A 224,308-nucleotide genomic window follows, 5' to 3' on the forward strand; every position below is an offset into this window, starting at 1 on the left:
CATCGGGCGACTCCGTTCCGGAGGCAGACGGCGAGGCGTCCCATCCCTGCCCGGCGGCGCGGATCGTTACGCGTGCGGGTGGCTGCGGTGACGGCTGACAACTGACAGCTGACAGATAGCAGATGACAGATTTCGTCATCTGTCAGTCGTCAGTCGTCCTCTCGCTGCTCCATGCGCTGGCGGAGCAGTTCGTCGTACTCGGTGTGCACCCGGCGGTCCATCGCCAGCGCGAACTGGGCGTCGGTGACGGTCCGGGCGAGGGGGCGGATGCGCAGGACCTGCTCGGTCAGCCGGGCGGCCTCGCCGGGCGGCAGCGGGGTGTCGGCGGTCAGTGCGCCGAGCAGGTGCTCGCGCACCACGGAGGTGAAGATCTCGGCGATCGCCGTCACGTGCTCCTGGGTCTGCCGACTGGCCTCCAGCACCGCCGAGAGCGGCACGCCCTCCGCGACGAGCGCGGTGGTGGCGTCCATCAACCGCCGGCTGACGTGGGTGATCCCGTCCTCCTCGACCGTGATGAAGCCCTGGTCGATGGACTCGGCGGTGTTCTCCTCGGTGAGCTGGTCGCCGAGGGTCGCCTTCAGCTCGTCCCAGTCGAGGTGGACCGGCGTCTCGTCGGACCACGGCGCGACGATCGCCGCCTCCAGGCCGATCAGCTCGGCGACGTCCCGCCCGCTCTCGCCGGCGCCGATCAGCTCGGCGATGCCGCCCAAGGTGTGTCCGCGGTCCAGGAGTTCGGCGATCATCCGCAGCCGGGCGAGGTGGGCCTCGCCGTACCAGGCGATCCGCCCCTCCTTGCGGGGCGGCTGGAGCAGCTTCCGCTCGCGGTAGAAACGCAGGGTGCGGGTGGTGATCCCGGCCGCTTTGGCCAGTTCCTCCACCCGGAACTCGTGTTGTCTGTCCTGGGCAGCAGCCTCGACCTTGTCCACGGCGCTCAGCATAGGACCGGCGATCGCCCGATCGGGTCGGTCGGGCTTCTTCCGTCAACTGTCAACAAGGGCTACCCTGCCAACCGTGCCAGTGGTTGCTGGCACGGTTGGCGTGACCCGCGCCCCGCCCGGCAACGGCGATGCGCGCCCCACCGCCCCCACCCTCCAGGAGGACGCCGCATGGCATCCAGCAGCAAGCGCCCCCGCCCCCGCGCGTCCGACGCCGACGCGACCGTCCCCGACCAGGCCGCCACCGCCGACGATCAGCCCACCGACGACCGGCCCGCCGCGGAGCAGCCGGTCGACGAGCAGCCGGCCGACGCGCGGCAGCCCGTCCCGCACGTCCGGGTCGCCGTCATCGGCTCCGGCTTCGGCGGCCTCGGCGCGGGCGTCCGGCTGCGCCGCGCCGGCATCACGGACTTCGTCATCCTGGAGCGCGCCGACTCGGTCGGCGGCACCTGGCGCGACAACAGCTACCCGGGCTGCGCCTGCGACGTCCCCTCGCACCTCTACTCCTTCTCCTTCGCCCCCAACCCCGACTGGCCGCGCAGCTTCTCCGGCCAGCCGGACATCCGCGCCTACCTGGAGAAGGTCACCGACGTCTTCGGCCTCCGCCCCCACCTGCGGCTCAACACCGAGGTGGTCGAGGCCCGTTGGGACGTCGAGCGGACCCGCTGGAGCATTGCGACCACGGCCGGCCGCTGGACCGCCGACGCCATCGTGGCCGCCGCCGGACCGCTCGCCGACCCGCAGATCCCCGACCTGCCCGGCCTGGACTCCTTCCCCGGTAGGGTGTTCCACTCCTCCCGCTGGGACCACGACTTCGAACTCGCCAAAAAGCGCGTCGCGATGGTCGGCACCGGGGCCTCCGCCGCCCAGATCATCCCGGCGATCCAGCCGGAGGTGGGGAAGCTGACGGTCTTCCAGCGCACCCCGGCCTGGGTCCTGCCGCGCCGCGACCGGACGATCACCGAGCTGGAGAAGTGGCTGCACGGCCGGTTCCCGCTCACCGCCAAGGTCCGCCGGGGCGCCCTGTTCGCGCTGCGCGAGATCCAGATGGACGCCTTCGTCCGGCGGCCCGGCCTGCTCAAGGTGGTCCAGCGGCTCGCCGAACGGCACATCGCGGACGGCGTCGCCGACCCGGCCCTGCGCGCCCGGCTCACCCCCGACTACCGGATCGGCTGCAAGCGCATCCTGCTCAGCAACACCTACTACCCGGCGCTCGCCGCCGCCAACACCGAGGTGGTGCCGGGCGGCCTGCGCGAGGTGCGGGGCTCGACCCTGGTCGCGGCCGACGGCAGCGAGCACGAGGTGGACGCGATCGTCTTCGGCACCGGCTTCCACGTCACCGACATGCCCATGGGCTCCAAGGTGTTCGGGGTCAACGGCACCAGCTTCGCCGAGGAGTGGAAGGAGGGGATGGAGGCACTGCGCGGCTCCACCGTGCACGGATTCCCGAACTTCTTCTTCGTCATCGGCCCCAACACCGGGCTCGGCAACAGCTCGATGATCCTGATGATCGAGTCCCAGCTCAACTACATGATCGACGCGTTGACCACGCTCGACGGGATCGGTGCGACCGCCATGCAGCCCACCGCCCGGGCGCAGCGCCGCTGGAACCTCGAACTCCAGCACCGGATGGACCGCACCGTCTGGACCACCGGCGGCTGCCGCAGCTGGTACCTGGACAAGAGCGGCAAGAACACCGTGCTCTGGCCGGGATCGACCACCTCGTTCCGCCGTGCCACCCGCAAGGTCGACCTCACCGAATACGAACTGATCCTGCGTCGGAAAGACCGCCCGGGCCCGTCCGCGACCACCACCGAGGCCGGGGAGGTCCTGGTATGAGCCGCCTTCCAGTCCCCGCCGACTGCGTCCAGCCCGTTCCCGCCGAGGAGTTGGCCGTGATCTCGGCCGACGGGACCAGGCTGCACGTCGAGGTCCACGGGCAGCCCGGCGCCCCGACGGTGGTCCTCGCGCACGGCTGGACCTGCTCGACCCACTTCTGGGCGCCGGTGATCCACCGGCTCGCCGACCGGTACCGGGTGGTGGCCTACGACCAGCGCGGCCACGGCCGCAGCGAGGTCCCGCCGAGCCGCGTGCGCTACTCCACCCGGGCGCTGGCCGAGGACCTCGCGGCGGTGCTCACCGGGGTCGTCCCGCAGGGCGGGCGGGCCGTGCTGGTGGGCCACAGCATGGGCGGCATGACCGTCATGGCGGGCGCCGCCCGGCCCGAGGTCGCCGAGCGCACGGCGGCCGCCGTCCTGGTCTCCACCGGGCCGTCCGACCTGGTCGAGGAGTTGCGCGTGGTCCCGGGGGCGGTGCGATCCCCGGGGGTGCGGCGCTTCCTGCACCGGCGGATCCTGCGCTCCCGGCTGCCGCTCGGTCCGGTCGGTCCGGCCACCCGGGCCGGGCTCGGGCACGCGATCATGGGGTCGAGCGCACCCGCCGCCCGGATCGAGGTGGCGGTCCGGATGGTGCACGCCTGCCCGGCCGGCGTCCGGGCCAACTGGGCCCGGGTACTGGAGCGGTTGGACGTCCGCGCCGGGCTGGCCCGGCTCGCCGCGCCGACGTCCGTCGTGGTCGGCGCCGAGGACCGGCTCACCCCGCCGGTGCACGCGCACCGGATGGTCGCGGCGCTGGCCGACCCGCAGGGGCTGCTCCTGCTGCCCGGGGTCGGCCACATGGCGCCGATCGAGCGGCCGGCCGAGATCGCCGCCGAGATCGACCGGATGGCGACCGCCCACCTGCCGGGCACCCGCACCGCCGGGGGCGGGAGCGCCGCGGACGGCGCGACTGCCACCGCCGGCCCCGAGGTCGACACCGGTTCCGAGACCACCACCGACCCCGAGAGGACCGCCGTCGCATGACCGCCACCCCGCCGCTCTTTGCCCAGGTCGCCGTCGTCACCGGAGCCGCACGCGGCGTCGGCGCCTCGCTGGCCCGCGCCCTCGCCCGCCGCGGCGCCAAGGTCGCGCTGGTCGGCCTGGAGCCGGAGGAGCTCAAGGCCGTCGCCGCGCAGTGCGGCCCGGACGCCACCGCCTGGGAGGCCGACGTCACCGACGCCGAGGCGCTCACCGTGCTCGCCGGGCGGATCAAGGAGCACTACGGCCGGATCGACACCGTCGTCGCCAACGCGGGAATCGCGATCGGCGGCCCGCTGCTGCAGAACGACCACCGGGCGTTCAGTCGGGTGATCGAGGTCAACCTGCTCGGCAGCGTGGCCACCGCCCGGGCCTTCCTCCCGGTGCTCGCCGAGAGCCGCGGCTACCTGCTGCAGATCGCCTCGCTGGCCGCGCTCACCCCGGCGCCGCTGATGAGCGCGTACTGCGCGAGCAAGTCCGGGGTGGAGGCCTTCGCCCACGCGATCCGCGCCGAGGTCGCTCACGAGGGCGTCAAGGTCGGTGTCGGCTACCTGAGTTGGACCGACACCGACATGGTGCGCGGGGCCGACGAGGATGCCGTGCTCAAGCAGATGCGCTCGCGGCTGCCGTGGCCGGCGAACAAGACGTACCCGCTGGAGCCGGCGGTGGAGCGCCTGGTCGCCGGCATCGCGCGGCGCTCCGCCCACGTCTACGCCCAGGCCTGGCTGCGCGGCATGCAGCCGGTCCGCTGGGCCCTGCCGTCGCTGATCGCGCTGGTCGGCTCCCGCGACGTGGCCCGCCTCGCGCCCCAGCTCGCCGCCACGGCCGCCACCCGTCTGCGCGCGGTCGGAGCCGGCGGAGCGGCCGACACCGCGGCCCGCTCCGAGCGGCGCTGACGGCTGACAACTGACAACTGACAGCTGACAGATATCAGATGACAGCTGACAGATTTCAATATCTGTCAGCTGTCAGCTGTCATCTGTCAGCCGCCCCGCCTCACTCCCCGCCCACCCCCCGGGCGAACCGTTTGAAGACGTCGTAGGCCGCCTGCGCGAAGTTGTCCCGCCGGCTCGGGCCGGCGTTGCAGAGGGCGGCGACGGCGGTGGCGGTCTGCGGGCAGAACGCGATGAGCGTGGTGCAGCCGCGGGTGCCGCCGGAGTGGAACAGGAGTTCGCGGCCGTCCCGGGTGCGCCGGTGGTTCCAGACCAGGCAGAGCTGGTCACCCGATCGCGGCAGCCTCAGCCGTGGCCGCTGCACCTCCCGCAGGGCCTCCCCGAGGGCGTCCCCGTAGGCCGACCCGCCCTCGCCCGGCAGCAGATGCGCACACAGGTACCGGAGCAGGTCGGCGCCGCTGGCCCGGACGGCGCCCGCGCCCGGGAGGCCGGGGATGCGCCACGGCGGCAGCGCACGCCCGTGCCGGTGGCCGGTCGCGCGGTGCGGCGAGTCGGGCGAGCAGGTGGTGGCGCGCATCCCGAGCGGGCGGCAGATCCGGTCGGCGAGCAGTTCCGCGTAGCCGGCGCCGCGGCCCGCCTCGGTGAGCAGCCGCCCGAGCAGTCCGACCCCGAAGTTGGAGTACCCGAACCGTTCGCCGGGCCGGTGCCGCACGGTGGTCCGGGCAAGGCCCGCCCGCAGTCGCCGTTCGCCGTACGCGGCGTACGGGTTGCTGCTCCAGGTCGCGACGGCGCTGGTCAGCAGTCCCGGCGGCAGCCTCGGGAGGCCGGACGTGTGGGTGGCCAGGTGGAGCAGCCGGATCGGCCCGCCGTGCCGGACGTCGGCGGGCCGCCAGCCGGCCGGGAGGTGCCGCTCCACCGGGTCGTCGAGGGCGAGTTCGCCCTGTGCGGCCAGGTCGGCGAGCAGTAGGGCGGTGAACGTCTTGGTGATGGAGCCGAGTTCGAAGACGGTGTCGGGAGTGCAGGGCTCGCCGCCGGCGTGGTCCACCCGCCCGGAGCACCGTACCGCCTGGCGCCTGCCCTGGGCCACGGCGAGCGTCACGGCGCTCGCGCCCGGCCCGGCAGCGCGGACCAGCTCCGCCAACTCCCTGTCGCCCCAGGCTCCGTAGGTGTCCGGTACGGCTCCTTCGAGGGAGGCCACCTAGTTCTCCGGCGGCGCCCCGGCCGCCACCGTCGGCGCGCCTGCGGGCACCCCGGTCGTGCCGCCGAGGGCTCGGGCCAGCGTGGTGGTGGCGGCGACCACGGCGACCACGGCGGTGTGTCCGTGGTCGGTGAGCAACTGGGCGGGATCCCCCTGCGTCGCCGTGTTGGCGTCCTTGGGCAGGAGCCCGTCGGGCTGCTGGGCGGACGCCAGCGCGGCCCAGCCCGTCGCGCCGTGGTCGAGCTCGCCGATGCAGGCGGCGACGATGAGGAGTTCGCCCACGAGGTCCCAGTGGCCGACCTCCTGCCACACGTCGAGCCAGGCCGGCAGCCAGTCGCGCAGGTAGTCGCGGATGTGCGGGGGCAGGCATTCGGGGCGGGCGCCCCAGTCGGTGAGGTGGAAGACGGAGTGCGTGACGTAGTAGGCGGTGAGCCAGTCGATGATCCAGGGCTCGGGTGTGGCGCCGAGCCAGGTGGCGGCGGCCAGCTCGTCCCAGTCCTCCAGCTGGTCCAGGCCGATCACGCGCCGGGCGTTGGCGGAGGCCAGGCGGCGGCTGGGGAGCTGTTCGGCCGCCCGGACGGAGTGCAGCCGGTTCAGCGTCGCCAACTGCTCCTCCAGGGCCCGGTGGCGGAAGCCGGCCCGCGCGAAGTGGACGTAGACCTCCAGCGGGTCGGTCATCAGCGGGTAGCGCAGCTGCCGGTCGTACAGCAGGTCCCCCTCGCGCAGTTCGGCCCAGGCGAGGTCGATGACCTGGCGGGCGATCCGCGTGTCGTCGGCGCCGGCGACCCCCTCGCGCAGCAGCAGGCCGGTGGCCAGGGCGACTTCGCCGAGCGGTTTGTAGATCTCGTTGGGATTGGCGAGGTCGGTGGTGACGTCCTCCTGGAAGCCGCCGAGGCCGCCTTCGTAGAAGGAGTGCAGCCAGCGCAGCGATTTGGAGCCGACCTGCTGGGCGAGGCCGATGATCTGACTGTCCGTCATGCTGCCGCTCCGTCCGGGGAGTCGCCGGCCTGTCCGCGCGCCGGCCGGTCCGTGGGCCGCGTGGGCTGTGCGGGCCGCGCGGGCTGCGGGGGCGTTCCGGCGGCCGTCGTGCCGGCGCCCGACAGCAGGTCGGTGATGGCGAGTTCGAGCCACATGCGGGCGCTGCCGTCGCCGACCGCGCGGATCCGGTCCAGTACGGGGCCGAGTTCCAGGTGCGCCGCTCCGCCGTCCGCCTCGTTCCAGGCCAGCCAGCGCGCGAGCCGGGCGGCGGTGCGGTAGTCGCGGCGGAGCATGGAGCGCGTGGCGCCGCGCGCCAGCGTCAGCGAGTGGCGGCGGGCCAGCTCGTGCACGGGGCCGTCGAGCCGGGGGAGGGCGAGGGCGGAGAGCCGGGCCATGGCCACGGACCACTGCGGCCAGTCGCCCGCCGCCGGCTCCGGGGGGCGGACCGGCTCGGGGCCCGGTGCCGGGAGGGGGCGGCCCGCCAGTTCGACGAGTTGTGCGGTGGCCCGGTCCCGCCAGGCGTTGGCGAGCGCGGCGCCCGTCGGAGCCGGGCGTGCCGCGGTGCCGCCGGGTGCGGGGGGCGCCTCGCTCATCGGGAAGGTGTCGAGGGCCTCGGCCGCGGTGTCGGCGGTGGGGCCGTCGAGCGGCTGGCCGGCGAGCAGCCAGGGGGCGAAGAGGTCGGGCCCCAGGACCCGCACCGCGGCCAGTTCGGCTCTGGACAGGGGGCCTTCGGCCGGGAGGGGGCCCTCGGGCGCCGCGTGGGCGGGTCGGGCGGTGCCCGGGGCGGAGCGGCGGGTGGGCGCGGCCGGGTCCCCGGCGCCCCGGAGGGCGTCGAGGACCCGGCCCGCCACCCGCTCGACGGCCGCCGCGTACTCGTCGCGGAGTGTGGTGTCGGCGAACGGCATGGAGTGGGATTCTCCTGTCTGGAGCGTGCTCAGGACCTTCGGGACCGGTCGGTGGCCCGGTCGGTCGAGGCCTCGGCCCGGCCGCGGGCCAGGTCGAGGCCTCGACCGGGCCGACCGGGATCCGGGGGTCTACCGGGTCTTCTCCTTGGGCTGCTTGTGCGGCGAGAGCAGGAGGAGCCCGAGGAGCAGGAGCAGGCCCGCGGCTTCGGGCTGGTACGTGGGCGCGTCGCTGACGGCCGCCTCGTCCTCCGTGATCAACGTACCGAGCGCGTCGATCTCGGCCTGTGTGGCGAGCGGTGCCCGAGTGGTACGGGTGGTCTGAGCAAGCATCTGAGTGCCTCCTCATCGGATCTCCACCGCCTGGTCCGGCGGTGCCCCCCTCGATCGACGATACGAGCACGAACCGACCGGCGCCACCCCTGTACGCTCCGTCACCGCGGTCACGGAGAGGCATCCCGTGGCGGCGCAGCGGCGCCACCGGGGTGTCGCGGGTACTCGGGAGTAGGTACGGTCGCTGCATGACCACTGCCTTGATCACCGGCGCGACCGCCGGCATCGGAGCCGCGTTCGCCCGTCGGCTCGCGCGGAGCGGCTACGGGCTCGTCCTGGTGGCCCGGGACACCGAGCGGCTGGAACGGTCCGCCGCGGAACTGCGGGGGAGGTTCGGCGTGGAGGTGGAGGTGCTCGGTGCCGACCTGGCCACCGACGGGGGCATCGCGGACGTCGAGGTCCGACTGTCGGACGGCGCCCGCCCGGTGGACCTGCTGGTGAACAACGCCGGCTTCGGCAACCGGGGCGCGTTCGCCACGGTGCCGCTGCAGGACGAGCTGGACATGCTGAAGGTGCACATCGAGGCGGTGCTGCGGCTGACCACGGCCGCCCTGCCGGGGATGCGCGAGCGCCGGCGCGGCGCCGTCGTCAACGTGGCCTCGGTGGCGGCGTTCCTGCCGCGCGGCACGTACGGGGCGAGCAAGGCCTGGGTGGTGAGCTTCACCCAGGGCGTGATGCGCGACCTCGGCGGCACGGGGGTGCGGCTGATGGCGCTCTGTCCGGGCTTCACCCGCACCGAGTTCCACCAGCGGGCCGGTATGGGCACCGACAACATCCCGGCCTGGGGCTGGCTGTCCGCGGAGCGGGTGGTCGACGAGGCGATGCGCGACCTGGCCCGGGGGCGTTCGGTCTCGGTGCCGAGCAAGCGCTACAAGCTGGCGGTGGCGATCGCCCGGGTGCTGCCGTCCGGGAGGCTCGGCGGCGTCTCCTCCAAGGCGGCCCGCACCTACCGCACCACCTGAGCCGCAGCCGCAGCCGTCGTCGAAGCCCCAGCCCCAGCCGCAGCCCCAGCCCCAGCCGCAGCCCCGGCCGCAGCCGTCGTCGAAGCCGACGGCGGGTCGGCGCGGTCCGGCGTCCGGACCGGCATCGCGGAGCGCATCTCACTATTAGCTTTGCTAACTATGAGCCTCTCTCGTTATGCTGGCGAGCGCCCGACCGCCCACCCGCCGTCGGCGCGCGCCCCCGGGCGCCGCGCCCGCCCGGCCGTCCGAGGGAGGCTGCCCGCCGTGCGCCCCGAAGGCATCCAGTGGACCCCGCCCGCCCGCGCCGAGGGCGACCCGCGCCCGCCGACCCAGTGGCGCCGAATCCTCGCGCTCTTCCGCCCCTACTCCGGCCGCCTCGCCGTCGTCGGCCTGCTGGTCGCCGCCTCCGCCGTGGTGTCGGTGACCACGCCGTTCCTGCTGCGCGCCGTCCTGGACACCGCGATCCCGCAGGGCCGCACCGGACTGCTGACCGCCCTGGTGCTGGGCATGGTCGCCGCCGCCGTGGTCAACAGCATCTTCAGCGTGCTGCAGACGCTGATCTCCACCACCGTCGGCCAGCGGGTCATGCACGACCTGCGCACCGCCGTCTACGGCCACCTCCAGCGGATGTCGCTGGCGTTCTTCACCCGCACCCGCACCGGCGAGGTGCAGTCCCGGATCGCCAACGACATCGGCGGCATGCAGTCCACGGTGACCTCCACCGCCACCTCCCTGGTCTCCAACTTCACCGCCGTGATCGCCTCGGTGGTCGCCATGGTGGCGCTGGACTGGCGGCTGACCGTCGTGTCGCTGCTGCTCCTGCCGGTGTTCGTCTGGATCAGCCGCCGGGTCGGCAACGAGCGCAAGAAGATCACCGGTGAGCGCCAGAAGCAGCTCGCCGCGATGAGCTCGGCGGTGCAGGAGTCGCTCTCGGTCAGCGGCATCCTGCTCGGCCGCACCATGGGCCGCGCCGACTCGCTCTCCCGCGAGTTCACCGGCCAGTCCGACCGGCTTGCCGAGCTGGAGGTGCGCGCCTCGATGGCCGGCCGCTGGCGGATGAACACCATCCAGATCGTGATGGCCGCGATGCCCGCGGTGATCTACTGGGCGGCCGGCATGACCGCGGCCGGCGGCGCCCCGATCGTCTCGGTGGGCACCCTGGTCGCCTTCGTCTCGCTCCAGCAGGGCCTGTTCCGCCCGACCGTCGGCCTGCTGGCCACCGGCGTCCAGGTGCAGACCTCGCTGGCGCTCTTCCAGCGGATCTTCGAGTACCTCGACCTGACCGTGGAGATCGACGAGCCCGAGCACCCCGTCACCCTGGACACCGTCCGCGGCGAGGTCCGCTTCGAGGGCGTCGACTTCCGCTACGACCCGGAGCAGGAGCGGCCCACCCTCGCCGGGGTGGACCTGCGGATCCCGGCCGGCGGCTCACTCGCGGTGGTCGGCGAGACCGGCTCCGGGAAGACCACGCTCAGCTACCTGGTGCCCCGGCTCTACGACGTCACCGGCGGCCGGGTCACCCTCGACGGGGTCGACGTGCGCGAGCTGTCCTTCGACACCCTCGCCCGCGCGGTGGGCGTGGTCTCCCAGGAGACCTACCTCTTCCACGCCTCGGTCGCCGACAACCTGCGCTTCGCCAAGCCGGACGCCACCGACGCGGAACTCGTCGCCGCCGCCCGGGCCGCCCGGATCCACGACACCGTCGCCGCCCTGCCGGACGGCTACGACACCGAGGTCGGCGAGCGCGGCTACCGCTTCTCGGGAGGGGAGAAGCAGCGCCTCGCGCTCGCCCGCACCATCCTGCGCAACCCGCCGGTGCTGATCCTCGACGAGGCCACCAGCGCGCTGGACAACAGCACCGAACGCGCCGTCCAGGAGGCCATCGACACCCTCGCGGCGGGCCGCACCACCATCACCATCGCGCACCGGCTCTCCACCGTGCGCGCCGCCGACCAGATCGCCGTCCTGGACCGCGGCGAGGTCGCCGAACTCGGCACCCACGAGGAGCTGCTGGCGGCGGACGGCCGCTACGCCGCGCTGCTGCGCCGGGAGGCCCCGGTCGCGGCCGTCGCCCGCTGAGCCGGGAGGGTCCGGCCGCCCTCGCCGCGCCTCGCCGGGCCTCGCCTCACCGGGCCGGGCCGCGCCGCGCCGGCTCAGGCAGCCTTGGGGACCTCGTTGTACGTCCCCACGACCTCCTGGCCGGAGAGCGTCTGGATTGCCGCCATCACCTCGTCGGTGACCTGGCGGCGGGCCTTGAGCGAGCGGGCCTGCCCGTGCAGCTCGTCGAAGTGCAGCGGCTCGCCGAAACGGACCGTCACCTTCTTCAGCCGCGGCAGCCGCTTGCCGACCGGCAGGATCCCCTCCGGTCCCTCCAGCGCCACCGGCACCACCGGGACGCCGGCGGTCAGGGCCAGCCAGGCCACACCGGTCTTGCCGCGGTAGAGCCGGCCGTCCAGCGAGCGGGTGCCCTCCGGGTAGATGCCGAAGGCCTTGCCGTCCTCCAGGATCTCCAGCGCCCGCTCCAGCGAGGCCTGCGCGGAGCGGTAGGTGCCGCGCTCGACCGGCACCGCGCCGATCCCCTGGAAGAAGCCGCGGGACAGCGCGCCCTTGAGCCCGGTGCCGGTGAAGTACTCGGCCTTGGCCAGGAAGTGCACCCGGCGCGGCGCGGTCAGCGGGATCACCACGCTGTCGATGAACGAGAGGTGATTGCTGGCCAGGATGACGCCGCCCTTGCGCGGCACGTTCTCGATGCCCTCGATGGTGGGCCGCCAGATCCCCCGGGCGAGCGGTTTCAGCACCAGCCTGGTGACGAGATCGAGCATGGTCCCTCCCTGGACGAGCACGCCCGAGAGGTGCCCGGGCCTGGGGTTACGACGAGTCGTTCGGTCGGCCCGGCCGGGCCGGGATCAGACCCGCAGACTACGACACCCACCCCGGAGGCCGTCCACTCCCGGCGGCCGTGGCGCTCACCACGGCCGGGTAGGGTACGGCCGTCGGAATTACACATCAGCAGCTGATCACCCCAGGGAGGGCCCGATGGCAGACGTCAACGACATCCGCGCGGCGTTCGACAAGTACGACGTGAACGGCGACGGCCGGATCACCGCCACCGAGTACGCGCTGGTCGCGCGCGAGCTCGGCGACCTCACCACCTCGATCGCCGTGGCCGAGGCCGTCATCAGGACGATGGACGCCAACCACGACGGCGAGCTGACCTTCGACGAGTTCCTGGCCGCGCGCCAGGGCTGATGCGCTCGCGGTCCGGACCGGGCCCCGGGGTGTTCCCCGGGGCCCGGTCGTCGCGTTCACACCGTTTCCCCGCCCGGCGGTGGGGCGCCCCCCGGTCGGCGCCGCGGTGCCCCTGGCCGGGGCCGCCGCGGGCTCAGGCGGTGGTCGGGAACACCCGGCGCACCACCCGCTCCGCCGCCCCGCCGTCGTCCCACGGGCAGAACCGCTTGCGGAACTCCGTCCGCGCCGCCGGCTCCGGGTCCCCGGCCAGCAGCGCCGCCGCCAGCCCCTGCGGATCCGTCGTCAGCGCGCCCGGCGGCTGCTCGAACAGGTCGAAGTAGACGCCCCGGTCCCGCTTGTACTCCTCCCAGTCCGGCGCGAAGACCACGATCGGCCGGTCCAGCACGGCGTAGTCGAACATCATCGACGAGTAGTCCGTGACCAGCACGTCCGCCGCCAGGTAGAGGTCCTCCACGGTCGGGTGCGCCGACACGTCCACGATCTGCGCGGCGCCCTCCTGCTCCGTCAGGTCGCCCGGGCCGCCGGTGTGGAAGTAGTGGGTGCGCACCAGCAGGGTGAACCCTGGCCCCAACTGCCGTGCCAGCTCCCGCACGTCCAGCAGCGGCACGTACCCGCCGCGCGCCTCCCGGTGGGTGGGCGCGTACAGCACCGCCGTGCGGCCGGGCGCCAGCCCGAACCGCTCGCGCATCGCTGCCGACTCGGCCGGCGTCGCGTTGGCCAGCCGGTCGTTGCGCGGGTAGCCGGTGTCCAGCATCTCGTAGCGGCCGGGGAAGGCGCGGGCGAAGTGCTCGCTGGTGTGCGGGTTGGAGGCGACCAGGAAGTCCCAGCGGTCGACGGCCTCCTGGAGCCGGTCGAAGTCCATCCCGTCGGCGGCCACCGGGTGGTCCCTGAGGTCCATGCCCATCGCCTTCAGCGGCGTGCCGTGCTGCGTCTGGACGTGCACCGTGCCGGGCCGCTTCACCATGGTGCGCGGGAAGTTGACGTTGTTCACGAAGTACTTGGCCGTGGCCATCGCCTTCAGGTAGGCCGGGGTGTTGACGATGACGTACGGCACGCCGTCCGGCAGCGTCGCGGCCTGCGTCCGGTTCTCCACCACCCAGACGCCGCGGATCGCGGGTGCCAGCTCCTTCGCCTTCTCGTAGATCGCGGCCGGACTGCACGCGTAACCGCGGTGCCAGTACGCGGCGTACACCGCCAGCCCGGGGTCGAGCGGCATCCGGCGGAAGGCGTTGTACGCGGTGAACCGGGCGCTGCTGCGCACCCCCTTCCTGAGGGCCGGCGCCACCGCCCTGGCCCCGCGCTTGAGCTCGCGCGGCAGCCGCCCCGTGCGGCGCAGCTCCGCGTACGCGCGCCGGGCGCCGCGCGCCGCGAGGCGGTACTGCACCCCGCGCACGCCCCCGGGGAAGCGGTAGCCCGCCGGGCGGTGCCGGGCGAAGTGCTCGGCGATCCGGCGGAAGAACTCGGGCCGCAGCCCGACCGGGACCAGCCCGGGGGTGTCGTAGACGGTCAGCGCCTGCTGCACGGTCCGCTCGAAGACCAGGGTGCGCAGCGCCTCCGGGACGGGCCGTCCGGGGCGGTCGGGCCGGTCCAGGAAGGCGAAGATCGCGTCGTACTGGGCGAAGGCGTCGGCGTGCTTGGCGGAGGCGGTGCTGGTGATCGCCCCGGCCCGGCCGCGCCGGTAGAAGTAGCAGGGGCGGTCGAGGTGGCGCAGCCGCCCGGCGGCGAGCAGCGCGGGGTAGGTGACGGAGATGTCCTCGTAGTAGCCGCGGCCGAACGAGACGCCGAGCCCGAGCAGGAACTCCCGGCGGAACACCTTGTTCCAGACCGACATCACGGTCCTGAACAGCGCGGGGTGCTCGGCCAGCGTGCAGCCCGCTTCGAGCGGGGAGCCGGCCAGCACGTGCCGCCAGGGGTTGGGTTCGGTGCCGCCGTCGGGGTAGACGTGGGTGAAGTCGGTCAGCAGCACGTCGACCGGCGGCTCGCCGCGGCCCTCGCGCTCAGCTTCGGCGGTGAGCTCGTCGAGCAGGGCGGCCACCGTGCCCTCGGGCACCCAGTCGTCGCTGTCGACGAACCAGACGTAGTCGCCCCGGGTCTCGGGGAGGGCGGCGGTGCGGGCGCCGCCGAGGCCCTGGTTCTCGGCGAGGTGGAGGACGCGCAGGCGCGGGTCGCGGGCCGCGTACTCGTCCAGGATCGCGCCGCAGCGGTCGGGGGAGCGGTCGTCGACCGCGATCACCTCGAAGCGGGACTCGCCGGCGGGCGCGTCCGTCAGGAGGGAGTCGAGGCAGCGCGGCAGGAAGCGCTCCACCCCGTGGACCGGGAGCACGATGCTGAGGAGGACTGGCACGCTGGCCGAGTCTACCGAGGCGGCGCAAGGGCGGAACCCGCAGGTCCGCAACGCCGGAACCGCCGGTGCCGGACCCCGTGCGGGGCGGCACCGGCAGCCTGGTGGCGGCCCGGCCGACCCTCTACGGCCGGCCGCCGGTCCGGGCACCGCCCGAACCTGGCCACCGCAGCGTCGAGGCGGCCTGGCAGTAGGCACGGGGGAGCCGGAATCTTCATCAGTCGAACACGGCGATGGGCGCCGCTCGCGCCCGCGTGGTCGTTACAGATACTGCTTGGAGCCGGCGCCCGCGTCAATCCCTCGCCTGTGTTCACTTCCTAAACGGATAGTCCTACCGATCCGGGGGTGGGGTCACGGTTCTCGGCGGCCGCCCGGCGGACACGGGACGTGAGGGGCCGGTGACATCGCGCGCCGGGCGCACACCTTCACCACGGGCGCCGGGTGCGCGCCCCGACGAACCCGCTGACGGGCGGCGGGTCGTGCACCATCATTGATGCCTAGTCGTGACCGGCCCGGTAGCCCCTGGTGCGGTGTCAGTTGACGCCGCACGGTACGGTGGCAGAACACCGGGACGGTTGCGCGAAGACCGTCTGTCGCGGATAGTCTTCGCCTCACGGCCCTGGCGCCTCGTAGGGGTGGGAAATCAGATGGAACACATGCAAGTGCGGACTCGGCCCCGCGTGCCGGCGATCCAGTGCGGTGTCGGCACGACCGGCCGCCGGATCGACCGGCACCTGGCTGTGCTCGGCGCGCCCGCACTCCCGGCGGTGGACACCGCCGAGGCGCTCGGGTTGATAAGGGAGCTGACGCCGCGCGGCGTCGGTGCCCCGACCGCGCCGCCGCGCCGCCACGCGCGGGTCAGGCTGCTGGCGCCGCTGCGCCGGCTGCGGCGCGGACTCTTCGGCGGGCGCGGCCGCGGCTGAGAGGCCGGTCGGCCTCCGGGCGCACCGCCGCCCTCCGCGCGCACCCGCACCGGCCCGACGGATCCACGGCGACCGTCGGGTCTTCGGCGTTCCCGGAACCGGGTCGTGTCCGGGCTGCCCCGGTGTCGTCTCCGCGCGCTCTCCGTACCGTCTCCGTGCCGTCCCGGTGCTGTCTCCGTGCCGTCCCGGTGCTGTCTCCGTGCCGCCGGGATTGGTCTGAACCTCTCAGCTTACGCCGACCCGCCCCACCGGCGCGGAGAGTCGGCGAGGCTGGTCGGACGGCCCCCGCCGGTGGGCGAGGATGACGCCATGGCGGACCACACCCACACCCCCCACGCCCCCCACTCACCGTCCTTCCGGACCGAGACCTTCGAGATCACCACCGGCAGCCGCGAGGTCGCGCTCGACATCACCGACCGCTGCGCCCGCTTCCTCGACGGGCACGCCGTCGGCCGGGACGGCCTGCTCAACGTCTTCGTCCCGCACGCGACGGCCGGGATCGCCGTCCTGGAGACCGGCTCCGGCAGCGACGACGACCTGCTCGCCGCCCTGCGCGACCTGCTGCCCGCCGACGAACGCTGGCGGCACCGGCACGGCAGCCCGGGCCACGGCCGCGACCATGTGGTCCCCGGCCTGGTCGCCCCGCACGCCACCCTGCCGGTGATCGACGGGCGGCTCGCGCTCGGCGTCTGGCAGTCGGTGGTCCTCGTCGACACCAACGGGGACAACCCCCGCCGGACGGTCCGGCTCTCCTTCCTGGGCTGACCGGCCCGCACCGCCCTACCTGGCACGCACTGCCCTGCCCTGCCCTGCCCTGCCCTGCCCGGCCCGCGCCGGGCAGGGCCTAGCCGGTCCCAGACCCGTGCCCGACGGCCTCGGCGGTGGCCTCCGCGGCGGCCCCGGTCGCGGCGGCCTCGACGACCGAGGCGAGGTACCGCTCGATCGCCAGGTACTGGCAGAGCGTGGAGACCGGGCGGCCGAGCCGGGCGTACCAGGAGGCGAGCCGCGCGAAGGCGCTCACCTCGAACCACACCTCGCCCGCCGCGTCCATGGACACCGTGAACGCCTCCTCGCCGCGTTCCGGGTGTCCCGGAAGCGTTCCGTAGGCGAAGCCGATCCGGTCCGGCTCGTCCACCGTCCACACCACCCGGCACGGGATCACCAGCCGGGGCCACCGGATGCCGGGCAGGGCGAGGCGCAGCAGCACGGTCGCCCCCTCCTCGACGGGCGCGTACGGGTACACGGCGAAGCCGGTGCCCAGCTGGCAGCCCCAGCCGAGGACGAACCGCCCGGCGCGCGCCAGCACCTGCGGGCCGTGCCCGAGGTGGACCCGCCGCCGCAGGTGCGTGTAGCCCTCCGGCAGCCGGGTGCCCCGGGTCGCGCCCACCTCGCGGTAGCTGGGCGCGGCGGCCCGGGCGGCCAGCAGCAGCCGCTCCGGGGCGGACGACGGTCGTGCGGTACCGGGCGAGTCGGGCATGCCGCCACCGTAGCGCCCGCCCCGGAGCGCCTTGCGCGGGGCCCGGCCGAGGAGTAGAGAGGGCCCCATGAGCGAAACAGCCGTGAACGACAGGGTCCTCACCGGCGCCCCGGGCACCGACGGCGCGGCGGCGGCCGACCAGGTCTGCGTCCTCGCCCCGGGCGACGGGGACGCCGTGGCGGCCCTGCTGCCCGACCCGGGCCTCACCGGCCCGCGAGCGGACTGTGTGCTGTGCGGCGAGCCGACCGAACTGCCCGCCGACCACCCGGGCAGCACCCTCTGCCCCGTCTGCACGTGGCAGCAGGCCCAGCGGATCGCCTGCTCCGGCTGACCGGAACCGGACCGAGCGGAACGGGTCCGCCCCCCGGCCCCGACCCCGATCCCGCGGCGCCCGTCAGGCGTCCTCCCGCCCCGCCAGGGCCAGGGTCGAGCCGTGCCGGCCCTTGCGGACCAGCAGCTGGGCCGGGATCCGGCTGCGCAGATCGGCGACGTGGCTGACGATCCCGACCGCGCGGTCCCGCTCCCGCAGACCGTCGAGGACGTCCATCACCTCCTCCAGGGTGTGCTCGTCGAGGCTGCCGAAGCCCTCGTCGATGAACAGGGTGTCCAGCGGCATGCCCCCGGCCTCGTCGGTGACGACGTCGGCCAGGCCGAGCGCCAGCGCCAGCGAGGCGAAGAAGCTCTCGCCGCCGGAGAGCGTCGCGGTGTCGCGCTCCGTGCCGGTCCAGGCGTCCACCACGCGCAGCGCCAGCCCCGAGCGCTTGTTGCCCGTGCCCCGGCCGTCGCTGTGGACGAGGGTGTAGCGGCCGCCGGACATCCGGACCAGCCGGTCGCTGGCCGCGGCCGCCACCTGCTCCAGCCGCGCCGCCAGGACGTACGACTCCAGGCGCATCCGGAGCCGGTTGTCGGCCGAGGTGCCGGCCGCCAGCGCCGCGAGCCGGCTGATCCGCGCGTACCGGTCCAGCTCCGGAGCCAGCGAGCGGGCCAGCTCGGCCAACTGCCGCCCGATCGCGGCGAGCGCCTCGCACCGCACCCGGGCCGCGTCCCGCGCCGCGTGCGCCGCCCGCAGCCGGTCGGTGGCGGCGCCGAGCGCGGCGCGGGTGCCCGGCAGGTCGGCGGGCGGCCGGGCGGCGGCCTCGGCCGGCTCCGGCTCGGCGAGCCGCCGCTCGGCCGCCGCCAGCTCCGCCCGGTGCCGGTCCAACCGCTGCTCCAGCCGCTCGCGCTCCGGCCGGGGCAGCAGGACGGCGGCGGCGTCCTGCGCGCTCGCGAACCCGGCCGCCACCGCGGCGCCGGCCAGTTCGTCGTCGGCCCGCTTGAGCTGGTGCGCCGCCTCGGCGGCGGCCCGGGCCGCGCCCGCCAGCGCCGCCACGGCCGAGGCCAGACGGTCCAGGGCGGCCGCGCGGGCCGCCACCGACGGCGCGTCACCCCGGGCCGCCGCCACCCGGGCACCCAGCTTCTCCTGCTCGGCGTGCAGGGTCCGCGACTGGGCGGCCAGCTCGGCGCTCCGCTCCCGGGCCCCGGCCAGCGCCGTGCGGCGGACGGCCTGCTCGGCGGTGAGCCGCTCGATCGCTCGGCCCGCCGGGCCGAGCCCTCCGCGGCCCGGAGCGCCTCGCGGTGCTCGCGCTCCAGCCCGGCGAGCGCCTCGGCGAGGGCGCCGGCGGGCTCCTCCCCGGCCGCGCCGGCGGCCGCCGCCCGGCGCACCTGGAGGCCGGACAGCTTCCGCTCCGCCGCCTCGGCGGCCTGCTCGGCGGCCGTCTGGGCCCGCCGGGCGCGCTCCTCGTCCTCGGCCCGGACCGGCTCGCCGACCGGGCGGGCGGGGTCGGGGTGCTCCGTCGAGCCGCAGACCCGGCACGGCTCCCCGGCGCCCAGCCGCGCGGCCAGCTCGGCGGCCATCCCGGCCAGCCGGCGCTCGCGGAGGTCCAGGCCGTGCTGCCGGGCGTCCAGCGCCTCCGCGCGCAGCGCGAGCGTGCGCGGCCGGGCGTGGTCGATCTCCAGGTCCAGCCCGTCCCGGTCGCGGGCGGCGGCGAGCCGGGCGGCCAGCTCCGCGCGCCGGGCGTCCAGCCGTTCGACCCGCCCGGCGGCGTCCCGCGCGGCGGACTCCTCCGCCTGGAGGGCGGCCAGCCGGGGCTCGAAGTCGGCCAGCCAGTCGCCCGCCTCCTCGGCGAGGTCCTCGGCGCGCCGCAGGTCGGCCGCCAGCGCCGCCCGCGCGCCGTCCAGCTCGGCGCACTGCCGCTCGTCCTCCCGGGCCGCCTCCAGCCGGACGATCTCCGCCCGCAGCCGCCGCTCGGCCTCGGCCAGTTCCTCGGCCTCGGCGTGCGCCGGAGCCGGGCCGCCGTCCACCACGACGTCGCGCCCCGCCGGGCCGTCGGCGGCCTCGGCCAGCACCGCCCGGTGCCGGTGCTCCTCCTCCCGGGCCCGCCGGTACGCCTGGGCCGCGCGCTCGCGCAGGTGCAGCACCGGCTCGACGCCGACCGCGGCCTGCGCCGCCGCCAGCCGCTGCCGGTCCGCCGCCCGGGCGGGCTCGTCCTCGGCGAGCCGGGCCGCCTCCCGCACCGCCTGCCGGTGCCGGTCCTGCCGGTCGGCCAGCTGCTCGGCGGCCTCCCGCGCCCGCTGCGCCGCCCGGTGCGCCTCCTCCGCGCCCGCCAGCGCCGCCCCGGCGACGGTCAGCTGCTCGGCCGCGCCGCCGCGCAGCACGGCCGCCCAGCCCAGCACGCCGGCGGTGAGCTCGGTGTCCGCCGCGGCACCCGCCGGGCCGGACTCCTCCTCACCGGGCACCCGGCCCGCGGCCGGCTCGGCGCCCGGGCCGGCCGCCTGCTCCGCCCTGCTCGCCAGGTCGCGCAGCCGCCGGCGCCCCGCCTGGACGGCGGCCTCGTGGGCCCGGCGCTGCTCGGCCAGCCAGGCCTCGACGGACTGGAACCGCTCGGTGTCGAACAGCCGGCGCAGCAGCTTGCCGCGCTCCTCCGAGTCCGCCCGCAGGAACCGCGCGAAGTCGCCCTGCGGCAGCAGCACCACCTGGCAGAACTGGTCCCGGCTCATCCCGATCAGCCGGTGGATCTCCTCCCCGGCCTCCTGGTGCGACTTGCTGACGGCCCGCCAGCCCGGTGCGCCGTCGCCGGTGCCCGCGCCGTCCGCCGACCACTCGCGCAGCAGCGTCTGGGCGCGTTCGAGCGTCATGCCCCGGCCGACCTTCTTCGGCCGCGGCTGCTCCGGGACGCGGGTGATCTCCAGCCGCCGCCCGCCCAGCGTCAGCTCCAGCCGGACGGTGGTCAGCCGGTCCGGCTCGGCGTGGTCGCTGCGCAGCCGGTTGGCCCGGCGGGCGCCGGGCACCTCGCCGTAGAGGGCGTAGCAGACCGCGTCCAGCACGCTGCTCTTGCCCGCGCCGGTCGCGCCGCGCAGCAGGAACAGCCCGCCGGCGGCCAGCGCGTCGAAGTCGACCGCCTCGGTGCCCGCGAAGGGGCCGAACGCGGTCACCTCCAGCCGGTGGAGTCTCATCGGGGCAGCTCCGCCTTCCGGTCGGTGGTCTCCCGGACGCGCTCGAAGCCCTCGCGCAGCCAGTCCAGCTCCTCCGCGTCCGGCGCGGCGCCGGGGCGCACGTGCCGCAGGAAGCCCTCGGCGATCTCCAGGTCGCTCCGCCCGCCGACCCGGGCGGCGTAGGACGCGGAGGCGGCGGTGGTGGTCTCCTCCGGTTCGAAGAGCAGCTGGAGGGTGTGCGGGAAGCGGCGGCGCAGCCGCTCCATCGGCTCGCCCGGGCGGCTCGGGTCGGTGAGGGTGGCCTGCACCCAGGACTGTTCGGCGGCGGTGTACCGCTCGTCGGTGAGCAGCTCGTCGAGCCGGCCGCGCAGCCGGGCCAGCGGCCGGGGCACCGGGCAGTACACCCGCTCGGCGGTGACCGCGCCGTCCGCCGCGAGGTCGACCAGCCACATGCTCTTGCGGTGCTCGTGCTCGGAGAAGGAGTAGGCGAGCGGGGAGCCGCTGTAGCGCAGGTGCGGGGCGAGCGTCTGGCAGCCGTGCAGATGGCCGAGCGCGGCGTAGTGCACGCCGTCGAACACGGCGGCGGGGACGGCCGCGACCCCGCCCACCGCGATGTCGCGCTCGCTGTCGCTGGGCTCGCCGCCGGTGACGAAGGCGTGCGCCAGGACCACCGCGCGGGTGCCGGGCGGCCGGGCCGCGAGGTCGGACCGGACCTGGTCCATCGCCGCGCCGAGCACCGCCGCGTGGCCGCCGCGCGCCAGTCCGAACCGCTCCCGGACCAGCGTCGGCTCCAGGTACGGCAGCCCGTAGACCGCGACCGGCCCGTGCTCGTCGGCCAGCAGCACCGGCTCGGCGCACTCGCCCGGGTCCGTGCGCAGGTGGACGCCGGCCCGGCCGATGAGCCCCGCGCCCACGCCGAGGCGGCGGGCGGAGTCGTGGTTGCCGCTGATGAACACCGTCGGCACGCCGAGGCCCGCGAGCCGGTGCAGCACGTCGTCGAACAGCGCCACCGCCTCCAGCCCCGGCAGCGCGCGGTCGTACACGTCACCGGCGACCAGCACGGCGTCCACGCCTTCGTCCCGGACCACCGCCACCAGGTGGTCCAGGAAGGCGCGCTGGGCGTCGTGCAGGCTCTCCCGGTGGAACGAGCGCCCCAGGTGCCAGTCGGAGGTATGCAGCAGTCGCATGGTCCCCGACCATAACGGGCGCCACCGACAGTCCGGCACGGAACGGGACTCCCCGCCCGCCCCGCCGGTGCTCCGGGCCTCCTCCCGGCGGTCGCTCCGCGTCGATTGTCAGTGACCGTGTGTATGGTCACGATCGCCGGGAGCCGAGGGGCTCGTGGGGCCGGTGCGACAGGTGCGGACGGCGGGAGGAAGGGGTCATGGTCGTGCGGGACGCGATGCGTGGTGGGTGTGCGGGGCGGCGCCGGCCCGGGCCGGGCGGTCCGGTGGCGCGGGGCCTCGGCGGGCGGCCTCCGGGCGGTGGTCCGGGCGGTCCGGGCGGTCCGGGCGGGCCCGGCGCGCGGGGACGGCGGGCGGGGCGGCCGCGCGGGGCGCCGCCGCCCCAGCCGGTGGCGCTCGCGGTGGTGGTCCGCGCCGCCGACTTCGCCGACCTCGCGGGGCACGGGCTGTTCGGCGGGCTGTCGTTCCGGGCCTACCTGCGGCGGGTGGCGGTCCAGCTCAGGGCGCTGGGCGGGAACGGCTTCGAGGTCCACCTGCGGGTGCTGGACCCGGCGGACTACGAGGAGTACTGCGAGGCGCTGGGCTTCGACCCCGGGGACGCGGCGGCCCGGGTGGCGTACGCGGCCGATCCCGAGCTGGCCGGGGAGCCGTTCGTCCACACCGGGCAGCGGCTGGCCGTGCTGCTGCCGGAGCTGGCCGACGACCACCGGGCCAGGGTGCGGATCTCCATCGCGATGGCGGCGCTGCTGGCGGCGGTCGGCGAGGGGGCGCGGGCGGAGCCGCGGCTGGTGGCGGTGATGCGGCACGCCGTCGAGGTCGGGTCGGCGGTGGCCGTCGGCGCCGGTGACGGCCTCCACCTGGTGACGCTGCGCTGCCACGGCCCCGAGGACGGCGAGGAGCTGACCGCGGCGAGCGACCTCCTGGTGGAGCGGGGCCGGTTCGCCACGGCGGGGCGGGACGGGGAGGCGTTCTGCGTGACGCTGGCGGCGGGGCTGGCCGCCGGCGGCGTCGGGGCGATGGTGCTGCACGGGGATCCGGCGGCGCCCGGCGGGCAGACGGTGCGGGGCTGGGCGCTGCACGGCGGGCGGCTGCGGCCGATGACGGTCCGGGAGGTGCTGGACGAGCTGGCCGACGACGTCGGCCGCGGCCTGCCCTTCCCGCCGGCCGCCGTCCCGCTGCCGGGCTTCCCCCTCCCGGCGGCGCCCGCGGCGGAGGAGGGGGGTGGGCCCCTGGACTGACGGGGAGTGACCGGGGCCGACCGGGGCTGACCAGGGCGTTCGGCCCCCGGTGTCCACCAAGCGGCGCTGGGGACTGTTCATCGACCGCCTGTTCGGGGAAGATTTCGGGAAAGATCAACAGTGGGAACGGTCGGTGCCCCACGCCGCCGTTCCCGCCCGATCGGCCCCGAACCGGGCACCGCGAACGTCCCCGTGCACCGTGAACGTCCCGCGCACCCTCGGTCCGGCGAGCCCGACACCGAAAGGGGGACGCATGAGCCGGATCGAGTACAGCGCGGAGATCGCCGAGCTGCTCGGCCGGGTGCGCCGGCGTCCCACCGCGGGGTGGCCGTGGCGGCCGGGCGAACAAGTGCCCCCGGGCCTCGCGGTCAAGCAGTCGTGGGGGTGGCTGTTCGCCCCCGACGGCCGGGTGCTGACGCTGGTCAACCCCAAGGACGGCATCGTCTCGCTGCCCGGCGGGTCGCTGGAGCCGGAGGACGCCGGCAATCCCGGCTCCGCGCTGGCCCGGGAGGCGGGCGAGGAGGCGCAGGCGCTGATCGGCACGGCGTACTACCTCGGGTACCTCTACGACCGGGTCGGCTCGGCCAACGGCGGGAACGAGTGCGCCCGGGTCCGGATGGCCGCCGCTCTTCGGGCGGTCGGGCCGAGTGCGCCGGACCCGGCCTCGGGGCGGCACTACCGGCGGCTGCTGGTGGCGCCGGGCCTCGCCGTCGAGCTGCTCGGCTGGGGCACGCCCGGCCTGCGCCAGGCCCGGGCGGCGGTGACGGCCGCCGTCCGGTGGCTCGGCGTGCCCGCAGCCGCCAACGAGACGATCGAGGAACTGCCGGTCGCCGGCTGCGAGGTGTTCCCCGAGGCTGCCCCCGGCGCCGCTCCCGGCGAACCGACCCCCGTGCCGGATCGCCCGACGGGTCGCCCGGCGGATTGTCCGTCGGGTCGGCGCGGCGGCCGGTGAGCGCGTCCCGACCGCCCCGCGCCCGGGGCCTGTTCCACCACGTGGAGCTGTGGACGGACGACCTGGCGGTCGCTGCGGAGCAGTGGGGTCCGGTGCTGCTCGCGCTCGGGTGCGAGCCGTTCCAGCACTGGCCGAGCGGCCGCAGCTGGCGCCTCGGTGACGCCTACCTGGTGATCGAGCAGTCACCGGCGCTGCTGCCGGGCGGTCACCAACGGCTGCGGGCCGGCCTCAACCACCTCGCCGTGCACGGCGGCCACCCGGCGGTGGCCGCCGCGCTCGCCGCCGGCTGGACGGTCCGGGTGGACACCGGCGAGGCGGTCCATCTGATCGACCGCCAGGGCTTCGAGTTGGAGATCGTCCTCCACGACGGCGAGCCCGAATAGCCGCCGCTCCCCGGACGGGTGACGCTTCGTTCGGTCACCACCGGCGCTCGCGCGGTCGCCCGTAGTGAGAAAAGGGCGCGTTCCCCCTGTTGTTGTCGGACTGTTCGTCATTTCGCTTGGCATGACAACTTCACAGGAAAGCTACCGCCTGGTATCAAATTCCGTGACACACGTCACTACCGGGAGACTCTCATGCCACGCCCTGCTCGAGTCATGTCCGCCGCCGTCACCGCGGCCCTCCTGTCCCTCACCACGCTGGCCGCGGCCGGCACGGCCCACGCCGCCAGTGTCAACTACGTCGCTCTGGGCGACTCGTACTCCGCCGGCGTCGGTGCCGGCAGCTACACGAGCGAGAGCGGGAGCTGCAAGCGCAGCACCAACGCGTACGCGTACCTGTGGAAGAACGCGCACGCCCCGGCGTCGTTCAAGTTCGTCGCCTGTTCCGGAGCCAGGACCGGCGATGTGCTCAACACCCAGCTGTCCGCGCTCAGTTCGACCACCACGCTGGTCAGCATCAGCGTCGGCGGCAACGACGCGGGCTTCGCGGACACGATGCAGACGTGCGTCCTGGACTCCGAGAGCGCCTGCCTCAACGCCGTCGCCGCCGCGAAGAACTACGCCACCGGCACGCTGCCCGCCCAGCTCGACAAGGTCTACTCGACGATCCGCTCCAAGGCGCCGAACGCCCGGGTCGTCGTGCTCGGCTACCCGCACATGTACAAGGTCGGCGGCAGCTGCATCCTCGGCATCGGCGACACCAAGCGGGCCGCCATCAACGGCGCCGCCGACGTGCTCGACGACGTCCTCGCCAAGCGCGCGGCCAACGCGGGCTTCGCCTTCGGCGACGTCCGCTCGATCTTCCGCGAGCACGAGATCTGCGGCTCCAGCACCACCTGGCTGAACAGCACCACGCTGCCGGTCGACGAGAGCTATCACCCCAAGGCCGCCGGCCAGTCGGGCGGCTACCTCCCGGTGTTCTCCGCCCAGGCCTGAGCGCGCACGCACAGGTTCTGACCGGGCCCGTTCGCTCAGCGGCGCTCCAGGGCGACCACCGGCAGCACCCGCCGGGTGTGCCGCTGGTAGTCCCCGTACCCGGGCGCGGCCCGGACGACGTCCGCGAAGAGCCGGTCCCGCCGCGCGCCCTCGGCCGGGACGGCGGTCGCGTCGAACGCCTCCTCGCCGAGTTCCACCCGCACCGCCGGGCGGGCGAGCAGATTGCGGTACCACTGCGGGTCCTCGGCCGCACCGGCCGCCGAGGCGACGACCAGCAACAGGCCCTGGGCCCGTACGAATCCGAGCGGCACCGTGCGCGCCCGCCCGGTCCGCGCGCCGGCGGTGGTCAACAGCAGCAGGTTCCCGCCCTCGAAGGGGCCGCCGACCCTCCCGCCGTTGGCGCGGAACTCCTCGATGACGGACTGGTTGAAGGACAGGGGGGAGTGAGAAGAGGAAGAAGAGGACATGGGCATGTGTCTGGACTGATCTCCGAACAGGGGAAAGGACGACCGCGGACCTCGGCCGCGGCCGTGCGGAAAGGTCAGGAAAGGGGAGCGGAGTACGGATTCGTCACGCGTCGTCCCTCGGTGTCGGGTGCCGGCCCGGTCGCCGGCCGGCCCAAGTCTCTTTGGCCGGCGCCACGCTGCACGCGGCCCATCAGAGCACCCCCTCCGGCCGCTGTCAACGAGCGGTCGGCCGCGAGGAGTGAGGCCGCGAGCGGTGTGGCGCGTGGTGCTCGGCGCGCGGCCGGCGGCGGCAGTCGGGGTCGGAGCGCTCCAACTCCCGGGCATCCCGCCCCGGCCACGGGCAGCGCGCGGAACGGGCGCACCGCCGGCCCCCGTACGGGACCGGCGGTGCGGCGTGGTGCGTGGTGGTGCGACGCGAGGCGTCGGCGCGGAGCCGGGCCGGAACCGGGCCGGAACCGGGCCGAGGCGGCGTCAGCGCAGGTAGGACGCCAGTCCGGCGGGCTTGAGGCCGGCGGTCTCGGCGGCGGCCAGGGCGCGCTGGAGGTCGCCGGCGAGGGTGTCGGTCCAGTGCAGGAGGACGACGTCCCCGGGCGACAGGGTGCCCTCGTGCCAGATGTTGGAGGCGCCCCAGCTGAAGTCCGCGTCGGCGGTGAGCACGGTGCGCATGCCGCAGTTGGCGGCGGCCTGCAGGGTGTCGGTGTTCCAGGCGAAGTACGGCGGGCGGAACACGGTGGGCGCGGTGCCGAACAGGCGGGTCAGCGAGTCCCGGGCGTCGCAGATCTCCACCTGCTGCTCGGCGGGCGAGAGCTTGGTGAGGTCCGGGTGGGAGACGCTGTGGTTCTGCACGGAGGACCCGGGCACGCCGGTGACCCGCTGGAAGTAGCCGGGGTTCGCGGCGGCGGCCATCGGCAGCGGGAAGGCGGTGATCGGCAGCTGGTGGTCGGCGATGAACCGCTCCGCCTCCGGGGTGGTCTGCCAGCCGTCGTCGACGGTGAAGAAGACCACCTTGTCGCTGGTCGCCACCGAGGCGGCGGCGGTCGCCGGGGCGGGCGCGGGGCCGTCCACCCGGACGTCGTCGACCGCGAACGGGCCCTGCTGGTACCAGCCGTGGACGGCGAGGCGGACGGTGGTGGCGGTGGGGCCCGCGGTGAAGCGGGTGGTGAGCTTCTGCCAGCCGCCGTGGGTGTCCTCGCTCCAGGCGGGGGCGGTCGGGCGGTCGGTGCCGTCGGTGGCGCCGAGGAAGACGAACTTCCCGCGGACCCAGGCGGAGGCGGTGTAGGTGGTGCCGGGCTGGACCGAGACGGTCTGCGCGCACTCGCCGGTGGACTCGTCGCCCGCCGGGGCGACGGCCAGGGCGGAGCCGCCCGTGTGCGGGGCGGCGGTGGTGACGGAGGCCTCGGCGGGCCCGCCGGAGCAGCGCCAGCCGGGCACGCTGCCCCAGTCGGCGAGCGAGGAGGCGGGGATCTCGAACCCGGGGTTGGTGGCCAGGTTGACGGTGGGCGCGGCGGCGGCCCCGGGCGCCGCGGCCGCGGCGGGCCCGGCGAGACCGGCCGTCAGCAGCGCGGCGCAGGCGCCCAGTGCCGACAGGCGTGCGGACATGCGCGAGGAGATGGACATGTGGGGACTCCTGCGTGGGGGCGCGCCCGTTGGGGCGGGCGCGCGGGCGTGGGGATGGGGGAGGTGGGGATGGGGGAGGTGGGAATGTGGGGATGCTCCCGGAGGGGGCGGGAGCCGTCGGCGTGCCGCACTCGGACCGGAGAAAAACAATGGACTGGACCACTGCGATCGTCAAGGAGTGGCGGACCGCGCTCCGCTCACCGACCCGGTGGCAAAAAGGACAAGACGCGCCGTCAGGGGGCGTACAGCTCTTCGATGTCCTGCGCGTAGTACGCGGTGATCGCCGCCCGCCGCAGTTTCAGCGAGGGTGTCATCAGCCCCTGCTCCATGCCGAACTCCCGGGGCAGCAGCCGGAACGCGCGGATCGACTCGGCGCGGGAGACGGCGGTGTTGGCCGCCGCGACGGCGCGCTGGATCTCGGCGTGCAGGTCCTCGTCGGTGAGCACCGCCCACGGGTCCGCCTGCCCGCGCCCGCGCCGTTTCAGCCAGTGCGCCAGCGCCGCCGGGTCGAGGGTGATCAGCGCGCCCACGTAGGGGCGGTCGTCGCCCACCACCAGGCACTGCGAGACCAGCGGGTGGCTCGCGACCCGGAGCTCCAGGGCGGCGGGGGCGAGGTTCTTGCCGCTGCTGGTGACGATGAGGTCCTTCTTGCGGCCGGTGATGGTGAGGTAGCCGTCCTCGTCCAGGCGCCCGAGGTCGCCGGTGCCGAACCAGCCGTCGATCAGCGACTCGGCGGTGCAGCCCGGGTGGTTGAGGTAGCCGCCGAAGACGCCGGGGCCGCGCACCCACACCTCGCCGTCGTCGGCGATCGCCACGGTGGCACCGGGCACCGGCCGTCCGACCGTGCCGACCTTCGAGCGCCCGGGCGGGTTGCCGGTGATCGCGGCGGAGGTCTCGGTGAGCCCGTAGCCCTCGTACAGCTGGAAGCCGATCCCGGTGTAGAACAGGCCGAGTTCGCGCTCCAGCGTCGAGCCGCCGCACATCAGCGTCCGCAGCCGGCCGCCGAACACGGCGCGCAGCCGCTGGTGGACCGTCCGCTCGTAGGCCAGGTGGCGCAGCCGCAGCGCGGGGCCCGGGCCGGGGCCGTGCCCGAAGGCGCGCTGCTCGCGGCAGGTGGCCCAGTCGACGGCCACCTGCCGGGCCTGTTCGAACAGTTCACCGCGCCCGGTCTCCTCGGCGGCCCGCCGGGCCTGCTGGAACACCTTGTCGAGCACGTACGGGACGACGAGCAGGAAGGTCGGGCGCAGCGCGGCGAGCGCGGGCAGCAGGGCGTCGGTGGACACCTCGGGGACGTGGCCGAGCCGGAAGCCGCCGCGCACCGCCGCGATCTGCACCATCCGCCCGTAGACGTGCGCCAGCGGCAGGAAGAGCACGGTGGAGGGCTGGTGGCCGCCGGTGTCGCGCAGCGCCTCGTCCCAGCAGGCGAGCAGCGAGTCGGCCGCGGCGGCCAGGGCGCCGTGGGTGATCAGGCAGCCCTTGGGGCGGCCGGTGGTGCCGGAGGTGTAGACGACGGTGGCGACGGTGCCGGCGGTGACGCCGAGCCGCTGGCGGTGGACCAGCGAGTCGGGGACCTCGCGCCCGTCCTCGACGATCGAGGCGACGCAGCCCCGGTCCAGCTGCCAGATGCCGGTCAGGTCGGGTAACGCGTCGCAGACCGCGCCGACGGTCATCGCGTGGTCCTCGTCCTCGACCAGGCAGGCCACCGCCTGGGTCTCGGCGAGGATCCAGCGGACCTGCTCGGGGGCGGCGGTGGGGTAGACGGGGACGGGGATCGCGCCGATCGACCAGAGTGCGTAGTCGAACAGCGCCCACTCGTAGCGGGTGCGGGACATCAGCGCGACCCGGTCGCCGTAGCGCACGCCGCGGGTGAGCAGGCCCTTGGCGAGGGCGAGCACCTCGTCGCGGAAGCTGGCCGCGGTGACGTCCTGCCAGCCGCTCGCGCCGGCGGACCGGGCGCTCCCGGCGGGGCGGGTCAACTGGAGCAGGCCGGGGGAGCGTTCGGCGGTGTCGTAGAGCGAGTCGGCCAGTCCGCCGGTGGCCGGCGGTCCGACCGGGGCGGGGGTGGTGAACTCGCGCACGATCCCCCCGATCAGTCCTGCAGGTGGAGCGAAACTATCGGATAGCGTGCCGACTGCCCAGGGTTGTGACCGTGACGCGACGAGATCGGCACCGGGTCGTGCGGAAAGTGCCGTGGAACGGTCGTCCGCCGTCCTCGCGCCGCCGGTCAGCGGCGTGACGGCGGCATGACGGCGGTGCTGCGGCGGCGCTGCGGCGGTGCGCAAACCGGTGATCCCGGTGCCGATCCGGACACGATCCGGGCCGGGGCGAAGAGAGGCCGGGTTCGACCCTCGAACGAGTGGTCAGGGCGTAGTAGAGTCTCGCAGACCTGCGGCCGGGGCTCCCGGCCTGTCCTGAAAAGCACCCCCGGACCGGCACTTGGTCCGTACCAACCAACCCGCCCGCCTTCCGTCCGCGCCGATCCACGCCCCGCCGCCCCCCGCCGACCCCGCCGCCCGCACCCCGTCCGCGCCTGGCACTTCCCGACCGAGGACTCCATGCGTCTGCGCAGCAGCTCGATCCGCGCGAAGATCATCGCGCTGCTCCTGGTGCCCATCGTCGCCCTCGCCGCCCTCTGGGCGTACGCGACGCTCACCACCGCCGGTGACGTCTGGAGCCGGCTGGACCTCAGCCGGACGTACAAGGAGTTCGGCACCCCGGTCGACCAGTACGCACACGACCTGCAGAACGAGCGCCGGGCCGCCGTCAAACGGCTGGCCGACCCGGCCTCGCGCGCCGCGCAGGACGCCCTCGAACAGGCCCAGGCCGCCACCGACCGGGACCTCGCCGTCCTGCGGCAGAAGAAGGACACCCGGAGCAGCCGGCTCGACGAGGCCCAGCGCGGCCGCCTGCTGCAGATCCTCGCCGCCGCCGACCAACTCGCCCCGCTGCGCGCCCAGGTCGGCAGGGCCGCGCTCAACTGGGAGTTCGCGCTCGCGCAGTACAGCGACCTGGTCAAGCCCACCTTCGGCTTCCGGTCCGCCTTCGTCGCCCGCCAGAGCGGCCAGCTCCCGCGCCAGGGCACCATCCTGACCGAGCTGGTGCGCGCCCGCGAGTACCTCTCCCAGGAGGACGCGGCCATGGAGGGGCTGCGCACCGCGATCGCCCGGCCCACGTCCGAGCAGTACCAGGTCGCGCTCGACGCCCTGCACAACCAGCAGGCCCTGTTCACCGTCTACATCGCCGAGCTGGACCCGGTCGACCAGGCCGACTACATCGCCCTGCGCGGCGGCGAGGCCTGGGCCGCGCTCGCCCGGGCCGAGGCGGACTTCGTCGGCGCGGGCGGCCCCGAGCGGGTGGTCCAGGCGATCGACGGAGGCGACTGGCGGCAGACCGCCGACCACGCGCTCGGCGACCTCGCGGCGATCAACACCCGGCTGGCCGGCACCATCGACGACCGCGACCACTCGTACGCGATCGGACTGCTCTGGCGCGGCGGCATCGCCGGTGTGATCGGCCTGGTCGCCGTGGTGCTCTCGGTGCTCATTTCCTACCGGATCGGCCGCGGCCTGGTCCGCGAGCTGATCGGCCTGCGCAACGCCGCGAACGAGCTGGCCGGCACCCGGCTGCCCTCGGTGATGCTGCGGCTGCGCAAGGGCGAGGCGGTCGACGTCGCCGCCGAGGCCCCCGAGCTGGAGTTCGGCGCGGCCGAGATCGGCCAGGTCGGACAGGCGATCAACGCCGTGCAGCGGGCCGCCGTCGAGGCCGCCGTCGAACAGGCCGAACTGCGGCGCGGCGTCTCCGCGGTCTTCGTCAACCTGGCCCGGCGCAGCCAGGTGCTGCTGCACCGCCAGCTGACCCTGCTCGACACCATGGAGCGGCGCACCGAGGACCCGGCGGAGCTGGAGGACCTCTTCAAGGTCGACCACCTCACCACCCGCATGCGCCGGCACGCCGAGGGCCTGATCATCCTGGCCGGCGGCTCGCCGGGCCGGGCCTGGCGCAAGCCGGTGCGGATGGTGGACGTGGTCCGCGCGGCGGTCGGCGAGGTCGAGGACTACGCCCGGGTGATCGTCCGGCCGTTCCCCGGCACCGGGCTGCTCGGCAGCGCGGTCGCGGACGTCACCCACCTGGTCGCCGAACTGGTCGAGAACGCGGCGGTCTACTCCCCGCCCGCCACCCAGGTCACCGTCCAGGGCGAGGTGGTCGCGCACGGCTTCGCGCTGGAGATCGACGACCGGGGGCTCGGGCTGAGCGAGCAGGCCCTCGCCGGGATCAACGAACGCCTCGCCGTGGAGCAGGAGTTCGACCTCGCGGACACCGACCGGCTCGGCCTGTTCGTGGTCAGCCGGCTGGCGCGGCGGCACGGCATCCGGGTGCACCTGCGGCCCTCGCCGTACGGGGGGACCACGGCGGTGGTGCTGATACCCCGCGAACTGCTGGCGGAGGCGCCGGACGGGCGGCCGGAACCGCCGGCTGCGGGCGTGGGCGTGCGCGCTGGCGCGGGCGTCGGCTCCGGCGCGGGGACGGGGACGGGGGCTGGTGCGGGGGCTGGTGCGGCCGGGGGACGGCGTGCGGCGGTGGGTCGGCGCGACCTCGTCGCGGTGCCGGCGCTCGGCGCGGACGCGGCGGCGGGCACCGGCGGCCCGGGTGCCGCGAACGGCGCCGGCGGGTCGAACGGACTTGACGGATCTGACGGATTCGACGGATTCGACGGAGCTGACGGATCGAACCGGTCGAACGGCGAGGGCGGGCGGCACCGGATCAGCGGGGGGCCGCGCCCCTCGGTGTCCGAACCCGCGCGCACGCCCGGCGGACTGCCGCGCCGGTCGCGGGGCAACGGCGGGCCGGTGCTCGTACCGGCGCCCGCCGCCGGGACCGCCGGGCCCGGGACCGGTCGGCACCGGCGTGCCGAGGCCCGGGGCACGGCCGTGGCGGACACCGTGACGGACGCGGCGGCGACGGTCCCCGAGGACACCGCCCCGCCGAGCGGTGGCACGCCGAGCGGTGGCACGCCGCGTGACGGCGCCGCGCCCGGCGCCCTGCCGCGCCGCGTCCGACAGGCGAGCCTCGCCCCGCAGTTGCGCGAGCGGGCGGCGGAGACCGCGGCCGCCCCGGACGCCGGGCGACCGGACGGCGGGGCGGAGGCGGCGCGCGAGCGTTCGCCCGAGGAGGCCCGGGCCACCTTCGCCTCGTTCCAGCGCGGCTTCACCCGGGGCCGGGGCGCCACCGGAGCCCCGCCCGCCTCCCGGCCGTCACCGGCGCCGAGGCCCGTTCCCGGCTGGCAGCCGCCGGACCCGGGTCGTCGCGCGATCAGTCCGGCGCCCGCCCCGGCGGCGCTGCCCGGTCCGGCCGGGGGCGAACCGGCGCCGCTGGCCCGCCGCGCTCCCGTCCCGCCGCCGGCCAGGTTCGCCCCGGCTCCGCGCGGCTCGGCGGAACCGGGCGCACCCGCCGGTCCGTTGTCCGACGGGCCGTCCGACAGCACGGCACCACCCGCACCACCGGTATGACCCGTTCGACCCGCACCGCCGTACGGCCCGCGCCACCGGCGCGACCGGCACCACCAGTACCACCGGCACGACAAGCATCACCGGCACGACCCGCACCACCCGCTCCAGCGGAAGGAACAGATTCATGACCACTTCGACGCAGTCGCCCGGAGACCTCAACTGGCTCCTGGACGACCTGGTCGGACGCGTCGCCGCGCTCCGACACGCGGTGATCCTCTCCAGCGACGGCCTGGCCACCGGCGCCTCCCGCGACCTCGACCGGGAGGACGCCGAGCACCTGGCCGCCGTCGCGGCAGGCTTCCACAGCCTGGCGAAGGGCGCCGGCGGGCACTTCAAGGTCGGCGGCGTGCGCCAGACCATGGTCGAGCTGGACGAGGCCTTCCTGTTCATCACCGCGGCCGGCGACGGCAGCTGCCTCGCGGTGCTGAGCGAGGCCGAGGCGGACATCGGCCAGATCGCCTACGAGATGGCCCTGCTGGTCAAGCGGGTCGGCGAGCACCTGGCCGCCGAACCGCGCGCCGACGTGGCCCCGCCCGGGAGATGAGCGGTCGGATGGCGGACGAGGAACCGACGTCGGCGCCCCCGGACCCGGGGGCGGACGGCCGGGGACCGGACGACCGGGAGCCGGAGGGCCCGGACGGCCCGGACGGGGCCGGGGTCGACCTGTTCCGGGCACGGACCCCGGTCGACGACCGCTGGTTCGACGACGACGCCGGCCCGGTGGTGCGGCTGTACTCGATGACCCGCGGCCGGACCCGGCCGGTCGAGGACGGCCTGTTCGACCTGATCTCACTGATCACCGCCAAGGACCCCGCGCCGGCCATGGGGGCCGTGCCCGCGCACGTGCTCGACCCGGAGCACCAGACCATCCTGGCCTGGTGCCGCCGGGAGCCGATCTCCGTGGCCGAGCTCGGCTCCTACACCGATCTGCCGGTCAGCGTCGTGCGCGTCCTGCTCGGCGATCTCTACGACGCCGACCTGATCAGCGTCACCCGACCCGTTCCGCTCGCCGAGCTGCCGGACGAGCGCCTGCTGCGAGACGTGATCAATGGACTCCGTGCGCTCTGACCTGCCCGCGACCGCTGCCGCCGCCCAGCCGCCGCCCGCCCACGACCGGGCCGGCGGCACGGGCGGCGCCCGGGCCAACGACCCGCGCTGGCGGGGCGGCCCGGCGGTCGCGGTGAAGATCCTGGTCGCCGGCGGCTTCGGCGCGGGCAAGACCACCCTGGTCGGCTCGGTCAGCGAGATCCGCCCGCTGCGCACCGAGGAGGAACTCAGCGAGCTGGGCCGGCCGGTGGACGACACCGCGGGCGTGGAGGCCAAGCGCACCACCACGGTGGCGATGGACTTCGGCCGGATCGACCTGCGGCCCGGGCTCGCCCTCTACCTGTTCGGCACGCCCGGCCAGGACCGGTTCTGGTTCGTCTGGGACGAGCTGGCCCGGGGCGCGCTCGGCGCGGTGGTGCTGGCCGACACCCGGCGTCTGGCGGACTGCTTCCCCTCGGTGGACTTCTTCGAGCAGCGCGGCATCCCGTTCCTGGTGGCCGTGAACTGCTTCGAGGGCAGTGAGGTCTTCGCTCCCGAGGAGGTCCGGGACGCGCTCGACCTGGACCCGGGCATCCCCGTGATGCTCTGCGACGCCCGCCTCCGCGAGGACGGCAAGGAGCTGCTGGTGGCGCTGGTCGAGCACGCGGCCGCCCGCCGGCGGAACGCGCCGGCCACCGTCTGAGCCCGCGCCGGACACGCCGCGCGGCCGTGCTCCCGGTCCCGCCAAGGCGGGTGGTGCCGCGTCAGCGTCTCATTCCGCTGTTCACATGCCGGACGGTCGGAGCCCGGCAGGTTGCCTTGACCGGCCCGGCGTGGAAGGCTCTGTGGACGGAGGCCGCCCGGCGCGTTGCCGGGGTGCCTCGAACGTGCCGCGCACCGAGTGCGCCCGGCACGCGCGCCACAGCGCGGCACAGGGACGTGCCGGCGCATCGGGACCAGAGGGGGGAGGGCCGCACCGTGAACGTCGAGCAGCGACGTGCCGCGGCCGTGTCCGCCTCCCTGGTTCTCCCCGTCCCGGTCACCCCGGCGCTGACCGTCCGGCGGTACATCGACCACGCGCTCATCTGCAGCGCCTGCTGTCGCTGACGTCGCCACCCTTCGCCGTCCACGTCACCGTCGCCGTCGCCCGCCGTCCGGGGATCCCTCCCGTCCGGCCCGGCCCGCCCCGGTCGCCCGATCGGGTCGTCTGATCGGGCCCGGTGGAAGCCGACGGCCCCTCGCACCGTCGACCAGGCAGCACCGGACAGCCGTCCGGTGAGCCGCCGTCGTCCCTGCCCGCTTCGCGGAGAGCACCAGTGAACCTCACCAGCACCACCCTCCACCCCGCCGCCACCACCGTCACCGTCCGCGCCGCCGCCCGCGTCGCCGCCGGGACGGCCGGGGCGGCCGGGGCGATGCGGTGCCGTGCGGGGTCCACCCGGCCGGATGGGCGCGGGAACCACGCCGAGGACGGAAGAAGAGGTCGGCACCTCGACCTCGAGCCGTTCTGGCCGTCCCGGCAGCCGCACCTGTTCGACCAGACGTGTCCGGGATCGCCCAGCGCGTCCCGGTACTCCCTCCGCTGACCTCGGGTCAGTCCTCGGCAGTACGCCCGGTCGACGCGCAGACGACTCCACCCCGTCCGTCACGCGCGAAATGAGCGGCATCATGTCCACCCCTTCCACCGCCACCCTTCCCATCCCCTCGGCGACCCCGCACCTGCGCGCGGTCCGCTCCGTCCCCTCGACTCCCGAACGCCGGCACGGCGGGCCCGTCCCGCAGCGCCCGGCGGTCGGCCAGCCCGGCTCCGTCCCGCCCGTCGGGGCGGTCCCCTCCGTCTCCCCGGTGTCGCCCGGCCCGGCCCCGGCCGTGCCGTCGCTCCCGCCGCAGGCGCTGCTCGCGGCGCTGCCGGAGGGTGCGGCGGTGGTCGCGGCGCTGCCCCAGGGTTCGCTGCCGCAGGCCCTGCTCGCCCAGTACGGGGCGCAGTTCGGCGCCTCGGCCGGGCAGCCGATGGTCGGCTACCTGGTGCTGGTCCCGGCCGAGGGCGGCGCTGCGCCGACCGGCTTCCCGGTCGCCTCGATCGCGGCCCCGGCCCCCGCCGCCGGTGCGCCGACCGGCCCGTCCGTCGCCGCGCCCTTCGGTTCCGGTGCGTCCGTCGTCGGCCAGCCCTTCGCCGGTGTGTCCGCCGCGGGCCAGCCCGCCGTCGGTGCGGCGGCCTCCGGTGCGTTCGCCGTCGGCGCTCCCGTCCGCCCGGTGCGACCCGCCGGCCGTGGCATCACGGTCGACGTGGAGCGCCGCAACGCCTACGTGGACGGACGGCTGCTCGACCTCACCTACCTGGAGTTCGAGCTGCTCGCCCACCTGACCGAGCACCCGCAGCGGGTGCACACCCGCGACCACCTGGTCTCCGCCGTCTGGGGCTACGGCCACGTCGGCGACGGCCGCACGGTGGACGTGCACGTGGCCCGGCTGCGCCGCAAGCTCGGCGTGGCCTACCGGGACAGCATCGTGACGGTCCGCCGGGTCGGCTACAAGTACACCCCGGTCGCCTGACGACCACTGGCCGGGCCGGGCGTTCCCGTGAACGCCCGGCCCTCGCCTTTGTGGTGACGTTGCGTCATGAGCGTTGGTCGGGCGGCAGCAGCAGGACGGCGAGCGCGCCGGCGCAGGACCGCGCGTGGCCGAGGAACCACTCCAGCCGCTCGTCGGTGAGGTGGGCGGGCGTCGAGCGGACGGCGAGCGCGAAGCGCGCCTGCCCGGAACCGTCCAGCACCGGCACGGCCACCGTGCGCACACCGGCCGCCGACTCGCCGTCGTTGAGCGCGTAGCCGGCCGTCCGGACCTTCTCCAACTCCTCGTCCAGCCGCGCCGGTTCGGTGATGGTCCGGTCGGTGAACGGCGGCAGCGGGCCCAGCGTCGAGGCTCCCGTGTCCCCCGGGCGCGGCCAGGCCAGCAGCACCTTGCCGAGCGCCGTGGAGTGCAGCGGACGGCGCAGCCCCAGCCCGGTGTCCGGGCGGACGGAGGCGCCGACCAGGATCACCGCGTGCGGACCGCTGCGGATCGCGAGGTCGGCGGCGGCGCCGGTGCGCCGCGACAGCAGGTCGAGTTCGGGCGCGGCCAGGTGCAGTCCCCGCTGATGGAAGGTGAGTTGACCCAGCTCGGCGACGGCCGGGCCGAGCCGGTAGCGGGCCGTGTGCTCGTCCTGCTCCAGGAATCCGGCGCTGACCAGGGTGCGTGCCAGCCGGTGCGCGGTGGAGACCGACAGGCCCATCCGCCGGGCCAGGTCCGAGGCGCTCAGATCGGGGCCGTTGTCGTGGAAGCAGTGCAGCAGGCCGAGGGCCCGCTGGACGGCCTGGGCGCCGGCCGGCGGGCTCTGGACGGCGGTGACGGCCTCGGCCATGGCGCCTCTCGTTCTGTCCTCGGCTCCGGCCGGTTCACCGGAGTCGCTCCCAGACTATGGCAGCGCGTGCTGCGGGAATGTGTCAACGGTGTTGCAAAAGCATGCCGTTCATGAACAACGGATCCCATGATGTGGCAAACCCTTGTCCGGCGCCCGCGATCCGTGGAACGCTCGGCACAGCGCACCGGACGGGCCCCGTCCACCGCGCACCCGACCGCAGGAAGGAGCAGTGCCGTGACGAACCGCCGGTGCCCCGCCTCCTGCGCCTGTTGTCGCTGACGCGCCGCTTCCGTCCGCGCCGACCGCTCCCGGACTCCCCGCCCCGTCACGCCTGGTGACCCGTGCCGCGCCGCGCCCCGCCGCGTTCGCGCGCACCCTGCCGCAGAGGACCAGCCCACCGTGCCCAGCCCCGACAGCCCTGCCGCTGCCGCCCCGACCGCCACCGCCCCGACCGCGGTCGCTTCGACCGCGTCCGCCCCCGAGGCGCCCGACACCCTCTGGTTCACCCGCTGCCCCGTCCCCACCGCGACCGGCATCGCGGCCGACCGGGGCTGGCTCGGCCGGGAGTTCGCCGCCGACGGCATCGCCGTCCGCTCGCTCCAGGACGTGCCGCCGGAGGTGGCCGCCGACCACCACTACACCCACGCCCTGACCGGGCTGTTCCGCGAGGGCGGCAACGTGCCGGCGCTCTGGGCCCGTTCGCGCGGCGAGCGGACCAGGCTGATCGGGCTCACCTGGATCGAGGAGCGCCAGGTCGTCCTGGTCCGGGCCGGCAGCGACATCACCGGCCCCGGGCAGCTGCGCGGCCGACGGCTCGCCGTCCCACGACATGGGATCACGATCGACTTCTGGCGGGCGATGGCCCTGGCCGGTCTGCGCGGAGCGCTCTCGCTCGCCGGACTCACGCTGGACGACGCCGAGCTGGTGGACGTGCCGGCGGCACCGGACGGCGGGCAGTGGGCCGCGGAGCTGGCGGCGCTGCGCGACGGCGTCGTGGACGCGGTCTACGTCAAGGGCGCGCTCGCGGTCGAGGCGGCCCGCCGGATCGGCGCGGAGGTCGCCGTCGACCTGGACGGTGCGCCGGACCGCCGTGCCCGGGTGAACAACGGCACGCCCCGGCCGATCACCGTCCACCAGGAGCTGCTGGACGATCATCCGGACCTGGTGGCCCGCTTCCTCGCCGTGCTGCTGGAGGCCGCCGACTGGGCCGCCGAGCGCCCGGCGGAGGTCGCACGCATCCTGAGCGCCGAGACCGGAGCGGGGGAGGAGGGCGTCTCCGGCGCGTACGCGCAGGGCGGCCACCGCACCCTGCACCTCGACCTGTCCGAGGAGCGCCTCGCCCTCCTGGAGCAGCAGAAACGTTTCCTTGAGCAGCAGGGATTCCTGGCCGGCCCGGTCGACGTCCACGCCTGGGCCGACCCCGAGCCGCTCCGCGCCGCCCGCGCCCTGCTTGCCGCCCGCCGCGCCGAAGGGCGGACACACGGCGGCTGACAGCGATCGGGTGACAGATTTCAGAATCTGTCATCTGTTATCTGTCAGCTGAAATCTGTCAGCTGTCAGTTGTCAGCCGCCGACCACCGGCACCGCCCGCCCGCCCGCTCCGCGCGCCCCCGCCACCCCCTCCTCAGGAGTCGACCCCGTGAACCCCTCCCGCCTCGCCCTCGCCGCCACCGCACTGCTCGCCACCACCGCCCTGGCCGCCTGCGGCTCGTCCGCCGACGGGGCCAAGGCCTCCGCCGACGGCGGCAAGGCCGAGGTCGTGCTCCGGGTTCCCGACCCCGGCAACAACGGCTTCCTCGCCCTCGGGAAGAAGGACGGCTCGCTGGACCGGGCGCTGGCCACCGTCCACGCCAAGGTCTCCTGGACCGGCAGCGCCGGCCCGTTCGCCCCCGCCGCCCAGGCGCTCTCCGCCGATCAGCTCGACGTCGCCCAGGGCTCGATCACCTCCGCCGTCGCCGCACTCGCCCAGAAGCCCGGCTTCAAGCTGTTCGCCCAGACCGCCCCCGACGGCGTCGGCGAGGGCATCCTGGTGAAGAACGACTCGCCGATCAAGAGCGTGCAGGACCTCGTCGGCCGCAAGGTCGCCGTCAGCCAGGGCGGCACCAGCGAGTACCTGCTGCTCAAGGCGCTGGAGAAGAACGGCATCCCGGCCGACAAGGTCGAGCGGGTCTATCTGCGCGCCGACCAGACCTCGGGCGTCTTCAACTCCGGCCAGGTCGACGCCTGGGCCACCTGGAACACCTTCTCCACTCCGTCGATCGCCAACTCCGGCGCCCACTTCCTGGCCAACGGCAAGGAGGTCGGCTCCGACAACTACGCCGTCTGGGCCGTCCGCAACGGTTTCGTCGACAAGCACCCCGAGGTGGTCCGGGCCTTCTACGACTACCTGCGCGAGAACGGCCTCAAGGAGAAGGCCGACCCGGCCGCCTACCTCAACGTCTTCACCGACTCCGGGCCGACCGCCGTCACCCCGGCCGAGAAGGACGTCGCGATCGGGGTCGTCCGGCAGGGCTCCGCCGCCGGCGCCATCGGCGAGGCCGACGTCACCCGGTTCGGCACCGTCGCGGCGTTCTTCGCCGACCAGAAGGTCACCAAGCAGCTGGTCGACGTCAAGCCGTACCTGATCGACGTCGACAAGCTCGGGACCGGTGCCAAGTGAGCACCATCACCGACCCGTTGAGCGAACCGGCGGCCGCGCCCACGGCCGGGGAGGACGCCGACCGCGGCACCGGGGCCGCCCGCGCGGCCGGCCTGGTCGAGCCCCGCACCCGCCTCCAGGCCCCGCGCCCCCGGGCCCTCGCCTTCACCCTGCGCACCCTCGGCCCGCTGGCCCTGCTCGGCGGCTGGGCCCTCGCCTCCGCCACCGGCGCCCTCACCCAGGACGTGCTGGCCTCGCCTGCCCAGGTCGCCGAGGCGGTCGGCGAACTGTGGGGCAACGGCCAGCTCGCCGACGCCCTCACCGTCTCGCTCACCCGGGCCGGCCTCGGCCTGCTGATCGGCGCGACCACCGGCCTGGTGCTCGGCGTCGTGACCGGCTTCTTCCGCCTCGGCGAGGAGCTGCTGGACTCGGCCGTGCAGGTGCTGCGCACCGTCCCCTTCCTCGCGCTCGTCCCGCTGTTCATGGTCTGGTTCGGCATCACCGAGACCGCCAAGGTCGCCCTGATCGGCGTCGCCACCACCTTCCCGATGTACGTGTCGACGTCCGGCGGCGTCCGGAACACCGACCGCAAACTCATCGAGGCCATGCGCAGCTTCGGCCTCGGCCGCTGGGCGATCGTGCGCACGGTCGTCCTGCCCGGCGCCCTGCCGGCACTGCTCTCCGGACTGCGGCTGTCGATGACGCTCAGCGTGATCGCGCTGATCGCCGCCGAGGAGATCAACTCCACCGAGGGCATCGGCTACTTGATGGCCCAGGCGCAGAACTACTCACGTACCGACATCCTCGCCGTCTGCATCCTCATCTACGGACTGCTGGGACTCACCGCCGACGGCGTCGTCCGCCTCCTGGAGCGCGTCCTGATGCCCTGGCGCAAGGCCACCCAGGGAGCCGCCCGATGAGCACCGCGCCCGCCACCACCGCACCCGCCGCCACCGCCGCACCCGCCGCCACCACCGAACCCGCCACCACCTCGACCGCCCCCGCCGTCCACCTGCGCGGACTGCGCCGGGTGTTCGGCACCCGGGCCGTCCTCGACGGCGTCGACCTCTCCATCGACCGCGGCGAGTTCGTCGCCCTGCTCGGCGCCAGCGGCACCGGCAAGACCACCCTGCTGCGGATCCTCGGCGCCCTCGACCGGGCCGACGCCGGCACCGTCCTGGTACCGCCGGTGCGTACGGTGGTCTTCCAGGAACCCCGGCTGGTCCCCTCGAAGCGGGTGCTCGCCAACGTCACCGTCGGCCTGCCGCGCGGCGCCGCCACCCGGGAGACCGGGCTCAAGGCGCTCGCCGAGGTCGGCCTCGAGCGGCACGCCGACGCCTGGCCCGCCACCCTCTCCGGTGGCGAGGCACAGCGCGCCGCGCTCGCCCGGGCACTCGTCCGGGAGCCTCAACTGCTCCTGCTGGACGAGCCGTTCGCCGCCCTGGACGCGCTCACCCGGCTGCGCATGCAGGACCTCGTGGGCGACCTCGTCCGCCGCCACCGCCCCGCCGTCCTGCTGGTCACCCATGACGTGGACGAGGCCGTGCGGCTCGCCGACCGGGTCGCCGTGCTCCGGGACGGCAAGCTGGTGCGCGACGAACGCGTCACCGTCGAGCGCCCGCGCGACCCCGCCGATCCGGCCTTCGCCGAACTGCGCCGCGGCCTGCTCGCCGACCTCGGCGTCCACTGAACCCCCGCCCCGTCCTCCGCCCTTCACCGCTCTTCACCGCCCCTCACCGCTCTTCACCGTCCTGCACCGCCCTTCGTCGTCCGACCCCCGCCCGCACCACAGGAGTTGATCCCCATGGCCATCACCCTCGGCGTCCACGCCAGCAACCCCTCGCTCTACTACCTCTCCCGACTCGACTACCTGGCCGAGGAGTTGGCCCCGCTCGGGGAGACCGGTGCGTTCCACCACTACAGTGACGGCACCCGCACCGGCGAGCTGCTCGCCGACGGCACCATCGACTTCGGCGGCACCGGCTCCACCCCGCCGGTCACCGCCCAGGCCGCCGGCCACGACCTGGTCTACGCGGCGGTCTCGGCTCCCCGCCCCGACCACGGCGCGCTGCTGGTGCGCGCCGACGGCCCGGTGCGGACGGTCGCCGACCTCAAGGGCGGCACCGTCGTCCTCTCCATCGGCTCCTGGCAGACCCACCTGCTCGCCAAGGCCCTGCACGCCGAGGGCCTCTCCTACGCCGACGACGTCACCGCCGTCCGCCCGGCGGCCGGCGAGGACCAGGCGCGGCGGCTGCGCGAGGGCGAGATCGTCGGCTGGATCGCCCAGGGTGCCGAGCTGGCCGCCGCCCGGCGCGGCGGAGAGTTCCGCGAGCTGGTCCGCACCGGTGACGTGATCACCGACCGCTCGGTGTTCTTCACCCGCCGCGGGTTCGCGGCCGACCGCCCCGAGGTGGTCGCCGCGATCGCCACCGCCCTGCGCCGTGCGGACGCCTGGGTGGCCGCACACCTGCCGGAGGCCGCCGCGATCGCCGCCGAGGACCTCGGCGGCAGTGCCGAGGACTGGCACGCGGCGCTGGCCGGGCTGCCGTGGCGGCTGGAGCCGGCGACCGCCGCGTTCGTCGCCGAGCAGCAGGAGGCGGCCGACATCTTCCACCGGGTCGGCTTCATCGACCGCGCGGTGACCGTCGGCGACGCCCACCTGTCCGCGCTGGAGGCCCCGGTGGCCGCCGCCGTCGCCGAGGCGGTCTGACCGATGGCCTCCGAAGTCCTCTGGTACATCATCCCGCGCGAGGGCCACTACCCCTGGGAGCCGGCCGGCCGCCGGCCGGTCGATCTCCGCTACCTCCAGCAACTCGCCGGCAGCGTCGAGCGCCTGGGCTACACCGGCGCGCTGCTGGCGACCGACCTCCACGACGTGTGGGACCTCGGCAACGCCCTGGCCGCCGCCACCACCCCGGCGTTCAAGCCGCTGCTGGCCGTCCACCCCGGGCTGATCTCGCCCACCCTGCTGGCGAAGATGGCGCTCAGCTTCGACCACCTGCACGGCGGACGCCTGCGCTTCAACGTGGTCAACGGCTCCACCGAGCAGCTGCGCGAGTACGGCCTGCACGTCGAGCACGACGACCGCTACCGGCTCAGCGCCGAGTACTGGTCGATCGTCAAGCGCCTCACGGCCGGTGAAGTCTTCGACCACAAGGGCGAGTTCTACGACCTGCGGAACGCCGGGGCGAGCCTGCGCGAACTCACCCCGGTCCAGCCGGACGGCATTCCGCTCTGGTTCGGCGGCAGTTCACCGGCCGGCATCGAGATGGCCGCCCAGCACGTGGACGTCTACCTCACCTGGGGCGAGCCGCCGCAGCAGCTGAAGGAGAAGCTCGACCTGGTCCGCGAACGGGCCGCCGCGCACGGCCGCAGCCTGCGGATCGGCCTGCGGCTGCACGTTATCGTCCGCGACACCGAGGACGAGGCCTGGGCCGCCGCCGACCGGCTGCTCGACGTCACCAGCGAGGCCACCTACGCCCGTCAGCTCGGCGGGGTGCGCGGGGAGGACGGGGTCGGCTGGCAGCGGCAGTTCCGCCAGCACGGCGGCAAGGTCCCGGCACGGGCACGGGAGTTGGAGGTCCACCCCAACCTCTGGCCCGGGATGAGCCTGTTCCGCCCCGGCCCGGGCACCGCCGTGGTCGGCTCGACGGCCCAGGTGATCGAGCGGCTCCAGGAGTTCGAGTCGCTCGGGGTGGACACCTTCATCCTCTCCGGCAACCCGCTGCTGGAGGAGGCCCACCGGGTCGCCGAGACGGTGCTACCGGCGCTGGGCGTCCGCCGCCGGTAGGGCGCCGGGCAGGAGGGGGAACGGCAGCGGCGAGGTCAGCGCCAGCTGCCGGGCGAAGCGGGCGACGGCCCGGAGGAGGAACATCCGCACGGCGGGCTCCCGAGGTCTCGAAGGACGCGTACGGACGGTCCCGTACACGCGGTCCAACGAGCGCGGTGCCCGGCCGGTCACGCGTCATCGACCGGCCGGGCACCGCGGCATCCCGCACCCCGGCATCCCGCACCGCGCCCGGCCGGGCTGTACCCGGCCGGGCCGGAGCGCCGCCCTCGGGGCTCAGCGGCTCAGTACGTCGATCTCGGCCAGCTCCTCGGCGGTCAGCGGACCGCCCGCCAGCGCGTCGAGGTTCTGGTCCAGCTGCGCCACGCTGCTGGCCCCGATGATCACCGACACCACCCGCGGGTCCCGCAGCACCCAGCTGAGCGCCAGCTGCGCCAGGCTCTGCCCGCGCCGCTCCGCCACCTTGGCGAGCGCCCGCAGCTGCTCCAGCTTCGCCTCGGTGAGCGCCTCCTCGCGGAGGAACTTGCCGACCGACATCCGCGACCCGGCCGGCACCTGGCCGGACAGGTAGCGGTCGGTCAACAGGCCCTGCGCCAGCGGCGAGTAGGCGATCAGGCTGGTCTGCGTCTCGGCGACCGCGTCCAGCACGCCCTCGTCCTCGACGTAGCGGTTGAGGACGGAGTACGCGCACTGGTTCATCAGGACCGGCGTGCCCAGCTCGCGCAGGATCGCCACCGCCTCGCGGTGCTGTTCCGCGGGGTAGTTGGAGATGCCCGCGTACAGCGCCTTGCCCGCCCGGACCGCCGAGTCCAGCGCGCCCATGGTCTCCTCGAGCGGGGTGTTCCGGTCGTAGCGGTGCGAGTAGAAGACGTCCACGTAGTCGAGGCCCATCCGGCCCAGCGACTGGTCCAGGCTGGCCAGCAGGTACTTGCGGCTGCCGCCCTCGCCGTACGGGCCGGGCCACATGTCGTAGCCGGCCTTGGAGGCGATGAACAGCTCGTCCCGGTACGGGCGGAAGTCCTGGGCGAAGAGGTACCCGAAGTTGCGCTCGGCGCTGCCGTACGGCGGGCCGTAGTTGTTGGCCAGGTCGAAGTGGGTGACACCCCGGTCGAAGGCGCGGCGCAGCACGGCCCGCTGGACGTCGAGCGGCTGGGCGTCACCGAAGTTGTGCCACAGGCCCAGCGAGACGGCGGGGAGCAGCACGCCACTGCGGCCGGCCCGGCGGTAGGTCATCGAGGCGTAGCGGTCATCCGCGGCGAGGTAGGTCATGCCGGACATCCTGCCAGGCCGCGGCCGTTCGAGGTGATCTGTGCCACCATCCGTCGAGGAATGCTGGGCGGGGCGGGCGGGGACGACGATCACACAGGGCCGTGGACCGCCGGGGGGCGGCCCACGGCCTGGCGGCTGTCCGGGGCCGCCGTACGTTCTGTACCTACTGGTATGTACAGCTGGCTGTACCTGTAGGTACAGTGATCGGCATGGCAACCCAGGACCGCCTCATCGAGAGCACCCAGGAACTCCTCTGGGAACGCGGCTACGTCGGTACCAGCCCCAAGGCCATCCAGCAGCGCGCCGGCGTCGGCCAGGGCAGCATGTACCACCACTTCGACGGGAAGCCGGACCTCGCGGCCGCCGCCCTGCGCCGCAGCGCCGAGCAGATGCGCGCCGTCGCCGAGGCCGACCTCGCCGGCCCCGGCACCGCCCACGACCGGGTCGCCGCCTATCTGCGGCGCGAGCGCGACGTGCTGCGCGGCTGCCGGATCGGGCGGATGGCCCAGGATCCGGAGGTGGTCGCCGACCCCCGGCTGCGGGCGCCCGTGGAGGAGACCTTCGACTGGTTGCGCGGCCGGATCGCCGAGGTGATCGCCGAGGGCCAGGCGGCCGGCGACCTGCGGCCGGGCGCCGAGCCCGCCGACCTCGCCGCCGCCGTGGTCGCGGTCGTGCAGGGCGGCTACGTGCTCGCCCGCGCCGCCGACAGCGCCGAACCGTTCGAGCGGGCCGTCCGCGGCGCCCTGGCCCTGCTCGCCGCACACCGCACCGACTGAGCCGCCGCACCGACCGTCACCGGCCCGACTGTCACCGGCCCGACCCCTTCCGGAGCCCGCCGTGCACGCCATGCAGTACGAGATCACCCTCCCCGCCGACTACGACATGGGGATCGTCCACCGGCGGATCGCCACCCGGGGCCACCTGCTCGACGACCACCCCGGCCTCGGTCTCAAGGCCTACCTGGTGCGCGAACGCGGCCTCGACGGCTCGCCGGTCAACCAGTACGCGCCGTTCTACCTCTGGCGCACCGCCGAGGGCATGAACACCTTCCTCTGGGGCCCCGGATTCCGCGGCCTCAGCGCCGACTTCGGCCGCCCCGCCGTACGGCACTGGCTCGGCACGGGACTGCGCCGCGGCCCGGCCGCCGGGGGAGGGCCCGCCGGGGGAGGGCCCGCCACCGCCACCCGGCACACCGAGCGGCTCCCCGAGGGCGCCGACCCCGCCGAGGCCGTCGAACGCGCCCTCGCCGAACTGCCCGACCGCCCCGACCTGCACACCGCCGCCGTCGCCGTCGACCCGGACCGCTGGGAACTGCTGCGCTTCGCCCTCTGGCGCGCCGCCGCCCCGGACGACGTGCCGGGCACCCGGTACCGCGTGCACCACCTCTCCAGCCCCGAACTCGACCGGCTGCCCGTCGGCCGGCACTGGTGAAAGGATCCCCGCACCCGATGAACGAGGCCGCAACTCCCGAAACCGGCACGCGCGTCGAGGAGGGCCTCGCCCCCGCCGACCTCGCCCCCGCCCCGCTCGACCGGGCCGCCGGCTACGCCCTGCTCGCCGACCTCGCCGGCCCCGGGACCCGGGCCGACACCCTGGGCCCGCTCGACGAACTCGCCCCCGGCTTCCCCGACTGGATCGTCACCGCGCTCTTCGGCGGCACCTACCAGCGGCCCGGACTCGCCCTGCGCGACCGCCAGGTGGCCAACCTCGCCGCGCTCACCGCGCTCGGCGGCGTGGAGCCGCAGCTCGCCGACCATGTCCGCAACAGCCTGCGGATCGGGCTGACCCAGGAGGAGATCACCGAGGTCCTGGTGCACCTCGCGCCCTACGTCGGCGTTCCCAAGGCGCTCGCCGGGCTGCGGGTCGCCGCCGCCACCTTCGCGGAGACGGCATGAGCGCCCGCACCGGCGCGAGCGCCGTCCGCACCGTCCTCGGCGACCTCGACCCCGCCGACCTCGGCGTCTGCGACGCCCATGACCACCTCTTCCTGCGCAGTCCGCGGCTGCCCGGTGAGGAACTCGACGACCCGGCCGCCGCCGCCGAGGTCCTGCGCGCCTTCGCGGCGGCCGGCGGCCGGGCGTTCGTCCAGTGGACGCCCGCCGGGATGGGGCGGCGCGCCGCCCTGCTGCCGGAACTCTCCCGCGCGACCGGCGTCCAACTGGTCGCGGCCACCGGGCTCCACCAGGCCGTCCACTACGACCCGGCGGACCTCGAACGGCGCTACGCCGGACTCGCGGGGTTCTTCGTCACGGAGCTCACCACCGGACTGCACGGCGCGCCCGAGGGCGTTCGCGCCGGGCTGATCAAGGTGGCCGGAGACTTCCACGGCCTGGACGCCCACACCCGGCGGGTGATGGCGGCCGCCGCCGAGGCGCACCATGCCACCGGCGCGCCGATCGCCGTCCACCACGAACTCGGCACCGCCGCGCCGGAGGTCCTCGCCCTGCTCTGCGAACGCCACGGCGTCCCGCCCGGCCGGGTGATCCTCGGCCACCTCAACCGGCACCCGGATCTGCGTCTGCACCGCGAACTCGCCGCCTCGGGAGCCTTCCTGGCCCTGGACGGTCCCTCCCGCGCGCACCACGCGACGGACCACCACCTCTTCGACACGGTGGCCGCCCTCGTCGAGGCCGGTCACGCCGACCGCCTGCTCCTCGGCGGCGACACCACCACCCGCACCGCCCGGCACGCGCCCGGCCCGGCCCACCTGCTGACGGCGCTCGCCCCCCGCCTGGCCCGCGAGTTCGGCGCAGACCTCCCGCACCGCCTCCTCACCGCGAACCCGGCCCGGGCCTTCGCGGCCGCGTGGCGGTCGGGGCCGGCGGGGCTGCCGACCGACAACTGACAGCTGACAGAATCTGAAATCTGTTATCTGTCATCTGAAATCTGTCAGTTGTCAGTTGTCAGCCCCGCGCCCGGCCCGGGTGGCGCGGGCCCGGCCGCGCCGGGGCCTCACATGTGGGTGCCGCCGTCGATCCGCAGCTCCGTGCCCGTGACGAACGCGCCGTCGTCCGAGGCGAGCATGGCGATCACCCCGGCCACGGTCTCCGGCCCGGCGAAGCCCTGTCCGATCGCGGGGGAGAGCTTGGCGAGCAGGCTGAAGTCGGCGTCCGCCGGCAGGCCCGGGTCGTGGGTCATGCCGCTGTCGATGCTGCCGGGCGCGACGCACACCGCGCGCAGGCCCTGCTTGGCGTACTCGGCGGCGATCGCGTGGGTGAAGGACTGGATGCCGCCCTTGGTCGCGGCGTACGCGGCCATGTAGGGGTGGGCGAAGGTCGCGGAGGTGGAGCTGAAGTTCACCACCACGCCCTTGCCGCCCGCGAGCAGCGCCGGCAGCGCCTCGCGGGTCATCAGGAACGTGCCGGTCAGGTTGACCGCGATCACCTTGTTCCAGAAGTCCAGGCTGGTCTCGTGGGTGTGCGAGGAGCGCAGGATCCCGGCCGCGTTGACCAGTGCGTCCAGGCCGCCGAGCGCGGCCACGGCCTCGGCGACGCCGGCCCGGACGGCGGCCTCGTCCGACACGTCCAGCACCGTGGTGGTGAGGCGGTCGGCGGTGCCCTCGGCGGTGGCGCGGTCCAGGGTGGCCTTCAGGCCGTCCTCGTTGACGTCGACGGCGACGACCCGCCCGCCCTCGGCGAGGATCCGGTGCACGGTGGCCTGGCCGATGCCAGAGCCGCCGCCGGTGATCAGGACGTTCCGTCCGGTGAAGCGCTCCATGGTGGTACTCCGTTCCGTTCGTGGTCTCGCGACCTTACTGGCACGGTACGCCCATGTGGCACGTTGTGCCAAAAAGTCTCGACGTGCCGACTCGCGTACGCTGAGCCCGTGACCGGACGCCCCACCCTCACCCAGCGCCGCCGCGAGATCACCCGGCTGGAGATCGCCCGGGCCGCGGCCGAACTGTTCGCCGCGCGCGGCGCCGAGGCCACCACCGCCGAGGAGATCGCCCAGGCGTCGGGCATCTCGCTGCGCACCTTCTACCGCTACTTCTCGGAGAAGGAGGACGCCGTCGCCCCGCTGCTCGCGGCCGGCGGCGAGCGCTGGGTGCGGCTGTTCGCCGAGAGCGCGTCCGACCTGCCGGTCCGCGAGGCGCTGGAGCGCTCGGCGGCCGAGTCGCTGAGCCCGGCCGACGCGCAGGCCGGCGAGGCCATGCGCTGGACCCGCGAGCTGCTGCGCGACCCCCGCCTCGCCTCGGTCTGGCAGCGGGTGCACGCCGACTCCGAGGAGCGGCTGCGGGCCTCGATCGCCGACCGCTGCCCGCCGGGGACCGACGCCCTGGAGGTCCGGCTCGCCGCTGCCGCCGCCACCGCCGCCATCCGGGTCGCCCTGGAGCAGTGGGCGCTCTCCGGGGCCCCGGCCACCGGCCCCGGCTCGCCCCGCGAACTCGGCGCCCGCTGCGTGCGCGAACTCACCGGGGGCCTCGGCCTGTGGAACCACGTCAACTGACCGCGCCCGGGTCACCTCCGCGCGGGATTGCCCGCGACGCCGCTGCCCGGCCGTGCCTCCTCCTCCGGGCCGAGGACGTCACCGCTGGTCGGCGGGGGCGGAGCGGCTCGCGCGGACGCTAGGCTGAGGGGTCGCGCCCGGGCGACGAACTCGCTGTGGTCGGGGGAACCGGGGCGGCCCTCCCGGGTGTCCTTCCCCCGGGGCGGGGGAGTACGAGGCGTGGGAGCAAACACGACATGGGTCTGACGAGCCACAAGGTGCTGGCGTTGACCGTCCTGGTCGCCGTCGCGGCGATGGCCGGAACGGTCTGGCTGTGGCCGAGACTGTCCAAGCGGAGCTGGCAGGCCGTCCTCGGCCGGATCGGCGCCCTGCTCGCCACTCAGCTGGCCGTGCTCGCCGCGCTCGGCCTGGTGGCCAACAACTACTTCGCGTTCTACAGCAGTTGGGACGACCTGCTGGGTACTGGCGACAACGGCCCGGTGGTCATCCAGAACAAGGTGGACGCCTCCGGCCGGCTGCGCGTCGAGACCATCGGCCACGCCGAGGTGCAGGGCGGCGGCGCGCTCGGCCGCGACCCCGGGAAGTCCGGCGAGATCCGCGAGGTCCGCATCGACGGCGCCACCACCCGCCTCTCCACCGAGGGGTACGTGTACCTGCCGCCCCAGTACTTCCAGCCGGAGTACGCCCAGACGAAGTTCCCGGTCCTGATCGTCAGCACCGGCTTCCCGGGCATCGCCAAGAACCTCGTCACCCGGCTCAACTACCCGGGCGCGGCGCTCAAGCTGCTCCAGGAGGGCCGTATGCAGCCGACCGTCATGGTGCTGGTGCGTCCCTCGCCGGCGCTGCCGCAGGACACCGAGTGCGAGGACGTCCCGGGCGGCCCGCAGTCCGAGACCTACTTCACCAAGGACGTGCCCTCGGCGGTCCAGGCGACCTTCCGGGTGTCCTCCGACCCGCAGTCCTGGGCGTTCATGGGCAACTCGACCGGCGGCTACTGCGCGCTCAAGCTGGCGATGCGCCACCCGGAGGTCTTCCCCACCGCCGTCTCGCTCTCCGGCTACTACCAGGCCGCCGAGGACCCGACCACCGGCGACCTCTTCAAGGGCAGCGCCCAGCGGCGCAACGAGGCCGACCTGATGTGGCGGCTCAAGAACCTTCCGCAGCCCAAGGTCGCCGTGCTGCTGGCCGGCACCAGGGAGGGCGACGGCGACTACCGGCGCGAGACCGAGGCGTTCGTGGCCGCCGCGCACAGCCCGATGAAGGTCTCCTACAGCATGCTGGAGACGGGCGGCCACAACTTCGAGACCTGGAGCAGGCTGCTCCCGTCCTCGCTGGAGTGGATCTCCCAGCACCTCGCCGCCCCGGCCGCCGGCCGGCCGGTCTGACCGTTCTGACCGGATCCCGCGCGGGCCGCTCCGGCGCGGGGCCGGGGCTCAGGCCACCTGCTCCAGCGTGCCGGTGTGCAGCTCGCCGACCCGGCCGCCCTCGCCCTCGTACGTCCAGAACGCGCGGACCGTCATCCGGGCCAGGTCCATGACGTGGCTGACGGTGATGCCGCTCACCTCGGTCCAGCTCACGAAGTACAGCTGCGGGCCGACCTCGGCGACGTGCAGGGTGACGTCCTCCCACTGGCCCGCCGACTCGCCGAGCCCCTCCCAGCGCAGCCGCTTGCCGTCGGCCGAGTAGGCGTTGCGGAAGGCCGCGCCGTTGTCGACCCGGAACAGGTAGGTACGGCCGGCGAAGGCGGGCAGGGGCGCGGTCATGGTGGGGCGGGTCTCCTTGTCGGGCTGCGCGGACGGAACTCCAACCTATCCGACCGCTCCGCCTCCGCGGCGCACTTTCCCCGCCGGACCCGCCACACCGGCCGGCCCGCCCCGGTCCGGCGCCCGGTCCTCGACACCGTCCCCGGGGCGCGGGGCACCACCGCCCCGCGCCCCGGGGCACCGCGCCGGTCACCCCGGCGCGGACCGCCCCCGCGCCTACCGCTGACGGGTCGTCTCGACGACCTCGATCTCGAACGGCTGCCGGTTGTTCTCGTCGTTGCAGTCGTCGTCGCTGCGCACCGCCACCCAGCCCCCGGTCAGCGTGCCGGGGGCCGGGACGGTGGCCGCCAGCCGGACCGGGACGAGCGCCGTCGCGCTGCGGAACTGCGGCAGGCCGGCCGGGAAGCTGCAGCGCACCCGGTGGCCCTCGTGGAAGGCGTAGCAGTTCTCCGGGAAGTACGGGCCCTCGGCGGTGACGCCCTCGGGGAGGGTGACCACGACGGTGAACGGCGAGGCGGTCGTGTCCGGGCCGAGGTTGCCGATGAAGGCGTGCACCGTGGTGGTGCCGCCGGGCGGGGCTGGGTCCGGGTCCATGCGGACCACGTAGAGGTCGGAGTCCGACGGCCGGGCCGCCGACGCCGACGCCGGGGCGGCGGCCGCGTCCGAGGTCGCCGGGCCCGCGTTCGCCGCGGTCGTGTTCGCGTCCGCGTCCGCGTTCGCGTTCGCCGCGCCGCCCGGATCGGCCGCCGGCTCCGCGGCGGGGGCGCTCGCCCCCGGCGCGAGCGCCTGGTCGTCCGGCGTGCACACATCCGCCCACGCCTGCCCGGCGGCCAGCGCCGCCACCGCGCACCCCACTGCCAACGATCTGCCGAGGAGACCTCGAACGGATCCGCTGCGGGTCATCCCGCTCACCCTGCCCTCCGTGTCCGGCGCCCCGCGCCGTCGCGGGCCGCGTCCGGACCAGCGTCGCCGACGGGTCCGTACAGACCGGGGCAAACCGGGAGCAACCCGCACTCGGGTGGCTCGAACGGGCGAAGGATTGTCATACGAACGCCCGCCCCAGGAACGTCCGTCGTGACGCCGCCCGCCGCGCGGCCGGCGTCAGGGAGCCAGGACCTGCCCGAGCCGGGTCGCGATCCCCTGCATCACCGGTACCAGGGACGCCGTGCCGGCCGGCTCCTCCAGGGCCCGGATCCGGGCCTCCGGGCCGGAGACCGACAGTGCCGTCGGGGTCGGCGCGCCCGGGACGGCGAGCGCGATGCAGCGCACCCCGATCTCCTGCTCCTGGTCGTCGACCACGTAGCCGCGCTCGCGCGCCTCGGCCAACTGGCGCATCAGCTCCTGCGGGTCGGTCACCGTGTGCGGGGTGTGCGCGGGCAGCGGGTTGGGGCCGAGGACCGCGCGCGCCTCCTCCTGCGGCAGCTGCGCCAGCAGCGCCTTGCCGACGCCGGTGCAGTGCGGCTGCACCCGGCGGCCGACCTCGGTGAACATCCGCATCGAGCGCCGCGACTGCACCTGGCCGACGTACACCACCTCGCCGCCCTCCAGTACCGCCAGGTTGGCGGTCTCGCCGGTGGCCTCCATCAGCTCGGCCAGGTAGGGGCGGGCCCAGCTGCCGAGCAGCCGGCCGGCGGTCTCGCCGAGCCGGATCAGCCGCGGGCCGAGGGTGTAGCGGCGGGTGGCGTCCTGGCGGACATAGCCCTGCTGGACGAGGGTACGAACCAGGCGGTGGATGGTCGGCATCGGCAGGCCGGAGGAGGTGGAGAGCTCGCTGAGCGTCGCCACGCCGCCGGAGTCGGCGAGCGCCTCCAGCAGCTGGAAGGCGCGCTCGACGGACTGCACCCCGCCGCTCGCACGCTCCGTGGTCGTTCTCTCGGTGCCGTCGGAGGTCGGTGCCACCGGCCGTCCCTTCGCTGTCGGGGGAGGAGTGCGCTCCCGGCGATCATCTCGACAAACCGCTGAAATTCTGTATCGCGGAAACTATTCTCCACCTTACAGAATCAAGCCCTCCACCTGGGAGTGTCCTGCTCATGGCTGAAGATCAGGGAACCGGAACCCCCGCCGCCGCTCCGGTCGTCACGGTCGCGGGTCCGCACGTCGACCGGGCCGAGGAGGTGCTCACCCCGGAGGCGCTCGCCTTCGTCGCCGGGCTGCACCGCGCGTTCGAGGGCCGGCGCCGCGAGCTGCTCGCCCGCCGCCGGGAGCGCCGGGCCGAGATCGCCCGCACCGGCACCCTGGACTTCCTCCCCGAAACGGCCGCCGTCCGCGCCGCCGACTGGCGGGTCGCCGAGGCCCCCGGCGCGCTGCGGGACCGCCGGGTCGAGATCACCGGCCCCACCGACCGCAAGATGGCGATCAACGCGCTCAACTCCGGCGCCAGGGTCTGGCTCGCCGACTTCGAGGACGCCACCTCCCCCACCTGGGAGAACCTCGTCGGCGGCCAGATCAACCTGATCGACGCCTTCGAGGGCCGGATCGACTTCACCACCTCCGCCGGCAAGGCCTACGCCCTGCGGCCCGCCGCCGAACTCGCCACCGTCGTGGTCCGCCCGCGCGGCTGGCACCTCGACGAGAACCACCTGCTGGTCGACGGCGAACCGGTGGCCGGGGCCTTCCTCGACTTCGGCCTCTACTTCTTCCACAACGCCGCCCGGCTGCTCGCCCGCGGCGCCGACGACCCCAACTCCGGGCCGTACTTCTACCTCCCGAAGACCGAGAGCCACCTGGAGGCCCGGCTCTGGAACGACGTCTTCACCCACGCCCAGGCCGAACTGGGCATCGAGCACGGCACGATCCGCGCCACCGTGCTCATCGAGACCGTCACCGCCGCGTTCGAGATGGACGAGATCCTCCACGAACTGCGCGACCACGCCGCCGGGCTCAACGCCGGCCGCTGGGACTACCTGTTCTCCCTCGTCAAGAACTTCCGCGACGCCGGCGAGCACTACATCCTGCCGGACCGCAACACCGTCACCATGGCCTCCCCGTTCATGGCCGCCTACACCCGGCTGCTGGTGCGGACCTGCCACCGGCGCGGCGCCCACGCGATCGGCGGCATGGCCGCCTTCGTCCCCAGCCGCAAGGACCCCGAGGTCAACGCGGCCGCCCTGGAGAAGGTCAAGGCCGACAAGGACCGCGAGGCCGGCCAGGGCTTCGACGGCTCCTGGGTCGCCCACCCCGACCTCGTCCCGGTCGCCCGCGCCTCCTTCGACGCCGTCCTCGGCGGGCGCCCGCACCAGAAGGACAACCCCGGACCGGCCGGACCGGTCACCGCCGAGCAGCTGCTCGACATCGCCGGCGCCGGCGGCAGCTGCACCCGCAACGGGCTGCACAACGCCGTCCAGGTCGGCATCCGCTACATCGAGGCCTGGCTGCGCGGCCTCGGCGCGGTCGCCATCTTCCACATGATGGAGGACGCCGCCACCGCCGAGATCTCCCGCTCGCAGATCTGGCAGTGGATCCACAACGACGTCGTCCTCGCCGACACCGGTGAGAAGGCCACCGCCGAACTGGTCCGCCGCCTGGTCGCCGAGGAGCTGGCCGCGCTGCGGGCCGAACTCGGCGAGCAGGCCTACGCCGCCGGACGCTGGGGCGAGGCCGCGCGGCTCTTCGAACAGGTCGCCCTGGACCAGGAGTTCGCGGACTTCCTGACCCTGCCCGCGCTGCCCCTGCTGGGCTGACCCCCCCGACGGCCCGACCCGTCCCGACCGTCCCGACCCGGCCCGGTCGCCCCTGCCGCCGCTGCCGCCTCCGCCTCCGCCGTCCCCGGCCGGCCCGCCTCAGGGGCGGCCGGCCGTCAGCGCGTCGCCGAGGCCGCTGCGCCGGTAGAGCACCCGGCGGCCGTGCCGGGTCCGCTCCAGCAGCCCGGCGGCGGCCAACGCGCCGAGATGCCGGCTGACCGCGCCCGGCGTCACCCCCAGCCGGTGGGCGAGCTCCGTGGTGCTGGCCGGGGCCGCCAGCAGCATCAGCAGCCGCGCCCGGGCCGGGCCGATCAGCCCCACCAGCCCGGCCGGCCCGGCCGAAGCGGCGGGCGCCGAGGGCGGACCGGCCGGCCCGCCGGGCCCCGTCAGGCCCTCCGCCATGGTGGCCCGGCCGCGCGCCGGATAGGTGATCAGCGGCGGGTCGTCCTGGGTGATGTCGGTCTGCGCGCCGCGTCCGCCCAGCGTCGGGATCAGCACCAGCCCCCGCCCGGCCACCTCCACCACCGAGTCGCCCAGCGCCAGGACCACCGGGGTGTGGTCGGTCAGCCGCAGCACCCCGTCGCGCCAGGAGATCCGGCCGTCCAGGTCCGCGAACAGCCCCTCCGCGCCGCGCTCGGCGAGCAGCCGGGCCCGGTACGCGAGGTCCGCCTCCAGCACCGACCGCGCCCGCGGCCACCACACGGGGGCCAGACAGCGGGTCCAGTACGCCTCCAGCGCCTCCGCCGCCCGGGCGGTCAGCGCGGCCAGCGCCGCCGGGTCGTCGACCGGCGCCGCCAGCACCGGGGGCAGCGGGCACCCGCCGCCCGGGTAGGCGGCCAGCAGATCCGCCCGCACCACCTCCGGCGGGGTGCGCGCCATCTCGGCGAGCTCATCGGCGAAGTCCGGACGGGGCGCGGCCGGACGCGGCGTCAGGAAGTCCGGCACGAAGCCGCTCGGGGCGATCAGCACGTCCAACAGCTCGGTGTCCAGGGCGGCGTAGCGGTCCTGCCAGCCGGCGATCCACGGCTGCTGCTCCGGGTAGTACGACGGCCAATGGCGGGCGCGCAGGCCCAACACCGCCTCCTGCAGCGGGGAGTAGGCGAACCAGGTGGCGGCGAGGTCGTCGACCCCGAGGCGGAACTCGAACATTGACCGTAACGGTAAAAGAATTCCGCCCGCCCGGGAACCCCGCTGTGCTTCTGCCATGACCTCCTCCACCTCTGCGGGGGCGCCTGCGCGCGCCCCCGGCCGCCGCCTGCTGCCCACCGAGCCGCTGCTGCGCCGGCTCGTGCTGATGAGCCTGGTGAACGCCGTCGGCGACGGGCTCTTCGTCACGGTGAACGTGCTGTTCTTCACCCGCTCCCTCGGTCTGACGCCCGGTTCGGTGGCGCTCGGCCTCACCGTCGCCGGGGTGTGCGGCGTGTTCGCCGGGGTGCCGATGGGGCGCCTCGCCGACCGGACGGGGAGCAGGCGACTGCTGCTCGTGCTCGGGCCGCTGGAGGCGGCGGCGCTGCTCGGCTACGCCTTCGTGCACTCCTTCGCCGCGTTCGTCGTCCTGGCCTGCGCCGCGACGGTGCTGTCGCGCGGGGCGGGGGCGGTGCGCAGCGCGCTGATCGCGCGGGCGCTGCCGGCCGAGGGGCAGGTGCGCTCGCGCGCGCTGCTGCGCTCGGTGGCGAACGCGGGTCTGGTGGTCGGCTCGCTCGGCGCGGTGCTCGCCCTGCAGGCGGACTCCTACGCCGGGTACGTGACGATGCTGGTGCTGGACGCGGCGAGCTTCCTCGGCGTGACGGCACTGCTGACGGGTCTGCCGGAGCCCGCAACTCCTGCTTCCGGTGCGGGGGTTGGCGGGGCAGCCGAGGGCGGTCGGCGGACGGCGCTGCGTGACCGCCGCTATCTGCTGGTCACCGCGCTGCACGCCGTCCTGGAGCTGCAACTCGCGGTGCTGACGGTGGGGTTGCCGCTCTGGGTGGTGCTCGGCACCGAGGCGCCGGCCGCGACGGTCGCGGCGGTGAACGTGGTCAACTGCCTGCTGGTGGTGCTGTTCCAGGTGCGGGCGAGCCGGGGCGTGACGGGCGTCCCCTCGGCGGCGCGGGCCTGTGCGCGCGGGGCGCTGCTGCTGGCGGCCGGCTGCCTGGGTTACGCGGCGGCGCAGTACGGCCCGGCGTGGGCGGCGGCCGGGATGCTGCTGGCCGGTGCGCTGGTGCACAGTCTGGGCGAGCTGCTGACCTCGGCGGGCGGCTGGACGCTGAGCCTGGATCTGGCGGACGCGCGGGCGCACGGCGAGTACCAGGGGGTGTTCCTGAGCGGGCAGGCGGGCGCGCATGTGATCGGGCCGCTGGTGGTCACCCTGACGGCGGTGGACCACGGGGCGGTCGGCTGGGTGGTGCTGGCGGGCCTGTTCGCCCTGGCCGGGCCCGCGATGCTGCCCGCCGTACGGGGGGCGGCCGTGCGGGGGCCGATGGGCGCGCCCGCGCCGGGGGCCGGGTGAGCCGGGCCGGTGCCGGCGTCCCACGGGGGTGGGCGCTGGCGCCGGCCGATCCGACGCTGACGTAGCGTCAGGATGTGCGGGCCGCAAGGTCCTTGGCGGCTATGGCGCAGGTCCGTGCGATCCGGTCCTCGTCCACCGTGGTCAGCCGGCCCTGCTCGACGACGGCGTTGCCGTTGACGAACAGTACGGCCAGCGGCGGCAGCGCGCCGAAGGTGAGCGCGGCGACCGGGTCGGCGATCGAGGAGTGCATCAGGCCGTCGACCTTCCACAGCGCGAGGTCGGCGAGCTTGCCGGCCTCGATCGAGCCGATCTCGTCCTGCCGTCCGAGCACCCGGGCGCCGCCCATGGTGCCCAGCCGCAGCGCCCGGCGGGCGGTGAGCGCGCGCGGCGAGCCGTGCAGGCGGTTGATCAGCAGGGCGTTGCGCAGTTCGGTGCCGAGTTCGCCGCACTCGTTGGAGGCCGTGCCGTCGACGCCGAGGCCGACCGGGACGCCGGCCGCCAGCATGTCGGGGACCCGCGCGATCCCGGCGGCCATACGGGCGTTGGAGGAGGGGCAGTGCGCGACGCCGGTGCCGGTGCGGGCGAACTTGGCGATGTCGGAGTCGTTCAGGTGGACGCAGTGCGCCATCCAGACGTCCTCGCCGAGCCAGCCGAGCGACTCGAAGTAGTCGGTGGGCGCCATGCCGAACAGCTCCCGGCAGAACGCCTCCTCCTCGGCCGTCTCGGAGCCGTGGGTGTGCAGCCGTACGCCCTTGCGGCGGGCGAGTTCGGCGGACTCCCGCATCAGCCGGGTGGAGACCGAGAACGGGGAGCAGGGCGCGAGGGCGATCTGCAGCATGGAGCCGGGGGAGGCGTCGTGGTGGCGGTCGACGGCCTCCTCGGAGGCGGTGAGGACGGCGTCGAGTTCCTCGACGGCGTGGTCCGGGGGCAGCCCGCCGTCCTTCTCGCCGCGGTCCATGGAGCCGCGCAGCGCGGTGAACCGCAGGCCGAGTTCGCGCACCGCCTCGATCTCGGCGCCGAGGATGTCGCCGCCGTGCCGGGGGAAGACGTAGTGGTGGTCGGCGGAGGTGGTGCAGCCGGACTTGAGCAGCGCGGCGGCGGAGCCCTGGGCGGCGGCGTGCACGAGCCGGTCGTCGATCCGGGCCCAGGTCGGGTAGAGGGCGACCAGCCAGTCGAAGAGGATGTCGTCCTGGGCGAGGCCGCGGGTGATCCACTGGTAGAAGTGGTGGTGGGTGTTGACCAGGCCGGGGGTGACGAGGTGGCCCTCGGCGTCGATCCGGCGCGCCACGTTGTCCAGCCGGGCCGGGGCGGGGCCCTCGCCGACCGCTTCGATCCGGTTGCCGAGCAGCACCACGTGGCCGCGGGCGTACTCGGTGTCGTGGGGGTCGACGGTGGCGATGGCCGCGTTCTCGACGACGATCCGCCGGTCGGCGGGCGGGGGCTGGACTGCCATGGTGACTCCAGGGGGGAGGGCCGGGCGGGCACGGGGCGGGCGGGCGCCCCCGGGTCAGGCGACGGGGATGACCGGGACGACGCCCTCGCGGTGCACGGTGCCCTCGATGAGGCCGTACATCCGGTCGGCGGCGTAGTAGACCTCGTTGTCGTTCTCGAGGCCGAACGGCTCCAGGTCGACCAGGAAGTGGTGCCTGTTGGGGAGTTCGAGGCGGACCTCGTCGACCTCGGCGCGGTGGTCGAGGACGCGGGTGCCCATCGCGTACAGGGTCTGCTGCAGCGAGTAGGAGTACGTCCCGGCGAAGGCCTCCAGCAGGTGCCGCCTGACCTGGGTGTAGCAGCGGTTCCAGGGGGGCTGGGCCTCGTCGCCGCGGCCGGTGTAGCCGTACTTCCAGCGGGCGGTGACCTGCGTGGCGAGGATCCGGTCGTCCGCCTCCCGGAGGGTGGTGTAGCCGTCCTTGAGGTAGCCCCGGAACTCCGAGTCGGTGGAGTTCAGCACGACCAGGTCCTTGAGCCCGGAGACCACCTGGACGGACTCGCCGTCGTAGACGACCTCGCTGGTGCGGACCTCCTGGCCGCTGCGGACGAAGGAGTGGCCGACCTCCTCGGAGCCGACGGGGCGGGCGTTGTCGTCGGGGGTGCGGATCCGCTCCCAGGTGTACTCCTCGATCCGGATCCGGGCCCGGTGGACGACGCCGCGCTCGGTGTCGTCGACGAAGTGCCGGGCCAGCAGGATGCCGTAGGCCTCGGCGGACTCGATGCCGTACCGCTTGGCGAAGGCGTAGACGGTGTTCTTGATGGTGTCGGTGGGCAGGCAGTTGGCGTTGGACCCGGCGAGGTGGACGTCCTCGAACGCGCCGGAGAGGGCGACCGAGACGTTCAGGTCCTTGATGTCGTGCCGGGTGGAGCCCCGGTGGACGCGGACGATGCGGTTCTCCGCCTTGCCGTACTGGTTCTGACCGAGCACGTGGGCCATGGCGTGGCTCTCCCTGTCGATCGAGCGGTCTAGCTTCCGCGGTAGACCGAGTAGCCGAACGGGTTCAGCAGCAACGGCACGTGGTAGTGGTGCTGCGCGGGCGCGACGGTGAAGACGACCGCGACCTCGGGGAAGAACGGCGGGTCCTCGGTCGTGCGTCCGTAGTACGCGGCGGTGTCGAAGACCAGCCGGACGACCGAGCCCGCCTGCACGGGCGGCAGGCCCGTGGCCCGGCCGTCGGAGTCCGTGGCGGTGGTGCCGAGCACCTGCCAGCCACCTTCGGTGTGCAGTGCGAGCTCGACCGGGACGCCCTCGGCCGGGCGGCCGAGGCTGGTGTCGAGCACGTGGGTGGAGATGCCGGTCATGGGTGGGGTGACCTCACTGATGGCAGAGGTGGTGCGGACGGGTGGGCGCGACCATTCGACGATGCGCCGGATCCGACGCGGCGTCAGGCGCCGTCGAGCAGACGGGTGATACGGATGTCGTTGATCCTCCGCAGTTCGCCCCGGACGATCTCCGCCTCGGCGGCGGGGCTGTTGGGGTGGCGCTCGCGCAGCGCGGCGAGCACGGCGGGCGCGGTGCGGCCGGTGGCGCAGATCAGGAACACATGGCCGAACTTGGCCTCGTAGGCGGCGTTCGCCCGGTGCAGTTCGTCGAGCAGGGCCTCGCCGGCCCCGTGGACTGCGGCCTGCTCCCGCTCGGAGGCGGCGTCGCCCTCGGCCGGGGCGCCGATCCGGGCGTGGCCGGCCAGCGCGGCGTGCAGGTCGGCGGTGGAGAGCGCCGCCATCGCCTCGGCGTTGGCGGCGAGCAGGGCCCTGCGGTCCCGCCACGGGCGGGCCGCCGCGACGGCGTCGGCCCAGGCGGGGCTGGCGCAGACGTCCAGCAGGATCTCCCGCAGCTCGGCGGTGTCGGTGGCGGCCAGGGCGTCAAGGGTGTGAGGGCGGTCGGTCACGAGTGGACCTCCTGGAGAGTGGTGCCACCCGCACAAGCTAGATCGGTGGGATCGGGCCGTCAACACTTTGTTGAATTGTTGTGGTGGCGTTTCCTCGCGGGCCTGGTCGCCGGGTGGTTTCCGGGTGATGGGACAAGTGTGCCCCGCCGAGGCGCGGGCCGGACCGGCCCACGCCCCGGCGGGGCACACCCTTTCGGGTCACTTCGACTTCGAACCGTCCTGGCGGTTGAGGTAGTTGTACACGGTGAAGCGGCTGACGCCGAGCGCCGTGGCGACCGTCTCCACGCCGTGGCGGACGGTGAAGGCGCCCCGCCCCTCCAGGAGCGCGACCACGCGCTGCTTCTCGGACCGGTCCAGCTCGGCCAGTGGCCGGCCGTCGAACTGGCGGGTCATCTCGGCGAGCAGGCGGTCCAGCGCGTTGCTGAGGTGCGGCAGGCGGACGGCCAGTGCCCGCTCGCCCTCCCAGTCCAGGACGATGTCCTCGGGCTTCGCCTCGTCCAGTGGGACGGGTGTCGCGCCGACCGCGTCCAGCAGGGGCTTGAGTGCTGCGGCGAGCGGGTGTTGCGGCTGCTCGGTCACGGCCTGCCGCCCTCCCCGGCCTCGCCGCTGCCGGTCGCGCTGTCGGTCGCGCTGCCGTCGGTCGCTTCGCCGTCGGCCTTGCCGAGGACGCTGACCTGGAGCGAGATCCGGGTCGCCCCGGCGTCCAGGCTCGCCCGGAGCAGCGTGGTCACGGCGGCCAGGACCTGGTCCGCCCCGCCCTCGGCGCCGGTGCCGAACGGGCCGACCGCGACGGCCAGTCCGGCCTCGTCGACCGCCCGGCGGGCCGCCACGGCGTGCGGCGGGAACGTGTCCAGTTCGAACGGTTCTGTCGTGAACTCCACCATCAATCGCACCCGCCCACTCTAGCGATGGGCGGTCGCGGCGGTGCCTGGCTTGAACAATCTGTTGCAGATGCCTTGGCAGTAGTTCGGCGGCCCGGAGATCTCTCCACAAGACAAGTCGCTCCGGTTCCCAGGGTGCTCCTCCCGGTGGCGTGTGCCTGTCCGGTCGTGCTCGCGCCATCGGGAGGCGGGCGGAATGACAGCTGACAGAATCTGTTATCTGTCATCTGAAATCTGTCAGCTGTCAGTTGTCAGCCGTCGGGAGCCGACCGCCGGGGCTGCCGGACCCCATGATTGATGAACCATCGCCGGACCAGCCCGGAAGTGAGGCCCACGCCATGCCCGCCACCCCCCACCAGGGCCATGTGGTCGTAGCTCCCGACAAGTTCAAGGGCACCCTGGAGGGCGCCGAGGCGGCCGCCCGGATCGCCGCGGGCATCCGCCGCGCCGCGCCAGGCACCGAGGTGCGCGAACTGCCCGTCGCCGACGGCGGCGAGGGCACCTTGGCCGCCGCCCTCGCGGCCGGCTTCGCCAGGGTTCCGGCGAAGGTGGCCGGCCCCACCGGGCTGCCGGTGGACGCCGCGTTCGCCGTCCGCGGCGCCACCGCCGTGGTCGAGCTCGCCCAGGCCGCCGGCCTGGCGCGGCTCCCCGGCGGCCGGTTTGCCCCGCTGGCGGCCGGCTCCTACGGGGTCGGCCAGTTGATCGGCCGGGCGGTCGGCCGGGGCGCCCGGCGGATCGTGCTCGGGCTCGGCGGCAGCGCCGGCACCGACGGCGGGGCCGGCCTGCTCCAGGCGCTGGGGGTTTCCCTACTGGACGCCGAAGGTGCCGAACTGCCGCCCGGCGGAGCCGCGTTGCGGAGGCTGGCGCGGATCGACCCCGGCCGGCTGGTCCGCACCCTGGCGGGCGTCGAGGTGGTCGTGGCCTGCGACGTCGACAACCCGCTGCTCGGCCCGCGCGGCGCCGCCGCCGTCTACGGCCCGCAGAAGGGCGCGAGCGGCGAGGACCTGGTGGTGTTGGAGGAGGGCCTGACCCGGTTCGCCGACGTGGTCGGCGCCACCGTAGGCCGGGACGTCCGCGACGCCCCCGGCGCCGGGGCGGCGGGCGGGGTCGGCTTCGCCGCACTGGCCCTGCTGGGCGCCACCGTGCGACCCGGCATCGAGTTCCTGCTCGACCTGCTGGGTTTCGACGAGGCGGTGCGCGGGGCACGCCTCGTCGTCACCGGCGAGGGCTGCCTGGACGCGCAGACGCTCCACGGCAAGGCCCCCGCCGGAGTCGCCGCGGCGGCCGCCAGGGCGGGGGTCCGGGTGGCCGCCGTCGCGGGACGGGTGGAGCTGTCCGAACGCGAGTGGCGCGCGGCCGGCTTCGTCGCCGTCTACGCGCTCAGCGAGTTGGGCGCGAGCCCCGCCGACGGCCTGACCAGGGCCGGGGAGCTGGCCGAGGTCGCCGGGGAGCGGCTGGCGGAGGCCTTCCTGCGCCGCTAACGGCCCCCGGCTCCGCCGGTCGGCCCGACGGACCCGCACCGCCCCATCCGTTGACGCTTTGTTGAAGGCGGGCCTAGGCTCCGGGCCGTCCTTCGACCCACCCCACCCTCGCCCAGGCTTCGGAGGTCCCCATGCCCCTCAGCGAGACCGCGGTGATCCGCTCCCGCCGCGTGGTCCTGCCGGACGGCGAGCGTCCTGCGGACGTGCTGGTCCAGGACGGGAGGATCGCGGGGATCGCCGCGCACGGCACCCTCCCGGACGACGGAACCCCGTTGACCGACCTCGGTGACACCGCCCTGCTGCCCGGCCTGGTCGACACCCACGTGCACGTCAACGAGCCCGGCCGCACCGCGTGGGAGGGCTTCGCCACCGCCACCCGGGCCGCCGCGGCCGGCGGCGTCACCACCATCGTCGACATGCCGCTCAACTCGGTGCCCCCCACCACCACGCTCGCCGGTCTGGAGGCCAAGCGGAAGGCCGCCGAGGGCCGGGCCTGGGTGGACCTCGGCTTCTGGGGCGGCGCCGTGCCCGGCAATCTCGCCGACCTCGAACCCCTGTACCGCGCGGGTGTGTTCGGCTTCAAGTCCTTCCTCGCACCGAGCGGCGTCGACGAGTTCCCGCACCTGGAGGCGGCCGGGCTGGAGGCCGCGCTCGCCGAGCAGGCCCGGCTCGGGGCACTGGCCATCATCCACGCCGAGGACCCGGCGGTGCTGGCCGCCGCACCGCAGCAACCCGGCGTCCACTACCGGGACTTCCTCGCCTCCCGCCCCGCCGGTGCGGAGACCGCCGCCGTCGCCCGGCTGCTGGCGGCGGCGCGGCGCACCGGCGCCCGGGTGCACGTCCTGCACGTGTCCTCGGCGGCGGTGCTGCCGCTGCTGCGCCGGGCCCGCGCGGAGGGCGTCGAGGTGACCGCCGAGACCTGCCCGCACTACCTGACCCTGGCCGCCGAGCAGGTCCCGGACGGCGACACCGCGTTCAAGTGCTGCCCGCCGATCCGTGACGAGGCCAACCGCGAGGCGCTCTGGGCGGCCCTGGCGGCGGGGGAGTTCACGGCCGTGGTCTCCGACCACTCGCCGACCACCCCCGATCTCAAGCTGCTGCCCGCGCACGGCGGCAGTGGGGACTTCGCGGCGGCCTGGGGCGGCATCGCCTCCCTCCAGCTCGGCCTGCCGGCGGTCTGGACCGAGGCCCGCAGGCGCGGCCACACCCTCGCCGACGTGGTCGGCTGGATGTCCGCGGGACCGGCCGGGCTGGCCGGCCTCCACGGGCGGAAGGGTGCCATCGCGGTCGGCCGGGACGCAGACCTGGTCGCCTTCGACCCGGACGGCGGGTTCGCCGTCCACGCCGCCGAACTGCACCACCGCAACCCCGTCACCCCGTACGCGGGCCGCACGCTCACCGGCGTCGTGCGCACCACCTGGCTGCGCGGCCGGGTGGTCGACGTCGCCGGCGAGCCCTTCGGCCTCCAGCTCGTCCGCCCGGGTTCCGCCGCCGCACAGCCCGGGTGACCGCGCCCACGCCCCGGGCGACGGGCTCCGGGGCCGTTGGCACAGCGGCTCCTCGAACGTCGACCGGTCGGACCCCGGACCCCCGTGACCTCGTCCTCCCCGGTGCCCGGCTGCGGACGGGCAGCAGCACCCCGAACGTCCCGCATCGCTGAGCGCCCCCGGCCGCAAGGGGGTATGAGGGGGCGCGGCGGGGCATATGCCAGTCAAGTGTTCCACCGCGTCTGCTCGGGATTCCCGCGAAGGAGGCGATGGCGGTGTCCGGTGGTCGATAGGCTGGACCCTACCCGCCGGTCACGCCGCGTCGGGACATCGGAAGGGGACGACATGTCGACACCAGCCCCGGGCCGTCACGCCGTACCGGAGCAGGGCGTGCCCGGTTCGTTCACCTCCCTGCAGCACGCCCTCAGACTGCTGGAGGCCGTCGACCGGCACCCCGGCGGTGCCACCCTGGTCACCCTGGCGAGGGAGACGTCCCTGGGGCTGCCGACGGTTCGCCGGCTCGCGGAGATCCTGGAGACCGAGGGCTATCTGGCCTGCCAGGACGGCGGTTGGGTGCTCGGCGGCACCTTCGCACTGCTCGGCCAGCACAACCGCGAGCAGCTGGTCCGCGCCCGGCTGGACCGCAAACTCGTCGAACTCCGCGATGAGTTGGGTGCCGCAGTGTACTTCAGCCGGTACCAGGACGGCGAGTTGTCGATCGAGGCGATCTCGGAGTCCGAGGGCGCCCCGGCGGTCCAGGAGTGGGTGGACTTCCGGGCCACCGCGCACGCCAGCGCGATCGGCAAGTGCCTGCTGAGCCAACTCGACCACGACGCCCTCCGGGACCACCTGTCCCGCCACCCGGTGGCCCGGCTCACCTCGCGGACGGTCACCGACGCCGACCAGCTGATGCACCGTCTGGAGCGCCAGCCGGCCACCGTGCCGGTGCTGGACATCCAGGAGTACGCCCTCGGCACGGTCTGCGCGGCCGTGCCGGTGACCGCCGGGAGCACGGTCGGCTGCCTGGCCACCTCGATGCCGGTCGACAACGTGCACCGGCTGAAGGCGGCGGCCGAGCTGCTCGCCGCCCGCGCCGCACCGCTGATGCTCGCGATGGCGGTCTGACCGGGACCGCGCGCGCCCAGGGACCCCGCTCCGGCGGGGTCTTCGCGTTTCCGGGGGCGGCTTCCGGGGGCGGCTTCCGGCGGTGGTTCCCGGGGGTCGACGACGGGTGCCCCGCTGCGCGGCACTTATTAGACTCGATGTCGATAAGGCCTGCCGAAACCCTTGTGGCAAGGGCTACCCGCGAGTACGTTGTGCCGGGTCGAGCCGCCACCCGCAGGTCAGGAGGGCCCTCCCATGCCCAGCCCCACCTCCGTCCCCACCCCCGTCCCCGCCCTCGCCGCGCCCGCCGGCCGGGTGCACGAGGGGCTCGTCCTGGAACCCCGCGACGTCCGCTTCGACTGGGCCGGGCTGCCGCTGCACTGGATCCCCGACGAGCCGATGGCCACCCACATCATCAATGTCCTGCACCTGCTCCTGCCCGAGGGTGAGCGCTGGTTCGTCAAGGTCTTCAAGGAGGCCCTGCCGATGATCCGTGACGAGCAACTCCGCGAGGAGGTACTGGGGTTCATCGGCCAGGAGGCCATCCACGCCGAGGCGCACCAGGAGGTCCTCGACCACCTGCTCGGCCAGGGCCTCGACCCGCGCCCCTACGTGCGCCAGATCGCCTGGCTGTTCCAGCGCGTCCTCGGCGACAAGCCCGGCCTGTCCGCCGCCCGCCGGCGCGAGAACATCATCGAGCGGGTCGCCTTCGTGGCGGCGATCGAGCACTTCACCGCCTTCCTCGGCAACTGGGCGCTCAACTCCCCGGGCCTGGACCGCGCCAAGGCCGACCCGACCATGCTCGACCTGCTGCGCTGGCACGGCGCCGAGGAGGTCGAACACCGCAGCGTCGCCTTCGACCTGATGGTGCACCTCGACCCCGGCTACGCGCGCCGGATCCGCGGCATGCTGGTCTCCGGGCCGCTGCTGGTCCACCTCTGGGTGCGCGGCGCCCGCTTCATGCTCGCCGCCGACCCCACCCTCGACGGCCGGCTCAAGCCCACCTGGCGCGAGACCGGCCGGATCGCCCGGCGCGGACTGCTGCCCGACCCGGTCAGGTCGCTCCGCTCCGGCCTGCGCTACCTGCGCCCCGGCTATCACCCCAGCCAGGAGGGCTCCTCCAGCCAGGCCCTCGGCTATCTCGCGACCTCCCCGGCCGCGCGCGCCGCCGCCGACCGCTGACCGACGCCGACCGCCGGAGCCGGGCAGCCGACCGCCGACAGCCGGCAGCCCACGGAGAGCGGAGAACGGCTGACAACTGACGTCATCTGTCATCTGTCATCTGTCATCTGAAATCTGTCAGCTGTCAGCTGTCAGCTGTCAATTGTCAGCCGTCAGCCGCCGCCCGTCGCCCGCCCCACCGGACCCGAGCCCGCACCACCCGAGACCCGAGCCCCCAAGGACCCCGCCGGATGGACCTGCGCACCCCGCCCCCCGACCTCTACGGCCGCCCGCGCGCCGACACCTTCTTCCGCTTCCTCACCGCGTTCGGCGACCGCTACAGCCCGGCCCTGGGCGGCCCGCTGCTGCGCCGCAACCCCCGGCGCCCGCCGAGCCGTCCCACCCCGGCGCTGCGGCTGGTCGTCACCGCCCGCCGCGCCGTCGCCGCCGACGCCGTCGAACTGACGCTCGCCGATCCCTCCGGCGGCCTCCTCCCGGCCTGGCAGCCCGGCGCCCACCTGCGCCTCACCCTCCCCTCCGGCCGCGAACGCCACTACTCGCTCTGCGGCGACCCCGCCGACCGGGCCGCCTACCGGATCGCCGTGCGTCGCCTGTCCGACGGGGGCGGCGGCTCCGTCGAGGTCCACGACACCGTCCACCCCGGTACCCGGCTCACCGCCCGCCGCCCGCGCAACGGCTTCGCCTTCTGCACCGAACCGGCCGTCCTGCTGCTGGCCGGCGGCATCGGCGTGACCCCGCTGCTCCCGATGGCCCGCGAGGCCCGACGGATCGGCCTGGACTGGCAGTTGGTGCACACCGGCCGCAGCGCCGACACCCTCCCGTTCGCCGCCGAACTGCGCGCCCTCGACCCGCGCCGGGTCCGGCTGCGCACCGACGACGACCACGGCGGCCCGCCCACCGGCGCCGAACTGCTCGCCCACGCCCCGCGCGGCGCCGCCGTCTACTGCTGCGGCCCGGCCCCGATGCTCGCCGCCGTGCGGCAGGCGCTCGACGCCTCGCCCGCCGCCGCCCTGCACTTCGAACGCTTCGGCGCCGCCCCGGTCACCGACGGCGAGCCGTTCACCGTCCGCCTCGGCGCCGACGGCCCCGAGCTCGCCGTCCCTGCGGACCGCTCCGCCCTGGACGTGCTCCGCGAGGCCCGCCCCGACCTCGCCCACTCCTGCCGGCAGGGCTTCTGCGGCACCTGCGAGGTCCGCCTGCTGGCCGGCGCCCCCGACCACCGCGACCGCCGCCTCACCCCCGACCAGCGCGCCGCCGGCGCCCTGCTGCCCTGCGTCTCCCGCGCCGCCGAGGGCGAGACCCTCGTCCTCGACCTGTAGCGACCCCAGAAGGAGCCCCGCCGTGCCGCGCACCCCCGCCTTCCCGTTCACCGGGCGCGACCTCGCCCGCTTCCGGGAGACCCAGCAGCTCGCCTACGACTGCGCCGAGCAGGTCGCCGCCTGGATCGAACCCGGTGTCACCGAACGCCAGGCCACCGCCGAGCTGCGCCGCCGCCTGGTCGCCGCCGGCGTGCAGGACTTCTTCCACGTCCCCTTCGCCTGGTTCGGCGACCGGACGGCGTTGCGCCACTTCCACACCCCGCTGCAGTTCTTCGCCGGGAAGCGCCGCCTCCAGGAGGGCATGCCCTACGTGCTGGACTGCGCGCCCGTCGTCGACGGCTACACCGCCGACATCGGCTACGGCGGCAAGGTCGGCGAGAACCGCGTCTGGGACCGCCTCGCCGCCGACCTCCGGGTCTACCGCGAGCTGATCCTCGCCGAGGTCCGCGCCCGCAAGCCGCTCACCGAGGTGTACGCGGCCGTCGACGCGCAGATCGAGGCGCACGGCTACGACAACCGCCACCGGGTCTACCCGGGCCGGGTGATCGGCCATCAGGTCACCCGGACGACGGCCCGCGGCCCGGCCGGGGTGAACGTCCTCGGCTTCGGCGTGCGCACCCTCCAGACGCTCGGGCGCGAACTCGTCAGCGAGCGCCTGCACGGCCGCTCCCCGCTCTGGGCGGACGGCCGCTCCTCCCGGCACGCGCCCACCCCGGGCCTGTGGGCGGTGGAGCCGCACATCGGGTTCCGCGAGACCGGCATCAAGTTCGAGGAGCTGCTGGTGGTGACGGAGGACGACGCCTACTGGCTCGACGACGACCTCCCGCACGTCCGCCGCTGGAACACTGTCGCTGCCGCAACCGTCAACGCCCCCGAGGGAGCCGCCCGATGAGCACCCCCGTCCGCCGCCGCACGGTCCACTCCGGAGGCCTGCCGCTCGCCGTCCACGAGCAGGGCGACCCGTCCGCGCCCACCGTCCTGCTGGTCCACGGCTACCCCGACACCCACGCCGTCTGGGACGACGTCGCCGCCGACCTCGCCCGCGACCACCACGTGGTCCGCTACGACGTGCGCGGCGCCGGCGCCTCCGGCGTCCCCGCCGACCGCTCCGGCTACCGCCTGGAGCAGCTCGCCGCCGACCTGTTCGCCGTCGCCGACGCCGTCAGCCCCGACCGCCCGGTGCACGTCGCCGCCCACGACTGGGGCTCGCTGCAGTCCTGGGAGGCCGTCACCGCCCCCGGTGCCGAACGCCGCCTCGCCTCCTACACCACCATGTCCGGGCCCTGCCTCGACCACACGGCCTTCTGGCTGCGCGAGCGCCTGCGCCGCCCCACCCCGCGCCACCTGAGGCAACTGCTCTCCCAGGGCGCCCACTCCTGGTACATCACCGCCTTCCACCTGCCGTTCCTCGCCCCCGGCGTCTGGCGGCTGGGCCTCGCCCGCGCCTGGCCCCGGGTGCTGCGCGACCTGGAGGGCGTCACCCCGCGCCCCGGCCACCCGCAGCCGAGCCTGCGGCGCGACGCGGTGCGCGGCATCGAGCTCTACCGCGCCAACATGCGCCCCGCCCTGCGCCACCCGCGCGAACGCCCCACCGAGGTGCCGGTCCAGCTGATCACCCTCACCGAGGACCGCTACGTCGGCGGCTTCCTCTCCGAGGGGCTGGAGCGCTGGGTGCCCAGGCTGACCCGCCGCACCCTGCGCGCCACCCACTGGTCCGCGCTGCTGGAGAAGGGAACCACGGTGGCCGCCCTGGTCCGCGAACACGTCGCCCGCACCGAGGCCGGCGAGACCGACCGCCCCGCCGCCGGCGCGGGCACGCCCGACAACGGCCGGCTGGTCGTCGTCACCGGAGGCGGCAGCGGCATCGGCCGGGCCACCGCGCTCGCCTTCGCCGAGGAGGGCGCCCGGGTGGTGGTCTGCGACCTCGACCTCGACGCGGCCCGCCGCACCGCCGAACTCGCCGCCCTGATCGGCCCGCCCGCGCACGCCTACCGGGTCGACGTCGGCGACGGCGCCGCCGTCGACGCCTTCGCCCAGCAGGTCGCGGCCGAGCACGGCGTGCCCGACGTGGTCGTCAACAACGCCGGCATCGGCCACTCCGGCACCTTCCTGGAGACCACGGAGAAGGAGTGGCGGCGGGTCCTGGACGTCAACCTCTGGGGCGTCATCCACGGCTGCCGCGCGTTCGGCACCCTGATGGCCGAGCGCGGCGAGGGCGGCCACATCGTCAACCTCGCCTCCGCCGCCGCCTACCTGCCGTCCAAGGCGCTGACCGCCTACGCCACCAGCAAGGCCGCGGTCTTCATGCTCTCCGACTGCCTGCGCGCCGAACTCGCCGGCCACGGCATCGGCGTCTCCACCATCTGCCCCGGCATCGTCAACACCAACATCACCCGCACCTCCACCTTCTCCGCCAGCACCGCCGACGAGCAGGCCGCCAAGCAGGCCCGCGCCGCCCGCCTCTACGCCCGCCGCGGCTTCCCGCCGGAGAAGGTCGCCACCGCCATCCTCTCCGCCGTCCGCACCGGCAAGCCCGTCGTCCCCGTCACTCCCGAGGCCAAGGCGGCCCGCCTGCTCAGCCGCCTCGCCCCCGGCCTGCTGCGCCTCGCCGCCCGCCTCGACGTCACCTGAGCGGCCCCGCGGGCCTGTGATATCGGATAGGCTCGAATCCGATATCACAGGCCTTGCGCTGCTTCTGGGAGGTCGACCATGACCCGTACCGTGATAGACGTCAACGACGCCCTGCTGGCCGAGGCCGCAGAGATCTTCGGCACGTCGACCAAGGTCGCGACCGTCAACGCCGCCCTCGAGGACGCCGTCAAGCGTCGCAAGGGCAGGGAGTTCCTCGCCTGGCTCGCCGAGGGCGGGCTGCCCGATCTCACCGGACCGGTGGACAAGGGTGAGTGAGCGCTTCCTGATCGACAAGTCGGCTTTCGCCCGCTACACCAAGCCGGCGGTCCGGGTCGTCGTCGACCGGCTGTTCAACGAAGGGCGGCTCGCGCTCTGCGGTGCCGTCGAACTCGAAATCATGCACAGTGCGCGGTCCAAGAGCGACGCCGACCGGATCCGCGAAGGTCTGTCCGGCTTCGACTGGCTGGCGACCCCGGACGAGGTGTGGGACCGGGCGATCGACGTCCAGGCCCTGCTGACGGCGGCCGGCAACTGGCGGGCCCTCTCGGTGGCGGACCTGGTCGTCGCCGCGACGGCCGAGCGCCACGGCGTGACTGTCCTGCACTACGACGGCGACTACGACATGATCGCCGCCGTGACGGGTCAGCCGACCCGGTGGGTCGCCCCGGCGGGTTCGGCGGACTGAGGTCCCGCTGAGGTGCGCCGCCCTCGGCGCGCCGTTCCACGGTTCCCGTCCGCGTTGCCCCGGAATCCCGACAGGAGGTGTCGGGATTCCGGGGGAGCATCGGTGGTGACGGGTGGAGACACCGCCGATCGCGAGGAAGGGCGAGGGATGACGGAGCAGCCGCTGAAGGGCAGGGTCGCGCTGGTGGCGGGGGCCACCCGGGGGGCCGGGCGGGGGATCGCGGTGGCGCTGGGGGCCGCCGGGGCGACGGTGTACGGGACGGGGCGCAGCGCCGGGGGGCACCGGGGCGAGTACGGGCGTGCGGAGACCCTGGAGGAGACGGCGGAGCTGGTGACGGCGGCCGGCGGGCGGGGGATCGCGGTGCGCGCCGACCACCTGGTGCCGGCCGAGGTGGCGGCGGTGGCCGCGCGGGTTGAGGCCGAAGAGGGCGGGCTGGACATCCTGGTGAACGACATCTGGGGCGGCGAGCAGCTGTTCGCCTGGGAGAGCCCGGTCTGGGAGCACGACCTGGACAAGGGGCTGCGGTTGCTGCGGCTGGCCGTCGAGACGCACGCGATCACCAGTCACCACCTGCTGCCCCTGCTGCTGCGCCGCCCGGGCGGGCTGGTGGTGGAGATGACGGACGGCACCGCCGAGTACAACGCCACCCGCTACCGGAACTCCTTCTTCTACGACGTCGCCAAGGCGGCCGTGCTGCGGATGGCCTTCGCGCTGGGGCACGAGCTGGGCCCGCGCGGGGCGACGGCGGTGGCGCTGACGCCGGGGTGGATGCGGTCGGAGATGATGCTGGAGCACTTCGGCGTCACCGAGGGGACCTGGCGCGAGGCGACGGCGGCGGAGCCGCAGTTCGGCATCTCGGAGTCCCCGGCGTACGTCGGGCGCGCGGTGGTCGCGCTGGCGGCCGATCCCGAGGTGGCGCGGTTCAACGGCGGCTCGCTCTCCAGCGGTGCCCTGGCCGGCGAGTACGGCTTCACCGATGTGGACGGCAGCCGCCCGGACTCCTGGCGCTACCTGGTGGACGTGGAGGCGGCGGACGGTCCGGTGGACCCGGCCGGTTACCGCTGAGGCGGGCCGTAGAGGGCGGCGGCGCGGGCCGCCGCCTCGGCGAGGCGCCGCCGCAGTTCCGGCGGTTCGAGCACCTCGGCCTCCGGTCCGAACCGCAGCAGGTCCTCGTAGCCGACGTCCAGGGACTCCACGGGCAGCCGGACGGTCACCCGTCCGTGCCCGTCCGGCCGGCCGGCGGTGGCGAGCGCCTCCTCGGCGGCGACCGGTTCGAGCAGGTGCGGCAGCCGGTCGAGGCCGTGCGGGCTGAGCCGGACGGTCACCCGTTCCCGCAGCAGTGAGCGGGCGAACCCGGCGGCCTGGGCGGCCCAGAACGCGGCGAGGTCGAACGCCTCGTCGCGGGCGAACGGCCGGTCGGCCAGCGGCTCGGCGGCGGCCAGCCGGTCGACCCGGTACACCCGGTGGTCGCCGTGGCCGCCGCCACCGCCACCGCCACCGTGGCCGCCACCGTCACCGCTGCCTCCGCTGCCGCCGTCCGGCCGGGCGACCAGATACCAGGCGCCCGCCTTCAGCACCAGCCCGTACGGCCGCAGCACCCGCTCGACCGGATCCGGGCCCGCGCCCGCGGCGGGGCGCCGCCGGTAGCGCACCCGCAGCACCAGCCCGCCCCACACCGCCCGCGCGACCTCGGCCAGCAGCGGCGGCACGGGCGCGTCGCGGAACCACCCGGGCGCGTCCAGGTGGAACCGCCGGGCCCCGGCGGCGGGGGCCTCGCCGAGTTCCCCGGCCACCTTGAGCCGGGCGGCCAGGGCCGGGTCGGCGAGGCCCATGTCCCCGAGCGGCCCGGGCAGGCCGGCCAGCAGCAGCACCTCCGCCTCGGCCCGGTCGAGGCCGGTCAGCCGGGTGCGGTAGCCGTCGAGCAGCCGGTAGCCGCCGGCCCGCCCGCGGTCGGCGTACACCGGGACGCCGGCCTCGGCCAGCGCCAGCACGTCGCGCTGCACGGTGCGCTCGGAGACCTCCAGCTCGGCGGCCAGTTCGGCGCCGGTCATGGCGCGGCGGGCCTGGAGCAGCAGGAGCAGGGAGATCGCCCGGGCCGTGCGCATCGGCCGACCGTCCTTCCGTCCGGGGCCGGCGCGCGTCCCGGGGCCGGGGCGCGCGTCCGGCCGGTCCAGCACCGATCATGGAGAGCCGGGGGGAGTCGCGGCCCACGCGCCCACCACCGGACCCGAGGAGAACCGATGGCCACCGGCACCGTGCAGTCCTACCACGCGAACCACGGGTACGGCCTGATCGCCCCCGACGACGACGGCCCGCCGCTGTACGTGTACGTCGACTCGATCCTGACGGCTGGCGGCGGCGAGCGGGCGCTGGCCGAGGGCCAGCGGGTGGAGTACGACCCGACCGAGCAGGAGGGCCGCCGGGTCGCCGAGCGGGTGCGGCGGCTGGCCTGACCCCACCGCCGGACGTCCTCCCGGGAAGGACCCGCAGGTCGAAAACCCGTGCGGCGAGCGGGTCCCGCCCCCGTACGATCGGGCCATGGAAATGACGGCCGCCCTCTGGTCCTTCGCCCTCGTCGTGGGACTGCTGACGCTCACCCCGGGGCTGGACACCGCCCTGATCCTGCGGACCTCGGCGCTGGGCCATCGGCGGCGGGCCTGGGGCGTGGTGCTCGGGATCCAGACCGGCACGCTGCTCTGGGGGACGCTCACCTCGGCCGGTGTGACGGCGCTGCTCACCGCCTCACGGGTCGGCTACGAGGTGCTGCGCTGGGCGGGCGCCGCCTACCTGGTGTGGATGGGGATCGGCATGCTCCGGGCCCGGGCCGGGGACGGGGACGGTGCTAGGGACGAGCAGGAGCCGCAGTCCGCGGCGGACGAGGGGAAGGCCCCGGCGGGCGGCCTGGCGGCCGGCTGGCGGCGCGGCCTGCTGACCAATCTGCTCAACCCCAAGGTGGGCGTCTTCTACGTGGCGGTGCTGCCGCAGTTCATTCCGGCCGGGGCGCCGCACTTCGCCGCCGGGGTGGCGCTGACCTGCGTGCACGTGCTGGAGGGGCTGCTCTGGTCGGTGGTGCTGGTGGGCTTCGCCCGGGCGCTGCGCGGCTGGCTGCGCCGCCCGGCGGCGCGCCGGGCGATGGACCGGGTGACCGGTGTGGTGGTGGTCGGGTTCGGCGTGAAGCTGGCGGTCTCCGACTAGCGGCCGGCCGGTCGGGACCGCGGGCGGGCTCAGCGGCCCAGCCGCCTCAGGCCCTCGCCCAACTGCTCCGGGTCCATGCAGATGTGCAGGTCGACGTGGGCGTTGAACTCCAGCCAGAAGGGCTCGCAGATCGCCACGACGGCGGCCTCGTCGGGGACGTCGACCACGATGATCTGGCAGCGCCGTCCGTTGCGGGGGAAGGCGTAGGCGGCCTCGGGCTTGAGGTCGGCCATGATCCGGTCGAACCTCTCCGCGACGGCGCCGTCGGCGACGGCCCGGTTGGTCGTCGGGGTGTCGAGTTCGATCTCCAGCAGCGCGCGCATGGCGGTGCCCCTTCCCGGGCTCTGGCGAGTCCTCGCCTCCAGCCTCCCGCCGTCGCCGGGGGCCCGCAATTTCACCCGTTCGGCGGTACCGGAATGGCCGGTACCCCCTCGCGCGGGCTGCACTGGGAGGCGACCGAGCGGCTACGGACCGTCGGCAGGAACAGGAGCCGCCCCATGGCGATCATCGTGGTGTTCGACCTCCCCGGGGTCACCCGGGAGCAGTACGAGGAGTCGGTGGACCGGCTGACCGGCGGCACGGGGCTGAACCGGCCCGAGGACTGGCCGGTGCGCGGTCTGCTGCTGCACGCGGCCGGTCCGCTGCCGGACGACGGGGGCTGGCACGTCACCGACGTCTGGGAGTCCCGGGAGGCCTTCGAGCACTTCGCGGCGGTGCTGATGCCGATCCTCCGCGAGGTGGGTATGGCGACCGCCCCGCCGCTGATCTGCGAGGCCTACAACGTGGTGAGCTGAGCCGTCCCGCCCGGGCCGCGTGCGGCTCGCGCGCCGGGCCGGGTCGCCGCTCGCCCGCGCCGTCCGCCCGCGCCGTCCGCCGGGATGTCCGCCGCATCGCCCGCCGCGCCGCCCGCCGCGCCGCCCGCCGCATCGCCCGCCGGGAGGTCCGCGAGGTCGTGGTGGATCGGCCCGTCCCCGGCGCCGAGCGGCAGGCAGCCGCCGCCGCGCCGGTGGGCGACGATCTCGGCGGCGACCGAGACGGCGGTCTCCTCGGCGGTGCGCGCGCCGAGGTCCAGGCCGATGGGGGAGTGCAGCCGGGCGAGTTCGGCCTCGGTCAGCCCGGCCGCGCGCAGCTTGGCCACGCGCTCGCGGTGGGTGCGGCGCGAGCCCATCGCGCCGACGTAGCCGAGCGGCAGCCGCAGCGCGCGCTCCAGCAGCGGGAGGTCGAACTTGGCGTCGTGGGTCAGCACGCAGAGCACCGTGCGGCCGTCCAGCCGGTCCAGCTGGGAGTCCAGGTAGCGGTGCGGCCAGTCGACGACGACCCGGTCGGCCCCGGGGAAGCGCCGGTCGGTGGCGAAGACGGGCCGGGCGTCGCAGACGGTGACGTGGTAGCCGAGGAACTTGCCGATCCGCACGACCGCCGCGGCGAAGTCGATCGCGCCGAACACCAGCATCCGGGGCGCGGGCACGTACGACTCGACGAACAGGGTGACGGTGCCCCGCCGGCGCTCGTCGCAGGGGCGGCCGTCGAGGCCGAGGACGAGCCGGCCGGTGCGCCCGGCGTCGAGCATGGCGCGCGCCTCGGCGACGGCGGCCCGCTCCAGCGCCGCCGACACCGTGCGGGCGGGGGAGAGGGCGCCGTGGTGGGCGCCGGCGGTGACGGCGAGGGTGGCGCCGAGCAGCCCGGCCGGTCCGGCGACGACCCGGGCGAGCGCCACGGGGGTGCCGGCGGCGACGAGCGCGATGCCCGCGTCGAGCGCCGGGTCGGCGCCGGGGACGACCGGCTGGACGAAGACGTCCAGGACGCCGCCGCAGCTCAGGCCGACGGCGAAGGCCTCCTCGTCGCTGTAGCCGAACCGCTCCAGCACCGGCTCGCCGGAGGCGAGCGCGGCCCGGCACAGCTCGTAGACGGCCCCCTCGACGCAGCCGCCGGAGACGCTGCCGACGGCCTCGCCGGCCGCGTCGACGGCGAGCGCGGCGCCCGGGTCGCGCGGGGCGCTGCCGGTGACGCCGACGACCGTGGCCACGGCGAAGGAGCGGCCGGACGCGTGCCAGGCCAGCAGCTGCTCGGCGATGTCCTGCATGACGGGAGCTCCTTCGCGCTTTCGAGGGTAGGCGAACCGGGTGCCGGGGGGCACTCGCCGGGACCCGCCGCTGTACGGGAGAACGATCCCGCACGGCGGCGGTACCTGCGGCGGGCGGGTTTGCGCGCACGCCCGGCCGGGACCCGGCGCGGGCGGGCGCGAAGCCGCCGGCGGACGCGGCGCACCGCGGTGCCCGTGGAACCGGGCGCCGCCTACCGCGCCCCGGGCCGCTCGGTGGTCAGGTGCTCGGGCCGCACCGGGATCCGGTTCAGCGCCAGGCCGGTGGCGTCGCGGATGGCCGCCACGATGGCCGGTGTGGCCGAGACGGTCGACGCCTCGCCGACCCCGCGCAGCCCGTACGGGGCGTTGGGGTCGGGCAGTTCGAGGATCTCGACCGGGATCGGCGGGGTGTCCAGGATGGTCGGGATGAGGTAGTCGGTGAAGGACGCGTTGCGCACCTCGCCGTCCCGGACGATGATCTCCTCCATCACCGCGAGCCCGAGCGCCTGGGTGCAGCCGCCCTGGATCTGGCCGACCACCGCCAGTGGGTTGAGCGCCTTGCCGACGTCCTGGACGGCGCTCAGCTCGACCACCTTCACCAGGCCCAGTTCGACGTCCACGTCGACCACCGCGCGGTTGGCGCAGAAGCTGTACTGGACGTGGCCGAAGCCCTGGCCGGTCTCCGGGTCGAACGGGACGGTGGGGCGGTGGTGGTGCTCGCGGGTCAGGTCGATCGCCTCGTCGCCGAGCAGGTCGGCCATCGGGACCAGCGGCCCGGCCGACGCGGAGACGACCATGCCGCCGGCGAGCGTGAGGTCGTGGTGCGTCCAGCCGTAGCGGCGCCGGCCCTTGTCGATCAGCTCACGCCGGACCGCCTCGGCGGCCAGCTTGACCGCGCCGCCCGTCATGTAGGTCTGCCGGGAGGCGGAGGTCGAACCGGCCGAGCCGATCCCGGTGTCGGCCGGGTGGATGGTCACCTGTTCGACGCCCAGCTCGGTGCGGGCGATCTGCGCGTGCACGGTGACGCCGCCCTGGCCGACCTCGGCCATCGCGGTGTGCACCAGGGCGACCGGCTCGCCGCCGATCACCTCCAGCCGCACCCGCGCGGTGGAGTGGTCGTCGAAGCCCTCGGAGTAGCCGACGTTCTTGATGCCGACCGAGTAGCCGACGCCGCGCACGATGCCCTCGCCGTGCGAGGTGTTGGACAGCGCGCCGGGCAGCTGCCGCACGTCCGGGTCCTCGGTGTCCAGCGGCGGCGGCAGCGGCATGTCCTTGACCCGCCGCAGCAGTTCGGCGACCGGCGCGGGGGCGTCGATCTCCTGGCCGGTGGGCATCCGGTCGCCCTGCCGTACGGCGTTGAGCTGCCGGAACGCGACCGGGTCCATGCCCAGTGCGGCGGCCAGCCGGTCCATCTGGGTCTCGTAGCCGAACGCCGCCTGCACCGCGCCGAAGCCGCGCATCGCCCCGCAGGACGGGTTGTTGCTGTACAGCGCGAGGGCGTGCATCCGCACGTTCGGGATCACGTAGGGGCCGTTGCCCAGCGAGGCCGCGTTGCCGACCACGGCGGGCGAGGAGGAGGCGTACGCGCCGCCGTCCAGCACGATCCGGGCGTCGGAGTACACCAGCCGGCCGTCCCGGGTGGCGCCGTGCTCGTAGGTCATCCGCGCCGGGTGGCGGTGGACGTGGCCGAAGAACGACTCGTCCCGGGAGTAGACGATCTTGACCGGCCGTCCGGTGCGCAGCGCCAGCAGGCAGGCGTGGATCTGCATCGAGAGGTCCTCGCGGCCGCCGAACGCCCCGCCGACGCCGGCCAGGGTGAGCCGGACCTTCTCCTCCGGCAGCCCGAGCACCGGCGCCATCTGCTGCCGGTCCACGTGCAGCCACTGGGTGGCGATGTAGAGGTCGACGCCGCCGTCCTCGGCGGGCACCGCCAGCCCGGACTCCGGGCCGAGGAAGGCCTGGTCCTGCATGCCGACCTCGTAGGTGCCGCGGACCACGACGTCCGCCCTCGCCCGCACCTCGTCGGTGACGCCGAGGCCGCAGACCAGCCGCTGCTCGTGGCAGATGTTGCCGTGGGCGTGCGACCGGTACTCGTGCGGCTCGTGGACGTAGCCGTACGTCTGCGGGTCGAGGCACTGCTCCTCGGTGACGATCGGGGTCAGCACCTCGTACTCGACCCTGATCCGCCGCGCCGCGCGCCGGGCGGTCTCCGGGTGGTCGGCGGCGACCAGCGCGATCGCCTCGCCGTGGTGGCGGACCTTGTCGATCGCGAGGACCGGCTGGTCGGCGATCTCCAGCCCGTAGTACTTGGTGCCGGGGATGTCCTCGTGGGTGAGCACCGCGTGGACCCCGGGCAGGGCGAGCGCCCCGGAGACGTCGACGGACAGGATGGTGGCCCGGGCGTGCGGCGAGCGCAGCGCCGTGCCCCAGAGCATGTCCTCGTGCCACAGGTCGGAGGAGTAGGCGAACTCGCCGCGCACCTTCAGCGCGCCGTCCGGGCGCAGCGGCGAGCCGCCGACGCCGTCCTTGCCGCCCTGCCGGATCTGCTGGAGGTTCTTCTCCGCGCGCAGGGTCCGCCGGCCGGTCCGCTGCTCCTCGCCGGTCCGCGCGTTCATCCGGCCGTTCATTCGGCCGTTCATTCGGCCACCGCCCCGCCGGCGCACACCCGGGCGGACGCCAGCCGCACCGCGTCCATGATCTTCTCGTAGCCGGTGCACCGGCACAGGTTGCCCGACAGCGCCTCACGGATGTCCGCGTCGGAGGGCTGCGGGTCCCGGGCCAGCAGCGCGTCGGTCTGCACCAGCAGGCCCGGCGTGCAGAAGCCGCACTGGACGGCGCCGGCGTCCACGAACGCCTGCTGGACCGGGCCGAGCCCGCCGTCCTCCGTGCCGAGGCCCTCGACGGTGCGCACCTCGCGGTCCTGCGCCTGGCCGGCCGCGACCAGGCAGGCGCAGACCGGCACGCCGTCCAGGTAGACCGTGCAGGAGCCGCACTCGCCCTGCTCGCAGGCGTTCTTCGAGCCGGGCAGGCCGACGCGTTCGCGCAGCACGTGGAGCAGGCTCTCGCCCTCCCACACGTCGTCGGCCTCGACCGGCCTGCCGTTGGCGGTGAACGTGACCCTCATGCCGCGCTCCCGATCTGCCGGCGGTAGTCGTTCCAGGTCCAGGTGAGCGTGCGCCGCGCCATCACGGCGAGCGCGTGCCGCCGGTAGTCGGCGGTGCCCCGGACGTCGTCGATCGGGGCGGCGGCGGCCTTGACCAGCTCGCCGAACCGCCGGACCACCTCGGCGTCCAGCAGCCCGCCGCTCTCCCACAGGCCGCGTCCGGCGAGCACCTCCCGCAGGTACTCCTCGGCCTCGACGGCGCGGCGCGGGGTGGGGGCGGCCGAGCCGATGCCGGTGCCGACGGTGCCGGTGCGCGGGTGCAGCGCGAGACCGAACGCGCAGACCGCGATCACCATGGCGTTGCGGGTGCCGATCTTGGAGAACTGCTGCGGGCCGTCGGCGACCGGGATCCGCACGGCGCGGATCAGCTCGTCGGCCTCCAGGCTGTTGCGCTTCACCCCGACGTAGAAGTCGTCGATCGGGATCAGCCGGGTGCCGCGCACCGAGGCCGCCTCGACGAACACGTCCCGGCCGGCCGCCAGCAGCGCGGGGTGCGCGTCGCCGGCCGGCGAGGCGGCGCCCAGGTTGCCGCCGACGCCGCCCCGGTTGCGGATCTGCGGGGAGCCGACGGTGCGGGCGGCCAGCGCCAGTCCGGGCAGCGGCCCGGACAGCTCGGCGATGATCCGGCTGTAGGGGACGGCGGCGCCGAGCCGGACCACCGCGCCGTCCTCCGACCACTCGGTGAGCTCGCGGACGCGGTTCAGGTCCAGGAGCGCGGGCGGCCGGCGCACGTCGAAGTTCAGCTCGACCATGACGTCGGTGCCGCCCGAGACGGGCAGCGCCGCCGGGTGTTCGGCCTTCGCCGCGAGCGCCTCGTCCCAGGTGGCGGGGCGAAGGAACTCCATGCGGGCCTCCTCACGTCGTCGCCGTCCCGGTCACGGGGCGTGTCCGGTGGCATGTGGACAGTGAACCTCGGTGACCGGGCCGCCGGCAGTCACCGATGGCATGAAGCCCCGGCGGCGCCGCCGTCCGGCATCCTGTACGTTCCTCCAAGGGGCCCGCGCCGGGGACGACTCCGGCGGCCGGCCGCGCCGGCGGTCCCCCCTACGACCGTAGTCCGGCCGCGGTTCCCGAGCCACGGCCCCGCGATCCGGGCAGCCGTCGGGGCGTGACGCCGGGCACGGGTGTTCGGGCACACTGTGACCCCGACCGCCCCGGAACACCCCCGACCCTCAGCCACCAGCCCCTTAAGGAGCCCGCGGATGCGTGTCCGTGACCTGCTCGCCCCCGGCGCCCCGCGCCTGCGCCTGCTCGCGGCCGAGGAGGAGCTGGACCGGCAGGTCAGCGGGGTGATGACGACCGACCTGCACGACCCGGGGCGGTATCTGCACGGCGGCGAACTGGTCCTCACCGGCATGCTCTGGCGCTCCGCCCCGGCCGACTCCGAGCGGTTCGTGCGCACCCTCGCGGCCGGCGGCGCGGTCGCCCTGGCGGCCGGCGAGGCCGAGGTCGGCCCCGTCCCCGAGGACCTCGTCGAGGCCTGCCGCCGGCACCGGATGCCGCTGCTCGCCGTGCCCGACGACATCGCCTTCGGCACCGTCACCGAGTTCGTCGGCCGCCAGGTCTCCGCCGACCGGGCCGCCGACCTGGCCGCCCTCGTCGACCGGCACCGGATGCTGGTGTCGGCGGCCGGCGGCGGGGGCCTGGACGCCGTCCTGGACCTGCTCGGCGGCGACCTCGACCTCGACTGCTGGGTGCTCGCCCCGACCGGCGCGGTGATCGCCGGCCCCGCCGACCGGCTGTCCGCCGAGGACCGCGACCAGCTGGTCCGCGCCCACCTCGCGGCCCAGGGCCGGCGCCGCCGCCCCCCGTACCGGGCCCGCCTGGCGGCCGGCGCCTATTCGCTGCTGCCCGCGCCCGCCGACCCGGGCACGCCCTCCGCGCTCGCCGACTGGGTGCTCGCGGTGGCCGGCGACGTCACCGAGTGGACCGCCAAGCGCCAGCAGCTCGCCGAGAACCTCGCCCGGCTGGTCGCCGCCGAGCGCCACCGCCGCGACGAGGGCCGCCGGCTGCGCCGCCGCCTCGCCGACGAGGTGCTGGCCCTGCTGCGGCGCGACGCCGACCCGGCCGAGATCAGCCGCACCCTGTACGCGTCCTCGGCGATGGCCGTCCGCTCCGAGGGCCCCGGACCCGGGCCGCAGCAGGGGGACGACGCCTGGCTGGTGCTCAGCGCCGAGGGCGCCGGCCTGCCCGAGGGCGTGGTGCGGGCCGTGCTGGAGGAGGCCCTGGGGGGCGCCGCCGACCGGGCGCTGGTCGCCGGGGACGGGACCGGCGCGGTGGTGGTGATGCCCGCGACAAACGCCCCGGTGCCCGCCGAGGCGCTGCGCGAACTGCTCGCCCCGCTGGAGGCCGGGCTCGGCCCGGAGGGCCGGATCACCCTCGGCGTCTCCGCCCCCGCCCGCGAGGCGGTCGGTCTGCGCGGCGCGCTGGAGGAGGCCCGGCACGCCCGCCGGATCGCCGCCGCCCGGGTCGGCCGGGTCTGCGTGGCCGGGCCGGAGGAGCTGGCCTCGCACGTGCTGCTGCTGGCGGCCGTCCCGGACGAGGTCCGCCGGGCCTTCCGCGGCCGGCTGCTGGACACCGTGATCGCCTACGACCTCGAACACCAGGCGGACCTGGTCCGCACCCTGGAGGCGTTCCTGCGCTCGGACGGCTCGTGGACCAGGTGCGCCGCGCAGCTGCACGTCCACGTCAACACGCTGCGCTACCGGATCGGCCGCATCGAGGAGTTGACGGGCCGTGACCTCTCCCGCCTGGAGGACCGGGTGGACTTCTACCTGGCACTCGAACTGGCCTGAGCCCCGCGCACACGACGGCGGCGGCCCCGGAGCGGGATGCGGGATGCTCCGGGGCCGCCGCCGTCGGGGCGTACGGGGCGCGGATCAGTGGGCCGGGATGACGCCGGTCAGCCACTCGAAGACGCCCGGCACCATGTCCTTCCACACGTCGCTGGAGTGCGGGCCGGTGGTCTCCAGCACCTGCACGGTGGTGGGCGCCTTGGCGACGGCGGCGATCGCCTGGCCGTCCTCGTAGCCGTCGCCCTTGTTGCCGGAGACGTACAGCGCGACCTTCGGCGGCTGGGCGGCGCCCTTCACGATGGCGACCGGGTTGTTGGCCTCGCGCAGCTTCGGGTCCTTGCCGACCAGCGAGTCCTTCTCGGTCGCCGGGTCGTTGTAGCCGGAGAGGCTGACGCCGGCCCGGTAGCGGTTCGGGTGGGCCAGCGAGAGCTTGGCGGCGCAGTGGGCGCCCGCCGAGTAGCCCGCGATCGCCCAGCGGTCGGCGGACGGGTCGGCCCGGAAGTTGTCCAGGATCATCTGCGGCACGTCCCGGGTCAGCCAGGTGTCCGCGTTGACCTTGCCCGGTACGTCGGTGCAGCCGGCGTCGGTGTGGTTGCCCAGCAGCAGGGTGCGCGGCGAGACCAGGATGAACGGCGCCACCTTGCCCTGCTGCATCAGCGGCTTCAGCTGCTCGGAGACCTTGAGGGTGCCGTACCAGGTGGAGGAGGAGCCCGGGTAGCCGGGGATCAGCTCGACCACCGGGAACTTCTTGTCCTTGAACGCCGGGTCGTTGTACTGCGGCGGCAGCCAGACCAGCACCTCGCCGTCGACGCCGGAGAGCTGGCCCTTGAGGTCGGTCTTCTGGACGTCGTTCGGCACCTTCGGGTCGTCCACGCCCCGGAAGGCCTGCTGGACCTTGGTGGCCGGCGGGTGGGCCGCGTCGCCCGCCGGCGCACCGCCCCCGCCGCCCGCCGCGGCCGCGCCCTGGCCGCCGGCGGCCGCGTCCTGCGGCGGGACGGGCGGCACCGCCCGCACGTGGTTGCCGGTGCCGAGCAGGTCGTCCCAGTTGCCGTAGATCAGATTGGCGTTGTTGACCATGACGAATACCATGATCACCGCGGTGACCTGGCAGAACACCAGCATGGCGAGCCTCGACAGGACGCGCACCGGCTTGGGGCCCTTCACCCGGCCCCAGAACCACATCGCCACCGCGATGGAGACCGGCACGAGAATGACCGTGCAGATGAAGAATGGCGTACCTGTCAGTTGCATGAAGTTCTCGTATCCGGGTTCGAAGCCGCCCGGGCCCCACTCGCCCGGACCGCCACCTCAATGGCATCAGACGGCCGGGAACGGGGATCGGTTGCCGTCCAAATCTGTGCGGAACCTGAGAGGAACATCACGTTCCCGCGAAGCTCCCCTTTTCGGGCCCGCCCCAGTCTGCCATCCTGGCGGGCTGTGCCCGGACGTCGCACCCAGCGGACTCCCAGGAATCCCCTCGCGGGGCACGATACCGTCCGGACGGATCGCCCCGCCGGGCGAGGCGGTGCGAACGCCCGTCCGCCGGGAAGCGAGACTATGGGCATGAGCACTACCCGCATGAGTCCCGTCCGCCGGCTGAGGCCCGCCGCCGCCGCGCTGGCCGTCCTGGCCCTCACGGTCGCCGTCGCCGGCTGCAGCAGCACCGGAGGCAGACGCGCCGAGGAGGCCCGCGCCAAGGCCGCGGCCGTCGCCGGCGGAGCCGTCACCACCCCGCGCTGGAAGGTCGCCATGGTGACCCACGCGGGCGCCGGCGACGCCTTCTGGGACACCGTGCGCAAGGGCGCCGAGCAGGCCGCCGCCAAGGACAACATCACCTTCCTGTACTCCAACGACGCGCAGACCCAGAACCAGGTCCAGCTCGTCCAGGCCGCCATCGACCAGAAGGTCGACGGCCTGCTGGTCACCCTCGCCAAGGGCGACGCGATGGCCGACGTGCTCGGCAAGGCCAAGGCCGCCGGCATCCCGGTGATCACCATCAACTCGGGCCAGGAGTTCTCCGCGCGGTTCGGCGCGCTCACCCACATCGGCCAGGACGAGGCCACCGCCGGCCAGGCGGCCGGCACCGAGCTGGCCGGGCGCGGCCGCAAGAACGTCCTGTGCGTGATCCACGAGCAGGGCAACGTCGGCCAGGAGCAGCGCTGCTCCGGCGCCCGGGGCACCGCCGGCGGCGCCTTCCAGGTGCTGTACGTCGACGGCGTCAACATGCCCGACGCCCGCGCGGCGATCTCCGCCAAGCTGCAGGCCGACCCGGCGATCGACACCGTGCTCACCCTCTCCGGCCCGATGGCCGCCACCGGTCTGCAGGCGATCCAGGACGCCCGCCGCCCGGTCGAGCTCGACACCTTCGACCTGGGCACCCAGGTGGTGGCCGGCCTCAAGGCGGGCACCGTCGGCTTCGCGGTCGACCAGCAGCCCTACCTCCAGGGCTACGAGGGCGTCGACCTGCTCTGGCTCTACCGCTTCAACCTCAACATGCTCGGCGGTGGCAAGCCGGTGGCCACCGGCCCGCAGATCCTGACCGGCGAGAACGCGGACGCCCTCGCCGAGTACGTCGCGAGGGGGACCAGGTGAGCACCCCGCTGAGCACCTCCGACGTCCTGGCCGCCGAGCGCCGGGAGCGCCCGCCCGCGCTGCGCCGGCTGGCCGGCCGGCCCGAGCTGGGCGCGCTGATCGCCGCCGCCGCGGTCTTCCTGGTCTTCGCCGTCTCCGCCGAGCCCTTCCTGCGGGTCTCCTCGCTGGGCACCGTGCTGTACGCCGCCTCCACCATCGGGATCATGGCGGTGCCGGTGGCGCTGCTGATGATCGGCGGCGAGTTCGACCTCTCGGCGGGCGTCCTGGTCACCACCGCCGCGCTGACCTCCTCGATGGTCTCCTACCAGCTCACCGCGGTGACCTGGGTGGGCGTGCTGGTCTCGCTGGCCGTCACGCTGGCGGTCGGCCTGTTCAACGGCTGGGTGCTGTCCCGCACCAAGCTGCCGAGCTTCATCGTCACCCTCGGCACCTTCCTGATGCTGACCGGCGCCAACCTCGGCGTCACCAAGGCGGTCTCCGGCACCGTCTCCACCAAGCCGATCTCCGACATGGAGGGCTTCGCCTCCTGCCGCTGGCTGTTCGCCTCCGAGGTCACCGTCGGCGGGCTGACGATCAAGGCCACCGTCTGGTGGTGGCTGGGCCTGCTGCTGGCCGGCAGCTGGGTGCTGCTGCGCACCCGCTTCGGCAACTGGATCTTCGCGGTCGGCGGGGACGCGGCCGCGGCCCGCGCGGTGGGCGTCCCGGTCGCCCGGACGAAGACCGTGCTCTACCTGTTCGTCGGCTTCGGCGCCTGGGTGCTGGGCCAGCACCTGCTGTTCTCCTTCGACACCGTGCAGTCCGGCGAGGGCGTCGGCAACGAGCTGATCTACATCGTCGCGGCCGTCATCGGCGGCTGCCTGATCACCGGCGGCTACGGCTCGGTGGTGGGCTCCGCGCTGGGCGCGCTGATCTTCGGCATGGCCAGCAAGGGCATCATCTACGCCCAGTGGAACCCCGACTGGTTCAAGTTCTTCCTGGGTGCGATGCTGCTGCTGGCCGCCCTGCTGAACACCTACGTCAAGCGCCGCGCAGAACGGGGGCCCCGATGACCGCGCCCACCGAACTGCTCGCGCTGAGCGGCGTCGGCAAGACCTACGGCACCGTGCGCGCCCTGGAGGACGTCTCGCTGACCCTGCGGGCCGGCGAGATCAGCTGTGTGCTCGGCGACAACGGCGCCGGCAAGTCCACCCTGATCAAGATCATCGCCGGGCTGCACCGGCACGACGAGGGCACCTTCACGGTGGGCGGCGAGGAGGTCCGCTTCGACTCCCCGCGCCAGGCCCTGGACCGCGGCATCGCCACCGTCTACCAGGACCTCGCCGTGGTGCCGCTGATGCCCGTCTGGCGGAACTTCTTCCTCGGCTCCGAGCAGGGCCACAAGCGCTGGGGCGGGCTGCGGATCGACGCCGACGGCATGCGCGCCACCACCCGCCGGGCACTCGCCGACATGGGCATCGACCTGCCCGACGTCGACCGCCCGATCGGCACCCTGTCCGGCGGCCAGCGCCAGTGCGTGGCGATCGCCCGCGCCGTGCACTTCGGCGCCAGGGTGCTCGTCCTGGACGAGCCGACCGCCGCGCTCGGCGTCAAGCAGTCCGGGGTGGTGCTCAAGTACGTCACCGCCGCCCGGGACGCCGGGCTCGGCGTCGTGCTGATCACCCACAACCCGCACCACGCGTACCTGGTCGGGGACCACTTCACCCTGCTCAAGCGGGGCCGGATGGCCGGCAGCCACCCCCGGGCGGAGATCGGCCTCGAACAGCTCACCACCGAGATGGCCGGCGGCTCCGACCTCGCCGAGCTCTCCCACGAGCTGTCCCGGGCCGACGGCCCCGGGACCGCCCCCGGTCCGGCCGGCCCGGTCCCCGGTCCCGCCGATCCGACCCCCGATTCCGCCAAGGAGCGTCCGCAGCCGTGACCAGCCCCCACGCCGGCAGCCGGCCGCCGGTCCTGCCCACCCTGCTCGGCCTCGGGCCGCGCGCCGAGCGCCGCCGCCGGGCCCTGCCCGCCGGCGTGCTGCGGCTGCCGACCATCGGCGTCGACATCGGCGGCACCAAGGTCGTCGCCGGCGTGGTCGACGGCGAGGGCAGGGTCCTGGAGAAGCTGCGCACCGACACGCCCCACAAGTCCAAGAGCCCCAAGGTCGTCGAGGACGTCATCGTCGAACTGGTGCTGGAGCTCGCCGACCGGCACGACGTCCACGCGGTCGGCATCGGCGCGGCCGGCTGGGTGGACGCCGAGCGCTCCACCGTGCTCTTCGCCCCGCACCTCAACTGGCGCGGCGAACCGCTGCGGGAGGCGGTCAGCGCCCGGCTGCGGTTCCCGGTGGTCGTCGAGAACGACGCCAACGCCGCCGCCTGGGCCGAGTGGCGTTTCGGCGCGGGCCGGGGCGAGGACCACATGGTGATGCTCACCCTCGGCACCGGCATCGGCGGCGCCGTGGTCCGCGACGGCTTCGTGGACCGGGGCACCTACGGGCTGGCCGGCGAGTTCGGGCACATGCAGGTGGTGCCCGGCGGCCACCGCTGCCCGTGCGGCAACCGCGGCTGCTGGGAGCAGTACTCCTCCGGCAACGCGCTGGTGCGCGACGCCCGCGAGCTGGTCGCCGAGGAGTCCCCGGTGGTCCAGCCGCTGCTGGCCCGGGCCGGCGGCGCGGTCGAGGGCATCACCGGCCCGCTGGTCACCGAGGCCGCCCGGGCCGGCGACCCGACCGCCACCGAGCTGCTCTACGAGGTCGGCACCTGGCTCGGCGTCGGCATCGCCAACCTGGCCGCCGCCCTCGACCCGGGCCGCTTCGTCATCGGCGGCGGCGTCTCCGAGGCCGGCGACCTCCTGCTCGGCCCGGCCCGCGACACCTTCCGCCGCACCCTCACCGGCCGCGGCTTCCGGCCCGAGGCGAGCATCGTGCACGCCGCCCTCGGCAACGAGGCCGGCCTGGTCGGCGCCGCGGACCTCGCCCGCCAGGTCGCCCGGCGCTTTCGCACCATCAAGCGGCGGCGGGTGGAGCGCGCCGTGCCGTGACCGTCCGGCCCGTCGGCCGAACGGTTGCCCGCCGTCAACTACCCGTTGGTAGTGACGCGGCACTGTTGTCGGGGTCATGGCTCCTGTGAAACAACGGAGTTGACGTCGACTCAGAGGAGTATCGGATGAGAGCACTGGCGCGCATCGCCCCGCCGCTCCTGCTCACCACCGCCCTGGTGTGGTCCACCGCCGGACCCGCCGGGGCGGCGCCGCCGCCGGCCAAGGCGCCCGAGGCGGTCGGCCGGGGCGGTGCGGTGGCAAGCGTGGACGCCGACGCCACGGCGGCCGGCATCGAGGTGCTGCGCAACGGCGGCAACGCCGTCGACGCGGCGGTCGCGGTCGCGGCGGCGCTCGGCGTCACCGAGCCGTACTCGGCCGGCATCGGCGGCGGAGGCTACTTCGTCTACTACGACCACGCCACCGGGCGGGTGCACACCATCGACGGCCGGGAGACCGCCTCCCGCAAGGCCGACACCTCGCTCTTCCTGGAGAACGGCGCACCGCTGCCGTTCGCCGACGCCGTCACCAGCGGCCTGTCGGTCGGCGTGCCCGGCTCCCCGGCCACCTGGGAGAGTGCCGTCGAGCTCTGGGGCCGGCGCAGCTTCGCCGAGGTGCTGAAGCCCGCCCAGCGGATCGCCGAGCAGGGCTTCACCGTCGACCGGACCTTCCAGGACCAGACCGCGCTCAACCAGGCCCGGTTCAAGGACTTCCCCGACACCGCCAGGCTCTTCCTGCCCGGCGGCGCGCTCCCGGCCGTCGGCTCCACCTTCCGCAACCCCGACCTCGCCGCCACCTACCGCCAGCTCGGCAAGGAGGGCACCGCGGCGCTCTACCGGGGCGCGATCGGCGAGGACATCGTCCGCACCGTCCAGCACCCGCCGGTCGACCCCGCCTCCGGCCGGATCGCCCGCCCCGGCCAGGTGGACGCCGCCGACCTGGCCGGCTACCGGGTCCGCCGCCAGCAGCCCACCCACGTCGCCTACCGGGACTACGACCTCTACTCGATCGCCCCCTCCAGCTCCGGCGGCACCACCGTCGGCGAGGCGCTCGGCATCCTGGAGGACGGCGAGGTCGCCGGCTACGACGCCACGCAGTACTACCACCACTTCCTGGAGGCCTCGCGGCTCTCCTTCGCCGACCGCAACCGCTGGGTCGGCGACCCGGCGTTCAACGACGTGCCGACGAAGGAACTGCTGTCCGCGCGGTACGCGGCCTCCCGGGCCTGCCTCATCAGCCCCGAGCGCGCGCTCACCAGCCCCGTCGCCCCCGGCGACCCGCGCCACCCGGCCGGCTGCCCGGACGCCGCCCCGGCGCCCGCCGCCGAGCCCTACGAGGGCCTGAGCACCAGCCACCTCACCGTGGCCGACCGCTGGGGCAACGTCGTCTCCTACACCCTGACCCTGGAGCAGACCGGCGGCAGCGGCATCACCGTCCCCGGCCGCGGCTTCCTGCTCAACAACGAGCTGACCGACTTCAACTTCACCCCGCTGTTCCCCGGGGTGCCCGACCCCAACCTGCCCGGCCCCGGCAAGCGGCCGCGCTCCTCGCTCTCGCCGACCATCGTGCTGCAGGGCGGCGAGCCCCTGCTGGCGGCCGGCTCGCCCGGCGGCGCGACCATCATCACCACCACCCTCCAGGTGCTGCTCGGCCGCCTCGACCGGGGGCTGAGCCTGGAGCAGGCGATCGCCGCGCCGCGCGCCAGCCAGCGCAACACCGCCGCCAGCCAGGCCGAGCCGGCCTTCCTGGCGCTGCCCGAACGGGCCCGGCTGGAGGCGCTCGGCCACGTGTTCGCGAGCACGCCGGAGATCGGCGCCGCGACCGGCGTCGAGCGGCTGCCGGACGGGCGCTGGGTCGCGGCCGCCGAACCGGTGCGCCGCGGCGGCGGCTCGGCGGCGGTGGTCCGGCCCGCGCCGTGAGGCCGGGCGGGACTGTCGGTGCCGTTCGGTAGATTCGGGGTGGGCGTCCTGACGGGCGCCCGCCCCTCCGTACCGAACCGCCACCGGGAAGGCCGCCCGCCGTGACCGTCCGCATCGCCACCTGGAACATCAACTCCGTCACCGCGCGGCTGCCCAAGCTCCTCGAATGGCTGGAGAGCGCCAAGCCCGACGTGCTCTGCCTCCAGGAGCTCAAGTGCGCCGCCGACGCCTTCCCCTACGAGCCGGTGCGCGAACTCGGCTACGAGACCGCCGCGCACGGCACCGGCCGGTGGAACGGCGTGGCGATCGTCTCCCGGATCGGCCTCGACGACGTCGTCCGCGACCTGCCCGGGCAGCCCGGCTACCTCGCCGACGACGCCCTGCTGCCCGACGTCGAGCCGCGCGCCGTCGCCGCCACCTGCGGCCCGGTGCGGGTCTGGTCGGTCTACGTGCCCAACGGCCGCGAGGTCGACCACGCCCACTACCGCTACAAGCTGGAGTGGCTGGAGGCGCTGCGCCGCGCCTCGCTGGAGGACGCGGCCGGGGAGCGCCCGTTCGCCGTCCTCGGCGACTTCAACATCGCGCCGGGCGACGAGGACGTCTTCGACGTGGCCGCCTTCGAGGGCCTCACCCACGTCACCCCCGCCGAGCGGGCCGCCCTCGCCGCCCTGGACGCGGCCGGGCTGCACGATGTCGTGCCGCGCCCGCTGAAGTACGACCGCCCCTACACCTACTGGGACTACCGCCAGCTGGCCTTCCCGAAGAACCGGGGCATGCGGATCGACCTCACCTACGCCAACAAGCCCTTCGTGGACGCCGTCACCGACAGCTACGTCGACCGCGAGGCGCGCAAGGGCAAGGGCACCTCGGACCACGCCCCGGTCGTCGTCGACCTGGACCTTTAGGGCGTGTCCGACCATTCCCGCCGGGCGTGCGACGCGAATGGTCGGACACGCCCTGGCGATCCCCGCTACGCAGGGTGGCCGGGTCTCGCCCGAACGGGCCAGAGCGGTGGCCGGGCGTCGAGCGGGTGCCTACCGTCGGTGAGTGACCGGGTGCGGTTGTTCGATCACGGGGACGTCGGAGTCCCCGGCCGCACCCGAGAGAATCCCGGAGGTTCCGGTATGCGCCCCACGCGTACGGCCGCCGCCGCCCTGATCGGCGCGACGCTGCTGACCGGCCTGACGGCCCCCCTCGCGCTGGCCAAGGACGGCGCCGCCTCGGTCAGCCCGTCCCAGGCCGCACCGGGCCAGACCGTGACGGTCACGGTCGCCTGTGAGAAGTCCGACAAGCCCAATGCCAAGACGATCACCGCCAACTCGCCGGCCTTCGAGGGCGGCCCGGCCACCCTCACGCTCGGCTCGGACGGCAGGCACACCGGCTCCGCCCGGCTGGCCGACAAGAACGGCGGCGCCAGCAAGGTCGACGGGACCTGCCCGGACGGTGCCGCGTTCGCCACCGACGTCACGGTGACCACGGTCTCGGTCTCCACCGGCTCCGGCGGCTCCGGCGGCTCGGCGCCCTCGGGCATCGGCGGGTGGAGCGAGGCGGCCGGCGAGTGGGCGGGCTCGCTCGGGCAGTCCGGTGCGGGCAGCCAGCAGGTCGCCCCGCACGGTGCGGTGAAGACCGGCCTGGGCGGCTCGATCGCGGCGAACCCGGCGGAGCTGGCGGGCGGCGCGCTGCTGGTCGTGGGCGCCGTCGGCGGCTTCTGGCTGCTGCGGCGGCGCGCGGACGCCGGGTCCGCCTGAGGGAACGCGCCCGCGGGCGCGGCCAGCGGAAGGGTGCCGCCGGACGGAGCGTCCGGCGGCACCTCCGCGCGGTCAGGGCGTGCCGTGGGCCAGGACCGTGGCGGCGTCCTGCGGCTTGCGGGTCTCCCGCTCCTCCTCCTGCTCCTCCTCTTGGGCCTCGGCGGCCCGCAGCGCGCCGGTCGCCAGCAGGTACTGCGCCAGGATGTAGGTGGCCATGATCCAGAACTCGTGCCCCGGCAGCTCCCGCCACTTGGCCAGCTTGGTGGCGATCAGGGTGTCCGAGAGCAGGAACAGCGCCCCGCCCAGCCCCGTCCGCACACCCAGCCCGGCCGAGGTCACCGCCGTCGAGGCGAGCAGCAGGCTGTACCCGGCCACCGGGATCCGCAGGTCCCCGAGGTCCGGCCAGAGCAGCGCCACCATCGACGCCCAGGCCGTCGCGTACGCCGCCGCGACCAGCAGCGTCCTTCGCCGGTCGGTCAGCGCGCCCTGGCCGGCGAACATCGTCACGTAGCAGACGTGGGCCGCCGCGAACGAGCCCATTCCGGCCAGGAACGCCGTGTCCTGGCCGAGCTGGAGCAGAACGTCCCCGCCCGCGCTCGCCAGCAGCGCCGGCGCCAGCAGCTTCGGCGCCCGCCGGCCGGCCGCGGCGGCGCCGGCGACGCTGTGCGCGGCCAGCAGCGGCATCAGCGCCGGCTTGGTGGCGTGCCGCAGCACCTGGGTGTCGGTCAGCAGCGCGCCCAGGTGGACCGCCGAGGTGGTGGCGAATCCGGCGAGCAGGCCGGAGGCCGAGCGCAGCCGGCCGCCGAGAACGGCGCGGGTGGTCGTACGGATGCTCATACGGCGGTGTCCTCCGGGTGTGGGTGGGGGAGCGGGTGGCGGGCCGGTGGCCCGTGCCGGGCACGATAGGGGACCGGCGCGGGGCGTGGAAGAGATTGTTACCGGTGCGTAGGTCCGTCGGGGCCACCGGGGTGACGTGTCGCCGGACCGGGCGGTGTCCCGGCGGTCCCGGCCGCCGCGTCCGGAGCCCGCCCGGAGCCCGTGCGCCGTCCGCCCGCCGTCCGTGCGCCGTCCGGCCGGATGTCGCCGCACGCCGGGCGGCTGCCAGCGAGGGCCGCGCCCAGCGTCTAGTCTGGTCCCCGACATGGAGCAGCAGGAGGACGCGACCGGCGCCGCACGGACGGCCGGTGGCACGTCGGACGGGCGCACGGGCGGGGCGGGGCGGAGCACCACCGACGCCGTCGTCGCCGTACGCGCACCCGCTCGCGCACCCGCCCGCGCATCCGTGCGCGAACCCGCCCGCGGCCCCGTACCCGGCGGCGCGGACGGTGCTGACGCCCCGCAGGGCGCCGAGGCCCGGCCGGACGCCGACGCCGCGGGCACGCCGTCCGAGGAGCTCTCGCCCGACCCGGGACTGCTCCGGCTCGCGCGCTGGTTCGCCGAGGCCGACCCCGGCACCGCCGACGACCTCTGCGCCGCCTCCTTCGGCCTCTACCCGGCCCGTCACTTCGGCGCCCCCGCCGAGCCGTCCGCCGTCGACCCCGCTGCCGGCGGGCCGCCCGGTGCCGAGGTCAGCTGGTGGCACGGCCCCACCGCGCACACCCCCGCGCCGCTGCGCACCCGCGAACCGCGCACCGCCCCGGGCCTGCGCCGCGCCCGTCGCGACGCCGCCGCGCTGCCCGTCGTCCTCTCGGGCGCCAAGCCGGGCCGGCCCGGGCGGCACCGCAGGCCCGAACGCGCCCGGGGCGCCGCCGCCGTGGTGCCGCAGGACCGTTCCGCCGCCACCACCGCCGCCGAACGCCGGATCGCCGCCCGGCTGCTCCTGGCCCACCCGCTGGTGACCGCCTCCGGACCGCACGCCGACGGCTTCCCGCTGATCCGCCGTCACCGCGACTGGCTCACCGAGCGGTTCGACACCCTGCTCGGCTACCCCCTGGTGGTCGGCCCCTGGCACGCGCGCCTGCACAAGGCCGGCCCCGGCCCCGGCGCCGTCCGCCGCCTCGAACACCCCGCCACCGGCGCCCCGTTCACCCCCGGCGGCTACGCCCGGCTCGCCCTCGCCCTGGCCCTGCTCGTCGACGCGCCCGAACAGCTCCCGCTCGGGCGCCTGCTGGCCGCGATGGACGCCGCCGATCCCGCGCCCGCCGAGTCCGATCCCGCGCCAGCCGAGTCCGCCGACCTCGCCATGGCGCTCGCCGTGCTCGCCGACTGGCAGGTGCTCGCCGACCTCCCGGCCGACCTGCCCGCCGGCCTCGCGGACGCGTCCGGTGTCCTGACGGTCGACCGGGAGCTCGCCCGCGCCGTCCCGGTCGGCCCGCCCGCCCTCGCCGACGACGCCGCCGACCTCGTCCGCCGCGCCGCCGAGGCCGAGCCCGGCACCGCCGTCCGCCGCCGGCTCGCCGAGACCCCGGCCGTCCTGGCCGCCGACCTGCCCGAGGACCAGCGCGCCTGGCTGCGCGACCACCGCCACTCCGGCCCCGCCGCGCTCGCGGACTTCCTCGGCCTGGAGGCGGAGCAGCGGGCCGAGGGCGTCGCCCTCCTCGACCCGGCGGAGGAGCTCACCGACCTCGCCCTGTCCGGCGCCGGGACGGCCGCCCAGGCGGCCCTGCTGCTGGTCGAGCGGCTGGTCGAGGAGGTTCGCCCGCTGCCCGGCGAGACCACCGGCGCCGACGTGCCCGTCCCGGACGCGCTGATAGACGGCGTGCTCGGCGACATCGCCGACGAGTACGGCCTCCCGGCCGGCTGGCACCGCGACTACCTCGCCGACCGCACCGCCCTGCGCCGTGACGCCCTCGACCTGCTCCACCGCATGGGCCTGATCACCACCCGCCCCGCGGGCCGGCTCCTGCGCGCCCCCGCCGCCCGCTACGCCCCGGCCCCCGACCTCCTCCCCGCCCCGGGCACCGGCCGCCACTCCCGCCGCGACCCGGACATCACCATCCCCGCCCCCACCTCCCCCCGGGCCGGCCAGCGCGCCTGACGGCGGGGGCCGCGCGGGTCCCGCCCCGGTCTCCTCCGGGGCCGGTCGGGCCTCCCCGGGGGCCGGGGCGGGCATGGTGCCGCCCGGGCCATGTGGTGGCGGGGTGGCGCGGGGGCGTGGTCGTGGCTCGCGCCGTGACCGGTGGCAGGGGGCGTCACCGCCGTCGGTCGGCGCGTGGTGGTGTCCCGGCCTCTCGCCGGCCGGGGTGGGGCCTACTTCCGTACGGTGGCCGTGGCGCTGGCGACGGTGCCGTGCTGGACGGTCTCGACGGTGGCGGCGACGCCCAGGGTGCCCAGGGCGACGGAGGCGAGGACGGCGGCGCAGGCGAGGAAGCGGCGGTGGCGCTGGGGCATGGGGAAGCGCGGTTCCTGGAGGGCCGCCGAGAGGTTGGCGTTCATGGCACGGAGGGTTCCAGGCCGGTGTGAACGATCGCTACATGCGGGTGAAGTCCGGATGGGGGGTGGACGTCGCCTTGGGCGCCATGGGCAACGCCGCAGGTCAAGCCCCCCGGGGACGGGCCGCCCGACCGCTCCCGGGGGCAGCCGTTCAGCCGGTCGGGGGACGCCGGCCGCCCCGGCGGACGTCCGCCAGCGCCTCGCCGACCGCGACCCGGACGGCGTCCCGCAGGCCGTGCGTGGGATGGAAGCGGGACGGCCCGGCGGACGGGTCGGAGCGCAGCTCCTTGACCAGGGCGACGCACAGCAGCAGCATCACCGCGACGAACGGCAGCGCGACCAGGATGGTGGCGTTCTGCAGCGCGGTGAGCCCGCCGGCCAGCAGCAGGGCGGCCGCGACGCCGCCCATCAGCACGCCCCAGACCACCACCAGCCAGGTGCGCGGGTGCAGCGAGCCGCGGCTGGAGAGCGAGCCGAGCACGAGCGAGGCGGAGTCGGCGCTGGTGATGAAGAAGGTCATCACCAGCAGCACCGCGATCACGCTGGTCACCGCGCCGCCCGGGAGCGCGCGCAGCATCTCGAAGAGCGAGGCCTCGGCGCCCTTCGGGATGGTCGCCACGAGGTCGGCGGCGCCGGTGGTGTCCAGCCGGATCGCGGTGCCGCCCATCACGCAGAACCAGATGACGGTGGCCCCGCTGGGCACCAGCAGCACGCCGAGCAGGAACTGCCGCACGGTGCGGCCGCGCGAGATCCGGGCGATGAAGGTGCCGACGAACGGTGCCCAGGAGAGCCACCAGGCCCAGTAGAAGATGGTCCAGGTGCCGAGCCAGTCCTCGTCCGTGAAGGCCCCGGTCTGGCTGGACAGGACGAGCAGGTCGGAGAGGTAGCCGCCGACGGTCGAGGGGATGGTGTCCAGCACGAAGACGGTCGGGCCGACGAGGAAGACGAAGACCATGATCAGCGAGGCCAGGACGACGTTCGCGGTGGAGAGCCACTTGACGCCCCGGTGCACGCCGGAGAAGGCGGAGAGCACGAAGGCGGCGGTCAGCGCGCCGATGATCACCAGCTGGGTGCGCTCGCTGTTGTTGATGTCGGTGACGTAGCCGAGGCCGTCGGCCACCTGGAGGGCGCCGAGGCCGAGGCTGGTGGCGGAGCCGAAGACGGTCGCGAACACGGCGAGCAGGTCGATCGCCCGGCCCTTCCAGCCGTTGGCGCCGCGCTCGCCGATCAGCGGGACGAACGCGGCGGAGATCCGGTTGCCCCGGCCCTTGCGGAAGGTGGTGTAGGCGAGCGCGAGGCCGCCGACGGCGTAGATCGCCCAGGGGTGCAGGGTCCAGTGGAAGAGCGAGAACTCCAGCGCCCGCTGGGCGGCGGCCGCGGACTCGGGTTCGAGGCCGGAGCCGGGCTGCGGGGTGGCGAACAGCTGGAGCGGCTCGCCGACGCCGTAGAACATCAGGCCGATGCCCATGCCCGCGCTGAACATCATGGCGATCCAGGCGGTGGTGGAGAACTCCGGCTCGTCGTCGTCGCGCCCGAGCCTGATCCGGCCGAACCGGCTGAAGGCGAGCAGCACGGTGAGGGCGAGGAAGACATCGGCGGCGACCACGAAGAGCCAGCCGAAGTTGTGCAGGACCCAGCCGAGGGCGGTGCTGGAGGTCCGGCCGAGGGAGTCCTCGGCGAAGACGCCCCAGGCGACCACCCCGAGCACCGCGACGGCGCCGACCCCGAACACGACCCGGTCGGCGGGGAGGGTGGCGGCGGGTTCGTCCGGCGGCTCGGTCGGCTGACTGGTCATGGGGTACCTCTCGCGGCGAACTGGCGGGCCGACGGCGTGCAGGTGTCGACGACATGATCGGAATAGGGATACATGTCGTACTATGTCCAGTTCTCGCCGGGAGAGGCGGCAGGGCACGCCGGGAGAGGCGCGACCCGGGCCGGTGTCAGGCGGCCGCGTACGGGCGGGACGGCGGCACGGCGGCGTCCAGGTACCCGGCCAGGGCCCGCCGGCTGCGGGTCAGCTCGGTGATGCGCGCGTCGAGCTCGGCCAGTTCGCCGCGGAGGGTGCCGAGCAGATCGGGGCAGGCCTCCAGGGCGGGGACCGGCCCGGTCGCGCAGGGGAGGATCTGCGCGATCACCCGGGTGGGCAGGCCCGCCGCGAGCAGGCTGCGGATCTGGCGGACCCGGACGGTGTCGCCCTCGCCGTACTCGCGGTAGCCGCCGGTCGAGCGGGTGGGTTCGAGCAGGCCCTGCTCCTCGTAGTACCGCAGCAGGCGGGTGGACACCCCGGTCAGGCGGGCGAGTTCTCCGATGCGCATGACCGGGCAACGCCGCCGCCGGGCGGGGTGTTCCCCTCCGCCGGGCCGCCGGGCCCGTCAGGACCGGGCGGCGTCCGGGGCGCCGTCGGCGTCCGCCAGGAAGCCCAGCAGCACGTCCCGCAGCTCGGGCAGCCGCTCCACCATCGGCAGGTGGCCGGCCGTCAGCTCGGCCAGCCGGGCGCCGGGGATGCCCTCGGCCAGCGCGCGGTGCTGCTGCGGCGACACCAGGCCGTCCTCGGTGGTGGAGACGACCAGGGTGGGCACGGTGATACGGGCCAGCTCGGCGCGGACGTCGGCGCGGCCGGCGAGCTCGAACTGCCAGTGGAAGCCCGCCGGGACCGGTGCGGCGGCCAGGGCGGCGCGCAGCTCGTCGAACCGCTCGGCGGGCAGCGCCTCCACCCAGGTGTGGCCGAAGACGACGGCCAGCGAGTGGTCGGCCAGCAGCGCGGGGTGCGCGGTGAGGGCGATGGCCTGGTCGGCGAGCAGCCGCAGCCGCCGCGAGCCGCCGGCCACCCCGGCGAGCAGCAGCAGTGAGCGGACCCGGCCGGGGTGGCGGGTGGCGATCCGGACGGCGACGGCGGCGCCGAGCGAGTAGCCGGCGAGGTCGAAGTCGGCGAGGCCGGCCGCGTCGGCGGCGGCCACCAGGCGGTCGGCCAGTTCGTCGAGCGAGTGCGGTGCTCCGGGCTCGTCGGGGCTGTCGCCGGAGCCCGGGTAGTCGGGGGCGACGACGGTGCGGTGGGCGGCGAGGTCGTCGAGCAGCGGACCCCAGTTCTCCTGGACGCTGCCGCCCGCGCCGTGGGCGAGCAGCAGTCCGGGGCCGGTGCCCCGGACGGTCCGGGCGAGCGGAGCGGCGGCGGGCGTGGTCATGGGGGTCCTCCTGGGCGGACGGGGGTCCGGGGGGTGCGGGGATCGGGCCGGGGTCGACCCGCTCCGCACGCTAGGACTTCACACCGGTGTCAGGGTCAAGCCCGGGGAGCGCCGCGACCCCGGTCACCCGGCCGTCGACCCGCCCGGCCGTCGACCCGCCCGGCCGTCGACCCGCCCGGCTGTCGACCCGCCCGCCCGCCGTCAGGCCTTGGACCGGACGTCGTACGGGGGCGGGTAGGCGGGCTCGTACGGCGTCAGCACCAGTCGCACCACGTCCTCCAGCCGCCGGCGGGCGTCGCCGAGTGTGGTGCGGCCGGTCACCCAGGCGGTCAGCTCGCCCTGCCAGGCGTGGCCGACGATGTGCCGCACCAGGTCGCTCGCGGCGGCCGGCACCTCGTCGGCCATCACCGCCTGGAGCGCCGTGCTGTCGGCCCGGGCCATGCCTTGCAGGGCCTCGCTGGCGAAGGGGTCCGTGGAGGCGGCGACGGCCACCCGCAGCCGGGCCAGTTCGGGCTGGCGCTGGTAGGCCCGCATGCCGCCGCGGACGAACCGCACCACCCGGTCGGTGGCCCCCAGGCCGGCGCGCGGTCCGCGCAGTTCCGCCACCAGGTCGGCCAGCAGCAGCCGGTGCCACTCGGCGATCGCCGCCGCCAGCAGGTGGTCCTTGGAGGAGAAGTAGCGGTACGCCGTCCCCAGGGCGACTCCGGACCGCTCGCAGACCTGCTTCATCTGCAGCCGCTCGACGCCGATCTCGTTCACCAGGGCGAGCGCGGCCGCGATCAGGCTTTCGCGGCGTTCGAGCTGACGCGGAGACATGGCCTCCACCGGTCGTGGTGACAGGTCAACCTTGGTCACCCGCACCATGATACGGGCCGGGGCCGCTCAGGAATATGACGCCGTCCGGCCGCCCGCCGTTCGCCCCCCGGCCACCGGGGGGCGGCGGGGGCCGGCGGCGGGCGGCCCGGAGCGGCCCGGAGCGGCTCGGCGGGGCTCGGCGCGCAGCCGCTCAGCGCGGCGCGACCACGCGTTCGCGGATCAGCGCCTCCTGGACGGCGGAGGCCACCAGCCGGCCCGCGCGGTCGTAGAACTCGCCCAGCGCCAGCCCCCGGCCGTCCGAGGAGGACGGGCTGCGCTGTGCGAACAGCAGCCACTCGTCGGCCCGGAAGGGCCGGTGGAACCACATCGCGTGGTCCAGCGAGGTCATCAGCAGCCGGGGCGGCTCGGTGCGCTGGAAGAAGTTCGGCTGGACGTGCAGTCCGGCCGTCGAGGCGAGCGTGAGGTCCGAGAGGTAGGTGAGCGCGCAGACGTGCAGCAGCGGGTCGTCGGCGGGCAGCGCCGAGCCGGTGCGCAGCCAGACGAACTGCTGCGGCATGCCGGGCACGGCCGGCGGCACGCCCGGGGCGTCCGGCGGGACGAACCGCAGCTCCAGGTCGCCGAAGCCGGTGTCGGCCAGCGCGGCGCGGGCCGCGTCGTCCCAGAGCTCGAAGGCGTCCGTCAGCTCCTCGGGGCCGGGCAGCCGCGGGACCTCCCGGTGCCGGTCGGCGGCGGGCTCGGGGCGCTTGAAGGAGGCGGAGAGGCTGAACACGGCCTCGCCCCGCTGGACGGCCGTCACCTGCCGGGTGGCGTAGGAGGTGCCCTGGCGGACCCGGTCGACCCGGTACTCGATGGGGCGGGCCGGGTCGCCCGGGGTCAGGAAGTAGCCGTGCAGCGAGTGCACCGCGCGGTCCGTCCCGATGGTCCGCCCGGCCGCCACCAGGGCCTGCGCGGCGACGTGCCCGCCGAACGCGCGCATCGGCGCACCGGCGTGGCAGCGGCCGCGGAACGTGTTCTCGTCGAGCCGCTCGATCCGCAGCAACTCGGCGAACGGGCCGACCGTGCCGGTGGCCCTTCTGTCCTGTTCGGTCAGCTCTGTCACAGGCCCATAGTGGCAGACGCGGGCCGGGTGCCGGTGTGACCTGGCCAACCCGGGAAGCGAACACGCTTGCTAGAACGTGTTCCACAATTCGAAGGGTCGGGGGTGCTCCGGGGTCGACTGTCAGTGCCCCCACCTAACGTGTTCGGCATGTCGCAATCCGCACACGCGTACGCCTATCTGCGCCCGTCCGCCGTCCTCGACGGCGCGGCCGGCCGGCGCCTCGCCCTGGAGACCTCCGGCGGCACCACCCCGCTCGGGGCGGCCGCCCATCCGCGGTTCTTCGCGGGTTTCCTGGCCGAGCCCGCGCCGGCCGCCGCCGCGCTGCTCGCCGTCGCCGACGTCGCCGCCGCCCGCTACTACCAGCCCCAGCTGCGCGCCTCGCTCGACCCGGTGGTCACCGCCAACGGCGACCGGCTCCGCTTCGAGTCCTTCTCCGGCTGCTGCGGCGTCTACGCCCGCCTCGACGTGCTCGCCGCGGGCCTGGACGGCGACGAGATCGGCCACGGCACCACCAACGTCGACGTCAACAACCCGCTGCGCGAGGCGCTGACCCGGATCGGCCCCGCTGAGCCGCTGCACCTCGCCGTCGGCCCGGACGCCCTGGAGGTCACCACCTTCGACGGACCGGTCGTCGAGAAGAAGGTCCCGCTGCCGGAGCGCTGGCTGCGCGGCTTCGCGGAGACCCAGGTCACCGCCGCCGGCTTCGACCTGCGCGCCGAACTGCCCGCCGCCGAGGCGGTCCGCTTCCTGCGCTCGCTGCCGCGCGGCGGCGGCCGGGCCGGCGCCCGCGTCGCGCAGTGGGTGGTGCCGGCCGGGCGGACGCTGCGGCCCACCACCCGGCCGGTGCCCGGCGCGGTCTGCCTGCCCGGGCCCGAGCGGCTGGCGGCCCTTCAGCGGGTGCTGCGGCACGCGCGGGCGCTGCGGGTCTACGGCCCGCCGGTCGGCGGGGGCGGCCCGGCGGCCTCCGCCTGGGAGGTCGAGCTGCCCGGGATGCGGCTGACCCTCACCCTCTCGCCGGACGCCTCCCGGGGCTTCAGCGGTGAGGGCGGGGTGCTCGGTGCGCTCGCCACCGGTACCGCCGGGCAGGACGCCGACCTGGTCGCGGCGCTGCTCGCCTGGGAGCCGAGGATCGAGATCGCTGAGCTCGCCGAGCAGTCCGGGCTCACCCCGGCCCGGGTGCGGGCTGCGCTCACCCGGCTCGGCACCGCCGGGCAGATCGGCTACGACGCCGCCGAGGCCGCGTACTTCCACCGGCAGCTGCCGTACGAAGCGGGGCGCGCGGAGGCGGCCAACCCGCGGCTGAGGGCCGCCCGGGCGCTGGTCGCGGCCGGGGCGGTGCGGCTGGAGGACGGCGGCGCGACGGCCGTCGTCACGGTCGGCGACCACGTCCAGCGGGTGCGCACGGAGGCGGCCGGCGCGGTCGGCTGCACCTGCCTGTGGTGGGCGAAGTACCGGGGCGGGCGCGGGCCGTGCAAGCACGTGCTGGCGGTCGGGATGGTCCGCGAGGAGCGGGCGCAGGGCGGGACGGTCGGCGGACTGCGGGAGGGAACGGCGCGATGAGCACCAGGACTGTGAAGAGCACGGGGACCACGGTGGCCACGGGGACCACGAAGTCGACGGAGGTGCCGGAGGCGGTGGAGGCCCTGCTGGCGGCCGTCCGCGAGGGCCGGACCGGGCAGGTGCCGGGGCTGCTCGCCGCCCTCGGGCCGGCCGAGCGGCGCTCCTGCGTCCCGGCGCTCAAGGAGCTGCGCCGCACCAGCCGCGAGGACTGGTCCAAGGAGGCCAACCAGCGGATGGGCGCGCTGCTGGTGGCCGGCGCCGGCTGCCACCCCGGCCCGGCCGGCGCCGCCACCTGGATCGGCGCCCGGGACTTCAGCGGCCGCTCCTGGGCCCGCCACCCCGCCCTCGCCGACGTCGTCGAGGCGCAGCCGGTGGAGTGGCAGACCGAGGTGATCGGCCGGCTCGCCGCCAAGCGCGGCTCCGGCTGGCGCTGGGACCTCTACCCGCTGATCGAGCGGGTGGTGCGGCGCACCGGCTGCGCGGTGCCGGCCTCCGACGACTTCGTCGCCGAGTGGCTGCGCTCGGCGGCCGGCGCGGAGAACGGCCCGCGCGGCACCGCCACCACCCTCCTGGAGCGGCTGCGGACCGACACCTTCACCGCCGTCCTGTTGCCCCGGGTGTTCGAACTCGACGACGTCTCCTGGCCCCTGGACGTCACGTACACCACCCGTTCGGGTGACAACTGGCCGGCGGCGATCGCCGGACTCGTCGAGTCCGGGCACTTCGGACGCGAGGAGCTGATCGACCTCTGCCTCGGCCGGCTGGTGCGCGGTGGCAGGACCGCCGACCAGCGCTCGTTCCTGGCCGTACTGACCGCGTTCGCGCCCACTGCGCGGGAGTACGCGGCCCGGGTCCGCGACCTGCTGGCGCTGCTCGACGGCCCCTCGGTGGTGGCCGGGCACGCCCAGCAGGTGCTCGCCGGGCTCGACGAGGCCGGGTTCGTCGAGCCGGAGGTGGCCGGCCAGGCCTCGGCGGTGGTGCTGTTCCGCAGCGAGAAGAAGCTGGTGCGGGCCCAGCTCGCCTGGCTGGAGCAGGCCGCCAAGCGCTCGCCCGAGCGGTCCGGGCCGGTGGTGCTGGCCGCCGCCGAGGCCTTCGGCCACCCCGACAGCGTCCTCCAGGAGCGGGCGCTCAACCTGGTCGCCCGCCGGCTCAAGGCCGCCGGGGACGCCGTCCTGCCGGAGCTGCTGCTCGCCGCCGAGGCGCTCAACCCCGCCCACCACGCCCGGGCCGGCGAGCTGTTCGGCGCACCCGTGGGCGGCTCGGGGGACGACGACACCGCCTGGGACGAACTGCTGCCGCCCGCCCCGGTGCCCGCCCCGCTCGGCGAACCGCTCGCCACCCCGGCCGAGGTCGCCGAGGAGCTGGCCGTGCTGCGGGCCGCCGAGCGGCCGGACGTCGCCGTCTTCGAGCGCGTCCTGGACGGCCTGGTCCGGCACGCCCACCGCGACCGGGCCGCGCTCGCCGCGGCGCTGGAGCCGGTGCTGCGGGTGAACCCGTGGCAGGACGTCGGCCACTGGCGGGACTGCGGCCCGGGCGACGCGCTCTACCTCGCCGCGGTGGTCGCCGGGCAGGCCGACCCGCACCGGCGCGGCTTCGTCTTCCGGAAGAAGGGCCGCGACCCGCTGCGCGGCACGCACGGCACCGAGTACGGCAACGTGCTGGCCGCGCGGATCACCGAGGCCGCCGAGCGGGTCACCACCGACGTCCCGCCGTACCTGCTCGCCACGCCGACCGACGCCACGGGCGCGATCACCGCGGCCGCGCTGGTCGAGCGCCTCGCCGGGTACCAGGCCGTCGGCGTCACGGCCGGCCCGGCCGACCTGGGCGCCGCACTGCTGAGGACCGCCCCGACGGCGGACCCCTCGGTGCTGGCGGCGGCCGACCGGCTGACCTCGGCGGCCGGGCGGTGGGCGGCCGCCTGGCTGCGCGAGGGCGGCCTGCCGGCCCAGGCCTCGGAGCGGGTGCTCTTCGCGCCCGGCGCCGGCTACGAACGCAAGCGGCGCTACTGGGAGCGCTGGTGGGAGGACCTGCGGCGGATCGCGGTCACCCAGCGCGGCACCACCGGCCCGGCCGGACCGGCGCACGAGCGGCTCGCCGCCGAGTTCCGGGTGCTGCTGGAGGGCACCGAGCCGAGCGTGGCCCGGGCCCGCCGGGAGGACGAGTGGCTCCGCGAGCCCACCGTGCACTGGGCCGCGATGCTCCCGCACCACCGCGAGGAGCTGGCCGCCCGCTGGCTGGACCGGTTCGCCGACTGCGCCGACCGCGAGCGGCGCGGCACCGCCCGGATGCTGGTCGTGCTCGCCGAGGCCGGCGGCCCGGCCGGGCTCGCCCTCCACCTCGGCCTCGCCTACGGCCTGGGCGCCCGCCACCCCGAGGACCGCGCCGCCGCAGTCGACGCCCTGCTCGTCCTCGCCGCCCGCGGCGACCTGGACGGCGCCCTGCTCGGCCGCGAACTGGGCGAACTGGTGACGCTCGGCACGGTCAAGCCCAATCGCCTCGCCCAGGCCCTGGCCACCGCCGCCGACACCGGCGCCCACGCCACCGTGTGGTCCGTCCTGGCCGCCGCCCTGCCCGCCCTCCTCGGCGGCGACACTCCGCGCGGCACCGCGGACCTCCTCGTCATCGCCACCGACACCGCCCGCCGCAGCGCCGCCCGGGGCCCGATCCCCGAACTCACCGCCGTCGCCGCCCGCCCCGGCGGGAGCCGTCTCCTGAAGGAGGCCCGGATCCTCCGCGACCTTCTCGCCGCCTCCTGACGGCCCGCCGCTGCGGTGGGGTGGTCCGCCGGGCCGGGGGCCCCGCCCTCCTGGCGCATCGCCAACACCGCTGCCAGCCCCGGCGCGTCGGCTGCCGGGGCGGGGTGGGGACGTTGCTGCCGGGTGCGTCGTGCCCGCGGCTCCCGTGGTCCGGCCGCCGGGGCAAGTTTGAGAACGGTCGTTCTTGACCGAGCGTTCTTTAACTCGTAGAGTCCTGGGCATGGGAAGACCACGCGCCTTCGACGAGGAGCAGGCTGTGCGGGCGGCGGCGGAGTTGTTCGCCGTTCGCGGGTACGAGGGGACCTCGGTGGACGATCTCGTCACCGGCCTCGGTGTGCACCGGGGGAGTCTCTACAAGGTGTTCGGGAGCAAGCGCGGGCTCTACCTCGCCGCGCTGCGCCGGCACCTCGACGAGGAGGTGCTGCCGCTCGCGGCGGCGTTGCGGGAGGCGGAGGGGCTCGGTGCGCTGCTGGCGCAGGCGGTCGCCGCGTTCGACGGCGGGCCGGCCGCCGGGCTGCTGCTGTCGGCCGCCGTGGAGCGGGCCGGGAGCGATCCGGAGGTCGGGGCGCTGGTCGGCGAGGGGCTGGCCGCGCTGGACGGCGCGGTCGAGCGGGCCGGCGGCACCGACCCCGGCGCCGCCGGGGTGCTCGCCGCGACCGTCCTCGGCCTGCGGCTGCGCGCCCGCGCCGGTCTCGGCGGACCGTCCGCCGACGCGGTGCTGGCCTTCGCCGCACGCGTCGGCTGACCGCCGGCCGACCTTCGACCACCACAGACGTCCACCAAGCAGTCCATCAGTGGGAGGAAACAGTTCCATGGCCCGTGTGAGCATCACCGACCGGACCCTCGTCGTCGAGATCGAGGGCCTCGACCGGCTCTGGGCGGTCCGCAGCCGGATCGAGATCCCGCTCGCCAACGTCCGGGGCGCGACCGTCGACCCCGGGATCTTCCGGGAGCCCAAGGGGATCAAGGTCGGGGGCACCCACTTCCCGGGGGTGATCACCGCCGGCACCTTCCGCTCGGGCGGCGAGTGGGTCTTCTGGGACGTCAAGAACCCCGCCAAGGCGGTGGTGATCGAGCTGGCCGACGAGCGCTACAGCCGGCTGGTCGTGGAGGTCGACGACCCGCGCGCCACCGTCGACCTGGTCGAGCACGCCAAGCGGCCCGCCGCCTGACGGCCCGCCGGGGCGTCCGGGCAGGGCGTCCGGGCAGGGCGTCCGGGCGGGGCGGGCCGGGCGGCGCATCCTAGGGTGATCACGACCCCCGCCGCCGCGCCCGCCCGGAGCCCCTGTGCTGCACCTGCGTCTGATCGTCCCCACCGACCTGCGCGACCCCGTGCTGACCTGCCTGGACGACTGCGTCGGGGTGACCCATGTGGTCCTGCTGCCCGACGCAGCCGTCCGGCCGCCCGGGGACGTGGTGCTCTGCGACGTGGCCCGCGAGTCGGCGGACGAGGTGCTGGCCGGGCTGCGTGCGACGGGGCTGACCGCCCGCGGCGCGATCGACGTCCAGGAGGTCGAGCTGACGCTCTCGGCCGCCGCCGACGAGGCCGAGCGGCTCGCCCCCGGCGAGGGGGCGGACGCGCTGGTGTGGGAGGCGGTCTCCGAGATCACCCACGAGGAGTCCACCCTCACCGGCGTCTACCTGGCCTTCCTCACCGTGGCGACGATGCTGGCCGCCTGCGGCGCGGTGCTGGACAGCGCGATCCTGGTGGTCGGCGCGATGGCGGTGGGGCCGGAGTTCGGACCGCTCGCCGGCCTCTGCGTGGCCCTGGTGCAGCGGCGGGCGCGGCCCGCGCTGCGCTCGCTCAACGCGCTGGTCGCCGGTTTCGCGGTGGCGATGGCGCTGACCGTCGCGTTCGCCCTGTTGATGGACGGGCTGGGGCTGTTCAGCCACGGGAGGTTCGACGCGGCGCGGCCGAACACCTCGTTCATCTGGCAGCCCGACGCCACCTCGTTCGTGGTGGCCTTCCTCGCGGGCATCGCCGGACTGCTCTCGCTGACCTCGGCCAAGGCGGGCATGCTGGTCGGCGTGGCGATCTCGGTGACCACGGTGCCCGCCGCCGCCAACGCGGCGGTCGCCCTCGGGTACGGGGACTTCCGGCAGTTCTGGGGCTCCAGCGCGCAGCTGCTGCTGAACATGGCGGGGATCGTGCTGGCCGGGGTGCTGACGCTGCTGGTGCAGCAGGGCGCCTGGCGGCGCATCCGCCGCCAGGCGGTCGCCGCTGGCCGCGGATCCGCCTGAACGGCGGCGGCGGGGCGGCCCGGTCAGACCGGCACGCCGTCGCCCTCGGCCGCCGCCCGGGGCCGCGACCCGTCGGCCGCGGCGGCCGGGCCGTCCGGCACCACCAGCGCCGCGCCGTCCCGGGGCGGCGCGGCCACCGCCCGCCACCAGCGTCGCAGCGCGGGCGGCTCGGCCGGTTCGAAGGGCCTGCCGGGCCGCGGCACCGCCAGCCGGGCGCCCTGTGCCCGCGCGGCGGCGACAACCCGTTCGGCGGGCTCCTCCCAGGGGTGCGGGGCGAGGTTGAAGGTGCACCAGTGGATCGGCAGCAGCAGCTCGCCGCGCAGGTCGAGGTGGGCCCGCACGCCCTCCTCGGGCGTCATGTGGACGTCGGGCCAGAAGTCGCTGTAGGCGCCGACCTGCATCATCGTCGCGTCGAACGGGCCGAGCCGGCGGCCGATCTCGGCGAAGCCGGCGAAGTGGCCGGTGTCCCCGCTGTGGAAGACGGTCCGGCCGCCGCCGGCCACCACCCAGGACGCCCAGAGGAAGAGCGGGCTGGTGCGCGGACCGCGGCTGCAGTAGTGGCGGGCGGGTGTGGCGGTGAGGGTGAGACCGGCCACCTCGGCCGACTCCCACCAGTCGAGTTCGACGATCCGCTCGGCGGGCACCCCCCAGTGCTCCAGGTGCGCCCCGACGCCGAGCGGGACGGCGAAGGCCGTGCCGGTGCCGATCAGCGCCCGGACGGTGCCCATGTCGAGGTGGTCGTAGTGGTCGTGGGAGACGACGACCACGTCGACCGGGCCGAGCTCGTCGAGCGGCAGCGGCACCGGGTGGAGCCGCTTGGGGCCGGTCCAGGAGAACGGGGAGCAGCGCTCGCCCCAGACCGGGTCGAACAGCACCCGGCGGCCGCCGATCTCGGCGAGCACCGTGGCGTGGCCGAGCCAGGTGAGCCGCAGGCCCGAGGCGGGCGGCTCGGCGAGGTCGGCGGGGAGCAGCCGGTGCAGCGGCACGGCGGCGGCCGGCGCCCGCCGTGCGCGGTCGGCCGCCAGCTGGGCGCGGGTGATCTCCAGCGGGCTGCGCGCGGAGACCAGCCGGCGGGTCGGGACGGGGTTGCGGAAGGCGCCGTCGGTGAACTGGGGCGAGCGGCGGATCCGGGCCAGCCGCTCGCCGCGCGGCTCGGCGCCGAAGGCGTCGGTCCGGACCCGGTGCCAGGCCGCCCGGGGCAGTCCGGCCAGGCCGGCCGGGTCGGGGAGCGTGCCGAGGGCAAAGGACGCGGTGGCGGACACGGCGGAGGACAGCGCCGAGGGCAGGCCGAGGACGCGGGAGTACCACGGGGCGGCTGGACGGGGCACGGCACCTCCAAGGACGGCAACGGATACCTGGCATGCCGGGGCGCGTACCCGGCGACCAGAACGCCGGTCCGGTACGACAACCGTCTCGTCGGAGATTACTCGTGGTCGGCCGTCCGGACCCGGCGAGCGGCGGCCGCCGTCCGCCGACCAGGGGCCTTCCCCCGTGATCAGGCGTAGAAACGGGTGATCGTGTCGGCGACGCAGTGCGGCTTGGCGCTCGCCTCGCTGGTGATGGTGAACCGGACCACGGCCTGCACGCCGCCCGTCACCTCGGTGGCGGAGACCAGCTCGGCCTTCGCCCGGATCGCCGTGCCGACCGGCAGCGGTGCGGGGAAGCGGACCTTCTCCGAGCCGTAGTTGAGCGCCATCCGCACGCCCTCGACGCCGTAGCACTCCTTGGCCAGCACCGGGATCATCGACATCGTGAGGTAGCCGTGCGCGATGGTCGAGCCGAACTGGCTCTCCTTCGCCCGCTGCGGGTCGACGTGGATCCACTGGTGGTCGCCGGTCGCCTCGGCGAACAGGTCGATCCGGGCCTGCTCGACGGTGTGCCACCGGCTGGTGCCCAGTTCGGTGCCGACGGCGGCGGTCAGCTCGGCGAGGGAGGCGAAGGTCGTCACGGGGCGCTCCTGGGGCAGGCGGGAGGGTCGGCGGTGCGGGTTGCTGCGAACTCCGCAGAGTATGCCTACTCGCCGGTCACCTGTCAGGGGTTCCCGGGAACGGCCGACGGCCCTCGAACCGGTGTTCCTCCGGGCGGCCGGTGCGGTTCAGGAGTGCGGTTCGGGTGCGCGGTTCGGGTGCGCGGTTCAGGAGTGCGGGACGGGGCGGCCGGACGGGGCCAGCCGGCGGCCGCTGATCAGTTCGGGCACCAGCGAGACGAACATCGGGTCCGGGTCGCCGACCCAGGGCCGCAGGCCCGAGCGCAGCGCGCGGCGGACCAGCTCCGGGTCGCGCAGGACGTCCGCCCGGCCGTGCACCAGCACGCTCCAGCCGGTCCGGGTGACCGGGTCCAGCTGGTCGGCCTGGAAGGCGACGACGGTGCCGTCCAATCCGCGTGCCGTGGCGCTGCCCCGGCGCACGGCCAGCAGCAGGCGCCCGTCCGGTGCGACCTCGAAGGAGACCGGCAGCACGGCCGGCAGCGCGTGCTCGGTGTACACCACGCGTCCGACGGGCACGGTGCTGAGCAGGCGCAGGCACGTGTCCGCGCCGAGTTCCTCCAGCTGGTCGTCACGGTCCATGGGTCCGATGGTCCCTCTCCCGCGCGCGGGCCGACAGGGCCCATGGTCCCTGGGCGGTAGGGCCTTGCGGCCGTCCCGGGCCGGTGCCGGGGCGGCGTCCGGGCGCGGGTCGGGTGCCGGTCGGACGGCGGTCGGACGGCGGTCGGACGTGGGATTCGGCCCCGGAAGGCGGGCGGAAGGCCCGACGGGGTCGGCCCGGGACGGTAGCCTGCCCGGCGGTGGCACCGGGGCGCGCCGGGCGTGCCGGGGACTGAACGGCGCCGCCGGAGAAGGCAGGACGGCGTGCGCGGCAGGGCCGGAGCGAACGGCGGGGCGCACGGCGGAACGGTTCGGCGGCTCCGGGTGGCCGGGGCCGGGCAGGAGGGGGCGGTGCGGGTGGCAAGCGGGGTCGATCTGGTGGTCATCGGGGCGGACGGCGGGCCGGACCGCGCCTTCGGCGGGTCCGCGCACGCGGCCGAGGGCGCCCGGTTACTGGCCGATGTGCTGCCGGGGATGTGCTTCGACGCCGGCGCGGCCGGCAGCCGGGTCGCCGTGGTCGACCCGGGCGCGGACGCCAACACCATGCTCACCGCCGTCCGGGAGGCGGCCGCCCGCCCGGGCCGCTGGCTGCTGGTGTGCCTGGTGGGCCAGCTGGTGGCCGACCCGCGCGGCCGCCGGCTCGCCCTGGTGACGGCGGGCTCCACCGCCGACAACGCCTACCGGCGCGGGCTGGCCTGGGACTGGGTGGTCAGCGCGATGGTGCACGGCGACCAGGAGGAGGCGCTGCTGCTGGTCGACGCGGTGGCCGACAAGGACACCTGGGCGGCGCTGGAGCGCGGCGGCGGCGAGGACGGCGCGGGCGAACTGCTCAGCTACTCGCGCGTCCCGCTCTGGGGCCGGATCGGCCGCCACGCGCCCGGCCGCTACACCCCGGGCCGGCGCGGCCGGGAGGCCGTCCTGCCGGGCGGCCCCGGCTCGTTCAGCCAGGCGCTCACCACCGTGCTGCGGCAGGGCGTCGCGGGCGCGCCCGCCGCCGTCGGGCCGCACGATCTGCAGCCGGCCGTCGGCGCACTGCTCGACGGGGGCGCCCCGCAGGAGGGCGCGGGCGCCGGTGCGCCCTCGAACCAGCCCGACGCGCCGGGTGTGCGCCTGCTCGTACCGCCGGAGGGCGGGCGGCTTCTGATGCGCAATCGGGCGGCGGTTCGGGGGGCATTGGCCGGATTGTCGCTTTCCGAGGAACTGTTGGCCCTGCTGTGGCGGGAAAGTGCGCCGACGGATCCGCCTTCCGCGTAAGGTCAGGGGGCCCCAGGTGTTGCCGTGAAGGCCCGGTTTGGCGAAGAATCGATGCTCGCGGGAGAACACTGGCGGGACGGTGGAATTCTTCTGGCGGCCCCGGTCCACACCCGGGGTCGGCTGCGACGAGGTGGGGCGATGCGGCAGCGCGGAATTGTGTTGCGCCCTGGGGCGGTTGGGGTGGGAGGGCTGGTTCTCGTGTTACTGCTGGGCGGTTGCGCGAGCAGCGGGTCCGGTGGTTCCACCGATCGCCTGGGGACGAACGCACCGACGGTTGCGGGGGTGACGGCGGTCCCTCCTTCGGGTGGTTCCGCAAACGTCGGGAACGCGCCGACCGACGGACCTGAAGGGGCCGCTGCGCGCGACGCCCTGAGGACTTATCAGGACTGGTGGCAGGCCCAGGCGGAGGCGTTCGGGCGGACCGACTCGGACGGTTCCGGATTCGGTACCTTCGCCTCGGGGAAGGCGCTGACCGAAGCCCTGGTCAATCTCAAGCAACTGCATGACGCGAAACTGGTGATGACGGGCGAGCCGCGGAATTCCGCGGTGGTGAAGTCCGTCGATCTGACCGCCGATCCGAACACCGCCGTGATCGAGGACTGCCTGGACGTGTCCGGCTGGCACCAGGCGGACGCCGAGACCCGCGCGGTGAAGGACCCGCCCGACCGGTTCGGCCGGTACGTGGCGACCGTTTCCCTGCGACAGTTCCAAACGCGCTGGCTGGTCGACGAGTTCAAGCGGGAGGTGGGACGCACATGCTGAAACCGGTACGGCGATTGGTGATCGGCACGCCGTTGTTCGCCGGATTACTCCTGGCGCCAACGGGGCCCGCTGCGGCGGACCCCACCCCGACGGGGGGTGCCACCCACTGCCAGGTCACCACCATCTGCACGGGGATCGGCCAGCCCGGCAGCACGCCGACGGCCCCCGCCGGCGGTGGCGGCACGGGTGGGGGCGGCGGCGGACCGCAGATCTGCAACTGGAACGGCCTGCCCCTCGCCTGCAGCGACCCCGTCCGGGGCTGGTTCAGCTCATCGGACGGTTGCTACTACCGGGCCATCACTCCGCCTCCCCCGGCGGGGGATCCGCGCTGGAAGAGCAACGATCCCGCGAAAGGCGCGCTCTACAACAGGACCTGTGTCTTCTCCGACGGTTCCCAGGGCGCTCCCGAGGAGGTGTTCCTGACCCAGTCGCCCATCCCCAAGCCGCCGGACCCGAAGGACATGGCCTATGAGATCAAGGCGGAGACCGTCTTCGATCCTCCGGTTCTCGGCGTCGCCCCCAAGAGCGATCCGGTGGTAGGGGGGAGCGTCTGGCTCTGGCTGGCGGACCCGAAGACGCCGCGTCCGGAACCGCTCACCAGAGGCGGTCTGACGGTCGCCCTGAAACCCCGGCTCGCCTCGGTGAAGTGGGACCTCGGTGACGGGACCAGCGTGACCTGCAAGGGCGCCGCCGCGGTCGGGACCCCGTACGACCCCAAGTACGGAGGCGCCCCCTCTCCCACCTGCGGCCACGTCTTCAAGACCGGTTCCGGGACCAAGAAGAACGGCCTGTTCACCGGCTCGGTCGAGGTCGTGTGGATGAACGACGTGACGGTCTCCGACGGCACCAAGATCAACCCGATCGAGGTCCGGGTCAATGTGCAGAACGTCAGCTTCCGGGTCTCCGAGGTCCAGGTCCTCAACTAACCCGCCGGTCACGGCGGCACGCACAGCAACCCCCCGACGAACGACGCAGGAAGGCCGAACCCGGTGGAGAACCGTACAGTTGCCACGCCCGGCCCCGGCGCGTCCGCCACGGCGAGCGCGGCCACCGCGCCCGCCCCGGCGGCCGTGCCGGAGCAGCGGCGCGGGCTGCCGCGCACCCCCGGGCGGACGCTCGGCGCGCGGCGCCGGCGGCCCGCCGTGCTGGCGATGGCGGTGGCGCTGATAGCCGCCGGCGGGCTGGGCGGCGCGGTGCTGTACAACAGCACCGGGCAGCGGGTCGCGGTGCTGGCGCTCGCCCGGGACGTGCCGTGGGGGCAGGTGCTGACCGAGGCCGACCTGGTGGTCGTCCGGATCGCGAGCGATCCGTCGCTCAAGCCGCTGGACGCCGCGGACCGGGCCAAGGCGGTCGGGATGCGGGCCTCCACCGACCTCCACCGGGGCGGGCTGCTCACCAAGTCCGACCTCGCGCAGTCGCTCGTCCTCAACCCCGGGCAGCTGCTGGTCGGCGTCTCGGCCCGGCGCACCCAGCTGCCGGCCACCCGGCTCCAGCCGGGCCAGCCGGTGATCATCGTCTACACCCCGGACGGCGCGCGGTCCGAGACGCTCGCCGCCACCGTCTACACCGTGGGCCGGGTGGACACCGACGGCAGCCAGGTCTTCGACGCCGTCGTCGACCAGGGGGACGCCGGCAAGCTCGCCGCCTGGGTCTCCACCGGGCGGATCCAGGTGGTGGTGGCGCCGCGTGCGGCGGCCGGCGGTCCCGCCACGGGCGCCGCTGCCACGGGGGCGCCGACCACGGGCACGCCGACCACCGGCGCCCCGGCGTCCGGTGCCCCGGCCTCCGCGCGCCCCGCCGCCTCCGGGGCGCCCGCCGCGTCCGGCGCCCCGACCGGGGCGGGTGGGAACTGACATGGCCGTCATCGCGGTGGTCGGCGCTCCGGGGGCACCCGGCGCGACCACGACGGCGCTGGCGCTGCTGCTGGCCTGGCCGCTGCAGCCCGGCCGCCGCATCCTGCTCGTCGAGTGCGACCCGGACGGCGGCGCCGTCCTGGCCGGGGCGCTGGAGGGCCGGGTCGAGGCGGTCTACGGGCTGCGCAACCTCGCCGTCGCCGACCGGCGCGGGCTGCTCGCCCAGACCCTCTGGGAGCAGCTGATCGACATCTCGCCGGACGGCAACGCCGAACGCCTGCTGCTGCCCGGCCTCACCGACCCCGTCCAGGCGCCCGGCCTCGCCTACACCTGGGAGCCGCTGGTGGAGGTGCTGCGCGGGCTGGAGCCGCAGGGCTACGACGTCATCCTCGACCTCGGGCGCTCCGGCGCGACCGGCACCAGCGCGGTGCTGGCCCGCCGGGCCGACGTGGTGGCCGCCACCGTGCGCACCACCCTGCGCGGGCTGAGCGCGGTCCGGCCCCGGCTGACCGCGCTCGCCGAGGACCTGGCCACCGCGGGCAGCGGCTCGGACGCGCTGGGCCTGCTGCTGATCGCCGAGGGGCCGTACTCGGGGGCGGAGGTGTCCCGGGAACTCGGGCTGCCGGTGCTCGGGCTGCTGCCGCACGCGCAGCGCACGGCCCGGGTGCTGTCGGACGGCGGGGACGTCACCGACCGGCGGTTCATCCGCTCGGAGCTGATGCGGACGGCGCGTTCGGCGGCGGACGAGATCCAGCTGACGGTCCGTCGGCGGCGGCAGCGGCTCGCGCCCGCCCCGGCGCAGCTGACGGCGGGACCGGCGGCGGGACCGGCGGCGGCACCGACGGCCCCGGTGCCGGTGCCGGTGCCGGGACCGGCCGCCCCGGCCGGGCCGCAGCCCGACGCCGCCGGGTACGACTACGCCCGCCCCGGGCCGGTCGAGCCGCCTCGGCCCGCGCAACCGTCCGGGCCGACGTACCAGCAGCACCACCAGCCGTCCCCCCAGCCGTCCCAGCAACAGGCCCGGCAACAGGCCCACCAGCAGCCGTACGGCCCGGTGCCGCCGGTGATCACGACCGGTCCGGTGGCGCCGCTCGCCGGGCTGGCGCCGCAGCCGGCCGCTCCCGCGCCGTTCCCCGGCCACGGCGCGCCGCCGCAGCAGCAGGCCGCGCCGTACCCGGGCGCGGACGCCGCCGCCCAGCCGTACCCGAACGCCCAGCCGTACCCGGGCCAGCCCCACCCGAACACGCAGCCCCACCCCGGGCAGCCGTACCCGACCACCCAGCCCCACCACCACCAGCCCGTCGACGGGGAGGTGCTCCGTGCGCGGTAGCCCGCTGCACCAGCAGCCCGCGGCCGACCCGGCGGCGCTGCCCTGGACGACGCCGCTGCCCGGCCCGGTCCACCCGGTGGCCCCCGGCCGGGTCGTCCCGGCCGACCAGCCGCCGCCGCAGTCCCACACCGCCCACGCGGCCCACGCCGCTGCGGCCCCGGCCCACGTCCAGGCGCAGCCCCAGGGGCCCACCGCCGTCCCCGCCCAGCTGCCCGCGCTCGACCGGCGCGGCGCCGGCACCCGCCCGGCCGTCGATCCGCAGGTCGCGCGCGAGATCAAGCGCCAGGTCGCCGCCGAACTGCACCAGCAGATCACCCGGCTGACCGCCGGCTCCGGCACCGAGCCCGACCGCGCCACCCGCCGCCAGCGCGGCCGCGCGCTGATCGAGGAGGCCGTCGCCCGCTGGTCCGACGCCTACGCGCAGACCCACGGCATCCCGCCGACCCGGGACCAGGACCGCGCGCTCTCCGAGGCCGTCTTCGACCTGCTGTTCCGGGCCGGCCGCCTCCAGCCCTACCTCGACGACCCGGAGATCGAGAACATCCTGATCAACGGCTGCGACGACGTCTGGGTCTCCCGGGTCCACCAGCCGCTGCGCCAGGTCCCGCCGGTCGCCGACAGCGACGCCGAACTCGTCGAGCTGCTCCAGGACCTCGCCCGCCAGCACGGCGGCGGCGAGCGCACCCTGTCCACCGCCAGCCCGACCCTCGCCCTGCGCCTGGAGGGCGGCATGCGCCTCCAGGCGCTCACCGAGGTCACCCCTCGCCCGTACGTGGCGATCCGCCGGCACCGGGTGGCCTCGGCGACCCTGCCCGAGATGGTCCGGCTCGGCACCCTGGACACCACCCTCGCCGCCTTCCTGGCCTCGGCCATCCGGGCCCGGAAGAACGTGATGATCACCGGCACCCAGGGCGTCGGCAAGACCAGCCTGCTGCGCGCGATGGCCGCCGAGATCCCGCCGGACGAGCGGATCGGCACCCTGGAGTCGGAGTTCGAGCTCTGGCTGCACACCCTCGGCCACCTGCGCCAGGTCGTCCCGATGGAGGCCCGTGAGGGCAACGGCGAGCGGGTGGAAGGGCGTTCGGCGGGCGAGCTGACCATCGGCGACCTCATCCCGGCCGCGCTGCGGATGACGCTCTCGCGGATCATCGTCGGCGAGGTCCGCTCCGGCGAGGTCGTCCCGATGCTGCGCGTCATGACCAACGGCGAGGGCGGCTCGATGTGCACCCTGCACGCACGCGGCCCGCACATGGTCGTGGACCGGATCGCGGAACTCTGCCTGGAGTACGGCTCGCACATGACCGACGCGCTCGCCTACCGGCTCACCGCCAACGCGGTCGACCTCATCGTGCACGTGGCGATGGTCGACGAGACGGCCGTCGGCGGCCGCCGGCACCGCTTCGTCTCGCACGTCCTGGAAGTCACCGGCCTCGGGGAGAGCGGCCGGCCCGCGCTGAACACCGTGTTCGGGCCGCGCCCCGACCTCGGCGAGCCGCGCGCCGTCCCGCACACCCCGCCGCAGTGCCTGGACGACCTGCGCCGGGCCGGCTTCGACGCCGCGCTGCTCGGCTCCCGGTACGGCAGTTGGGCCGCACCGCTGCAGCTCCGGATCGGCGGTGGCGCCCGATGATGCCGCTCTTCGTGCTCTGCGGCCTGGCCCTCACGGCCGGGCTGGTCGCCTTGGTGGTCTGGGCGCGCGGCAGCGAGCCGCCCGAGGAGGGGGCGGAGGAGCCGGAGGCGCTCAACCCGCTGGCCTCCCGGCTGCACGTGTTCTGGTACGGCGCGCCCGGCACCGCCTCGGCCCGGGTCGCCCGGCTGCGCCGCGTCCAACTGCCGCTCGCGCTGATCGGGGCGCCGCTCGGCTGGCTGTTCACCGGCATCCCGCTGAGCGTGCTGCTGGTGCCGCTGGCGGTGTTCGGCCTGCCCTGGCTGTTCGACGCCACCCGCTCGGACACCGACCGGATCGAGCGGCTGGAGGCGCTGTCCGAGTGGACCCAGCGGATCGCCGACGTGCTGCTGCTCGGCGTCGGCCTCAACCAGGCCATCGTCACCAGCCGGCGCACCGCGCCCGCCGCGATCGAGTCCGAGGTCGGCGAGCTGGCCGCCCGGCTGCAGGCCCGCTGGCGGCCGGAGGAGGCGCTGCGCGTGTTCGCCGACAGCATGGCCGACGCCACCGCCGACAAGGTGCTCGCCGCGCTGCTGCTGCGGGCCGGGGACAGCGGGCCGGGCCTGGCCCGGGCGCTGGCCGACATGGCTGACTCGGTGCGCGAGGAGGTCCGCCAGCGGCGCACCATCGAGGCCGACCGGGCCAAGCACCGCACCACCATCCGCTGGCTGGTCGGCATCATCCTGCTGGTCGTGGTGGTGGGCTCGTTCAACACCGAGTACACCCGCCCGTACGGCACGGTGCTCGGGCAGCTCGTGCTCGGCGTGGTCTGCGCGCTGTTCGTCGCCGTGATCGCCTGGATGCGGGCACTGGCCTCGTACCCGCCGGTGCCGCGGCTGCTGGAGGCGGACCGGCGCAGCCGGACCGGCCGGCGGACCCTGTGGCGCCGCGGCGGCGGGGACCCCGCGGACGGCGCGGGTGAGCCCGGCCCGGCCGACGGGGCCGAGGACGCGGTGCGACTGTTCGGGGAGGCGCGATGATCTCCCCGTGGTCCGTGCTGGCCGGTGCCGTGGCGGCCGGCGGCGTCGCCGTGCTGATCGCCGAACTCCGGCCCGCGCCGCCCGACCTGGGCCAGGCGCTGGACCGGCTGCACCGGACCCCGGCGGAGCGCCCGCTCGACCCGGACGAGCGGCCGCGCTGGTTCGACCGGCTCGGCGAGCGCTCCATCGGCCTGCGCGGGGTGCGCATCCCCGAGCGGGAACTCGCCCTGATCGGCCGCACCCCGGCCCGGTTCATGGTGCACAAGCTGCTGTTCGCCCTGCTCGGGCTGGTGCTGCCGCCGTACCTGGTGGTGGCGGCCCTGCTGATGGACATGAGCCTGCCGTTCGCGCTGCCGCTGGTGGTCGGACCGCTGCTGGCCGGGCTGCTCTGGTTCGTCCCGGACGCGATCGTGCGCGGCGAGGCCAAGGAGGCGCGGGTCGAGTACCTGCACGGCATCGCCGCCTACCTGGAACTGGTGGCGATGGAGCGGGCCGCCGACCTCGGCCCGGCCGAGGCGCTGCGCCGGGCCGCCGCGGTCGGGCGGGGCACGGTGTTCCGCCGGATCCGCGACGCGCTGGACCGGGCCGCCACCGACCGGCTGCCGCCGTGGGCCGGGCTGGACGCGCTGGCCGTGGAGCTGGGCCTCACCCCGCTCCAGGACCTGGCCGACATCATGCGGATCTCGGGCACCGACGGGGCGGCCGTCTACGACACGCTGCGGGCCCGGGCCAAGGGCCTGCGCGGCGAGCTGATGGCCGAGGACCTGGCCCGGGCCAACGCCGACAGCGAGCGGATGGTCGCGCCGGGCTCCGCCCTGACCATGCTGATGACCATCCTGATCATCTTCCCCGCGCTCTACAAGATGCTCAACTGAACCGCCACTGAACCGCCCCTTCGCGGAGGTCAGCGCCTCCGTCACCACACCTCACCCCTGGGAGCACCCGATGAACCATCAGCTGAAGTCGCTGGTCGGACGATTGGCGGGCACGATGCTGCTGCCGTTCCAGTTCGCCCTGATGCTGTTCCACTTCCGAATGGGCCGGGCCAAGGCCGCCCGCGCGCGTGGCGACAAGGGCGCCATCAGCATCGAACTCGCGCTCGCGGTCATCGCGCTGGTGTTCATCGCGGGCCTGGTGACGGTCGCCCTGGTCAACCTGAAGGACAACGTCGTCAAGAAGGTCGAGCAGGACCCGAACTACCCCCACGGGGGTGCGGCCACCTGATGACCCGCCGTCGTCGCCTCCGCCGTTCCGACCGGGGGTCGATGAGCCTGAGCCTGGCCATCGTCTTCCCGGTCGTCCTGCTCCTGGTGCTGGCCGTCGCCCAGACCGGGCTGTGGTGGTACCAGCGCCAACTCGCGCTCAGCGCTGCCCGCGAGGGCGTGGACGCGGGGCGGACGCAGGGGGACCGGAGCGACGAGCAGAAGAACGAGGCGGCGCGCCGGCAGGCGGAGGACTTCCTCGTCCTGCAGGGCAACCGGGACCACCGGGTCCTGACGGACGGCAGTTCGCCGGTGCTGATCCGGGTGACCGTCGAGGTGAAGGCGCCGGTGATCGTGCCGTTCATCACGCCGCCGACCGTCACCCAGTTCGCCGAGGCGCCGCGCGAGCGCTTCGTCCCGCCGGAGGTGGTGGAACCGTGAGCGCCCGGGTGCGGTGCCGGTCCGCGCGCCCGGCCGGGTGGGTGCGGCGGCTCGCCGTGCGCCTCCCCGGCCGGGCGGCGCGCGGCCGCGACGGCGGCAGCGCCGCGATCGAGGCGGCGATCGTCATGCCCGTCGTGGTCGCGCTGATCCTGGTCGCGGTCGCGGCGGGCCGGGTGCAGACCGCCGGCGGCACGGTGGAGGCGGCGGCCCGCTCCGCCGCCCGGACGGCGTCGATGGCGCGCAGCGTGGACGGGATGGACGACGCGGCGAAGAAGGCCGCCGAGGACGCCCTGCGGCAGCAGGGCGTGCACTGCCGGAGCAGCGACGTGGAGGTCGGGCACGGCGAACTGGTCAGCCACGGGGTGACCTTGGCGACGGTAGAGGTGACGGTGTGGTGCGAGGTCGGTCTGGGGGATCTGATCGGCGGGCCGGACGTGCCGCTGACGAAGACGCTCACCGGGCGGTTCGTCTCGGTGGTCGACCGGTATCGCGGACAGTGAGGCGTGGACGGGGCGGAGTTGTGTCAGGTCGTGGGCCGGGTGGTGACGGGGTTGTGAGGACGAGCGGGCCGGGCGGGGATTGGAGAGCCGTCGGGCGGGGGAGACGCATGCGGAGGGAGCCCGGGGGAGGGCGGACGGACCGGTGGGGAGGGAACGCCATGGCACGCGGACGCGCGGTGCGGCGGTTCCGCCGCGCCCGGCTCGGCGGGCCGTTCGGCGGGCGCTCCGACCGGGGCGCGGTGTCGATCTTCGTCGGCCTGTGCGCGGGCGGCCTGGTGCTGGTCATCGCGCTGGTCGTCGACGCCGGCGGCAAGCTTCGGCTCGCGGAGCGGGTCGACAGCTACGCCCAGGAGGCCGCCCGGGTGGGCGGTCAGCAGCTCGACGAGGCGGCCCTGTTGCAGGGCCAGGGGTACAAGGTGCAGCGGGCGTACGTCGAAGAGGCGGCCAACAGCTACCTCAGGCTGTACGGGCTGAGCGCCTACAGGGTGGAGTTCCTGGACGACGGCGCCACCGTCGTGATCACGGTGCGGGCCGAGTACCACCCCGTCCTGCTGGGCGACCTCGCGATACGGAAGGTTACGGGCAAGGGGCGCGCCACCCTCGTCCACGGAGTCAAGGAAGCGGAGACCGACTGATGGCCGCGCCACGCGTCAAGGACCAGACCCGTGCCGGGCGTCCGGCCCGGGGTGTGCCCACCGCCACCCCCGCGTCCGGCCGACGGCCGGCGCCGCAGCCGTCCCACCGGGCGGGCGGCGGCGGACGGGGCCGCGGCGGCCGGGGCGGCGGCGTGCTCGCCGCGCTCGCGGCCCTGATCACCCTGCTCGGCCTGCTCGTCGGCGTCCCCGCGCTGCTGCTGTACGGCACCAGGGCGGTGGCCGACATGGGCGCCCTCGCGCCCGACGGCCTCGGCGCGCTGCTGACCAGCCCCGACGACGGGCGGCTGTTCCTGTGGCTGCTGGTGGTGGTCGGCTGGGTCGGCTGGGCCTGCTTCGCGCTCTCCGTGCTGCTGGAGATCCCGGCGCAGCTGCGCGGCCGGGTGGCCCGGCGGATCCCCGCCTTCGGCTGGAGCCAGCGGGCCGCCGCCGGACTGGTGGGCGCGGTGATCGCGCTGCTGCCGGTGGCCGGCGGGGCCTTCGCCGCCACCGCCGAGCACCCGCAGGCGGCCACCGCCGCGACGGCCCAGGTCGCGGCCGGCGTGCAGCACGCGCTGCCGGCCGCGCAGGCCGCGCCGTCGCTGGCGCCCGCCGCCGAGCCGCAGGCCGGCTACACGGTGCGCGACAGCCGGCCCGCCGACAGCCTCTGGTCCATCGCCGAGCGCCAACTGGGCTCGGGAGAGCGCTGGGTGGAGATCGCCAAGCTGAACGACGGCCGGGCGATGGACGATTCGGGCACCCGCTTCGACGCGGACCGGCCGATCCAGCCCGGGTGGAACCTGCTGATGCCGGCCGACGCCAAGCCCGACGAGGCCAAGGCCCCCGCGCCCGCCCCGGCCCCGGCCCCGGCTCCGGATCCGGCCCCGGCCGGGACGCCGCAGACCGGTGCGTCCGGCGGTGCGGCCCAGGGCGGCGGCACCGTCACCGTCAAGGAGGGCGACAGCCTCTCGGCCATCGCCGAGCGGGCGCTCGGGGACGCCGAGGCCTGGCCCCGGCTGTTCGAGGCCAACAAGGGCGCCCAGGCGCCGGACGGCGAGCGGCTCACCGACCCGAACGTCGTCGCGCCGGGCATGGTGCTCACCCTGCCCGGAGCGGCCGCCCCGGCCCCCGCCCCCGACCAGGCCCCCGCGTCGGCCGCCGAGCCCGCGCCCGCCCCGACCCCGCCGCCGCCCGCGCCGGGCACCCAGGCGCCCTCGGCGCCCGCCGCCGAGACGCCCGCCGCCGGGCAGCCGCCCGCGGCGCAGACCCCGGCCCCCGGGCAGCCGTCCGCGCAGACCCCGGCGCCCGCCGGCCAGGCCGACGCCCAGGCGCCCGCCGCCCACGCCGAGCAGGCCCCGGAGGACGACTACACCGTGGCCCTCGCCGCCTCGACCGTCGGCGTGCTGCTCGCCGCGATCATGGTCGGCACCGTCGCCCGCAAGCGCGGCGGCCAGCTGCGCGCCCGCCGCCCCCGGCACCGCATCGCCCTGCCCGCCGCCCCCGCCGCCGCCTTCGAGGCCGAGCTGAAGGCCCGTCAGGACGACGCCGGCCTCGACCTGCTCGACCGGGCCCTGCGCAGCATGGCCCGCAACACGCTGCGCGGCGGCAAGCGGCTGCCCGCGATCGTCGCCGCCCGGATCACCCCCGGCCGCACGATCGAGCTCCACCTCTCCGGAGCCGCCGCCCCCGTCGCACCGTTCCGCGCCGCCCACGCGCCCAACATCTGGTGGTGCGCCGCCGACTCCGACGGCCTCCTCTCCCCGGCCCAGGCCCGCAAGACCGCCGCCCCCTACCCGGCGCTGGTCACCCTCGGCTCCTCCGCCGACGGCTCGGTGGTCCTCGCCGACCTGGAGACCGTCCGGCTGCTGCACCTCTCCGGCCACCCGGACGACGCCCGCGACGTGCTGCGCACCCTCGCCCTCGAACTCGCCCACAGCCCGCTCGCCGACCGCCTCCACCTGCACCTGGTCGACCTCGCCGAGGAGGTGCCGATCAGCGGCCCCGCCGCCGAGCGGATCCACCGCCACACCACCCTGGAGGCCGCGCTCGCCGCCCTCGGCCCGCGCACCGCCAAGGCCCGCGCGACGCTGGTGGCCGCCGAGTCCGCCAGCCCCCGGGACGCCCGCAGCCGCGGCCTGGCCGACGAGTCCTGGGTCCCCGAGATCGTGCTCTGCGCCCACCAGCCCGGCGGGGAGGTCCCGGCCGAGCTGGGCCGGCTGCTCGACGCCCGCCCCCGCACCTGCGTCGCCGTGGTCACCCGGGCGCCCGAGCGCGGCACCGGCCCGGTCGCCCGCTGGACGCTCCCGGCCACCGGCCAGGCCACCATCCCCGGCCTGCACCTCACCCTGGAGCTCCAGCGCCTGACCACCGGCCAGTACGAGCAGGTGACCGAGCTGCTCCGGACCGCCGACGACAGCACCCAGCACCCCGCCCCCGCCTGGACCCTGGACGGCGAGGAGCTGGAGCCGGCCGACCTGCCGGTGCCCGTCCCGGTGCTCGCGGGCGTCGGCGCGGCCGGCGGCCCGGGCGCGGACGGCCCGGCGGGCTTCTCGTTCGCCGCGCTGGACGCCGCCTTCGGGGGGCCGGACGACGCGGACGCGGACGTCGACGGCCGCCCGGGGGCGGCCGGGCCGCGCCTGCTCGCCCGGGTGATCGGCACCGGCGCCAGCCCGTTCGCCGGCACCGACCCGGCGTCGCCGCTCCCGGGCGCCGCCGGCCCGGCCGCGCTGCCCGCCCCGCGCCACCTCATCAACGGGCTCGGCCGCCAGGCCGGCGCCTCCGCCGTGCCGGCCGGCCCGGCCGCCGTGTTCCCGGTCGCGCCGGTGACGGTCGCGCCTGTGACCGGGGAGCCCGTGACGGGGGAGCCCGCGACGGAAGGTCCCGGCGGCTTCGACGGGGACGAGACGACGCAGAACCTCGGCCTGCCGGGTCCCGTCGCACCCGCCGAGCCCGTCCAGCCGGTGGCACCCGTGGCAGCTGTGGCCCCGGCCGTCCCGGCGGTCCCGGCCCCGGCGCCCGCGCTCGACGCCGCGCCCGCCCCGGTGGCCGTCCCGGCGCCCGCCCCGGTCCCGGAGCCCGAGCGGATCCCCGAGCCGGCGCCGACGCACGACCCGGCCCCGGCCCCGACCGCCGCCGACCCGCGCGTCCCCGCCCGCCCCGAGCCCGGCCCGGCCGCGTCCGCCCCGGTCGCCCGCACCACCCCCGGCCGCAGCGACAGCGACGACCTGCTCGCCATCCTCCGCTCCCCGGAGGCGCACGCCACCCGCACCACCCCCCGGATCCGCCTGCTCGGCCCGGTCGACGTCGCGGGCACCGGCGGCAGCGCCGAACCCGGCACCGTCGAGCGGCTCACCGAACTCGCCGCCTACCTGGCCCTGCGCCCCGGTGCCGACCACGCCGCCCTCGACCACGACCTGCACCCGGGCGCGGCCCACCTCGACCCGCACCCCACCGCCGCCGACGCCCGCAGCCCGCTGCCCGCCAAGCTCGCCGACCTGGCCGCCTGGCTGGGCACTGCCCCGGACGGCCGGCCGTTCCTGCCCACCGACGCGGCCGACGGCTACACCTTCGCGCCCGCCGTCACCTGCGACTGGGACGAGTTCCGCAGCCTCTACCGGCGCGGCATGCGCAGTACCAGCGCCACCGCCGACGCGGCCCTCGCCCACGCCCTCGCCCTGGTCCGCGGCGCCCCGTTCGCGGAGGCCCCGCCCGCCTCCTACGGCTGGGCCGAGGGCGAACGCCAGGACATGATCGCCGCGATCGTCGACACCGCCCACGAACTCGCCGCCCGCCGCCTCCAGTACGGCGACCACCGCAGCGCCGAGGCCGCCGTCTTCCGCGGCCTCGCCGTCGCCCCGGACGTCGAACTCCTGCACCGCGACCTGTTCTACGCCTACGCCTCCGCCGGCGCCCGCGACCAGCTCCTGCGCGCCGTCAACCGCCTCGACGCCCTCAGCCGCCGCACCGGCCGCGACCTGGACGCCGACACCGTGGCCCTCCTCCGCGACCTCCTGGCCGGCTCCTGACCCACCTCGGCCCGGAGCGGAAAGTCGGCCCACCCGACTTCCCCCTCCGGGCCGCCTTTCCCCTGTGGCCTCGGGCTGGAGTGGGAAGTCGGCCGGTTCGACTTCCTACTCCAGTCGGCCCGATGCTGAATCCTTTCTGCGGGTTCCCTGCCCGTTCTGGTGTGCTGGCTGTCGTGCGGTCCCGGGCGTGGGAAGTCGGTCCGGTCGACGTTCCCCTCCCGTTGGTCTCGGCGCCGCCCCGGCTCTCGTCAGGGCGGCGGCGCAATGGTCGGTGGGCTGGAGTGGGAAGTCGGCCGGTTCGACTTCCTGCTCCAGCCGGTCCGGTGGTGAATCGTGGTGTGCTGGCTGTCGTGCGGTCCCGGGCGTGGGAAGTCGGTCCGGTCGACTTTTCCCTCCGGTTGGTCTCGCCGCCGCCCCGGCTCTCGCCAGGGCGGCGGCGCTATGGTCGGTGGGCTGGAGTGGGAAGTCGGCTGGATCGACTTTCCACTCCGCCGACTCGGGGTGTGGGCCGTTTGCCCGGTCGGACTGTCCTCCGGGGTCGTGTTTCGGTGTGTCGGCCGGGGCGGGCCGGCGGTGGGTTTTCGGGGGGTCTCTGACTCGGCGTGGAGTGGGAAGTCGGTGCGGCCGACCTCCTGTGCGGCCGGCCCTTCGCGGACTGTCCGGCGGGGCGGGGGCCGTCGTCGGATCGCGCCGGGTGAGGTGGGCTCCCCGGGGGTGTGGCTGGGGGAGTGTCAACGCCGACCCGGCCTGGATCGGGTGTGGCGGGATCTCGTAGGGTGGCGCACACGGGTGTGGTGACAGCCACCACGCGGGGTAGAGGCAGCAGACGCCGCTGGGCGGCGGGGCGGGGCGGTGACCTGGAGATGGCGGAGACGAGGGCGGTCCCCGGAGGTCCCGAGCCCGTACCGGACGCGGGGCCCCGGGACGCCGTACCGCCGCCGTCCGCGCGAAACGCCTACGAGGAGCACCCGCCCGGGCCGGCCGCCCTGTACGAGCCCCCCGCCCCCGGACCGGTCCCCGGACCGCCCGCGCCGTCCACCGGATGGACCGTCACCGGCATGCCCGCCATGGGCGGCGCCCCCGGCACCCCCGTCGGCCCGGCCGTCCCTCCGCCGTTCACTGCCCCCGGCGCCACCCCCGCGCACGGCCTGCCCGGCATCGGCGGCCTGGGCAGCGGCCCGCGCGGCCGGATCCTGGTCGTCGAGGGCGGCTACGGCAGCTCCGGCCGCCGCACCTGGGGCCGCGGCGGGCCGGCGCAGGCGCCGGTGCTGTCCGCGATGCTCGCCGCCGTCTCCCCGCAGGTGCTGCTCGCCGCCGACGCCGTCGACGCCGTCCACCTGCCCGGCGCCAGCGACCCGCACACCGTCCTCGCCCACCTGCGCGCCGCCGCCCGCCACCCCGGGCCGCTGCTCGTCCACCTCGGCGGGCACCTGCTCGCCGACAAGCGCGGCGGCCAACTCCACCTCACCCTGCGGGACTCCAAGCCCGGCAGCATCCGCCAGGACGGCCTCGCCTGGCAGGCGATCGCCGGTGAGCTGCGGCACCGCCCGGCGGACTGGCAGACCCTGGTGATCGCCGACCTGAGCGCCGACCAGAACGCCTGGCCGCTGCTCCAGGGCGCCGTCCCGACGCTCGGCGACGACCTGCCGCTGTGGGCCGTGATCAGCCCCGACCCCGAGCAGATCGGCACGTTCACCCGTGCGCTGATCGAGGCCCTGCACGGCGGCCGCCCGGGCGCCGAGGCCGTCCTGGCCCCCGAGCAACTGCGCCATCAGGTGTACTCGGTGCTCCGCCCCGACGTGATCGTGCTCAGCACGCACGCGCCGGACCGACCGGTGTTCCGCAACACCGCCCGGCGCGGCGAGAGCCCCTTCCCGGACGCCGTCCCGTACGACGGGCCGAGCCCGGCGGCCGTGCTGCCCCGCCCGGCCGCCCAGGAGGAAGCCGCCTGGACGGAGGAGCGGCCGTGGGGCGGTCCGTCGCGCGACGCCGTCCCGCAGGACGTCGTGCCCCAGGACGCGGTGCCCCAGGACGCGGTGCCGCCGCTCCGACCGGCCGTCACCTTGGACAAGCCGGCCGCTGTCGTGGCCGCCCCGGTGTTCGAGCGGCCGCTGCCGGAGGCGCCGCTGCCCGAGGGGCCGGTGAACCTGCTCAAGCCCGGTGTGCCGCCCACGCCGCCGCTTCCGCCGCAGCCGGTCGACCTGGTGAAGTCCGGTGCCTGGCAGCCGCCGGCCCCCGAGCCCGAGCCCGCTCCCGCCCCCGAGCCCGAGCCCGCTCCCGCCGACGAGCCCGAGGCCGAGCCCGCCGCCGACGAGCCCGGGCCCGAGGCCGAGCCCGAGGCCGAGCCGGTGGCGACCGACGAGCTCGCCCCCGAGCCGGACCTCGCCGAGCCCCGCGCCGACTACCGCGAGGTGATCGGCCGGATCGTCCGCAGCGCCGACGCGGGCGATCACGCGGCCGCCACCGACCTGGCCTTCGCCCTCGAACTGGAGGCGATCGCCGAGCACGGCCCGGCCTCCGCCCCGGTGCTGCAGGTCCGCCAGGTCCGCGCCCACGTCTCCCGCCTCGCCGGGCGGCCGGCCGAGGCGGCCGACATCTACCGCGAGGTCGCCCTCTCCCTGCTGCGCAGCCACGGGGTGGAGCATCCGGAGACCCAGCACGCGGCGACCAACGCCGAGGCCTGCTGGCGGGCGATCCCGGACCGCGAGGAGGCGCTCCGGATCGCCCCGGAGATCATCGAACTGCGCGCCCACCTCCCGGGCCCCGACGGCCGCAAGCTCCGCGCCGCCGAACGCCACCTCGCCACCCTCGCCGGCCCCCGCCCAGACTCCGCCTGATCCGGGATGGGCATCCTGTCGGCGATCGCGAAAGCCTCGGCACAGTGGCAGGAGAACCGCCGCCACGCCAAGCGCTCCCTGCGGACCGGCGAGCCCTGGCCGCCGACGGACGTGGCGGAGTTCGTCGCGGCGGTCGAGGCGTCGGGCCTCTTCGAGTCGGTGGAAGTGGTACCGGTCGCGCCGCCGCGACAGGTCGACCTCCGTTTGGAAGCCTCGGCGGACCACTTCTTCATCGTCATGGTGGCGGACGGCAGCGACTCCTGCCGGATCATGTTCGACGACTACGTCTTCGACTGGGTGCCGACCTGCCTCGTGCTCGAATTCCTTCAGGCCGTCATCGCCGGTGAGGTCGAGGTGACCCTGTCGCCGTCGGGCGGTCATGTGCTGTTGGGCGTTCCGCTGGCCGGGGAGGGGACCTGGCGGGATTCCCGGGTCTTCCGGGGCGGGTTCGAGCCGTGGGAGGCCCGGGCGATGGCCCGGGGCCGGGCGCCGGAGCACTGACGGACCGGGAAAACCGGGCGACCGTGCACGGGCGGCCGCCTATGCTCACCGCCGTGGACGATGAGCTGTCGAAGATCCTGGCGATGCCGCTGACCAACCGGAACGCTCTGAAGCTGGAGAGGCTGGCGGGCCGTCGCCTCAAGCGCGGGGACGCGGCGTTCGTGGCGGACCTCGGCATCGGGCTGGCGCGGCACCATCGCTCGGCGGCGGAGTTCGACGGCCTCTTCGACCGGCTGGTGCGGCGGCTCGCGGTGACCCGGGGGGCCGGGAACGTCGGCCAGCTGCTGCGACTGCTCGCCGCGGGCGGGCCGGACGATCCTGAGTACGACCGCTACGTGGCCTCGGTGCTGGCGGCCTGCCGGCGACCCGAGGACCTGACCGTGGTGTTCGACGACGGCCCCGGGGGCGGGGCCGCCTCGGAGGAGCTGCGGGCCTGCCTGCTCCATGAACTGGTGCTCAGGGGCGTTCCGGTGGCGGACACCCCGGGCATCGCCGCGTGGGCGACCTCGCCGCACTGGCGCGACCACCCCTTGGGCGGCCTGCCGCTGGCGCCGATGGCGGCGGAGCGGGAGCCGGACCTGCCGTACTACGGGATCGACGGTGGCAGCTACGGGCTGCCGTACGGAGATCCGGAGGACCGTCACCCGGCGCCCCGGCAGGCCGGCGGGGTGCCGGCGGCGGTGGAGACGACGACCGCCGCGATCGCCGAGGCCCTCGCGGCGCCGGTGGCCAACTGGGTGGACGAGGGGGAGCCGTCGGAGGCCCGCGTCGAGGCACGGACCTTCGCGTTCGCGGAGCCCCTGGAGCCGGGCGCGGTGCCGCACGCCCTCGTGGCGCTGGGTCCGGACTGCCTGGCGGACCTGGGGGAGCTGCCGCGGCCGGGGGAGGAGACCGCGTTCGGCGTGGTCGCCGTCGAGCCCGCCGAGGTCTGGCGGGTGCTGTTCGCCGCGGCGTCCACCGGCGGCCCGTACGAGTCCGGCTGCTACGGCGCGTACGGCCGGCTCCACGCCTGGCGCGCGCTGGCCGCGCTCGCCGGGGCGCGGGCGGACGCGTCGCCGGGTGAGGTCGAGGAGCACGTCCGCGGCTGTGCCTGGTACCGGTTCGGTGCGGATACCGCGTGGTTCCACCGGGTGGTTTGGGACCTGGGCGTGCTGGCCGTCGGCCCGGACCGCCGTCGGTTGGCTCTCCTCGCCGCGACGGCCACCGACTGACGGGTCGACTGCGCGGGCGGATGCGGAGCGCGGTGGTGCACGCCCGGCGTGCGGTGGTGAGTGTGAGGTGCGGACGGAATCCGCACCCCGGTGTGCGCCGGGGGGCGGTCGGTTCTGTGCAGGGCGATGCTTGCAACGCAGAGTGCTTACGTTTCACGGGAGTTGGGAGTTCGAACGGCCGACCGAGGCCCGGTGGAGGGGCGGCTGGTGGTGACGCCTCGGCGGCTGGAGGGTGGGCGCGATGAGGACGGGTGGCTCGGAGGCGTCGAAAAGGATCTCGGACCTTGTGAGGAACGGCCCTTCTCCCGGCCTACGCTGACGCTGCATCCGTCGGGCACTGTACGCGCCCGGGCGTGTGCGGACAGTGCTGGGTGATGACGGTCGAGCGTGACCGGAGAACAGGGGAGGCCGAAATGGCTGAGGTTCGGGGCGGCGGCGAGAGCGGCGATGTGCGGCCGCAGTTGGACGAGGACCTGTCGGAGGTGTCGGACTTCCTGCGGGCGATCGGGCGGCAGATCAAGCTGCTGCGGGAGCGGGCGGGGCTGACGCAGAAGGAGTTCGCGAAGGAGGTCGGCTACACCGAGAGCCTGATCGGCGCGGTGGAGCAGGGGAAGCGGACCCCGCAGCGGGAGTTGCTGGTGGCGGCGGAGCGGGTTCTGGACGCGAGAGGGCTGCTGCTCGTCATCGCGGAGGACATCGAGCGGGCGAAGGCCAGGGCGCGCGTGCGGCACCCCGAGTGGTTCCGGAACTACGCCAGCCTGGAGGCTGCGGCCCTCGAACACCACGACTGGAGCTCCTACCTGGCGCCGGGACTGCTCCAGACGGAGGACTACGCCCGGGCGGTGTTCCGGATGCGGCAGCCGTTGCTGGCGGAGGAGATGGTCGAGATTCGGGTGGCAGCCAGGATGGCGCGACAGGAGATCCTTGCCCGGTGGCCCCGTGCGGTCTTCAGCTGGGTGATCGACGAGGGTGTTCTGCACCGGCGGCTCGGCGGGCCGGAGGTGCACAGGAAGCAGCTGGAGCGGTTCCTGGAGATCGGGGACACCCGTGGCATGACGCTTCAGATCATGCCGATGGACCGAGCCGAGAATGCGGGTATGGATGGTTCGTTCATCCTGATCACCCCGAAAGGGCGCCCGCAGACCGGCTACATGGAAGTTCAGACGAACGGTAGGCTCATCACGGATGCTGAGGAGGTCCGTCTCCTGAACGTGCGGTACGGCACCCTCAGGGCGCAGGCGCACTCTCCGCAGGATTCCCTGTCCTTGATCGAGAAGATGCTGGGAGAGCGATGAGCGGCGATCTGGTGTGGTTCAAGAGCAGCTACAGCGGTGGCGAGGGCGGCGCTTGCGTCGAGGTCGCGGAGGCGGCCGAGTCGGTGTTGGTGCGTGATTCCAAGGACAAGTCCGGCCCCCAGCTCGCCTTCTCTCCGGCGGCTTGGCAGTCCTTCGTCGAGTTCGCGCGGTCGGTCTGATGAGCGGCGATCCGGTGTGGTTCAAGAGCAGCTACAGCGGCAACGAGGGCGGCGACTGCGTCGAGGTCGCCGAGGCGGCCGAGTCGGTCCTGGTGCGTGATTCCAAGGACAAGTCCGGCCCCCAGCTCGCCTTCTCTCCGGCGGCTTGGCTCTCCTTCGTCGAGTTCGCGCGGTCGGTCTGATGAGCGGCGATCCGGTGTGGTTCAAGAGCAGCTACAGCAGCAACGAGGGCGGCGACTGCGTCGAGGTCGCCGAGGCGGCCGAGTCGGTCCTGGTGCGTGATTCCAAGGACGAGTCCGGCCCTCACCTCGTGTTCTCGCCGACCGCCTGGCGGTCCTTCGTCCAGTTCGCGCAGGCGATCTGACGGTAGTGCAGAAAGCGGCCGTCCTCCCACCGGGGGACGGCCGCTTTCTGCGGGGCCCTACCGTCCGGCGAGGGCGTGCACGAAGCGGGTGGCGTCGATGGTGCCGAGGCCGCTGGCGAGGTCGTAGCCCTTGGTGGCCTGGTAGCCGGTGACGCCGCCCCAGGAGTTGTCGCCGCTGGTCACGTCGACCAGGCCGCTCCACTTCTCGGGGAGCAGGTCGAGGCCGTAGAGGCGCCAGTTGAGCTGCCCGAGGCGGTGGCCGGCGAGCTGGTCGGCGAGGGCGACCACACCGGAGAGGATCGGCGCCGCCTCACTGGTGCCGCCGGTGAGGTGCCAGCCGGCCCGGGTGGGGTCGTAGGACTCGTAGGTCCAGGCGCCGCCGTCGACGGCCGCGCTCATGCTGATGTCCGGGGTGCCGCGGTGGTTGCCGGTGACCCGGGCGACGCCGGACTGGTACAGCGGCCGCTCGAACACGCCGGAGACCCCGCCGCCGCCCGCGCCGTACGCGTCGTGCCAGACCTTGTCGGGCGCGGTGCGCCTCCCGGCGTCGTCCAGGGTGAGCTGGGTGCCGCCGACGGAGGTGACCAGCGGGTCGGAGGAGGGCCAGGAGTTGACCCGGTAGGGGTAGAGGTCGGTGCCGTTCTCCTTGGCGTCGGTGGCGCCGTTGTCGCCGGAGGAGGCGAGTACGGTGACGTCGTGCGCGGCGGCCTCCTTGAAGGCGTAGCGCAGGTCGGTCAGCGAGCGGAAGTCGCCCTTGTCGAAGCCGGGGAAGGTGTTCTCGGTGGCGCCGAAGCTCTGCGAGATGACGTCGGCCCGGCCGGAGCGGATGAGGGCCTGCTCGGCGTCCATCATCTCGGGCAGCCCGGTGGTGCCCTCGGTCTCGGCGACCCCGGTCTCGACCAGGATGATGTGGGCGTCCGGCGCGATGGCGTGGGCGTACTCGACGTCGAGGGTGGCCTCGCCCGCCCAGCCGGTGTGGTCGGGGTTGGTGGGGTCGAACGGTGGGACGTCGCCCCACTTGACCACCTCGACCTGGGTGTTCGGCAGGCCCCACTGCTGGTCGAAGACCTCCAGGTCGTGCTGGATGGTGGGGGAGCCGAAGGAGTCGACGAGGACGATGGTGCGGCCCTTGCCGGTGACGCCCTCCTGGTAGAGGGGGTTCAGGTTGTAGGCCTCGCGGTACTGGAGCGGGGAGTAGCAGTGGATGCCGAGTTCGCTGACGCACTGCGAGGTGGTCAGCGGCGCCGTGCGGCCGGCGGCGTTCACATGGCCGGCCGAGGCGGGGCGGACGTGGACGCCGGCGGCGCCGCGGTGGGCGGCCGGGGCACCCGCCCCGGCGGCGTCGGCGGCGGCGGAGGTGGTGCCGGTGGAGCCGGTGGAGCCGGTGCCGACCGCGAGGGCGGTGGCCCCGACGGCGAGCAGGGCCAGGGCGCGGCGGAGGGGGTGCGGGCTGCCCATGGGACTCCTCGGGACGCTGGGCCCGACCGGGACCGGTCGGGGTGGTCCGGCCATCCCATCGAGAGCCGCATGATCATGCCATAGTCATTTCCTACCGTCGGCATGGTCGTCTTCGGCCACCGGAAAAGGTCAAGACCGTCCCAGGTGAAGGTAACCCAGCACCAGGGACGGTATGCTGACCCTCCGTCAGGAAACTCGGACGTGTCAGCGCGCCCCGCCGTTGACGTACAGCGTCTGGCCGCTGACGTACGCGGCGTCCTCGCTCGCCAGGAAGGCGACCACCGAGGCGATCTCCTCCGGCTGCCCGACCCGCCGCAGCGGGGTGCGGGCGGCCACCTCGGACTGGTGCTCCTCGGCCGTGGCGCCGACCCGGGCGGCCGTCGAGGCGGTCATCGCGGTGGCGATGTAGCCGGGCGCCACCGCGTTGACGTTGATGTTGAACGGGCCGAGCTCGATGGCGAGCGTCGCCGTCAGGCCCTGGATCCCGGCCTTGGCGGCGGCGTAGTTCGCCTGGCCGCGGCTGCCGAGCGCCGAGCGGGAGCTGAGCGAGACGATCTTGCCCCACTTCTGCGCCACCATGTACTTCTGCGCCACGTGGCTGCAGTTGTAGGCGCTGGTCAGGTTGACCGTCAGCACCGCGTCCCAGTCGGCCTTGGGCATCTTGAAGAACAGGTTGTCCCGGGTGATCCCGGCGTTGTTGACCAGGATGTGCAGGCCGCCGAAGTCCTCGGCGATCCGTGCGAACACCTCCTCCACGGCGTCGTAGTCGGCCACGTCGCAGCCGTACGCCCGGGCCGTGCCGCCCTTGGCGGTGATGTCCCCGGCCGTTCCGGCGGCCCGCTCGGCCGAGAGGTCGACCACGGCCACCGCCGCGCCCTCCTCGGCCAGCCGGCGCGCGGTCGCCGCGCCGATGCCCTGCGCGCCGCCGGTGACGACGGCGACCTTGCCTGCGAAACGCGTCATGCTGCTGCTCCTCGGGAGGTGGGGGTCCGGCTGACAGCTGACAGAATCTGTCATCTGAAATCTGTTATCTGAAATCTGTCAGCTGTCATCTGATATCTGTCAGTTGTCAGTTGTCAGCCGTCAGGCGGACTCCACCAGCACCGCCGTGCCCTGGCCGACGCCCACGCACATGGTGGCCAGGCCCCGGCGCCCGCCGGTACGGCGCATCCGGTGCAGCAGGGTGGTGAGGATCCGGGCGCCGGAGCCGCCGAGCGGGTGGCCGAGCGCGATCGCGCCGCCGGTCGGGTTGACCAGCTCCGGGTCGATCCCCAGCAGGTCGACGGAGGCCAGCACCTGGGCGGCGAAGGCCTCGTTCAGCTCGGCCTCCTCGACATCCTCCAGCGACCAGCCGGCCCGGGCGAGCGCCTTGCGGGTGGCCGGCACCGGCCCGATGCCCATCACGTCCGGGTGCACGCCCGCCGAGGCGCCGGCCACGTACCGGCCGAGCGGCTCCAGGCCGAACTCGCCCAGCGCCTCCTCGCTGACCAGGACGAGCCCGGCCGCGCCGTCGTTCATCGGCGAGGCGTTGCCCGCCGTCACCGTGCCGCCGGGGCGGAAGGCCGGCTTGAGCCGGGCCAGCTTCTCCAGGCTGGTGTCCTCGCGGATCGACTCGTCCTCGCCGACGCTCACCCCGTCGGCCCGCTCGACCGGGATCAGCTCGGCGTCGAAGCGGCCGTCCTTGCGGGCGGCGGCGGCCCGCTGGTGGCTGCGCAGCGCGAAGGCGTCCTGGCGCTCCCGGGTGATGCCGTGGCGGGCGGCCACCTCCTCGGCGGTCTCGCCCATGGAGAGCACACCGTGCAGCTCGGCCATCCGGGGGTGGGTGAGCCGCCAGCCGAGCCGGGTGTCGTAGGTCTCGATCCGGTGCGGCAGCGCCTCGTCGGGGCGGGGGAGGACGAAGGGGGCGCGGGTCATCGACTCGCAGCCGCCGGCCAGCACGACGTCCGCCTCGCCGGAGCCGATCGCCCGGGCGGCCATGGTGACCGCCTCCAGGCCGGAGGCGCAGAGCCGGTTGACGGTGGCGCCGGGGACGCTGTCGGGCAGTCCGGCGAGCAGGACGGCCATCCGGGCGGCGTTGCGGTTGTCCTCGCCGGCCTGGTTGGCGGCGCCCCAGTAGACGTCGTCGATCCGGGCCGGGTCGAGGGCGGGCAGGTCGGCGAGCAGGGCGCGCAGCACGGTGGCCGAGAGGTCGTCGGGGCGGACCGTGGCGAGCGCTCCGCGCAGTCGGCCGATGGGTGTGCGGCGGGCTGCGGCGAAGTAGACAGGACGCACGACGTCGGGCTCCTTGTCGGGAAGGGGGACGGTGGATCAGAAGGCGCTGACGCCGGTGAGCGCGCGCCCGATGAGCAGTTGGTGGATCTGGCTGGTGCCCTCGTAGAGGGTCATCACCCGCGCGTCGCGCAGGTACTTGCCGACGGGGTACTCGTCGATCAAGCCGTAGCCGCCGAACACCTGGAGGGCGTTGTTGGCGGCCCGCACCGCCGCCTCGCTCGCGAACAGCTTGGCGACGGAGGACTCGGTGGCGAACGGCAGGCCGCGCTCGATGTGGTCGGCGACCTTCCAGGTGAGCAGCCGGGCGGCCTCGACGTCCACGGCGATCCCGGCGAGCAGCTGCTGCACCAGCTGGTGCGAGGCGATCGGCGCGCCGAACTGCTCGCGCTCGCCGGCGTACCGGACGGCGGCGTCCAGGCAGGCCCGGGCGATGCCGACGCAGCCGGCGGCGACCGACATCCGGCCCTTGGCGAGCGCCGCCATGGCGACGGTGAAGCCCTTGCCGACCTCGCCGAGCCGGGCCCCGTCGGGGACCCGGACGCCGTCGAGGGCGAGTTCGGCGGTGGCCTGGCCGCGCAGGCCGAGCTTGCCGCGGATCTCGGTGCGGGTGAAGCCGGGCAGGTCGGTGGGGACCAGGAAGGCGGTGATGCCCCGGTGGCCGGGCTCGCCGGTGCGGGCGAAGACCAGCGCGACCTCGGCCCAGGTGCCGTTGGTGATGAAGGTCTTGCCGCCGCTGAGCAGCCAGTGTCCGCCGTCGCGCACGGCCCGGGTGGTGAGGTTGGCGGCGTCGGAGCCGGTGCCGGGCTCGGTGAGGGCGAAGCAGCCGAGCGCCTCGCCGGAGGTGAGCCGGGGCAGCCAGTGCCACTTCTGCTCCTCGGTGCCGAAGGCGTTGACGGATTTGGCGACCAGGCCGAGCGAGACCGAGACGATGCCGCGCACGGCGGAGTCGCCCCGGCCCAGTTCCTCCAGGACCAGGCAGTAGGCGAGGTGGTCGCCGCCGCTGCCGCCGTACTGCTCGGGGATGGTCAGGCCGAGGAAGCCGACCTCGCCCAGCCTGCGGACGATCGCGGGATCGACCGCCTCGGCGCGGTCCCAGGCGGCGGCGTGCGGCACGATCTCGCGGTCGGTGAAGGAGGCCGCGAGGGCGCGGACGGCGGCCTGTTCCTCGGAGAGTTCCAGATCCATGGGCGGCCCGTCCGATTAAACTAGCGCTGCAAGTTTTACGGCTGGACTGTAGCCCCGGACGGGCCCCGCTGGGAAGGGGACCTGTCAGAATCGGCCCCGCCCCACGCCGAACCCACCCGACCGGACGCACCCCCGGAGGAGCCGCGCCGATGCCCCGCCCGCGCACCCCCCTGCTCAACCGCGAGCGCATCGTCACCGCCGCGCTGCGGCTGGTCGACGAGGAGGGGCTGGCCGCGCTCTCCACCCGCCGGCTGGCCGGCGAGCTCTCGGTGAGCGGACCCTCCCTCTACAACCACTTCGCCACCAAGGACGAACTGCTGGACGCGGTGGTGGACGGCGTGATGGGCGAGGTCGACCTGTCGATGTTCGCCGCCGGCGCGCCGTGGCCGCGGGCGCTGCGGGACTGGGCCCGCTCCTACCGCGCCGCGCTCGCCGCCCACCCCCACATCGTCCCGGTGCTCGCCCAGGGCCCCGGGCGCCGGCCGAACGCGCTGCGGCTGGCCGACGCCGTCTTCGGCCACCTGGTCGAGGCCGGCTGGCCGCGCGGGCAGGCGACCAGGATCGGCGCGCTGATGCGGTACTTCGTCACCGGCTCGGCGCTGGCCTCGTTCGCGGCCGGCTTCCCCGAGGACGCCGGGGTCTACGACGCGGCCGACTACCCGCACCTCGGCGAGGCGCACCGGCTGGCCGAGCACCGCGCGGCCGTCGACGAGGGCGCCTTCGAGACGGGGCTGGAGGCGCTCCTCGACGGGCTGGTGCTGCGCTTCGAACGGCTGGAGCGGCCGGAGCGGCCGGAGCAGCAGGAGCGGCAGGGTCACCAGGGCTCCCGGGCCACGAACGCCGGGCGCAGCGCGGGGTCCACCGGGTCGTAGTACCGGTGGTAGACGGGGGTCAGCCCGCCGGAGACCGGCGGCACGATCCAGCTCCAGTCGGCAGGCGTCGGCCGGCCGGCCCGCTCCTCCCGCGCCACGTGCCGCAGGAACCGCTCGGACTCGGTGTGGTGGTCGGACATGGTCACCCCGGCCTCCTCGAAGGAGTGCAGCACCGCGACGTTCAGCTCCACCAGCGCGCGGTCCCGCCAGAGCGTGCGGTCGTTGGAGGTGTCCAGGCCGAGCCGCTCGGCGACGGTGGCCAGCATGTCGTAGCGGTCGGCGTCGGCCAGGTTGCGGGCGCCGATCTCGGTGCCCATGTACCAGCCGTTGAACGGCGCGGCGGGGTAGCGCACGCCGCCGATCTCCAGCGTCTGGTCACTGATCGCCGGCACCGCGTACCAGCGCAGGCCCAGCTCGGCGAACCACGGGTGCCCGGGGTGGGAGAGCCGGACCTCCAGCGTGGTGTCCTCGGGCAGCCCGTACCAGGCGGGCCGCTCGCCGGGCCGCTCCTGGACGAGCAGCGGCAGCACCTCGAACCGTTCCGCGCCGCCCTTCCAGCCGAGGTCCCGGGCCCGGGCGGCGAGCTGCCCGCCGGCCGGGTCGCCGATCCACCGGCCGTCCGGCCCGGGGTGGCCGGCGTAGCGGACGAGCTGCTGGTTGAGGAGCCGGGCGGCGGGGCGGCCGGGCCGGTCGGGGGCGAACACCGAGACCACCGGGCGGATCCGGCCGCCGTTGGTGGCGGTGCGCAGGTGGGCGAAGCACTCGGCGGCGATGTCGTCGGCCGAGGAGAGGTGGCGCAGGTCGCGCACCACCAGGCTGCGCCAGTAGAGCCGGCCGATGCAGCGGGCGGCGTTGCGCCAGGCGAGCCTGGCGCCGTAGGCGAGTTCGTCGGGGGTGTGCTCGTAGGTCCCGGTGCGGTCGATCTCGTCGAGGACGGCGCGTATCCGCTCGTCCGGGGCGCCGGCGGCGGGCTGCTCGGCGTGGAACTGCCGGACGAAGTCGGCGGCCTGCCGGGGGTCGGTGAACGAGCGGTCGGTGGACGGCCGGTCGGGGGCGGGCTCCGGGGGCTCCTCCGGGACCAGGTGGCCGTGGACGTGGGCGTGCGAGTAGGGGCAGGCGCCGCCGGGGGCGGCGGCGGGTCGGCGTGTGCCGCGTTCGGTGCCACGTTCGGTGCCGCGTTCGGTGTCGCGCGCACTGCCGCGGTTGCTGCTGCGGGTGCGAAGCCGGTCGAAGATCAAGGACATCCCTCCTGCCGGACAGGGATACCGCAGGTGTGCGCGGGACCGCAGGGAGTGAACGATTCGGCCCCCGCCCCCGGCGTCTTCGCGCTAGGGTGCGGGGGCCGGGGCCGGGGGCCGCAGGCGGCGGCTATCCCATGTCCTCCAGGCGGACGCCCTTGGTCTCCTTGAGGAAGCGCGCCACGAAGACGACGGACAGCGCCGCGAACACCGCGTACGCGAGGTAGGTGGCCGAGAGGTTCCAGCGGGACAGGGCCGGGAACGAGACGGTGACCGCCCAGTTGGCGATCCACTGCGCGGAGGCGGCCAGCGAGAGCGCGGCGGCGCGGATCCGGTGGGGGAACATCTCGCCGAGCATCACCCAGACCACCACGCCCCAGGAGAGCGCGAAGAACAGCACGAAGGCGTTGGCGGAGACCAGCGCCACGGTGCCCTGGAGGTCGGGCAGGGTGACGTCGTCGCCGCTGCCGGTGGCGGAGGAGAACGCCCAGGCACAGGCGCCCAGCGCGACGGCCATGCCGGACGAGCCGATGAGCGCGAGGGGCTTGCGGCCGATCCGGTCGACCAGCAGGATCGCGATCACGGTGCCGAGGATGTTGATGACCGAGCCGATGAAGCCGATCAGCAGCGAGTTGGACTGGTCGATGCCCACCGACTGCCAGAGGATCGACGAGTAGTAGAAGATCACGTTGATGCCGACCAGCTGTTGGAACACCGACAGGCCGATGCCGGCCCAGACGATCGGCAGCAGGCCGAAGCGGCCGCCGAGCAGGTCGCGCAGGCGCGGGCGGTGGTCGGAGGCGATCAGGCCCCGGATCTCGGCGATCCGGGAGTCGGCGTCGACACCCCGGCCCTCGACGTCGGCGAGGACGGCGCGGGCCTCGTCCAGGCGGCCGGCCGAGATGAGGAAGCGCGGCGACTCGGGGATGGTCGAGGCGAGCACGAAGTAGACGGCGGCCGGGACCACGCAGATGCCGAGCATCCACTGCCAGGCCTCCAGGCCGAGCAGGTGGCCGCGGGTCTCGCCGCCGGCGGCGTTCGTCAGCAGCCAGTTCACCAGCTGCGAGATCGCGATGCCGAGCACGATGGCCGCCTGCTGGAAGGAGGCCAGCCGGCCGCGGTACTGGGCCGGGGCGACCTCGGCGATGTAGGTCGGGGCGATCACCGAGGCGATGCCGATGGCCGCTCCGCCGAGGATCCGCCACAGGGCGAGGTCCCAGGCGGAGAACGGCAGCATCGAGCCGATCGCGCTCACCGCGAAGAGCAGTGCGCCGGCCTTCATGACGGTGGTCCGGCCGTAGCGGTCGGCGAACCGGCCGGCCAGGGCGGCGCCCGCCGCCGAGCCCAGCAGCGCGGAGGAGACGATCAGACCGGTCACGCCGTCGCCGACACCGAACTTCTCCTGGATTCCGGAGACCGCGCCGTTGATGACGGAGCTGTCGTAGCCGAACAGGAAGCCGCCGAGGGCCGCGGCGGCGGTGATGAAGACGACGAAGCCGAGCCGGCCGGACGGGGCCGGCCCGGTCTGCGCCTCCGCGGGCCCCGAGGGCCCCGCGGACTGCTGGGTGACGCTCACGATCTTGACTCCTGGTACTCAACGCTGAGTGCGGTAGCCGCGATCGTAACTCCTCAATATTCAAGTGTTGTACACGGGATGGCGACCAAGCCCCGCAAGCCATTAGTAAGGTGAACGATCAAATAGCGGTTCCGACCGGCTGGGCCAGCGAGAGCCCGAAGCGCCCCTGCTCGTCCGTCCACCAGGCGGCCAGTCGCAGGCCGGCCGCCGACAGCTCCTCGGCGACCCGCTCCCGGCGGAACTTCGCCGACACCTCGGTGCGCAGTTCCTCGCCCTCGGCGAAGTGCACCGGCAGGTCCAGCTCCGGGATCTTGACGGTCTGCGAGGCGAGCGAGCGCAGCCGCATCTCGATCCACTCCCGCTCGGGGTCCCAGAGCGCGACGTGCGCGAACGCCTCGGGCTCGAAGTCGGCGCCCAGCTCGCGGTTCAGCACGTTGAGCACGTTCCGGTTGAACTCCGCGGTCACCCCGGCCGCGTCGTCGTAGGCGGCGACCAGCACCGCCGGGTCCTTGACCAGGTCGGTGCCGAGCAGCAGGAAGTCGCCCGGGTCGAGCGCGGCGCGCAGCCCGCGCAGGAAGGCGGCCCGCTCGGGCGGCAGCAGGTTGCCGAGGGTGCCGCCGAGGAAGGCGACCAGGCGCGGGCCGCCGGCCGGCGGCAGGCCGAGCCGGTCGGTGAAGTCGGCCAGCACGCCGTGCACCGCGAGGCCCGGGTACTCGGCGGAGAGCGCCCGGCCGGCCGCGGTCAGCGCGCTCTCGCTGACGTCGACGGGGACGTACGCCTCCAGCGTGCCGAGGCCGCGCAGCGCGTCCAGCAGCAGCCGGGTCTTCTCGGAGGAGCCGGAGCCCAGCTCCACCAGGGTGCGGGCCCGGGTGGCGGCGGCGATCTCGCCGGCCCGGGCGGTGAGGATCGCGCGCTCGGCCCGGGTCGGGTAGTACTCCGGCAGCCGGGTGATCTCCTCGAACAGCTCGCTGCCCCGCGCGTCGTAGAACCACTTGGGCGGCAGCGTCTTCGGCTCGGAGGTCAGCCCGGTCCGGACGTCGTGCCGCAGTGCGGTGCTGAAGTGGTCGGCGGGCAGCAGCCGGGTGAGATCAAAGGTGCTCATGACAGGTGGATCCTCTGTTCAGGAAGTGAAGTGATGTGAACCGCGATTCGATGGCGGTCCCGCCGCGGGAGGCCGCGGCGGGACCGTCGCGGTCAGAGCGGTTTGACGGTCAGCCCGTCCGGGCCGGCCAGCAGCAGCGACCGGTCCGGCACGGCCGTCCAGCCCGGATGGTCGTCGGAGGGCTCGGAGGCGACCAGCACGCCGAGCCCGGGCACCGTCCGGTGGTGCAGGGTGTCGCCCCAGGCGGTGGCGGCGATCTCCCGGCCGTCGGTGAGCAGCAGGTTGATCCGCCCGGTGGTGTGGGCGGCGGCCTCCGCGACGGTGTCGGCCAGCGCCTCGCCGAGCCCGGCGCCCGCGCGCAGCCGGTGCAGCGCGAGCGCCCACAGCAGCGCCGAGTCGGTGCGCGCCACCAGGCCGAGCAACTCCTGCGGCGGCAGCAGCGCGGCGAGCGCGCCGCTCCGCTCCGGCCAGCCGGCCAGCGCCCCGTTGTGGCTGAACAGCCAGCGGCCGGCGGCGAACGGTGCGGCCGCCTCCTCGCCCGCCGCACAGCCCTCGGTGGCCGAGCGGACCGCCGCCAGCAGCGCCCGGGTGCGCAGGACCCGGGCGAGGTCGGCGAACGAGGCGTCGGCCCAGATCGGCCCGGCCCGGCGGTAGCGGGCCGGCACCTCGTCGCCGTCCGCGTACCAGCCGAGGCCGAAGCCGTCCGCGTTGACGGTGCCGTACTGCTGCAGGCGCGGCGCCCAGGACTGCCGGTAGAGCCCGGACGGCGGCTTCACCAGCAGGGTCCGGGGCGCGACCGGCTCGCCCAGGTAGGCGAGGTGGCGGCACATCAGTCGGCCTCCGCGCCCGCGCGGGGCCGCCCGCCGTCGCCGGGGTCGACGTCGGCGGCGGTGCGGAACCCGGCGAAGATCTGCCGGCGCACCGGGTAGTCCCAGTTGCGGAAGGTGCCCCGGCAGGCGACCGGCGCCACCGCGAAGCAGCCGCCGCGCAGCACCTTGTACTCCGGGCCGAAGAACACCTCGGAGTACTCCCGGTAGGGCCAGGCCCGGAAGCCCGGGTAGGGGTGGAGGTCGCTGGCCGTCCACTCCCAGACGTCGCCCATCAACTGCCGTGCCCCGTAGGGGGAGCGGCCCTCGGGGTAGCTGCCGGCCGGGGCCGGGCGCAGGTGCCGCTGGCCGAGGTTGGCGTGCTGGGGGCCGGGCGCGTCGTCGCCCCACGGGTAGCGCCGCGAGCGGCCGGTCACGGGGTCGTGCCGGGCGGCCTTCTCCCACTCGGCCTCGGTCGGCAGCCGGCGTCCGGCCCAGCGGGCGTAGGCGTCGGCCTCGTACCAGCTGACGTGCAGCACCGGCTCGGTCGGCGGCACGGGCTCCAGCACGCCGAAGCGGCGGCGCAGCCACGCGCCGTCCGCGCGCTGCCAGAACAGCGGTGCGCTCAGCCCGGCGCCCTGCCGGTGCGCCCAGCCCTCGGGCGTCCACCAGCGCGGCTCGTCGTAGCCGCCGTCCTCGATGAAGCGCAGGTAGGCGGCGTTGGTGACCGGGGTGGTGTCCAGCCGGTAGGCGGGCAGGTCGACGCGGTGGGCCGGGCGCTCGTTGTCCAGCGCCCACGGCTCGGTGTCGGTGCCCATGGTGAACGGGCCGGCCGGGACGAGTACCTCGGCGGGCAGCGCGGCGGCGTCCGCCGGGGCGGGCGGCGGCGGAGGAGCGGTCAGCGCGGGCTCGCCCCTGCGGAGCTGGTGGGTGATCAGCATCGTCTCGTCGTGCTGCTGCTCGTGCTGGGCGATCATGCCGAAGGCGAATCCGGCGGCCAGCAGCGGCGCGCCCTCCAGGGGGCTGGCGGCGAGCAGGTCGAGCACCCGGCCGCGGACCTCGCCCGCGTACGCCCGGGCCTCGGCGGGCGGCAGCAGCGGCAGGCTGGGCCGCTCGGCGCGCGGGTGCTGGAAGGCGTCGTAGAGCGGGTCGATCTCCGGGTGCATCGGGTCCCGGCCGCCGACGTTGCGCAGCAGCCAGAGTTCCTCCTGGTTGCCGATGTGCGCGAGGTCCCAGACCAGCGGGGACATCAGCGGGGAGTGCTGGGCGGTGAGGTCGTGGTCCTCGACGCAGTCGGTGAGCGCGGCGGTGCGGGCGCGGGCGGCCAGCAGCTCGACGGCGATGGTCTCGCGCAGCGCCTCCGGCGCGAGGGCGTCCAGCGCGGGAGCGGCGGGCGGGGGAGCGGCCGGTGCGAGGGCGTCCGGCGCGGGAGTGCCCCCGTGCTCGTGGGCGGTCCCGGTCTCGCGGGCGTCGTCGATCATGGTGCGGCCTCCTCCGGGGGAGTGCGTCGGGTGCCGGCGCGCAGGGCGTCCAGCTGGTCGTCGGCCGGGCAGCGGCCGCGCGCGGGGTAGCGGTCGGCGAAGGCGGCGACGGTGGCGCGCAGCTGCTCGGCGCCGGGCAGGCGGCCGAGCGCGGCGTCGGCGGCGGCGAAGCAGGCGAGGGTGGTGCGGCGCAGCACGGGGTCGGCCGTGGCGAGGGCGGCGGCCCGGCACCAGAGGTCGCTGCGCGGCGCGCGGGGGCCGTCCGGGGTGCGCGGCTCCAGCGGCTCCAGCGGTTCCAGGGCGGTGAGCGCGGCATCCGCGGCGATCGGGTCGTCCAGCAGCGCGGTGACCAGGGCGGTCGGCACGATCCAGCCGTCGCCCGGCTGGGCGTCGATCATCCGCAGTTCCAGGTGGCCGCGCGGGCGCACCGGCGGGAAGAGCGTGGTGCGGTGGTAGTCCAGGTCGGCCAGCGTGGGCGGGTGCTCGCCGCCGCCGTGCAGCCAGTCGCGGAAGGTCAGCCCGGTGGGGGCGGTCCACGGCCGGCCGTCGTGGCGCACGCAGAGCACCTCGGCGTCCAGCACGTACCCGGCCCAGGCCTGGCGCGGGTCGCCGTGGTCGGGCGCGGGGGCGAGGGTGCGGGTGGGGTCCATCCGGGACCAGACGGTCTGCCGGGTGGACCGGTGCCCGGTGGGGCGCCCGTCCAGCAGCGGCGAGTTGGCGAAGGCGGCGACCAGTACCGGGCCGAGCCGGTGGGCGAGCCGCCAGCGGCGCTCGAAGGCGTGCGGGCCGTCCTCGTCCCCGGCGTCCAGGCAGACCTGGAGGGAGGCGGTGCCGGTCATCATGATCCTGCCCCAGGGGCCCGCGGCGTCGAAGTGGCGCTCCATCGCGAGGTAGCGCGGATGGTCCAGCACCATCGTGCGGGGGCGGGCCAGCGGGTCGGTGCCGGTGCCGGTGAGGCGCAGGCCCTGGGCGGCGAAGGCGGCCCGGAGGGCTCCGAGGTCGCGTCGGGTTCCGGTGACGCAGCCGGTGAGGCTGTCGGCGGGCGGGGAGCTGAGCTCGACCTGGCCGCCGGGTTCGAGGGTGAGGCGGGAGCCGGAGGGGAGCGAGGTCCCGTCGGGGCCGCCGAGCGGTAGTGCGTCCAGCGCTGCGTGCAGCCGTTCCGGGGGGACCGGTCGGTCGGGACATCGCTCGTCGTGGACGAACGACTCGATCTCGACGCCGACCAGCCGGGGCGGTCCGATCTTGAAGCAGACGCCCGACATGTGCCTGCGGGCGGCCGATTCGGTGAGCGGGGTCACCGCGTTCGCGCGCGGTTCCGTGCTCTGCCGGTCGGCCGGGTTGGGCGGTCGAAGGGGTATCACCGGACTCTCACCATCCTCGGGACACGGGTGCGGCCCGGACTACCCTGCCCAGTCTGCCCCGGACCATGCGGGGGCGCCGCGCAAACATCCGGTGAAGGCGGATCGCCGCAGGCAGCGGCGGTGCGAACGGGTGAACAGCGGGTGAACCCGGGGTCGGCGGCGGGCGGAGCGGGGCGCCGGGCGCACGGGGGCGCGCGGGGCGGACGGATCAGCCGCCCGGCGCGGGGCGGGGGGCCAGGTGCGCCGCCAGGCCGCGCCGGCCGCGCCGCATCATCACCGCGTGGTTGGCCCGGAACAGCGGCCGGGCGGGCAGCGCGAGGCGGCGCAGCAGCGGCTTGGCCGGGCGGGTGTCCTCCTCGAACAGCGCCCGGGTGCCGCCGGCGCCGTCCCCGGTGACCGTCCAGCGGGACCAGCCGGTGAGGTCCCCGTGCAGGGCCGCCTCCAGCACCCCGGCGGCGGGGTCCTGCCGGACGGCGGTGAGCCCGATGACCAGCCGGTAGGGCAGCAGCGCGCGCACCAGCACCTCGCCGCGGTCCGGCCCGGTCTGCCGGACGGCGCGGATCTCCGGCCACCAGCGCGGGTAGCCGGCGACGTCGGCGAGCGCCGCGTACACCGCCGCCGGAGGCGCGGCGAGGTGCCACACCCCGCGGAACCGGTAGTGGTTGGGGTCCACGGGGGCACTGTAGTTCGCCGTCGGCGGGTTCCGGTCCCGGTGCGGGCGGGCGCCGCCCTGCCGAGTCCCTGCGGCGCCCCCCGAAAGGAGTGGGTCACTCCGCTTGCACGCGTTCGGCGTGCAGAGGAGGATCTTTTGTGCTTGTAGTCTCATCAGTCACAGCTGCCACATCGGCGGCAGGTTCACCGGAACCGGAGCGAAGGAGTCCCGAGGATGCGGCGACCGAACTGGGTACCGGAGGGCACGGACCTGGACAAACCGAACGCCGCGCGGGTCTACGACTACTACCTCGGGGGATCGCACAACTTCGAGGTCGACCGGGAGATGGCCCGCAAGGCCATCGAGCTCTGGCCGGAACTGCCGCAGATCATGCGCTCCAACCGCGCCTTCCTGCGCCGCGCCGTCCAGTTCGCCGCCGAGCGCGGCATCGGCCGCTTCCTGGACATCGGCTCCGGCATCCCCAGCTTCGGCGCCGTCCACGAGATCGCCCGCGCCATCCGCCCCGAGGCGCAGGTCGTCTACGTGGACCGCGACCCGGTCGCCGTCGCGCACAGCCGCCTGCTGCTGGAGGACGACCCGGGCAGCTCCGTCGTCCAGGCGGACGTGCGGGACGTCGAGGACCTCATGTCCCGCCCCGAGGTGACCGCGCTGCTCGCCGCCGGCGAGCCGGTGGCCGTCCTGCTGGTCGCCGTCATGCACTTCGTCCAGGACGCCGAGGACCCGTGGAAGCTGATCGCGGTGATCCGCGACGCCCTCCCGCCGGGCAGCGCCCTCGTCCTCTCGCACGCCTCCCTGGAGGGCCGCCCCGACCAGGCCGAGGACCACCAGCGGCTGTACCGCAGGACGCCCACCCCGCTGACCATGCGCACCCACGAGCAGATCACCGCGATGTTCGAGGGCTTCGAGCTGGTCGAGCCCGGCGTCGTCTACCTGCCGCAGTGGCGCCCGGACCAGCCCGAGGCGGTCGGCGAGCACCCCGAGCGGATGACCGGGGTGGCGGGCGTGGGGCTCCGTCCGTGACCCGAGCACCGGAATCGGGCAGCGGCGCCGAACGGTTCCACGAGGACTGGGCGCGGCTGCTCTCCGGTGACCACGGCACGGCGGTCCACCCCGGCCTGCTCGGCCGGCTCGTCTCGCGGACCGCCGGGCTGCTCCACCGCGCCCAGCTGGACCAGCCCTTCGAACCGCACCTGGCCGCCGCGGCCGGCGCCGAACTGGTCGACGCCCAGTTCACCGACCCGGTCGTGCTCGCCCGGGCGGTCGAACTGCTCCAGCGCCAGCCCGCCGCCGACGGCCGCGGCCCCGCCCTGAGCGGCGCCTTCGCGGCCGGCTGGGCGGCCGCGCTGCGCGAGCGCACCCTGCGCGAGCAGGAGGCCATCCGCACCGCCGCCGACGTCGCCCGCAAGGAGGCCGAGCGGGCGCTGCGCGCCTCCGAGGCCCGGTTCCGCGCGCTGTTCGAGAGCGCCGCCATCGGCATCGGCATCGGCGACACCGGCGGCAACATCCTGGCGGTCAACAAGGCCCTCCAGGAACTCTTCGGCGCCGGCCCCGACGACATGATCGGCCGCCGGGTCGGCGACCTCGTCCACCCCGAGGACACCGACGGCGTCTGGGAGGCCTACGAGGAGCTGATCAGCGGCAAGCGCGACTACTTCCAGTTCGACAAGCCGTACTACCGCCAGGACGGCGAGATCGTCTGGACCCACCTGACGGTCTCGCTGATCCGCGACGACGACGGCGTGCCGCAGTACCAGGTCGCCATGCTGGAGGACGTCACCGACCGCTACCGGCTCCAGGAGCGGCTGCGCCACCAGGCCACCCACGACCCGCTGACCGGCCTGCCCAACCGGGCCGCGTTCTTCGAACGGCTGGAGAGGCTCTTCGAGGACCCGGACCCGGGCGCCCGGTTCGGCCTCTGCTACGTCGACCTCGACGGCTTCAAGGTGGTCAACGACAGCCTCGGCCACGACACCGGCGACGAGCTGCTGTGCGCCGTCGCCGCCCGGCTGAAGGCCGCGCTCGGCCCGCTCGGGCACCTGGTCGCCCGGCTCGGCGGCGACGAGTTCGTCGTCCTGCTGGAGAACAGCCGCGGCGAGCAGGAGGCCGTCGCCGCCGCCAAGACCGTGCTGAAGGCGCTCGCCGGGCCGGTCCTGATCGGCGACCACAAGCTGGCCGTGGGCGCCAGCGTCGGCGTCCTGGAACGGCGGGTCTCCACCACCACCCCCGGCGCCGCCGTGCGCGCCGCCGACCTGACGCTCTACCGCGCCAAGGAGGCCGGCCGGGGCCGCTGGACGCTCTTCGACCCCAAGGAGAACGCCCGCGCCGTCTCCCGCTACGCCGTCTCGGTGCGGATGCCCGCCGCCCTCGACCGCGGCGAGTTCTTCATCGACTACCAGCCGCTCTACGCACTCGCCGACGGCCGGCTCGCCGCCGTCGAGGCGCTGGTGCGCTGGCGCCACCCGCAGCTCGGCGTGCTCGGCCCGGACGAGTTCGTCACCACCGCCGAGGAGACCGGGCTGATCATGCCGCTCGGCCGCTGGGTGCTGGAGCAGGCCTGCGGCCAGGCCGCCGACTGGATCAAGCGGTTCGGCGACGCCGCGCCCCAGCTCAACGTCAACCTGGCGGTCCGGCAGGCCCGCAGCGCCGCCCTGGTCGGCGACCTCGGCCGGATCCTCGACACCACCGGCCTCGACCCGGCCCGGCTCCAGCTGGAGATCACCGAGTCCACCGTGGTCGGCCCGGAGGACGAGGCGCTGCGCACCCTGCACGGCCTGGTCGGCCTCGGCGTCTCGCTCGCCGTCGACGACTTCGGCACCGGCTGGTCCAACCTCGCCTACCTGCGCGACCTGCCGGTCTCCGGGCTGAAGATCGCCGGCTCCTTCGTCGGCGACCTGCACGACCCGGCCAAGGACGAGGAGACCGGCTGGCGGATCGTCAGCGGCCTGGTCTCGATGGCGCACGCCCTCGGACTGACCGTCACCGCCGAGGGCGTGGAGACCGGCCGCGACGCCGAGCGGCTGCGCGTCCTCGGCTGCGACTGGGCGCAGGGCTGGCACTTCGGCCGCCCGGTGCGCCCGTCCGAGATCGCCCGGCGGATCACCGAGGAGCCGCACGGCCGACCGGTCGCCGGCCGGCCGGTCCTCGGCTGACCGGGCGGCGATTGACCGGGCGGCGATTGACCGGTTGCCGGCTGACCGGTTGCAGGCCGCGCGCTCAGCCGACCAGCCGGGACAGCTCGATCGAGTGCCCCGTCCGCTCCGCCTTCGCCCGCAGGTAGTGGACGTTGCTCTCCGACACGTGCACGCCGGTCGGCACCCGCCGCCGCACCGGGACGCCGAGGGCGGTCAGCTGGGCGGCCTTGTCGGGGTTGTTGCTCAGCAGCTCGATCCCGTCGACGCCGAGCGCCCCGAGCATCTGCGCGGCCGCGGTGTAGTCGCGCCCGTCCTCCGGCAGCCCGAGCGCGGTGTTGGCGTCGTAGGTGTCGAGGCCGGAGTCCTGGAGGGCGTAGGCGTCCAGCTTGTTGTACAGGCCGATGCCGCGCCCCTCCTGGCGCAGGTAGAGCAGGTAGCCGCCGGCCGCGGTGATCCGCTCGACGGCCTCGCGCAGCTGCGGCCCGCAGTCGCACCGGGCGGAGCCGAACACGTCCCCGGTCAGGCACTCCGAGTGCAGCCGCACCAGCGGCGTCGCGCCCTCGGGCACCGTGCCGAGCGCCAGCGCCAGGTGCTCCGCCCCGTCCGCCAGCCCGTGGAAGGTGGACACCTCCGCCTCCGCGCGGTACCCGTCCGGGAACGCCAGCGGGATCCGCACCCGCGCCCGCACCCGGGCGGCCCCGGCCTGCGGGGAGTGGTTCTGCTGCTGCGGCGGTCGCACCTGCGGCATGGCGGGCCTTTCGTGACGGGCGGTTCGGGTGGGGCTCGGCTGTCGACGGTACTAGGTAGTTCCAATTTGAACAACATCTTTCGGGGCCGGCGAAAGGTCCGCGCAGCTCACGAACGGGTTGCCGGGGGAGGTCCGGGGGGAGTGGGGCGGACAAACGGGGGGTGGCAGTGAGAGACTGTGCCCGCGCGAGCGGTCCAGGAGTTGCCGCGCTGGTGTTTTTTGCGCCGTGACGCCCTCAATGGCGAGGGGACCGCCGGTGCTCTCCCCCCGGGATGAACGGGGGAGGCGCCCTGTCTGTCGATTCAGACCATGGAAGGTCCTCAGAGATGTCGGCTACCCCCGTGCCCGCTGCGTCCCACGACGCCGGGAACCCCGCCATTGAGTCGCTCTACGCCGAGGTGCTCCGCCGCAACCCCGGTGAGCCCGAGTTCCACCAGGCCGTGCACGAGGTCGTGGAGACCCTCGGCCCGGTGCTGGAGCGGCGGCCCGAACTGCTCGACGCGCGGATCGTCGAGCGCGTCGTCGAGCCCGAGCGGCAGGTGATCTTCCGGGTGCCGTGGACCGACGACCACGGCCGGATCCACGTCAACCGCGGGTTCCGGGTGGAGTTCAACAGCGCGCTCGGCCCGTACAAGGGCGGGCTGCGGTTCCACCCCTCGGTCAACCTCGGGATCGTGAAGTTCCTGGGCTTCGAGCAGATCTTCAAGAACGCGCTGACCGGCCTCGCCATCGGCGGCGGCAAGGGCGGCTCCGACTTCGACCCCAAGGGCCGCTCGGACGCCGAGATCATGCGCTTCTGTCAGTCCTTCATGACCGAGCTGCACCGCCACCTGGGCGAGCACACCGACGTCCCGGCCGGGGACATCGGCGTCGGCGGCCGGGAGATCGGCTACCTGTTCGGCCAGTACAAGCGGATCACCAACCGCTACGAGTCGGGCGTGCTGACCGGCAAGGGCATCGGCTGGGGCGGCTCGCAGGCCCGCACCGAGGCCACCGGCTACGGCTGCGTGCTGTTCACCCAGGAGATGCTGCGCGCCCGGGGCGAGGAGCTGGACGGCCTGCGGGTCTCCGTCTCCGGCTCCGGCAACGTCGCCGTGTACGCGATCGAGAAGGCCCAGCAGCTCGGGGCGACCGTGGTGACGGCCTCCGACTCCACCGGCTTCGTGGTGGACGAGAAGGGCATCGACCTCGGCCTGCTCAAGGAGATCAAGGAGGTCCGGCGCGGCCGGCTCTCCGAGTACGCGGACCTGCGCGGCAGCCACGTCCGCTACGAGCAGGGCACCGGCGTGTGGAGCGTGCCGGTCGACGTGGCGCTGCCCTGCGCGACCCAGAACGAGCTGGACGAGGCGGACGCGCTGGCGCTGGTCCGCGGCGGCGTGCGCGCCGTCGCCGAGGGCGCCAACATGCCGACCACGCCGGAGGCGGTCCGGGTCTTCCTGGAGGCCGGGGTGGCCTTCGGCCCGGGCAAGGCGGCCAACGCGGGCGGTGTCGCCACCAGCGCGCTGGAGATGCAGCAGAACGCCTCGCGCGACGTGTGGTCCTTCGAGCGGACCGAGGAGCGGCTGGCGGAGATCATGCGCAACATCCACACCGCGTGCTACACCACGGCGGAGAAGTACGGCCGCCCCGGGGACTACGTGCTGGGCGCCAACATCGCCGGCTTCGAGCTGGTGGCGGACGCCATGCTGGCGCAGGGCCTGATCTGATCCGACCCGAGGCCCTCACCGCACCTCCCCGCACCTCCCCGAACGACGCCGAACGGCGCCGTTCGGGGAGGTGCGGTGTGTCGGCGGCCCGGTGTTCCGACCCGCGGCGGGGCCGCGGCGGCCACCCGATCGGAGCGGGCACCGGATGTCGGGTCCGGGCGGGCGGCCGCCGCCTACGGTGAGGAGCGTCAGAAGGAAGGACGGGGGCGGGAACCGATGCTGGACCGGCTGAACCAGGCCATGGAGTACATCGAGGAGCACCTCGACGAGTCGGTCGAGGCGGCCGAGCTGGCGCGGATCGCGACCACCTCGGAGTACCACTTCCGGCGGCTGTTCTCGGCACTCGCCGGGATGCCGCTCTCGGAGTACCTGCGCCGCCGCCGGCTCACGCTGGCCGGGGCGGAGGTACTGGCCGGGGAGTGCACGCTGCTCGATGTCGCGGTCCGCCACGGCTACGGCTCGGGCGAGGCGTTCGCCCGGGCGTTCCGGGCGATGCACGGGGTCGGCCCCGGCGAGGCCCGGCGGGCGGGCGCGGTGCTCGTCTCCCAGCCCCGGATGTCCTTCCGCCTCGTTGTCGAAGGGAGTAGCAGCATGGAGTACCGGGTCGTCGAGCGGCCGGCCTTGCGGATCGTGGGCAGGCGGGCGCGGGTCCCCCTGGTCCACGAGGGGGTCAACCCCGCGATCGCCGCGTTCGTCAAGGGCCTCGGGCGGGAGGAGACCGACCGGATCGCGGCCCTGTCGGAGCAGGAGCCGGAGGGCGTCGTCGCGGTCACCGAGTTCTTCTCGGACAGCCGGGAGGAGGGCGTGCCGCTGGACTACTACCACGCGGTGGTGACCGGGACCGGCGCCGAGGTGCCGGCGGGCCTCGACGTGCGCGAGGTCCCGGCCGGCACCTGGGCGGTCTTCGCCAACGCCGGGCCGTACCCGCGCGCGTTGCAGGAGATGTGGCGGGACGTCTTCACCCAGTGGTTCCCGTCCAACCCCTACGAGTTCCGGCCCGGCCCGGAGATCCTGCGGGTCCGCGTCCGGCCGGCGGGCGAGGAGGCCGAGGCCGAGCTCTGGATACCGGTGGACCGCGTGAGCGCGCGCCAGGGCCGCTGAGGGCCCGCGCCCGCCCGCTGAGGGCCCGCGCCCGTTCGGCCCAGTAGGAGCCGCCTCCGTACGGCCCCCGCCCGCATGCTGGGGCGGGGGCCGTCGAGCGGAGAGTGGAGCGGGGATGGCCAAGGCGTTCGGGTTCGTCGACTACGGCGGACCGGAGAAGCAGGAGTTCCTGGACCGGCCGGTGCTGGAGCCCGGTCCGGGCCGGCTGGCGATCGCCGTCCGGGCCGCCGGGGTGAACCCGGTCGACTGGAAGGTCCGCCGGGGCTGGCTCGGCCAGGTGCGCGAACTGCCCGCCGTGATGGGTTCCGAGGCGGCCGGCGTGGTCGAACGGGTCGGCCCCGGCGTCACCGGGTTCACCCCGGGCGACGAGGTCTTCGGGATCGCGGCGACCGGCGCGTTCGCCGAACAAACGCTGCTGGCCGCCGCGTCCAGCGCGGTGAAGCCGGCCGAGGTCGGCTTCGACCAGGCCGCCACCCTGCCGGTGGCGGCCGCGACCGCGGACGACGCGGTCCGCGACGTCGGAGTGGGCGCCGGGCAGACCCTGCTGATCCTCGGCATCGCCGGCGGCGTCGGCAGCGCGGCCGCCCAGATCGCCCGCAGCCGCGGCATCCGCGTCATCGGCACGGCGGGCGACGCCAACCGGGAGTACGTCGCGTCGCTGGGCGCGGTGCAGCTCCGCTACGGCGAGGGCGTCGCCGAGCGGATCCGGGCGGTCGCCCCGGACGGGGTGGACGGCATCCTCGACCTGGTCGGCGGGGACGACGCCCGGGCCGCCGCGGTGACCCTGGAGGACCGCTCCCGGCTGGTGTCCACCGTGGACCCGACCACCGCGGAGGAGCTGGGCGGCCGCTACATCACCCGCTCCACCAGCCCCGACACCCTCGCCGCGCTGGCCGAACTCGTGGCGGCGGGCGAGCTGGACCCGCACATCACCGGCCGCTACCCGCTGTCCCGCGCCGCCGAGGCGATGGCACTCATCGAGTCGGGGCACGCGCGCGGCAAAGTCGTGCTGGACATCGGCTGAGGGAGGATCGCGATGAAGCAGCGGACGGTGACCACCGGCGGCCCGTGCTGGGTCGAGCACGGCAGCGCCGACCCGGCGGCGGCCCAGCGGTTCTACGGCGAGCTGTTCGGCTGGCAGCCGGAGACCGACGAGCGCCCGGAGGCCGGCGGCTACACGTTCATGCGGCTGGACGGCAGGATCGCCGCGTCCGTGGCTCCGCTGTACGGCGAGGGCCAGCCGACCGCCTGGAGCGTCTCCTTCCTGGCCGAGGACGCCGACGCCACCGCCCGCCGGGTCGTCGAGGCGGGCGGGAGCCTGGTCGTCCGGCCGATGGACGCGCTGGACTACGGCCGGTTCGCGATCGCGGCCGACCCGTCCGGCGCGGTGTTCGGCCTCTGGCAGCCGGGCCGGCTGCGCGGCGCCGAGGTGCTGAACGAGCCCGGCGCGCTCGGCTGGGTGGAACTGCTCACCCGGGCGCCGGACGCCGCCCGCGCCTTCTACCCGGCGGTGTTCGGCTGGACGGTCGGCCCGTCCGAGCAGTACCCCCAGTGGGGTCTGGCCGACGGGGACTTCGGCGGCATGCTGACCATGGGCGGGGACTTCCCGCCGCAGGTGCCGCCGCACTGGCTGCCGTACTTCTCGGTCGCCGACGTGGACGACTCGGCGTCCCGGGCCGGCCACCTCGGCGCGGGCGTGCTGATGGCGCCCACCGACCTGCCGGGCGGCGGTCTGCGGATCGCCGTGCTGCGCGACCCGACGGGCGCGGCGTTCGGCCTCTACTACCGCTCGGAGACCAGGGGCTGACGCCGGCGCACCGCGACCGCGGCCGCGCCCGCCGTCACCAGCACGGCCGTCAGCGGCACGACGTCCCCCACCCGCAGGTACCAGGTGGACGCGGTCGGCGCGGTCAGCGGCAGCCGTACCACCAGTGCGCCGGTGCCGTCCGTCCCCAGCCGCGCCAGCTCCCGCCCCTGCGCGTCGAAGGCGGCCGACACCCCGGTGAGCGAGGCCTGCACGGCCGGCCGGCCGGTCTCGGCGGCCCGGATCGCGGCCAGCGAGACGTGCTGCTCGGGTGCCCAGCTCCGCTGGAAGGTCGAGGTCGACGACTGGTAGACCAGCACCCGGGCACCGTCGCGCGCCGCCGTGCGCGCCATGTCGGGGAACGCCGACTCGAAGCAGACCAGCGCCCCCAGCGGCAGCGCGCGCCCCGACCGGTCCACGGCCGGCAGCAGGTGCTGACCGCTGCCGGGCGCCCGGTTCTCGCCCGCCGCCCGGCTGACCCCGGCGACCCAGCCGAGCACCGGCCGCAGCGGGATGTACTCGCCGAACGGCACCAGCCGGATCTTCCGGTACCGGTCGACCACGCCGTCGGCCGACACCAGCACCGCGTCCTTGGAGATCCGCCCGTCCGCCTTGCGCGCGTCCTCGCCCGCCAGCAGCTCGGCCCCGGTCGCGGCGGACAGCGCCCGCAGCCGTCCGAGCGCCGCCCGATCGCGGTCGAGGTCGGCGGTGGTGCTGGACTCGCCCCAGACCACCAGGTCCACCGGGTGCGGCCCGGCCAGTGCGGCGGTGGCGCGGGCACCGGCCTCGAACCGGGCCTGCGGATCCTCGACGATCCCCGGCTGGACCAGCGCGATCCGCACCTCCTCGGCCCCGGCCGGGCCGTCCTGGGCGGGCGCCGGCGCCGGCCGCAGCGCGAACAGCAGCGGCCCGGCCGCCAGCGCCGCCGCCGCGAGCAGCGCCGCCGCCGCCCGAGGGCGCGGGTCGACGGCGGTGAGCACCACCAGCACGGCGGTGTTGACCGCCACCACGGCGGCGCTGACCAGCCAGATCCCGCCGGCCGAGGCCAGCGCCAGGACGGCCGGGTGCTGCCACTGGGTCGCGCCCAGCAGCGCCCACGGCCCGCCCAGCGCGGGCCAGGAGCGCGCGTACTCGGTGCTCAGCCAGACCGCGGCGACCACCGGCGGCGCGAGCAGCGCCCGGCGGACGGTCAGCGGCGGGCGCAGCAGCCGCCACACCGCGACGCCCACCCCCGCCTGCAGCGACCCGAACACCACCGCGATCAGCGGCAGCGCGGGCCCGACGGAGGAGAGCAGCCAGGACATCCCGGTCAGGATGAACCCGGCGCCGAACCACCAGCCGCGCACCGCCGCCTCGCGCGCCCCCGGGGCCCGCTGCATCAGCAGCAGGCCGGGGACGAGCGCGACCCAGGCGAGCGCCGCCACCCCGGGGGCGGGGAAGGCGAGCACCGGCAGGGCCCCGGCGGCGAGCGCCGCCAGCCGGGGCCGGTAGCGGGCGGCGGCCCGGCCGGGGGCGGTGCGCGGGGCGGCCGCCGCGGTGGCGGGGCCGCCGGGGCCGTCGGGGCCGGTGAGCAGGGGAGGGTGCGGCATGACCCGTATTGTCCGCGTGACGCGGCCCCGTCACCAGCCCCGTGATCACCCGAACGGCCTACGGGGTGGGGGTGCTCACTCCCCGTCGCCCTCCAGATCGCCCTCGGTCTCCAGGAACGCGGCCTGCAACTGCTCGATCAGCTCCGGGTCCGGCTGCTCCCACAGCCCCCGGCTCGCCGCCTCCAGCAGCCGCTCGCTGATGCCGTGCAGCGCCCACGGGTTGGCGCCGGCCAGGAACTCCCGGTTGACCGGGTCGAGCACGTACTCCTGGGTGAGCTTCTCGTACATCCAGTCCGCGACCACGCCGGTCGTGGCGTCGTACCCGAAGAGGTAGTCGACGGTCGCGGCCATCTCGAACGCGCCCTTGTAGCCGTGCCGCCGCATCGCCTCGATCCAGCGCGGGTTGACCACCCGGGCGCGGAAGACCCGGGCGGCCTCCTCGGTCAGGGTGCGGGTGCGGACCGTCTCGGGGCGGGTCGAGTCGCCGATGTACGCCGTCGGCGCCTTGCCGGTCAGCGCGCGCACGGTGGCCACCATGCCGCCGTGGTACTGGAAGTAGTCGTCCGAGTCGGCGATGTCGTGCTCGCGGGTGTCGGTGTTCTTCGCGGCGACGGTGATCCGCTTGTACGCGGTCTCCATCTCCTCGCGGGCCGGCCGCCCGTCCAGCCCGCGCCCGTACGCGTAGCCGCCCCAGACCGTGTACACCTCGGCGAGGTCGGCGTCGGTGCGCCAGTCGCGGCTGTCGATCAGCTGCAGCAGGCCCGCGCCGTAGGTGCCGGGGCGGGAGCCGAAGACGCGCACGGTGGCCTTGCGCTCGTCGCCGTGCACGGCGAGGTCGGCCTGGACGTGGGCGCGCACGAAGTTCTGCTCCGCCGGCTCCTCCTGGGCGGCGGCCAGGCGCACCGCGTCGTCCAGCAGCGCCACGACGTGCGGGAAGGCGTCCCGGAAGAAGCCGGAGATGCGCAGCGTGACGTCGATGCGCGGGCGGCCCAGCTCCTGCGGCGGCACGGCTTCCAGGCCGGTGACCCGGCGCGAGGCGTCGTCCCAGACCGGGCGGACGCCGAGCAGCGCGAACGCCTCGGCGATGTCGTCGCCGGCGGTGCGCATCGCGCTGGTGCCCCACAGCGACAGGCCCACCGACGGCGGGTAGGCGCCGTCGTTGTCGGCCCGGTAGCGGTCGACCAGCGAGGCGGCGAGCGCCTGGCCGGTCTCCCAGGCGAGCTTGCTGGGCACCGCCTTGGGGTCGACGGAGTAGAAGTTGCGGCCGGTCGGCAGCACGTTGACCAGCCCGCGCAGCGGCGAGCCGGACGGGCCGGCCGGGACGAAGCCGCCGCGCAGCGCGTGCAGCACGGCGTCCAGCTCGCCGGTGGTCGCGGCGAGCCGCGGCACGACCTGGGCGGCGGCGAAGTCCAGCACCTCGCGGACGGCGTCCGGGTACCCGGCGCAGACCTTCTCCACCGCCTCCGGCGCCCAGTCGGCCGCCTCCATCGCCTCGACCAGCTCCCGGGCCGTCGCCTCGGCCGCGTCGGTGGCGCCCAGGGTGAGCGCGGCCTCGTCCAGGCCGAGCGCCTCGCGCAGGCCGGGCAGCGCGCTGACGCCGCCCCAGATCTGCCGGGCGCGCAGGATGGCGAGCACGATGTTGACCCGGTCGGTGCCCGCCGGCGCCTGGCCGAGGACGTGCAGGCCGTCGCGGATCTGGGCGTCCTTGACCTCGCAGAGCCAGCCGTCGACGTGCAGCAGGAAGTCGTCGAAGCCGTCGTCCTCGGGGCGCTCCTCCAGGCCGAGGTCGTGGTCGAGCCTGGCGGCCTGGATCAGGGTCCAGATCTGGGCGCGGATCGCCGGCAGCTTCGCCGGGTCCATCGCGGCGATGTTGGAGTGCTCGTCGAGCAGCTGCTCCAGGCGGGCGATGTCGCCGTAGGAGTCGGCGCGGGCCATCGGCGGCACCAGGTGGTCGACCAGGGTGGCGTGGGCGCGGCGCTTGGCCTGGGTGCCCTCGCCCGGGTCGTTGACCAGGAACGGGTAGACCAGCGGCAGGTCGCCGAGCACGGCGTCCGGGCCGCACTCGGCGGACAGCGCGGCGGTCTTGCCGGGCAGCCACTCCAGGTTGCCGTGCTTGCCGAGGTGGACCACGGCGTGCGCGCCGAAGCCGCCGTCGGACTGCTCGGCGGCGATCCAGCGGTAGGCGGCCAGGTAGTGGTGGGACGGCGGGAGGTCCGGGTCGTGGTAGATCGCGACCGGGTTCTCGCCGAAGCCGCGCGGCGGCTGGATGAGCACCAGCAGGTTCCCGGAGCGGATCGCGGCGAGCACGATGTCGCCGTCCGGGTTCTGCGAGCGGTCGACGTACAGCTCGCCGGGGGCCGGGCCCCAGTGCTCCTCGACCCGGGCGCGCAGGCCCTCGGGCAGGGTGGCGTACCAGCGGCGGTAGTCGGCGGCCGGGATGCGCACCGGGTTGCGGGCCAGCTGCTCCTCGGTGAGCCAGTCCTGGTCGTAGCCGCCGGCGGCGATCAGCGCGTGGATGAGGGCGTCGCCCTCGTGGTCCTGCCCGTCCGTGTCGTCGAGGCCGGGGAGGTTCTCCCCGAGGTCCATGCCCTCCGCGCGCAGCGCGGTGAGCAGCCGGATCGCGCTGGCCGGGGTGTCCAGGCCGACGGCGTTGCCGACCCGGGCGTGCTTGGTCGGGTAGGCGGACAGCACCAGCGCGAGCCGGCGCTCGGCGGCCGGGATGTGCCGCAGCCGGGCGTGCGCGACGGCGACCCCGGCGACCCGGGCGGCGCGCTCCTCGTCGGCGGCGTAGACGGTCAGGCCGTCCTCGTCCAGCTCCTTGAAGGAGAACGGGACGGTGATCAGCCGGCCGTCGAACTCGGGCACCGCGATCTGGGTGGCGGTGTCCAGCGGGGACAGGCCGTCGTCGCTGGCCTCCCACTGGGCGCGCGACCAGGTGAGGCAGAGCGCCTGGAGGATCGGCCGGTCCAGCGCGGCCAGCGCGCCGGCGTCCCAGGCCTCCTCGTCGCCGCCGGCCTGCGCGTCGGCCGGGCGGGTGCCGCCGGCGGCGAGCACGGTGGTGACCAGGGCGTCGGCCTCGCCGAGGGCGGCCAGCAGCTGCGGCTCGGCGCCGCGCAGCGAGGCGCAGTAGTACGCGCGGGCCTGTGCGCCCCGGTCCTCGATGGCTCGGCAGAGGGTCTCCACGAACGCGGTGTTGCCGCTCATGTGGTGGGCGCGGTAGTAGAGCACCGCGACGGTCGGGCCCTCGGCCGTCCGGGCCTCGCGCTCCAGCGGGCCCCAGGCCGGGGCGGAGGCGGGCGGGGCGAAGCCGTGGCCGGTGAGCAGCACGGTGTCGGAGAGGAAGGCGCCGAGTTCGGCGAGGTTGGCCGCGCCGCCGTGCGCCAGGTAGGCGTGCGCCTCCGCGGCGATGCCGGCGGGGACGGTGGACAGCTCCATCAGCTGGGCGTCGGGGGCCTGTTCGCCGGTCAGCACGACCACCGGGCGGGGCCCGGCGAGCAGCGCGTCCAGGCCCTCCTGCCAGGCGCGGCGGCCGCCGAGCAGGCGGACCACGACCAGGTCGGTGCCCTCCAGCAGGGCGGGCAGTTCCTCGGGCGCGAGCCGGGCCGGGTTGCCGAGCCGGTAGCGGACCGGCCCTTCGGAGGCACGGGCGCTCAGTAGGTCGGTGTCGGACGTCGACAGCAGCAGAATCATGCGAAGGCCCTCCCGGCCTCGTCGGCGGGCATGGGCACAGAGATGGGCACAGGTGTCTGCACCGGCGACCACGGGATCGCGGGCATGCGACGGCGCATGGCTTTCAAGCCTTCCTCGGGGTCCGCGCCCCGGGCCGGTGGAGGACGGCAGGAGTTCCTGGCTCCCGCGACTCCCCGGCATCCCGGTGAACCGCGGTCACAGTGGCGGGACCGCACCGGGTTCGCACCGGTTTCCTCCCCTGCGCCGTCGCTGGCGTCGGACGGTCCGCGGGGACCGTCCGCCAGCATCGTACGGGGTGCGGCCGACCCGGGGGAGGGGAGGTTCCCGGGGGCCGGGCGGGGCCGGAGGTGTGAGCGACGGTACGGCGGCGACCGGTCGGATCATCTGTATGCTCGCCGCCATGCCTCCCGAACCCGACGCCGCCGCGCCGGGCGCCGCCGTGCCCGACCGGGCGCGTCCGGACGCCTGCCCCGGGGCCCTTCGTCTGCACACGGCCGACGACGGCGCCCTGGCCCGGGTCCGGCTGCCCGGCGGGCTGCTGACGGACCGTCAGGCCCTGGCGCTGGCCGACGCGGCGCAGCAGCTCGGCGACGGCCGGCTGGAGATCACCTCGCGCGGCAACGTCCAGTTGCGCGGCCTGGCTTCGGACTGCGGCGGCGAACTCGGCGGGCGGCTGCGCGCCGTCGGCCTGCTGCCCTCCGACACCCACGAACGCGTCCGCAACATCGTCGCCTCGCCCGGCCCCGCCGCGGGCCTCGCCGACGTGCAGGCCTGGGCGCGCAGCCTCGACCTGGCCCTGTGCGCCAGCCCCTGGGCGACCGGCCTGTCCGGCAAGTTCCTGTTCGCCCTGGACGCCGGCGGCGGCGACGTCGCCGCGCTGGACGCCGATGTGACATTGATCGCAGGCCCGGACGGCACCGCGCTGCTGCGCCTGGGCCGGGCCGCCACCGTGCGGCCGGTGCCCGCCGACGTGGCGGTCCGCGCGGCGCTGGACGCCGCCCGCGGGTTCCTGGAGGCGCAGCGCGCCGCCGGGGTGCGGGCCTGGCACCTGCGCGAGGTGCCCGACCTGTCGGCCCCCGGTCCGCTGCCGATGCCGGTGCTGCCCGGTACCCGCCCGCCGCTGGGCGCCGTGTCCGCGGGCGGGTCGCACGTCGGCCTGCACGCCGGCCTGCATGTCGGCCTGCGTTTCGGTCTGGCCACCGCCGCCCAGTGGCGGACCCTGGTGGACGCCGCCGAGGGCGGGCTGCGGCTCACCCCGTGGCGCGGCGCGGTGCTGCCCGGCGCGCCCGCCGCCCGGCTGGCCGCCCTCGCGGCGGCCGGGTTCAGGACCGAGGCCGGGACGGCCTGGGACGGCGCGAGCGCCTGCACCGGGCTGCCGGGCTGCGCGAAGTCGCTGGCCGATGTCCGGGCCGACGCGGCCCGGGCGCTGGACGGCGCCCCGGCGGGCGTCGACGTCGGCGTCGACCTGGGCGTCGGCATCGGCACCGGCGGTCTGCCGGTGCACTGGTCGGGCTGCGAGCGCCGCTGCGGCCACCCCGCCGGACGCCGGGTGGACGTGCTGGCGACCGGGCAGGGGTACCGGGTGGCGGTGGAAGGCCTGCCCCCGGGGCGGGGCACCGCCGTGGAAGTGACGAACGAGGAGATGGCCGCGGCGGTCGCCGCGGCCCGGAGGGCCACCACGTGATCGAGTACGAGAAGGACGGCGCGTCCATCTACCGCCAGTCCTTTGCCACCATCCGGGCCGAGGCCGACCTCGCCGCGCTGCCCGCGGACGTCGCCCAGGTCGCGGTGCGGATGATCCACGCCTGCGGCATGGTCGACCTGGTCGAGGACCTGGTGCACTCGCCGGGCGTGGTCGCCTCCGCGCGCGCCGCGCTGCGCGCCGGTGCGCCGATCCTGTGCGACGTCAACATGGTCGCCAGCGGCGTCACCCGCAAGCGGCTGCCCGCCGACAACGAGGTGATCTGCACCCTCACCGACCCGTCCGTGCCCGAGCTGGCCCGGGCGATGGGCAACACCCGCAGCGCCGCCGCGATGGAGCTGTGGCTGCCCCGGCTGGAGGGCGCCGTGGTCGCCGTCGGCAACGCGCCGACCTCGCTCTTCCGCCTGCTGGAGCTGATCGAGGCCGGCGCCCCGCGCCCGGCCGCGGTGATCGGCGTACCGGTCGGCTTCATCGGCGCGGCCGAGTCCAAGGAGGCGCTGGCCGCGCACCCGGCCGGCCTGGAGCACCTGGTGGTCCGGGGCCGGCGCGGCGGCAGTGCGATGGCCGCCGCCGCGATCAACGCGATTGCGAGCGAGGAAGAGTGACGGACAATCAGAAGACCGGCCGGCTCTACGGGGTGGGCCTCGGCCCCGGAGACCCCTCGCTGGTGACCGTCCGCGCCGCCGAACTCATCGGCAAGGCCGACGTGGTGGCGTACCACAGCGCCCGGCACGGCCGATCCATCGCCCGGTCCATCGCCGAGCGCTATCTGACGGGCGGTCAGATCGAGGAGAAGCTCGTCTACCCGATCACCGTCGAGACCACCGACCACCCCGGCGGCTACCGGGGCGCGCTGGACGACTTCTACGAGGAGGCCGCCGCCCGGCTGGCCGCCCACCTGGACGCCGGCCGCGACGTCGTGGTGCTCGCCGAGGGGGACCCGTTCTTCTACGGCTCCTACCAGCACATGCACAAGCGCCTGGCGCACCGCTACCCGACCGAGGTGGTGCCCGGCGTGACCTCGGTCAGCGCCGCCGCCGCCCGGCTCGGCCAGCCGCTCACCGAGGCCGAGGAGACGCTCACCGTCATCCCCGGCACGCTGCCCGAGGAGGAGCTGACCGCGCGGCTGGCCGCCGCCGACTCCGCCGTCGTGATGAAGCTCGGCCGCACCTTCCCGACCGTGCGCCGCGCCCTGGAGCGGGCTGGCCGGCTGGCCGACGCCCAGTACGTCGAGCGGGCGTTCATGGAGGGCGAGCGGACGGCGCCGCTGGCCTCGGTCGACGCCGAGGACGTCCCGTACTTCGCGGTGGCCGTGCTGCCCAGCAAGGTCGCCCCGCTGGAGCCCCCGGCGCCCGACCTGAGCGGGCCGGGCAGCGTCACCGTGGTCGGCACCGGCCCGGCCGGCCCGCTCTGGCTCACCCCCGAGGCGCGCGGCGCCCTGGCCGCCGCCACCGACCTGGTCGGCTACACCACCTACCTGGACCGGGTGCCGGTGCGCCCGGGCCAGGTGCGGCACGGCTCCGACAACAAGGTGGAGTCCGAGCGCGCCGAGTTCGCCCTCGACCTGGCCCGCCGCGGCCACCGGGTCGTGGTGGTCTCCTCCGGCGACCCGGGCGTCTTCGCGATGGCCACCGCCGTCCTGGAGGTCGCCTGCGAGGAGGCCTACCGGGAGGTCCCGGTGCGGATCGTCCCCGGCATGACCGCCGCCCACGCGGCCGCCTCCCGGGCCGGCGCCCCGCTCGGCCACGACTACGCGGTGGTCTCGCTCTCCGACCGCCTCAAGCCCTGGGACGTCGTCGCCGCGCGCCTGCGCGCCGCGGCCGGGGCGGACCTCGTGCTCGCCCTCTACAACCCCGGCTCGCAGTCCCGCACCACCCAGGTCGGCCGCGCCCGCGACCTCCTCCTGGAGTACCGGGCCCCCGACACCCCGGTGGTGCTGGCCCGCGACGTCGGCGGCCCCACCGAGCGGGTGCGCACCGTCCGCCTCGCCGACCTCGACCCCGCCGAGGTCGACATGCGCACCATCCTCCTCATCGGCTCCTCCCAGACCCGGCACGCCCCCCGCCCCCCGCACCCCGACGTCACCTGGACCCCCCGCCGCTACCCGGAGGCGTGAGCGCCGTCCCCCGGACCTCCGCGAGGTCCGGGGGATCAGAGGTCAGTCGCGGTAGATCCCGGAGCGGTGGCCGACGCGGATCACCAGAACGAGCAACCGGCCGCCGTCGACGGTGTAGATCACGCGGTGGTCGCCCACCCGCAGGCGACGGTGCTCCGGTGAGCCGACCAGTGCGGTGGTGTGGAAGCCGTAGGGGTCCTGCTCCAGGTCGGCGAGCTTGCGCAGGATCTGGATCGCCGTCTGCCGGGGAAGCTTGCGCAGTTCGCCGCGCGCGGAGTCGGTGAAGCGGGTGCTGAACCTCACTCCGGCCTGGCCAGGGTTTCGGCCATGACCTCTTCGAGGGAGTACGTGGGCTCGTCCCGGCGCTCCTCGATGAGGCGGAGCAGTTCACGCTCCTCCCAGCGCCGGTACTCGCGCAGCAGCTCTATCGGAACGACGGCGGCCACCTCCCGTCCGCGCCGGGTGATCACCGTCGGTTCGTCGCGCTCCGCGCGGTCCACCACATCGGCCAGGTGCTCGCGCGCTTCTCGGATCGAGACGGTCTGGACAGGCTGCTCGCTCATGAGCTGAGTGTAGGAAGTGTTCCATGTGTACACAACCCGACCCGACCGGCGCCCGGGCGTGGAAAGGGCGGGGAGCCGGGGGACCATGGTCCCGATCGGCAATTCGGATGATCAGGAGGACGGTGCGGCATGGGTGAGGTCGGTGGGCGGGCCGGGCAGCTGAGGAGCAGTGGGCTGCGGCACGGCTGGACGACCGGGGCGTGTGCCACGGCGGCGACCAAGGCCGCGTACCGGGCGCTGCTCACCGGGGAGTTCCCGGATCCGGTGGAGGTCGCGCTGCCCAGGGGGCAGCGGCCGGCGTTCGCGCTCGCGGCGGAGGGGATCGCCGAGGAGCCGGGCGGGCGGCGGGCGATGGCCGGGGTGGTGAAGGACGCCGGGGACGATCCCGACGTCACGCACGGCGCGCTGGTGCGGTCCACGGTGTGGGCGGGGGAGCCCGGCGCGGGCGTGGTGTTCCGGGCCGGGCCCGGGGTGGGCACCGTCACCAAGGCCGGGCTGCCGCTGCCGGTCGGCGAGCCGGCCGTCAACCCGGTGCCGCGGCAGCTGATCCGGGAGGCGGTCGCCGAGGTGGCGGCCGAGTGCGGCGGCAGCGGGGACGTGGTGGTGGAGATCTCCGTCGACCGCGGCGAGGAGATCGCCCGTTCCACCTGGAACCCCCGGCTCGGCATCCTCGGCGGGCTCTCCATCCTCGGCACCACCGGGGTCGTCGTCCCCTACTCCTGCTCGGCGTGGATCGACTCGATCCGGCGCGGCGTGGACGTGGCGCGGGCCGCCGGTCGCACCCATGTGGCCGGCTGCACCGGTTCGACGTCGGAGAAGACCGCCGTCGCCGTGCACGGCCTGCCCGAGGACGCGCTGCTCGACATGGGCGACTTCGCGGGCGCGGTGCTCAAGTACCTGAAGCGCCACCCGGTGCCGCGCCTCACCATCGCCGGCGGCTTCGCCAAGCTCTCCAAGCTCGCCGCCGGCCACCTCGACCTGCACTCGGCGCGCTCCCAGGTGGACAAGGGGTACCTGGCCGGGCTCGCCCGCGCGGGCGGCGCGGACGCGGAGCTGGCGGCGGCGGTCGCGGCGGCGAACACCGCGCTGGAGGCGATCCAGCTGTGCCGGGCGGCCGGGGTGCCGCTGGGCGACCTGGTGGCCGAGGCGGCGCGGGCCACCGCGCTCGGGGTGCTGGTCGGTTCGCCGGTGGCGGTGGACGTCATCTGCATCGACCGGGCCGGGACGATCGTCGGCCGGGCGGAGCCGCTGGGGCCGTGAGCGTCCCGGGATCGTCTCGGGTCCGTCCCGGGTCCGTCCCAGGAAGTTCGCTGTGATGTGAAGATCTGACGCTCATACGGGGTGAGAAACGGACAAAAGTGGCGCCACGCCCGGGGTCGGTTCTGTCGCCATCTCAGCCATGAGATATGGTCTGGCGAGTGACAGGCGACTACCTCAGCCGTATCGGCACCCTCATCCGTACCGCGCGTCAGCACCGTGGTTGGTCCCAGGCCCAGCTCGGCGAAGCCCTCGGCACCAGCCAGAGCGCGGTCAACCGCATCGAACAGGGCAAGCAGAACGTCAGCCTTGAGATGATCGCCCGCATCGGCGAAGCGCTCGACAGCGAGATCGTCTCCCTCGGCTACGCCGGCCCGATGCACCTGAGGGTCGCCGGTGGCACCACCCTCTCCGGCGCGATCGACGTCCGCAGCAGCAAGAACGCGTGCGTGGCCATCCTCTGCGCCTCGCTGCTGACCACCGGTCGCACCACCCTGCGCAGCGTCGCCCGCATCGAGGAGGTCTACCGGATCCTCGAAGTGCTCACCAGCATCGGCGTCAAGAGCCGCTGGACCAACGACGGCCGCGACCTCGAACTCACCCCGCCCGCCGAGCTCGACCTCGACGGCATGGACGTCGAGGCCGCCCGCCGCACCCGCAGCGTGCTGATGTTCCTCGGCCCGCTGATGCACCGCGCCGACACCTTCGCCATCCCCTACGCCGGCGGCTGCGACCTCGGCACCCGCACCGTCCAGCCGCACCTCACCGCGCTGCGCCGGTTCGGCCTGGAGGTCGCCACCACCGGCGGCGCCTACCACGCCTCCGTCCAGCCCGGCACGCCGCTGGACCGCCCGATCGTGCTGACCGAGCGCGGGGACACCGTTACCGAGAACGCCCTGCTCGCCGCCGCCCGCCACGACGGCGTCAGCGTCATCCGCAACGCCTCGCCCAACTACATGGTCCAGGACCTCTGCTTCTTCCTGGAGAAGCTGGGCGTGCGGATCGAGGGCATCGGCACCACCACCCTCACCGTGCACGGCGTCCCCCGGATCACCTGCGACGTCGACTACACCCCGGCCGAGGACCCGGTCGAGGCGATGAGCCTGCTCGCCGCCGCCGTGGTCACCTCCTCCGAGCTGACCATCCGCCGGGTGCCGATCGAGTTCCTGGAGATCGAGCTCGCCGTGCTGGAGGGCATGGGCCTCGACTACGACCGCACCGCCGAGTACCCGGCCCACAACGGCCGCACCCGGCTGGTCGACCTCACGGTGCGCCCCTCCAAGCTCACCGCGCCGATCGACACCATCCACCCGATGCCCTTCCCGGGCATCAACATCGACAACGTGCCGTTCTTCGCCGCCATCGCCGCGGCCGCCCACGGCACCACGATGATCCACGACTGGGTCTACGACAACCGCGCCATCTACCTCACCGAACTCACCCGCCTCGGCGCGGACATCAAGCTCCTCGACCCGCACCGCGTCCTGGTCCAGGGCCCCACCCGCTGGCGCGCCGCCGAGATGGTCTGCCCGCCCGCCCTGCGCCCCGCCGTCGTCATCCTCCTCGCGATGCTCGCCGCCAAGGGCACCTCGGTGCTGCGCAACGTCTACGTCATCAACCGCGGCTACGAGGACCTCGCCGAACGCCTCAACTCCATCGGCGCCCAGATCGAGACCTTCCGCGACATCTGATCCGGATCCGGTGCCCCGGGGCCGTGGCCGCCTGCGTGCGGCCACGGCCTCAGCCGTCGGTGCCGGCGCCCAGCCCCGCCAGCAGGTACGCGGTGTCCAGCCCGGTGGTCAGGTAGTCGACGAACAGCGGGTTGTCGAGCGCCCAGGGGGAGCGGCGCTCCCGGATCAGTCCGATGGCGTGCCCGGCGTCGTGGCCCAGCCCGACGAGGGCCTGCGCCGCCACCAGGCCCGAGCGGTTGTAGCCCGAGTGGCAGCGGACGAGGGTGCGGCGGCCCTGCCGGACGGCCTGCGCGGTGAGCGTCGCGGCCTCTTGGACGGCGAGCAGTTGGCCGGCCGAGAGCGGGGCGTCGGGCACCTCGCGGACGACGTGCTCCACGTCCGGCGCCGGGCCGTGGCCGGGCAGCGTGAACAGGCTCACGACCAGGTCGAACTCGCGCCCCACGACGGCGGGTTCGAGGTCGCCGCCGGGCGGTGTGAAGTAGTGCCCGCCCATCCAGAGGTGCGGGACGATCCTGTTCCAGGGCTCCTGCGGGTCCGGGGTGCCGCGTTCCTGCTGCCGGGTTCTCATCGGCTCGGTGTCCTTCGCCGTGGGGTGGTCACTCGCCGGTGCGGCCGTCGAGGTGTTCGCGCAGGAGGTCGGCGTGGCCGTTGTGGCGGGCGTACTCCTCGATCATGTGGGTGAGGATCCAGCGCAGGGACCAGCTCTGGTCGCCGGTCGGGCGCTGGTGTCCGAGGACGTCCAACGAGGGGGCGGCGGCGACGAGTTCCCGGGCGTGGGCGCATTCGCGGCGCCAGATGGCGAAGGCCTCGTCCGGGTCGGCGTCGTCGACGTCGAACTCGGCGAAGCTGCCGTCCGGGTGCTTCCAGAAGCCGGGGCGGGCCTCGTCGTTGAGGACGTTGCGGAACCAGCCGCGCTCGACCTCGGCGAGGTGGCGGGTCAGGCCGAGCAGCGAGAGCGTGGCGGGGAGCAGCGGGCGGGCGCGGAGTTGGTCGGTGGTCAGCCCGGCGCACTTCATCGCGAAGGTGTCGCGCTGGAAGTCCAGGAAGGCGGTCAGGGTGGCGCGTTCGTCGCCGAAGGGCGGGGGCTCGGTGCGGGCGGCGTCGGCGCGGTCGTAGGCGTCGGTCATCGGGCCATAGTGGCAGGAACGGGCCTGGCCGGCACGGGAATTAGCGGCCGGCGAGCCAGGTCAGCGCGGCCTCGACGGTCTCCGCGACCGGGACGCCGGGCGGCGCCGGCGGGCGGTCCACGACGACCACCGGCAGGCCGAGTTCGCGCGCCGCGGTGAGCTTGGGCGCGGTGGCCGCGCCGCCGCTGTCCTTGGTGACCAGGACGTCGATCCGGTGCTCGCGCAGCACGGCCCGCTCGCCGTCCAGGGTGAACGGGCCGCGGTCGAGCAGGACGTCGAGCGAGGCGGGCAGCGGCGGCTCGGGCGGGTCGACGGAGCGGGCCGTGAAGTGCAGGCCGTCGAGGTGGGCGAAGGCGCCGATGCCCTGCCGGCCGCTGGTGAGCAGGATCCGCCGGCCGAGGGACGGCAGCAGGCGGGCCGCCGAGGACAGGGAGGGGACGCGGTGCCAGCGGTCGCCCGGCACGGGTGCCCAGCCGGGACGGCGCAGGGCGAGCAGCGGCACGCCGGTCGCCGCGGCGGCCTCGGCGGCGTTGCGGGACATCGCGGCGGCGAACGGGTGGGTGGCGTCCACCACGGCGGCCACCCGTTCGGCGCGCAGCCAGGCGGCGAGGCCCTCGGGGCCGCCGAAGCCGCCGATCCGCACCTCGCCGGCGGGCAGCCGGGGCTCGGCGACCCGCCCGGCGAGCGAGCTGGTGACCCGCAGGGCGCGGTGCCCGGCGGCCAGCACGGCGGCGAGGGCGCGCGCCTCGGTGGTGCCGCCGAGGAGGAGGACGTGCGTCATCACGCGCCGCAGGGCTCGTGCGGGCGCTCGCGGTCCGCGGAGTAGAGGTGGCTGTCGCGGAACTGCCCGGCGGCGAGCGTCCGCCCGACGATGATCACCGCGGTGCGGACGATGCCGGCCGCCTTCAGCTGTCCGGCGATGTCCCCGACGGTGCCGCGCAGCACGACCTCGTCGGGCCGGCTGGCCATCGCGACCACGGCGGCCGGGCAGTCGGCCCCGTAGTGCGGCAGCAGCTGCTCGACCACGTCGTCCACGTACCCGGCGGCCAGGTGCAGGACGAGCAGGGCGCCGCTGCGGCCCAGGGTGGCGAGGTCCTCGCCCTGCGGCATCGGGGTGGCGCGCTTGGCGATCCGGGTGAGGATCACGGTCTGGCCGACGGTCGGCACGGTCAGCTCGCGCTTGAGCGCGGCTGCCGCGGCGGCGAAGGCCGGCACTCCGGGCACCACCTCGTACGGCACCCCGGCCGCGTCGAGCCGGCGCATCTGCTCGGCGACGGCGCTGAACACCGACGGGTCGCCGGAGTGGAGCCGGGCGACGTCCTGCCCGGCGGCGTGCGCGCGGACCAGTTCGCCGGTGATCTCGTCGAGGGTGAGGTTGGCGGTGTCGACCAGCCGGGCGCCGGGCGGGCACTCGGCCAGCAGCTCGCGCGGCACCAGGCTGCCGGCGTACAGGCAGACCTCGGCGCGGGCGAGGATCCGCTGGCCGCGCAGGGTGATGAGGTCGGCGGCGCCGGGGCCGGCCCCGATGAAGTGGACGGTCACGAGGCGTTCTCCTGAGGGGTGAAGGACCCGGTGGCGGGTTTGACGGCGGACCACTGGGTGACCGGCATCGCCTGGCGCCAGCCGGTGAAGCCGCCCACCGGGACGGCGTGCGCCACGGCGAGCCGCAGCAGCTCCCCGCCGTGCCGCCGGTACCAGGTGGTGAGCAGCGCCTCCGACTCCAGGGTCACCGTGTTGGCGACCAGCCGGCCGCCGGGCGCCAGCGCGGCCCAGCAGGCGTCCAGCAGGCCGGGCGCGGTGAGGCCGCCGCCGACGAACACCGCGTCCGGCGCGGGCAGGCCGTCGAGCGCCCGCGGGGCGGCGCCGGTGACCACCCGCAGCCGGGGGACGCCGAGCGCGGCGGCGTTGCGGGCGATCCGTTCGGCGCGCACCGGGTCGCGCTCGACGGTGACGGCCCGGTTGTCGCGGTGGGCGCGCAGCCACTCGATCGCGATCGAGCCGGAGCCGCCGCCGACGTCCCAGAGCTGCTCGCCGGGGACGGGCGCCAGGGTGGCCAGGGTGGCGGCGCGCACGTGCCGCTTGGTCAGCTGGCCGTCGCTCTCGTAGGCGCCGTCGGGCAGGCCGGGGACGACGGGGGTGCGCGGGCCGTCGGCGGGGAGTTCGACGGCGATGACGTTGAGCGGGTCGCCGGGCGGGTGCGGCCAGCCGTCGGCGGGGCCGTCGAGCTGCCGCTCGCCGGGGCCGCCGAGCTGTTCCAGGACGCGCAGCCGGGCGCCGCCGTGGCCGCCCGCGGCGAGCAGTGCGGCGACGGCGGCCGGGGTGGCGGCGCCGGCGCTGAGCACCAGCAGCCGGCGGCCGGGGTTGAGGGCGAGCCGCAGGGTGTCCAGCGGGCGGCCGACCAGGCTGACCACCTCGGTGGACTCCAGCGGCCAGCCGAGCCGGGCGCAGGCGTACGCGACGGAGGAGGGGTGCGGCAGGACGCGCAGCCGTCCGGCTCCCGCGGTCTCGGCGAGGGTGCGGCCGATGCCGTAGAACATCGGGTCGCCGCTGGCCAGCACGGCGAGCGGGCGGCCGGCGTACCGGTCGAGCAGCCCGGGCACGGCCGGGCGCAGCGGGGACGGCCACGGCACCCGTTCGGCGGCCACCTCGTCCGCGGGCAGCAGGGCGAGCTGCCGGGGGCCGCCGATCACGGCCCCGGCGGCCCGCAGCGCGGCGCGGGCGGTGCCCGCGAGGCCGGGCCAGCCGTCGGCCCCGATCCCGACGACGGTGATCGGGGGTGGCTGCTGGGGCACCGGTGGGCTCCTCGGGGCGGGTCGGCGGCGGCGGGTCGGCGGGCGGGTCGGCGGCGGGGTTTCGGCCGGTCGTCGGCCGGTCGTCGATCAGGGTGTGGGCAGCCTACCCGGCGGTGTCCGGACGGAGGTCAGCCAGGGTGCGGGCCCGGTCGCACGGGGTTAGCGTCGTGCCGGGAACACCTCCGGGGGGACCTCAGCACGCAACGGAGGACAGCATGTCCGAGTCAGCGGTCCCGTACACCACCAACAACGCCGGCGTCCCGGTGCCGAGCGACGACAACTCGCTCACGGTGGGCAGGGACGGCCCGATCCTGCTCCACGACCACTACCTGATCGAGAAGATGGCCCAGTTCAACCGGGAGCGGGTGCCGGAGCGGGTGGTGCACGCCAAGGGGGCCGGGGCGTACGGCGTCTTCGAGACGACGGAGGACGTCAGCCGCTACACCAAGGCGACCCTGTTCCAGCCGGGCCGGCGGACCGAGATGCTGGCCCGGTTCTCGACCGTGGCGGGCGAGCAGGGCAGCCCGGACACCTGGCGCGACCCGCGCGGCTTCGCGCTGAAGTTCTACACCGAGGACGGCAACTACGACCTGGTCGGCAACAACACGCCGGTCTTCTTCGTCCGCGACACCATCAAGTTCCAGGACTTCATCCGCTCGCAGAAGCGCCGCCCCGACAACGGCCTGCGCGACCACGACATGCAGTGGGACTTCTGGACGCTCTCGCCGGAGTCCGCCCACCAGGTCACCTGGCTGATGGGCGACCGCGGGATCCCGAAGTCCTACCGGCACATGAACGGCTACAGCTCGCACACCTACCTGTGGATCAACGCGAGCGGCGAGCGGTTCTGGGTGAAGTACCACTTCAAGACCGACCAGGGCATCGACTTCCTCACCCAGGAGGACGCCGACCGGCTGGCCGGCTCCGACCCGGACCTGCACCGCGAGGACCTCTGGCAGGCCATCGAGGGCGGCACCCCGCCGTCCTGGACGCTGCACGTGCAGGTCATGCCGTTCGACGACGCGCCCGGCTACCGGTTCAACCCCTTCGACCTCACCAAGGTCTGGCCGCACGGCGACTACCCGCTGATCCGGGTCGGGACGATGACGCTGAACCGCAACCCGGAGGACTACTTCGTCCACATCGAGCAGGCCGCCTTCGAGCCGGCCAACCTGGTGCCGGGCATCAGCGTCTCGCCGGACAAGATGCTGCTCGGCCGGATCTTCTCCTACCCGGACACCCACCGGTACCGGATCGGGCCCAACTACGCCCAGCTGCCGCCGAACCGGCCGCACGTGCCGGTGCACTCCTACGCCAAGGACGGGCCGATGCGCTTCGACCCGGCGCGGACGGCGGCGCCCTACGCGCCGAACTCCTACGGCGGCCCGGCGGCCGGCACCGCGCGGTACGACGACCCGGCGGCCGGCTGGCAGAGCTCGGGCGAGATGGTGCGCGAGGCGTACTCGCCGCACGCCGAGGACGACGACTGGGGGCAGGCGGGCACCATGGTGCGGCAGGTGCTGGACGACGCGCAGCGCGACCGGCTGGTCTCCAACATCGTCGGGCACCTCAAGGGCGGGGTCAGCGGCCCGGTCCTGGAGCGGGCCGTGCAGTACTGGCGCAATGTCGACAAGGCGCTGGGCGACCGGGTGGCCAAGGGTGTCGGCAAGGACTGACGGCCGGTCGGCTCCCCGGGCGGCCGTCGAGGGCGCGGGTCCACGGGGCCCGCGCCCTCAGGCGTGCCCCCGGTCGCGCCGGCGCCAGTCGCCGGAGGCGATGAGCGCCGGGTGCGCGCGCAGCCGGGCGGCGACGGCCGGTCCGGCCAGGTACACCCAGGCGTCCGCCGTCGCGCCGTCCGCCGTCCGGACGGCGCGCCGCTCGCGCACGTACGTGCCCAGGCCGTCCGGCCGGCAGTCCTCCAGCCGGTCCAGCGCGGCGAGCGCCGCCGGGTAGGCGGCCGGGTGGACGGTGACCAGCTCGCCGCTGATCCGCCGTCCCGGCGCGGCATCCGGCACGGCGTACGGGAACCCGGGCCCTTCGTGCAGCGCCGCGCCCTCCAGCGCCGCCGCCCGCACCCGGGCGCAGCGGCCGGCGAGGAAGGCGGTGTGGTTGCGCTCCCCGGTGAGCAGGGTGCCGTAGACGAAGAAGGGCAGGACGGGGGGTTCGGCGGGCACGCGGGGTTCCTCCTGGATCGGGGCAGGTCGGCGGTCGACGGTGCCCGTCTGGTGATACCCACTGGCGCGCGGGGCGGCCGATGCGGTGTCATGGCGGGTGCAACTGCCAGCACCGTCCAAGGGGGACACCCATGACAGCTCCTGCCGAGCGCGTACCGGCCGCGCCCGCGGACTCCGTGCCGACGGCCCCCGCCCCCGCGGGGCGGCTCGGGGCGGGCGTGTGGGTGGCGCTCGCCGTCGTCTACGTGGTGTGGGGCTCGACGTACCTGGCGATCCGGATCACGGTCGAGACGATGCCGTCCTTCCTCTCCGCCGCCGCGCGCTTCCTGACCGCCGGACTGCTGCTCGCCGGGTTCGTGGCCGTCCGCCACGGCCGCGCCGGACTGCGGGCGGACCTGCGGCAGCTGGGCTCCTGCGCGCTGGTCGGCGGCCTGCTGCTGACCGGCGGCAACGGGCTCGTGGTGCTCGGCGAGACCTGGATCCCCTCGGGCCTGGCCGCGCTGCTGGTCGCCGCCGTGCCGCTGTGGATGGTGCTGCTGACGGCGGCGGGCGGCGACCGGCCGAAGCCGGCCGAGCTGGCCGGGGTGCTGCTCGGCCTGGTCGGCCTGGGCGTGCTCTCCGCCCCCGCCTTCGGCGGGGACATCGCGCCGGCCGGGGTGGTCGCGATCCTCTGCGGCACCCTCACCTGGGCGTCCGGCTCCTTCGCGTCCAAGCGCATCCCGATGCCCGCCGACGTGCTGGCCGCCAGCGCCTACCAGATGCTGGCCGGCGGGCTCGGCAATCTGCTGATCGGACTGGCCCGCGGGGAGCAGCACGGCCTGCACCCCGGCGACATCTCCACCCGCTCCTGGCTGGCGCTGGGCTTCCTGGTGGTGTTCGGCTCGCTGGTCGCCTTCACCGCCTACGCCTGGCTGCTGCGCTCGGCCCCGCTGACCCTGGTCGCCACCTACGCCTATGTGAACCCGGTGGTGGCCGTGCTGCTGGGCTGGCTGGTGCTGGCCGAGCCGCTGACCGGCCCCACCCTGCTGGGTGGGGCGATCGTGGTCGCGGGCGTCGGCCTGGTGGTGGGCGTCAGCCGGTCGTCGGCGCGCTCGTCCGCCCGTAGGTCCGCACGGTGACCCCGTTGGGGAAGACGCGGGAGTCGGCGAGCGCGAAGGTGTGCGGGGCGAAGCCCGCGCGGAACAGCGGCACCCCGGCGCCGATCGCCACCGGGGACTGCTTGACGATCAGTTCGTCGATCTCCGGCAGCAGCCGGCCGGCCAGCTCGCCGCCGCCGCAGAGCCAGATGCCGAGGCCCTCCTGCCGCTTGAGCTCCCCGACCAGGTCCAGTGGGTCGGCCGCGGTGACCTCCACGGCGGGGTCGGGGCTCTCGGTGAGGCTGCGCGAGAAGACGATCTGCCGCAGGTGGGCGTACGGGCTGGTGAGGCCGACCGCCAGCCCCGGCTCGTAGGTGCCGCGGCCCATGAGCACGGTGTCGAAGCGCTTGTTGGGCGCCTCGGCGAGCCCCATCGCGGCCCGCCCGGGGGTCGGCAGGGTCTCCGGGTACTCCGCGCACAGGTGGGCGAGGAACTCCCCGCCGACGTACGGCATGAGGAACCGGTAGTCGCCGTCCGGGGCGGCGATGAAGCCGTCGACGGTGGTGCCGACGTAGTACGTGAGCTTTCGCATCCACATCCTTGGAACGTGTTGGCCGGTGAGGTCCGCCGGGCGGTCTCCGCCCCGGTGAACCACGACAGTTATAGTACTTCGACTGTAGTGGTTGCAAGAGTTTTTCCCGAGGGAGCTTCAGCGATGGCCCAGAACCCCGCCCGCCGTGCCGCGCTCACCGACGCGGCCGTCGACGTCCTCGCCGAGCAGGGGGCGCGCGGACTCACCTTCCGCGCCGTGGACGCCCGGGCGGGCGTTCCGGTCGGCACCGCGTCCAACTACTTCGCCGGCCGCGACGACCTGCTCGACCAGACCGCCCGGCACATCCACCACCGGCTCACCCCCGACCCGGTGATCATCGGCGGGCTGCTGCGCGCGCCGCGCGACCGGGCCCTGGTCACCGCCCTGATGCACGACCTCGTGCGCCGCGTCGAGGCCGACCGGTCCGGCTACCTCGCGCTGCTGGAGCTGCGCCTGGAGGCCACCCGCCGCCCGGAGATGCGCGCCCGGCTCACCACCACCCTCCGGGAGCAGCTGGAGGCCAACATCGCCTACCACCTGGACGAGGGCTTCCCCGGCGACCGCGAGACCGTCGTCGTCCTCTACCTCGCGATGACCGGCCTGCTCGTCGAGCACCTCACCCTTCCCGGCGTGCTCGGCGCCGACGCCCTCCCGGCCCTGGTCGACACCCTGGTCGCCCGCACCGTCCCGGAGGCGTGATCAGCCCTCGGCCGCGATCCGCCGGACGGCCTCCTCGACCAGGTCCGCCCGCGCGGCCACCGCGGCCGCCGGAACGTCGATCAGCCGGTAGCCGCGCGCCCGGTAGACCTCCTCGTGCAGCCGCTCGAAGGCGAGCGCGTCGGCGAGGGAGATCCGGCGGGCGGCGGTGCGCTCGACGAAGCCGAGCCCGCGGACGAAGAACACCTCGCGCCGGTAGACGGCCTCGGCCTCGATGCGGTCCAGTTCCGCGCTGAGCCCGGGCGAGGCGGGGCGGCCGAGGAAGATCCTGAGCGCCTCGGTGCAGACCGGGGAACGGTCGTGGAACCGCAGCGCGCCGACCGCGGTCCGCGGCTCCGCCGACGCGCGGGCCCGCTGCACCGCCGCCACCTCGTCGACGAAGTCGGCCCGTTCCCACGGCTGCGGCTCTCCGGCGGCCTGCCGGCGGCCGATCACGTCGGTCGCGGCCTCCCGCACGACATCGAGGCCGCGCCGCGCCAACTCCTCCAGGAGCGTGGTCTTCCCGGAGCCCGGGGTGCCGGTGAGGATGAATCGTCGCACGGTGGGCTGGCGTCCTCTCAGAGGAAGCGGATGTGGCGCGCGCCGACGGCGGCGCGGCGCAGCCGGGCCCGGAGCGGGCCGTCGGTGTCGGGGGCGAGGGCCAGGCCGGCCGAGGCGGCGAGGCGGTCGGCGACCTCGGGGACGCTCAAGGCGTCGGTCCTGACGTGTTCGCCGAACCCGGGACCGCTCAGCCGCTCCAGGCAGTGGTCCAGCCGGGCGACGGCGAAGGACTCCCGGCGCAGCGGCGCCTCCTTCCCGGCGAGCAGCTGCACGGCGCGGCCGCCGCCGCGCTCGCGCAGCCGCCGCAGCACCTCCGCGCGCTCTGCCAGCAGCGCGAAGTGCCGGACGTCGTGGCCCCGTTCGCGCAGCCGGCCGACGGTCTCGGCGAAGTGGGCGGGCTCGGTGACCGTCATCGGGACGATCACCGGGCCCCGGTGGCCGGCGAGTGTGCGGTCCAGCACCTCGAACACGCCCTGGCGCCAGGCCGGGAGGTCCCGGAAGTCGCCGCGCAGCGGCTTCGGGGTCATCCGGTGGAGGCCGAAGCCGACCTCCTCGGGGTCGCAGACGACGCTGCCGGGCAACCGTCGCCGAAGCTCGTGCGCGACCTGCGTCTTGCCGCCGCCGAAGGGCCCGTTGATCCACAGGAGCATGTCCGGCACCCTACGCCCCGGGGCCGGTCCAGGTGGCGAGCAGGGTGCTCAGGGTGACACCCGGGCCGAGGCCGAGGACCAGGCCGCGGGCGCCCGGGGGCGGGGGCGTGCGGTGGGTGCGGGCGAGCACGGAGAAGACCGTCGCACCGCCCAGGTTGCCCTCCTCGGCCAGGACGTCCCGGGAGTGCCGCAGGAAGGCCTCGTCCACGTCGAGCAGCGCCCCGAGCCGCTCCAGGATCGCCGGGCCGCCCGGGTGCAGGACCCCGAAGTCCAGCGCCCGGCCGCCGTGCCGGTCCAGCCAGTCGAGCAGGGCCGGGCCCAGGTCGGTGACCGAGCGCAGCGAGGCCCGGGTGGACGCGAAGTGGTCGCCGCGGTGGTCGGTCAGCTTGCGGTAGCGATCGGTGGTGCGCGGGATGGTGTACTCGAAGCAGTGCTCCAGCCGCAGCCCGGGCGTGCGCCGCTCGGTGGTGACCACGGCGGCGGCCGCCGCGTCGCCCCACAGGCCCTTGTAGATCTGGTCCTCCACCGCGGTGCGGGTGTTCTGGTACATCGAGGAGAGCGACTCGGCGGCGACCACCAGCACCACGCCCGCCGGGTTCCAGGCCAGGAACCGCCGGGCCGCGATCAGCACGTGCGCGCCGCCCGCGCAGGCCAGTTGGCTCATCGGGAGGCGGCTGACGTCGGGGCGCAGGCCGAGGTTCTGCTGGAGGTGGACGTCCAGCCCGGGGACGGCGTCGCCGGTCGCGCTGGAGACGATCACGCAGTCGACCCGCTCGGGCGGCACGCCCGCGTCCGCCAGCGCCTCGGCGGCGGCGCGTTCGGCGGCGGCCAGCAGGTCGGCGAAGGTGCTGGTCTTGCGTTCGGCGGCGGTCCGCTCCGGGGAGGCGACCGCCTCGTAGGGCCGGAAGTAGCGGCGGGTGCCGGGCAGGTTGCCGAGGGCCAGCCGGACGGTCTGGGCCTGGCGCGGCGGGTAGTCCGGGTTGCGGGCGAGGATGTCCTCCCGGATCCGCTCGGCCGTCACGGTGTACGGGCCGAGGGCGAGCGCCGGGCGGCTGACGTGGGCGACGGGGGGAGCCGGGGAAGCGGGGGAAGCGGGGGGAGTGGGGGAAGCGGGGGCGGTGCTGGGCATGCGGATGGTTCCTTGCAGGCGGTGCGCGCCGCGCCCGGCCGGGCACGGCGCGGCCACGCTACCCGCCGGCCCCTCCCCGCCCCCGGGCCGGGATCCGCGAAGCGCCTGCGCCGGAAAGGATCATTCGGATACCATCCGTCGGGTGCCGGGCCCGGCGGGGGAGCCGAGGCCGGGGAGGCGCGGCAGTCGGCCGGACCACGGCCGGGACCGGGGGAGCGGCATGACGGGTACCGGGGCGCGGACGGCGGCGGCCACCACGGCGGCTCTCCCACCCGACCCACCGGTGTCCCTGTGGCGGCAGCGGAACTTCGCCGCCCTCTGGTCCGCCCACACCGTCAGCCAGTTCGGCACCCAGCTCGGCTTCTTCGTCCTGCCCGTCCTCGCGCTCACCACCGTCGGCGCGACCCCCGCCCAGCTCGGCCTGGTGTCCGCCGCCGAGACCCTGCCGTTCCTGCTGGTCGGCCTGCCCGCCGGCGCCCTGCTCGACCAGTGGGACCGGCGGCGGGTGATGGTCGTGGCGGACGCGGGCCGGGCGGTCGCGCTCGGCGCCGTCCCGCTCGGCTACGCGTTCGACCTGCTGAGCGTGCCGCTGCTCTGCGCGGTCGCCTTCGTCACCGGCCTGTTCACCGTCTTCTTCGACATCGCCGACCAGGCCTTCCTGCCCGAGGTCGTCGGCCGCCGCCGGATCGCGGGCGCCAACAGCCGTCTGGAGTTCTCCCGTTCGGCCGCCGAACTCTCCGGACCCGGCCTGGCCGGCCTGCTGCTGCAGTGGGTGACCGCCCCGCTGGTCCTGCTCGGCGACGCGGTGAGCTACCTCGTCTCGGCGCTGCTCCTCGGTGCGATCCGCCCCCCGGGGCCGGCCGCGGGAACGGCTGTGGGAACGGCCGCGGGAACGGACCCGCGGCCGCCCGCGGCGCGGGAGCGGATGCGCACCCGGATCGCCGAGGGCCTGCGCTTCGTGCTGCGCCACCGCGCCCTGCGCTCACTGGCGCTGGCCACCGCCGTCGCCAACCTGGCCGGGCTCGGCGGCGCGCTGAGCGCCCTGCTGCCCGCCTTCGCCCTGCGGGACCTCGGGCTCTCGCCCGGCCGGCTCGGCCTCGCGCTGACCCTCGGCAACGCCTGCGCCCTGCTCGGCGCGCTGTTCACCGCCCGGCTGGTCCGGCTGCTGGGCCTGGGCCGGCTGCTGCTGGCCGCCCGGTGCCTGCCCGGCCTCGGCGTGCTGCTGCTCGCCACGGCCGAGCCGGGCCGCGCCGTCCCCACCCTGGCGGTGGCGGCCGGGCTCATCGCCTGCGGCGTCACCGCCTACAACATCGCCCAGGTCAGCCTCCGGCAGGCGGTGACCCCGGCGGCGCTGCAGGCCCGGATGAACGCCTCGGTCCGCTTCGTCGTCTGGGGGACCCTGCCGCTCGGCGCGGCCGCCGGAGGCCTGCTCGGGTCGGTGGTCGGTCCGCGCCCGGCGCTCTGGGCGGTCGCGGGGGTGGCGCTGCTCTCCGTGCTGCCGCTGCTGCTGAGCCGGGAGATCCGCACCTTGCGCGACTTCCCGGAAGACAGCGGGAATTGACGTATCGTCAGGTGAGGTAGGGCGGCCGTCCGGCCCACCAGTGGCCGGGGGCCTCGGGGGCGCGGCTGGTCCAGAACTCGATGAGGCCGGAGATGAACTCCTCGGCGGAGAGGGTGCCGTCGCCGTCCACGTCGAGCCGGCCGAACGCCTCGTCCGCGTCGTCGCGGGAGAGGGCGGCGAAGTGGCCGCGCTGGAAGACGAAGAACTCGCCCGCGTCCACCGTCCCGCTGCCGTCCACGTCGGCGACGGCCAGGAACGCCTCGGCGAGCGCGCCGAAGACGGTCCGCGCGGCCACCCGGTCGTCGGCGAGCGCGCGGGTCGAGGCGACGAACTGACGGCGGCTGATCGCCGTGGTCCCGATCGGCAGGTGGGAGACGTGCAGGTCCCGCCAGATGGCGAGGTAGGCGGCGACGATCCGCTGCTCGGCGGTCGACCCCTCCCCGTGCCCCAGGGAGCGGGCCACCGCCCGGCCCATCAGCACGTGGTCGTGCTCGGTCAGCAGGCCGTCGCCGTCGGCGTCGAGGTGGTCGAACCCGTGGTTGATCCTCGCGAGCAGCAGTTCCTCGGACACGTCTCCCCCGGCTGGTCGGTCCCGGCGATCACAGCAGAATCCGTCACAACGGTCGGACGCAGCACGCTAACCCGCCGGGCGCCGGGCGCGCAGCCGAAGCCGCGAAGTGGCGCCCGGCCGGATCGGGGCCCGCCGGTCAGTCCGCGCTCCGGAGCGCCGCGTCCGCCAGGCGCTCGGCCAACTCTCCGAACGCCGTCCGGAGTTGTTCGTCGCCGATGCCGTTGGCGTAGCCCTGGAAGGCGAGGGCGGCCTGGGCCTGGACGGCCGGGGCGGCGTAGCCGGGGTCGACCGGGTGGGGGCCGGCGGGCGGCCAGGGGAGCGGCCAGTGCCGGGGCCACGGGATGCGGCCGTGCGGGGTGCCGCACCAGTCGTCGCCCACCTCGGCGAGGATCTGCCGGGCGTCGCCGCCGGAGACGCGGGCGGTGATGGCGGCGTTGGCGACCGAGCTCACGGTGCCGGCGACGGCCAGCCGCAGTTCGGCGGCGCCGGGCGGGATGGGCTGCGGGTTCAGCCCGGCCGCCTCGCCGCCGTCGGCGCGGGCGGCGAGGCGGACGCCCGCGACGGCCCCGAGGGCGAAGCCGTGCGGGATCAGTCCGTCCAGGGCCGCGGGGTTGAGACGGCCCACGAGCGAGACCAGGGAGACGGATCGGTGGACGAGTGTGGTCATCGGGAAACCCCTTCTCCGGGGGATGAATGCGGCCGTGTGCTCACGGCCGGTGACCGATCGTAGGCGGAGCGGTCGTGGAGAAGGGGGACCGACACCACCCCCGCTCAGCGGGCGGCGGCCAGCAGTTCGCGGGTGTACGCGGTGTGCGGGGCGGCGAAGAGCCGGTCGCGGTCGGTGGACTCGACCAGGCGGCCGCCGTGCATCACGGCGACGCGGTCGCAGAAGTGGCGGACCACCGCGAGGTCGTGGGAGACGAACAGGAAGGCGACGCCGAGGCGTTCGCGCAGCTCCATCAGCAGGTTGAGCACCTGGGCCTGGACCGAGACGTCCAGGGCGGAGACCGGTTCGTCGGCGATGATCAGCCGCGGTTCGGGGGCGAGGGCCCGGGCGATGCCGATCCGCTGGCGCTGGCCGCCGGAGAACTCGTGCGGGTAGCGGTCCAGGTGGGCGGGCGGCAGGCCGACCTGCTCGAGCAGTTCGGCGGAGCGTTCGCGCCGCTGTCCGGCGTCCAGCGCGGTGTGCAGCCGCAGCGGGGTGTCCAGGGTCTGGGCGACGGTGCGGCGCGGGTTGAGCGAGGCGTACGGGTCCTGGAAGACCAGCTGGACCTCCTTGGCGAGCCGCCGCCGCAGGGCCCGGTCGGGCCTGGTGGCGTCCACGCCGTCGTAGCGGACGGTGCCGGCGGTGGCGGGCTGCAGGCCGGCCAGCACCCGGGAGGTGGTGGACTTGCCGGAGCCGGACTCGCCGACCAGGCCGAGCGTCTCGCCGGGCGCGATGCGCAGGCTGACGCCCTCGACGGCCCGGACCGGTGCGGGCCGTCCGCGCCCCGGCAGGGGGAGGCCGCGGCGGCCGGGGAAGTGCACGGCGAGGTCCTCGACCTCGGCCAGCCAGCGGCCGTCCGCCCCGGCGGCCCGCGCGGTCCGGCGGGCGGAGGACGGGGGCGCGGTGCGGGGCGCGGGCGACGGGTCGTCGACGGTCGGCAGCGGCGTGCCCGGGACGGAGTCGAGGGTGAGCGCGGCGCCCACCAGGGCTCTGGTGTACGGCTCACGGGGCGCGGCCAGCAGGGTGGCGGTCGGGGCGCTCTCCACCGCCCGGCCGCCGCGCAGGACGAGCGTGCGGTCCGTGGTCCCGGCGACCACCCCGAGGTCGTGGCTGACCAGCAGCACCGCCGTGCCGTGCTCGCGCTGCAGCGCGCCCAGCAGGTCCAGCACCTGGCCCTGCACCCGGGCGTCGAGCGCGGTGGTCGGCTCGTCGGCGATCAGCACGTCAGGGTCGTTCATCAGCGCCATCGCGATCATCACGCGCTGGCGCATGCCGCCGGAGAACCGGTGCGGGTGGTCGCGCACCCGGGCGGCCGGGATGCCGACCCGGTCGAGCATCGCCGCCGCCCGCCGGCGGGCCTCGGCGCGGCCGGTACCGGGGTGGTGCAGCCGGTACATCTCGGCCAGCTGGGCGCCGACGCCGTGGAAGGGGCTGAGCGAGGTGAGCGCGTCCTGGAAGACCAGGGCCACCCGGCCGCCGCGCACCCGCCGCAGCACGGACTCCCCGGCGCCCACCAGCTCCTGCCCGGCCAGCCGGATCGAGCCGGTGACGGCGGTGGTGCGCGGGTCGTGCAGACCGAGGACGGCGAGCCCGGTGGCGGACTTGCCGGAGCCGGACTCGCCGACCAGGCCGAGCACCTCGCCGCGGGCGAGGTCGAAGGAGAGGCCGCGCACGGCGGTGACGGGCGCACCGCCGCGCGGGTCGGCGAAGGTGACGGACAGGTCCCGGACGCTGAGCACCGGCGTCGCCGGCTCGTCGGCGGGGAGGGGGGAGGGGGTCATGGCGGCGGGCTCCAGAGGGGCGGGGAGGTCAGCTGAGGCGGATGCGCGGGTCGAGCCAGGCCACCACGAGGTCGGCCAGCGCGACGAACAGCACGACGAAGCAGGCGGCCAGCAGGACGGCGCCGACCACGGCCGGCAGGTCCTGCCCCTCGACGGCCTCGATGGCGAACCGGCCCACGCCGTTCAGCCCGAACACCGTCTCGGTGATCACCGCGCCGCCGAGCAGCGCGCCCGCCTCCAGGCCGAGCAGCTGCACCAGCGGTCCGGCGGCGCCGCGCGAGGTGTACTTGAGGTGCGCGCGCAGCCGTCCGAGGCCCTTGCCGCGGGCCGTGCGGACGTACTCCTCGTTCATCGTCTCCAGCAGCTGCGAGCGCGACAGCCGGGCGAACACCGCCGAGTTGACGAAGCCGAGGACGAGCCAGGGCAGCAGCATGCCGCCCGCCCAGGCGGCGAGGTCGGTGGCCGGCGGGGTGTAGGAGGGCAGCGGCAGCAGCCCGGTGGTGTAGACCAGCCCCCACTGGGCGACGTAGCCGAGGAAGTAGATCTGCACGCTGGCGCCGACCAGGGTGAAGCCGGAGAGCAGCTTGTCCGTCCGGGTGCCGTGCCGCAGCGCGGTGACGAAGCCGGTGCCGAGCCCGAACAGGACCAGGACGGCCAGCGCGCCCGCCGCCAGCGAGACGGTGACCGGCAGGTGGTCGACCAGCGCCTCGGTGACCGGCTGGTGCAGCCGGTAGGAGTAGCCGAGGCACGGGGCGTCGCAGTGGATCGTGGAGCCGTCCACGTCCTGGACGTCCCGGCCGGCGACGATCCCGGCGAGGTAGTCGCTGTACTGGGCGAGCAGCGGCTGGTCCAGGCCCATGCTCGTGCGGACCGCCGCGACCTGGCCGGTGTCGCAGCGCGGGCCGCAGGCGGCGCGGGCGGGGTCGGCCGGGCCGGCGTAGAAGAGGGCGAAGGCGGCGGCGGAGACCGCGGCCAGGACGGCGAGCGCCTGGAGGATCCGCCGCAGGGCGAAGGAGAGCATGGTGGCCGGTCCGGGTTCGAGGGGGGCGTCGGGCCGGCGGGCCCGCCGCGCGCACCGGGCGGCGCGTCGCGGCGGGTCCACCGGGGACTTCGGGTCAGGACTTGAGGTACAGCCAGGCGAGGCTGACCGTCCCGTAGATCGGGTGGATGAAGGCGCCGCCGACGTTGGAGCCGCGCAGCTGGTTCGCCGTCGGGTAGGTGAACGGCAGCACCGGCTGGTCCTTCATCACCGTCTGCTCCAGCGCGTACAGCTCCTTGGCCTTGGCGTGCGGCTCGCCGATCTGGTTGATCCGGTCGATCTCCTTGTCCACCTCGGCGTTGCGGTAGCGGGCCGGGTTGAGGTCGCTGTTGGCGCGGCCGTCGAAGAAGAACGGGATCAGCGTGGAGGGCGTCGGCCAGTCGACCGAGGTGGTCTCCTCCCACAGGTCGTACGGGGAGTCGGCGCGGTGCACCTCGTCCAGCAGCGCCTTGGGGTCGACCGGCTTGGGCACGACGGTGATGCCGGCCTTGGCGAAACCGTCGACCAGCACCTGGGCGACCCGCTGCCCCTCGGGGGTGTTGGCGTGCGCGTAGGTGAGCGTGCCGGGGGCCTTGCCGGCCTTGGCCAGCGTGGCCTTGGCGGCCTCCGGGTCGCCCTCCGGACGGGCCGGGGCGAGGTCGTACTTCTGCCAGTCGAGCAGGGCGGGGGAGCTGAGCGTGGTGGCGAGCTCGCCGGCCCGGGTGCCGCCCCGGACCTGGCGGGCCTGCTGGCGCGGGTAGGCGAGGTTGAGGGCCCTGCGGACCTCGACGTCGGCCACCCGCTCGTTGTTGAGCATCAGGTAGGTGACGAAGGCGCCCTGCCGCCCGGAGACGACCAGCTCCTTGGCCTTGGGGTCGGTGTCCACCGTCTGGTACAGCTCGGGGGAGAGCAGGGTGGCCGCCGTGGTGGCGTCGGCGCCGCCGTCGCGCCCGGAGAGGATCTCCTGGTTGATGTTGAGCGCCTCCTTCCCGAAGGTGAAGACGAACTTCTCCGGGTACTGGCTGCGGATCGGGTCGGTCTCCGGCTTCCAGTGCGGGTTGCGCTCCAGTACCAGCCGGGTGTTCTGGACGTGCTCGACGATCCGGTACGGGCCGGTGGCGAACGGCTGGCGGTCGTAGTCGGTGCCGGTGTCCTTGTCCTGGCGCACCGGCGAGGAGGAGGACTGCGCGGCCATGTACGGCACGTCGGCCTGCGGCTGCGGGAAGTGGAAGACGAGGGTGCGCTCGTCCGGCGTCTCGATCGCGGCGAGGTCGCCGTCCTGCGGGCCGCCGTACTTCTTGCGGGCGTCCTCGTAGCTGGCCTCGCCGGTGAGCCACTGCGGCCAGTACGGCGGGCCGACCTCGTAGCCCTTGCCGAAGGAGCGCTCGATGCCGTACTTGACCTGCTGGGCGGTGATCGGCTGGCCGTCCTCCCAGGCCACGCCCGCCTTCAGCCGGTACGTCCAGGTGCGGCCGCCGTCGGTGGCGGTGCCGGTGTCGGTGGCGAGGTCGCCGACCAGCTTGGCCTTGCCGTCGACCACCTGGTACTGGGTCAGCTGGCGGCCCCAGAGCAGCGAGGTGTTGTAGGTGGCGCCCGCGTACACCTTCTGCGGGTCGTAGTGGCGGAAGTCGGTGGCGTTGTAGACGTTCACCGTGCCGCCCTGGCGGGCGCCGGGGACGGCGGGGGCCGGGCCGGTGCTCTCCTGCTCGCTGCCGAGCGCGGCGGTCAGCGGCGAGGCCTCCTTGGCCGCGCCGCCGGGTCCGGCGGTGGAGGAGGTGGAGCTCGCGCCGGCCGAGCAGGAGGTCGCCAGCAGGGCGGTCGCGAGGACGGCGAGGGACGGTCTGATCCAGCGCATGGCGAATCTCTCCTTGGCCCGGGGGTTCCGGGGTCGGGTCGGGTGGGGCGGTGAAGGTGTACGACGGGAAGGGGAAGTCTCAGCGGGCGGCGCGCGGGTCCAGGGCGTCCCGGACGGCGTCGCCGAGCAGGTTGAAGGCGAGCACGAACAGCAGCAGCGCGACGCCGGGGAAGAACATGTACGTCGGATCGGCCTGGAAGACCTCGGAGCCGCGGGAGATCATCCGGCCCCAGTCCGGGACCGGCTCGTTGACGCCCACGCCGAGGAAGGACAGCACCGCCTCGGAGGCGACGAAGGTCGGCACCGCCATGGTGGCGTGCACCAGCAGCTGCGCCCGGACATTCGGCAGGAGTTCACGGAAAACGATGTGGAATCCGCTCGCGCCGATCGCCCGGGCGGACTGCACGAAATCCCTTTCCCGGAGTGACCGGACGGAGGCGCGCAGGGAAAGCGCGAGCGGAATCCAGCCGAACGCGGAGAAGACCAGGACGAGCACCAGGAACTGCATCCACTCCGGTTCCGCGGTGCCCGGATCGACCAGTCGGGACTGGATCACCGGGCTGAGCGCGAGCAGCAGGAGCAGCGTCGGGAAGGCCAGCAGGACGTTCGACAGGAAGCCGAAGAGCCGGTCGGTGATCCCGCCGAGGTAGCCCACCGCGACGCCGGCCAGCACGCCGAGCGTGGTGGTCACGGCGGCCGAGAGGAAGGCGATCAGCAGCGAGGTGCGGATGCCGTACAGCAGCTGGGTGAACACGTCCCGCCCGAGGCCGGGCTCCAGGCCGAACCAGAACTCCCCGGAGATGCCGCCGTTCGGCGCGATCGGCAGGCCGCCGTCGCTGAGCAGGCCGGGCGTGTTCTGGCCGTAGTGCTCGGTGGGGTTCTTGCCGTACAGCGCGGCGATCAGCGGGGCCGCCAGGGCGAGCAGCAGGAAGAGCGCGACGACGCCGAGCGCGACGGCCCCGGTGCCCTCGCGGCAGACGCGGCGCAGCAGGCTCGTCGGGGCGGGCGCCGGGGGCGGCACCGGGGCGTCCGGTGCTGCGACTTGTTCGACCACTGCCATGAGAGGCGTACTCCCCGAATTCTCTGCCGCCCCGTGGGTATGGGTGCGTCGACGTGCATTTCCGGCCGGCCGCTCCGGGGGTTTCCCGGAAGGCCGACCGGCGTCATCAGATCGGATGGCGGGGAGTTTTCGCAAATCATTCCGAAGGCACCCGCGGAGTGGTTCGGGTGCTTTGTTTCGGCCAAGATGACGGCTTCATTCCGCCGCAATACTGCTGTAGCAGTAGAACGGACATATTCGGGCAAACGGAGTGTCATGTCCGCCGCCGTCCCGTATCGTGAGATCTCCGCCACAGACCGCCCGGCATTGGTACGATTCCGGCGGGCCGCGACTGGCGCGCACGGATGGAATCGACCATCGGGAAGCGGCCCCGTGCCGAATCACGACGCAGTTGCCGAGCGCCTGGGCCTCCCGACCTCCCCACCAGGAGACCGCCATGGCCCCGCAGCCGCACACGGCCGCCACCCCCGCCGCCAACACCGCCTTCCGCTCCGCGCTCGACGTGGTCCGCGAGGTGGAGCCGCGGATCGCCGCCGCCATCGGCCAGGAGATCGACGACCAGCGCGCCTCGCTCAAGCTCATCGCCAGCGAGAACTACGCCTCCCCGGCCGTCCTGCTCACCATGGGCAACTGGCTCAGCGACAAGTACGCCGAGGGCACCGCCGGCCGCCGCTTCTACGCCGGCTGCCGCAACGTCGACACCGTCGAGACCGTCGCCGCCGAGCACGCCCGCGCCCTGTTCGGCGCCGACCACGCCTACGTCCAGCCGCACTCCGGCATCGACGCCAACCTCACCGCCTTCTGGGCCGTCCTCTCCCAGCGGGTCGAGAGCCCCGCCCTGGAGCGCGCCAAGGTCCGCAACGTCAACGACCTCGGCGAGCAGGACTGGGCGCAGCTGCGCCAGGAGCTGGGCAACCAGCGGATGCTCGGCATGTCCCTGGACACCGGCGGCCACCTCACCCACGGCTTCCGCCCCAACATCTCCGGCAAGATGTTCGACCAGCGCAGCTACGGCACCGACCCGGCCACCGGCCTGATCGACTACGACGCGCTGCGCGCCACCGCCCGCGAGTTCCGCCCGCTGATCCTGGTGGCCGGCTACTCCGCCTACCCCCGTCTGGTGGACTTCGCGAAGATGCGCGAGATCGCCGACGAGGTCAGCGCCACCCTGATGGTCGACATGGCGCACTTCGCCGGCCTGGTCGCGGGCAAGGTGCTGACCGGCGACTTCGACCCGGTACCGCACGCCGACATCGTCACCACGACCACCCACAAGTCGCTGCGCGGCCCGCGCGGCGGCGCGGTGCTCTGCACCACCGAACTCGCCGAGCACGTCGACCGCGGCTGCCCGCTGGTGCTCGGCGGCCCGCTCTCGCACGTCATGGCCGCCAAGGCGGTCGCCTTCGCGGAGGCCCGCCGCCCCGAGTTCCGCGGCTACGCCCGGCAGGTCGTCGACAACGCGCAGGCACTCGCCGAGGGCCTGCTGCGCCGCGGCGGCACCCTCGTCACCGGCGGCACCGACAACCACCTGGTGCTCGCCGACGTCTCCGGCCACGGCCTGACCGGCCGCCAGGCCGAGGCCGCGCTGCTCGACTCCGGCATCGTCACCAACCGCAACTCCGTCCCGCAGGACCCGAACGGCGCCTGGTACACCTCCGGCGTGCGGATCGGCACCCCGGCGCTCACCACCCGCGGCCTCGGCACCGCCGAGATGGACGAGATCGCCGCCCTCATCGACACCGTGCTGCGCGCCACCGCCCCGGCGGCCACCGCCTCCGGCGCCCCGTCCAAGGCCCAGTACACCCTGGACCCGGCGGTCGCCGAGGGCGTCGCCGAGCGGGCCGCCGACCTGCTCGCCGGCTTCCCGCTCTACCCGGGCGTCGACCTGGTCTGACCCCCCCGGCGGCCCCGGCGGCCCCGGCTGCCCCGGCGGCCCCGGCCGAGTCTCCCGCCCGGCCGGGGCCCCACGCCTCAGTACTGCAGCGACTTGTACTGCAGGAACTCCTCCAGGCCGCGCCGGCCCAGCTCGCGGCCGAGGCCCGAGTTCTTGTAACCGCCGAACGGCGCAAGGGGGTTGAAGCGACCGCCGTTGAGGTCGATCTGCCCGGCGTCCAGCCGGCGGGCGAAGCGGGCGGCGGTGTCGGTGTCGGCCGCCCAGACCCCGCCGGCCAGGCCGTACTCGGTGGCGTTGGCCAACTCGGCGGCGTGGTCCTCGTCCTCGTACGCCAGGACGGCCAGCACCGGCCCGAACACCTCCTCGCGGGCCACCGCCATGTCGGCGGTGACGTCGGCGAGCACGGTCGGGCGGACGTAGAAGCCGGTCGCGAGGCCGTCCGGGGCCTCGGCGCCGCCGGTCACCAGGCGCGCGCCCTCGGTGAGCGCGCCGGTGATGTAGCCGCGCACCCGCTCGCGCTGGCGGGCACTGACCAGCGGCCCGACCCGGGTCCGCGGGTCCGCCGGATCGCCCGGGAGGTACGTGCCGGCCGCCTTCGCGGCGAGCGCCACCGCCTCGTCGTACTGGTCGCGGTGGACCAGCAGCCTGGTCCACGCGCTGCAGGTCTGGCCGGAGTTGGCGAACACGTTGGCGACGTTGACCTTCACCGCGCGGGCCAGGTCGGCGCCCGGCAGCACCACGTTGGCGGACTTGCCACCCAGCTCCAGGGCCACCCGCTTGATGCCGCGCCCGGCCGTCTCGGCGACCGTCCGCCCGACCGCCGTCGAGCCGGTGAACGACACCACGTCCACGTCCGGGTGGGCGGCCAGCGCCGCGCCCGCCACCGCGCCGGTCCCCGTCACCAGGTTGAACACCCCGGCGGGGAAGCCCGCCGCGTCGACCAGCCGGGCGAACAGCCGGGCCACCAGCGGGGTGTCCTCGGCCGGCTTGAGGACCACCGGGCAGCCGGCCGCCAGCGCGGGCACCACCTTGGCGGCGATCTGGTGCAGCGGGTAGTTCCACGGCGTGATCGCCGCGACCACCCCGGCGGGCTCGGCGTGCACCACCGAGTTGCCGATCCGCTCCTCGAACGGGTAGTCGGCCAGCAGCTCCAGGTACGACTCGGTGACCGTCAGCGGCAGCGTGGCCTGCACGGCGGTGGCGAAGGAGATCGGCGCGCCCAGTTCGGCCGTCACGGTGGCGGCGATCTCCTCCTGGTGCGCGGCCAGGCCGTCCCGCAGCCGGGTCAGCGGCGCCAGCCGCTCGGCGGCGGTGGTCGCCCCCCAGCCGCGGGCCGCCCGGCGGGCCGCCGCGACGGCGGCGTCGACGTCCGCCGCGCCGCCGGCCGGGACGGTGGCGAGCAGGCGCTCGGTCGCCGGGTCGAGCACCGGGATCGACCCCTGGTCCAGGGCGGGCCGCCAGGCGCCGTCGACGTACTGGTCCGTGTACTGCGCGTACCCCTCGGCCCGCTCGGTGTCGCCCGCCATGTGCTGCCCCTTCACGTGGAATCCGCTGCTCGAGGTGGTGCCTCGGCCCGACCTGGGCCCGGCCCCGGACCAGTCATACGGTGCGCGCCCCCGGGGAGGCAAGGCCCGCCCGCCCCGCGCGCCGCGACGCCACCGCGGCAGGTCTTCGGCCGGAACCGCGGTGGGCAGCTCCGGACGGGTGAAGATCGTTTTCTGTGATGATGAAAAGTCGGGTGGTCCGACGGCAGTATGGACGAACCGGTCCCCGCTCGGAGCGGACCGTGGTCAAGTACGCCCACAACCGGCCGGGCGGCGACACTCTTTCTCCCGACTTCCTCCCGACTTCGCCCAAGTCCGTTCGGTGGCGCGTGGATTGCGGCGAACCCGGGCACTTCGGACTACCGTTGGCCGCAGGTCAGGTTCTGTTCACGTGCCCGTGGCGCCACTCTGCCCGGGGCGGGGCCGCCGAGGAACGCCGTCGGCCGCCGGCGACGAGGCCTTCCGAGCCCGGAGATCCTGCCCGTGGTCGTTCGTACCGACTTAGGAGCCGCCTCGTGACCGACGCCGCACTCAGTGCCGACCAGCAGCAGCCGGCGGAACCGGCGGTGCTCGACGACGTCCCCGGCTGGTTCTGGGAGCACGACCGCCACCTCTTCGACTGGTTCCTCGGCCGCCAGGAGAAGGCGGGCCTGTCCGGAGACCTCCTGGAGATGGGCGCCTACCTGGGCCGCAGTGCGATCGTCATCGGGGAGCACCTCCAGGCGGGCGAGACCTTCACGGTCTGCGACCTCTTCGACTCGGACGCGCCGGACGACGACAACGCCGCCGAGATGGACATGTCCTACCGCAGGACGCTGACCCGCACCGCCTTCGAGAGCAACTACCTCTCGTTCCACGACCGGCTGCCGGAGATCGTCCAGGCCCCCACCTCGGCGCTGGCCGGCGGCCGCGTCCCGCCCGGCGCGTTCCGGTTCGTCCACATCGACGCCTCGCACCTCTTCGAGCACGTGGCCGGCGACCTTCAGGTGGCCCGGGCCGCGCTCGCCCCGGAGGGCGTCGTGGTACTGGACGACTACCGCTCCGCGCACACCCCGGGCGTCGCCGCCGCCACCTGGGAGGCGGTGCTCAACCACGGCCTGCGGCCCATCGTGCTCACCGAGGCCAAGTTCTACGCCACCTGGGGCGACCCGGAAGCCGCCCAGCTCGACCTGCTGGCCCACCGCGGCACCCTGCCGCGGTGCGACATGACCAACGAGATGATCGCCGCGCACCGGGTGGTGCGGATCGGCGGCAGCTCCGACGGCGCCGAGCCGTTCCGGGTCTCCCGCCACCACGCCCGGCTGACCGTCGAGGCCGAGCGCCGCGAGCTCGCGCGGGCCGCCGAGGAGGCCCTGCGCGGCGCCGAGCGCGAGCGCGACGAGGCCCTGCGGGACCTCGCCGAGCGCCGCACCCGCGCCGCCGAGCGGCGTCGGCCGGTCAATGTCGCCAAGCGGGCGGTGGGGGACCTGCTCCCGCCCGTGGTCACCTCTGCCCTCCGGCGCGCCCGCCGCGGCTGACGCCGCTCCGCCGCTCCGCCGCTCCGTGCCGCGCCCGCCGGCGTCCCGTAGGGAGCATCGAAAGAGGTACCGCTCAGGGTCGGAAGAATGCGCTTTTCCGACTCCTCCCGCCCGGCCGAGGATGGCAGGTGAACCAGCCCGCCGGGAGGAATCCGTGTCGTCCGTGTCGTCCGTCTCGCCCGCCGCCCAGTCGCCCGCCGACGTCCATCCCGTGGCCAAGCCGCCCGTCGACGCCGGGCTGCTGCCGCTCACCGCCGAGGCGGGCCCCGGCGGGCTCGCCGTCGGCGGGGTGCCGCTGACGGAACTCGCCCGCCGGTTCGGCACCCCGCTCTTCGTCTACGACGAGGAGCACCTGCGCCGCCGCTGCCGGGAGGCCGTCGCCGCCTTCGGCCCGGGCAACGTCGCCTACGCCTCGAAGGCCTTCCTCTGCACCGCGATGGCCCGGCTCGCCGCCGAGGAGGGCCTGCTGCTCGACGTCGCCTCCGGTGGCGAACTGCGCACCGCCCTGCACGCCGGGGTCTCCCCGGAGCGGATCGTGCTGCACGGCAACAACAAGAGCGAGGCCGAACTGCGCACCGCCCTCACGGCCGGCCTGCGGCACGTCGTGGTCGACAGCTTCGACGAACTGGACCGGATCGAGCGCCTGGTCGCCGAGGAGGGCCTGCCGCCGGCCCGCGTCCAGCTGCGGGTGGCGCCGGGGGTCGCGGCGGGCGCCCACGAGGCGATCCGCACCGGCGGGCACGACTCCAAGTTCGGCTTCGGCCTGGCCGGCGGCGCCGCCGAGGCCGCCGTCCGACGGGCCGCCGCCTCGCCGGCCGTCCGGCTGGAGGGCGTCCACGCGCACGTCGGCTCGCAGGTGCTGGACCCGGCCGAACTCGCCGACGGCGCCGCCGCCGTGGCGCGGTTCGCGGTGGACTCCGGGGTGGCCCGGCTGACGGTGGGCGGCGGACTGGGCGTGGCGTACCTGGCGGGCCAGAGCGCGCCGTCCTTCGCGGTGTGGGCCGACCGGGTGCGGGCGGCCGTGCGCGGGGCCGGCTGGACCGGGGAGTTCGGCGTCGAGCCGGGGCGTTCGATCACCGCCCGGGCCGGGCTGACCCTGTACCGGGTGGGCACGGTCAAGCGGATCGCCGGCGTGCGGACGTACGTGAGCGTCGACGGCGGGATGAGCGACAACCTCCGCCCCGCCCTGTACGGCGCGCGCTACGAGGCGTTCCTGCCGCGCTGCCCGCAGGAGCCGCGGCCGCTGCGCGCCCGCCTGGTCGGCAAGCACTGCGAGAGCGGGGACGTCATCATCGACGACGCCGCCCTCCCGGCCGACCTGCGGATCGGCGACGTGCTCGCCACCCCGGTCACCGGCGCGTACGGGTACGCGATGGCGTCGAACTACAACAAGCTGCCGCGCCCGGCCGTGGTCTTCGTCCGGGACGGCGACGCCCGGGTGGTGGTGCGCCGGGAGACCGAGGACGACCTGCTCCGGCTCGATGTGGACGCCGCCGCCGACGCGGCCGCCACTGCCGCCGTCCTGGCGCCAGACCGCCGACGCGTGACCGCTGACCGCTGACCCCACCGAATATGTAGACCGGTCTACCTACAGCGACCCCTCCCGCCGGGCTTCCCGACGGAATAGGTAGACCGGTCTACTTTTTCTCTGCGCTGAATATGCAGACCGGTCTACTGAATCGAGAAGAATCGACCGACCGGTCTACAGAGTCGCCCTCCGCCCCTGACCAGCCGCGATGACCTACCCTGGCCCGATGCTGAACAGCGCCCGTCTGCTCGTCCTGTTGGAGATCGCCCGCCGGGGCACCATCGTGGCCGCGGCGCAGTCGCTGCACCTGAGCCCGTCCGCCGTCTCGCACCAGCTCGCCCGCCTCGAACAGGAACTGGGCGTCGCGCTGGTCGAGCGTCAGCCGCAGTCCCTGCGGCTGACCCCGGCGGGCGTCCGGTTGGCGGAGCACGCCCAGGCGATCGCCGACCTCATGGCCGTCGCCCAGGACGACCTGCGCGCCCACTCCGAGGGCACGGCGGGCGTGCTGCGCCTCGGCTTCTTCGCCTCGGCCGGCCTCGACCTGCTGCCCCGCGCACTCACCGCCTTCTCGGCCCGGCACCCGCAGGTCGAACTCGAACTCATCATGGGCCAGCCGCACGAGCTGCTCCCCGACCTGGAGGCCGGCCGCCTGGACGCCGCGGTGGTCTTCGAGCACCCGCTCGACCCGTGGATCCGGCAGGCCGGCCGCCAGGGCGTGGCCGAGGTCGAACTCTACTTCGACGAGCCGCAGTTGGTGATCGTGCCACTGCGCCACCGGCTCGGGCGGCGCAGCCTGGTCCGGCTCGCCGAGCTCGACGGCGAGAGCTGGATCGGCACCCACGGCGGTTCGACCGGCGAGCCGGTGCTGGAACGCGCCTGCGCCGCCGAGGGGTTCCGCCCCCGGGTGCGCTGCCGCAGCGACCACTACCAGGTGACGATCAACCTCGCCCGGGCCGGCATGGGCGTCGCCCTGATCCCGGCCCTCGGCCTCGCCGACAGCGCCGGTGTGCACGTCTGCCGCCTCGACCACCCACAGCTGCACCGCCGGATCGGCGTGGCCACCCGGGCCACCAACCGCAACCCCGCCGTCCGCGCCTTCCTCACAGAGCTGCGCGCGGCCGCGGGCGAGGTCCGGTCCCTGCTCGAACTGCAGTGGTCCTGACCTCCCCGGCGGCCGCGCGGAGAGCGTCCTGTCCCGACGGAGGCGTCCGGTGGGTCAGCCGGGGCTGATGGCGTGATGGTGGCCCAAGTGGAAACCGTTCAGCTCGCCCCGTCGCAGCCCGGGGCTGTCCGGGTGCGGGGCGAGAACACCGCGTCGAGCGGACCGGTCGGCCGGAAGAGGCGGAGGTGTTCCGTTCACGGCGCGGGCGCGGGCGCGGGCGCGGGCCGGCGAGGGCGAACCGGCCCGTACCCTCCGGGAACGGGCCGTCGCACAGCGCCCGTACGCCCGGCCGGCCCGCCCCACCCCGGCCCACCACTCCGCCCCATCCCGCCCGCCCCGCTACCGCAGCAACACGCAGGTCGCCGGCTCGCCGCGCACCGCGCCCGCCGCGAGCGCCCGCCCGACCTCGCGGATGGCGTGCACCGCCGCCCGCTCCGTGCTCGGCCCGAGCGCCACGTCCCAGTGCGCGATCACCGCGTACGCCACCCGCCGGGTGCCGATCAGCACTCCGGCGTCGGCCCGCACCCCGGTGTCGGTCCCGGTCTTGTTGGCGACCAGCAGCCCGCCGGGCAGCGGATCGGGGAAGCACTCCGCGTACGGGTCGTGCTGGACGAGCGCCGGGACGAGCCCGTGGTCGGTGTTGGAGCGCATCCACCGCAGCAGCCGCGCCGACGCGCCGGGCGTGACCAGGTCGCCCCGGACGGCCAGTGCGACCAGTTGCGCGAGGTCCCGGGCCGTCCCGGTGGCGAACACCGGCGGCACGCCGGGCCCGCGGACGTCGCGGACCCGGTCGTGCAGGGTGAGCCGCTCCAGCCCGAGCTCCCGGGCGAGCCGCTCGGTGGCGGACAGGCCGACCATGCGCAGCAGCGCGTTGGTGGCGGTGTTGTCGCTGACCGAGGCGGTCAGCCAGGCCAGGTCCTCGACCGTCCAGCCGCACCCGCTGCCGCCGTCACCCGCACCCGCACCCGCGCCCACACCCCCGCGCGCGAGCCGCCGCAGCAGCCCGGTGCCGCCGGTCACGTCCTCGTCCTCGATCGGCACCACCGTGTCCGCCCGCAGCTCCCCGGCATCCAGCCGGCGCGCGACCTCGGCCAGCAGCAGCAGCTTGGACGCGCTGGCGACCGGCAGCACCACCGTGTCGTCCACCCCGACCGCGCTCCCGCCGACCCCGCCGGCCCCGCCGACCCCGACGGCCGTCTCCGTACCCGCCTCCGCGTGCGCCCCCGCCTCCTCCTCCGCCTGAGCGTCCACATCCACCGCCGCGACCGCCAGGGTCAACGGCAGTGCCGCCGCCGACCGCGCGGCGGCCGCCACCTGCGCCAGGATCATCGGACCCGTACCACCTCTCCGGCCCGGGCGTCCGTCGGCCGCCCGTCGCGCACCGCGACCTGCCCGGCGACCACCACGGCCGCCACCCCCTGCGGCGGCAGCAGCGGCCGCTCGAAGGTGGCCGCGTCCCGGACGGCGCCCGGGTCCAGTACCACCAGGTCCGCCACCGCGCCGTCGCGGACCACCCCGCGCCCGGCGAGCCGGAAGCGCGCCGCCGGCAGCCCGGTCATCTTGTGCACCGCGCTCTCCAACGACAGCAGTCCCTCCTCCCGGCCGTAGTGGCCGAGGACCCGGGCGAAGCTGCCCGCCCAGCGCGGGTGCGGCCGCCCGGGCTTGGGCACGCCGTCCGAGCCGATCATCGACAGCGGGCTGGCCAGCACCCGGCGGACGTCGTCCTCGCGCATCGAGTGGCTGATGATGGTCACCTCTCCCTGCGAGTCGAGCAGCAGGTCGCACACGTAGTCGACCGGGTCGGCGCCGCTCGCGGCCGCCAGGTCGGCGATCCGGTGGCCCTCCGCCGCACGGCGGGCCGGGGCGGCGGCGACCGCGATGAGGTCCCAGCCGCCGTTGCCGACGGTGTTCTCCCAGCCGTCGACGCCGCCCGCGATGTCCGCCCGGATCCGCTCGCGCACCTCCGGGCGGCGCAGCCGCTCCAGCAGCGCGCCGACCCCGCCCTCGCTGGTCCACGGCGGCAGCATCGCGTGCAGCACCGTACTGCCCGCGGTGTAGGGGTACACGTCGCACAGCACGTCGAGGCCGTCGGCGCGGGCCTGTTCGAGCCGGGGGAGGGTCCGCAGGGTGGCGCCCCAGGCGTGCCGTCCGGCGGTCTTGTGGTGGGAGACCTGGAGCGGTGCGCCGGAGCGTTCGGCGATCTCCAGCGCCTCCTCCAGGGCCTTCTCCACCTGGGACATCTCGTCCCGCAGGTGGGTCACGTACGGCTTGCCGTGCCGGGCCGCGACGCGGGCGAGCGCCACGATCTCGTCGGTGTCGGCGTACGTGCCGGGCGGGTAGATCAGTCCGGTGGAGAGCCCGGCCGCGCCCTGGGCGAGGGCCTGGTCGAGCAGTTCGCACATCGCGGCCAGCTCGTCCGGCCGCGGTGGGCGGTCGGCGAAGCCCATCACCCCGGCCCGCAGCGTGCCGTGGCCGACCAGCGAGGCGAGGTGGTTGCGGCGCAGTTCGGGCCGCTGGGCGGCGGCGAAGGCGGCGAAGTCCTCGGCCGGGCCGACCGGGCCGATGCCGAAGGTGACCCGCAGGTGCTCGGCCAGCTCCGGCAGCCGCTCGGGCAGGCAGGGGAAGAGGCTGCTGCCGCAGTTGCCGCTGATCTCGGTGGTCACGCCCTGGAGGAGCGGGGCGAGCCGCAGTTCCTCCAGGGCGTCCCACGCGGTGTCCGCGCCGTCGGCGGCCGCGTCCGGGCCACCGCGGCCCCCGACGGCGGCCAGGGCGTCGGAGTGCGTGTGCACGTCGATGAACCCGGGGGTGACGACCAGTCCGGTGGCGTCGATGACCCGCACGGGACCACCGCCGACACCGCCCGTGCGATCCGCCCCGCCCGCGCGATCCGCCGCGCCCGCACCCGCGTCCGCGCCGGGCGGCAGCACGGTGACCCGTCCGCCCGCCACCGCGAGGTCGGCGCGCCGCGCCGGCGCCCCGGTGCCGTCCACCAGCAGTCCGCCGCGCACCAGGAGTTCCACGGCCGCCATCACAGCACCGTCGCCAGGAAGGCCCGGGTGCGCTCGTGGCGCGGGGCGGTGAACACCTCGTCCGGGTGCCCGGCCTCGACGACCGCGCCCTGGTCCATGAAGACGACCCGGTCGGCGACCTCGCGGGCGAACCCCATCTCGTGGGTGACGACGATCATCGTCATCCCGCTGCGGGCGAGGTCGCGCATCACGCCCAGCACCTCCCCGACGAGTTCGGGGTCGAGCGCGGAGGTGGGCTCGTCGAAGAGCATCAGGGTCGGCTCCATGGCCAGTGCCCGGGCGATCGCCACCCGCTGCTGCTGGCCGCCGGAGAGCTGGCCCGGGTAGTGGTCGGCGCGGTCGGCGAGGCCGACCCGGTGCAGCAGCTCACGGGCCTGCCGCTCGGCCGCGGCGCGGCCGCGGCCCTGGACGGCGACCGGTCCCTCCATCACGTTCTGCACCGCCGTGCGGTGCGGGAAGAGGTGGAACCGCTGGAACACCATGCCGATCCGCTCGCGCTGGCGCTGGATGTCCTTGGGCCGCCGCTCGCGCAGCGTGGCGCCGCCGGAGCCGGCCGGCTCGTAGCCGATCAGCTCGCCGTTGACGGCGATCCGCCCGGCGTCGATCTTCTCCAGGTGGTTGAAGCAGCGCAGCAGGGTGGACTTGCCGGAGCCGGAGGGCCCGATCACGCAGAGCACCTCCCCGCACCGCACCTCCAGGTCGATCCCGCGCAGCACCTCCAGCTCGCCGAACCGTTTCCGCACGCCGCGCGCCGAGAGGATCACCTCGTCCGTCGCCACCGTCACTTCCCCGCCCCCTTCTTCTCGACGATCTTCTTCTCGACGGCCCTCTTCTTCAGGTCCGCCCTCGTCCCGCCCGGCCGCAGGTTGCGCAGCACCCGCTGCCCCAGCGGCCGGCGCGCCGTCTGCGCCCCGGGGCTGAACCGCCGCTCGACGGCGTGCTGCGCGACGCTCGCGATGGTGGTCAGCACCAGGTACCAGATCGACGCCACGATCAGCAGCGCGATGACCTCGAAGTTCGCCAGGTACAGGTGTTGCGAGACCGTCATCAGGTCGGCGCCCGCGATCACCGAGACCAGCGAGGTGGTCTTCAGCATCGAGATGAACTGGTTCCCGAACGGCGGGATGATCACCCGCATCGCCTGCGGCAGGACCACCCGGACGAGGATCTGCCGGTTGGACATGCCCAGCGCCGCGGCGGCCTCCCGCTGCCCGGGGTCGACGCTCTGGATGCCGGCCCGGACGATCTCCGACATGTAGGCGCCCTCGTTGATCGACAGGCCCAGCAGCGCCGCGACGAACCCGGTGATCAGCGCGTTCGTCTGCCAGCTGACCAGCTTCGGCCCGTCGAACGGGATCCCGATGCTGATCTCCGGGAAGAGCAGCGCGAGGTTGAACCAGAAGATCAGCTGCACCAGCAGCGGCGTCCCGCGGAAGAACCAGGTGTACGCGCCGGCCGTGGTCCGCAGCACCGGGCTGTCCGACAGCTGCATCACCGCCGCCAGCACGCCGATCACGATGCCGGCCACCTGTGAGATGAGGGTCAGCTGGACGGTGACCCACAGACCCTCCAGGACCACCCCGTCGAACTGGTACTTCGCGATGACGTCCCAGTGCAGGTTGGGGTTGACGATGATCGTGTACGCCAGCCAGACGGCCGCGAACGCCGCCACCAGCACGGCCACCCACCGCCCGGGCCGGGGCCGCCCGGTGATCCGCAGCGACAGGTCGTCCTCGGGCGGCGCCGTCGGCGCGCTCTTCGTCGCGACGCCCGCGCCCGCGCCCTCGCCCCGCGGGGCGTCGCCCGCTCTCATGCCGTCGCCCACCGCGCTCACTGCCCGACCGTGTTGACGGTGGCCTTGGTGACGGCGCTGCCGGTGACCTCGTACCGGTCCAGCACCGTGCGGTACTCACCCGAGTCGATCAGCTCCTGGAGCGCCCGCTGCACCGCGTCGCGCAGCCCGCTCTCCTTCTTCGCCACCGCGATGCCCCACGGCGCCGTCCCGTACTGCTCGGGCAGCACCTGGTAGGCGGTGTTCTTCTGCGCGAACATCTGCGCCACCGGGTAGTCCACGATGGTGGCGACGGCCCGCCCGCTGTCCAGCTGCAGCAGCCCGGTGGGCGCGTCCTCGCTCTGCGAGATGGTCATCTTCTCGGCGCACTTGGTGTTCTGCTGCTCGCCGATCTCCAGGTTGGAGCTGCCCTTGGCCAGCACCACCTGCTTGCCGCAGAGGTCCTCCAGGGACTTGATGCCCTGGGGGTTGTCCTTGGTGGTCATGACGACCCCGCCGGTGCGGAAGTAGTCGACGAAGTCGACGGCCTGGCGCCGCTGCTCGCTGTCGGTCATCGAGGACATCACCAGGTCGAACCGGCCGGCCTGGAGGCCCGGGATCAGTCCGTCGAACGAGGCGTTGGTCATCTCCAGCTTCAGCCCGAGCTTCGCCGCGAGCGCCGCGGCGAGGTCCGGGTCGACGCCGGTCAGCTCGGTGGTGCCCGTCTTGTACATCTCCATCGGCGGGTACCCCACGGCGGTCGCCACTCTCAGCACGCCGGCCTGCTTGTACTTGCCGGGCAACAGCTCGGCGGAACTCTTCCCGGCGGTGTCGGCCCCGGCGGCCGCGCCTGGCGCGGCGGCGGAGCCCTGGTCGGAGCGCCCGCAGGCGGTGGCGGCCAGGGCCACCAGCGCCAGCGCGGCCAGACAACGCAGGGGACGGGGGCGGTTCATCGGCATCTCCCTCGGGCGGTGACGGTCCGCCGATGCTGGCAGCCGCCCCCAGCTGAATGGAAGATGATGAAACTATTGCCCCCTGACCAACCAAAAACGTACGCCTCCCCCCCCGCCCGCACACGCGAAAGCGCCGACCGGACACCGCCCGGTCGGCGCTTTCGCGAGGTGCGGCGGGTGTCAGACCCGGGAGGGGGCGTCGCTCCCCGGGGTGTGGGGGGCCGGGTCGGTGGCGGCGGCGGTCTCCATCAGCTCGCGCTTGACGGCGGCCAGGGTGGGGTTGGCCCAGGCGCTGCGGACGCCCCAGGCGTAGAAGGCCAGGCCGATCACGGCGACGACGAGGAGGTCCCAGCCCTCCGGCAGGTAGCCGTGGCCGCCGAAGTCGGCGGAGCCGGCCCAGGAGACGCCGGCCATCACGAAGAGGTAGGCGATCATCCAGGCGCCCGCCTTGAGGTGCGGCTTCAGCTCGGCGAACGGCTTGCGCAGCTCGTACCAGGCCCAGATCGGCAGGCCGGCGGCCATCAGCAGGATGACCTTGCCGGTGAGCGGCCAGCGGGCCCAGTACAGCACCAGCGAGCCGAAGACCATGGCGACCGGGGCGATCACCGGCATCGCGCGCAGCCGGACCGGGCGCGGCAGCTCCGGCGCCAGGCGGCGCAGCGCCATCACGGCGACCGGGCCGGTGATGTAGGAGATCACGGTGGCCACCGAGACGATCTCGGCGAGCGAGCCCCAGCCGCGGAAGACCGCGAGGAAGCCGAAGGCGACGACCAGGTTGAGCACCAGCGCCGGGCGCGGGATGCCGGTCCTGCGGTCGACCTTGCCGAAGACGGACGGCAGGTGGCCGTTCTCCTGGACGCCGTGGATCATCCGGGAGGTGGTGGCGGCGTAGATCATGCCGGTGCCGCTGGGGGAGACGAAGGCGTCCGCGTACAGCAGCAGCGCGAGCCAGTTCAGGCCCCAGGCGATGGCCAGGTCGGCGAGCGGCGAGGTGTAGCCGAGGCCGCCCCAGCCGTTGGACAGGTCGGCGGTCGGGACGGCGCCGAGGAAGGCGATCTGCAGCGCGACGTAGATCACCAGGGCGATCAGGATCGAGCCGATCACCGCCTTGGGCAGCGACTTGCCGGGGTTGCGGGCCTCGCCGGCCAGGTTGAGCGGGGACTGGAAGCCGTTGAACGCCCAGACGATGCCGGAGACGGCCACCGCCGTGAACACCGCGCTCCAGCCGTTCGGCGCGAAGCCGCCGTGGTCGGTGAAGTGCTTGGTGTCGAAGTGCGAGAGCAGCAGCGCCCCGGCGGTGAGCGAGGGCACGACGATCTTGAACACGGTGATCGCCGTGTTGGTCTTGGCGAACAGGGTGATCGCGAACCAGTTCAGCCCGAAGTACACCAGCAACAGCACGCTGGCCAGCGCCACACCGCTGACCGACAGTTCCTGCCCGTCGTACAGGCCCTTGGCCCAGCCGTAGTCCCAGGAGCTCATGTACTGCACCGAGGCGGTCGCCTCGCCGGGGATGACCGAGACGATGGCGATCCAGTTGGCCCAGGCGGCCAGGTACCCGGCCAGCGAGCCGTGCGAGTACTGCCCGTACCGGACCATGCCCCCGGCCTTGGGGAACATCGACCCCAGCTCGCTGTAGGTGAGCGCGATGGTCAGGGCGACGGCCGCCCCGATCACCCAGGCGACGATCGACGCCGGACCGGCCAGCCGCGCCGCCCGCTCGGCCCCGAAGAGCCAGCCGGACCCGATGATCGACCCCAGCCCGACCGCGGTGAGGCTGATGGTGCCGAGCGAGCGGCGGTAGTGCTGGTGTGATGCCGTCGTCGACTCGGGTTCACTCACCGTATCGGTCCTCTGTCTCATGGTGTCACTCGGTTTTCCGGACAAACGGAGACAGCCTAAACGGCGAAATCGGGCGAAACCTCAGATCAGCCTCAAATGCGAGCCAAAGCACCTGATTGTTGTCATCTCGTGCCCGAACCATCACACCTTTGGCGGTACGCGGCGGAAGGGCCGGCGAGGGCTGGGCGAGGGGCCGTCCGGGTGCTCGGCGACGGGGCCGGCGAAGAAGTCGGGAAAAAGAAAATTCCCCGTGCGAACTCTTTCGAGTTCCCACGGGGAATCCATGGTGTCCGAGGGGGGACTTGAACCCCCACGCCCGATAAAGGGCACTAGCACCTCAAGCTAGCGCGTCTGCCATTCCGCCACCCGGACGGGGTGTGTGCTTCGGGGATTTCCTGCTCGCCCCCTCGGCGACAGAGAGAACATTACCAGGGTTTCGGTGTGCTTCTCACCTGCGTTTCCCCGGTGGGGATGGTGGGGGCCGGGGGTATGGGTCGCAGGTGTGCGCGAAGCGGTGGTTCGACGGCGGTAAACGGTCGAGTTGCGGACGGTGAACAGTCGGGAACGGGCGAGGGTGGTCCGACACGGGCAAGTTGTCGACGGTGCCCCGGCCGCGGGGGCGGCTCTCCTAGCCTCTGTGCACCGAGGGCGCCATGAGCGGAACGCCTGATTCCCGGGTCGCGGACGAAGGGCGGCTGGACGTGGAGCGGATCAGCGAGGAAGAGGCGGCGGCGCGGGGCGGCCCCGTCGAGGGGGTGTGGCGGTTCACCGTGCCGGCCGAGCACGCCTCCGTGCCGCGCACCCGGCACGCGGTGCGTGACCGGCTGCTCGCCCAGGGCCTCGCGGAGATCCGCTACCAGGAGCTGGTGGACGACCTGCTGCTGATCGTCTCGGAGCTGGTCGGCAACGCGGTGACGCACGCCGCCGAACTGTCGCCGGAGGTGACCACCGAGCTGGCGGTGCGGGGCGGCTGGGTACGGGTCTCCGTCGAGGACGGCGACCCGTACCGGCCGAAGGCGCTGGCGGCCGACACCGGGCGGACCGGCGGGCGCGGGCTGCTGCTGGTGAAGAGCGTCACGCTGCAGGCCGGCGGGGTGTGCGACGTGGAGAAGGCGGGGGAGGGCGGCAAGGTCATCTGGGCCTCGCTGCCGCTCCCCCAGGGGTGCCGGGGCTGACCGGGCCGGGGCACGGCGGCGGCCCGGCGGTCCGCCACGCGCTCCCGGCGGTCCGCCACGCGCTCCCGGCGGTCCGCCACGCGCTCCCGGCGGTCCGCCACACGCTCCCGGCGGTCCACCGGGAGCGCCGGGCGGTCTACCAGGAGTTCCCGGCGATCTCGCGGATCCCCGGCAGGGCGGCCTCGAAGACGGTCCGGAACCACACCGAGAACGGCCGCTCGGCCTCCAGCGCGCGCAGCTCCTCGGCGGTCACGAAGGCGTAGTCGTCCACCTCCTCCGGGGCCGGCCGCACCGGTCCGGTGACCAGGCCCACGAACAGGTGGTTCCACTCCCGCTCGATCAGCCCGGACGCCTCGTCCGGAAGGTCGTAGCGGACCGTGCCCGCCTCGCAGAGCAGCGCCGGGGCGACGCCCAGCTCCTCCGCGGTCCGCCGGGCGGCGGCCACGAACGGCGGCTCGTCGGGGTAGGGGTGGCCGCAGCAGGTGTTCGACCAGACGCCGGGGGAGTGGTACTTGCCGAGCGCCCGGCGCTGGAGCAGCATCCGGCCCTGCCGGTCGAAGAGGAAGACCGAGAACGCCCGGTGCAGCCGGCCGGGCTGCTGGTGGGCCCAGAGCTTCTCCGCGGTGCCGGTCGTCACGCCCTCGTCGTCGACCAGCTCCAGCAGGATCTCCCCCGGCGCACCGGAGGGCCGCGCGCCGGTGTCCACGTCCGTCTCGACGTCCAGGCCGGTGTCCAGGCCGGTGTCCAGCCCGGAGCCGAGCGGGGCTCCGCGGCCGGTGCCGGCGCCGGAGCCCGCGCCGGGTCCGGGCTCGGGGGCGAGGTGGGTCGGGTGGTCGGTCGGCAGACTCTGCGGCATGAGGCCTCTTTCGGCAGCTTCGGGAGCACTTCGGGAGCACGGGGAGCAACCAGGGCTCGCACCGGTGGCGTCGCGCCCCAGTCTGCCGTACGGGTGGCACCGCGCAGGGGTCCCACGCACAACCGGGCGGGACGGGGGCCTCCGGGAGCCGGGGAGGGGCGCCGGACCCGCAGACCTGTTCGGAATGTGTTCGATCTGTGTTCGACGCTCCGACCGCGTTCGGGCCGGTCGTCGTGGTCGCCTACCATCACATAGGACACCGCGGCCGCATCTCGCGGCCCCGGCGCGCCATCGCCGGTCACCCGGAGACTCCCGGTAGCCGCGCGCGGCCGCGCACCGCACGACGGATCAGGAGACCCCGCATGATCGGCCTCGTTCTGGCAGCCGGCGCAGGCCGCCGACTGCGCCCGTACACCGACACCCTGCCCAAGGCGCTGGTGCCGGTCGACGGGGAGCGGACCGTACTGGACCTCACCCTCGGCAACTTCGCCGAGGTCGGCCTGCGCGAGGCGGCGATCGTGGTCGGCTACCGCAAGGAGGCGGTGGAGGAGCGCAAGGACGCCCTGGAGCGGAAGTACGGCGTCAAGCTCACCCTGGTCGAGAACGACAAGGCCGAGGAGTGGAACAACGCCTACTCGCTCTGGTGCGCCCGCGACCTCTTCACCGAGGGCCTGCTGCTCGCCAACGGCGACACCGTCCACCCGGTCTCCGTCCAGCACACCATGCTGGAGGCCAACGCCCGGCTGGCCGCCGAGGGCCGCGAGGCCGGCATCCTGCTCGCCCTCGACACGGTCAAGCGGCTCGCCGACGAGGAGATGAAGGTGGTCGTGCACCCGACCGCCGGCATGCGCCGCATCACCAAGCTGATGGACCCGGCCGAGGCGACCGGTGAGTACATCGGCGTCACCGTGATCAACCCGTCCGCCGCCGCCGACCTCGCCGACGCGCTGCGCGCCACCTACGAGCGCGACCCGCAGCTGTACTACGAGGACGGCTACCAGGAGATGGTCGACCGCGGCCTGCGGATCGACGTCCAGCCGATCGGCGAGGTCTCCTGGGTCGAGGTCGACAACCACGACGACCTGGCGAAGGCGCGGGAGATCGCGTGCCAGTACTGACCCGCCTGGTGCCCTCGCCGGTCTTCGTGGAGATCCGCCCGGGCGCGCTGGACGCGCTCGGCGGCATCCTCGCCGACCAGCGGCTGTCCGCCTCGGGCCGGATCGCGGTGGCGATCAGCAACGGCTCGGGGTCGCTGCTGCGCGCCCGGCTGGAGCCGGCGCTGCCCGGTGCCGACTGGTACAGCGTCGAGGACGGCAGCCTCGACAGCGCGGTCCGGCTGGCGGACGAGATCCGCGGCGGTGTGCACGGCGGCCACTACGACACCGTCGTCGCCCTCGGCGGCGGCAAGATCATCGACGTGGCCAAGTACGCCGCCGCGCGGATCGGCCTGCCGCTGGTCTCCGTCCCGACCAACCTGGCCCACGACGGCATCTGCTCACCGGTCTCCACCCTCGACAACGACGGCGGACGCGGCTCCTACGGGGTGCCCAGCCCGATCGGCATCGTGATCGACCTGGACGTGATCCTGGGCGCCCCGCCGCGCTTCGTCGCGGCCGGCCTCGGCGACATCGTCTCCAACATCTCGGCCTGCGCCGACTGGGAGCTGTCGCACGCCGAGACCGGCGAACCGGTGGACGGACTGGCCGTGGCGATGGCCCGCTCGGCCGGTGAGAACCTGCTGCGGCACCCGGGGAACCTCCAGGACCGGGGCTTCCTCACGGCCCTCGCGGAGGCACTGGTACTGTCCGGCATCGCGATGAACATCGCGGGCAGCACCCGGCCCTCGTCGGGCGCCTGCCACGAGATCTCGCATGCCCTGGACGTGCTGTATCCCAAGCGGTCCGCCCAGCACGGCGAGCAGGTCGGCCTCGGTGCCGCCTTCGCCAGCTTCCTGCGGGGCGAGCGCGAGCTGACCGGTCTGATCGTGGAGCGCCTGGCGCACCACGGGCTGCCGGTGACCGCCGCTCAGATCGGCTTCACCGAGGCGGAGTTCACCGAGGCGGTGCACTACGCTCCGAACACCCGGCCGGGCCGCTTCACCATCCTCGAGCACCTCGACCTCTCCCCTTCCGCAATCAGGGACGCGTACGCCGACTATGTCCAAGCCGTCAACAGCTGACCGCTCCGCCGCGGGGGCCGCGCCGCCGCCGGTCGACCTGACCCGCCGGCCCTCGATCGAGGAACTGCGCGCGGTGATCCACCCGGAGGGCATGCTCCAGCGCCGCAGCGCCGAGCACTGGGCCGGCCGGCTCTACATGCGGAAGATCTCGCTGCGGATCACCCGGGTGCTGTCGACCATGACGGCGATCACGCCCAACGGCCTGACGTACCTGATGATGCTCACCGGCGTCCTGGCCGGTGCCGCGCTGGTCGTCCCGGGGATCGCGGGCGCCGTGCTGGCGGCCCTGCTGATCCAGGTGTACCTGCTGCTGGACTGCGTGGACGGCGAGGTGGCCCGCTGGCGCCGGCAGACCTCGCTGACCGGCGTCTACCTGGACCGGGTCGGCCACTACATGTCCGAGGCGGCCCTGCTGACCGGCCTCGGCCTGCGCGCCACCGACCTGTTCCACCGCGAGGGCTCCGCCGCGCAGTGGGAGTGGGCGTTCCTCGGCACCCTGGCCGCGCTCGGCGCGATCCTGATCAAGTCGGAGACCGACCTGGTCGACGTCGCCCGCGCCCGCAGCGGCATGACGGCGGTCGAGGACAGCGCCTCGCTCCCGCGCTCGGCCGGCGTCGCCAAGGCCCGCCGGGCCGCCTCGTTCCTCAAGTTCCACCGGCTGGTCGGCGCGGTCGAGGCCTCGCTGCTCATCCTGGCCGCGGGCGTCGCCGACCTCGTCCACGGGGGCCTGTTCCTCACCCGGATCGCCGTCGTCGTCCTGGCCGCGATCGCCATGCTGCAGACGGTGCTGCACCTGCTGAGCATCGTCCTGTCGAGCAGGCTGCGGTGAGCGGCGTGGGGGAGACCGGGACGACGGGGACCGGGACGACGGAGACCGAGACGACGGAGAGCACCGTGCAGACCAGCCCCACCGGAGCCGACGCCTTCCGGCTCGGCGCGGTGATCATCACCATGGGCAACCGCCCGGACGAGCTGACCGCGCTGATCGAGTCGGTCCGCGCCCAGCAGGGCCCGGCCGTCGAACTGGCCGTGGTCGCCAACGGCGCCCCGATGCCCCCGCTCCCGGAGGGCGTGCGGGCCGTCGAGCTGCCCGAGAACCTCGGCATCCCGGGCGGGCGCAACGTCGGCATCGAGCTGTTCGGCCGCGACGGCCGGGACGTCGACGCGGTGCTGTTCCTGGACGACGACGGCCGGCTGCCCGGCACCGACTCGGCCCGCCTGCTGCGCGAGGCCTTCACGGCCGACCCGGAGCTCGGCATCGTGAGCTTCCGGATCGCCGACCCGGACACCGGCGCCACCCAGCGCCGGCACGTGCCCCGGCTGCGCGCCGGCGAGCCGCTGCGCTCCTCCCGGGTGACCACCTTCCTCGGCGGTGCGAGCGCGGTGCGGTGCGCCGTGTTCGAGAACGCCGGCCAGCTGCCCGCCGAGTTCTTCTACGCGCACGAGGAGACCGACCTCGCCTGGCGCGCGCTGGACGCCGGCTGGGCCATCGACTACCGCGCCGACGTAGTGCTCCACCACCCCACCACCTCGCCCGCCCGGCACGCCACCTACTTCCACAACGTGGCCCGGAACAGGGTTTGGCTCGCGAGGCGGAACCTTCCGGCCCTGTTGGTGCCTCTATACCTGGGAACCTGGTTCCTGCTCACGCTGGCCCGCCGGCCCTCCCCGGAGGCGTTCAAGGCCTGGCTGGGCGGATTCAGGGCGGGCTGGCGCGAACCCTGCGGTGCGCGACGGCCCATGCGATGGCGTACCGTGTGGCGCCTGACCCGGCTGGGCCGGCCCCCGGTCATCTGATCCGTCCGACGGCCGGACGGTAGGACGGCCGTCACCCGGCCGGTGACCACACCACCGGTCCCACTCCCCCCGATATCCGAGTGGATCCCCATCGGCGCCAGGCCGGCGGACCCCCGCCGACCGGCCACCCCGACGATCCCGCGCGAAGGACGAATGTGTCGACAGTGAGTGAACCCGTCAGCCTCTCAGCCCCGAGGGGGGCGGACGCGGGCCTGACCCCCAAGCAGCTTGCGGACAAGTACGGCCTGACGGTGAGCGGCAGAAGGCCCGGCCTGTTCGCCTACACCAGGCAGCTCTGGGCCCGCCGTCACTTCATCTGGGCCTTCGCCACCGCGCGCCTGGTGGCCCAGTACACCGACGCCAAGCTCGGCCAGATCTGGCAGGTCGTGACGCCGCTGCTGAACTGCGCGGTGTTCTACCTGGTCTTCGGCGAGATCCTGAGCAACAAGGACGACAACCCGCACTACGTCGCCTGGCTCTGCATCGGCGTCTTCATCTTCCAGTTCACCCAGAACGCCGTGCAGTCCGGCACCCGGGCGATCTCGGACAACCTCGGGCTGATCCGGGCGCTGCACTTCCCGCGCGCCTCGCTGCCGATCGCGTTCACCGTGATCCAGCTCCAGCAGCTGCTGATCTCGATGGTCGTGCTGTTCGCCGTGGTGCTGCTGAACGGCATCGAGCCCGGCCGGACCTGGATCCTGGTCGTCCCCGCGCTGGTGCTGCAGTCGATGTTCAACACCGGCGTCGCCCTGATCTTCTCCCGGATCGGCGCCAAGACCAGCGACATCTCCCAGCTGATCCCGTTCGCGATGCGCGCCTGGCTGTTCCTGTCCGGCGTCATGTACAGCATCTCCGACAAGATCAAGGACTGGCCGCCGTTCTGGCAGAAGGTGATGGAGCTCAACCCGGCCTCGGTCTACATCGACCTGGTCCGGCACGCGCTGGCTCCGATCATCTACAACAAGCACCAGGAGAAGTTCCTGGAGTTCCCGCCGCACCAGTGGAAGTACGCGATCGCCTGGGGCGTCGGCATGCTGGTCATCGGATACGTCTTCTTCTGGAAGGCTGAGGAGGAGTACGGCCGTGGCTGACACCGAGGTGCGGGGGAACGAGCTGCGCAAGGACCTGAAGGACGCCCGTGCGGGCCGCAAGGTGTTCGACGCCGACGTGGCCCGCGAGCCCACCGTCGTCGTCGACGACGTGCACATCGTCTACCGGGTGCACGGCGCCGGCTCCGGCAAGGGCAGCGCCACCTCGGCGCTCAGCCGGATCATCAGCCGCAGGCGCGGCTCCGGCGTCCGCGAGGTGCACGCGGTCAAGGGCATCAGCTTCACCGCCTACAAGGGCGAGGCGATCGGCCTGATCGGCTCCAACGGCTCCGGCAAGTCCACCATGCTGGCGGCGATCGCCGGCCTGCTGCCGACCGAGAAGGGCGGCATCTACACCAACGGCCAGCCCTCGCTGCTCGGCGTCAACGCCGCGCTGATGAACGAGCTGACCGGTGAGCGCAACGTCGTCCTCGGCTGCCTGGCCATGGGCATGTCGCCGACCGACGTGAGGCGCCGCTACCAGGACATCGTCGACTTCTCGGGCATCAACGAGAAGGGCGACTTCATCTCGCTGCCGATGCGCACCTACTCCTCCGGCATGGGCGCCCGGCTGCGCTTCGCGATCGCCGCGGCCAAGACCCACGACGTGCTGCTCATCGACGAGGCGCTGGCCACCGGCGACCAGGCCTTCCAGAAGCGCAGCAAGAAGCGGATCACGGAGCTGCGCGAGGAGGCCGGTACGGTCTTCCTGGTCAGCCACGACAACGCGTCGATCCGCGAGACCTGCGAGCGGACCATCTGGATCGAGGCCGGCGAGCTCATCATGGACGGGCCGACCGAGGAGGTCGTCCGCCGCTACGAGCGCGGCGAGCGCCCGTAGCACCGCGCAGGACCGCGGCGGGGGCCGCTCCCGGAGCAGCTCCGGGAGCGGCCCCCGCCCGCGTCCACGCGCCCCGGGCCCGCCCCGTCGTGCCCCGGGTGGCCCGCCGCCGCCCGGGTGAGCGCCCCGTGCGCCGGGCGAGGCGCTCTTCTCCGGCGCGGCCGTTGGTGTCAGGCTGTAGGCGCGGGGGTGGTGTGCCGGACGTGACTCCCGTGATCGGACGCGTGTCCGACTCGGGCCGGTCACCGGAGCGGTGTAGAACGGGGGAGTGACAGCAGTGTCGGCTTCGGCCCAGCCCAACAGTGATTCCCCGCCCGCGGAAGGTGCCGCGGGAGCGGCGACCCTCGCCAAGGCGAGCGCGGAGAACTTCCCGGTCGCCCCGTTCTTCCTGCCCGCCGCGTGGCGCGACGACCTCATGACGGTCTACGGCTTCGCCCGGCTGGTCGACGACGCCGGGGACGGCGACCTCGCCGACCCGGCCGGCACCGCCGCACTGCTCGGCGTGCCCGCCCCGCCCCCGGCCTCCGCCCCGGCGCCCGCTCCCGCCGCCGACCCGCACCGGCCCGGCCCCGCGGAGACCGCCTTCCGGCTCGCCCTGCTGGACGGCCTGGAGCGCGACCTCGACCGGGCCTTCGAGACGGCCCTCGCCCCGTCCGCGGCCGCCGAGGCCCCCCGCCACCCGCTGCTGCGCCCGCTGGTCCCGCTGGTCGACCGGCACGGCCTCACCCCGGAGCCGTTCCGCCGGCTGATCCAGGCCAACCGGGTCGACCAGACCACCGACCGCTACGCGACCTACGACGACCTCCGCGGCTACTGCACGCTCTCCGCCGACCCGGTCGGCCGCCTGGTGCTCGCCATCGCCGGCGTCGCCACCCCCGAGCGGATCGCGATGTCCGACGCCGTCTGCACCGCCCTGCAGATCGTCGAACACCTCCAGGACGTCGCCGAGGACCTCGCCCGCGGCCGGATCTACCTGCCCGCCGAGGACCTCGACCGGTTCGGCGTCACCGAGGAGGACCTCGCCGCACCGGCCGCGGGGCCCGCGGTGCGCCGGCTGATCGCCTTCCAGGCGGACCGTGCCCGTACCCTGCTCGACCGCGGCGCGCCACTGGTAGGTACGGTTCGGGGGAGGCTTCGACTGCTCCTGGCGGGATTCACCGCGGGCGGTTACGCGGCCCTGGCGGCCGTCGAGGACGCCGGGTACGACGTGCTCGCCCAGCAGGCGAAGCCGGACAAGCGCCGCCTCGCAGCGAGGGCGGCGGCCATCTTCGCGAAGGGAAGGTGAACGCCCGAGTGGCGGCATCACCACTGGCGTCTGCGCCGGTCATGGCGGCGTACCGGTACTGCGAGGCAGTGACCGGGCTGCAGGCCCGCAACTTCAGCTACGGCATCAGGCTGCTGCCGGAGCCGAAGCGGCTGGCCATGTCGGCCCTCTACGCGCTGGCGCGCCGGGTGGACGACATCGGCGACGGCGACCTCCCGGACGACCGCAAGGCCGAGGCCCTGCTGCGCACCCGCGAGCTGCTCGACGAGATCCGGTCCGGCGCGGTCGCGGAGGACGACACCGACCCGATCAAGGTCGCGCTGGCGGACGCGGCCCGGCGGTTCCCGATCCCGCTCGGCGGCTTCGACGAGCTGATCGACGGGGTCGAGATGGACCTCAAGGGCGCCGAGTACCAGACGTTCGAGGAGCTCAAGGTCTACTGCCGGTGCGTGGCCGGGTCGATCGGGCGGCTGTCCCTCGGCGTGTACGGCTGCGAGGACCCCGAGCGCGGGGCCCGGTACGCGGACACCCTGGGCCTGGCGCTCCAGCTCACCAACATCCTGCGCGACCTGCGCGAGGACGCCCTGAACGGCCGGACCTACCTGCCGACCGAGGACCTCGTGCGGTTCGGCTGCCAGGAGGGCTTCGCGCAGTCCCGGCCGCCGGTCGGCGCCGACTTCACCGGCCTGATCGCCTTCGAGGCGGCCCGCGCCCAGGCGGCCTTCGAGGAGGGCCTGCGGCTGCTGCCGATGCTGGACCGCCGCAGCCGGGCCTGCACCGCCGCGATGGCCGGGATCTACCACCGGCTGCTCGGCCGGATCGCCGCCGACCCGGAGTCGGTGCTGCGCGGCCGGGTGTCGCTGCCGGGCTGGGAGAAGGCGTACGTGGCGCTTTCCGGGCTCGCCGGGGGGCGTTCTTGATTCTTGCCACAGTTCTGTCACGCTGTGTCAGCGGGGAATCACTTGTGGGTAGAGCCCTGTTGACGGCTGTGTCGGATCCGACCGCACTGGTCCCGGGTCCGACCGCATTGACCACGGGCGCTCCGGCCAGGACCGGACCGGGCGCGGGACGCGAGGGGGAGAGCCGATGACCGGGCGAGCCGACGCCGCGCGCCCGGCCGCCGTCGTGGTCGGCGGCGGCCTCGCGGGCGTCACCGCCGCGCTGCGGCTGGCCGAGGGCGGCCACCGGGTCACCCTCGCCGAGGGCCGCCCCCGGCTGGGCGGCCTGGCCTTCTCCTTCCAGCGCGGCGAGCTGACCGTCGACAACGGCCAGCACGTCTACCTGCGCTGCTGCACCGCCTACCGGGGCCTGCTGGAGCGGCTCGGCGCCAACCGGCTGGTGCACCTCCAGGACCGCCTGGAGGTGCCCGTGCTGGGCGTTTCCGGGCCCGCCGGCGCCCCGGTGCGCACCCTGGGCCGGCTGGAGCGCGCCGCGCTGCCGGTGCCGCTGCACCTGGCCGGCAGCCTGGCCCGCTACCCGCACCTGTCCCCGGCCGACCGGGCCCGGGTGGTCCGCGGCGCCCTCGCGCTGCGCCGCCTCGACCTGGCGGACCCGGCGCTGGACGCGGTCTCCTTCGGCGACTGGCTGCGCAGCCGGGGCCAGAACGAGCGCACCCTCGCCGCACTGTGGGACCTCGTCGGGGTGGCCACCCTGAACGCCCGGGCCGACCAGGTGTCGCTGGCGCTCGCCGCGATGGTGTTCAAGACCGGGCTGCTCTCCGATCCCGGGGCCTCCGACATCGGCACGGCCACCGTGCCGCTCGGCGTGATCCACCACGACCGGGCGCTCGCCGAACTGGAACGCGCCGGCGTGAAGGTGCTGCTGCGCGCCCGGGTGACCGAGCTCAAGCCGGCCGTCCCGCAGCACGCCGTCCGGCTGGAGGGCGTCGACGAGCCGCTCGCCGCCGACACCGTGGTGCTGGCCGGCGCCCAGGACACCGCGGCGGCCCTGCTGCCGCCGGACGCGATCACGGGGCAGGACCGGCTCGCCGGCTTCGGCACCGCGCCGATCCTCAACGTCCACGTGATCTACGACCGCCGGGTGCTGCGCAGGCCGTTCTTCGCGGCCCTCGGCTCGCCCGTCCAGTGGGTCTTCGACCGCACCGGGCACTCCGGGCTGGCCGGCACCGCGCTCGGCGCGGCCCACCCCGGTGCCCAGTACCTGGCGGTGTCGCAGTCCGCCGTGCAGGACGAGATCGACCTGCCGGTCGCGGAGCTGCGCCGCCGCTACCTGCCGGAGCTGGCCCGGCTGCTGCCCGCCGCCGGCGGGGCCGAGGTGCTGGACTTCTTCGTCACCAGGGAGCGCACCGCCACCTTCGACCCGGCCCCGGGCACGGCCGCGCTGCGGCCCGGCCCGCGCACCGCCGTCCCCGGTCTGCTGCTGGCCGGCGCGTGGACGGCCACCGGCTGGCCCGCCACGATGGAGGGGGCCGTGCGCAGCGGCCACGCCGCCGCCGACGCGGCCCTCGCCGACGACGGCCGGCGCCGGCCGTCGGACCGCGGCGACGGGAGGTGGCCGCGGTGACCGGCGCCCCGCGCGCCGGGGACCGCGGTGAGCCCGCCAGAGCGGGCGTTCACCCGTTCGGTCCCGGCGGCGCGACCGCCCTTGCCGGCCGTGGCCCCACCGGCCGCACCACCACCGCCAGCGTCCGGCCGTCCCACGCGGCCAGGCACCACCAGGGAGAGGGAACGTACGTGGAGTCACGCATCGGCACGGCCGTCGGAGGCACGGCCCATGCCGAACCGGTCTCGGTGCCGGAGCTGCTGAACCGCACCCGCGCGCTCTGCACCCCGCCGCTGAGGGCCGCCGTCGCCCGTCTGGCGGCACCGATGGACACCGTCGCGGCGTACCACTTCGGCTGGATCGACCGGAACGGCACACCGGTCGCCGGGGACGGCGGCAAGGCCGTCCGCCCCGCCCTGGCGCTGCTCTCGGCCCAGGCCGCCGGTGCCCCGGCGGAGGCCGGGGTGCCCGGTGGGGTCGCTGTTGAACTGGTGCACAACTTCTCCCTGCTCCATGATGATCTGATGGACGGTGACGAGACCCGGCGCCACCGGGCCACCGCCTGGACGGTCTTCGGTCCGGCCCAGGCGATCCTGGTCGGTGACGCCCTGGCGACGCTCGGTACGGAGGTGCTGCTCGACGCCGCGACCACGGGCGGCGCGAGCGCCGCCGACGCCGCGCGCGCCGTGCGGCTGCTCAACACCGCCAGCCGCCGGCTGATCGACGGCCAGGCGATGGACGTCGCCTTCGAGCAACGGGACACCGTCACCGTCGCCGAGTGCCTGGAGATGGAGGGCGGCAAGACCGCCGCCTTGCTCTCCGCCGCCTCGGCGCTGGGCGCCGTCCTGGCCGGCGCCGACGACCGGGCCGCGGACTGCCTCCAGCGCTTCGGCGAGCACCTGGGCCTGGCCTTCCAGGCCGTCGACGACCTGCTCGGCATCTGGGGGGCCACCGAGGTCACCGGCAAGCCGCACTGGGGCGACCTGCGCCAGCGCAAGAAGTCCCTGCCGGTCGCCGCCGCCCTCGCCGAGGGCGGCGAGGCCTCCCGCGAACTGGCCGAACAGCTCGCCGACCCCCAGGGGCGCGGCGAGGAGAGCGAGACCGAGCTGGCCGCCCGCGCCCTGCTGATCGAGAAGGCCGGCGGGCGCGCCTGGACCCAGGAGGAGGCCCGCCGCCAGCACACGACTGCCCTCGCCGCTCTGGACGAGGTGCCCATGCCCGATGTGGTGCGCGAGCACTTCGTCGCACTCGCCGAATTCGTGGTGGTACGAGAGAGGTGACGTTACGTTGACAGCAACCGCGGACGGCCGGCTCGACCCTGAGTACGATTCCGAGCCGGTCGCGGTGGGCGGCCTCCCCCCGGCGCTGCTGAGCGCCGGGCGGTGGCAGCCCGAGGGATCCGCCCCGGACGCCCCGGCCGGCCGGACCGACCAGCAGCAGGACGGGGCCGCCTCCGCCGAGGAGGCGCTGGCCCGTGCCACCACCCATCTGCTCTCCCTGCAGAGCTCCGAGGGGTGGTGGAAGGGCGATCTGGAGACCAACGTCACCATGGACGCCGAGGACTTACTGCTCCGCCAGTTCCTCGGGATCCTCGACGAGGAGCAGACCAAGGCCACCGCCGAGTGGATCCGCTCCCAGCAGCGCGAGGACGGCACCTGGTCCACCTTCCACGGCGGGCCGGCCGAGCTCTCCACCACCGTCGAGGCGTACGTCGCCCTGAAGCTCGCCGGGGACGACCCGAACGCCCCGCACATGCTGGCCGCCGCCCGCTGGATCCGCTCCGCCGGCGGCATCGCCGCCGCCCGGGTGTTCACCCGGATCTGGCTCGCGCTCTTCGGCTGGTGGCCGTGGGAGCGGCTGCCCGAGATGCCGCCGGAGATCATGTTCCTGCCGAAGTGGCTCCCGCTGAACATCTACGCCTTCGGCTGCTGGGCCCGGCAGACCATCGTCCCGCTGACCATCGTCTCCGCGCACCGCCCGGTGCGCCCGGCCCCCTTCCCGCTCACCGAGCTGCACACCGACCCGGACGACCCCTACCCCGCCCGGCCGCTCGCCCCGGCCACCAGCTGGGACGGCCTGTTCGAACGCCTCGACAAGGTCCTGCACGCCTACCACCGGCGCGCGCTGCGCCCGCTGCGCCGGCTCGCGCTCTCCCAGGCCTGCCGCTGGATCGTCGAGCGCCAGGAGGCCGACGGCTGCTGGGGCGGCATCCAGCCGCCCGCCGTCTACTCGCTGATCGCCCTGCACCTGGAGGGCTACGAGCTCGACCACCCGGTGATGCGGGCCGGGCTCGCCTCCTTCGACCGCTTCACCGTGCACACCCCCGACGGCCGGCGCTGGCTGGAGGCCTGCCAGTCCCCGGTCTGGGACACCTGCCTGGCCACCATCGCCCTGGTGGACGCCGGCCTGCCGGCCGACCACCCGGCGCTGGTCTGCGCCGTCGACTGGATGCTCGGCGAGGAGATCACCAAGCGCGGCGACTGGTCGGTCCAGCGGCCCTCGCTCGCCCCCGGCGGCTGGGCCTTCGAGTTCGAGAACGACACCTACCCGGACATCGACGACACCGCCGAGGTGGTGCTCGCGCTGCGCCGGGTCGCCCACCCCGACCCCGCCAAGGTGGCGGGCTCCGTCGACCGGGCCGTGCGGTGGAACCTCGGCATGCAGTCCAAGAACGGCGCCTGGGGCGCCTTCGACGTCGACAACACCAGCACCCTGCCGAACAAGCTGCCGTTCTGCGACTTCGGCGAGGTCGTCGACCCGCCGTCCGCGGACGTCACCGCGCACGTCGTGGAGATGCTCGCCGAGGTCGGCCGGGCGCACGACCCGCGCACCCGGCGCGGCGTCGAGTGGCTGCTGCGCAACCAGGAGGCGGACGGCTCCTGGTTCGGCCGCTGGGGCACCAACTACATCTACGGCACCGGCTCGGTGCTGCCCGCCCTGGTCGTCGCCGGCGTCCCGGCCGAGCACCCGGCGATCCGCCGGGCGGTGCGCTGGCTGGAGGACCGGCAGAACGCCGACGGCGGCTGGGGCGAGGACATGCGCTCCTACGACGACCCGGCGCGCTGGGCCGGTCGCGGCGAGTCCACCGCCTCGCAGACCGCGTGGGCGCTGATGGCGCTGCTCGCGGCCGGTGAGGGGCCGGACGGCCGGGCCAACCCGGCGGTGGAGCGCGGCGTGGACTGGCTGGTGCGCACCCAGCTGCCCGAAGGCACCTGGGACGAACCGCAGTTCACCGGCACCGGCTTCCCGTGGGACTTCTCCATCAACTACCACCTGTACCGGCTGGTGTTCCCGGTCACCGCGCTCGGCCGCTACCTGCACGGCAACCCCGCCACCGGCCGCCCGGCCGGCGGTCCGGCGGCGATCGGGGCGTCCCGGTGACCGTTTCCCCGCTGCTGGTCCTCTGCGCGCTCGGCCCCGAGGTGTGGGCCCTGCGCGGCGGGGACTGGCGTGGCGCGGCGGGCGGCCCGCCCGTCGTGGTGCGGACCGGGGTCGGCCGGCGGCGGGCCTCACTCACCGTCAGGAGGCTGCTCACCGCCGCCCCGGGCGGCTACGGCGCCGTCGTCGTGGCCGGTTTCGGCGCCGCCGTCGCGCCGGGAATAGCGCCCGGTGACGTGATCGTTGCCGACGGGGTGCGTGATGCCGAGGGGAACCACTTCGCCGTCGACTCCGGCGCGGCGCTCACCCGGGCCCTCACCGTGCGCGGCCTGACCGCGCACACCGGTGTGCACCACACCGCCGACCACGTGGTGCGCGGCCTGGAGCGGCGCGCGCTGCACCTGCAGGGCGCGCTCGCCGTCGACATGGAGGCCGCCGCCGTGCTGGCGGCCCTGTGCGAGCTGCGTCCAGGCCTGCCCGCGGCCGTCCTGCGGGTCGTGGTCGACACGCCCGAGCGCGAGCTGCTGCGGCCGGGCACCCTGCCGGCCGGCGTCCGCGCCTGGCGGACGCTGCGCTCCACGGTGCCCGCCCTGGTCGACTGGCACCTGCGGAACGACCGGCCGGACCGCGGCCGCCGCGCGCCCGCCGCCCTCAACCACCCCACATCCTCGACGCTCCCCCAGGAGGCGAGCTAGCCATGGCCATGCCGCTGCGCCAGACCGTGCGGGTCGGCACCTACCTCATGCAGCAGAAGCTCAAGCGACGCGACAAATTCCCGCTGATCGTCGAACTGGAACCGCTCTTCGCCTGCAACCTGGCCTGCGAGGGGTGCGGCAAGATCCAGCACCCGGCGGGCGTGCTGAAGCAGCGGATGCCGGTCGCCCAGGCGGTCGGCGCGGTGCTGGAGTCGGGCGCCCCGATGGTCTCGATCGCCGGCGGCGAGCCGCTGATGCACCCGCAGATCGACGAGATCGTCCGCCAGCTGGTCGCGCGCCGCAAGTACGTGTTCCTCTGCACCAACGCGCTGCTGCTGCGCAAGAAGCTGGACAAGTTCAAGCCCTCGCCGTACTTCACCTTCACCGTGCACATCGACGGGCTGCGCGAGCGGCACGACGCCTCGGTGGCCAAGGAGGGCACCTTCGACGAGGCGGTGGAGGCGATCAAGGAGGCCCAGCGGCGCGGCTTCCGGGTGACCACCAACTCCACCTTCTTCAACACCGACACCCCGCAGACCATCATCGACGTGCTCGACTTCCTCAACGACGACCTCAAGGTCGACGAGATGATGATCTCCCCGGCGTTCGCCTACGAGAAGGCGCCCGACCAGGAGCACTTCCTCGGCGTCGAACAGACCCGCGAGCTGTTCCGCAAGACCTTCGCCGGCGGCCGCCGGCGGCGCTGGCGGCTCAACCACAGCCCGCTCTTCCTGGACTTCCTGGAGGGCCGGGTCGACTTCGAGTGCACCGCCTGGGGCATCCCCAACTACTCGCTGTTCGGCTGGCAGCGGCCCTGCTACCTGATGGCCGACGGCTACGTGCCGACCTACCGCGAGCTGATCGAGAAGACCGACTGGGACAAGTACGGACGCGGCAAGGACGCCCGCTGCGCCAACTGCATGGCGCACTGCGGCTACGAGCCGACCGCCGTCCTCGCCACCATGGGCTCCCTCAAGGAGTCCCTGCGGGCGATCACCGAGACCGTCGGCTCCAGCCGGAGCCACTGAGCGGACTCCGGCGGGCGGCGCACCCCGCCGCCCGCCCCGTCCGGCCCGCCCCGTCCGGCCCGCCCCGTCCGGCCCGGGCCGCCGGCCCGGGCCGGACCACCCCGCGCGGCGCGGCCACGGCGGGGCACCACCGCACCGCTCCGAGTCGTGAGGTGAAAGCCATGTCACTGCTCTCCGGCGTCACGTCCCCGGCCGACCTGAGGGCCCTCCCGGCCGCCGAGCTGCCCCGGCTCGCCGACGAGATCCGCGACTTCCTGATCGACGCCGTCACCCGCACCGGCGGCCACCTGGGGCCCAACCTCGGCGTCGTCGAACTGACCATCGCGCTGCACCGGGTCTTCGACTCCCCGCGCGACCGGATCGTCTGGGACACCGGCCACCAGAGCTACGTCCACAAGCTGCTCACCGGCCGTCAGGACTTCTCCGGGCTGCGTGCCAGGGGCGGCCTGTCCGGCTACCCGTCGCGCGCCGAGTCCGAGCACGACGTCGTCGAGAACTCGCACGCCTCCACCGCGCTCTCCTACGCCGACGGCCTGGCCAAGGCCAACCAGCTGCTCGGGAAGGACGACCCGGTGGTGGCCGTCATCGGCGACGGCGCGCTCACCGGCGGCCTCGCCTGGGAGGCGCTCAACAACATCGCCGCCGCCAAGGACCGGCCGCTGGTGATCGTCGTCAACGACAACGAGCGCTCCTACGCCCGCACCATCGGCGGCCTCGCCAACCACCTCGCCGCGCTGCGCACCACCCAGGGCTACGAGCGCTTCCTGTCCTGGGGCAAGGACGCGCTGCAGCGCACCCCGGTGGTCGGCCAGCCGATCTTCGACGCGCTGCACGGCGCCAAGAAGGGCTTCAAGGACGCCTTCGCCCCGCAGGGCATGTTCGAGGACCTCGGCCTCAAGTACCTCGGCCCGATCGACGGCCACGACCTCGCCGCGCTGGAGTCCGCGCTCGTCAAGGCGCGCGGCTTCGGCGGCCCGGTGATCGTGCACTGCCTCACCGTCAAGGGCCGCGGCTACCGGCCCGCCGAGCAGGACGAGGCCGACCGCTTCCACGCCGTCAACCCGATCGACCCCTACACCTGCCTGCCGATCGCCCCCAGCGCCGGCGTCTCCTGGACCTCGGTGTTCGGCGAGGAGCTGCTCGCCGTCGGCGCCGAGCGGCCGGACGTGGTGGCGATCACCGCGGCGATGCTCCAGCCGGTGGGCCTGGCCCCGTTCGCCAAGGCCTACCCCGAGCGGACCTTCGACGTCGGCATCGCCGAGCAGCACGCCGTCACCAGCGCGGCCGGCCTGGCCACCGGCGGGCTGCACCCGGTGGTGGCGGTGTACGCGACCTTCCTCAACCGGGCCTTCGACCAGGTGCTGATGGACGTCGCCCTGCACAGGCTGGGCGTCACCTTCGTGCTGGACCGCTCCGGCGTCACCGGCAACGACGGCGCCTCGCACAACGGCATGTGGGACCTGTCGATCCTCCAGGTCGTCCCCGGCCTGCGGCTCGCCGCCCCGCGCGACGCCGACCAGCTCCGCGCCCAGCTGCGCGAGGCCGTCGAGGTCGAGGACGCCCCGACCGTGGTCCGCTTCCCCAAGGGCACCGTCGGCCCGGCCGTCCCCGCCGTCGAGCGGACCGGCGGCGTGGACGTCCTGCTGCGCACCGGGGAGTTGCCGGAGATCCTGCTGATCGCCGTCGGCACCATGGCCGGCGCCGCGCTGGACGCGGCCCGGCTGCTGCTCGCCGAGGGGTTCACCGCGACCGTCGTCGACCCGCGCTGGGTCAAGCCGGTCGACCCGGCGCTGCCGGTCCTCGCCGCCGCGCACCGGCTGGTGGTCACCGTCGAGGACAACGGGCGCACCGGCGGGGTCGGCACGGCGATCGCCCAGGCGCTGCGCGACGCGGACGTGGACGTCCCGGTGCGGGTGCTGGGCCTGCCGCAGGAGTTCCTCGGGCACGCCGCCCGCGGCGAGATCCTGGAGGAGACCGGGCTGACCGGCACCGGGGTCGCCGCCCAGACCGCCGCCTTCGCCAAGCACCTGCTACCGGCCCGAGGACTACCGGACCGGGGACTTCCGAACCGAGGAGCGAACCAGCACCATGCCGGCTGACCCCGACAGCACCGACCGCCTCGACCGCCTCGCCCCCCTGGACCGCGTGGACGGCGCCGGGCCGGCCGGGTCGCGCTTCGACCTGGCCGCCCTGCTCGCCGAGCGCGGCGGCGAGCGGTACGAGCTGCAGAGCCGCTACCTGAACCCGCAGCTGGCCCGGATGCTGCACACCATCGGCTTCGACAAGTACTACGAGCGGGCCCGGGGGCAGTACTTCTACGACGCCGAGGGCAACGAGTACCTCGACATGCTGGCCGGCTTCGGCATCTTCGCGCTGGGCCGCCACCACCCGGTGGTCCGCTCGGCCGTCCAGCAGGTGATGGACCTCGACCTGCCGGACCTGGTCCGCTTCGACTGCTCACCGCTGCCCGGCCTGCTCGCCGAGCGCCTGCTGTCCCACGCGCCCGGGCTGGACCGGGTCTTCTTCGGCAACAGCGGCACCGAGGCGGTGGAGACCGCGCTGAAGTTCGCCCGGTACGCCACCGGCCGTCGGCGGATCCTCTACGCGGACCACGCCTTCCACGGGCTGACCACCGGCTCGCTCTCGGTGAACGGCGAGAGCGGGTTCCGCAAGGGCTTCGACCCGCTGCTGCCGGACACCGCGATCCCGCTCGGCGACCTCGCGGCACTGGCCAGGGAGCTGAAGCGCGGCGACGTCGCGGCGCTGATCGTCGAGCCGATCCAGGGCAAGGGCGTGCAGGCGGCCCCGCCCGGCTGGCTGCGGGCCGCGCAGGAGCTGCTGCACGACCACAAGGCGCTGCTGATCTGCGACGAGGTGCAGACCGGCATCGGGCGCACCGGCGACTTCTTCGCCTACCAGCACGAGGACGGCGTGCTGCCGGACCTGGTCTGCGCGGCCAAGGCGCTGTCCGGCGGCTACGTGCCGGTCGGCGCGACCCTCGGCAAGGGCTGGATCTTCGAGAAGGTGTACTCCTCGATGGACCGGGTGCTGGTGCACTCGGCCAGCTTCGGCTCCAACGCGCAGGCGATGGCGGCCGGCCTGGCCACCCTGGAGGTGATCCGGGACGAACGGGTGGTGGAGAACGCCCGCAAGGTCGGCGACCACTTCCGCGAGCGGCTGACCGAACTGGTCGACCGGTACGAGCTGCTCGCCGAGGTGCGCGGGCGCGGGCTGATGATCGGCATCGAGTTCGGCCGGCCGAAGTCGCTGAAGCTGCGGACCGGCTGGACGGCGCTCCAGGCGGCCCGCAAGGGGCTGTTCGCGCAGATGGTGGTCGTCCCGCTGCTCCAGCGGCACCGGATCCTCACCCAGGTGTCCGGGGACCACCTGGAGGTGATCAAGCTGATCCCGCCGCTGATCATCACCGAGCGGGACGTGGACCGGTTCGTGGCGGCCTTCACCCAGGTGATGGACGACGCGCACCGGGGGAGCGGTCTGATGTGGGACTTCGGACGGACGCTGGTCAAGCAGGCGGTCGGCAACCGCTGAGGCCCCGGCCCGCCGGGCGTGGTTCCTGGGGGGCGTCGGCTCGGCGTTCGCGGGGTGGGGGCCGGGGCCGGCTTCCCACCCCGCGGGAGACACCGCGTCAGAGCTCGGTCCGGCGGCGCCGGACGACGATGACGAGATCGACGACGGCGAACAGGGTGAGGATCCCGCAGGCCACGGCGAAGCCGGTGAGGGTGCCCCGGCTCGGCGCACCGAACGCGGGGGCGTTCGCGGCCCAGTAGGCGAAGGCCGCGGTGGCCAGCGCGAACAGCGGGGTGAAGGTCAGCGAGAGCAGGTAGCGCAGCTTGAGGTCGCTGCGGGCGGTGGCGGGCTCGGAGCCGCTGCGCCACCGGCGCGGGGTGGTGGCGGGCATCCGCGGTCACCTCCCGGTCCTGCCGGCCCGCCCGGTCCTGCGGGTCCGTCCGGCCGGATCCGTGCGGTCGGTCTACGATTCCAGCGTACGTCCGCTGGGCGAGCCGGGGAGGGCCGATGACGGACACGGACGCGGAGGGTTACGCGGGGCTGCGGGTCGAGCGGGCCGAGGAGCTGGCCCGCCGGCACGGCTGGGCCTCGGTGCGGGTGCTGCCGCAGGGGGCCGCGATGACCATGGACCACCGGGAGGGGCGGCTCAACCTCGCGGTGCGCGACGGCGTGGTGGTCCGCAGCTGGGAGGGCTAGCCGCCGCACGGCGCCGGGTGAGCCGGCGTTCGGCGGCGTCCACCAGCGGCTCCAGCAGTGGGAGCGAGAGCAGCACCAGCAGGCCGGCGGCCCAGCCGGCCAGTACGTCGGTGACCCAGTGGGTGCCCAGGTAGACGGTGGTGAGGCCGACCGACCAGGCGGTGGCGCCCGCCAGGAGCGCGCCGGTGCGGCGCCAGCGGACCGCCAGGTAGGCCAGCACGCCCCAGGTGACCACGGCGTTCGCGGTGTGGCCGGACGGGAAGATGGTGCCGCCGGAGAAGAGTTCGGGCGAGCCGACGTAGTGGGCGTAGTGCGGGCCGAGCCGGCCGGTGACGATCTTGACCCCGCCGACCGTGAGGTTGAGCAGCAGCAGGGCGGCGCCCATCACCAGCAGCGGCCGGATCCGGCCCAGCCGGCGGGCGCGCCAGCCGAGCCAGGCGAACGCGGCGAGCGCGGAGGGTCCGCGCTGCCCGGCCACCACCCAGTCGTCGAGCAGCGGTTGCAGGTCGGGCCAGTGCTCGTAGGGCCGGTACAGGCGTATCTTCCAGTCCAGGTCGACCAGTGAGGTGTCCAGCAGGACGGCGGCGACCACGAGCAGGTAGCCGAGCGCGGTCAGGCCCAGCAGGGCGGCCTGCCGGCGGCCGAGGGGCGGCCAGGCGGGTTCGCCGGGGGTGGGGCGCGGGCGCTCGCGGCGGGTGGTCAGGTGCTCCGGGCGGCCCGGCAGTTCACTCGGCGCTTGCACGGCGGTGACCCTACCCAGCAACAGAGCGTGATTCTCGGCCGCATTCGGAATTCCCCGGCAAAGCCGTTCTCCGATCGGGCCCAGTCCGTTTCAGGACGATCCAATGCCGTTTTCGGATCGAATGTCCGTAAGGGGTTCGTGTGCTTTTTCCCAAGTTCGGGCAAAAAGAACGGGGCGGGAGACCGGCCGCGCCGGTTCCCACCCCGTGGTAACCCTGTGTAGGTCCGGTGGCTCAGTCGAGGGGGCCGCCGGCCGCGTAGAGCACCTGTCCGGAGACGAAGCCGGCGCCCTCGGAGGCGAAGAACGAGATGGCGTGGGCCACGTCCTGCGGCACGCCGACCCGCTGGACCGGGATCTGGGTGGCGGCGGCGGCCTTGAAGTCCTCGAAGTCCATGCCGACCCGGGCGGCGGTGGCGGCGGTCATGTCGGTGGCGATGAAGCCGGGGGCGACCGCGTTGGCGGTGATGCCGAACTTGCCGAGCTCGATGGCCAGGGTCTTGGTGAAGCCCTGCAGACCGGCCTTGGCGGCCGCGTAGTTGGCCTGGCCGCGGTTGCCCTGGGCGGAGGAGGAGGACAGGTTGACGATGCGTCCGAAACCGGCGTCCACCATGTACGCCTGGACCGCCCGGGTCATCAGGAACGCGCCGCGCAGGTGCACGTTCATGACCGTGTCCCAGTCCGATTCGGTCATCTTGAAGATCAGGTTGTCGCGGAGCACGCCCGCGTTGTTGACGAGCACGACCGGGGCGCCGAGCTCGCCGGCGATCCGCTCGACGGCGGCCTGGACCTGCCCGGCGTCCGAGACGTCGGCGCCGACGGCGAGCGCCCGGCCGCCGGCGGCGGTGATCCGTTCGACGGTCTCCCGGCCGGCCGACTCCTCCAGGTCGAGGACGGCCACGGCGTAGCCGTCGGCGGCCAGGCGCACGGCGGTGGCGGCGCCCAGTCCGCGCGCGGCGCCGGTGACGACGGCGACCCGGGGGGCGGTGGTCTGCTCGGTCATGCTCGGTCTCGTCTCTCTCGGGGCAATCGGGCGTTGTTGCAGGTCAGTTGCAGGTGGCGAGGGGTTGCAGGCCGCCGGTCGCGCTCCGGAGTCGGCCCGCCGGACGGCCGGCGGGCCGGTCGGGGATCCAGGGAACTCCCAGGAACCGCTCGGGGGGCACTCGGGTTCCACCGGGTCGCTCCGGAGGCCGGCTCCGCCCCGGTGGCCACACCCTACCGGCGGGTAGGGGGTGCGGCCAGGGTGAAGACGCAGGTGACCGTGGGTAAGGACCGACCGGTCGGCTTTCTCCTGCGAACGGGTTACCGGCGGGTCGGCGCGGCGAGTAAATATGCCAATGTTGCCGAACCTGCGTCTACTATCCGCCCCTGCCTGCCAGCGAGGGCCCGCCGTTTGTATAGTGTCCGCCAGCAGCCACCGGCTGCACGGCTGGAGCGCCCTCCCGAACAGCGGGACGCCCACTCGCCGTTACTGCCCCACCCGGGTGTCCCACACACACCGGGTGTGACATCGGGACGGATACATGGTGCTGGGGGAGATCCCGACGACCCGCGTGTCCGCGCGACTGCAGCAGTCGCCCGGACACCTCATCCGCGTTGCACAGCAGGTCCACACCCGTCTGTGGTCCGAACACGTCGGAGCCGATCTCACGGCTCCGCAGTTCGCTGTCCTGCTGGTCCTCGCCCTCGAACCGGGCGCCGACCAGCGCACGGTGGGCGAGCGTGCCTCGCTCGACAAGGCCACGATGGCCGAGATGGTCGCCCGGCTGGTCCGGCGCGGCCTGGTGCTGCGGCGCCGAGACCCGGCCGACGGCCGGCGCAAGTTGCTCGCTCTCTCGCAGAGCGGCGCCCAAGCTGTCCGCGAGGCCACCGGCGGAGTGGTCCGCGTGCAGCGCACGCTCTTCGAGCCGCTCACTCCGGAGGAGCAGCTGGAGATCGTCCGCGTGATGGCCAAGATAGCCAGACTGGAGCCGGCCCAGGTCGCCGTCCTCACGGACGCGCGGCCGATGCTGGACGCCCAGCGGGCGATCGGCTACCTGATCCGGGTGAGCCAGCAGGTGCACACCAAGCTCTGGTCGGAGCACGTCGGTTCGGAGCTGACGGCGCCGCAGTACGCGGTGCTCGACGCCCTCGAACTGGAGCCGGGCGCCGACCAGCGCACGGTGGGCGAGCTGG

General features: G+C 74.9%; 205 protein-coding genes, 1 tRNA gene, 3 pseudogenes and 2 riboswitches (2 of these 211 running past the window's edge). Of the genes and pseudogenes, 120 read left to right on the forward strand and 89 right to left on the reverse strand.

What is annotated here, in order from left to right; genetic code table 11:
* Together ACFCLZ_RS30735 and ACFCLZ_RS30740 are read right to left on the reverse strand one after the other, a co-directional pair.
* A protein-coding gene (locus ACFCLZ_RS30735; RefSeq protein ID WP_380281145.1) for an ABC transporter substrate-binding protein crosses the window boundary here: on the reverse strand, positions 1-3 show its start. Its footprint begins 987 nt before the window's first position; the window shows 3 of its 990 coding nt (coding positions 1-3); the start codon lies at positions 1-3; its stop codon lies beyond the left edge, outside the window.
* 146 nt (positions 4-149) lie between these two features.
* Positions 150-926: a MerR family transcriptional regulator gene (locus ACFCLZ_RS30740; protein ID WP_380281146.1), complete on the reverse strand. Its 777-nt coding sequence runs from the start codon at positions 924-926 to the stop codon at positions 150-152.
* A gap of 180 nt (positions 927-1,106) precedes the next feature.
* On the opposite strand from ACFCLZ_RS30740, the gene ACFCLZ_RS30745 reads away from it, so the two are divergent.
* The 3 genes from ACFCLZ_RS30745 to ACFCLZ_RS30755 are packed head-to-tail and all read left to right on the forward strand — an operon-like array spanning position 1,107 to position 4,686.
* Complete coding sequence (locus ACFCLZ_RS30745) at positions 1,107-2,774, forward strand: flavin-containing monooxygenase (RefSeq protein WP_380281147.1); 1,668 nt, start codon at positions 1,107-1,109, stop codon at positions 2,772-2,774.
* Positions 2,771-3,796 carry an alpha/beta fold hydrolase gene (locus ACFCLZ_RS30750; protein WP_380281148.1) on the forward strand — a complete coding sequence of 342 codons (1,026 nt, stop codon included), beginning with the start codon at positions 2,771-2,773 and terminating at the stop codon, positions 3,794-3,796. Before ACFCLZ_RS30745 ends, ACFCLZ_RS30750 begins: the two co-directional genes overlap by 4 nt.
* Positions 3,793-4,686, forward strand: a complete 894-nt coding sequence (locus ACFCLZ_RS30755) for an SDR family oxidoreductase (protein WP_380281149.1) — start codon at positions 3,793-3,795, stop codon at positions 4,684-4,686. Before ACFCLZ_RS30750 ends, ACFCLZ_RS30755 begins: the two co-directional genes overlap by 4 nt.
* A 100-nt stretch (positions 4,687-4,786) precedes the next feature.
* On the opposite strand, the gene ACFCLZ_RS30760 is transcribed toward ACFCLZ_RS30755, so the two are convergent.
* The 4 genes from ACFCLZ_RS30760 to ACFCLZ_RS30775 all read right to left on the reverse strand — a co-directional run bounded on the left by ACFCLZ_RS30760 (position 4,787) and on the right by ACFCLZ_RS30775 (position 8,094).
* Positions 4,787-5,881: a serine hydrolase domain-containing protein gene (locus ACFCLZ_RS30760; RefSeq protein ID WP_380281150.1), complete on the reverse strand. Its 1,095-nt coding sequence runs from the start codon at positions 5,879-5,881 to the stop codon at positions 4,787-4,789.
* Positions 5,882-6,859: a DUF6895 family protein gene (locus tag ACFCLZ_RS30765; protein ID WP_380281151.1), complete on the reverse strand. Its 978-nt coding sequence runs from the start codon at positions 6,857-6,859 to the stop codon at positions 5,882-5,884.
* Positions 6,856-7,764: a hypothetical protein gene (locus ACFCLZ_RS30770; protein ID WP_380281152.1), complete on the reverse strand. Its 909-nt coding sequence runs from the start codon at positions 7,762-7,764 to the stop codon at positions 6,856-6,858. The genes ACFCLZ_RS30765 and ACFCLZ_RS30770 overlap by 4 nt, the downstream gene beginning before the upstream one ends.
* A 129-nt stretch (positions 7,765-7,893) precedes the next feature.
* Entirely contained in the window at positions 7,894-8,094 is a 201-nt protein-coding gene (locus tag ACFCLZ_RS30775; protein ID WP_376085565.1) for a hypothetical protein, read from the reverse strand.
* A gap of 188 nt (positions 8,095-8,282) precedes the next feature.
* On the opposite strand from ACFCLZ_RS30775, the gene ACFCLZ_RS30780 reads away from it, so the two are divergent.
* Positions 8,283-9,056 carry an SDR family NAD(P)-dependent oxidoreductase gene (locus ACFCLZ_RS30780; protein ID WP_380281153.1) on the forward strand — a complete coding sequence of 258 codons (774 nt, stop codon included), beginning with the start codon at positions 8,283-8,285 and terminating at the stop codon, positions 9,054-9,056.
* A gap of 264 nt (positions 9,057-9,320) precedes the next feature.
* Positions 9,321-11,135 carry an ABC transporter ATP-binding protein gene (locus ACFCLZ_RS30785; protein WP_380281154.1) on the forward strand — a complete coding sequence of 605 codons (1,815 nt, stop codon included), beginning with the start codon at positions 9,321-9,323 and terminating at the stop codon, positions 11,133-11,135.
* 74 nt (positions 11,136-11,209) lie between these two features.
* Here ACFCLZ_RS30785 and ACFCLZ_RS30790 read toward each other — a convergent pair whose 3' ends face one another.
* Positions 11,210-11,878, reverse strand: coding sequence for a lysophospholipid acyltransferase family protein (locus ACFCLZ_RS30790; protein ID WP_380281155.1), 669 nt, complete (start codon positions 11,876-11,878; stop codon positions 11,210-11,212).
* Between the two features lie 214 nt (positions 11,879-12,092).
* On the opposite strand from ACFCLZ_RS30790, the gene ACFCLZ_RS30795 reads away from it, so the two are divergent.
* Positions 12,093-12,305, forward strand: a complete 213-nt coding sequence (locus ACFCLZ_RS30795; RefSeq protein ID WP_380281156.1) for an EF-hand domain-containing protein — start codon at positions 12,093-12,095, stop codon at positions 12,303-12,305.
* A 133-nt stretch (positions 12,306-12,438) separates the two neighbouring features.
* On the opposite strand, the gene ACFCLZ_RS30800 is transcribed toward ACFCLZ_RS30795, so the two are convergent.
* Positions 12,439-14,649, reverse strand: a complete 2,211-nt coding sequence (locus tag ACFCLZ_RS30800; protein WP_380281157.1) for a CDP-glycerol glycerophosphotransferase family protein — start codon at positions 14,647-14,649, stop codon at positions 12,439-12,441.
* A gap of 65 nt (positions 14,650-14,714) precedes the next feature.
* On the opposite strand from ACFCLZ_RS30800, the gene ACFCLZ_RS30805 reads away from it, so the two are divergent.
* From ACFCLZ_RS30805 to ACFCLZ_RS30815, 3 genes are all read left to right on the forward strand, one after another.
* Positions 14,715-14,840, forward strand: a complete 126-nt coding sequence (locus ACFCLZ_RS30805; protein WP_380281158.1) for a hypothetical protein — start codon at positions 14,715-14,717, stop codon at positions 14,838-14,840.
* A gap of 453 nt (positions 14,841-15,293) precedes the next feature.
* Positions 15,294-15,569 carry a hypothetical protein gene (locus tag ACFCLZ_RS30810; RefSeq protein WP_350542760.1) on the forward strand — a complete coding sequence of 92 codons (276 nt, stop codon included), beginning with the start codon at positions 15,294-15,296 and terminating at the stop codon, positions 15,567-15,569.
* A 309-nt stretch (positions 15,570-15,878) separates the two neighbouring features.
* On the forward strand, positions 15,879-16,334 hold the full coding sequence (locus tag ACFCLZ_RS30815) for a secondary thiamine-phosphate synthase enzyme YjbQ (protein WP_380281159.1): 456 nt from the start codon (positions 15,879-15,881) through the stop codon (positions 16,332-16,334).
* Positions 16,335-16,413: 79 nt separating this feature from the next.
* Here the strand turns inward: ACFCLZ_RS30815 and ACFCLZ_RS30820 are convergent, their stop codons facing one another.
* On the reverse strand, positions 16,414-17,046 hold the full coding sequence (locus ACFCLZ_RS30820) for a DUF1990 family protein (protein ID WP_380281160.1): 633 nt from the start codon (positions 17,044-17,046) through the stop codon (positions 16,414-16,416).
* Between the two features lie 67 nt (positions 17,047-17,113).
* On the opposite strand from ACFCLZ_RS30820, the gene ACFCLZ_RS30825 reads away from it, so the two are divergent.
* Positions 17,114-17,377, forward strand: a complete 264-nt coding sequence (locus ACFCLZ_RS30825; RefSeq protein WP_380281161.1) for a hypothetical protein — start codon at positions 17,114-17,116, stop codon at positions 17,375-17,377.
* 63 nt (positions 17,378-17,440) lie between these two features.
* Here the strand turns inward: ACFCLZ_RS30825 and ACFCLZ_RS30830 are convergent, their stop codons facing one another.
* From ACFCLZ_RS30830 to ACFCLZ_RS30840, 3 genes and pseudogenes are all read right to left on the reverse strand, one after another.
* On the reverse strand, positions 17,441-18,487 hold the full coding sequence (locus ACFCLZ_RS30830) for an SbcC/MukB-like Walker B domain-containing protein (protein ID WP_380281162.1): 1,047 nt from the start codon (positions 18,485-18,487) through the stop codon (positions 17,441-17,443).
* Between the two features lie 1,538 nt (positions 18,488-20,025).
* Positions 20,026-20,538: pseudogene (locus tag ACFCLZ_RS30835) on the reverse strand (AAA family ATPase); the annotation flags it as partial.
* Positions 20,535-21,704 (reverse strand): exonuclease SbcCD subunit D, encoded by a 1,170-nt coding sequence (locus ACFCLZ_RS30840; RefSeq protein ID WP_380281163.1) that lies wholly within the window; start codon positions 21,702-21,704, stop codon positions 20,535-20,537. The gene ACFCLZ_RS30840 and the pseudogene ACFCLZ_RS30835, both read right to left, overlap by 4 nt.
* A 386-nt stretch (positions 21,705-22,090) precedes the next feature.
* Here ACFCLZ_RS30840 and ACFCLZ_RS30845 point away from each other — a divergent pair, with 386 nt between their 5' ends.
* From ACFCLZ_RS30845 to ACFCLZ_RS30860, 4 genes are all read left to right on the forward strand, one after another.
* Positions 22,091-22,939: a hypothetical protein gene (locus tag ACFCLZ_RS30845; protein ID WP_380281164.1), complete on the forward strand. Its 849-nt coding sequence runs from the start codon at positions 22,091-22,093 to the stop codon at positions 22,937-22,939.
* 253 nt (positions 22,940-23,192) lie between these two features.
* The gene (locus ACFCLZ_RS30850; RefSeq protein WP_380281165.1) at positions 23,193-23,891 is read left to right on the forward strand and encodes a hypothetical protein; all 699 of its coding nucleotides are present in this window, start codon (positions 23,193-23,195) and stop codon (positions 23,889-23,891) included.
* On the forward strand, positions 23,888-24,274 hold the full coding sequence (locus ACFCLZ_RS30855) for a glyoxalase (protein ID WP_380281166.1): 387 nt from the start codon (positions 23,888-23,890) through the stop codon (positions 24,272-24,274). Before ACFCLZ_RS30850 ends, ACFCLZ_RS30855 begins: the two co-directional genes overlap by 4 nt.
* 213 nt (positions 24,275-24,487) lie before the next feature.
* A complete protein-coding gene (locus tag ACFCLZ_RS30860; protein WP_380281167.1) occupies positions 24,488-25,267 on the forward strand; it encodes an SGNH/GDSL hydrolase family protein in 780 nt (259 codons plus the stop codon).
* A gap of 41 nt (positions 25,268-25,308) precedes the next feature.
* On the opposite strand, the pseudogene ACFCLZ_RS30865 reads toward ACFCLZ_RS30860, so the two are convergent.
* The 3 genes and pseudogenes from ACFCLZ_RS30865 to ACFCLZ_RS30875 form a co-directional block, all read right to left on the reverse strand.
* Positions 25,309-25,740, reverse strand: a pseudogene (locus ACFCLZ_RS30865) (nitroreductase family deazaflavin-dependent oxidoreductase); the annotation flags it as partial.
* Positions 25,741-26,205: 465 nt separating this feature from the next.
* Positions 26,206-27,351, reverse strand: a complete 1,146-nt coding sequence (locus ACFCLZ_RS30870) for a polysaccharide deacetylase family protein (protein WP_380281168.1) — start codon at positions 27,349-27,351, stop codon at positions 26,206-26,208.
* A gap of 233 nt (positions 27,352-27,584) precedes the next feature.
* Positions 27,585-29,429, reverse strand: a complete 1,845-nt coding sequence (locus ACFCLZ_RS30875; protein WP_380281169.1) for an AMP-dependent synthetase/ligase — start codon at positions 29,427-29,429, stop codon at positions 27,585-27,587.
* Positions 29,430-29,906: 477 nt separating this feature from the next.
* Here ACFCLZ_RS30875 and ACFCLZ_RS30880 point away from each other — a divergent pair, with 477 nt between their 5' ends.
* The 7 genes from ACFCLZ_RS30880 to ACFCLZ_RS30910 all read left to right on the forward strand — a co-directional run bounded on the left by ACFCLZ_RS30880 (position 29,907) and on the right by ACFCLZ_RS30910 (position 36,437).
* The gene (locus ACFCLZ_RS30880) at positions 29,907-32,858 is read left to right on the forward strand and encodes a nitrate- and nitrite sensing domain-containing protein (RefSeq protein ID WP_380281170.1); all 2,952 of its coding nucleotides are present in this window, start codon (positions 29,907-29,909) and stop codon (positions 32,856-32,858) included.
* 124 nt (positions 32,859-32,982) lie between these two features.
* The gene (locus ACFCLZ_RS30885) at positions 32,983-33,402 is read left to right on the forward strand and encodes a roadblock/LC7 domain-containing protein (protein ID WP_350542745.1); all 420 of its coding nucleotides are present in this window, start codon (positions 32,983-32,985) and stop codon (positions 33,400-33,402) included.
* A 194-nt stretch (positions 33,403-33,596) separates the two neighbouring features.
* The gene (locus tag ACFCLZ_RS30890; protein WP_380286338.1) at positions 33,597-33,926 is read left to right on the forward strand and encodes a DUF742 domain-containing protein; all 330 of its coding nucleotides are present in this window, start codon (positions 33,597-33,599) and stop codon (positions 33,924-33,926) included.
* Entirely contained in the window at positions 33,907-34,587 is a 681-nt protein-coding gene (locus ACFCLZ_RS30895) for an ATP/GTP-binding protein (RefSeq protein WP_380281171.1), read from the forward strand. The genes ACFCLZ_RS30890 and ACFCLZ_RS30895 overlap by 20 nt, the downstream gene beginning before the upstream one ends.
* 275 nt (positions 34,588-34,862) lie before the next feature.
* Complete coding sequence (locus ACFCLZ_RS30900) at positions 34,863-34,991, forward strand: hypothetical protein (RefSeq protein WP_380281172.1); 129 nt, start codon at positions 34,863-34,865, stop codon at positions 34,989-34,991.
* Between the two features lie 209 nt (positions 34,992-35,200).
* On the forward strand, positions 35,201-35,470 hold the full coding sequence (locus tag ACFCLZ_RS30905; protein ID WP_380281173.1) for a hypothetical protein: 270 nt from the start codon (positions 35,201-35,203) through the stop codon (positions 35,468-35,470).
* 259 nt (positions 35,471-35,729) lie between these two features.
* A complete protein-coding gene (locus ACFCLZ_RS30910) occupies positions 35,730-36,437 on the forward strand; it encodes a winged helix-turn-helix domain-containing protein (protein ID WP_380286339.1) in 708 nt (235 codons plus the stop codon).
* 64 nt (positions 36,438-36,501) lie between these two features.
* On the opposite strand, the gene ACFCLZ_RS30915 is transcribed toward ACFCLZ_RS30910, so the two are convergent.
* Positions 36,502-37,284: an IclR family transcriptional regulator gene (locus ACFCLZ_RS30915; protein WP_380281174.1), complete on the reverse strand. Its 783-nt coding sequence runs from the start codon at positions 37,282-37,284 to the stop codon at positions 36,502-36,504.
* Between the two features lie 399 nt (positions 37,285-37,683).
* Here ACFCLZ_RS30915 and ACFCLZ_RS30920 point away from each other — a divergent pair, with 399 nt between their 5' ends.
* The 6 genes from ACFCLZ_RS30920 (at position 37,684) to ACFCLZ_RS30945 (ending at position 43,712) form a co-directional block, all read left to right on the forward strand.
* Positions 37,684-38,775 carry an ABC transporter substrate-binding protein gene (locus tag ACFCLZ_RS30920; RefSeq protein WP_380281175.1) on the forward strand — a complete coding sequence of 364 codons (1,092 nt, stop codon included), beginning with the start codon at positions 37,684-37,686 and terminating at the stop codon, positions 38,773-38,775.
* Positions 38,776-38,923: 148 nt separating this feature from the next.
* Positions 38,924-39,943 carry an NrtA/SsuA/CpmA family ABC transporter substrate-binding protein gene (locus tag ACFCLZ_RS30925; RefSeq protein WP_380281176.1) on the forward strand — a complete coding sequence of 340 codons (1,020 nt, stop codon included), beginning with the start codon at positions 38,924-38,926 and terminating at the stop codon, positions 39,941-39,943.
* A gap of 17 nt (positions 39,944-39,960) precedes the next feature.
* On the forward strand, positions 39,961-40,842 hold the full coding sequence (locus ACFCLZ_RS30930; RefSeq protein ID WP_380286340.1) for an ABC transporter permease: 882 nt from the start codon (positions 39,961-39,963) through the stop codon (positions 40,840-40,842).
* On the forward strand, positions 40,839-41,612 hold the full coding sequence (locus ACFCLZ_RS30935; RefSeq protein ID WP_380281177.1) for an ABC transporter ATP-binding protein: 774 nt from the start codon (positions 40,839-40,841) through the stop codon (positions 41,610-41,612). The genes ACFCLZ_RS30930 and ACFCLZ_RS30935 overlap by 4 nt, the downstream gene beginning before the upstream one ends.
* A 114-nt stretch (positions 41,613-41,726) precedes the next feature.
* Positions 41,727-42,632: an ABC transporter substrate-binding protein gene (locus tag ACFCLZ_RS30940; protein ID WP_380281178.1), complete on the forward strand. Its 906-nt coding sequence runs from the start codon at positions 41,727-41,729 to the stop codon at positions 42,630-42,632.
* Between the two features lie 3 nt (positions 42,633-42,635).
* Positions 42,636-43,712: an LLM class flavin-dependent oxidoreductase gene (locus tag ACFCLZ_RS30945; RefSeq protein WP_380281179.1), complete on the forward strand. Its 1,077-nt coding sequence runs from the start codon at positions 42,636-42,638 to the stop codon at positions 43,710-43,712.
* Positions 43,713-43,985: 273 nt separating this feature from the next.
* Here the strand turns inward: ACFCLZ_RS30945 and ACFCLZ_RS30950 are convergent, their stop codons facing one another.
* Positions 43,986-44,978: an aldo/keto reductase gene (locus ACFCLZ_RS30950; protein ID WP_380281180.1), complete on the reverse strand. Its 993-nt coding sequence runs from the start codon at positions 44,976-44,978 to the stop codon at positions 43,986-43,988.
* A gap of 209 nt (positions 44,979-45,187) precedes the next feature.
* Here ACFCLZ_RS30950 and ACFCLZ_RS30955 point away from each other — a divergent pair, with 209 nt between their 5' ends.
* The 4 genes from ACFCLZ_RS30955 (at position 45,188) to ACFCLZ_RS30970 (ending at position 47,823) form a co-directional block, all read left to right on the forward strand.
* Entirely contained in the window at positions 45,188-45,754 is a 567-nt protein-coding gene (locus tag ACFCLZ_RS30955; protein WP_380281181.1) for a TetR/AcrR family transcriptional regulator, read from the forward strand.
* Positions 45,755-45,815: 61 nt separating this feature from the next.
* Positions 45,816-46,409: a DUF4865 family protein gene (locus ACFCLZ_RS30960; RefSeq protein ID WP_380281182.1), complete on the forward strand. Its 594-nt coding sequence runs from the start codon at positions 45,816-45,818 to the stop codon at positions 46,407-46,409.
* A gap of 17 nt (positions 46,410-46,426) precedes the next feature.
* Positions 46,427-46,873, forward strand: coding sequence for a carboxymuconolactone decarboxylase family protein (locus ACFCLZ_RS30965; protein WP_380281183.1), 447 nt, complete (start codon positions 46,427-46,429; stop codon positions 46,871-46,873).
* The gene (locus ACFCLZ_RS30970; RefSeq protein ID WP_380281184.1) at positions 46,870-47,823 is read left to right on the forward strand and encodes a phosphotriesterase; all 954 of its coding nucleotides are present in this window, start codon (positions 46,870-46,872) and stop codon (positions 47,821-47,823) included. The genes ACFCLZ_RS30965 and ACFCLZ_RS30970 overlap by 4 nt, the downstream gene beginning before the upstream one ends.
* Before the next feature lie 107 nt (positions 47,824-47,930).
* Here the strand turns inward: ACFCLZ_RS30970 and ACFCLZ_RS30975 are convergent, their stop codons facing one another.
* Positions 47,931-48,695 (reverse strand): SDR family NAD(P)-dependent oxidoreductase, encoded by a 765-nt coding sequence (locus tag ACFCLZ_RS30975; RefSeq protein ID WP_380281185.1) that lies wholly within the window; start codon positions 48,693-48,695, stop codon positions 47,931-47,933.
* Positions 48,696-48,803: 108 nt separating this feature from the next.
* On the opposite strand from ACFCLZ_RS30975, the gene ACFCLZ_RS30980 reads away from it, so the two are divergent.
* Both ACFCLZ_RS30980 and ACFCLZ_RS30985 read left to right on the forward strand, forming a co-directional pair.
* Positions 48,804-49,424, forward strand: a complete 621-nt coding sequence (locus ACFCLZ_RS30980; RefSeq protein ID WP_380281186.1) for a TetR family transcriptional regulator — start codon at positions 48,804-48,806, stop codon at positions 49,422-49,424.
* 236 nt (positions 49,425-49,660) lie between these two features.
* Positions 49,661-50,809 carry an alpha/beta hydrolase gene (locus ACFCLZ_RS30985; protein WP_380281187.1) on the forward strand — a complete coding sequence of 383 codons (1,149 nt, stop codon included), beginning with the start codon at positions 49,661-49,663 and terminating at the stop codon, positions 50,807-50,809.
* Between the two features lie 48 nt (positions 50,810-50,857).
* Here the strand turns inward: ACFCLZ_RS30985 and ACFCLZ_RS30990 are convergent, their stop codons facing one another.
* From ACFCLZ_RS30990 to ACFCLZ_RS31000, 3 genes are all read right to left on the reverse strand, one after another.
* On the reverse strand, positions 50,858-51,187 hold the full coding sequence (locus ACFCLZ_RS30990; protein WP_380281188.1) for a hypothetical protein: 330 nt from the start codon (positions 51,185-51,187) through the stop codon (positions 50,858-50,860).
* A 216-nt stretch (positions 51,188-51,403) separates the two neighbouring features.
* A complete protein-coding gene (locus tag ACFCLZ_RS30995) occupies positions 51,404-52,030 on the reverse strand; it encodes a hypothetical protein (protein WP_380281189.1) in 627 nt (208 codons plus the stop codon).
* Positions 52,031-52,288: 258 nt separating this feature from the next.
* Positions 52,289-53,086, reverse strand: a complete 798-nt coding sequence (locus ACFCLZ_RS31000) for an IclR family transcriptional regulator (protein ID WP_380281190.1) — start codon at positions 53,084-53,086, stop codon at positions 52,289-52,291.
* A gap of 131 nt (positions 53,087-53,217) precedes the next feature.
* On the opposite strand from ACFCLZ_RS31000, the gene aceB reads away from it, so the two are divergent.
* On the forward strand, positions 53,218-54,867 hold the full coding sequence (aceB, locus tag ACFCLZ_RS31005; RefSeq protein WP_380281191.1) for a malate synthase A: 1,650 nt from the start codon (positions 53,218-53,220) through the stop codon (positions 54,865-54,867).
* A 99-nt stretch (positions 54,868-54,966) separates the two neighbouring features.
* Here the strand turns inward: aceB and ACFCLZ_RS31010 are convergent, their stop codons facing one another.
* Positions 54,967-56,016, reverse strand: a complete 1,050-nt coding sequence (locus ACFCLZ_RS31010) for an ArsR/SmtB family transcription factor (RefSeq protein WP_380281192.1) — start codon at positions 56,014-56,016, stop codon at positions 54,967-54,969.
* Between the two features lie 55 nt (positions 56,017-56,071).
* Here ACFCLZ_RS31010 and ACFCLZ_RS31015 point away from each other — a divergent pair, with 55 nt between their 5' ends.
* Positions 56,072-57,355 (forward strand): MFS transporter, encoded by a 1,284-nt coding sequence (locus tag ACFCLZ_RS31015; protein WP_380281193.1) that lies wholly within the window; start codon positions 56,072-56,074, stop codon positions 57,353-57,355.
* A 67-nt stretch (positions 57,356-57,422) separates the two neighbouring features.
* Here ACFCLZ_RS31015 and ACFCLZ_RS31020 read toward each other — a convergent pair whose 3' ends face one another.
* The 6 genes and pseudogenes from ACFCLZ_RS31020 to ACFCLZ_RS31045 form a co-directional block, all read right to left on the reverse strand.
* A complete protein-coding gene (locus ACFCLZ_RS31020; protein WP_380281194.1) occupies positions 57,423-58,808 on the reverse strand; it encodes an 8-oxoguanine deaminase in 1,386 nt (461 codons plus the stop codon).
* Positions 58,809-58,862: 54 nt separating this feature from the next.
* Positions 58,863-59,783, reverse strand: coding sequence for a factor-independent urate hydroxylase (gene pucL, locus ACFCLZ_RS31025; RefSeq protein WP_380281195.1), 921 nt, complete (start codon positions 59,781-59,783; stop codon positions 58,863-58,865).
* A 29-nt stretch (positions 59,784-59,812) separates the two neighbouring features.
* On the reverse strand, positions 59,813-60,148 hold the full coding sequence (gene uraH, locus ACFCLZ_RS31030) for a hydroxyisourate hydrolase (RefSeq protein WP_380281196.1): 336 nt from the start codon (positions 60,146-60,148) through the stop codon (positions 59,813-59,815).
* Between the two features lie 83 nt (positions 60,149-60,231).
* Entirely contained in the window at positions 60,232-60,735 is a 504-nt protein-coding gene (uraD, locus tag ACFCLZ_RS31035; protein ID WP_380281197.1) for a 2-oxo-4-hydroxy-4-carboxy-5-ureidoimidazoline decarboxylase, read from the reverse strand.
* Positions 60,736-60,933: 198 nt separating this feature from the next.
* Positions 60,934-61,314, reverse strand: a complete 381-nt coding sequence (locus tag ACFCLZ_RS31040) for a helix-turn-helix domain-containing protein (RefSeq protein ID WP_380281198.1) — start codon at positions 61,312-61,314, stop codon at positions 60,934-60,936.
* 71 nt (positions 61,315-61,385) lie between these two features.
* Positions 61,386-61,628, reverse strand: a pseudogene (locus ACFCLZ_RS31045) (thiamine-binding protein); the annotation flags it as partial.
* Between the two features lie 326 nt (positions 61,629-61,954).
* On the opposite strand from ACFCLZ_RS31045, the gene ACFCLZ_RS31050 reads away from it, so the two are divergent.
* The 10 genes from ACFCLZ_RS31050 (at position 61,955) to ACFCLZ_RS31095 (ending at position 72,570) form a co-directional block, all read left to right on the forward strand.
* Positions 61,955-63,097, forward strand: a complete 1,143-nt coding sequence (locus ACFCLZ_RS31050) for a glycerate kinase (protein WP_380281199.1) — start codon at positions 61,955-61,957, stop codon at positions 63,095-63,097.
* 131 nt (positions 63,098-63,228) lie between these two features.
* Positions 63,229-64,605, forward strand: a complete 1,377-nt coding sequence (gene allB / locus ACFCLZ_RS31055; protein ID WP_380281200.1) for an allantoinase AllB — start codon at positions 63,229-63,231, stop codon at positions 64,603-64,605.
* Positions 64,606-64,929: 324 nt separating this feature from the next.
* The gene (locus ACFCLZ_RS31060) at positions 64,930-65,709 is read left to right on the forward strand and encodes an IclR family transcriptional regulator (protein ID WP_380281201.1); all 780 of its coding nucleotides are present in this window, start codon (positions 64,930-64,932) and stop codon (positions 65,707-65,709) included.
* A gap of 234 nt (positions 65,710-65,943) precedes the next feature.
* Complete coding sequence (locus ACFCLZ_RS31065) at positions 65,944-66,870, forward strand: metal-dependent hydrolase (RefSeq protein WP_380281202.1); 927 nt, start codon at positions 65,944-65,946, stop codon at positions 66,868-66,870.
* Between the two features lie 230 nt (positions 66,871-67,100).
* Positions 67,101-68,189 (forward strand): PDR/VanB family oxidoreductase, encoded by a 1,089-nt coding sequence (locus ACFCLZ_RS31070; RefSeq protein ID WP_380281203.1) that lies wholly within the window; start codon positions 67,101-67,103, stop codon positions 68,187-68,189.
* Between the two features lie 22 nt (positions 68,190-68,211).
* Positions 68,212-69,081 carry a M24 family metallopeptidase gene (locus tag ACFCLZ_RS31075; RefSeq protein WP_380281204.1) on the forward strand — a complete coding sequence of 290 codons (870 nt, stop codon included), beginning with the start codon at positions 68,212-68,214 and terminating at the stop codon, positions 69,079-69,081.
* Positions 69,078-70,820, forward strand: coding sequence for an SDR family oxidoreductase (locus ACFCLZ_RS31080; RefSeq protein WP_380281205.1), 1,743 nt, complete (start codon positions 69,078-69,080; stop codon positions 70,818-70,820). The genes ACFCLZ_RS31075 and ACFCLZ_RS31080 overlap by 4 nt, the downstream gene beginning before the upstream one ends.
* A 78-nt stretch (positions 70,821-70,898) precedes the next feature.
* Positions 70,899-71,096, forward strand: a complete 198-nt coding sequence (locus ACFCLZ_RS31085; RefSeq protein ID WP_380281206.1) for a type II toxin-antitoxin system VapB family antitoxin — start codon at positions 70,899-70,901, stop codon at positions 71,094-71,096.
* Positions 71,089-71,505, forward strand: a complete 417-nt coding sequence (locus ACFCLZ_RS31090; protein ID WP_380281207.1) for a PIN domain nuclease — start codon at positions 71,089-71,091, stop codon at positions 71,503-71,505. The genes ACFCLZ_RS31085 and ACFCLZ_RS31090 overlap by 8 nt, the downstream gene beginning before the upstream one ends.
* A gap of 147 nt (positions 71,506-71,652) precedes the next feature.
* The gene (locus tag ACFCLZ_RS31095; protein WP_380281208.1) at positions 71,653-72,570 is read left to right on the forward strand and encodes an SDR family oxidoreductase; all 918 of its coding nucleotides are present in this window, start codon (positions 71,653-71,655) and stop codon (positions 72,568-72,570) included.
* Here the strand turns inward: ACFCLZ_RS31095 and ACFCLZ_RS31100 are convergent.
* Positions 72,561-73,610, reverse strand: coding sequence for a helix-turn-helix transcriptional regulator (locus ACFCLZ_RS31100; RefSeq protein ID WP_380281209.1), 1,050 nt, complete (start codon positions 73,608-73,610; stop codon positions 72,561-72,563). The two genes, ACFCLZ_RS31095 and ACFCLZ_RS31100, sit on opposite strands and share 10 nt — an antisense overlap.
* A gap of 135 nt (positions 73,611-73,745) precedes the next feature.
* Between ACFCLZ_RS31100 and ACFCLZ_RS31105 the strand changes: the two genes are divergently transcribed.
* Together ACFCLZ_RS31105 and ACFCLZ_RS31110 are read left to right on the forward strand one after the other, a co-directional pair.
* Positions 73,746-73,958 carry a cold-shock protein gene (locus ACFCLZ_RS31105; RefSeq protein WP_380281210.1) on the forward strand — a complete coding sequence of 71 codons (213 nt, stop codon included), beginning with the start codon at positions 73,746-73,748 and terminating at the stop codon, positions 73,956-73,958.
* 85 nt (positions 73,959-74,043) lie between these two features.
* Positions 74,044-74,700, forward strand: a complete 657-nt coding sequence (locus ACFCLZ_RS31110) for a LysE family translocator (RefSeq protein WP_380281211.1) — start codon at positions 74,044-74,046, stop codon at positions 74,698-74,700.
* Positions 74,701-74,729: 29 nt separating this feature from the next.
* Here ACFCLZ_RS31110 and ACFCLZ_RS31115 read toward each other — a convergent pair whose 3' ends face one another.
* Positions 74,730-75,023 (reverse strand): hypothetical protein, encoded by a 294-nt coding sequence (locus ACFCLZ_RS31115; protein WP_380281212.1) that lies wholly within the window; start codon positions 75,021-75,023, stop codon positions 74,730-74,732.
* Positions 75,024-75,197: 174 nt separating this feature from the next.
* Between ACFCLZ_RS31115 and ACFCLZ_RS31120 the strand changes: the two genes are divergently transcribed.
* The gene (locus tag ACFCLZ_RS31120) at positions 75,198-75,494 is read left to right on the forward strand and encodes a hypothetical protein (RefSeq protein WP_380281213.1); all 297 of its coding nucleotides are present in this window, start codon (positions 75,198-75,200) and stop codon (positions 75,492-75,494) included.
* On the opposite strand, the gene ACFCLZ_RS31125 is transcribed toward ACFCLZ_RS31120, so the two are convergent.
* The 4 genes from ACFCLZ_RS31125 to ACFCLZ_RS31140 form a co-directional block, all read right to left on the reverse strand.
* Positions 75,476-76,780: an XdhC family protein gene (locus tag ACFCLZ_RS31125; protein WP_380281214.1), complete on the reverse strand. Its 1,305-nt coding sequence runs from the start codon at positions 76,778-76,780 to the stop codon at positions 75,476-75,478. The genes ACFCLZ_RS31120 and ACFCLZ_RS31125 overlap by 19 nt on opposite strands.
* 212 nt (positions 76,781-76,992) lie before the next feature.
* On the reverse strand, positions 76,993-79,395 hold the full coding sequence (gene pucD / locus ACFCLZ_RS31130) for a xanthine dehydrogenase subunit D (RefSeq protein WP_380281215.1): 2,403 nt from the start codon (positions 79,393-79,395) through the stop codon (positions 76,993-76,995).
* A 20-nt stretch (positions 79,396-79,415) separates the two neighbouring features.
* The gene (locus ACFCLZ_RS31135) at positions 79,416-79,904 is read right to left on the reverse strand and encodes a (2Fe-2S)-binding protein (RefSeq protein WP_380281216.1); all 489 of its coding nucleotides are present in this window, start codon (positions 79,902-79,904) and stop codon (positions 79,416-79,418) included.
* Positions 79,901-80,788: an FAD binding domain-containing protein gene (locus tag ACFCLZ_RS31140; RefSeq protein ID WP_380281217.1), complete on the reverse strand. Its 888-nt coding sequence runs from the start codon at positions 80,786-80,788 to the stop codon at positions 79,901-79,903. Before ACFCLZ_RS31140 ends, ACFCLZ_RS31135 begins: the two co-directional genes overlap by 4 nt.
* A 357-nt stretch (positions 80,789-81,145) precedes the next feature.
* Between ACFCLZ_RS31140 and ACFCLZ_RS31145 the strand changes: the two genes are divergently transcribed.
* Complete coding sequence (locus ACFCLZ_RS31145; RefSeq protein WP_380281218.1) at positions 81,146-82,738, forward strand: PucR family transcriptional regulator; 1,593 nt, start codon at positions 81,146-81,148, stop codon at positions 82,736-82,738.
* Between the two features lie 84 nt (positions 82,739-82,822).
* Here ACFCLZ_RS31145 and ACFCLZ_RS31150 read toward each other — a convergent pair whose 3' ends face one another.
* Complete coding sequence (locus ACFCLZ_RS31150; RefSeq protein WP_380281219.1) at positions 82,823-83,944, reverse strand: alpha/beta hydrolase; 1,122 nt, start codon at positions 83,942-83,944, stop codon at positions 82,823-82,825.
* Between the two features lie 357 nt (positions 83,945-84,301).
* On the opposite strand from ACFCLZ_RS31150, the gene ACFCLZ_RS31155 reads away from it, so the two are divergent.
* The 7 genes from ACFCLZ_RS31155 (at position 84,302) to ACFCLZ_RS31185 (ending at position 92,015) form a co-directional block, all read left to right on the forward strand.
* Positions 84,302-85,330 (forward strand): substrate-binding domain-containing protein, encoded by a 1,029-nt coding sequence (locus ACFCLZ_RS31155; protein ID WP_380281220.1) that lies wholly within the window; start codon positions 84,302-84,304, stop codon positions 85,328-85,330.
* Between the two features lie 8 nt (positions 85,331-85,338).
* Positions 85,339-86,379: an ABC transporter permease gene (locus ACFCLZ_RS31160; protein ID WP_380286341.1), complete on the forward strand. Its 1,041-nt coding sequence runs from the start codon at positions 85,339-85,341 to the stop codon at positions 86,377-86,379.
* Positions 86,376-87,248, forward strand: a complete 873-nt coding sequence (locus ACFCLZ_RS31165) for an ATP-binding cassette domain-containing protein (protein WP_380281221.1) — start codon at positions 86,376-86,378, stop codon at positions 87,246-87,248. Before ACFCLZ_RS31160 ends, ACFCLZ_RS31165 begins: the two co-directional genes overlap by 4 nt.
* The gene (locus ACFCLZ_RS31170; RefSeq protein ID WP_380281222.1) at positions 87,245-88,351 is read left to right on the forward strand and encodes an ROK family glucokinase; all 1,107 of its coding nucleotides are present in this window, start codon (positions 87,245-87,247) and stop codon (positions 88,349-88,351) included. The genes ACFCLZ_RS31165 and ACFCLZ_RS31170 overlap by 4 nt, the downstream gene beginning before the upstream one ends.
* Before the next feature lie 125 nt (positions 88,352-88,476).
* Positions 88,477-90,267 (forward strand): gamma-glutamyltransferase, encoded by a 1,791-nt coding sequence (ggt, locus tag ACFCLZ_RS31175; RefSeq protein WP_380281223.1) that lies wholly within the window; start codon positions 88,477-88,479, stop codon positions 90,265-90,267.
* Positions 90,268-90,368: 101 nt separating this feature from the next.
* Positions 90,369-91,172, forward strand: coding sequence for an exodeoxyribonuclease III (locus ACFCLZ_RS31180; protein ID WP_380281224.1), 804 nt, complete (start codon positions 90,369-90,371; stop codon positions 91,170-91,172).
* Positions 91,173-91,391: 219 nt separating this feature from the next.
* Complete coding sequence (locus tag ACFCLZ_RS31185) at positions 91,392-92,015, forward strand: hypothetical protein (protein WP_380281225.1); 624 nt, start codon at positions 91,392-91,394, stop codon at positions 92,013-92,015.
* Positions 92,016-92,087: 72 nt separating this feature from the next.
* Here the strand turns inward: ACFCLZ_RS31185 and ACFCLZ_RS31190 are convergent, their stop codons facing one another.
* On the reverse strand, positions 92,088-92,852 hold the full coding sequence (locus tag ACFCLZ_RS31190) for a lysoplasmalogenase (RefSeq protein WP_380281226.1): 765 nt from the start codon (positions 92,850-92,852) through the stop codon (positions 92,088-92,090).
* Between the two features lie 304 nt (positions 92,853-93,156).
* On the opposite strand from ACFCLZ_RS31190, the gene ACFCLZ_RS31195 reads away from it, so the two are divergent.
* Entirely contained in the window at positions 93,157-94,992 is a 1,836-nt protein-coding gene (locus ACFCLZ_RS31195) for a DUF2398 family protein (protein WP_380281227.1), read from the forward strand.
* A 212-nt stretch (positions 94,993-95,204) separates the two neighbouring features.
* On the opposite strand, the gene ACFCLZ_RS31200 is transcribed toward ACFCLZ_RS31195, so the two are convergent.
* The 6 genes from ACFCLZ_RS31200 to ACFCLZ_RS31225 form a co-directional block, all read right to left on the reverse strand.
* Positions 95,205-95,390 carry a hypothetical protein gene (locus ACFCLZ_RS31200; protein WP_380281228.1) on the reverse strand — a complete coding sequence of 62 codons (186 nt, stop codon included), beginning with the start codon at positions 95,388-95,390 and terminating at the stop codon, positions 95,205-95,207.
* A 148-nt stretch (positions 95,391-95,538) separates the two neighbouring features.
* Positions 95,539-97,182 carry a BCCT family transporter gene (locus tag ACFCLZ_RS31205; RefSeq protein WP_380281229.1) on the reverse strand — a complete coding sequence of 548 codons (1,644 nt, stop codon included), beginning with the start codon at positions 97,180-97,182 and terminating at the stop codon, positions 95,539-95,541.
* A 145-nt stretch (positions 97,183-97,327) separates the two neighbouring features.
* Positions 97,328-97,702, reverse strand: a complete 375-nt coding sequence (locus ACFCLZ_RS31210; protein WP_380281230.1) for a MerR family transcriptional regulator — start codon at positions 97,700-97,702, stop codon at positions 97,328-97,330.
* Positions 97,703-97,759: 57 nt separating this feature from the next.
* On the reverse strand, positions 97,760-98,569 hold the full coding sequence (locus tag ACFCLZ_RS31215) for an alpha/beta fold hydrolase (protein ID WP_380281231.1): 810 nt from the start codon (positions 98,567-98,569) through the stop codon (positions 97,760-97,762).
* A gap of 201 nt (positions 98,570-98,770) precedes the next feature.
* Positions 98,771-99,385: a TetR/AcrR family transcriptional regulator gene (locus tag ACFCLZ_RS31220; RefSeq protein ID WP_380281232.1), complete on the reverse strand. Its 615-nt coding sequence runs from the start codon at positions 99,383-99,385 to the stop codon at positions 98,771-98,773.
* 190 nt (positions 99,386-99,575) lie between these two features.
* A complete protein-coding gene (locus ACFCLZ_RS31225; protein ID WP_380281233.1) occupies positions 99,576-100,484 on the reverse strand; it encodes an acyl-CoA thioesterase in 909 nt (302 codons plus the stop codon).
* Between the two features lie 147 nt (positions 100,485-100,631).
* Between ACFCLZ_RS31225 and ACFCLZ_RS31230 the strand changes: the two genes are divergently transcribed.
* The 5 genes from ACFCLZ_RS31230 (at position 100,632) to ACFCLZ_RS31250 (ending at position 107,041) form a co-directional block, all read left to right on the forward strand.
* A complete protein-coding gene (locus tag ACFCLZ_RS31230; RefSeq protein WP_380281234.1) occupies positions 100,632-102,044 on the forward strand; it encodes a winged helix-turn-helix transcriptional regulator in 1,413 nt (470 codons plus the stop codon).
* Positions 102,041-104,800 carry a DUF6493 family protein gene (locus ACFCLZ_RS31235; protein WP_380281235.1) on the forward strand — a complete coding sequence of 920 codons (2,760 nt, stop codon included), beginning with the start codon at positions 102,041-102,043 and terminating at the stop codon, positions 104,798-104,800. Before ACFCLZ_RS31230 ends, ACFCLZ_RS31235 begins: the two co-directional genes overlap by 4 nt.
* A 220-nt stretch (positions 104,801-105,020) precedes the next feature.
* Positions 105,021-105,545, forward strand: a complete 525-nt coding sequence (locus ACFCLZ_RS31240) for a TetR/AcrR family transcriptional regulator (RefSeq protein ID WP_380281236.1) — start codon at positions 105,021-105,023, stop codon at positions 105,543-105,545.
* 67 nt (positions 105,546-105,612) lie between these two features.
* Positions 105,613-105,972 carry a hypothetical protein gene (locus tag ACFCLZ_RS31245; protein WP_376085369.1) on the forward strand — a complete coding sequence of 120 codons (360 nt, stop codon included), beginning with the start codon at positions 105,613-105,615 and terminating at the stop codon, positions 105,970-105,972.
* A 115-nt stretch (positions 105,973-106,087) separates the two neighbouring features.
* Positions 106,088-107,041 (forward strand): DUF389 domain-containing protein, encoded by a 954-nt coding sequence (locus ACFCLZ_RS31250; protein ID WP_380281237.1) that lies wholly within the window; start codon positions 106,088-106,090, stop codon positions 107,039-107,041.
* Positions 107,042-107,064: 23 nt separating this feature from the next.
* On the opposite strand, the gene ACFCLZ_RS31255 is transcribed toward ACFCLZ_RS31250, so the two are convergent.
* The 3 genes from ACFCLZ_RS31255 to ACFCLZ_RS31265 form a co-directional block, all read right to left on the reverse strand.
* Positions 107,065-108,252 (reverse strand): MBL fold metallo-hydrolase, encoded by a 1,188-nt coding sequence (locus ACFCLZ_RS31255; protein WP_380286342.1) that lies wholly within the window; start codon positions 108,250-108,252, stop codon positions 107,065-107,067.
* A gap of 284 nt (positions 108,253-108,536) precedes the next feature.
* Positions 108,537-108,989 carry a MaoC family dehydratase gene (locus ACFCLZ_RS31260; RefSeq protein ID WP_380281238.1) on the reverse strand — a complete coding sequence of 151 codons (453 nt, stop codon included), beginning with the start codon at positions 108,987-108,989 and terminating at the stop codon, positions 108,537-108,539.
* A 186-nt stretch (positions 108,990-109,175) separates the two neighbouring features.
* Complete coding sequence (locus tag ACFCLZ_RS31265; RefSeq protein ID WP_380281239.1) at positions 109,176-109,607, reverse strand: pyridoxamine 5'-phosphate oxidase family protein; 432 nt, start codon at positions 109,605-109,607, stop codon at positions 109,176-109,178.
* 369 nt (positions 109,608-109,976) lie between these two features.
* Here ACFCLZ_RS31265 and ACFCLZ_RS31270 point away from each other — a divergent pair, with 369 nt between their 5' ends.
* The 20 genes from ACFCLZ_RS31270 to ACFCLZ_RS31365 all read left to right on the forward strand — a co-directional run bounded on the left by ACFCLZ_RS31270 (position 109,977) and on the right by ACFCLZ_RS31365 (position 130,657).
* Positions 109,977-110,879: a hypothetical protein gene (locus tag ACFCLZ_RS31270; RefSeq protein ID WP_380281240.1), complete on the forward strand. Its 903-nt coding sequence runs from the start codon at positions 109,977-109,979 to the stop codon at positions 110,877-110,879.
* A 198-nt stretch (positions 110,880-111,077) separates the two neighbouring features.
* Positions 111,078-111,641 (forward strand): hypothetical protein, encoded by a 564-nt coding sequence (locus tag ACFCLZ_RS31275; RefSeq protein ID WP_380281241.1) that lies wholly within the window; start codon positions 111,078-111,080, stop codon positions 111,639-111,641.
* The gene (locus ACFCLZ_RS31280) at positions 111,635-112,567 is read left to right on the forward strand and encodes a hypothetical protein (protein ID WP_380281242.1); all 933 of its coding nucleotides are present in this window, start codon (positions 111,635-111,637) and stop codon (positions 112,565-112,567) included. The genes ACFCLZ_RS31275 and ACFCLZ_RS31280 overlap by 7 nt, the downstream gene beginning before the upstream one ends.
* A 63-nt stretch (positions 112,568-112,630) precedes the next feature.
* Positions 112,631-113,494 carry an SAF domain-containing protein gene (locus ACFCLZ_RS31285; protein WP_380281243.1) on the forward strand — a complete coding sequence of 288 codons (864 nt, stop codon included), beginning with the start codon at positions 112,631-112,633 and terminating at the stop codon, positions 113,492-113,494.
* A 1-nt stretch (position 113,495) separates the two neighbouring features.
* A complete protein-coding gene (locus ACFCLZ_RS31290; protein WP_380281244.1) occupies positions 113,496-114,824 on the forward strand; it encodes a hypothetical protein in 1,329 nt (442 codons plus the stop codon).
* Positions 114,814-116,454: an ATPase, T2SS/T4P/T4SS family gene (locus tag ACFCLZ_RS31295; protein WP_380281245.1), complete on the forward strand. Its 1,641-nt coding sequence runs from the start codon at positions 114,814-114,816 to the stop codon at positions 116,452-116,454. The genes ACFCLZ_RS31290 and ACFCLZ_RS31295 overlap by 11 nt, the downstream gene beginning before the upstream one ends.
* The gene (locus ACFCLZ_RS31300; RefSeq protein ID WP_380281246.1) at positions 116,451-117,470 is read left to right on the forward strand and encodes a type II secretion system F family protein; all 1,020 of its coding nucleotides are present in this window, start codon (positions 116,451-116,453) and stop codon (positions 117,468-117,470) included. The genes ACFCLZ_RS31295 and ACFCLZ_RS31300 overlap by 4 nt, the downstream gene beginning before the upstream one ends.
* Complete coding sequence (locus ACFCLZ_RS31305) at positions 117,467-118,345, forward strand: hypothetical protein (RefSeq protein WP_380281247.1); 879 nt, start codon at positions 117,467-117,469, stop codon at positions 118,343-118,345. The genes ACFCLZ_RS31300 and ACFCLZ_RS31305 overlap by 4 nt, the downstream gene beginning before the upstream one ends.
* 70 nt (positions 118,346-118,415) lie before the next feature.
* Positions 118,416-118,694, forward strand: a complete 279-nt coding sequence (locus tag ACFCLZ_RS31310) for a hypothetical protein (RefSeq protein ID WP_380281248.1) — start codon at positions 118,416-118,418, stop codon at positions 118,692-118,694.
* 41 nt (positions 118,695-118,735) lie between these two features.
* Complete coding sequence (locus ACFCLZ_RS31315) at positions 118,736-119,113, forward strand: TadE/TadG family type IV pilus assembly protein (protein ID WP_380281249.1); 378 nt, start codon at positions 118,736-118,738, stop codon at positions 119,111-119,113.
* Positions 119,110-119,613 (forward strand): TadE/TadG family type IV pilus assembly protein, encoded by a 504-nt coding sequence (locus ACFCLZ_RS31320; protein ID WP_380281250.1) that lies wholly within the window; start codon positions 119,110-119,112, stop codon positions 119,611-119,613. Before ACFCLZ_RS31315 ends, ACFCLZ_RS31320 begins: the two co-directional genes overlap by 4 nt.
* Before the next feature lie 158 nt (positions 119,614-119,771).
* Positions 119,772-120,248 carry a hypothetical protein gene (locus tag ACFCLZ_RS31325; RefSeq protein WP_380281251.1) on the forward strand — a complete coding sequence of 159 codons (477 nt, stop codon included), beginning with the start codon at positions 119,772-119,774 and terminating at the stop codon, positions 120,246-120,248.
* Entirely contained in the window at positions 120,248-124,270 is a 4,023-nt protein-coding gene (locus tag ACFCLZ_RS31330; RefSeq protein ID WP_380281252.1) for a LysM peptidoglycan-binding domain-containing protein, read from the forward strand. Before ACFCLZ_RS31325 ends, ACFCLZ_RS31330 begins: the two co-directional genes overlap by 1 nt.
* 863 nt (positions 124,271-125,133) lie before the next feature.
* Positions 125,134-127,107, forward strand: a complete 1,974-nt coding sequence (locus ACFCLZ_RS31335; protein ID WP_380281253.1) for a hypothetical protein — start codon at positions 125,134-125,136, stop codon at positions 127,105-127,107.
* A 6-nt stretch (positions 127,108-127,113) separates the two neighbouring features.
* Entirely contained in the window at positions 127,114-127,608 is a 495-nt protein-coding gene (locus ACFCLZ_RS31340) for a hypothetical protein (RefSeq protein WP_380281254.1), read from the forward strand.
* 53 nt (positions 127,609-127,661) lie between these two features.
* A complete protein-coding gene (locus tag ACFCLZ_RS31345; RefSeq protein ID WP_380281255.1) occupies positions 127,662-128,819 on the forward strand; it encodes a DUF6183 family protein in 1,158 nt (385 codons plus the stop codon).
* A 374-nt stretch (positions 128,820-129,193) separates the two neighbouring features.
* Positions 129,194-130,114, forward strand: a complete 921-nt coding sequence (locus tag ACFCLZ_RS31350) for a Scr1 family TA system antitoxin-like transcriptional regulator (protein ID WP_380281256.1) — start codon at positions 129,194-129,196, stop codon at positions 130,112-130,114.
* Entirely contained in the window at positions 130,111-130,293 is a 183-nt protein-coding gene (locus ACFCLZ_RS31355) for a DUF397 domain-containing protein (protein WP_380281257.1), read from the forward strand. Before ACFCLZ_RS31350 ends, ACFCLZ_RS31355 begins: the two co-directional genes overlap by 4 nt.
* Positions 130,293-130,475 carry a DUF397 domain-containing protein gene (locus tag ACFCLZ_RS31360; protein WP_380281258.1) on the forward strand — a complete coding sequence of 61 codons (183 nt, stop codon included), beginning with the start codon at positions 130,293-130,295 and terminating at the stop codon, positions 130,473-130,475. The genes ACFCLZ_RS31355 and ACFCLZ_RS31360 overlap by 1 nt, the downstream gene beginning before the upstream one ends.
* On the forward strand, positions 130,475-130,657 hold the full coding sequence (locus tag ACFCLZ_RS31365) for a DUF397 domain-containing protein (RefSeq protein WP_380281259.1): 183 nt from the start codon (positions 130,475-130,477) through the stop codon (positions 130,655-130,657). The genes ACFCLZ_RS31360 and ACFCLZ_RS31365 overlap by 1 nt, the downstream gene beginning before the upstream one ends.
* A 57-nt stretch (positions 130,658-130,714) precedes the next feature.
* Here ACFCLZ_RS31365 and ACFCLZ_RS31370 read toward each other — a convergent pair whose 3' ends face one another.
* The 4 genes from ACFCLZ_RS31370 to ACFCLZ_RS31385 all read right to left on the reverse strand — a co-directional run bounded on the left by ACFCLZ_RS31370 (position 130,715) and on the right by ACFCLZ_RS31385 (position 135,571).
* A complete protein-coding gene (locus tag ACFCLZ_RS31370; RefSeq protein WP_380281260.1) occupies positions 130,715-132,115 on the reverse strand; it encodes a S8 family serine peptidase in 1,401 nt (466 codons plus the stop codon).
* 204 nt (positions 132,116-132,319) lie between these two features.
* A complete protein-coding gene (gene fabG / locus ACFCLZ_RS31375; RefSeq protein WP_380281261.1) occupies positions 132,320-133,078 on the reverse strand; it encodes a 3-oxoacyl-ACP reductase FabG in 759 nt (252 codons plus the stop codon).
* Between the two features lie 120 nt (positions 133,079-133,198).
* Entirely contained in the window at positions 133,199-134,386 is a 1,188-nt protein-coding gene (locus ACFCLZ_RS31380; protein ID WP_380281262.1) for a thiolase family protein, read from the reverse strand.
* Positions 134,387-134,422: 36 nt separating this feature from the next.
* Positions 134,423-135,571 carry an acyl-CoA dehydrogenase family protein gene (locus tag ACFCLZ_RS31385; RefSeq protein WP_380281263.1) on the reverse strand — a complete coding sequence of 383 codons (1,149 nt, stop codon included), beginning with the start codon at positions 135,569-135,571 and terminating at the stop codon, positions 134,423-134,425.
* A gap of 149 nt (positions 135,572-135,720) precedes the next feature.
* Here ACFCLZ_RS31385 and ACFCLZ_RS31390 point away from each other — a divergent pair, with 149 nt between their 5' ends.
* Positions 135,721-136,443 (forward strand): TetR/AcrR family transcriptional regulator, encoded by a 723-nt coding sequence (locus ACFCLZ_RS31390; RefSeq protein ID WP_380281264.1) that lies wholly within the window; start codon positions 135,721-135,723, stop codon positions 136,441-136,443.
* Here ACFCLZ_RS31390 and ACFCLZ_RS31395 read toward each other — a convergent pair.
* The 7 genes from ACFCLZ_RS31395 to ACFCLZ_RS31425 form a co-directional block, all read right to left on the reverse strand.
* Positions 136,386-137,687: a nitric oxide synthase oxygenase gene (locus ACFCLZ_RS31395; RefSeq protein WP_380281265.1), complete on the reverse strand. Its 1,302-nt coding sequence runs from the start codon at positions 137,685-137,687 to the stop codon at positions 136,386-136,388. The genes ACFCLZ_RS31390 and ACFCLZ_RS31395 overlap by 58 nt on opposite strands.
* 124 nt (positions 137,688-137,811) lie before the next feature.
* Positions 137,812-139,257 carry a sugar porter family MFS transporter gene (locus ACFCLZ_RS31400; protein ID WP_380281266.1) on the reverse strand — a complete coding sequence of 482 codons (1,446 nt, stop codon included), beginning with the start codon at positions 139,255-139,257 and terminating at the stop codon, positions 137,812-137,814.
* Between the two features lie 118 nt (positions 139,258-139,375).
* A complete protein-coding gene (gene egtD, locus ACFCLZ_RS31405; RefSeq protein ID WP_380281267.1) occupies positions 139,376-140,359 on the reverse strand; it encodes an L-histidine N(alpha)-methyltransferase in 984 nt (327 codons plus the stop codon).
* A 92-nt stretch (positions 140,360-140,451) separates the two neighbouring features.
* Entirely contained in the window at positions 140,452-141,189 is a 738-nt protein-coding gene (egtC, locus tag ACFCLZ_RS31410) for an ergothioneine biosynthesis protein EgtC (protein WP_380281268.1), read from the reverse strand.
* On the reverse strand, positions 141,189-142,646 hold the full coding sequence (gene egtB / locus ACFCLZ_RS31415; RefSeq protein ID WP_380281269.1) for an ergothioneine biosynthesis protein EgtB: 1,458 nt from the start codon (positions 142,644-142,646) through the stop codon (positions 141,189-141,191). The genes egtC and egtB overlap by 1 nt, the downstream gene beginning before the upstream one ends.
* Positions 142,643-144,007: an ergothioneine biosynthesis glutamate--cysteine ligase EgtA gene (gene egtA, locus ACFCLZ_RS31420; RefSeq protein ID WP_380281270.1), complete on the reverse strand. Its 1,365-nt coding sequence runs from the start codon at positions 144,005-144,007 to the stop codon at positions 142,643-142,645. Before egtA ends, egtB begins: the two co-directional genes overlap by 4 nt.
* 208 nt (positions 144,008-144,215) lie before the next feature.
* Positions 144,216-144,680, reverse strand: a complete 465-nt coding sequence (locus tag ACFCLZ_RS31425; RefSeq protein WP_380281271.1) for an SRPBCC family protein — start codon at positions 144,678-144,680, stop codon at positions 144,216-144,218.
* 213 nt (positions 144,681-144,893) lie between these two features.
* Here ACFCLZ_RS31425 and ACFCLZ_RS31430 point away from each other — a divergent pair, with 213 nt between their 5' ends.
* A complete protein-coding gene (locus ACFCLZ_RS31430; protein ID WP_380281272.1) occupies positions 144,894-145,700 on the forward strand; it encodes an SAM-dependent methyltransferase in 807 nt (268 codons plus the stop codon).
* Complete coding sequence (locus ACFCLZ_RS31435; protein ID WP_380281273.1) at positions 145,697-147,829, forward strand: putative bifunctional diguanylate cyclase/phosphodiesterase; 2,133 nt, start codon at positions 145,697-145,699, stop codon at positions 147,827-147,829. The genes ACFCLZ_RS31430 and ACFCLZ_RS31435 overlap by 4 nt, the downstream gene beginning before the upstream one ends.
* 64 nt (positions 147,830-147,893) lie before the next feature.
* Here ACFCLZ_RS31435 and ribA read toward each other — a convergent pair whose 3' ends face one another.
* Entirely contained in the window at positions 147,894-148,559 is a 666-nt protein-coding gene (gene ribA, locus ACFCLZ_RS31440) for a GTP cyclohydrolase II (protein WP_380281274.1), read from the reverse strand.
* A gap of 326 nt (positions 148,560-148,885) precedes the next feature.
* Between ribA and gdhA the strand changes: the two genes are divergently transcribed.
* From gdhA to ACFCLZ_RS31460, 4 genes are all read left to right on the forward strand, one after another.
* Positions 148,886-150,265 (forward strand): NADP-specific glutamate dehydrogenase, encoded by a 1,380-nt coding sequence (gdhA, locus tag ACFCLZ_RS31445; protein ID WP_380281275.1) that lies wholly within the window; start codon positions 148,886-148,888, stop codon positions 150,263-150,265.
* Between the two features lie 216 nt (positions 150,266-150,481).
* Positions 150,482-151,366: a GyrI-like domain-containing protein gene (locus ACFCLZ_RS31450; protein ID WP_380281276.1), complete on the forward strand. Its 885-nt coding sequence runs from the start codon at positions 150,482-150,484 to the stop codon at positions 151,364-151,366.
* A gap of 115 nt (positions 151,367-151,481) precedes the next feature.
* Entirely contained in the window at positions 151,482-152,390 is a 909-nt protein-coding gene (locus tag ACFCLZ_RS31455; protein WP_380281277.1) for an NADP-dependent oxidoreductase, read from the forward strand.
* A gap of 12 nt (positions 152,391-152,402) precedes the next feature.
* Entirely contained in the window at positions 152,403-153,173 is a 771-nt protein-coding gene (locus tag ACFCLZ_RS31460; RefSeq protein ID WP_380281278.1) for a VOC family protein, read from the forward strand.
* Here ACFCLZ_RS31460 and lnt read toward each other — a convergent pair.
* Together lnt and cobN are read right to left on the reverse strand one after the other, a co-directional pair.
* Positions 153,149-154,759, reverse strand: a complete 1,611-nt coding sequence (gene lnt / locus ACFCLZ_RS31465) for an apolipoprotein N-acyltransferase (protein WP_380281279.1) — start codon at positions 154,757-154,759, stop codon at positions 153,149-153,151. The two genes, ACFCLZ_RS31460 and lnt, sit on opposite strands and share 25 nt — an antisense overlap.
* A 75-nt stretch (positions 154,760-154,834) precedes the next feature.
* Entirely contained in the window at positions 154,835-158,449 is a 3,615-nt protein-coding gene (gene cobN / locus ACFCLZ_RS31470) for a cobaltochelatase subunit CobN (protein WP_380281280.1), read from the reverse strand.
* Positions 158,450-158,599: 150 nt separating this feature from the next.
* Positions 158,600-158,685: riboswitch (cobalamin riboswitch) on the reverse strand.
* 164 nt (positions 158,686-158,849) lie between these two features.
* On the opposite strand from cobN, the gene ACFCLZ_RS31475 reads away from it, so the two are divergent.
* From ACFCLZ_RS31475 to ACFCLZ_RS31485, 3 genes are read left to right on the forward strand one after another with little or no spacing between them, the layout of a single operon-like run.
* A complete protein-coding gene (locus ACFCLZ_RS31475) occupies positions 158,850-160,133 on the forward strand; it encodes a hypothetical protein (protein ID WP_380281281.1) in 1,284 nt (427 codons plus the stop codon).
* Positions 160,130-160,756: a precorrin-8X methylmutase gene (locus tag ACFCLZ_RS31480; RefSeq protein WP_380281282.1), complete on the forward strand. Its 627-nt coding sequence runs from the start codon at positions 160,130-160,132 to the stop codon at positions 160,754-160,756. Before ACFCLZ_RS31475 ends, ACFCLZ_RS31480 begins: the two co-directional genes overlap by 4 nt.
* On the forward strand, positions 160,753-162,267 hold the full coding sequence (locus tag ACFCLZ_RS31485; protein ID WP_380281283.1) for a precorrin-2 C(20)-methyltransferase: 1,515 nt from the start codon (positions 160,753-160,755) through the stop codon (positions 162,265-162,267). Before ACFCLZ_RS31480 ends, ACFCLZ_RS31485 begins: the two co-directional genes overlap by 4 nt.
* A gap of 42 nt (positions 162,268-162,309) precedes the next feature.
* Here ACFCLZ_RS31485 and ACFCLZ_RS31490 read toward each other — a convergent pair whose 3' ends face one another.
* Positions 162,310-162,570: a type II toxin-antitoxin system RelE/ParE family toxin gene (locus ACFCLZ_RS31490; protein ID WP_380281284.1), complete on the reverse strand. Its 261-nt coding sequence runs from the start codon at positions 162,568-162,570 to the stop codon at positions 162,310-162,312.
* Positions 162,567-162,830 carry a type II toxin-antitoxin system Phd/YefM family antitoxin gene (locus ACFCLZ_RS31495; RefSeq protein ID WP_380281285.1) on the reverse strand — a complete coding sequence of 88 codons (264 nt, stop codon included), beginning with the start codon at positions 162,828-162,830 and terminating at the stop codon, positions 162,567-162,569. The genes ACFCLZ_RS31490 and ACFCLZ_RS31495 overlap by 4 nt, the downstream gene beginning before the upstream one ends.
* Positions 162,831-162,959: 129 nt before the next feature.
* On the opposite strand from ACFCLZ_RS31495, the gene ACFCLZ_RS31500 reads away from it, so the two are divergent.
* Positions 162,960-164,090 (forward strand): cobalt-precorrin-5B (C(1))-methyltransferase, encoded by a 1,131-nt coding sequence (locus ACFCLZ_RS31500; protein ID WP_380281286.1) that lies wholly within the window; start codon positions 162,960-162,962, stop codon positions 164,088-164,090.
* A 158-nt stretch (positions 164,091-164,248) separates the two neighbouring features.
* Positions 164,249-165,778, forward strand: coding sequence for a UDP-N-acetylglucosamine 1-carboxyvinyltransferase (locus ACFCLZ_RS31505; RefSeq protein ID WP_380281287.1), 1,530 nt, complete (start codon positions 164,249-164,251; stop codon positions 165,776-165,778).
* A gap of 49 nt (positions 165,779-165,827) precedes the next feature.
* On the opposite strand, the gene ACFCLZ_RS31510 is transcribed toward ACFCLZ_RS31505, so the two are convergent.
* Genes ACFCLZ_RS31510 through cbiE form a run of 5 tightly spaced genes read right to left on the reverse strand, consistent with a single transcriptional unit; the run spans position 165,828 to position 169,697 of the window.
* Positions 165,828-166,346, reverse strand: a complete 519-nt coding sequence (locus ACFCLZ_RS31510; RefSeq protein ID WP_380281288.1) for a protein phosphatase — start codon at positions 166,344-166,346, stop codon at positions 165,828-165,830.
* A 28-nt stretch (positions 166,347-166,374) separates the two neighbouring features.
* The gene (locus ACFCLZ_RS31515; RefSeq protein ID WP_380281289.1) at positions 166,375-166,905 is read right to left on the reverse strand and encodes a DinB family protein; all 531 of its coding nucleotides are present in this window, start codon (positions 166,903-166,905) and stop codon (positions 166,375-166,377) included.
* Between the two features lie 40 nt (positions 166,906-166,945).
* Complete coding sequence (locus ACFCLZ_RS31520) at positions 166,946-167,686, reverse strand: cobalt-precorrin-6A reductase (protein WP_380286343.1); 741 nt, start codon at positions 167,684-167,686, stop codon at positions 166,946-166,948.
* The gene (gene cobM / locus ACFCLZ_RS31525; protein WP_380281290.1) at positions 167,686-168,447 is read right to left on the reverse strand and encodes a precorrin-4 C(11)-methyltransferase; all 762 of its coding nucleotides are present in this window, start codon (positions 168,445-168,447) and stop codon (positions 167,686-167,688) included. The genes ACFCLZ_RS31520 and cobM overlap by 1 nt, the downstream gene beginning before the upstream one ends.
* Positions 168,444-169,697 (reverse strand): precorrin-6y C5,15-methyltransferase (decarboxylating) subunit CbiE, encoded by a 1,254-nt coding sequence (gene cbiE / locus ACFCLZ_RS31530; protein ID WP_380281291.1) that lies wholly within the window; start codon positions 169,695-169,697, stop codon positions 168,444-168,446. The genes cobM and cbiE overlap by 4 nt, the downstream gene beginning before the upstream one ends.
* Before the next feature lie 215 nt (positions 169,698-169,912).
* Between cbiE and ACFCLZ_RS31535 the strand changes: the two genes are divergently transcribed.
* Positions 169,913-171,373: a catalase gene (locus ACFCLZ_RS31535; RefSeq protein WP_380281292.1), complete on the forward strand. Its 1,461-nt coding sequence runs from the start codon at positions 169,913-169,915 to the stop codon at positions 171,371-171,373.
* 57 nt (positions 171,374-171,430) lie between these two features.
* On the opposite strand, the gene ACFCLZ_RS31540 is transcribed toward ACFCLZ_RS31535, so the two are convergent.
* A complete protein-coding gene (locus ACFCLZ_RS31540; protein ID WP_380281293.1) occupies positions 171,431-171,871 on the reverse strand; it encodes a gamma-glutamylcyclotransferase family protein in 441 nt (146 codons plus the stop codon).
* A gap of 131 nt (positions 171,872-172,002) precedes the next feature.
* Here ACFCLZ_RS31540 and ACFCLZ_RS31545 point away from each other — a divergent pair, with 131 nt between their 5' ends.
* Positions 172,003-172,989, forward strand: coding sequence for an EamA family transporter (locus tag ACFCLZ_RS31545; RefSeq protein WP_380281294.1), 987 nt, complete (start codon positions 172,003-172,005; stop codon positions 172,987-172,989).
* On the opposite strand, the gene ACFCLZ_RS31550 is transcribed toward ACFCLZ_RS31545, so the two are convergent.
* Positions 172,943-173,539, reverse strand: a complete 597-nt coding sequence (locus ACFCLZ_RS31550) for a dihydrofolate reductase family protein (RefSeq protein ID WP_380281295.1) — start codon at positions 173,537-173,539, stop codon at positions 172,943-172,945. The genes ACFCLZ_RS31545 and ACFCLZ_RS31550 overlap by 47 nt on opposite strands.
* A 123-nt stretch (positions 173,540-173,662) precedes the next feature.
* Here ACFCLZ_RS31550 and ACFCLZ_RS31555 point away from each other — a divergent pair, with 123 nt between their 5' ends.
* Positions 173,663-174,238 (forward strand): TetR/AcrR family transcriptional regulator, encoded by a 576-nt coding sequence (locus tag ACFCLZ_RS31555; protein WP_380281296.1) that lies wholly within the window; start codon positions 173,663-173,665, stop codon positions 174,236-174,238.
* Here ACFCLZ_RS31555 and ACFCLZ_RS31560 read toward each other — a convergent pair whose 3' ends face one another.
* From ACFCLZ_RS31560 to ACFCLZ_RS31570, 3 genes are read right to left on the reverse strand one after another with little or no spacing between them, the layout of a single operon-like run.
* A complete protein-coding gene (locus tag ACFCLZ_RS31560; protein ID WP_380281297.1) occupies positions 174,239-174,796 on the reverse strand; it encodes an AAA family ATPase in 558 nt (185 codons plus the stop codon). It abuts the gene before it with no gap.
* A gap of 17 nt (positions 174,797-174,813) precedes the next feature.
* The gene (locus ACFCLZ_RS31565; protein WP_380281298.1) at positions 174,814-175,446 is read right to left on the reverse strand and encodes an AAA family ATPase; all 633 of its coding nucleotides are present in this window, start codon (positions 175,444-175,446) and stop codon (positions 174,814-174,816) included.
* A gap of 10 nt (positions 175,447-175,456) precedes the next feature.
* On the reverse strand, positions 175,457-176,575 hold the full coding sequence (locus tag ACFCLZ_RS31570; RefSeq protein ID WP_380281299.1) for a PhlD: 1,119 nt from the start codon (positions 176,573-176,575) through the stop codon (positions 175,457-175,459).
* A 220-nt stretch (positions 176,576-176,795) separates the two neighbouring features.
* Here ACFCLZ_RS31570 and ACFCLZ_RS31575 point away from each other — a divergent pair, with 220 nt between their 5' ends.
* Positions 176,796-178,136, forward strand: a complete 1,341-nt coding sequence (locus ACFCLZ_RS31575) for an MFS transporter (RefSeq protein WP_380281300.1) — start codon at positions 176,796-176,798, stop codon at positions 178,134-178,136.
* A gap of 7 nt (positions 178,137-178,143) precedes the next feature.
* Here ACFCLZ_RS31575 and ACFCLZ_RS31580 read toward each other — a convergent pair whose 3' ends face one another.
* The 6 genes from ACFCLZ_RS31580 to ACFCLZ_RS31605 form a co-directional block, all read right to left on the reverse strand.
* Complete coding sequence (locus tag ACFCLZ_RS31580; protein ID WP_380281301.1) at positions 178,144-178,707, reverse strand: EF-hand domain-containing protein; 564 nt, start codon at positions 178,705-178,707, stop codon at positions 178,144-178,146.
* 136 nt (positions 178,708-178,843) lie between these two features.
* Positions 178,844-179,374, reverse strand: coding sequence for a hypothetical protein (locus tag ACFCLZ_RS31585; protein ID WP_380281302.1), 531 nt, complete (start codon positions 179,372-179,374; stop codon positions 178,844-178,846).
* 104 nt (positions 179,375-179,478) lie between these two features.
* On the reverse strand, positions 179,479-181,194 hold the full coding sequence (locus tag ACFCLZ_RS31590; protein WP_380281303.1) for a dipeptide ABC transporter ATP-binding protein: 1,716 nt from the start codon (positions 181,192-181,194) through the stop codon (positions 179,479-179,481).
* A gap of 28 nt (positions 181,195-181,222) precedes the next feature.
* On the reverse strand, positions 181,223-182,215 hold the full coding sequence (locus ACFCLZ_RS31595; RefSeq protein WP_380281304.1) for an ABC transporter permease: 993 nt from the start codon (positions 182,213-182,215) through the stop codon (positions 181,223-181,225).
* A gap of 94 nt (positions 182,216-182,309) precedes the next feature.
* Complete coding sequence (locus ACFCLZ_RS31600) at positions 182,310-184,067, reverse strand: ABC transporter substrate-binding protein (protein WP_380281305.1); 1,758 nt, start codon at positions 184,065-184,067, stop codon at positions 182,310-182,312.
* 79 nt (positions 184,068-184,146) lie between these two features.
* Positions 184,147-185,127, reverse strand: coding sequence for an ABC transporter permease (locus ACFCLZ_RS31605; protein WP_380281306.1), 981 nt, complete (start codon positions 185,125-185,127; stop codon positions 184,147-184,149).
* Between the two features lie 317 nt (positions 185,128-185,444).
* A riboswitch (ZMP/ZTP riboswitch) is annotated at positions 185,445-185,542 on the forward strand.
* A gap of 21 nt (positions 185,543-185,563) precedes the next feature.
* Between ACFCLZ_RS31605 and ACFCLZ_RS31610 the strand changes: the two genes are divergently transcribed.
* The gene (locus ACFCLZ_RS31610) at positions 185,564-187,021 is read left to right on the forward strand and encodes a glycine hydroxymethyltransferase (protein WP_380281307.1); all 1,458 of its coding nucleotides are present in this window, start codon (positions 185,564-185,566) and stop codon (positions 187,019-187,021) included.
* Between the two features lie 77 nt (positions 187,022-187,098).
* Here the strand turns inward: ACFCLZ_RS31610 and ACFCLZ_RS31615 are convergent, their stop codons facing one another.
* A complete protein-coding gene (locus ACFCLZ_RS31615; RefSeq protein ID WP_380281308.1) occupies positions 187,099-188,547 on the reverse strand; it encodes an aldehyde dehydrogenase family protein in 1,449 nt (482 codons plus the stop codon).
* A gap of 533 nt (positions 188,548-189,080) precedes the next feature.
* Between ACFCLZ_RS31615 and ACFCLZ_RS31620 the strand changes: the two genes are divergently transcribed.
* The 3 genes from ACFCLZ_RS31620 (at position 189,081) to ACFCLZ_RS31630 (ending at position 192,772) form a co-directional block, all read left to right on the forward strand.
* Complete coding sequence (locus tag ACFCLZ_RS31620) at positions 189,081-190,082, forward strand: class I SAM-dependent methyltransferase (protein ID WP_380281309.1); 1,002 nt, start codon at positions 189,081-189,083, stop codon at positions 190,080-190,082.
* Positions 190,083-190,236: 154 nt separating this feature from the next.
* On the forward strand, positions 190,237-191,643 hold the full coding sequence (gene lysA / locus ACFCLZ_RS31625; RefSeq protein WP_380281310.1) for a diaminopimelate decarboxylase: 1,407 nt from the start codon (positions 190,237-190,239) through the stop codon (positions 191,641-191,643).
* A gap of 193 nt (positions 191,644-191,836) precedes the next feature.
* Positions 191,837-192,772, forward strand: coding sequence for a LysR family transcriptional regulator (locus ACFCLZ_RS31630; RefSeq protein WP_380281311.1), 936 nt, complete (start codon positions 191,837-191,839; stop codon positions 192,770-192,772).
* 339 nt (positions 192,773-193,111) lie between these two features.
* Here the strand turns inward: ACFCLZ_RS31630 and ACFCLZ_RS31635 are convergent, their stop codons facing one another.
* The 7 genes from ACFCLZ_RS31635 to ACFCLZ_RS31665 form a co-directional block, all read right to left on the reverse strand.
* Entirely contained in the window at positions 193,112-194,101 is a 990-nt protein-coding gene (locus ACFCLZ_RS31635) for a serine hydrolase (protein WP_380281312.1), read from the reverse strand.
* A complete protein-coding gene (locus ACFCLZ_RS31640) occupies positions 194,098-195,801 on the reverse strand; it encodes an amidohydrolase family protein (RefSeq protein WP_380281313.1) in 1,704 nt (567 codons plus the stop codon). The genes ACFCLZ_RS31635 and ACFCLZ_RS31640 overlap by 4 nt, the downstream gene beginning before the upstream one ends.
* Positions 195,801-196,562 carry an amino acid ABC transporter ATP-binding protein gene (locus ACFCLZ_RS31645; RefSeq protein WP_380286344.1) on the reverse strand — a complete coding sequence of 254 codons (762 nt, stop codon included), beginning with the start codon at positions 196,560-196,562 and terminating at the stop codon, positions 195,801-195,803. The genes ACFCLZ_RS31640 and ACFCLZ_RS31645 overlap by 1 nt, the downstream gene beginning before the upstream one ends.
* Positions 196,563-196,582: 20 nt before the next feature.
* Positions 196,583-197,635, reverse strand: a complete 1,053-nt coding sequence (locus tag ACFCLZ_RS31650; protein WP_380281314.1) for an amino acid ABC transporter permease — start codon at positions 197,633-197,635, stop codon at positions 196,583-196,585.
* Complete coding sequence (locus ACFCLZ_RS31655; protein ID WP_380281315.1) at positions 197,632-198,525, reverse strand: ABC transporter substrate-binding protein; 894 nt, start codon at positions 198,523-198,525, stop codon at positions 197,632-197,634. The genes ACFCLZ_RS31650 and ACFCLZ_RS31655 overlap by 4 nt, the downstream gene beginning before the upstream one ends.
* Before the next feature lie 180 nt (positions 198,526-198,705).
* Positions 198,706-200,388 carry an APC family permease gene (locus tag ACFCLZ_RS31660; protein WP_380281316.1) on the reverse strand — a complete coding sequence of 561 codons (1,683 nt, stop codon included), beginning with the start codon at positions 200,386-200,388 and terminating at the stop codon, positions 198,706-198,708.
* Positions 200,389-200,651: 263 nt separating this feature from the next.
* Positions 200,652-200,739, reverse strand: a tRNA-Leu gene (locus tag ACFCLZ_RS31665).
* A 281-nt stretch (positions 200,740-201,020) separates the two neighbouring features.
* Between ACFCLZ_RS31665 and ACFCLZ_RS31670 the strand changes: the two genes are divergently transcribed.
* Positions 201,021-201,542, forward strand: a complete 522-nt coding sequence (locus tag ACFCLZ_RS31670) for an ATP-binding protein (RefSeq protein WP_380281317.1) — start codon at positions 201,021-201,023, stop codon at positions 201,540-201,542.
* A gap of 136 nt (positions 201,543-201,678) precedes the next feature.
* Here the strand turns inward: ACFCLZ_RS31670 and idi are convergent, their stop codons facing one another.
* Positions 201,679-202,398, reverse strand: coding sequence for an isopentenyl-diphosphate Delta-isomerase (gene idi, locus ACFCLZ_RS31675; RefSeq protein WP_380281318.1), 720 nt, complete (start codon positions 202,396-202,398; stop codon positions 201,679-201,681).
* 362 nt (positions 202,399-202,760) lie between these two features.
* On the opposite strand from idi, the gene ACFCLZ_RS31680 reads away from it, so the two are divergent.
* From ACFCLZ_RS31680 to ACFCLZ_RS31750, 15 genes are all read left to right on the forward strand, one after another.
* Positions 202,761-203,516, forward strand: a complete 756-nt coding sequence (locus tag ACFCLZ_RS31680) for a sugar phosphate nucleotidyltransferase (RefSeq protein ID WP_380281319.1) — start codon at positions 202,761-202,763, stop codon at positions 203,514-203,516.
* Positions 203,504-204,577 carry an iron-containing alcohol dehydrogenase family protein gene (locus ACFCLZ_RS31685; protein WP_380281320.1) on the forward strand — a complete coding sequence of 358 codons (1,074 nt, stop codon included), beginning with the start codon at positions 203,504-203,506 and terminating at the stop codon, positions 204,575-204,577. Before ACFCLZ_RS31680 ends, ACFCLZ_RS31685 begins: the two co-directional genes overlap by 13 nt.
* Positions 204,578-204,668: 91 nt before the next feature.
* Positions 204,669-205,406, forward strand: coding sequence for a CDP-alcohol phosphatidyltransferase family protein (locus tag ACFCLZ_RS31690; RefSeq protein WP_380286345.1), 738 nt, complete (start codon positions 204,669-204,671; stop codon positions 205,404-205,406).
* 122 nt (positions 205,407-205,528) lie between these two features.
* The gene (locus ACFCLZ_RS31695; protein WP_380286346.1) at positions 205,529-206,374 is read left to right on the forward strand and encodes a glycosyltransferase family 2 protein; all 846 of its coding nucleotides are present in this window, start codon (positions 205,529-205,531) and stop codon (positions 206,372-206,374) included.
* 155 nt (positions 206,375-206,529) lie between these two features.
* Complete coding sequence (locus ACFCLZ_RS31700; RefSeq protein ID WP_380281321.1) at positions 206,530-207,465, forward strand: ABC transporter permease; 936 nt, start codon at positions 206,530-206,532, stop codon at positions 207,463-207,465.
* A 34-nt stretch (positions 207,466-207,499) separates the two neighbouring features.
* Positions 207,500-208,303: an ABC transporter ATP-binding protein gene (locus tag ACFCLZ_RS31705; RefSeq protein WP_380286347.1), complete on the forward strand. Its 804-nt coding sequence runs from the start codon at positions 207,500-207,502 to the stop codon at positions 208,301-208,303.
* 277 nt (positions 208,304-208,580) lie between these two features.
* Positions 208,581-209,588 carry a squalene synthase HpnC gene (gene hpnC, locus ACFCLZ_RS31710; RefSeq protein ID WP_380286348.1) on the forward strand — a complete coding sequence of 336 codons (1,008 nt, stop codon included), beginning with the start codon at positions 208,581-208,583 and terminating at the stop codon, positions 209,586-209,588.
* Positions 209,589-209,629: 41 nt separating this feature from the next.
* Positions 209,630-210,487 carry a presqualene diphosphate synthase HpnD gene (gene hpnD, locus ACFCLZ_RS31715; protein WP_380286349.1) on the forward strand — a complete coding sequence of 286 codons (858 nt, stop codon included), beginning with the start codon at positions 209,630-209,632 and terminating at the stop codon, positions 210,485-210,487.
* Positions 210,488-210,653: 166 nt separating this feature from the next.
* Positions 210,654-212,090: a hydroxysqualene dehydroxylase HpnE gene (gene hpnE / locus ACFCLZ_RS31720; RefSeq protein WP_380281322.1), complete on the forward strand. Its 1,437-nt coding sequence runs from the start codon at positions 210,654-210,656 to the stop codon at positions 212,088-212,090.
* Between the two features lie 170 nt (positions 212,091-212,260).
* Positions 212,261-213,349 carry a polyprenyl synthetase family protein gene (locus tag ACFCLZ_RS31725; RefSeq protein WP_380281323.1) on the forward strand — a complete coding sequence of 363 codons (1,089 nt, stop codon included), beginning with the start codon at positions 212,261-212,263 and terminating at the stop codon, positions 213,347-213,349.
* 7 nt (positions 213,350-213,356) lie between these two features.
* Positions 213,357-215,450, forward strand: coding sequence for a squalene--hopene cyclase (gene shc / locus ACFCLZ_RS31730; RefSeq protein WP_380281324.1), 2,094 nt, complete (start codon positions 213,357-213,359; stop codon positions 215,448-215,450).
* Entirely contained in the window at positions 215,447-216,142 is a 696-nt protein-coding gene (locus ACFCLZ_RS31735) for a 1-hydroxy-2-methyl-2-butenyl 4-diphosphate reductase (RefSeq protein ID WP_380281325.1), read from the forward strand. The genes shc and ACFCLZ_RS31735 overlap by 4 nt, the downstream gene beginning before the upstream one ends.
* A 2-nt stretch (positions 216,143-216,144) precedes the next feature.
* Positions 216,145-217,170, forward strand: a complete 1,026-nt coding sequence (gene hpnH / locus ACFCLZ_RS31740; protein ID WP_380281326.1) for an adenosyl-hopene transferase HpnH — start codon at positions 216,145-216,147, stop codon at positions 217,168-217,170.
* A 161-nt stretch (positions 217,171-217,331) separates the two neighbouring features.
* A complete protein-coding gene (gene dxs / locus ACFCLZ_RS31745) occupies positions 217,332-219,269 on the forward strand; it encodes a 1-deoxy-D-xylulose-5-phosphate synthase (RefSeq protein WP_380281327.1) in 1,938 nt (645 codons plus the stop codon).
* Positions 219,259-220,719, forward strand: coding sequence for an aspartate aminotransferase family protein (locus ACFCLZ_RS31750; RefSeq protein ID WP_380281328.1), 1,461 nt, complete (start codon positions 219,259-219,261; stop codon positions 220,717-220,719). Before dxs ends, ACFCLZ_RS31750 begins: the two co-directional genes overlap by 11 nt.
* A 97-nt stretch (positions 220,720-220,816) precedes the next feature.
* Here the strand turns inward: ACFCLZ_RS31750 and ACFCLZ_RS31755 are convergent, their stop codons facing one another.
* Complete coding sequence (locus ACFCLZ_RS31755; RefSeq protein WP_380281329.1) at positions 220,817-221,089, reverse strand: DUF6343 family protein; 273 nt, start codon at positions 221,087-221,089, stop codon at positions 220,817-220,819.
* Between the two features lie 116 nt (positions 221,090-221,205).
* Here ACFCLZ_RS31755 and ACFCLZ_RS31760 point away from each other — a divergent pair, with 116 nt between their 5' ends.
* Positions 221,206-221,394 carry an I78 family peptidase inhibitor gene (locus tag ACFCLZ_RS31760; RefSeq protein WP_320440731.1) on the forward strand — a complete coding sequence of 63 codons (189 nt, stop codon included), beginning with the start codon at positions 221,206-221,208 and terminating at the stop codon, positions 221,392-221,394.
* On the opposite strand, the gene ACFCLZ_RS31765 is transcribed toward ACFCLZ_RS31760, so the two are convergent.
* Both ACFCLZ_RS31765 and ACFCLZ_RS31770 read right to left on the reverse strand, forming a co-directional pair.
* Entirely contained in the window at positions 221,345-222,136 is a 792-nt protein-coding gene (locus tag ACFCLZ_RS31765; RefSeq protein WP_380281330.1) for a phosphatase PAP2 family protein, read from the reverse strand. The two genes, ACFCLZ_RS31760 and ACFCLZ_RS31765, sit on opposite strands and share 50 nt — an antisense overlap.
* A gap of 232 nt (positions 222,137-222,368) precedes the next feature.
* A complete protein-coding gene (locus ACFCLZ_RS31770) occupies positions 222,369-223,136 on the reverse strand; it encodes an SDR family oxidoreductase (RefSeq protein WP_380281331.1) in 768 nt (255 codons plus the stop codon).
* 550 nt (positions 223,137-223,686) lie between these two features.
* Between ACFCLZ_RS31770 and ACFCLZ_RS31775 the strand changes: the two genes are divergently transcribed.
* A protein-coding gene (locus tag ACFCLZ_RS31775; protein WP_380281332.1) for a MarR family winged helix-turn-helix transcriptional regulator crosses the window boundary here: on the forward strand, positions 223,687-224,308 show its 5' portion. 245 nt of this gene lie beyond the right edge of the window; only the first 622 of its 867 coding nucleotides appear in the window; it begins with the start codon at positions 223,687-223,689; the stop codon falls past the right edge of the window.

The sequence above is a fragment of the Kitasatospora purpeofusca genome, from assembly GCF_042691725.1.
Lineage (GTDB): Bacteria > Actinomycetota > Actinomycetes > Streptomycetales > Streptomycetaceae > Kitasatospora > Kitasatospora purpeofusca_B.

Bases quoted from the DNA above. Each gene is read 5' to 3' on its own strand.
- ACFCLZ_RS31080 (WP_380281205.1), top strand. From the start codon at position 69,078: ATGAGCACCCCCGTCCGCCGCCGCACGGTCCACTCCGGAGGCCTGCCG.
- ACFCLZ_RS31515 (WP_380281289.1), bottom strand. From the start codon at position 166,905: ATGACCGACGCCTACGACCGCGCCGACGCCGCCCGCACCGAGCCCCCG.
- ACFCLZ_RS31185 (WP_380281225.1), top strand. From the start codon at position 91,392: ATGCGCCCCACGCGTACGGCCGCCGCCGCCCTGATCGGCGCGACGCTG.
- ACFCLZ_RS31510 (WP_380281288.1), bottom strand. From the start codon at position 166,346: ATGAGAACCCGGCAGCAGGAACGCGGCACCCCGGACCCGCAGGAGCCC.
- ACFCLZ_RS31600 (WP_380281305.1), bottom strand. From the start codon at position 184,067: ATGCGCTGGATCAGACCGTCCCTCGCCGTCCTCGCGACCGCCCTGCTG.
- ACFCLZ_RS31210 (WP_380281230.1), bottom strand. From the start codon at position 97,702: ATGCGCATCGGAGAACTCGCCCGCCTGACCGGGGTGTCCACCCGCCTG.
- ACFCLZ_RS31095 (WP_380281208.1), top strand. From the start codon at position 71,653: ATGACGGAGCAGCCGCTGAAGGGCAGGGTCGCGCTGGTGGCGGGGGCC.
- ACFCLZ_RS31365 (WP_380281259.1), top strand. From the start codon at position 130,475: ATGAGCGGCGATCCGGTGTGGTTCAAGAGCAGCTACAGCAGCAACGAG.
- ACFCLZ_RS31655 (WP_380281315.1), bottom strand. From the start codon at position 198,525: ATGAACCGCCCCCGTCCCCTGCGTTGTCTGGCCGCGCTGGCGCTGGTG.
- ACFCLZ_RS31390 (WP_380281264.1), top strand. From the start codon at position 135,721: ATGCCCCGCCCGCGCACCCCCCTGCTCAACCGCGAGCGCATCGTCACC.
- ACFCLZ_RS30940 (WP_380281178.1), top strand. From the start codon at position 41,727: ATGGCCATCACCCTCGGCGTCCACGCCAGCAACCCCTCGCTCTACTAC.
- ACFCLZ_RS31360 (WP_380281258.1), top strand. From the start codon at position 130,293: ATGAGCGGCGATCCGGTGTGGTTCAAGAGCAGCTACAGCGGCAACGAG.
- ACFCLZ_RS31755 (WP_380281329.1), bottom strand. From the start codon at position 221,089: ATGCCCGCCACCACCCCGCGCCGGTGGCGCAGCGGCTCCGAGCCCGCC.
- ACFCLZ_RS31520 (WP_380286343.1), bottom strand. From the start codon at position 167,686: ATGACGCACGTCCTCCTCCTCGGCGGCACCACCGAGGCGCGCGCCCTC.
- ACFCLZ_RS31595 (WP_380281304.1), bottom strand. From the start codon at position 182,215: ATGCTCTCCTTCGCCCTGCGGCGGATCCTCCAGGCGCTCGCCGTCCTG.
- ACFCLZ_RS31355 (WP_380281257.1), top strand. From the start codon at position 130,111: ATGAGCGGCGATCTGGTGTGGTTCAAGAGCAGCTACAGCGGTGGCGAG.
- pucD (WP_380281215.1), bottom strand. From the start codon at position 79,395: ATGAACGCGCGGACCGGCGAGGAGCAGCGGACCGGCCGGCGGACCCTG.
- ACFCLZ_RS31135 (WP_380281216.1), bottom strand. From the start codon at position 79,904: ATGAGGGTCACGTTCACCGCCAACGGCAGGCCGGTCGAGGCCGACGAC.
- ACFCLZ_RS31010 (WP_380281192.1), bottom strand. From the start codon at position 56,016: ATGTTCGAGTTCCGCCTCGGGGTCGACGACCTCGCCGCCACCTGGTTC.
- ACFCLZ_RS31200 (WP_380281228.1), bottom strand. From the start codon at position 95,390: ATGAACGCCAACCTCTCGGCGGCCCTCCAGGAACCGCGCTTCCCCATG.
- ACFCLZ_RS30780 (WP_380281153.1), top strand. From the start codon at position 8,283: ATGACCACTGCCTTGATCACCGGCGCGACCGCCGGCATCGGAGCCGCG.
- ACFCLZ_RS30765 (WP_380281151.1), bottom strand. From the start codon at position 6,859: ATGACGGACAGTCAGATCATCGGCCTCGCCCAGCAGGTCGGCTCCAAA.
- ACFCLZ_RS31140 (WP_380281217.1), bottom strand. From the start codon at position 80,788: ATGGAGTTCCTTCGCCCCGCCACCTGGGACGAGGCGCTCGCGGCGAAG.
- ACFCLZ_RS31280 (WP_380281242.1), top strand. From the start codon at position 111,635: ATGCTGAAACCGGTACGGCGATTGGTGATCGGCACGCCGTTGTTCGCC.
- ACFCLZ_RS31370 (WP_380281260.1), bottom strand. From the start codon at position 132,115: ATGGGCAGCCCGCACCCCCTCCGCCGCGCCCTGGCCCTGCTCGCCGTC.
- ACFCLZ_RS31750 (WP_380281328.1), top strand. From the start codon at position 219,259: ATGCCGGCTGACCCCGACAGCACCGACCGCCTCGACCGCCTCGCCCCC.
- ACFCLZ_RS31350 (WP_380281256.1), top strand. From the start codon at position 129,194: ATGACGGTCGAGCGTGACCGGAGAACAGGGGAGGCCGAAATGGCTGAG.
- ACFCLZ_RS30825 (WP_380281161.1), top strand. From the start codon at position 17,114: ATGAGCGAAACAGCCGTGAACGACAGGGTCCTCACCGGCGCCCCGGGC.
- ACFCLZ_RS31245 (WP_376085369.1), top strand. From the start codon at position 105,613: ATGGCCCGTGTGAGCATCACCGACCGGACCCTCGTCGTCGAGATCGAG.
- ACFCLZ_RS31165 (WP_380281221.1), top strand. From the start codon at position 86,376: ATGACCGCGCCCACCGAACTGCTCGCGCTGAGCGGCGTCGGCAAGACC.
- ACFCLZ_RS31105 (WP_380281210.1), top strand. From the start codon at position 73,746: ATGGCCACCGGCACCGTGCAGTCCTACCACGCGAACCACGGGTACGGC.
- ACFCLZ_RS31430 (WP_380281272.1), top strand. From the start codon at position 144,894: ATGCGGCGACCGAACTGGGTACCGGAGGGCACGGACCTGGACAAACCG.
- ACFCLZ_RS31340 (WP_380281254.1), top strand. From the start codon at position 127,114: ATGGGCATCCTGTCGGCGATCGCGAAAGCCTCGGCACAGTGGCAGGAG.
- ACFCLZ_RS31190 (WP_380281226.1), bottom strand. From the start codon at position 92,852: ATGAGCATCCGTACGACCACCCGCGCCGTTCTCGGCGGCCGGCTGCGC.
- ACFCLZ_RS31500 (WP_380281286.1), top strand. From the start codon at position 162,960: ATGGGTGAGGTCGGTGGGCGGGCCGGGCAGCTGAGGAGCAGTGGGCTG.
- dxs (WP_380281327.1), top strand. From the start codon at position 217,332: ATGTCACTGCTCTCCGGCGTCACGTCCCCGGCCGACCTGAGGGCCCTC.
- ACFCLZ_RS31265 (WP_380281239.1), bottom strand. From the start codon at position 109,607: ATGGACCGTGACGACCAGCTGGAGGAACTCGGCGCGGACACGTGCCTG.
- ACFCLZ_RS30915 (WP_380281174.1), bottom strand. From the start codon at position 37,284: ATGGCCGAGGCCGTCACCGCCGTCCAGAGCCCGCCGGCCGGCGCCCAG.
- ACFCLZ_RS31230 (WP_380281234.1), top strand. From the start codon at position 100,632: ATGTCGCAATCCGCACACGCGTACGCCTATCTGCGCCCGTCCGCCGTC.
- hpnD (WP_380286349.1), top strand. From the start codon at position 209,630: ATGGCGGCGTACCGGTACTGCGAGGCAGTGACCGGGCTGCAGGCCCGC.
- ACFCLZ_RS31565 (WP_380281298.1), bottom strand. From the start codon at position 175,446: ATGCTCCTGTGGATCAACGGGCCCTTCGGCGGCGGCAAGACGCAGGTC.
- ACFCLZ_RS31290 (WP_380281244.1), top strand. From the start codon at position 113,496: ATGGCCGTCATCGCGGTGGTCGGCGCTCCGGGGGCACCCGGCGCGACC.
- ACFCLZ_RS31460 (WP_380281278.1), top strand. From the start codon at position 152,403: ATGAAGCAGCGGACGGTGACCACCGGCGGCCCGTGCTGGGTCGAGCAC.
- ACFCLZ_RS31495 (WP_380281285.1), bottom strand. From the start codon at position 162,830: ATGAGCGAGCAGCCTGTCCAGACCGTCTCGATCCGAGAAGCGCGCGAG.
- pucL (WP_380281195.1), bottom strand. From the start codon at position 59,783: ATGGCCCACGTGCTCGGTCAGAACCAGTACGGCAAGGCGGAGAACCGC.
- ACFCLZ_RS31640 (WP_380281313.1), bottom strand. From the start codon at position 195,801: ATGGCGGCCGTGGAACTCCTGGTGCGCGGCGGACTGCTGGTGGACGGC.
- ACFCLZ_RS31695 (WP_380286346.1), top strand. From the start codon at position 205,529: ATGGGCAACCGCCCGGACGAGCTGACCGCGCTGATCGAGTCGGTCCGC.
- lnt (WP_380281279.1), bottom strand. From the start codon at position 154,759: ATGCCGCACCCTCCCCTGCTCACCGGCCCCGACGGCCCCGGCGGCCCC.
- ACFCLZ_RS31070 (WP_380281203.1), top strand. From the start codon at position 67,101: ATGGACCTGCGCACCCCGCCCCCCGACCTCTACGGCCGCCCGCGCGCC.
- ACFCLZ_RS30745 (WP_380281147.1), top strand. From the start codon at position 1,107: ATGGCATCCAGCAGCAAGCGCCCCCGCCCCCGCGCGTCCGACGCCGAC.
- ACFCLZ_RS31315 (WP_380281249.1), top strand. From the start codon at position 118,736: ATGAGCCTGAGCCTGGCCATCGTCTTCCCGGTCGTCCTGCTCCTGGTG.
- ACFCLZ_RS30935 (WP_380281177.1), top strand. From the start codon at position 40,839: ATGAGCACCGCGCCCGCCACCACCGCACCCGCCGCCACCGCCGCACCC.
- ACFCLZ_RS31610 (WP_380281307.1), top strand. From the start codon at position 185,564: ATGGCCCCGCAGCCGCACACGGCCGCCACCCCCGCCGCCAACACCGCC.
- ACFCLZ_RS31570 (WP_380281299.1), bottom strand. From the start codon at position 176,575: ATGCCCAGCACCGCCCCCGCTTCCCCCACTCCCCCCGCTTCCCCCGCT.
- uraH (WP_380281196.1), bottom strand. From the start codon at position 60,148: ATGACCGGCATCTCCACCCACGTGCTCGACACCAGCCTCGGCCGCCCG.
- ACFCLZ_RS30795 (WP_380281156.1), top strand. From the start codon at position 12,093: ATGGCAGACGTCAACGACATCCGCGCGGCGTTCGACAAGTACGACGTG.
- ACFCLZ_RS31050 (WP_380281199.1), top strand. From the start codon at position 61,955: ATGCCCGCCACCCCCCACCAGGGCCATGTGGTCGTAGCTCCCGACAAG.
- egtB (WP_380281269.1), bottom strand. From the start codon at position 142,646: ATGATCGACGACGCCCGCGAGACCGGGACCGCCCACGAGCACGGGGGC.
- ACFCLZ_RS30895 (WP_380281171.1), top strand. From the start codon at position 33,907: ATGGACTCCGTGCGCTCTGACCTGCCCGCGACCGCTGCCGCCGCCCAG.
- ACFCLZ_RS31020 (WP_380281194.1), bottom strand. From the start codon at position 58,808: ATGGCAGTCCAGCCCCCGCCCGCCGACCGGCGGATCGTCGTCGAGAAC.
- ACFCLZ_RS30755 (WP_380281149.1), top strand. From the start codon at position 3,793: ATGACCGCCACCCCGCCGCTCTTTGCCCAGGTCGCCGTCGTCACCGGA.
- ACFCLZ_RS30770 (WP_380281152.1), bottom strand. From the start codon at position 7,764: ATGCCGTTCGCCGACACCACACTCCGCGACGAGTACGCGGCGGCCGTC.
- ACFCLZ_RS31215 (WP_380281231.1), bottom strand. From the start codon at position 98,569: ATGACCACGCCCGCCGCCGCTCCGCTCGCCCGGACCGTCCGGGGCACC.
- ACFCLZ_RS31635 (WP_380281312.1), bottom strand. From the start codon at position 194,101: ATGATCCTGGCGCAGGTGGCGGCCGCCGCGCGGTCGGCGGCGGCACTG.
- ACFCLZ_RS31670 (WP_380281317.1), top strand. From the start codon at position 201,021: ATGAGCGGAACGCCTGATTCCCGGGTCGCGGACGAAGGGCGGCTGGAC.
- ACFCLZ_RS31770 (WP_380281331.1), bottom strand. From the start codon at position 223,136: ATGACCGAGCAGACCACCGCCCCCCGGGTCGCCGTCGTCACCGGCGCC.
- ACFCLZ_RS30985 (WP_380281187.1), top strand. From the start codon at position 49,661: ATGGGTCTGACGAGCCACAAGGTGCTGGCGTTGACCGTCCTGGTCGCC.
- ACFCLZ_RS31630 (WP_380281311.1), top strand. From the start codon at position 191,837: ATGCTGAACAGCGCCCGTCTGCTCGTCCTGTTGGAGATCGCCCGCCGG.
- cobN (WP_380281280.1), bottom strand. From the start codon at position 158,449: ATGATTCTGCTGCTGTCGACGTCCGACACCGACCTACTGAGCGCCCGT.
- ACFCLZ_RS31535 (WP_380281292.1), top strand. From the start codon at position 169,913: ATGTCCGAGTCAGCGGTCCCGTACACCACCAACAACGCCGGCGTCCCG.
- allB (WP_380281200.1), top strand. From the start codon at position 63,229: ATGCCCCTCAGCGAGACCGCGGTGATCCGCTCCCGCCGCGTGGTCCTG.
- ACFCLZ_RS30810 (WP_350542760.1), top strand. From the start codon at position 15,294: ATGGAACACATGCAAGTGCGGACTCGGCCCCGCGTGCCGGCGATCCAG.
- ACFCLZ_RS30885 (WP_350542745.1), top strand. From the start codon at position 32,983: ATGACCACTTCGACGCAGTCGCCCGGAGACCTCAACTGGCTCCTGGAC.
- ACFCLZ_RS30815 (WP_380281159.1), top strand. From the start codon at position 15,879: ATGGCGGACCACACCCACACCCCCCACGCCCCCCACTCACCGTCCTTC.
- ACFCLZ_RS31155 (WP_380281220.1), top strand. From the start codon at position 84,302: ATGAGCACTACCCGCATGAGTCCCGTCCGCCGGCTGAGGCCCGCCGCC.
- ACFCLZ_RS31065 (WP_380281202.1), top strand. From the start codon at position 65,944: ATGCCCAGCCCCACCTCCGTCCCCACCCCCGTCCCCGCCCTCGCCGCG.
- ACFCLZ_RS30950 (WP_380281180.1), bottom strand. From the start codon at position 44,978: ATGACCTACCTCGCCGCGGATGACCGCTACGCCTCGATGACCTACCGC.
- ACFCLZ_RS31335 (WP_380281253.1), top strand. From the start codon at position 125,134: ATGGCGGAGACGAGGGCGGTCCCCGGAGGTCCCGAGCCCGTACCGGAC.
- ACFCLZ_RS30975 (WP_380281185.1), bottom strand. From the start codon at position 48,695: ATGGAGCGCTTCACCGGACGGAACGTCCTGATCACCGGCGGCGGCTCT.
- ACFCLZ_RS31475 (WP_380281281.1), top strand. From the start codon at position 158,850: ATGCCTCCCGAACCCGACGCCGCCGCGCCGGGCGCCGCCGTGCCCGAC.
- ACFCLZ_RS30880 (WP_380281170.1), top strand. From the start codon at position 29,907: ATGCGTCTGCGCAGCAGCTCGATCCGCGCGAAGATCATCGCGCTGCTC.
- egtD (WP_380281267.1), bottom strand. From the start codon at position 140,359: ATGAGCACCTTTGATCTCACCCGGCTGCTGCCCGCCGACCACTTCAGC.
- ACFCLZ_RS31300 (WP_380281246.1), top strand. From the start codon at position 116,451: ATGATGCCGCTCTTCGTGCTCTGCGGCCTGGCCCTCACGGCCGGGCTG.
- ACFCLZ_RS30870 (WP_380281168.1), bottom strand. From the start codon at position 27,351: ATGTCCATCTCCTCGCGCATGTCCGCACGCCTGTCGGCACTGGGCGCC.
- ACFCLZ_RS31115 (WP_380281212.1), bottom strand. From the start codon at position 75,023: ATGCGCGCGCTGCTGGAGATCGAACTCGACACCCCGACGACCAACCGG.
- ACFCLZ_RS30750 (WP_380281148.1), top strand. From the start codon at position 2,771: ATGAGCCGCCTTCCAGTCCCCGCCGACTGCGTCCAGCCCGTTCCCGCC.
- ACFCLZ_RS30840 (WP_380281163.1), bottom strand. From the start codon at position 21,704: ATGCGACTGCTGCATACCTCCGACTGGCACCTGGGGCGCTCGTTCCAC.
- egtC (WP_380281268.1), bottom strand. From the start codon at position 141,189: ATGTGCCGCCACCTCGCCTACCTGGGCGAGCCGGTCGCGCCCCGGACC.
- ACFCLZ_RS31605 (WP_380281306.1), bottom strand. From the start codon at position 185,127: ATGGCAGTGGTCGAACAAGTCGCAGCACCGGACGCCCCGGTGCCGCCC.
- ACFCLZ_RS31195 (WP_380281227.1), top strand. From the start codon at position 93,157: ATGGAGCAGCAGGAGGACGCGACCGGCGCCGCACGGACGGCCGGTGGC.
- ACFCLZ_RS31110 (WP_380281211.1), top strand. From the start codon at position 74,044: ATGGAAATGACGGCCGCCCTCTGGTCCTTCGCCCTCGTCGTGGGACTG.
- ACFCLZ_RS31680 (WP_380281319.1), top strand. From the start codon at position 202,761: ATGATCGGCCTCGTTCTGGCAGCCGGCGCAGGCCGCCGACTGCGCCCG.
- ACFCLZ_RS30790 (WP_380281155.1), bottom strand. From the start codon at position 11,878: ATGCTCGATCTCGTCACCAGGCTGGTGCTGAAACCGCTCGCCCGGGGG.
- ACFCLZ_RS31550 (WP_380281295.1), bottom strand. From the start codon at position 173,539: ATGCGAAAGCTCACGTACTACGTCGGCACCACCGTCGACGGCTTCATC.
- ggt (WP_380281223.1), top strand. From the start codon at position 88,477: ATGAGAGCACTGGCGCGCATCGCCCCGCCGCTCCTGCTCACCACCGCC.
- ACFCLZ_RS31205 (WP_380281229.1), bottom strand. From the start codon at position 97,182: ATGACCAGTCAGCCGACCGAGCCGCCGGACGAACCCGCCGCCACCCTC.
- ACFCLZ_RS31395 (WP_380281265.1), bottom strand. From the start codon at position 137,687: ATGTCCTTGATCTTCGACCGGCTTCGCACCCGCAGCAGCAACCGCGGC.
- idi (WP_380281318.1), bottom strand. From the start codon at position 202,398: ATGCCGCAGAGTCTGCCGACCGACCACCCGACCCACCTCGCCCCCGAG.
- ACFCLZ_RS31125 (WP_380281214.1), bottom strand. From the start codon at position 76,780: ATGCAGGACATCGCCGAGCAGCTGCTGGCCTGGCACGCGTCCGGCCGC.
- ACFCLZ_RS31305 (WP_380281247.1), top strand. From the start codon at position 117,467: ATGATCTCCCCGTGGTCCGTGCTGGCCGGTGCCGTGGCGGCCGGCGGC.
- ACFCLZ_RS30965 (WP_380281183.1), top strand. From the start codon at position 46,427: ATGAACGAGGCCGCAACTCCCGAAACCGGCACGCGCGTCGAGGAGGGC.
- ACFCLZ_RS31145 (WP_380281218.1), top strand. From the start codon at position 81,146: ATGCGTGTCCGTGACCTGCTCGCCCCCGGCGCCCCGCGCCTGCGCCTG.
- ACFCLZ_RS30990 (WP_380281188.1), bottom strand. From the start codon at position 51,187: ATGACCGCGCCCCTGCCCGCCTTCGCCGGCCGTACCTACCTGTTCCGG.
- ACFCLZ_RS30775 (WP_376085565.1), bottom strand. From the start codon at position 8,094: ATGCTTGCTCAGACCACCCGTACCACTCGGGCACCGCTCGCCACACAG.
- ACFCLZ_RS31385 (WP_380281263.1), bottom strand. From the start codon at position 135,571: ATGGATCTGGAACTCTCCGAGGAACAGGCCGCCGTCCGCGCCCTCGCG.
- ribA (WP_380281274.1), bottom strand. From the start codon at position 148,559: ATGCCGCAGGTGCGACCGCCGCAGCAGCAGAACCACTCCCCGCAGGCC.
- ACFCLZ_RS30955 (WP_380281181.1), top strand. From the start codon at position 45,188: ATGGCAACCCAGGACCGCCTCATCGAGAGCACCCAGGAACTCCTCTGG.
- ACFCLZ_RS31760 (WP_320440731.1), top strand. From the start codon at position 221,206: ATGACGGACACGGACGCGGAGGGTTACGCGGGGCTGCGGGTCGAGCGG.
- ACFCLZ_RS30860 (WP_380281167.1), top strand. From the start codon at position 24,488: ATGTCCGCCGCCGTCACCGCGGCCCTCCTGTCCCTCACCACGCTGGCC.
- ACFCLZ_RS31235 (WP_380281235.1), top strand. From the start codon at position 102,041: ATGAGCACCAGGACTGTGAAGAGCACGGGGACCACGGTGGCCACGGGG.
- ACFCLZ_RS31100 (WP_380281209.1), bottom strand. From the start codon at position 73,610: ATGCGCACGGCCCGGGCGATCTCCCTGCTCCTGCTGCTCCAGGCCCGC.
- ACFCLZ_RS31590 (WP_380281303.1), bottom strand. From the start codon at position 181,194: ATGACCCCCTCCCCCCTCCCCGCCGACGAGCCGGCGACGCCGGTGCTC.
- ACFCLZ_RS31585 (WP_380281302.1), bottom strand. From the start codon at position 179,374: ATGACCACACTCGTCCACCGATCCGTCTCCCTGGTCTCGCTCGTGGGC.
- ACFCLZ_RS31220 (WP_380281232.1), bottom strand. From the start codon at position 99,385: ATGTCTCCGCGTCAGCTCGAACGCCGCGAAAGCCTGATCGCGGCCGCG.
- ACFCLZ_RS31310 (WP_380281248.1), top strand. From the start codon at position 118,416: ATGAACCATCAGCTGAAGTCGCTGGTCGGACGATTGGCGGGCACGATG.
- ACFCLZ_RS31015 (WP_380281193.1), top strand. From the start codon at position 56,072: ATGACCTCCTCCACCTCTGCGGGGGCGCCTGCGCGCGCCCCCGGCCGC.
- ACFCLZ_RS31085 (WP_380281206.1), top strand. From the start codon at position 70,899: ATGACCCGTACCGTGATAGACGTCAACGACGCCCTGCTGGCCGAGGCC.
- ACFCLZ_RS31325 (WP_380281251.1), top strand. From the start codon at position 119,772: ATGGCACGCGGACGCGCGGTGCGGCGGTTCCGCCGCGCCCGGCTCGGC.
- hpnH (WP_380281326.1), top strand. From the start codon at position 216,145: ATGGCCATGCCGCTGCGCCAGACCGTGCGGGTCGGCACCTACCTCATG.
- ACFCLZ_RS31455 (WP_380281277.1), top strand. From the start codon at position 151,482: ATGGCCAAGGCGTTCGGGTTCGTCGACTACGGCGGACCGGAGAAGCAG.
- ACFCLZ_RS31450 (WP_380281276.1), top strand. From the start codon at position 150,482: ATGCTGGACCGGCTGAACCAGGCCATGGAGTACATCGAGGAGCACCTC.
- ACFCLZ_RS31120 (WP_380281213.1), top strand. From the start codon at position 75,198: ATGGCGATCATCGTGGTGTTCGACCTCCCCGGGGTCACCCGGGAGCAG.
- ACFCLZ_RS31240 (WP_380281236.1), top strand. From the start codon at position 105,021: ATGGGAAGACCACGCGCCTTCGACGAGGAGCAGGCTGTGCGGGCGGCG.
- ACFCLZ_RS30945 (WP_380281179.1), top strand. From the start codon at position 42,636: ATGGCCTCCGAAGTCCTCTGGTACATCATCCCGCGCGAGGGCCACTAC.
- ACFCLZ_RS31690 (WP_380286345.1), top strand. From the start codon at position 204,669: ATGCTCCAGCGCCGCAGCGCCGAGCACTGGGCCGGCCGGCTCTACATG.
- ACFCLZ_RS30970 (WP_380281184.1), top strand. From the start codon at position 46,870: ATGAGCGCCCGCACCGGCGCGAGCGCCGTCCGCACCGTCCTCGGCGAC.
- fabG (WP_380281261.1), bottom strand. From the start codon at position 133,078: ATGACGCGTTTCGCAGGCAAGGTCGCCGTCGTCACCGGCGGCGCGCAG.
- ACFCLZ_RS31555 (WP_380281296.1), top strand. From the start codon at position 173,663: ATGGCCCAGAACCCCGCCCGCCGTGCCGCGCTCACCGACGCGGCCGTC.
- ACFCLZ_RS31575 (WP_380281300.1), top strand. From the start codon at position 176,796: ATGACGGGTACCGGGGCGCGGACGGCGGCGGCCACCACGGCGGCTCTC.
- gdhA (WP_380281275.1), top strand. From the start codon at position 148,886: ATGTCGGCTACCCCCGTGCCCGCTGCGTCCCACGACGCCGGGAACCCC.
- ACFCLZ_RS31330 (WP_380281252.1), top strand. From the start codon at position 120,248: ATGGCCGCGCCACGCGTCAAGGACCAGACCCGTGCCGGGCGTCCGGCC.
- ACFCLZ_RS30850 (WP_380281165.1), top strand. From the start codon at position 23,193: ATGAGCCGGATCGAGTACAGCGCGGAGATCGCCGAGCTGCTCGGCCGG.
- ACFCLZ_RS31545 (WP_380281294.1), top strand. From the start codon at position 172,003: ATGACAGCTCCTGCCGAGCGCGTACCGGCCGCGCCCGCGGACTCCGTG.
- hpnE (WP_380281322.1), top strand. From the start codon at position 210,654: ATGACCGGGCGAGCCGACGCCGCGCGCCCGGCCGCCGTCGTGGTCGGC.
- ACFCLZ_RS31060 (WP_380281201.1), top strand. From the start codon at position 64,930: ATGTCGACACCAGCCCCGGGCCGTCACGCCGTACCGGAGCAGGGCGTG.
- ACFCLZ_RS30890 (WP_380286338.1), top strand. From the start codon at position 33,597: ATGACCCGCGGCCGGACCCGGCCGGTCGAGGACGGCCTGTTCGACCTG.
- ACFCLZ_RS31660 (WP_380281316.1), bottom strand. From the start codon at position 200,388: ATGAGACAGAGGACCGATACGGTGAGTGAACCCGAGTCGACGACGGCA.
- aceB (WP_380281191.1), top strand. From the start codon at position 53,218: ATGGCTGAAGATCAGGGAACCGGAACCCCCGCCGCCGCTCCGGTCGTC.
- ACFCLZ_RS31615 (WP_380281308.1), bottom strand. From the start codon at position 188,547: ATGGCGGGCGACACCGAGCGGGCCGAGGGGTACGCGCAGTACACGGAC.
- ACFCLZ_RS30820 (WP_380281160.1), bottom strand. From the start codon at position 17,046: ATGCCCGACTCGCCCGGTACCGCACGACCGTCGTCCGCCCCGGAGCGG.